This window comes from Bradyrhizobium sp. C-145 (genome assembly GCF_023375135.1).
In the GTDB taxonomy this organism is placed as follows: Bacteria; Pseudomonadota; Alphaproteobacteria; order Rhizobiales; family Xanthobacteraceae; genus Bradyrhizobium; species Bradyrhizobium zhanjiangense.
This window is the reverse complement of record NZ_CP088150.1, coordinates 1510816-1741501: the sequence shown is the minus strand read 5'-3', so window position 1 is coordinate 1741501 and position 230686 is coordinate 1510816. Positions and strand designations below refer to the sequence as shown.

The following is a 230686-nucleotide window of genomic DNA, read 5'->3' as shown; positions in this document are numbered from 1 at the left end:
CCAGCAGACCCGCACCTCCTTCGCCGAGGTGTTCGGTGCCGTCTGGCTCCCGGGCTTGGGCTCGGCACTCGGCAGCGTCGGCTTCGGCGCTGTCACCACATTCGCCGCGTTGTTGTTTGCGAACCGCGGATGGGCCAACGGATGGCTGGCCTATTCCGCTTACGCCATCGCCTTCATCCTGGCCCGGGTGTTCTTCAGTCATGTAGCCGACGTGCTCGGCGGGGCAAAGGTCGCGCTGGTCTGTGCGGGAATCGAAGCTGCCGGCCAGGCGCTGATCTGGCTTGCGGTCCGGCCCGAGATGGCGCTCGCCGGCGCCGCGCTCACCGGCTTCGGCTTCTCGCTGGTCTATCCGGGCTTCGGCGTCGAAGCCGTGCGCAGCGTGCCCATGCAGAGCCGCGGCCTCGCCATGGGCGCCTACACCGCGTTCCTGGATCTCGCGCAAGGGCTCGCGAGTCCGGCACTCGGATTGATCGCGACCGGCGCACGACTGAACAGCGTCTTTCTCGTCAGCGCCGTGACCGTGCTCTGCGCCGCGCTGGTGGCGCTGTGGCTGATGGCGCACCCGACAAGCTTGGAAGGAACCCCGTCATGAGGATGCTCGCGACCTTGCTTTCATTGTGTCTGTTCGCCGGCGCGGCCGCCGGACAGACGTCCATTGCAGGAGTAAATCCAATGCCAAAGCCGGAAGACGTCCGCGCCGTTGCTCCCGCCCTCGAAGGCTATGCGCAAAAATTCGTTCTCGGCGATCTCTGGAAACGACCGGGGCTGTCGCGGCGGGATCGCAGCATCGTCACGGTCGCCGCGCTGATCGCGCGCGATCAAACCGTCGAGCTGCCCTCCTATTTGGCACTCGCGCTCGATAATGGCGTGAAACCGTCGGAGATATCCGAGATCATCACGCATCTGGCCTTCTACACCGGCTGGGCGAACGCGATGGATGCGATCCCCGCGGCGAGGCAGGTGCTCAGGAGCCGCAACATCGGGGCCGATCAGCTGCCAGCGGCCTCGGGGCCGCAGCTGCCGCTCGATGAGGCCGCAGAGAAGCAGCGGGCGACGCGGGTTGCAGAGCAGTTCGGACAAATCACGCCAAGCCTGGTCCAATACACGACGGACGTGCTGTTCCGGGATCTCTGGCTCAGGCCGGCGCTGGCGCCGCGCGACCGCAGCCTGGTCACCGTGAGCGCTCTCATCGCAACCGGCCAGGTCGCGCAGATCACCTATCACCTGAACCGCGCGATGGACAATGGGTTGACGCAGGAGGAAGCCGGCGAAGTGCTCGGCCATCTCGCCTTCTACGCCGGCTGGCCCAACGCATTCTCCGCAGCGCCAGTGATCAAGGACGTCATCGAAAAGCGTCCGCGCTGACCGGAGAGATGCCGTGATCACACGACGGGACGTACTCATCGCCGGCAGCGCCGCCGCCACTCTCGGAATTCAGCGGGTGCAGGCGCGCGCGTCCGAAGCACAGAAGGAGGCTCAAATGGAAATCGACATCAAGAGAAACGGGTCTCGGCCCTCGCAGAAGGGCTCCCAAGACTGGTTCAGTGGGAGCGTCCGCATCGATCCGCTGTTTCAGGCGCAGGATCCGGCTCGCACTGGGGCCGGCCAAGTCACGTTCGAGCCCAGTGCCCGCACCGCCTGGCACACGCATCCACTCGGGCAGACGCTGATCATCACGGCCGGGCTCGGCTGGGTTCAGCGCGAGGGCGGCCCGATCGAGGAAGTCCGCCCCGGCGACGTCGTCTGGTTCCCGCCCGGACTGAAGCACTGGCATGGCGCTTCTCCGACGACGGCGATGACCCACATCGCAATCCAGGAGTACTCCGGCGGCAAGAACGTGGATTGGCTGGAGAAGGTGAGCGACGAGCAATATCGGAAGTGATGCGCAGGCGCTGTAGAGTGCATCCAGAAATCCGGAGAACAGCGCATGGCGATCGTATTCATCACGGGCAGCACGGACGGCCTCGGCCGGGCGGCAGCACAATCACTGCTTGATCAAGGCCACCGCGTGGTGCTGCATGCGCGATCATTCGATCGTGCCGCGGCGCTTGGCGAGCTCACGCCGCGTGGCGCCGGAATGGTGGTCGGCGATCTCAGAAGTGCCGCTGAGACGAGGAGCATCGCGGACCAGGTCAACGCGATCGGCCGCATGGATGCGATCATCCACAACGCCGGTGTCTACACACAGCGGAGCCGCGGCTCGACTCCGGAAGGCCATGCCAGCACGCTCGCGATCAACACTCTCGCGCCGTACATGCTGACGGCACTGATCGAGCGGCCCCGCCGCTTGATCTATCTCAGCAGCGGGCTGCACCGCGGCGGAGAGGGATCGCTGGATGACCTCGACTGGAACAGCCGTGCCTGGAATTCGGCAAAGGCCTACGCCGAGAGCAAGCTGCACGTGGTCGCCCTGGCGTTCGCGCTGGCCCGGCGCTGGCCCAACGTCCTCAGCAACGCCGTCGATCCCGGATGGGTGCGCACGAAGATGGGTGGCGCGAGCGCCCCGGTCGATCTCGACACCGGACAACGGACTCAGACCTGGCTGGCGGTGAGCGAGGATTCCGCGGCCCTGGTCAGCGGGCGCTACTGGCATCACCTGCGGCAGGAGGTGCCAGCCGATGAGGCGACGGACCCGGGATTTCAGGAGGACCTCATCGCAAAACTGGGCAAGCTGACGGGCGTTGAACTCCCACAGGTCTAGTCTTGGCCGTAGCCCAACAAACATTGCGCTCGCTACGCGATCGACAGGATCTCGATCTCCTGGTTGCCCGAACCGACGACGTCGCCCACCGCTTTCCCAATCAACGATCGCGCGACCGGCGAGACGAAGGAGATCGAGCCGGCCTTCGGATCGGCTTCGTCCTCGCCGACAATGCGATAGGTCTGCACGCGGCCATCGGCGCGGCTGAAGGTCACCGTGCTGCCGAAGGTGACTGTATCGGTCGAGGTCGGATCTGGAGCGACCTGCGCCGTGCGCAGCCGTTCCGTCAGATAGCGGGCATCGCGCAGGGGCACCGCCGATTGTCGGCGCTTCTCGTTGACATCCTCGATCGCTTGCGCGGCTTCATAGGCCTCGCGCGCCTCGGCAAGCTGAGCCTGCAATAACTGCAAGCCTTTTTCCGTCACAAGGTTTGGATGCGGGGAGATCGGGCGATCCGGCAACAGCGTCTCGGACGCGGTTTCGGCGCTCTCTTCCTTGGTAAAGGCGACGCTCAATTTCAAAATCCTGTCGAACTGTCACGGCTGTCGGCAGCGCGTTCCGCCGCCGGTGATTGACTCGGACTATATCTCAAGTTCTACGAAGCGGCGCAGCTTGAAGACGAGGTCCGGTAGAGCCTGGCGGAACCGGGTCGCGTTCCGGAACGTGGTCGAGAACGGCGCGAAGGTGATCATGGCGTTCCAGTGCCGGTAGCCGTAGACCGTGACCGAGACGCCGGTCGCCGGAAAATTCTCCAGCTTGCGCAATTCACCAAGCACGAGATCGGCAATCGCTTCCGCAGGCAGCAATTTCTTGCCGTCTCGTGTGGTGGCGATTTTCGGAGGTGGCGCGACCGGCTTGGTCTCGGCTGGTACGGCTTCGGGGGCCGGCTCAGACTCCGCCGGCTCCGCATCGGTGCTGGACGGCTCGACCGCCTCGAACCCGTTCGTCGGCGCTGTCGGAGGAGCCTCGGTGAGCGGCGGCGACGTCACGACGTCCGCGCGCTTGTTGCCTCCAAGGATGCTGGTGATCATGGCCACAAGGCCAGCATCCTTCCCGTCGTCACTCATTCCTTCCCCCGGACTTAAGCCTAATCTAGCACCGCGCGCCACAATGTATGTGGTTGGATCCCATGGCCAAGGCCATCCTGCAATGGGCAACGGCGACGCAGCCGCTGATCCGGTCGCGCCGCCATGCGATCCGCTACCGCTTATCGAACGGAATGTATTGCTGGTACTGTTTGGGCACCGAACTGCGGTAGCGCGCGGGAACGGTGCCGGTGTCGATCGAATGATCGATCTCCTGCTGCCGCGTCATCTTCTTCTTCGCCGGCTTCTTCGATGCGCTCTTCTTGGAATCGGTCGGCTGGCTGGAGGTGTCGGTGGTCGCAGCCGGTGCCGTCGTCGCGGCCGGCGCAGCGGTTGTCGCGGCCGGTGCAGCGGCTCCACCGGCGGCCGGCGCGCTCTGCGCCAGCGCGAGCGGCGTTTGCATCGTGAGCACCAGCGCTGCCGTCGCTGCCAGCAAATATGACTTCTGCATCAGAACCTCCAAAATGCCTGATCCGAATGAGGCAAGCCTAGTCCCACGGGATCGAGGCGTGCAAGGTCGTTGAGAATAGGTCGGGAACCTGTGCGCGAACTGTGGTGGAGATCACATTGTCCGGCGCCGGCTGCGTCACGATGTATCTCACCTCGAACGCATCCCGCGTCGCGGACACCAACACAGCATGACCGTGCGTCAGACAGGCCACGGGAACGCCAAGGCAAGGCCGTTCCACCACCCTCGAAGGAGATTTGAAATGCGTCGCACCATCCTCACGCTTGCATCGTTCGCAACCCTGATCGCAGCGTCATTGTCGGCGGCGCCGGCCCAGGCCGCAAACGACAGATACTGCCTGCAAGGCCGCCAGTGGGGCTATCCCGGCAATTGCCAGTTCGCGAGCTATCAGCAATGTGCCGCCACCGCCTCCGGCACGTCGGCCTATTGCGGCATCAACCCGCGCTACGCGTACTCGCAGCCGTACCATTACTGACGAGCTGGCGGCGTGCGTCACCGCGCACGTCGCGCTGCTCTATGCGCGAATTCCGAGGCCGGTCTCCTGAAGCCGCGTCGCGAACCAGCGCGACAGCGCCTCGTCGACGAGGCCGCTGACATAGACCTCCGACATCGTCACGTGCTGCCTGTCCAGCACCAGCAGCAAACCGATCCAATAGGGAAACCAGACATGCACGTCGGTCAGCGCCCTCAGCTTGTGCTGATCGTGCTCGAGCGGCGTGTGATTGCTGGCCTTGCGGATCTCGACAGTGAGCAGATTGTTCGGGATCTCGCGCTGGTGCACGGCGACATCAGGATAGATCGACTTGCCGAGATGGTCGTCGGTCGAGATGATGGTGCCGTGTGGCAGATGCAGCGTGCGCTCGCCGAGCCGATCGTAATTGCAGTCCACCGACCAGCCGGAGAACTGCTTCTCCAGGTGCACGGCGAAGCGGTGCGTGATCGCGCGCTCGCCGGCGTCCTTCTCGAACAGGAATGCTTCCTGCGCGTAGAAGTCCCGGAGCGCCGCGATCACCTTGTTCAGCTCGGTCTGCATCGTGCCTCCGGGCTCACGGCGCTCCGTCTGTTGATGCCTTACATCTGAACTTCGATCAGCCGCGGGCCGGGCTCGGCGACAGCTTCCGCCAGCGCCTTGTTGAACTCGTCGGCATTGGTGACGGCGCGGCCGGGCACGCCCATGCCCTTCGCCAGCGCGACGAAATCCAGCGTCGGGCGATCAAGCCGCAGCATGTCGTTGGCGCGCTGGCCGGGCTCGCCGGCGCCGACATTGTCGAACTCGCCGCGCAGGATCTGGTAGATGCGGTTGGCGAACACGATGGTGACGATGTTGAGGTTCTCGCGCGCCTGCGTCCACAGCGACTGGATCGTGTACATCGCGCTGCCGTCGCCGACCATGGTGATCACCTTGCGATCCGGACAGGCGATCGCCGCGCCGATCGACAGCGGCGTCGAGAAGCCGATCGAGCCGCCCATGTTCTGGAGCCAGTCGTGCGGGGCCGCCGCCGCAGTCGGCGGGAAGAAGCCGCGGCCGGTGGTGAGGGATTCGTCGACCATGATCGCATTCTCGGGGATCGCGCAGGCGATCGCCTGCGCGATCGAGGCGAAGGTGAGTGCGCCGGTCGGCTTGACCAGTTCCTGCAACGCCTGCGGCTTGACGTCCTTGGCGCTGGCCTTCACGGCGCCGGCAAGCGCTTCCAGCGCCGCGACCGAGTTCTCGCCCCAGGAGGTCATGCGATGGACCTCGCAGCCCTGGGGCTTGAGCATGCTCGGCTTGTTCGGATAGGCGAAGAACGCCACGGGATCGTCGGACTCGACCAGCACGATGTGACGGAATTTTGCCAGCATCGGCAGCGCGTTCTCGATGACGTAATGGATGCGGTCGATCGAGAAACGGCCGCGGCCGCGCGCCATCTTGGGACGGAAGGTCGGGCCCATCACCGTGCAGCCGGTCTTGCCGGCGATCCGTTCGGCCAGCGCCAGGCCCTGCGCGCTTAGCGCGCTGCCGGTCATCAGCAGCAGCGTACCCTCGCCGTCGCGATGCAGGATTTTTGCGGCCTGCTCGACCGCCTGCGGCGAATAGCTCGCCCGCTGCTGCTCAGCCGGAACCTCGGCGACGCCGTCGGCCTCATTCCAGGCGGTGTCGGCGGGCAGGATCAGGGTCGCGATCTGCGGCGGCGCGCTTTTGGCGGCGGCAATCGCCGCGGCGCCGTCGGCAGCGACCGATTTGGAATCCGGCGAGGTGCGGACCCAGGACGACATCGGCCGGGCCAGGCCCTCGATGTCGGAGGTCAGCGGCGCGTTGTAGCCGATGTGGTAGACCGCGTGCTGGCCGACGATGTTGACGATGCCGGAATTCGCCTTCTTGGCGTTGTGCAGATTGGCGAGGCCGTTGGCGAGACCGGGGCCGAGATGCAGCAGCGTCGAGGCCGGCGTGCCCTTCATGCGGAAATAGCCGTCGGCGGCGCCCGTCACCACGCCTTCGAACAGGCCGAGCACGCAACGCATGCCCGGCACGCGGTCGAGCGCTGCGACAAAATGCATCTCGGAAGTGCCGGGGTTGGTGAAGCAGACGTCCACCCCGCCCTTAACCATTGTCCGCACCAGGCTTTCCGCACCGTTCATTCCAAGGCTCCCACGACCGGCATTGTCCAGATATCGGTTCGATCAATCATTGTTCGCGCGTTCCGTCAAAGCAATAGCCGCCATCGCTGCCCTGCCCCGCGTGACGATGCGCCGGCTTGGCTAATTCTTTTCGGCAAATTGGCGTGGTTGCCGATTTGGTAACGCCAATCGTTAAGCATGGTGTTCCTCACGGGGCCGTGGCTTGCGGAATGCCCGCAAATATGGCCTGTGGCTGTCATTGAATCGATTTTTTGCTGGGGGAGACAATGATCCGGTTTTTTGCCGCGCCGATCGCCGCCATCGCACTGCTGTCGGCCATGGCGGGCGGCGTGCTCGCCGAAGAGTTCGACACGCGCGACATTATGGGTGGCGGCCCGAACTTCTTCCGTTCCGGCGCAAATCCCGTCCCCCGCACCACCGTCATCTATAACGGCAATTACGCGCCCGGCACGATCGTGGTGAACACCGGCGAGCGGCGGCTGTATCTGGTGCTCCAGAACGGCCAGGCGCTGCGCTACGGCATCGGCGTCGGCCGCGATGGCTTCCGCTGGGGCGGGGTGCACAAGATCACCGCCAAGAAGGAATGGCCGGCCTGGACGCCGCCGTCGCAGATGCTGGCCCGCCGGCCCGACCTGCCGCGTCACATGAAGGGCGGCCTCGACAATCCGCTCGGCGCCCGCGCGATGTATCTGGGCCCGACCCTCTATCGCATCCACGGCTCCAACGAGCCGGAGACGATCGGCCAGGCGGTGTCCTCGGGCTGCTTCCGCATGACCAATGAGGACGTCACCGACCTCTACAGCCGCGTCGCGGTCGGCACCACCGTAGTGGTGCTGAACAATTAGAGCCAGACCGGTGCTGCGCTCCCTCTCCCGCCCGCGGGAGAGGGTTGGGGAGAGGGTGTCTCCGCAGTGAGACACCCAATGAGGAGAGAGAGCCCTCACCCGGCGCGCGGGACGATGCTTCGCATCGCCCGGGCGCGCCGACCTCTCCCGCAAGCGGGAGAGGTCGAGCCCGCGGCCCGAGCTCGGCATTGCGAAGTTCGTACTCTTTGGCTGCAGACGAGCGGCGGGAACCCGCGACGCGCGTGAATTTGCGGGCTTGTGCGCGCGACGCGAATGCGGCAGCGTCGCACGACAATGAGCGCATTGAACCTGACCGCGCCCGCCTTCCGCATCGCCCTCTTGGCGCTCGCCACGCTCACATTGGTGCCTGACACCGCTACCACGGCCCGAGCGGGTGAACTGCCTGCCATCGTCTCGCGCCAGCGCTCCGAGAAGAAGAGCTTCACCGACGGCGAGATCGTCGAGGGCTTTCTCAAGACGGCGTTCGGCGCCGAGTACCACCTCGCCGGCCGCGTCGACCGCATCCGCAAGTTCGATGGGCCGGTGCGCGTCTACGCCGAGAGCGATCGCGCCGATCGCAAGACGCAGCTTGCGAAGGTCGTGAACGACATCGCCACGCGCGTGCAGCATCTCGACATCGCCATGACCATGACCAGCGAGGCGGCGAATGTGCGGGTCAAGCTCGTGCGCGACCGCGATCTCTACCGCACCCTCACCAGCTTTTACGGCGCCGAGAAGGCGCGCGAGATCCGCACCTCGCTCGATCCGCAATGCCTGTCCGGCTTCCGCAAGAACGACAATTTCGAGATCGAGCATTCCGACGTCATCCTCACCGTCGACAACGGCGATTTCGTCTTCCTCGACTGCGCCTATGAGGAGCTCTTGCAATCGCTCGGGCCGATCAACGACACCACCAGCGTGCCCTGGACCATGTTCAACGACAACGTCTCGATGGGCTATTTCGACGTCTACGACCAGTACATCCTCAATTTGCTCTACGATCCCCGCATCAAGGCGGGCATGACGGTGGCGGAGGTCAAGGCGGTGCTGCCCGCCGTGCTCAAAGATGTGCGCGCCTGGGTGAAGCGGGTGAATGATCTGAAAGAGTAGGTGATCCGTCATCCTGTGATGACGGTCATATGATTGCGCTCGTTGCTTCCGCCTTCGTCATTGCGAGCGCAGCGAAGCAATCCAGAATCGTTCCGCGGTGATAGTCTGGATTGCTTCGCTGCGCTCGCAATGACGGGGTAACAAGCGGGCCCTACTGCACGAGATCGGCAACGGTGGTTGCGGCCTTGAGGCCGGTGCCGGTGAGGACGGCGACCGTGGTTTCGTTTGCCTTGACCGCACCAGCGGCTGCGAGTTTGTCCAGCGCGGCGGCTGCGCTGGCGCTGGTCGGCTCGGCGAACAGGCCTTGCCGCGCGAGACGCCGCAGGGCGGCGACGATCTCATCCTCGCTGAGCGCGACGGTGCCGCCGCCGCTCTCGCGCAAGGCGCCGATGATTTCGCGCAGCCGCAACGGATTCTTGATGGCGGTGCCTTCGGCGATAGTTTTGTGCACCTCGCGCGCGACAGGCGTATCGACACCGGCCTGGAAGCTTGCATCGATCGGCGAGCAATTGAGCGGCTGCGCCGCGAACAGGCGCGGCAGTCTTGCGATCTGGCCGGCCCCCAGCAGCTCGCGGAAGCCGAAGGCGCAACCGAGCAGGCTGCTGCCGGCGCCGACCGGGACGATGACGTTGTCGGGCGCGCGGAAGCCGAGGTCTTCCCAGATCTCATAGGCGAGCGACTTGGTGCCTTCGAGGAAGAACGGCTGCCAATTGTGGCTGGCGTAAAACGTCTGATGCGACTGGCGAATGGCCTCGGCTTCCGACTCCTCGCGCGGACCCTCGACGAGTTGCACCGCGGCGCCATAGGCGCGGACCTGCGCGATCTTGGCCGGCGAGGTCGAGGCTGGCGCGAGGATCTTTACCCGCATGCCGCCGGCGGCACCGAGCCCGGCCATGGACGAGCCACCATTGCCGGAGGAGTCCTCCAGCACCGCATTGACGCCGATCTGGCGCAGGAAGGACAGCATCACGGAAGAGCCCCGGTCCTTGAAGCTGCCAGTCGGGTTGAACCATTCCAGCTTGAACAACGGCCGCAGCTCGCCCCACTCCTGCTGGACCAATGGCGTGCAGCCCTCGCCGAGCGTGATCGGCTTTGCGATCTCGACCGGCAGCGCCGCCCGGTAGCGCCAGAGCGATCGTGTGCGGCCATCGATGTCCTCGCGCGAGATACCGGCGCCCGGCGTCACCAGCAGCGGCGTGCGCTCGTCCGAGCACCAGCGCGGCTGATCCAACGGATAAAGCTGTCCGTTGCGGGGGTCGATATAGTTGGCGGGCATGGCAGTCTCCTGGACAAGGCGATTCGTACGATCGGGTTGATGTCACGTTTTGTCGAGAACCTGACGCCTGTCGCACGAAACGACGCAGCCCCCTTGAAAACATGAAAAATGGAAATATTTCAATCTCTTAAACTGGCCGCCGAGGCAGAGCGGCGAGGTCGGCCAACGCGCGCTCGGTGCTAAAGGGAGATCCTGCCGGCGCGGTGACCGACGGGAATTTGGCAACAAAGGGCCCTGCCCGCCCGGCACGATTAACTTGTCTGTCGTCGCCGGCCGCTACAATATGTTGGATTGAGCTCGCGTCGCCGGTGTCCTCGACTGGCAACGCGACCGAGCCAGGCCCGTCCGAACGGCGGGCCGTTGGCTTTTTGGGAGCCTGGACATGAGCCGCGCGAACCGTACCGACCACATCCGCCTGACCTCCCATCCGGAGCCAGGCCGGAAGGCCGCCTTTCCGATCCATTGGGGCGCCGCCGACGCGCGCGCACGAGGGCCGATCATCGGCACAGTGTCGCGCGCTGGGGATCGCAACGTGATCGGCAGCCATGGCGGATCCTACGCGATGTACCGGGCGCTCGCGGTGTCCGCCGGCGCGCTCGACCCGATCAGGCGTCCTGACCTCACCAACACGTTTCCGGCCGCGACCATCGGCCCGTTCCCGCAATGGAGTGATCCCACGAAAATCGTCGCGCTCGATCCCTGGGGGCATCTCGTCGCCGAGAATTTTCGCCAGGAGATCGCCGAAGGCGCCGACATCAGGCCGAGCATCGCGGTGACGCGAGCGCGGCTGGACCTGCCGGAAATCCGCGAGGCGCTGGCCGCAAAGCGGCTGCGCGCCGACGGCGAGGTCGTGCACGCCAATGGCAGCGTGTCGGTCGTCAAGATCGCGATCGATCCGGTCTGGCACCTGCCCGGCCTTGCGCAGCGCTTCGGCACCAGCGAGACCGAGCTGCGCCGCACGCTGTTCGAGCAGACCGCCGGCATGTTCCCCGAGCTGGTGACGCGACCGGACATGAAGGTGTTCCTGCCGCCGATCGGCGGCACCACCGTCTATATGTTCGGCGACGTCAGCAAGCTGCCGGACCATCGCACCAAGATCACCTGCCGCGTGCATGACGAGTGCAACGGCTCCGACGTGTTCGGCTCCGACATCTGCACCTGCCGGCCCTATCTGATCCACGGCATCGAGGAATCCGCGCGCGGCGCGCAGGAGGGCGGGCTCGGGCTGGTCGTCTACAACCGCAAGGAAGGCCGCGCGCTCGGCGAGGTCACAAAATTCCTGGTCTACAATGCGCGCAAGCGCCAGGAGGACGGCGACGCGGCCGCAGCCTATTTCGAGCGCACCGAATGCGTCGCCGGCGTCCAGGATGCGCGCTTCCAGCAATTGATGCCGGATACCATCCACTGGCTCGGCTTGACGCGCATCGACCGCTTCCTGTCGATGAGCGACATGAAATACGACGCGCTGACCTCGCAGGGCATCGACATCGTCGAGCGTGTGCCGATCCCGCCGGAGCTGATTCCCGCCGACGCCTATGTCGAGATCGCCGCGAAGAAGGCCGCCGGCTATTACTCGACCGACATCGCGCCGGAAAAGGACGTCAACGACGTGGTCGGGCGTTCGCTGGAAAAATACTGATCGCGCGATGGCGGACGCTTTGGAACGAGAGGCGCGCGCGCTGCTCACCGCAGCGGCGGTTCGCGCGCGGGCCGCGCAGATGCTCGAGCTCGGCCTGGCCGGCGGGCTGAGCCATTTCACGATCGATCTCGACCGCATGGACGGCGTTGCGGAGGCGGTGCTGGCGGTGACGCGAAAGGCCTATCCGACGCTCGACGTTCCCTTCCATGCGCGCTGGCGGCATTTTGTACTTGGCGGCGTCGACCGCTGGGCGGAGCTTGCGGACGCTGCATTGTGGCCGGACCGCGCGGCGCGGGCGCGCGCGGAGTTCGATCTTGCCATCATCAGCGTGCTGCTCGATGCCGGCGCGGGTGCGATGTGGCGATATCGCGACGCGGTGACAGGAGAAAGCATCGGCCGGTCCGAAGGGCTCGCGATCGCAAGCCTCGACATGTTCGCTGGCGGCCTCTTCTCGCGCGATGCCGGCACGCCGTTCAGGGCCGATGCGGAAGTGCTTGCGCAACTACCCCTCACCTCTCTCACATCCGCTTTTCAGGTAACCGACGCCAATCCGCTGCTCGGTCTCGACGGACGCACCGATTTGCTGCGGCGTCTCGGCAAGCTGATGGCGGAACGGGCTGAGGTTTTCGGCCTGCGCGATACGCCGCGGCCTGGCGGCCTGTTCGATCACATCGTGGCGCAAGCGAATGGCGGCGCCATTGCCGCACCTGCCATCTTGTCCGCCGTGCTGAACCAGCTCGGAGCGATTTGGCCGTCGCGGCTGGAACTCGCAGGCATTCCGCTCGGCGATTGCTGGCGTCACCCGGCCATCAAGGCGGACGACGCGACCGCCGGTCTCGTGCCGCTGCACAAGCTCTCGCAATGGCTGAGCTATTCGCTGATCGAGCCGCTCCAGCGTGCAGGCTTCGATGTGACAGACATCGACGGCCTGACGGGGCTGGCCGAATACCGCAATGGCGGCCTGTTCATCGATCATGAGGTGCTGCGCCTGCGCGATTCAGCGGACGCTGCGCGCGCGCATGCGGTGGATTCGCTGCTCGTCGTGGAATGGCGCGCGCTCACCGTGGCGTTGCTGGATCGGCTGGCGGAGCGCATCCGCGCCAAGCTCGGCCGCACACCAGAGACATTGCCGCTCGCCAGCATTTTGGAAGGCGGCACCTGGGCTGCGGGCCGCGCCATCGCCTTTGCGCGCCGGCCCGACGGTTCGCCGCCGCTCAAGGTGATCAGCGACGGCACGGTTTTTTGAGCATGGTGCAGTCGGGCGCGATGCATGCCACAAAGCAGGTGCGCTCCCTCCCCCGCTTGCGGAGGAGGGCTGGGGAGAGGGTGTCTCCGCAGTCGAGAATCCCCAAGAGGACAGAGCCCTCACCCGGCGCTTTGCGCCGACCTCTCCCGCACGCGGGAGAGGTTGACGAGCCTCGCGCACAGCCTTTGTGAACTCAGGAGCATCCCATCATGCAAGGCGTCACGATCGTCGATCACCCACTGGTGCAGCACAAGCTGACGCTGGTGCGGGACAAGTCCATCTCGACCAAGTCGTTTCGCGAGCTGATCAAGGAGATCGGCATGCTGCTCTGCTACGAGGTGACGCGCGATTTGCCGCTCACCGACGTCGTGGTCGACACGCCGCTGGCGCGGATGCACTCGGCCAAGATCGCCGGCAAGAAGCTGGTGTTCGTGCCGATGCTGCGCGCCGGCACCACCTTCGTCGACGGCATGATGGACCTGGTGCCGACCGCGCGCGTCGCCCATATCGGGCTCTACCGCGAGCCGCATAGCTTTGCCGCGGTCGAGTACTTCTTCAAATCGCCGTCCGATCTCGGCGAGCGCCTGGCGATCGTGGTGACGTCGGTGGTCGCCACCGCCAATACGGCCGTGGCCGCCATCGACCGGCTGAAGGAGCGCGGCGCCAAGGATATCCGCCTCGCCTGCCTGATCGCCGCGCCGGAAGGACTTGAGCGGCTGCGAGGTCTGCATCCGGACGTACCGATCTGGACCGCCGCGGTCGACGAAGGCCTCGACGAGAACGGCTTCATTCTGCCAGGCCTCGGCGACGCCGGCGACCGCGCTTACGGGACGCGATAAGCGGAGCTAGATCTTCCCGCCGCCGCAAATGCCCTTCAGCGACTGCCACTCCTTGTTCGTCAGCAGCGGCGGGCCGCTGGCGGGACGATCTTCCCTGGTCATGCGCGCGAGGCGGTCTTCGGTGAGCGGGTGGCTGGCGAGGATATTTGTCAGACCAGAGCCGCCTTCCTTGCCGGTGATGCGGAACATCAGCTCGGCCGCGGGTTTTGGCGAGCGGCCGAGCGCATGCATGATCTCGATGGCGAAAGTGTCGGCGCCGGTCTCGGCCTCTCGCGAATAGGACGCTTCGACCACACTGCGCGAGGCGAAGATCACCGCCGAAGAGCCCGTGACGTCGCCGAACAGCAGGCCGATCAGGAACGAGGTGCCGCCGTTGTAGATCAGGCCGCGCATGTTGTCGTGATGCTTGAGATGACCGAGCTCGTGCGCGAGGATGCCGGCGAGCTCGTCGGGGCTTTCAGCCTTGTCGAGCAGGCCCTTCAGCACGAACACCTTGCCGCCCGGCAGCGCGAACGCGTTCGGCACCGGGCTCGGCAGCACGCCCGCCGTCGTGGAATCGTCATCGAGGCTGGCGGCATCGCGCAGGCGGTTGACGAGCTTTGTGAATGCGACCTTGCCCGCGGGGTCCTCGCACACTCTGCGGCCGAAGATGGTCTTGACCTGGACCTCGGACGCATCGCCAATGCGTCGCTCGATCGGTTTCGGCACCAGCGGCGCGAGCCGGTCGGCGGCGAGCGGCACGCCGAACAGCACGACACAGACGATGGAGACGGCGGCGGCCACCGACCAGCCCACGATCTTTGCGACGCCGCGGCGCGAGGTCTGGTGCTCGTCGAGCCGCAAGCATCGCGCGGTGAGATCCGCTGCAAGCGCGGCATCACGGATCTCGAGCCGCGCGAGCGGCGGCGCTGACGTCGATGCCAAGCGCAAAACTCCGTCCGGGCCGTCGGCACGGCGGATATCGGCATAGGCCCAGCGAACCGGCGCTTCGCCGTCCTCGGCGATCTCGAGCACGTCACCGAGCGACAGCATCACCTGACGCCTGCGGCTCGAGACGCCGTCGAAGAAGATCGTCGGCTTGACGGACTGCGCCGGGGCCTCGGCAGACAACTCACTCACAGCTCAAAATCCTGCAACATCCAGTCCATCGGCAAAGCCTTCACCGAGCGCGCTGGCGAGCTTTCCGCTGCCGCGCACATCCGCCGCGGCCGCGATGTTGTGCACCTCGACGGTCTGCAGCACCTTGGCCCAGAGATCGCGCTGAAGATAGACCCGCATGACGATGTTGGCGGCAAGGGCGAGCGCGAAATAGCCGATCACCATCATCACAACCATCGGGATGCTCTTGGCAGCATTGCCAGCCCCGAACACCTCTTCGGCCGAAACGCCGGTCAGGGTGACGACGAGAAAGGCGCCGCCGCCCATGTAGGCCGCGAAGGCGGTCGTGAGCAGCATCCACCAGCCGATCACCTTCCAGTACAGGCCGTAGAAGGCGTCATGAGGCAGGCGCGAGGACAGGCTGACGCCGCCGATGCGGATGCCGTCGAGCCACCAGCGCCATTCGCGCGCCTTGAACTCGGCATAGAAGAACGGCGCGAGCGGGAAGATCAGCACCGCGATCGGGCTGAGCAGCCACAGCCACCAGCCGCGCTTGAAGAACGTCCAGCCGTCGCCTTCGAAATCGCCGGTGAGATCGCCGTAATGGGTGTGCTGCATCTTGTAGCGTTCGAGTGCAGCCTCGCGCCAGGGCAGCGCCAGGCCGAGCGTCAGGAACACCAGCACACCCCACAGCATGGCGCGGAGCGAATAGGCCCAGCCCGAGCCGTCCATCCAGAACCGCACGCCACGCCAGACCGTGCGCGTCAGGCGATAGCGCCGCGCGCGAAAAATCGCGAATTGGCCGAAGGCGTACAAGGCGATGAAGAGTGGCGTCGAGGCGAAGCCCTGCCAGCGCTCGAATTCGATGCCGACAAGAAAATACGCGAGATAGATCGGCATCAAGATCGCGAGCGCGAACAGGAAGCCGACCAAGAGCTCCTTAGCCCGTCCGGTGTATTCGGCGGCATCGCCGTCCACCGCGGTGTTCGTCCACAAATGACGGCGAATGTCGGTGACGAGCCAGAACCGGTAGAAGCCGAAGGTGACGAGTTCGAGCATGGCACCCTTGGTGACCAATTTGCGGAACTCGGAGCGGTTGCCGGTGAAATCGACTCGCGTGGGCGGCCGCGGCGGCGGGACGGGTTCGGAGCCGATGGGGGCCCATTGCATGTCGTTCACGGCGGCAACCTCGGGGTGCGGATCTGTTACGGCCAAACTATAGATCAGAGGTTAGTCGATCCCCAAGATGACCGGGTTCGATTTACCCCGATTCCAGTTGGTTTCTTGCACGATTCCGCCGTTAGAGGCGTGAGGGGGATCACGTCGCAAATCTGTCGTCCCGTAGCCTGGATGGAGCGCAGCGCAATCCGGGTCAGCGGTCGTGGCGGCCCGAACCCCGGATTACGCTTGCGCTCCATCCAGGCTACGCACCTCCCGCAAAGGTTGGATGTGGCAAACTCTCCCTTGCCCCGGCGCAGACAACCGGCTGTAATTGCAAATCAAATGCCGCAGCGCAGAATTCAACGACGCGCGGTTCACCACAGGGAGAGCGGTCATGCATGGGACCATCGAGAGCGCCGCCACGCTCGACGCACTTCGCGCACGCGCCACGTCGCTGCCGCTGGAGCAGTTCGATCCGGGCGATCCTGAATTGTTCAGGACCGATACGTTCTGGCCCTATTTCGACCGCCTGCGCCGGGAAGATCCGGTGCACTACTGCAAGAACTCGATGTTCGGGCCGTATTGGTCGGTGACGCGCTACAACGACATCATGGAGATCGAGACCAATCATTCGGTGTTCTCCTCGGCCTCCTCGCTCGGCGGCATCACCATCCGCGACATCGATCCGGACTTGCGTCGCGAGAGCTTCATCTCGATGGACCCGCCGCGGCATGCGGCGCAGCGCAAGACCGTGGCGCCGATGTTCACGCCGACTCATCTGGACAATCTCGCGCTGAACATCCGCAAGCGCTCGGCCGAGTGCCTGGACAACCTGCCGCGTGGCGAGGTGTTCGACTGGGTCGACCGCGTCTCGATCGAGCTCACCACGCAGATGCTGGCGGTGCTGTTCGACTTCCCCTGGGAGGACCGCCGCAAGCTGACGCGCTGGTCCGACATCGCCACCACCATTCCCGGTCCCGACGGCCTCGTTGCGAGCGAAGACGAACGGCAGGCCGAGCTGACGGAATGCGCGGCCTATTTCTCCCGCCTCTGGAAGGAGCGCATCGCGCAGCCGCCGAAGAGCGACCTGTTGTCGATGATGGCGCATGGCAGTGCTACGCGCGACATGGATGCGAAGAACTTCCTCGGCAATCTCATCCTTTTGATCGTCGGCGGCAACGACACCACCCGCAACACCATGTCGGGCTCGCTTCTCGCGTTGAGCCAGCATCCGGAGCAGTACCGCAAGCTGCGCCAAAACCCTGATCTGCTCGACAGCTTCGTGCCGGAGGTGATCCGCTGGCAGACGCCGCTCGCGCATATGCGGCGCACGGCGCTCTCCGATTTCGAGTTCCGCGGCAAGCAGATCAAGAAGGGTGACAAGGTCGTGATGTGGTACGTCTCTGGCAACCGCGACGAGGAGGCGATCGAAAAGCCCTACGATTTCATCATCGATCGCGCCCGCCCGCGCACGCACCTCTCCTTCGGCTTCGGCATCCACCGCTGCGTGGGCTTGCGGCTAGCCGAACTCCAGCTCAGGATTATTTGGGAAGAAATTCTCAAGCGCTTCGACCATATTGATGTGGTCGGCGAACCCAAGCGGGTCTATTCGAGTTTCGTGAAGGGTCTGGAAGAGCTCCCGGTGAAAATCGCGGCATAAATCTGCAGCAGATGAGCCCGAACGATATCCACGAGGAAGCTGCGCCCCCTCTCCCGCTTGCGGGAGAGGGTTGGGGAGAGGGTGTCTCCGCAACGGGACAATCCCCAAGAGGATAGAACCCTCACCCGGCGCTGCGCGCCGACCTCTCCCGCAAGCGGGAGAGGTTGAGCAGAAACAATGGAGCCACGACGATGAACATCCAAGCGCCGGTTAAAGTGTACAAGGTCGAACGCCTGCGCAGGGCGCGCGAGGAGGCCTATGCGACGCCGCTGGCACAATTCCACCCCGGCGCGCCCCGGCTGTTCCAGGACGACACGCTGTGGCCGTGGTTCGAACGGCTGCGCAAGGAAGAGCCGGTGCATTACTGCACCAACGCGCCGATCGAGCCGTACTGGTCGGTGGTGAAGTACAACGACATCATGCATGTCGACACCAATCACGGCATCTTCTCCTCGGACTCGACGCTCGGCGGCATCTCGATCCGCGACGTGCCGGAGGGCTACGACTGGCCGAGCTTCATCGCCATGGACCAGCCCCGGCATTCGGCGCAGCGCAAGACGGTGTCGCCGATGTTCACCCCTCAACACCTGGACGAGCTGGCAAAACTGATCCGGCAGCGCTCGCAGACGGTGCTGGACAATCTGCCGCGCAACGAGACCTTCAACTTCGTCGAGCGCGTCTCGATCGAGCTGACGACGCAGATGCTGGCGACCCTGTTCGACTTCCCCTGGGAGGAGCGGCGCAAGCTGACGCGCTGGTCCGACGTCTCCACCGCGCTGCCCAAGAGCGGCATCGTCGCCTCCGCCGAGGAGCGCCGCCGCGAGATGGACGAGTGCTATGCCTACATGTCGAAGCTGTGGAACGAGCGCGTCAATTCCGCGCCGCGCAATGACCTGTTGTCGCTGATGGCGCACAACGACGCCACGCGGTTCATGGATCCCGACAATCTCATGGGCAACATCATCCTGCTCATCGTCGGCGGCAACGACACCACGCGCAACACCATGACCGGCTCGGTGCTGGCGCTGAATGAGAACCCCGAGCAGTACGACAAGTTGCGGGCCAATCCGGCGCTGATCGATTCCATGGTGCCGGAGGTGATCCGCTGGCAGACTCCGCTGGCGCATATGCGGCGCACCGCGCTTGCCGACACCGAGATCGGCGGCAAGCCGATCCGCAAGGGTGACCGCGTCGTGATGTGGTACGTCTCCGGCAACCGCGACGAGGAGATGTTCGAGCGGCCGAACGACTTCATCATCGACCGCCCGCGGCCGCGCACCCACCTCTCCTTCGGCTTCGGCATCCACCGCTGCGTCGGCATGCGCCTTGCCGAGCTTCAGCTCCGCATCGTCTGGGAGGAGATGCTGAAGCGCTTCGACCGCATCGAGGTGGTCGGCGAGCCGAAGCGGATCTATTCGAGCTTCATCAAGGGGTATGAGTCGCTGCCGGTGCGGATTCCGGGGTGATGGCCCCATCCTCCGTCATTGCGAGGAGCTCTTGCGACGAAGCAATCCAGACTGTCACCGCAGAGGAATCCTGGATTGCTTCGCTGCGCTCGCAATGACGAGGCTTTGCACACTCGTAGCCGCAGCGCGTTGACGCCCGCCAGCTATAAAATTCCGGCATGACAGCTCGCTCAAGATGCGAAGGGCCGGCTGCGGGCTTGTGCCCTAAACCGCTGGCGCGGCAGCGTTCGGTGCGCTCCCTCGCCCCGAGGCGAAGATCAAGCGAGCCTGATGTCCCACACCCCTTCCTTGCGGCAGGCGGCGACTTCCTCGCGCAGAAGCGCGGTGATGGCGAGCGAGGCCGTCGAGGCCGGACGATCGATCGGAGAAGCGAAAATGAGCTCGCGCGTCATCGGCTTGGATACGGGCGCGGTCTCCAGCCGCCCGTCCGCGACCTCGCCGTGGACGGATGAGGGCGGCAGCAGCGCGAAACCAAGGCCCTCCTCGACCAGGCTCGTCAGCACGCGGAACGAATCCGCTTCTAACTGGACGTCGAGCTTGATCTTGCGCTGGGCGGCCGCGTGCTCGATCAGGGCGCGGAGGCCGTGGGAATGACTGGGCAGCACCAGGCGTTGTCGCAGCAGCCAGCCGATATCGACGCTCTTCCTGCGCGCGAGACCACAGCCGCGCGGGCCGACCGCGACGATGTTGTCGCGCCCCAAGCTCTGCACATTGAGATGCAGATCGGCCGAGCGTCCATAGAGGATGGCAAGATCCATCTCGCCGCGGTGCAGCCATTCGACGAGATGGCCGCTGTAGCTCTCGACGATGCGCAGCGAGATGCCGGGAAATTTCTCGACGCAGCGCCGCGCAAAACGCGCCGACAGCACGCAGCTCACGGTCGGAACCAGGCCGAGCACAACTTGGCCCGAGGGCGGTCCCTTGGCCGACTGGATGTCGTCGCGGATCTGGTCGATCTGCCGCACGATGCCGGAGGTGCGCGCCAGCAGCAGGCGGCCGGCGTCGGTCAGCACCATGCCGCGGCCGTTGCGCGTGAACAGCTCGGTGCGCAGCTCGTGTTCCAGGAGCTTGATCTGGCGGCTCAGCGCCGGCTGCGCCACACGCAACGTGTCGGAGGCCTTGGACAGGCTGCCGAGCTCCGCCACGCAACTGAAGGTCCTGAGCTGCCGGAAATCCATGCTTGCCAATCCTGGAAGGCTACTCCATACGCTATAACAAATGAGCATAGGGGGCTGGCGTTGTTTTCACAACGCCAGAGGATTGGCCGGCGTTATCTTAACTGCCGCTACTGATTGGAAACGCCATGAGTCAAGAACACCACACCGAAGATTACGCCGACATCCGCGAAGCCGTCGCAAAACTCTGCGCGCAGTTTCCCGGCGAATATTGGCGCAAGCTCGATCGCGAGATGGCTTACCCCAAGGCCTTCGTGGATGCGCTGACCGAGGCCGGCTATCTCTCGGTGCTGATCCCCGAGGAATATGGCGGCGCTGGCTTGAAGCTCTCCGCCGCGGCTGCGATCCTCGAAGAGATCCAGCGCGCGGGATGCAATGGCGGCGGCTGCCACGCCCAAATGTACACGATGGGCACGGTGCTGCGGCACGGCAATGCCGAGCAGAAGGCGAAGTATCTGCCGAAAATCGCGAGCGGCGAATTGCGCCTGCAGGCCTTCGGCGTCACCGAGCCGACCAGCGGCACCGACACCACCTCGCTGAAAACCTTCGCGCGCAAAGAAGGCAACGACAGTTACATCGTCAACGGCCAGAAGATCTGGACCAGCCGCGCCGAGCATTCCGACCTGATGATCCTGCTGGCGCGCACCACGCCGAAGGAGCAGGTCAAGAGGCGCACGGACGGGCTTTCGGTGTTCATCGTCGACATGCGCGAGGCCAAGAACCATGGCCTCGAGATCCGCCCGATCCGCACCATGATGAACCACGCCACCACGGAAGTGTTCTTCACCGACATGAAGGTGCCGGCCGAGAATCTGATCGGCGAGGAAGGCAAGGGCTTTCGCTACATCCTCTCCGGCATGAATGCCGAGCGCATTTTGATTGCGGCCGAATGCGTCGGCGACGCCAAATGGTTCATCGCCAAGGCCACCAATTACGCCAAGGAGCGCGCAGTCTTCGGCCGGCCGATCGGCCAAAATCAAGGCATCCAGTTCCCGATCGCCAAGGCCTATGCCTCGATGCGTGCGGCCGAGCTGATGGTGAAGGAAGCCACGCGCAAATACGAGGCCGGCCTCGACTGCGGCGCCGAGGCCAACATGGCGAAAATGCTCGCGGCGGATGCGTCCTGGGAGGCGGCCAATGCCTGCATCCAGACCCATGGCGGCTTCGGCTTCGCCGAGGAATACGACGTCGAGCGCAAATTCCGCGAGACGCGGCTCTATCAGGTGGCGCCGATCTCGACCAATCTCGTGCTGTCCTATGTCGCCGAGCACGTGCTCGGCATGCCTCGCTCGTATTGAGGTCGCGCCATGGGAGCACTGGACGGGATCAGGGTGATTGCGGTCGAGCAGGCGGTGGCAGCGCCGTTCTGCTCCTCGCGGCTGGCGGATGCCGGCGCCGAGGTGATCAAGATCGAACGGCCGGAAGGCGATTTCGCCCGCGGCTATGACGCGGCGGCCAAGGGCCAGAGCAGCTATTTCGTCTGGCTCAACCGCGGCAAGCAATCGGCGGTAGTCGATCTCGCCACGAAAGAAGGCTGCGCTGAGCTGGAGAAGCTGATCGCCAGCGCCGACGTGCTGATCCAGAACCTCAAGCCGGGCTCGATGGACAAGCTTGGCTTTTCGCGCGAGCGACTGCTCAAGGACTATCCCAAGCTGATCTCGTGCACCATCACCGGCTACGGCGATGAGGGCCCCTACGCGCATCGCAAGGCCTATGACCTTCTGATCCAGGCCGAGAGCGGCCTCGCCTCCATCACCGGCAACCCCGACGGCGCCTCGCGCGTCGGCATGTCGATCGTTGACGTCGCAACCGGCGCCACCGCACATGCGGCGATCCTGGAAGCGCTGATCGCACGCGGGCGCACCGGCAAGGGCGCCGACATCCGCATCTCCATGTTCGACGTGATGGCCGATTGGTGCACCGTGCCGCTGCTCAACTCGGAAGCCGGCAATCCGCCCAAGCGCATGGGCCTGCGCCATCCCTCGATCGCGCCCTACGGCGTGTTCACCTCGAAGGACGGCAAGGATATCCTGATCTCGATCCAGAGCGAGCGCGAGTGGAAGACGCTTTGCGCGAAGGTGCTGGACCAGCCGGATCTGCCGAGCGATCCGCGCGTCGCCAACATGGTCGAGCGCGTGCGCAACCGCGACTTCACCGACAAGACGGTCGCAGATATCTTCGGCAAGATGACGCGCGACGAGCTTCTCAAGCGGCTGTCGGACGCCGACATCGCGTTCGCCGAGGTCAACACCATGGCCGATCTCACCAACCATCCCCATCTGCGCCGCATTGAGGTCGACACGCCGAACGGCCGCGTCAGCTATCCCGCGCCGGCGCCGATCATCGTCGGCGAGACGCGCTCGTATGGCCCGGTGCCCGCCATCGGCGACCGTCCCCAATCCAGGAAATAACAAGAGCGAGGCGTCATGACCGAGAAGCTCGACATCGATCACTTGCGGCAATGGATCGGCCGCAGCACAGAGGCCACCGACATCGTCACCACGCAGCTCGTGAAGGGCCTGCGCGCGACGCTGTTCCAGGAGGTCGGCGAGCCCAGGGCGGGCGATGCCGCACCGTTCACGGTGCATTGGTGCCTGGCACAGCCGGTGTTTCCGATGTCGATGCTCGGCCCCGACGGTCACCCGACCCGCGGCGGCTTCCTGCCGCCGGTACCGCTGCCGCGCCGGATGTGGGCCGGCGGCGAGATCGAGTTTTTGCAGCCGCTGCGCGTCGGCGACGAATCGACGCGGACGTCGCGTATTGCCGACGTTCAGGTGAAATCAGGCTCGACCGGCACGCTGTGCTTCGTCTCGGTCGAGCACAGCATCTCTTCGCCGCGCGGGCTCGCCATCCGCGAGCGGCAGGACATCGTCTATCGCGAGATGACGAGCAGCGCGCCGGCGCCCGCAAAGGCTCCGCCCCCGCCTCCGAAGGCACAGCACCGCGAGACCCATGTCTCCGATCCCGTGCTGCTGTTCCGCTACTCCGCGCTGACCTTCAACGGCCACCGCATCCATTACGACCGCGACTACGTCACCAAGGTCGAGGGTTATCCGGGCTTGATCTTCCACGGGCCGTTGCAGGCGGCTCTGATCATCGAAATGGCGGCGAAACTGCACGGCGGCAAGGCGCCGAAGAGGTTCACCTATCGTGGCGTGCAGCCGCTGTTCGAGGGCACGGAGTTCTCGATCAACGCGAATGACAGCGGCGAGAGCATGGAGCTGTGGACCGCGAACGCGGAAGGGCAGCCGACGATGAAGGGGACGGCGGTGTGGTAAGCCACCGCGGCCTCCTCGTCATTGCGAGCAGAGCGAAGCAATCCAGACTCTCTCCGCGGAGATAGTCTGGATTGCTTCGTCGCAAGGGCTCCTCGCAATGACGTTGGGGCTGATTGCGCGAGAACCAACAAGGGACGGAACCATGTCCAAGAACGGCAAGACCGGCAGCAAATCCGTCACAGTGAAGCAGGCGACGCTCGGCCTGCTGCGATCCTTCGGCATCGACAGGGTGTTCGGCAACCCCGGTTCGACCGAACTGCCGTTCCTGAGCGACTGGCCCGATGACATCGACTACGTCCTGGCGCTGCAGGAAGCCAGCGCGGTCGGCATGGCCGACGGCTATGCGCAGGCGACGCGCAATGCCGGCTTCGTCAATTTGCATTCGGCGGCCGGCGTCGGCAACGCGCTCGGCAATATCTATACCGCACATCGCAACCAGACACCGCTCGTGATCACCGCGGGCCAGCAGGCGCGTTCGATCCTGCCGCTGCAGGCGTTCCTCTACGCCGAGCGCGCCTCCGAATTTCCGCGGCCTTACGTCAAATACAGCGTCGAGCCGGCACGGCCCGAGGACGTGCCGGCCGCGATCGCGCGCGCCTATTACACCGCGATGCAGCCGCCCTGCGGGCCGACCTTCGTGTCGATTCCGATCGACGACTGGGCGCATGCGGCAGCTCCCATCGAGGCCCGCAAGGTCAGCCGCGAGATCGGACCCGAACCTGATGCGATGCAGGCGCTGGTTGCTGCGCTCGGTTCGGCCAAGCATCCCGCCCTCGTCGTCGGTCCCGGCGTCGACCGCGCCGGCGCGGTCGATCTGATGGTGCGCGTCGCCGAGAAGGCCAAGGCCAGCGTCTGGGTCAGCCCGTTCTCGGCGCGCTGCTCGTTTCCCGAGCGGCATCCGCAATTCGCGGGCTTCCTGCATGCGTCGCCCGCGCAGCTGTCCGATGCGCTACGCGAGCACGATCTGGTGATCGTGATCGGCGCACCGGTGTTTACCTTCCATGTCGAGGGCCATGCCGCGATCTTCGACGGCGGCGCGACGATCTTCCAGATCACGGATGATCCGGATGCGGCGGCGGTGACGCCGGTCGGCACCAGTATCATCGCCACCATCAAGCCGGCGCTGAGCCTGCTGCTCGACCTTTTGCCGGAGAGCAAGCGGTCGACGCCGAAAGGCCGCACGCTGCCGCCGCCGCCGCAAGCCGCCGATCCGCTGCCCGTCGACTTCCTGCTGCACTCGCTGTCGCAGGCGATGCCTGAGGGCGCGTCGCTGGTCGAGGAGGTGCCCTCGCACCGCCCGGCGATGCAGAAATTCATGCCGATGCGCGGCCAGGACAGTTTTTACACAATGGCGAGCGGCGGCCTCGGCTACTCCCTGCCCGCCGCGGTCGGCATGGCGCTCGGCAAGCCAAAGCAGCGCACGGTCTGCCTGATCGGCGACGGCTCGGCGATGTATTCGATGCAGGCGCTATGGACCGCCGTGCAGCGCAAGCTGCCGCTCACCGTCGTCGTCATCAACAATTCCGGCTACGGCGCCATGCGCTCGTTCAGCCAGGTGATGCAGGTGCGCAACGTGCCCGGGCTGGAGCTGCCGGGGATCGATTTCGTGCGGCTCGCCGAAGGCATGGGCTGCCATGCGGTGCGGGTGAGCAAGGCGGCGGAGCTGGGCGAGGCGCTGAAGCGCGGGATGGCACACGAGGGCACGAGCCTCGTCGAGGTGATCGTGGATGCGGCGGTGCCGGTGCTGTACGGGCAGAAGCATTAGGACGCAGGCCATATCTTCACCGTCGTCCTGGCTCGCATGCACCACTACGACGCCAAAAATCCCCCATCCGCCTCCCACGACATACGACGACGCGTCCGACGCCAGCCACACCACCGCCTCCCACTTCCTCCGGGCTCCCCATCCGCCGCAGCGGCAGGCCGGCGCTCACCGTTGCGACATCGCCGACGCCGGCGCGAAGCATCATGTCGGTGACGACGCGGCCGGGGGCGATGGCGTTGATGCGGATGCCTCGCGGGGCATTCTCCATCGCGGCCGAACGCGTCAGCGAAATCGCGGCAGCCTTGGAGGCCGAGTAGAGCGAGAAGCCGGGATTGGGATTGCGCACGCCGCTGACGGAGGCGTTGACGACAATGCTGCCGCGGCCCTTCGCGAGCATTGCCGGCAATTGGTGGCGCAGGCACAGGAACAGCGCGCGGACATTGGTGTCGAACACGCTGTCGTAGATATCAGTGCCCTGCTCCTCCAGCGGCGCGCGGCGCTCCTGGAATCCGGCATTGTTGAAGGCCACGTCGAGCCGGCCGCAGCGCTTCATGGCCGTGCTAACGAGGCGCGCGACGTCGTCCTCTCGCGTGATGTCGGTCTTGACCGGAATGGCCAAGGCACCGAGCTCGCCGCATGCCGCGGCGGTTGCTTCGATCTCGGCCTCGCGCCGGCCCGCGACAAAAATCGCTTCCGCGCCTTCGGACGCCATCCGCAGCGCGGTGGCACGGCCGATGCCGCTGCCGCCGCCCGTCACCAGGCAGACCTTGCCCCTCATCCGCATCCCCGCCGGCAAAGTTCCGCTCATGGCTCACTCCAAAACGCTTGCGCGCGCCGTTGCACGCATATAGTTGTATGATACAACTATAATCAGGAGTCAAGATGGCCGAGCTTTCGCTGATCGACGACATCCGCGCCGCCTCGCGCCTGATGGTGCGCGAGCTCGGCTTCATGGACGCGACGGTGGCGGCATCGGACTATCCGCCGTCGGCGGTGCACACCATCCTCGAAATCGGCATCCGCGGGCCCATGACCTCGGGACAGCTCGGCGATTTCCTGCGGTTGGAGAAATCCAGCGTCAGCCGCCTGGTGCGCAAGCTGATCGACTGCGGCGAGCTCAGGGAGACGCCGGATGAGCTTGATGCACGCAGCAAGCTGCTGTCGCTGACAGCGAAGGGACGGCGCACGCTGGAGGCGCTGCACGCGTTTGGGCGCCAGCAGGTGAGCGGAGCGCTGGCGGCGTTGACGGAGGCCGAGCAGCGCACTGTGCGCGAGGGGATGATGCTCTATGCGCGGGCGCTCAGGCAAAGCCGGATGGAGGAGGAGGGGCGGAGTGCGGCGTAGCCGTGTAGCTCGCCCCATCGTCGTCCTGGCGAAAGCCAGGACCCATTACCCCAAGGAGTAGTTTGGCGAAGACTTGCCGTTCGGTACTCCTATCGCGGCTAGATCGGTAGACCTCGCGGTATGGGTCCTGGCCTTCGCCAGGACGACACCGAAATTGCGGCACTCCCTCCCTACTTCCCGAACTCCTCCCGCATCTTCGCCTGGATCTTGGCCATGCCGCCGATCCAGCGGTCGTAATTCTCGGTCTTTTTGCGCATGTAGCCGAGCACCTGGGGGTGCGGCAGGATCAGGAACGTCTCCTGTTCGAGGCCGGCGAGCACGTCTTTCGCCACCTGCTCCGGCGTCAGGTCGCCGTCGCCGGATTGCGGGCCTTTCGGGATCGAGCGCAGCATGTTGGTGTCGACGCCCTGCGGGCAGAGGATCGAAACCTTGATGTTGTGGGCCTTGTGCGAGATCGCGAGATTTTCGGCAAAGCCGACCGCGGCGTGCTTTGTCGTCGAATAAGCCGGGCTGCCGACCTGCGACAACAGGCCCGCGGCCGAGATGGTGTTAAGGAAATAGCCGCCGCCGCGCGCCTTCATGCGCGGGATCAGATGCCGCGCGGCATAGACGTGGGCCATGACGTGGATCGCCCAGCTGCGCTGCCACGGCTCGTCGGAGGCGCCGCCGGCATTTTCCGACATCGGATCGAAGCCGCCGCCGATGCCGGCATTGGAGCAGAACAATTCGATCGGGCCGAACTGCCGCTCGGTCTCCTCGATGACGTGCGCAATGTCCTTTTCCTGCGCGACGTCGCATTTGAAGGCGGCCCCATCCACCATGGCCGCGACCGCCCTCGCATTGGCGGCATCCATGTCCGCGACGACGACCTTGGCTGCACCCGCCTCGTGAAAAGCCTCGCACAGCGCCTTACCGATGCCATTGGCGCCGCCCGTGACGACCACGACCTTGCCGGTCACCTGCATGCGACGTCTCCTCTTGTCTTGGACCGCGTCTCTTATACCGCTTCGCGGCTTGCTCAGCTCAACACGAGGTCGAGCACCGCGGTATAATGACACGCCGCGCCGGCCAAGACAAAGCCGTGCCAGATCGCATTCTGGAAGCGCAGCCGCCGCCAGGCGTGGAAGATCACGCCAAAGCTGTAGAGCAGGCCGCCTGCAAGGATGAAGCCCAGCACCAGCGCGGGCAACGCCCTGACGACGGCGTCGTAGATCATGAGGCCACTCCAGCCCATCGCGAGATAGATGCCGACCGAGACCCGGTCGAACCGGCCGGGATAGAGCAGCTTCAGCACGATGCCGAGGATCGCCACGCACCAGACGCCGGCAAGCAGCACCAGCGCGAACACGCTGTCCTTCACCTCCAGGATGAACGGCGTGTAGGTCGCCGCGATCAACAGATAGATCGCGGAATGGTCGAACCGCCGCAGCAGCCATTTGGCCGGCGACACCGGCCAGAGATTATAGGTCGCCGACAGCACCAGCATCGAGATCAAGCCGGCGACGTAGATCGAGACGCCGACGATGTCGGTGGCGTCGGAATAGACCGCGGCCAGCACCACCAGCACGGTCGCTGCGATGATGCCGAAGAGGACGCCGATCGCATGCACGACGCCGTCGGCGATCAGCTCGGCGCGATCGTAGTTCCAGCCCATCGCGTCGGCTGCGGCGTGGACGGAGCTGGATGCAAGCTGTTTCAGTTGGAAGACGGTCATGGCAATCCGCAAAGCGTGGCAATGCCCTCTTGTATGGGTCCTTCGAGATCGGCGCATCGTTCAAACGGCTGATTTGCCGACAAAGGCGGTGGAAGTATGAAGCTTGATTTTCCTCAGGCAGTTGCCACTTTTGTGAACGGTCGCACATTCCTCCCGCCCGAGATCCCCTAACGTTCATATGATATTCAGTTTCCAGGATATGGTCGAGGAGGCGCGGCTGTCGGCGAGGGCGCTGATCGACTATGGCGAGCATTTCTTCAATCCGACGGTGCGGCTTGGCGTCACCGGCCTGTCGCGGGCCGGTAAGACGGTATTCATCACGGCGCTGATTCACGGCCTCACCCGCGGCGGCCGGTTTCCGGTGTTCGAGGCCTATGCCTCGGGCCGGATCGCGCGGGCGCATCTGGCGCCGCAGCCCGATGATGCCGTGCCGCGCTTTGCCTATGAGAACCATCTGCGCGCACTGATCGAGGAGCGGCGCTGGCCGAGCTCGACCGTCGATATCAGCGAGCTCCGTCTCGTCATCGACTACCAGCGCCCGAATGGCGCCGACCGCACGCTCACGCTCGACATCGTCGACTATCCCGGCGAATGGCTGCTGGATCTGCCGCTGCTGCAGAAGAGTTTTGAGCAATGGTCGGCGGAAAGCCTGGCGCTGTCGCGTGAGGCGCCGCGTGCGCATCTGGCAACGGACTGGCACGCGCATCTCGCAACGCTCAAGCCCGACGCACGCGAGGATGAGCAGGCAACACTGACGGCCGCGAAACTCTTCACCGATTATCTGCGCGCGTGCCGCGACGAGCGCTTCGCGATGAGCCTCTTGCCCCCCGGCCGCTTCCTGATGCCCGGCAGTCTCGCCGACACGCCGGCGCTGACCTTTGCGCCGCTCGACGTGCCTGCCGGCGGGCGGGCGCCGGAGGGATCGCTATGGGCGATGATGGTGCGCCGCTATGACGCCTACAAGGACATGGTGGTGCGGCCGTTCTTCCGCGATCATTTTGCGCGGCTCGACCGCCAGATCGTGCTGGCCGATGCGCTCACCGCGTTCAACTCCGGACCCGAAGCGCTGCACGATCTCGAAGCCGCGCTTGCCGGCATTCTGGATTGCTTTAACATCGGTCGCAGCACTTTGCTCTCCAGCCTGTTCCGGCCACGCATCGACCGCATCCTGTTCGCGGCGACCAAGGCGGACCATCTGCATCATTCCAGCCACGACCGGCTCGAGGCCGTGCTGCGCCGTGCGGTCACCGGCGCGGTTACGCGCGCGGAAAATACCGGCGCGGAGATCGACGTGGTGGCGCTCGCCGCCATACGCGCCACGCGCGAGGCGCAGGTGGCGCGTGGCCGCGACAAATTGCCGTCGATCCTGGGAACGCCCGCCGCGGGCGAAAGTGCCGGCGGCGAATTCTTCGACGGCAACACTGAGGTTGCGACCTTTCCAGGCGATTTGCCGCTGGATCCCGAACCGCTGTTCAACGGTACGGACGCGTTCCGCGGGCTCTCGACGCAGGCCGCCGAGAAGAGTGATTTCCGCTTCCTGCGCTTCCGCCCGCCGAAGCTCGAGCACGAGGGCACGGAAGAGCCGGCCCTGCCACACATCCGCCTCGACCGTGCCTTGCAGTTCCTGATCGGAGACAAGCTCTCATGAACGAGCGATCCCAGCAGCGGCGGCCCGCGACGTTCCGGCTGGACGATCCCAGTGTCGTCGTCACCGAAGCCGACGAGACGGGACGGATCAGTCGCGGCACCATCCAGATCACGCCGGAGCCCGATCCACTGGCGCTGCCGGTGCCGGTTCAAACCACGCTTCCGGCGCGGCGCGGCTTTCCCTGGGGCACGATGTTCTGGTCCGGGCTCGCCGGGTTGACGCTGCTCGGTACCGGGCTCGGTGTCGTCCGTCTGATCGAGGATCTGTTTGCGCGCAGCGAAAGCCTCGGCATGGTCGGCCTCGCTTTCGCTTTCGTCACCGCGCTTGCGCTTGCCGTCGTGATCGGGCGCGAGGCGTTCGGGCTGGCACGGCTCGCGACCATCGAGAAACTGCATCAGCGCGCCGCGACGGTGCTTGCCAGTGACGATCGCAAGGAGAGCCGCGTCATCGTGCAGGACCTCCTGAACATCGCGCACCAGAATCCGCAGCTCGCACGCGCCCGCGCGACGCTGGAGAGCCATGCCGGCGAGATCATCGACGGCGCCGACATGATCCGGCTCGCCGAGCGCGAGTTGATGTCGCCGCTGGATGCGGAGGCGCGGCGGCTGGTGTCGTCGGCCGCGCAAAAGGTCTCGATCGTCACGGCAGTCTCGCCGCGCGCGGCGATCGACGTGCTGTTCGTGTTCGTCGCCGCGCTGCGCCTGATCCGCCAGCTCGCCTACCTCTATGGCGGCCGCCCCGGCGCGCTCGGCATGATCCGCCTGCTCCGCCACGTCATCGCCCATCTTGCCATCACCGGCGGCATGGCCGCGAGCGACAGCCTGGTGCAGCAGATGCTCGGCCACGGCATCGCCGCGAAGCTGTCGCAGCGGCTCGGCGAAGGCGTGCTCAACGGTCTGCTGACGGCACGGCTCGGCCTTGCCGCGATCGAAGTCACGCGGCCGCTGCCGTTCGCGGCCCTGCCGCAGCCGAAGCTGTCGGACCTCGCGACGGATCTGTTGCGGAAGAAAGACGAGGAGGAGTAGGGCTCTGCTCGTCCTTACCCTCCCCTGGAGGGGGAGGGTCGGCTCACATTGAGCGGAGCTAAATGTGAGACGGGGTGGGGTGACGGTCTCTCCCCATCGAACCCTGCCCGAGTGGAGAGATCACCCCACCCCGCTCGCGCTGTGCGCGATCGACCCTGCCCCTCGAGGGGAGGGTAAGAGAAACCGCGCGAGCCTCGCGCTGAATTCTCCCGCCAGCACGCGCCACTGAAACAGCGGCGAATCCTTCGGCGGCGAAAGCTCCGGCGTCCAGCCGGTGAGCTTTTCCAGCACATAGGTGTCCATCACGCGCCCACGCCAGCGGCGCTCGACCTGGCCAAGCGGCTCGCGTTTCGCCGGGATGCTCTCCCATAGCGATGATCGATTGTCCGGCTCCCGCCCGACATAGATGCCGGCGTGGCCCTGGATCCGATCCATGCCGGCATCGCGGAAATCCTGGAAGCGGCCGCGCTCGTTGATCTCGACGACGGGCACGCGGCCCCTGAACAGCCAGCGCATCATGGCGTAGGTGCGATAGTCCGTGGTGGCGATCCAGGTCGCGCCGGTCTCGTCCAGCGCGGCCTGCGCGCGCGCGGCGACCTGCTCGTAGCCGGCTTCCGCGCCGATCGGGTCGATCTTGCCCAGCAGATTCCAGGGCGCGGCGACGTAGTAGAGGAACACGATGACGACGAAGGCGATGCCCGTGGTGATGGATGTCCTGGCCCAGAACGCCGACGATCTGAGCATGCGCGCCGACCAGCCCTCCTTCGTCATCGTTGCGAGGTTCACAGCCGCCGCGGCGAAGCCGACCGGCCACATGAACATCGGCCAGGTGTCGCCGACCCGAAGCGTCATCGACTTGACCAAGAAATAGAGAAACGGCACCAGCACCGCGGTCGACAACAGGATCGCGACCGGCTCGCGCGTGCGATAGCCGCGCCATGCCGTCAGCACCAGGCCCGTCAGCACCACCGGCAGCATCACGAAGCCGACTAGGCCGAATTGCAGGCCGATGTAATCGCCGATGGTGCGCAGCGAGATGCCGTAACTGGCGGTGGCGCGCACGCCCTGGAAGCGGAACGAGGCCCAGTCATGCTGCGCATTCCAGATCAGCACCGGCGAGAACACGAGGATCGCGACCAGCACCGCGAGATAGGGATAGGGGCTGCGCAGCCAACGCCAGCGCCAATCCGGCACGAGCAGAAAGGCGGCAACGGACGGCGCGAACATGATCGCGGTGAATTTCGACAGCATCGACAGACCCGCGAACAGGCCGGCCGCGAGCCACCAGCGTCCATCGCCGCTTTGCGCGAGCCGCACGAAGGACCACATCATCGCCACCGCAAACGGGACCATGGCGACATCGGGCGCGACCTTGGCCATCAGCAGGCCGTAATAGAGCGCGGCCTCCGGCATCAGCACCGCGATCATGACCGCGCGCGCATCATGGGTGAGGCGGCGAACCATGTCGGCGAGCAGCAGCTGCGTCACCAGCATCGCGACGATGCCGCCGAAGCGGACGCCGAGCGCGGTGTCGCCGAAGATCGCAGTGCCGAAGCGAATGATCCAGGCGATGCCAGGCGGATGATCGAGGAAGCTGAGCGCTGCCTCCTTCGACCAGGTCCAATAATAGGCCTCGTCGGTGCGCAACTCGATCGCGGAGGCGTAGACGATGCGCAGCACGGTCATCGCGGCGATGATCGCTGCGGCCATCACGAAGGGCCGGCGCGCGGCGCCGCGGAGGGGCACGGTGATGTCAGGAGCTGTCGTCACGGCCGCGCTTTTCGCCAACCTGGGAGGGGGAGTCAATGCGGGCCGCCACCGTCGTCCCGGGCAAGCGAAGCGCAGACCCGGGACCCATAACCACAGGGTGGAGTTTGGCGAAGACTCGGAGTTACCAGCCCGTCGCACAACATCTTCCTGTGATTATGGGTCCCGGATCGGCGCGCGCTTGGGGCGCGTTTGTCCGGGACGACGGCGGAGCGGAAGGACGCGGAATGGTGGGCACGGCGCCAAGGCGCCTTTGCCCACCCTACGATTCCGTAACCTTGCCGCGGATGTGACCTCACAACCTGTCCAGCCCTGGAATTAAACGCTACGCTGGCTGTTCTCCTTCATGAACTGATACAACCGAATCATGGCCACCGCTCCCATACAGATGTCCGTCGTCCGTGCCACCAGCGTGCGGCAGGTGCGGCTTATCTGTGGAATCATCCTGTTCTCCTATGTGGTGAGCCATTTCCTCAACCATGCACTCGGCAACATCTCGGTCGATGCCATGGAGGCCGGGGTCTACTACCACACCCTATTCTGGCAGTTCCTCCCCGTCGCGATCGTGTTCTACACGGCCGCACTCACCCATATGGGGCTCGGCCTTTACGCGCTGTACCAGCGCCGGCAGTTCCGCTGGCGGACGATCGAGCCGCTCCAGCTGGTGCTGGGCTTGAGCATCCCCGCTTTGGTCATGGCGCATGTGATCGGGGTGCGGCTCGGCCAGACGCTGTACGGACACCAAAAGCTGTATCCGCAGGAACTCTATCTGTTCTTCGTCGCATCGCCCGGCCGGCTCTGGCAGATGACGATCCTGCTTCTGGTTGCCTGGGTGCACGGCTGCATCGGCATCTTCTTCTGGCTTCGCCTCAAGCTGTTCTTCACGCGCGCGGCACCCTATCTGCTCGCGGCGGCCGTGCTGATCCCGACGCTGTCGCTGCTCGGCATCTATCAGGGCGGCCGTAGCATCGCCGTCGAGAGCGACGATGGAGAATGGCGTACGCACAATCTCACCCGCCGCCAGGTCGGCACGGTCGCGGAAGGCAATACGCTCGACCACATCACCGGCGGCCTCACCGTCGGTTATTTCGGCCTGCTCGGACTGGCGCTGGCGGCGCGCGGCGTGCGCGCGTTGCGCGAACGGCGCGGCGGCATGATCGCGTTGTCCTACGGCAACGGCAAGACGGTGCGGGTCCCCAAAGGACTGTCGGTGCTGGAAGCGAGCCTGCGCCACAATGTACCTCATGCCAGCGTCTGCGGCGGCCGCGCCCGCTGCTCGACCTGCCGCATCCGCATCATCGGCGATCACGGCGCCCTGCCCGAGCCGTCGCAGCGCGAGGCCTTCGTGCTGACCCGCGTCGGCACCAGCGATCCCTCGATCAGGCTCGCCTGCCAGCTGCGGCCGACGTCGGACCTCTCCTTCTTTCAGCTTTTCACCCCGCACACACTCTCCGCGAATGCGCAGGCTTCGACGCCCGCCAGAATCGGCCAGGAGCGCTATCTCGTCAGCCTGTTCGTGGACATGCGCGGCTCGACGCAGCTTGCCGAGAAGCGGCTGCCGTTCGACACCGTCTTCATCGTCAACCGCTTCCTCGGCGCGGTGTCGCAGGCGGTGATCGAGAACGGAGGCCAGCCGAACCAGTTCGTCGGCGACGGCATGCTGGCGCTGTTCGGGCTGTCGGCCGATCCGCAAGAGGCCTGCCGGCAGGCCCTGAAAGCGGCCGCGGGGATCGCCACGCATATCGACGAGCTCAATGAGCTCCTGAGCCACGATCTGCGCCAGCCGATCCGTTTCGGCATCGGCATCCACGGCGGCGAGGTCATCATTGGCGACATCGGCTATCGCGATCACATCGTCTTCACCGCGCTCGGCGATGCTGTCAACGTCGCCGCCCGCCTCCAGGACATGACCAAGACGCTGGCTTGCGAAGCGATCATCTCGGAGGAAGTCGGCCGCACCGCCGGCCTTGTCGAGCATGCCCTGCCGCAGCAGGAGGTCGCGATCCGCGGCCGCGACGAGCCGATGGCAGTGCGCGTCATCGCGGATGCGAGGGAATTGACGGCGCTGGTCGACGGGAGCGTGCGCGTCGCGGCGTAGCGCGCAAGCCACACGGAAGGTGCGCTCCCTCCCCCGCCTGCGGGGGAGGGTTGGGGAGAGGGTGTCTCGACAACGGGACAATCCCCCAGAGGAGAGAGCCCTCACCCGGCGCTCCGCGCCGACCTCTCCCGCAAGCGGGAGAGGTCGAGCGCACCGTCGCTGCCGTTACAACTCTAGTCCCTCTCATCACCACGTAACACCGGCCTGCTGCAACGCAGCGGCATGGGCTTGCTGCGAAAGCACGAATTGACTTCGTCCAAATCGTTGCAACAGATGAGCGCAGGATCGCGGTGATGACCGTGATCCAACGAAAAGCTCCGGGAGGGGACCAGAATGTTTGATCGACGCGACCTGCTCAAGGGAGCGGGTCTTTCCGCACTTGCGGCCACACTGAGCTCAACCAAAGCGCTGGCGCTCGACACCGTCACCCTGCCCTTTGCCAACGGCGAACGGCCGCTGGTGAAGTATCCGCAGAAGCGGCCGATGATCAGCCTGACCAGCCGGCCGCCGCAGCTCGAGACGCCTTTTGCGATCTTCAACGACGGCCCGATCACGCCGAACAACGCGTTCTTCGTGCGCTATCATCTCTCCGACCTGCCCTACAATCTCGATCCCGACAAGTTCACGCTCGAGGTCAAGGGCAAGGTCGACAAGCCGCTGAAGCTGTCGCTCAAAGACATCAAGAAGATGAAGGCGACAGAGATCGTCGCCGTCAACCAGTGCTCGGGCAACAGCCGCGGCTTCTTCGAGCCACGTGTCGCTGGCGGCCAGCTCGCCAACGGCGCCATGGGCAATGCGCGCTGGCGCGGCGTGCCGCTCAAGGCGGTGCTGGAGATGGCGGGCGTGCAGGCCGGCGCCAAGCAGGTCACCTTCAACGGCATGGACGGCCCGGTCAACGACAAGACGCCCGATTTCATCAAGGCGCTCGATATCGATCACGCCACCGACGGCGAGGTGATGCTGGCCTATGGCATGAACGGCGAGGACCTGCCGTTCCTCAACGGCTTCCCGCTGCGCCTGATCGTGCCCGGCTATTACGGCACCTACTGGGTCAAGCACCTCAATGAGATCACGGTCATCGACAACGTCTATGACGGCTTCTGGATGAAGTCGGCCTATCGCATTCCCGATACGCCGAACAATGCGGTCGAGCCGGGCACGGCGCCGAAGGCGACCATCCCGATCAACCGCTTCACCATCCGCTCCTTCATCACCAGCGTCCCGGATGGCGCCAAGCTGAAGGCGGGAGCTGTGACCCTGCGCGGCATCGCCTTCGACGGCGGCAAGGGCATCAAGGAGGTCCAGGTCTCCACCGACGGCGGCAAGACCTGGACCAGCGCCAAGCTCGGCAAGGACCTCGGCAAATACTCGTTCCGCGAATGGAAGCTGCCGGTGAAGCTCGCCGCTGGCAGCCACGAGCTCAAGGTCCGCGCCACCGGCAATGGCGGCGAGACCCAGCCGGACACGCCGCGCTGGAACCCGGCGGGTTACTTACGCAACGTCGTCGAAACCGTCCGCGTCAGCGTGGCCTGAAGGAGAATGATCATGCAGCGCACCTTTCTCCTCGCCATCTCGCTCGCCCTCGTCGCCGTGATCGGTTCGGCACTCGCGGCGCCGGTCAATTACAAAACCCCAGAGGAGGTCGCCGCGTTCAAGCCCGGGCCCAATCTCGAGGTCGTGCAGAGCAATTGCGGCGCCTGCCACTCGTCCGACTACATCGCCACGCAGCCACCGATGAAGGACAAGAAGGCCTTCTGGCAGGCCGAGGTGACCAAGATGATCAAGGTCTATGGCGCACCGATCGACGATGCCGATGTCGGCAAGATCGTCGATTATCTGGCCGCGACTTATTGACGGATGGCGCGCCGCGTGCCGGCCATTTGACCGCGAAACGGGCAAAACCGGCAAAAACGCTGCGAAGTTGAGCGGAATTCGGCGAAATGCCGATGTGGTTTGAGCTACCAAGCCTGCCACATTCCGCGTATCTTGTTAGGACCGAACCGGCCGGTTGGCGGGGACTGGCGGTTCGAGATCTCGGAGGAAGACCCGCGGAGAAGTCGTGATGGCTAAAGGTACGGTCAAGTGGTTCAACCCGACGAAGGGTTATGGATTTATCCAGCCTGCGTCGGGTGGCAAGGATGTGTTCGTGCATATCTCGGCAGTGCAGAAGGCCGGTCTGTCCACCCTCAATGAGGGACAGACGGTGGAATACGAAGAGATCGCAAACCGGGGCAAGACCTCCGCAGAGAACCTCAAAGTATAAGCCCGCGCCAGCCATTGCTGCCTCCCGGATCTGTCCGGGAGCGGGGCCAAAAAATTTTCAGAAGACGGCCAGTGCATTCGACGACAGGCGTTGCGATTGCACAAGGATAGCTATTTTTTCCGTGAAGACTGCTCATTCAACGCCACAGCAATGACAATCGCGACAGCACTTCGCTAACCCACCGGCAACGGTGCGTCGCGCTTGATCTCCTCCATCACCGCATAGGTTCGCGTCTCGCGCACGCCCGGCATCGACAGCAGGGTCTCGCCGAGGAAGCGTCGATAGGCGGTCATGTCTGCCAGCCGTGCCTTGACAAGATAGTCGAAGCCGCCGGCAACCATGTGACACTCCAGCACCTCGGGCGCGAGCTTCACGGCACGCGCGAAACGCTCGAAATTGTCGGGCGTTGTCTTGTCGAGCAGCACCTCGACGAACACCAACAGACCGAGGCCAAGCCGGTGCGGATTGAGCCGGGCGCCGTAGCCCTCGACAAAGCCCTCGCGCTGCAAGCGCTTCAGCCGCTCGCCGATCGACGTCGGCGACAGCCCGATGCGCTCGGCGAGCTCGACATTGGCGATGCGCCCATCCTCCTGCAAAATCGAGAGGATTTTCCGGTCTGTTCGATCAAGTTCCATATTTTGCGCGGCTAAACGGGTAATGACCTTCATTTTCTAAGGCAATTCCGTTAAATTGTCTATCGAGCTACGGTCACGCGGGCCTTATCCTGGATTTCAGCCACAGGACACGCCATGCCGAACATTCCGTCACCCTTCTCCGCCCCTTACGCGCCCGATGATGGTGACATCGCCGCGCGCCTGTTGCCGGCGTCGCATCTGAGCCCGCCGCAGGAGGCGCGGATCGACCGCACCGCGACGCGGCTGATCGAGGCAATTCGCAAGCGCGACGACCGGCTCGGCGGGGTCGAGGACATGCTGCGGGAGTTTGCGCTCTCGACCAAGGAGGGGCTCGCGCTGATGGTGCTGGCCGAGGCGCTGCTGCGCGTGCCTGACGCACGCACCGCCGACCAGTTCATCGAGGACAAGCTCGGCGAGGGCGATTTCATCCATCACGAGACCAAATCCACCGCCTTCCTGGTCAATGCCTCGGCCTGGGCGCTCGGCATCTCGGCGCGGGTGATCCAACCCGGCGAGACGCCTGATGGCACCATCGGCCGGCTGGTGAAGCGGCTCGGTGCGCCGGCCGTGCGCACCGCCACGCGCCAGGCGATGCGGCTGATGGGCAATCATTTCGTGCTGGGTGAGACCATCGAGCAGGCGCTGGAGCGCGGCCGGCCGCGCTCCGGCCAGAAGCCGCGCTATTCCTTCGACATGCTCGGCGAAGCCGCGCGCACGGCAGCGGACGCCAAGCGCTATTTCGACGCCTATGCGAGCGCCATTGAGACGATCGGCAAGACTGCCGGCAACCATCCCCTCCCCGACCGGCCCGGCATCTCGGTCAAACTCTCAGCGCTGCATCCGCGCTTCGAGGCGATCAGCCGCGAGCGGGTGATGCGCGAACTTGTGCCACTGCTGCTGGACCTGGCGCAGCGCGCGAAGGCCCATGACCTCAACTTCACCGTCGATGCCGAGGAAGCCGACCGGCTGGAGCTGTCGCTCGACGTGATCGCGGCAACGCTCGCCGATCCCTCGCTTGCCGGCTGGGACGGATTTGGCCTGGCGATCCAGGCCTATCAGAAGCGCGCGAGCGCGGTGATCGACTATGTCGAAGCGCTGGCCCGCGCGCATGACCGCAAGCTGATGGTGCGGCTGGTCAAGGGCGCCTATTGGGACACCGAGATCAAGCGCGCGCAGGAGCGCGGGCTCGACGGCTATCCCGTGTTCACGCGCAAGGCGATGACGGACCTGAACTACGTCGCCTGCGCCTCGCAGCTTCTCGCCTTGCGGCCCCGCATCTTCCCGCAATTCGCCACCCACAACGCGCTGACAGTCGCGACCGTGCTCGAGCTTGCCGGGAAGAGCGGCGGCTTCGAATTCCAGCGCCTGCACGGCATGGGCGAAGCGCTGTACGAGCGGCTTGCCAAGGACCATGCTGACATCGCCTACCGCACCTACGCACCGGTCGGCAGCCACCGCGATCTGCTCGCTTACCTGGTGCGCCGGCTGCTGGAGAACGGCGCCAACTCCTCCTTCGTGGCCCAGGCGGCCGATTATCGCGTGCCGGTCCCGGCGCTGTTGCAGCGTCCGGCCGATGCCATCGAACGTCCGCAACAGGCGGCTCATTCCAAGATTCCGCTGCCCCGCGATCTCTTTGCGCCGGAGCGCCGCAATTCGCGCGGCGTCGAATTCGGTGAGCGTGCCGCACTCGACCGGCTGCTGGCCGACGTCAAGGCCGCAGCGGCCGATCTCAAGCCCATCACTGACGCGACGCCGGATCGGGCCAACGCAGCAGTGACTGCGGCGCGCGCCGGCTTTGCCGCCTGGAGCCGGACGCCGGCAGCTGCGCGCGCGGCGGCGCTGGAGCAGGCCGCGCATCTGCTGGAGAGCCGCAGCGCCCATTTCATCGCACTGCTGCAAGCCGAGGGCGGCAAGACGCTGGACGACGCGCTGTCCGAGCTGCGCGAGGCCGCCGACTTCTGCCGCTACTACGCCGCGCAGGGCCGCAAGCTGTTCGGCGTTGATGCCGCCATGCCGGGCCCGACCGGCGAGAGCAATGCGCTCGCCATGCGCGGTCGCGGCGTGTTCGTTGCGATCTCGCCGTGGAATTTTCCGCTCGCGATCTTCCTCGGCCAGGTCACCGCGGCGCTGATGGCCGGCAACAGCGTTGTGGCCAAACCCGCCGAGCAGACGCCGCGCATCGCGCGCGAGGCCGTGGCCCTGCTGCACGAAGCCGGCATCCCCAACAGCGCGCTGCATCTCGTCACCGGCGACGGCCGTATCGGCGCCGTGCTGACCGCGCATGCGGACATCGCCGGAATCGTCTTCACCGGCTCGACCGAGGTCGCGCGCGCCATCAACCGGACGCTCGCCGCCAAGGACGGGCCGATCGTGCCGCTGATCGCGGAGACCGGCGGCATCAACGCCATGATTGCGGATGCGACCGCGCTGCCCGAGCAGGTCGCCGACGACGTCGTGACCTCGGCGTTCCGTTCCGCCGGCCAGCGCTGCTCGGCGCTGCGGCTGCTGTTCGTGCAGGAGGACGTCGCCGACCGCATGATCGAAATGATCGCAGGCGCTGCGCGCGAGTTGAAGATCGGCGATCCCAGCGACGTTGCAACCCATGTCGGGCCGGTGATCGATCGCGAGGCCAAGCAGCGTCTCGATGCCCACATCGCGCGGATGAAGACGGAGGCGCGGCTGCACTTTGCAGGCCACGCACCGGAGGGCTGCTTCGTCGCGCCGCACATCTTCGAGCTCAAGGACACCGGCCAGCTCACCGAGGAGGTGTTTGGCCCGATCCTCCACGTCGTCCGTTATCGGCCCGAGACCCTCGAACGTGTCTTGCAAGCGATCGAGCGCACCGGCTACGGGCTCACGCTCGGCGTCCACTCCCGCATCGACGACACCATCGAGGCGATCATCGATCGCGTCCAGGTCGGCAACATCTACGTCAACCGCAACATGATCGGCGCCGTGGTCGGCGTGCAGCCGTTCGGCGGCAACGGCCTGTCCGGGACTGGCCCCAAGGCCGGCGGCCCGCACTACCTCGCGCGCTTTGCCACCGAGCAGACCGTGACCATCAACACCGCGGCAGCCGGTGGCAATGCTGCGTTGCTTGCGGGGGAGGAGTGAGGCCCTGCGCCAGGCGCCGTTGCATCCCGCGGAAACATCGGTCTAATGCTCCCATGATGGGCTCGCGCCAATTCCAGCGCGCGGGAAACGACAAGAGCGAGGGAGCAACGCCGCGATGGAAAAGGGCATTTTTGCGGGGCTGAAGGTTCTGGACTGCGCGAGCTTCATCGCAGCGCCCGCGGCCGCGACGGTGCTGTCGGATTTCGGCGCCGACGTCGTCAAGATCGAGCCGCCCGGCACCGGGGATCCCTACCGCAATCTGCCGAACCTTCCGGGCTATCCGACCGGCGAGCACAATTTCGCCTGGCTGCTGGAGGCCCGCAACAAGAAGAGCATCGCGCTCGACCTCTCCAAGCCGGAAGCGCAGGCCGTGCTCTACAAGCTGGTGGCGGAGGCCGACGTCTTCATCACCAACATGCCGCCGCCGGTGCGCGCCAAGCTCGGCATCACCTATGACCATCTCGCCCATCTCAATGACCGGCTGATCTACGCCTCCTTCACCGGCTATGGCGAGAAGGGCGAAGAGGCCAACAAGCCCGGCTTCGACAGCAACGCCTATTGGGCGCGCTCCGGCCTGATGGACCTCGTCCGCGCCGATACCGATACGACACCCGCCCGTTCGGTCGCCGGCATGGGCGACCATCCCTGCGCGATGGCGTTCTATGGCGCCATCGTCACCGCGCTCTATCAACGCGAGAAGACCGGCAAGGGCTCGCATGTCGCCTCCAACCTGATGGCGAACGGGGTATGGGCGGCGAGCGTGCTGGCGCAGGCGAAACTCTGCGGCTCCAAGTTCGGCGAGCGGCGCCCGCGCGAGCGCGCGTTGAACGCGGTCGCCAACCACTACCAGTGCAAGGACGGCCGCTGGCTGATCCTTTCCCTGCTCAACGAGGAGCGACAGTGGCCGACGCTGGCGCGCTGCCTCGGGCGCGAGGATCTGATCGACGATCCCCGCTTCGTCACCAAGGCCGACCGCCACGCCCGCTCCGTCGAGCTGATCAAGATTCTCGACGACACTTTCGCGACCAGGGATCTCGCCGAATGGCGCAATATCCTCGACGGCAATGGCCTCGTGTTCGGCGTCGTCGCCATTCTCGACGACATCCCGAACGACAAGCAGATGCTCGACAACGAGGTGCTGGTGCCGTTCGAGAACGACACCATGCTCACCATCAACAGCCCGATCTGGATCGATGGCGCCAGGAAGGTCCAGCCGCGCAAGCCGCCCGGCGTCGGCGAGCACAGTGACGAGATTTTGCGCGGCGCGGGATACGACGAGGCGGCGATCAGGCAGCTGCGGGCGAAGGGGGCGGTGGGGTAAGGCCGAGTCGCTCGCTCCGAACACCGTCATTGCGAGGAGCCCTTGCGACGAAGCAATCCAGACTGTATCCGCGGATGCATTGCTGGATTGCTTCGCTACGCTCGCAATGACGATGCCGTACTATCCCGATATAATTTCACGACCACACTCGTCACCGTGAGGTCCCATGCCCAGCTATCGCCTGCACTACTTCCCCGAATCCGGCAACAGCTACAAGCTGGCGCTGATGCTCACGCTTTGCGGCGAAACGTTCGAGCCGGTCTGGACCGATTTCGGCGGCGGCGTCACGCGCACGGCGGAATGGCGCAAGGCCGTCAACGAGATGGGCGAGATCCCCGTGCTCGAAATCGACGGCGTGAAGATGACGCAGACCGCGCCCCTCCTGCTCAAGCTTGCCGATCAGTACGGGCGTTTCGGCGCCGAGACGGACGAGGAAAAGTTCGAGCTGTTGCGCTGGCTGTTCTGGGACAACCACAAGCTCACCGGCTACATGGCGACCTATCGCTTCATGCGCGCCTTCACCGAGAAAAACGACCCGCAGGTGCTGAAGCATTTTCGCCGGCGGCTCGAGGATTTTCTCGGCATCCTCGACGGACACCTCCAGCACAATGAATTCGCGATCGGCGCAAGGCCGACGGTCGCCGACATCTCGATGATGGCCTATCTGCACTATCCGAGCGACGAGCACGGCTTCGATTTTGCCGCGAGCCATCCCGCCATCCACGCCTGGCTCGGCCGCATGGCCGCCCTGCCTGGCTGGAAGCCGGCCTATGAGCTGCTGCCGGGAAAACGGATGACGAATTACGCGAAGTGAGGACGCCGGCTACCGCAGCGCCAGCCAGCCGAGCGTGAACAGAATCCCACCGATGATAACCGCCATCGCGACCGCCCAGATACTGACGCGGATGCTGCCGGTGACCTGCTTGGCTTCCTCATTGCGCGCGATCTCGCGATTGCGCTCCTTGTTGGCCTCGCTCGTATCCGTCATGGGTCATCCAAATCGCTTGGCTGCTTTATCTTGCGCGTGATCCTTTGGAAAACCGCTAGACACTTTTTCGGATCACGCGCTAACGCGTCTTGATGAAGCACATGCCGATGCGGCGCGAGGCCGCGGCAGCCTGACAGGTGAGACCTCTAGCACAGCTCCATGACGTAAAACTCTTGTCCGCCGTTCCCGATCCCGCAGTTTGCAGGGAACAATGCGCGCCCCAGCCGTCCTGATATTCGGTGCCAGCGAGTTCGCGGCTGCCACGAGTCTGCGGCCGGCTGGCAAATCCGCGTGAGAAATCAGGGCGCTTGCCCGCGGCGAATGCGGTCAGGATTTCACGGCGGCGGGCCTGATCGCCGAAGAAATGCGGCGAGGCCGGCACGATGGCGGAATTGGACGGCTGGCCTGCAAGCCAATCCACGCCCGGGAAATGGAAGCCGCCGATGCCGCGAGTCTGGTGGCAGCCGGCGCAGGTGACGTCGTTGAGGCGGCGCTGAAAGCCCGCGACCGAGCGGACGTTCTGCAGATCGATGCCGCGCGCGGCAGCCTGCTTCAAAGCACCGACCACGTCGTCATCGCTGAAAACGGGATCGTCGCTGCCCTCCGCGCTTCCTTCTCCCTGCATCATGCCGAACTCCGGCTGCAAGGCGGAGGCATCGAGCCCGGCGGGTGTCGGCACCACCGCAGACATCGCCAGGAATTTTTCGGGGATCAGCACCGTGCCGCGATCGAACTCGCGCAGATTTTCGGGCGCGAGCAACCAATCCCTGAAGCCGCGCCGAAGCGCATCGTCGGCAAGGATCCGGTCGCGGTCGATCTGGTTCTCCAGCGTCGATTCCTCGAACTGCTTGGTGGCAGCGTCGTACTTGAACACCTTGAGCAGATAGTCGGAGCGGAAATCGTGCAGCGCCGATTTCGGCGCGACGGAGACCTGGATGTTGGTCTCGATACGATCGAGCATGGCGTCATTAGGGGAGAAGCGACTTCCGATCAGATCTTGCCAGTCGCCATTGTCGAGCCAGCGCCGCGCGATCTCGGCGCAGCTGATGGGATTGCCGTTCCCGTTCGTCTGGCGCGCATCGCGCGCCTTCATGACCAGATTGAGCGTCATCGGCAGGCGCGTCGCGGTCTTGCCGCCGTCCGGCCTGTTCTCGAAACGCGCGAGACGGTAGATCAGCCGGATCTCCCCACAGGACTCCTCCGAGACATAGGCGCGGTCCATGCGGTTGACGATGCCGGCGAGGACGAAACGCGTGTCGCGCGATCTCAGATTGGCGAGGTCGAACAACTGCGCGTCAAGACCCTCGCCAACGCCAATCGTCTCGGCCGGATATGTCGCCTTATACCTGGAGATGTAGCGGTCGAATTCCGCATCGATCGCCGGCGGAATCGCTTTGAGCTGCGGCAGCGACGAGAACAGCAGGTCGGTCGTGAGCGGAACGTCGGCGTTCCGCTCCGGCCATAGCAGGCGCGCGATCGTGAGCGCGTCACTCTGATCGAGCCGGCGCAACAGATCAGGATCGGTGATCGCCGTGCCGCGCGCCAGTTGCGCGTTCTCCCCAGCGGAAAGCGAAACGACGCCGCCCAACAATGCAGCGACAGCAACGAAAATTCGCAACGCGCGGCTCATGTCTCCAGTAACACCGCGCGGGGATGCCTATTCAAGCAAAAAGGCGCTTCACATGGTGGTGAAGCGCCTCTTCGAAGGTCGAATATCGGACGCTCAGCGCGCGATGATCAGGCCCTTGCTGGTGACGACCACCCAGCGGCCATCCTGGCGGCGGATCGCATCGACGCGGCCGATGCCGGGGATGGGATCGCCGGGATATACTTCGTAGAGGCCGTCGCGGCCCTCGATCAGCGCACCGCCATTGGCGGCGTTGCGCAGCCTCCAGCCTTCGATCGTCGGCAGGCGGCCGACCTCGGTCTTGGGCGCGGCGGGCGTCGGAGCCGGGGCGGTCGCGACCTGGGTCGGTGCGATCGAGCCGGTGGTCTCCTTGGCGGGCGCGGCGGCTGCGGCCGGCGCAGGGGCCGGCGGCGCGGCGCGGAGCTTGTCGACCGTCTCCGAGAGCTTGGCGATCTTGGCCATCGGCTCGGCCTGCGCCTTCTCGAGCTTGTCGAGACGGTCGTTGGCCCGGTTGAGCTGGCTGACGCCGGTTTTCGCGCTGTGCTCGACATTGGCCTTGAGCGCGACGAGATCGGCATCGATCCGCGCGACGGAAGCATCCAGCGCGCTGGTATCGGCGACATGAACCGGCGCCGGGGCCGGGGCAGCAAAGTGCATCATGCCGGCGGTCGCGAGCGCGCCGCTGATCGCGCCGACGCAAGCGGCAATCGCCACCACCGCGGCCATCGCCGACAGGCGACGCTTGCCGGCGGTCTCGCGCGGTTCCTCCGCCTTGATGTGGGGAGCAAAATCCTCGCGGTCCCAGGAGCGCTCCGAGGGCGCCATCACGATCAGCTTGCCGGGACTCGGCTCGACCTTGGGCTCGACCTTGGGTTCAGCCTTGGACTCGGCTTTGGGTTCAGCCTTGTGTTCAGCTTTGGCTTCGAACTTCGGCACCTCGATCCTTGGTGCCTCGATTTTTGGCGGCTCGATCTTGACCGGGTCGGGCTTGGGCGGTGCCTCGTGGTCGGGGGCGATCGAGGGGGCCTCGATCCCGGCAGCCTCGACGGCCTGCGGCGCTGTCGCTGCGGCTTCGACGGCGCCATGATCCAGGGCGGCCTGCTCGGGCATTGGTTCGCTCACGGCTCAAATACTCCAGTCTAGGTTGACCTTTTGGTAACTTTCATTGCTTGCGAAATCCTTACCTTAGGACCCGCTTACCGAAATTTTAGGAACTCGTCCGAGGCCGAATTTGGCCAGGAAAGTGGAACCGGCGTGGCGGCGTGCAACAAATTGTAATCGGGCAAGATGAACGGCGGCGCAACGGCCGGGCCGTCACCCTTCGAAGCTCGCTGCGCTCGCGCCTCCAGCGACAATGGCTTCGCCGTTGCGCGAGGGCGACGGTGAGAGAGTTGAGCAAGCTGCTTCAGCATCGTCATTGCGAGCGCAGCGAAGCAATCCAGAATCTCTCCGCGGGGACAGCCTGGATTGCTTCGCTGCGCTCGCAATGACGGAGTGCGGGTTATCGGCCCGCGCTTACATCAGCACCGGCGCATCCGGCAGCTCGTTCGAATGCGGGCCTTGCGGCGGAAAATGCCGCACCAGTTCGCACGACACGGCCTCGATGCCGGCGATCACGCCGCGTTCGAACTGGCCCGACCTGAACTCGGCCTCCATCGCCCGGCAGATCCTTTCCCAGCCTTCCGCGCCAACCTTCGCGTCGATGCCGCGGTCGGCCACGATCTCGACGTCGCGGTCGGCGAGCAGGAGATAGATGAGGACGCCGTTGTTGTGCTTAGTGTCCCAGATGCGCAGATGCGAGAACACATCGAGCGCTCGCGCCCGCGCCGGCTGGTTGCGGAACAACGGGCGGCCATCAAGCGCGCCTTCGACCACGAAGCGGACCTGGCCGGAATGGGTGGCTTCGCCCCGCTTGATCGCCTGCTCGATGCGGTCGAGCACGGCTTGCGGGAAAATCTGCTTTGCCCGCCAATGATGCTGCACGAGGTGTCTGGCAATGCGCTTCATGCTCATGACCTACCAGCTCCCCGAGGCGCCGCCGCCGCCAAAACTGCCCCCGCCGCCGCTGAAGCTGCCGCTGTCGCTGCCGCTCGATGAGCCGCCGCTCCAGCCGCCTCCCGATGAGCCGCTCGACCACGAACCGCCGCGCGAGGATCGCGTGCTTGGTCCCATCGCCGAAAATAGATCGGCGATGAATCCGATGATGAAGCCGAGAATGCCGAGACCAATCGCGAGCGCAAGAGAGCCGAGAATGAGCCAGGTCAGCGCTGCGATAATGCCTCCGGTCGTCAAGGATCCGAGCAGCCGCCCCAGCATGGCCCGGAAGAACCCGCCGACCCCGATCGAAGCAAACAGCGTCACGATGAAAAGCGGCGCGAGGTCGTCCAGATGGCCGAAGTTGACGGTCGGCGAGGGAACCGGCAGCGGCTCGCCGTCGACGACCCGGATCATGCGATCGACACCATCGCCGATGCCGCCGCTGAAATCGCCCGTCCTGAATTTCGGTGTGATGACTTCATCGATGATCCGCCGCGACGTGACGTCGGTGAGCGCGCCTTCGAGCCCGTAGCCGACCTCGATGCGCAAATGCCGGTCGTTCTTGGCGACGATGAGGATCGCGCCGTCATCGACCTTCCTGCGCCCGATCTTCCAGGCCTCGGCAACGCGGATCGAGAACTGCTCGATCGTCTCCGGCTGTGTCGTTGGCACGATCAGGACGGCGACCTGGCTGCCCTTGCGGTTCTCGAAGTCGCGCAGCTTTTGCGACAGCGCGGCTATGTCGCTGCTGGACAGCGTGCCGGTCTGGTCGACCACGCGGCCGGTGAGCTCCGGCACGGCGACGTCGGCTGAGGCTGCGAGCGCAAAGGCGAGACACAGCATGAGCAGGAGAACGCCGCGCTGTAAGAAGGCAGAGCGGGCGCGCCAAAACCTCGCTGTCATCGCCCGGCTTGACCGGGCGATCCAGTATTCCAGAGACGCCAGAGGACTACGGTGAAGCCGCGGCGTACTGGATTCCCCGCCTTCGCGGGGAATGACGGCGGTGGGTGGGGCTAAGGGCATTCGCGAAACGATGCGTGCTTACTTCGACGGCGCCGGCGCCGGGTTGAAGTCCACCTTCGGCGCAGTCGAGATTTCTTTCTCGTTCTCGACCGAGAAGTTCGGCTTCTCCTTGTAGCCGAACGCCATCGCGGTCAGGTTCGTCGGGAACGATCGGACGGTGACGTTGTACTCCTGTACCGCCTTGATGTAGCGGTTTCGCGCCACCGTGATGCGGTTCTCGGTGCCTTCGAGCTGCGACATCAGATCCTTGAACAGGGCATCCGATTTGAGCTGCGGATAGTTCTCAGTGACGACGAGGAGCCGCGACAGCGCGCTGGAGAGCTCGCTTTGGGCGGCCTGGAATTTCTGGAAGGCAGCGGGATCGTTCAATACCTCCGGCGTTGCCTGGATGCTGCCGACCTTGGCGCGGGCATTGGTGACGCCGAGCAGCACGTCCTTCTCCTGCTGGGCAAAACCCTTCACCGAGTTGACGAGATTGGGCACGAGATCGGCGCGGCGCTGATACTGGTTCACCACCTCGGACCAATTGGCCTTGATCTGCTGATCCTCGCTCTGGATCGCGTTGTAGCCGCAATTGGTCAGGCTCAGCGAGGCCAACGCCGCCAGCAAGGTGAGGATCTTGCGCATCAAATTTCTCCCGGTGGAATCTGGTGCAAACTACCAGATTAAGCGCCTGAGAAAAGCAGCCGACTGCCGCAAGCCTCTTGCCTATCGCTCGCCCACATAGTCAACTCGGGCAAAACAAGAACGGAAACGCCAGGGGAAAGCGATGAGCTCGTTCGAGACCATCCTCGTGGAGCGACCGGATCCGGCGATTGCCCGGATCGTGATGAACCGGCCCGAGGCGCGCAACGCGCAGAACCTGCAAATGACCTACGACCTCAACGCCGCCTTCGATGCGGCGGTGCAGGACGATGCAATCAAGGTCATCATCCTCGCCGGCAACGGTCCGCACTTTTCGTCCGGGCATGACCTGCGCCCCGGGGCTAAGAATGCCGCGGGAGTCGATTTTCCGCCGATTGGAAATTGGGGCGGTTTTGCCGAGCCCAGTGCCCATGGCCGCTTCGCGCGCGAGCAGGAAATTTATCTCCAGATCACGCGGCGCTGGCGCAACCTCGCCAAGCCTGTAATTGCCGAGGTGCATGGCAAATGCATCGCCGGCGGGCTGATGCTGGCCTGGGCCTGCGACCTCATCATCGCCAGCGACGATGCGCAGTTCTGCGACCCCGTCGTCACCATGGGCGTCTGCGGCGTCGAATGGTTCGTGCATCCCTGGGAGCTCGGCCCACGCAAGGCCAAGGAATTCCTGTTCACCGCCGACAGCTGGAGCGCCCAGGAGGCGCATCAGCTCGGCATGGTCAACCAGGTCGTGCCGCGCGCGGAGCTGTCGTCGCGCGTGCTGGCGCTAGCGCGGCGGATCGCAACAAAACCGTCCTTTGCGCTGAAGCTGACCAAGGAGGCGGTGAACCGCTCGGTGGACGTGATGGGCCAGCCCGCCGCGATCGATCAGGCCTTTGCGCTGCATCAGCTCTGCCACGCCCATAATCTCCAGGAGTTCGGCATGATCGTCGATCCCTCCGGCCTGCATCCCTCCGTGCGCAAGCCGCCAGTGGCGGAGTAGCCCCATGGACCTCAATCTCAGTGACGAGCAGCGCCTGCTGCGCGAGAGCGCGGAACGGTTCGTGGCCGAAAGCTACGATGCCGACCATCGCCGCAAGATGGCGAACGATCCGCTCGGCTTCAGCCCTTTGGTATGGAAACAGTTCGCCGAGCTCGGCTGGCTGGCGCTGCCGATCGCGGAGGAATTTGGTGGGCTCGGCGGCGGCGCGGTCGATGTCGGCATCCTGATGGAAGCTTTTGGCCGCGGGCTGGTGTCGGAGCCCTATGTCGCAACCGTGGTGCTGGGAGCCGCGCTGATCGCTAGATGCGGCACTACGGAGCAGAAGCAAGCGAGCCTGCCCAAGGTAGCGGACGGATCACTGAAGCTCGCATTGGCGCATTCCGAACGCGCGGCACGGTTCGATCTCGCCAAGGTCGCGATGGTCGCGGACAAAACGGCGCAGGGCTGGCGCCTTTCCGGCAGCAAGATCGCCGTCCTCGACGGCCATGCTGCGGACGAGATCATCGTCTCCGCGCATGTTCACGATCATCGGGGACCTTCGGGACGGATCGGCCTGTTCCTGGTGCCGGCGACGACGCCGAGCATTGCGATCAGCGACTATCAGCGCCTTGGCGGCGGACGCGCCTGCAACATCGAGCTGTGCGACGTGCATCTACCCGAAGACGCTCTGCTCGGCGACGGCAGCGATGCTCTGCCCGCCATCGAATGGGCGGTCGATCGCGCCATGGCCGCGCTCGGTGCGGAGGCTGTCGGCATCATGCAGACGCTGCTCGACACCACGCTGGAATACACCAAGATCCGAAAACAGTTCGGCCGATCGCTCTCGGCCAACCAGGTGATCCGCCACCGCCTCGCCGACATGGCGATGCAGGTCGACGAATCCCGCTCGATGGCGCTGCGCGCTGCGCTGAAAGCCGACGCCGATCCCGTTGAACGCGCGCGGGCCGCCTCGGGTGCGAAGGCGAAGATCGGCAAGTGTGCGCGCTTCGTCGGCGAGCAGTCGATCCAGCTTCACGGCGGCATGGGCGTCACCGAGGAGCTCGAGGTCGGCGCCTACTTCAAGCGGCTCGTGGCCTTCGACACGCTGTTCGGCGGCAGCGCGCACCACTATGCCCGCCACGCCGCGCTGGGCCGCACCAAAGCGCCGGCCTGACACTGGGAGAGCCTCATGGACCTGTCGTTCAATGCCGAGGAGCGCGCCTTCCACGACGAGGTGCGCGGCTTCATTGCGAAAAACCTCACCGAGGAGATGAAGCGCGCAACGGCGCTGACACCATCGGTGTTCTCCGATCCCGACATCGGCATGGCCTGGCAGCGTGCGCTGCACAAGCAGGGTTGGGGCGCGCCGGGCTGGCCAGTCGAATATGGCGGACCGGACTGGACACCGGCGCAGCGCTGGATTTTCGAGACCGAATGCGCGCGCGCCGGCGTGCCCAACGTCAACGTGATGGGCGTGAAGATGGTCGGGCCCGTCATCATCGGTTTCGGCAGCCCCGAGCAGAAGAATTTTTATCTGCCGCGGATTCTCTCCGGCGAGGACTATTGGTGTCAGGGCTATTCCGAGCCGGGCTCCGGCTCCGATCTATCGTCGTTGAAGACGCGCGCGGTGCGCGACGGCGACGACTACGTCATCAACGGCACCAAGATCTGGACCACACATGCCCACCACGCCAACCGCATGTTCGCGCTGGTGCGCACCAGCGACGGGCCGCGGCAGCAGGACGGTATCAGCTTCATCCTGATCGACATGAAGACGCCGGGCATCACCACGCGTCCGATCCTCACCATCGGCGGCGACCACGAGGTCAACCAGGTGTTCTTCGATGACGTGCGCGTGCCTGTCGCCAACCGCGTCGGCGAGGAAGGCAAGGGCTGGACCTATGGCAAATATCTGCTCGAGTTCGAGCGCGGCTCCGGCATCGCCTCAGCAAAGCTGCGCGAGGGCCTGAAGGCGATCGCGGACCTCGCCGAGTCCGACCTCACGGGCCGCGCGATCGACAGCCCCGATATCGCAGTCCGCATCTCGGAGGTCGAGATCGACATCGATGCGCTGGAGATGACCGAGCTGCGCGTGCTCTCGGCGCTGCAGACCGGGCAAAATCCCGGCGCGGTGTCGTCGATCCTGAAGCTGCGCAACAGCGAAATCCGGCAAGCCGTGACGCGGCTCGGGGCCGACGTGATCGGCCACGACGCGCTCGCCGTCGAGCCGATGCGCCCGCTCTACAAGCTCAACCACGAGCCGGCGATCCCGGAGGAGATGCTGACGGTGATGCCGGAATATCTCAACGGCCGCGCCTATACGATCTTCGGCGGCACCTCCGAGATCCAGCGCGACATCATCGCTAAGATGATGCTGGGGATTTGAGGCTCGAGCTAGCGCTGCATTCTCCGCTGTCGTCCCGGCGCAGGCCGGGACCCATACTCCGGGGAGAAGCTGTGGTGCGAAGCTGATAACCACCAGCATTCGCCAAATTTGACTCGGTGGTTATGGGTCCCGGCCTTCGCCGGGACGACGAGCTGAGTTTGGGGCAGCGACGGAGAACTCCTACCCCGCCCTTGCATCGCGGATCGCCTGCCAGATCTTCTGCGGCGTCAACGGCGTGTTCAGCTGGGTGATGCCGAGCTCGGCCAGCGCGTCCATCACGCCATTGGTGACGCAGGGCGGGCCGCCGATGGCGCCGGATTCGCCGCAGCCCTTGGCGCCGAGCGGATTGGTGCGGCAGGGCGCGGAATCATCCAGCGTCACCACGATCGGCGGCACGTCGTCGGCGCGCGGAATGCAGTAGTCCTGGTAGCTCGCGGTGAGGAGCTGGCCGTCGGCGTCATAGGCCACGCCCTCATACAGCGCCTGACCGATACCTTGCGCAACGCCGCCGTGAATCTGGCCCGTCACCAGCATCGGGTTGACGGCGATGCCGACGTCGTCGACGGTGGTGTAGCGCACGACGCGGGAGACGCCGGTCTCGGGATCGATCTCGACCTCGCAGATATGCGTGCCGTTCGGCCAGCTCGGACCATCCACCTCACCCTCGGAATCGACGCTGAGCTTGGCGCCGCTCTCCTTCTCGGCGAGATCGAACAGGCTGATGCGGCGATCGGTACCGACCACGGTGAGCATGCCGCCCTGATACTCGATGTCCTCGACCGAGGTCTCCAGCACGTTCGCCGCCTTCTCGCGCGCCTTCTGGATCAGATCGTTGGAGGAGACCGCAACGGCCGTGCCGCCGACGAACAGCGAGCGCGAGCCGACGCTGCCAAAGCCCATCGCCAGATCAGTGTCGCCCTGAACCACGTCGATCTTGTCCATGGAGACACCGAGCGTGTCGGAGATCATCTGGGTGTAGGTGGTCTGCAATCCCTGCCCCATCGCCATGGTGCCGGAATGCAGGACGACGCGGCCCTGCGAGGTCGCGTGCAGGCTGACCTTCTCGGTATGCGCCCGCCCGCCGGTCCATTCGATATAGGAGGTGAGACCGCGGCCGTAGAGCAGGCCCTTCTTCTTCGCGGCCTTCTTGCGCGCGGCAAAGCCATCCCAATCGGCGAGCTTCACGGCGCGATCGAGCATATGCGCGAAAGCGCCGGAATCATAAACCTGCCCTGCCGCGTTCGTGTAGGGCAGCTGCGCCGGCTTGATGTAGTTGGCTTTGCGGATCGCGCGCGGATCCATGCCGATCTTGCGCGCAGCCGCGTCGAACAGGCGCTCGACGATGAAAACGGCTTCGGGTCGGCCCGCGCCGCGATAGGCTCCGACCGGCGCGGTGTGGGTCATCACCGACTGCACCTCGAAATGCACCAGCGGCAGATCGTAGACGCCGGTCTGCACGAACGGCCCGAGCACCAGCGGGATGATGTTGGCCGCACCCGAGGAATAGGCGCCGGTACAGCCGATCGACTTGACGCGATAGGCCAGCACCTTGCCCTTCTCGTCCAGCGCGAAGGAGGCGGTGGAGGTGAGGTCGCGGCCGTGGGTGCCGCCGACGAACTCGTCGGTGCGATCGCCGCGCCAGCGGATCTTCCGGTTCAACTTGGTCGCGGCATAGGCGACGAGGCCATCTTCGGGATAGAGGTTGGTCTTCTGGCCAAAGCCGCCACCGATGTCGCCGACCAGCACGCGCACGCTGTCCTTGGGACGCTTCAGCACGGCTTCCGCCAGCACGTCGCGGGTCGAGGCCGGCGTTTGCGACTGCACATGCAGCAGCAGGCGGCCGGTCTTCTTGTCGATCTCGGCAATGGTCGAGCGCGGCTCCATCGCGGAAGGAACGAGGCGCTGGCTGACGAGATCGAGCTCGACGGTATGCGCGGCCTTGGCAAACGCCTCGTCCACCTTGGCCGCATCGCCGTAAGCCATCGCGCCGACGATGTTGTCGGGCGCCTCCGGCCACACCACGGGCGCGCCGGGCTTTACCGCCTCGACCGGATCGACCACCGCCGGCTGCACGTCATATTCGACCACGATCGCTTCGGCCGCGCTCTGCGCCTCAGTGCGCGAGGCGGCCACCACTGCAGCGACCGCTTCGCCGGCATAGCGCACGACTTCATAGGCGAGCAGCCGGCGCGGCGGCACCGTCATCGGCTTGCCGTCGGGACGCTTGAAGATGTTGAGCGTCGGAATGCCCCCGATGTCGTCCTTGACGAGGTCCGCGCCGGTATAGACCGCAGTGACGCCCGGCATCTCAGCCGCGGCGCTGGTGTCGATCGAGACGATCTTCGCGTGCGCATGCGGCGAGCGCAACACATGCAACCACAGCGCGCCGTCCTCCGGCTTGTCGTCGATGAATTGCCCCTTCCCGGTGAGCAGCCGCTGATCTTCCAAACGCTTGACGGGCTGGCCCGCTCCGAAACGCAAATTGCCGGGAAGAATGTTCATTCCGTTATGTCCTTGAAATCCGGAAAACGACCGCGGCGATTTTAGCCGATTTTGCAGTCGATACAACCGAGCCGCAGCACATCAGCATTGCGTGCCACGCCTCCTTTGGCCGCGCAGATTGCGAGGTCAGGAACGCTCGATGTCGATGATGCCCACATTCACGTCGCGGGTGTCCGAGCCGCGCTTGACAGTGAGGCGGACGGTCTTCCCGGCCCCCGCCTGCTCCAGCGCATCCGACAAGTCGGCGAGGCGCCGCACCGGCTTGCCTTCGACCGCGGTGATGATGTCTCCGACCGCTCCAGTCGATAAGTTGACACCGCGAATCCCTGCCCGTTCGGCAGGGCTGCCGGGGGCCGTCCGCACCACGATCACCCCTTCGACGCCAAGCCGCGTCGAAACATCCTCGCTGGCGGCGACGATGCCGATGCCGGGCGTTGGCACCCGGCCGTTGCGAATGAGCTCAGGGACAATCCGGTTCACGACATCGACCGGCACCGCGAACCCGATGCCGGCGTTCGAGCCGGACGGTGAGATGATCGCCGTCGTGACACCAATCAGGCGGCCTGCGGAATCCAGCAGCGGCCCGCCTGAATTGCCTGGATTGATCGCGGCATCAGTCTGGATCACATTGGCAATCTCCCGGCCGCCATGCGTCGGAAGCCTGCGCTTGAGGGCACTGATGATGCCGCTGGTCATCGATTGATCCAGCCCGAATGGATTGCCGATCGCGAAGGCGGATTGCCCGACCTTCAGGTCGCTCGAACTGCCGAGCGCCACCGGCGGAGGGAGTTCGCGCACGCTTCGGATTCGCAGGACCGCAAGATCGTAATTGGGGGCCGTGCCGATAAGGTCCACCTGGGCCACCTCTCCCGACGCAAAGCGCACGGCGATCTCGCCGCCATTGGCCACGACATGATTGTTCGTCACGAGGTGACCCTCGCGGTCCCAGACGAATCCGGTGCCGGAAGCGCCGCCCTGGCCTTCCTCACCCATGAGAGGATTGGCCGCCGATCTCGCCGCCACCTGAACAACCGAAGGAGACACGCGCTCGAAGATGTCGATCGTGGCCGTTTCGGCCTCGGACAGCGGCCCGCGCTGTTCGACGGCTCGCGCAGTGGGAGTGGTCCATGGCGCATGCTGGATTTTCGCAGCAGTAATTACGAGCAGCAGAGCGGCAAGAGCTGCCGCGGCAATTCCGTATCGACGATTCATGGCGATCACCGCGGTGTGTGCTGAAAGCAGTGTTCGGAATGCACATGCATGAGATGGCGGACCTCGCTCACGCAGCAACGTCGCAGGCGGCTGGAAGTTTCCTGACCAAGGCAGATAGGGAACGGCTTTGCTTTCGGCAGGGCGTCCGAGGACATATTGCCGCGTGACAATCGGCTATGCTAATTCCCGCAACGCCGCTTCCACGATCCCCCGCTGCTCGGCCGTCAGCGCGGTCTGCGGCGGGATGGGATCGCCGACGTCGTAGCCCTGGATCGAAAGCCCGGCCTTGATGCAGGCGGCGAGGTTGAAGCGGGCGAAGGCCTCGTTGATGCGCCACAGCCTGCGCTGCAGCGTCATCGCCTCGTCCCAGCGACCGGCCTTGCAGAGGTCGTAGAGCGCAACGCTCTGGCGCGGGATGATGCAGGCGGGCCCCGCCATCCAGCCGCGGCCGCCGATCAGCATCACCGCGGCCGGAATGTGGGCGGAGGCCGAGAACACGCGCAAGCCATCGCCGCAGCGGTTCATGATCGAGAGCAGCCGCCCGGTGTTGGTCGAGGCGTCCTTGATGTAGCCGATGCGCGGATGCGCGGCGAGGCGCGCGATGACATCGAGGGTGAGATCGGAGCGCTGAAATTGCGGATTGGTGTAGATGACGACGGGGATGTCCACGGCATCGGCGATGGCGCGGAAATAGGATTCGACCTGCGCATCGGCGAGCGGGAAGTAGGCCTCCAAAATCGCCAGGATGCCGTCTGCACCGAGCTTCTGGTACGCTTTCGCCTGCGCCACCGCATCCGCCGTCGAGGTGGAGGCGACACCCGCGACAACAGGCACGCGGCCGTTGGCCGCCTCGATCGTGGTCTGCACGATCGCCATGCGCTGAGCGGCGTTGAGATAGGCGAACTCGCCGGTCGAACCGAGCGGCGTCAACCCGTGCACGCCGGCGCCGATCAGATCGTCGCAGAGCTTTGCGAGCACGTTCGTCCGCACCGCGCCGTCGACATCAACGGGTGAGACCAGATAAGGGAAGACGCCGTGGAATTCGGACATGTCGGGGAAGCTCCGGAAGGCTGGCTGGCACCCGACGGGTATTACCAATGCCCGCCCCGGCGATCAAACCTTGAGCAAGCGCACGCGCGTGCCCCAGGGATCGATCGCCTCCAGGCCGTCGGCGAGCGTGGTGACCTTCACGCCGCCCTTGCGCAGGCGCTCTTCCTGCGCGGCAAGCAGCTCCTGCTTTTCCATGACCAGCGAAAACCAGGCGAGCCCCGTGGCCTGATCGTCGCGTTGGCCGGCGCCCTGGCTCTGCCAGACGTTCATCCCGAGGTGGTGGTGGTAGCGGCCCGACGACAGGAACGCAGCGCCATTGCGGCGGCGGGTCGGGTCGAGGCCGACGGTGCCGTGATAGAAGCTCTCGGCCCGCGCGAGATCGCCGACGCGCAGATGCATGTGACCGATACGCATTCCGTCCGGCGCACTGGCATAATCGGCCACGCGCGTGTTGGTCAGCGACAAGAGATCGGGGATGTTGAGCTCGTCGGTCGCCATCTTCACGCTGCCCTCGCTCCATTGCCATTGCGAGGGATCGCGGTCGGCATAGACCTCGATGCCGTTGCCTTCGGGGTCGTCGAGATAGACGGATTCGCTGACGAGGTGATCGGCAAAGCCCGTCAGCGGCACGCGATGCGCGGCGGCTGCTACCAGCCAGCGCGCCAAATCCTTCCGCGTCGGCATCAGGAAGGCGGTGTGGTAGAGGCCGGCGGCGTTGCGCGGCTCGATGGCTGCTTCGGGACGGGCTTCCAGGACCAGCAGTGTGATGCCGGCCGTGCCGAGCTTCGCGCCAGCCGCCGAGCGCTCCATCACGGTGAGCCCGATCACATCGCGGTAATAGTCAGCGACTTTGTCGAGGTTCTTGACCCGGAGCGTCACCATGCCGACCCGCATCGGCGTGCGGCTGGCATAGGTCGGCCCGCCGCCCTGTGCATTCCCCTCGGCGCGCGCCGCGGCTGCGGCCGCCATTGCGAGCGAGGTCGCGCCGGCAAGTTGAAGCAGGGTGCGGCGGGTGAGATCGAGGGTCATCAGTCAGGGCTCGCGGAAATGGTTGAGGCCGTACGGCGCAATGTCAGGCCGATTGCTACACGTTCCCGTGAGCGGCTCCCAATCACATGTTCGTCGGCCGGCGCTGCGGAGGCCCGGCCGTCCCATATGTCCTGGCCACCCGGCCAGTTTCGCAAATGCCTGTGACGTCCCAGATTGAAGACAGCTATAGGAGCCTGCCATGACCGACCCCACTCCTCTGTCTTCGCTATCGTCCGCGCTCGCGGACGTGGTGGCGCGCACCGCGCCGTCCGTCCTCTCCGTGCATTCGCATCGCTCCCGCGCGACCGGCTTTGTCTGGAAGCCTGGTCTGATCGTCACCGCCGACGAGGCGCTGGCCGACGAGGGCTCGGTCGAGATCGGCCTTCCCGACGGCAGCCGAGTGGCCGCCACGGTCGCCGGCCGCGACCATACGACAGACATCGCGCTACTGCGCACTGAGGCCGCCATTGCCCCGGTCAAGCTGACCACAGCGGTCCCTGCGCTAGGAACGCTGTCGATCGTCGTCGCAACCAACCGCGATACGCCGAGTGCGGCGCTCGGGATGGTATCGGCGTCGGGCAAGAGTTGGCGCAGCCTGCGCGGCGGCGACATCGATGCGCGGATCGAGCTCGACGTCCGCCTGCGCGGTAGCCAGCAGGGGGGCCTTGCCCTCGATGCATCGGGTGACGCCTTCGGCATGGCCGTGCTCGGACCGCGGCGGGTGCTGGTGATCCCGAGTGCGACGATCGAGCGCGTCGCGCCCCTGCTTGAGGCGCGCGGCCGCATCGCGCGCGGTTATCTCGGTCTCGGGCTCCAGCCGGTGCGGCTCGACGATGGGATCGGCGCGATGGTGATGAATGTCGACAAAGCCGGGCCCTCGGCCGCGGCTGGCATCCGCCAGGGCGACGTGATCGTGGCGGTGAACGACCAGAAACTGTCCGGCGTGCGCGCGCTGTCGCGGACGATGGGACCTTCGAGCGTCGGCACGGTGGTCGATATCGCGGCGCGCCGCGGTGGCGAACCGGTCAGCTTCAAGGTCACAATCGGCGAGAGGCCGGAGGCGTGAGCGAGGACAACGCGCCGGAGATCGTGCTCGCCCTGGAGATCGACGACCCAGCCCTCGCCGATCGCCTCGCCAAGCTGCTCGGCACCATCGCCGGACTTCGCCTCGCCGCGCTTGGCGAAGCCGCCGCGGCGACGGTTGTCGCCCGCGATCCGCGCATCATGCCCGGCGACATCGCGCTGACTCAGCGCGAGCTCGACGTGCTGGCGCTGATGGCCGAGGGATCCTCCAACAAGATGATCGCGCGCCAGCTCGGTATTTCCGTGCATACCGTGAAATTTCATGTCGGCTCGCTGCTCGACAAGCTGGATGCCACCGGCCGCACCGACGCGGTCGCGCATGCGGCTCGCCGCGGCGTGATCGAGCTCTGATGCCGTCCGATTCACGTCGCTGATGCCGCCTTGAAGCTGAGCCGGACGGTGAGGCCCGGCACATTGTCGTGCAGCGCGATCTCGGCGCTATGGAGGCGCGCGACCGCAGCGACGAGACTGAGGCCGAGGCCATTGCCCGGCGTATAGCGGCTCTGTTCGAGCCGGTAGAAGCGCTTGAACACGTGATCGCGCTCCTCGGTGGGAATGCCCGGACCGTCGTCCGCAACCGCGATCACCGCGCAGCCATCGGCGCTGCGGCAGGTGACGGTCACCTGCCCGCCCTTGCGGCCGTGCTTGATCGCGTTGTCGACGAGATTGGCGATGGCATCGAACAAGAGGTCGCGGTCGCCGGTCACCGGCACCTCGCGGTCGCTGGCGAGGCTTAGCTTTGTAGCAACCTGCTCGGCCGCGGCATCGTAGAGCTCGACGACCTCACCGGCGATCTCGGCGAGGTCGAGCGCGCGGAAGGCGCCGGTGCGGGCGCGGGTCTCGATCTCCGAGATCCGCGTAATGGAGGCGAACATGCCGAGCACGGCGTCGAGATCGGCGATGGTGTCGCCGATCAGCGCCGCGTCGGCCTCGCTGTTGCGCGGAGTGTGATAGGCCTTCTCCAGCCGGCCGCGCATGCGCGTCAGCGGCGTGCGCAGATCGTGGGCGACGTTGTCGCTGACCTGCTTGACCTCGCCCATCAGCGTCTCGATGCGGTCGAGCATCTGGTTGAGGTTTTCGGCGACGCGGTCCCATTCGTCGTTGCTGCCACGCAAGGGAATGCGCTGGTCGAGGCCGGCGAGCATGATGGCGCGGCTGGTGGCGTTGATCTGCTCGATCCGCCCGACCGTGCGCCGTGTCACCAGCACCGCCGCGAGCCCGGCGAGCACCAGAAGCAGCACGGCGACCGCGGCCATCGCGAGCTCGATCATGCCGGTGAAGCCGTCATGATCGCCGACGGTGCCGAGCCGGCTCTGCACATAGGCGAGCGTGCCGAAATAGACATACGCCATGATGGCCGCGACGATCAGCCCGAACGCCGCGATCGCGATCAGCGCCAGACGGAAGGTCGAGGAGCGGAGCGTCTTAGCCAGGAGCACGGAGGCAATATCCGATGCCGCGGATGGTGTGGATCAGCGGATAGTCCTGGGCATCGTCGACCTTGCGGCGGACCCGTCCGACATAGACGTCGATGATGTTGGTGGAGGGATCGAAATGCAGGTCCCAGACGTGCTGAAGCAGCATTGCGCGGGAGACGACGCGGCCTTCGTTACGGACGAGATATTCGAGCAGTTGAAACTCGCGCGGCAGCAGCGGGATCTTGCGGCCGCGGCGGCTGGCACTGCGCGCGATCAGATCGATGGCGAGATCGCCGACCCGAATCAGCGTTTCCTTGGCAATGGTCTCGCTGCGGCGGCCGAGAGCCTCCAGCCGTGCGAGCAGCTCGACGAACGAGAACGGCTTGACGAGATAATCGTCGCCGCCGGCGCGCAGGCCACGCACGCGGTCGTCCACCTCGCCGAGCGCTGAGATGATCAGGAACGGCGCGGCAATGCCGTCGTCGCGCAGCTGCCGCATCACGGTGATGCCGTCGATGTCGGGCAGCATGCGGTCGATCGTGATCACGGCATAATCGCGCGCGGCGCCATGGCTCAGGGCCTCGCGCCCGTTAGCTGCGAGATCGACCTCGTAACCGGAGGTCGTCAGTTCCTCGACGAGTTGGCCTGCGGTTTCCGGATCGTCCTCGACGACCAGGATGCGGCGGTGACCTCCGGTCATGCAAAACTCCGCGCGACGATCGCCACCAGACTATCCCGTCCCGGGGCTGAGCGGAACCGCCCGGTGGCGACCGCGACAATGGTGCGGTACGGCGATGCTAGTACCAATCGTACCCGCACACATTGACCCAGTGCCAGCCATAGGGCGTCCATCTCCTGCGCCAGCAGCCGTCGTCGTAATAGTTGGCATAGACGAACGGCGCGCCGATGAAGGCGAAGCGGTGGAAGCGATGATGCCGGAAGAAGAAGGCATGCCGGCCAATGAAGGGCCTGCCGTGGAATGCCGTGCCGGCAAACCGCGGGCCGAACGCGGCGCGGGTCGCGAATGGCGCACCGGCAAAGCGCGGCCCGATCGCCGCGTGAGCGGCCATCGGGGAACCGGCGAAGCGGGCGCCACCGAAATGAGCTCCGCCCATGCCGCCCACTCGCATGCCCCCGCCCATACCGCCGACATGCATGCCACCGCCCATGCCGCCGGCGTGCATGCCGCCACCACCGAAATGCCCGCCGCCAAAGCCGCCATGGCCGCCACCGCCAAAACCGCCGCGCGCGAGCGCGGGCGCCGCGGCCGCCAGCGTCGCAGCCACTGCCGCTGCGACTAGCCCTGTGAGAAGCCTGTTCTTCATCGGAAGATCCTCCTTGCAGTGCAGCGCTAGTCCCGCTGCACGAGGAGGATCAGGAGAAGCGAATGCGCTGTCCCCATCAACTTACAAATGCGCCAGATTCTGACGCGGGTGTCAGGGAGGCGGCGCTCTGTCACTCCCTCTCCCCGTTCTTACGGGGAGAGGGAGGGGTGAGGGGTGCTTCGGCAAATTCGATTTGAGTTATGAGCCGGATATCCGACGAGTCGGATGGATTCCCGTCTCGGCACCATAGTGCCCTGCCCCTCACCCGGATCGCTGACGCGATCCGACCTCTCCCCGCAAAGGGCGGGGAGAGGTTAAGGGGTCACACCCGCTTGCCGCCGCTCTTCTCGGCTGCACGCCGCAACGCCTCCGCAAGCGCGCCCCCGCCGGAGGATTCCTGCTTGCGCGGCGCCGACGAGGTCATGCGTGCGCTGTTGCGCGAATTGTTGTCGCGCTGCATGCCGGGCGCGTCCTTCTTGGCGCCGACCTCGTCATCCAGCCGCAGCGTCAGCGAGATGCGCTTGCGGGCGACCTCGAAGTCCAGCACCTTCACCTTGACGATGTCGCCGGGCTTCACCACCTCGCGCGGATCCTTGATGTAATTCTTCGACATCGCCGAGATGTGCACGAGGCCATCCTGGTGCACGCCGATGTCGACGAAGGCACCGAAGGCGGCGACGTTGGTCACGGTGCCCTCGAGGATCATGCCCTTCTTGAGATCCTTGATCTCCTCGACGCCTTCCTTGAACACCGCGGCCTTGAACGCCGGGCGCGGGTCGCGGCCGGGCTTTTCGAGCTCGCGCAGGATGTCGGTGACGGTCGGCAGACCGAAGGTCTCGTCGACGAAATCCTTCGGCTTGAGCGTGCGCACGATCTCGCTGCTGCCGATCAGCGCCTTGATGTCGCTCTTGGTTGCCGCGAGAATCCGGCGCACCACCGGATAGGCTTCCGGATGCACGCCGGAGGCGTCGAGCGGATCCTCGCCGCCGAGGATGCGCAGGAAGCCCGCGCACTGCTCGAATGCCTTCGGCCCGAGCCGCGGCACGTCCTTGAGCGCCTTGCGCGATTTGAACGGGCCGTTGGCGTCGCGGTGCGCCACGATGCTCTGCGCAAGGCCTGCGCCGACGCCCGACACGCGCGCCAGCAGCGGCGCGGAGGCGGTGTTGACGTCGACCCCGACCGCGTTCACGCAGTCTTCAACCACGGCATCGAGCGATTTGGCGAGCTTGGCCTGGCCGAGGTCGTGCTGATACTGGCCGACGCCGATCGCCTTGGGCTCGATCTTGACCAGCTCGGCAAGCGGATCCTGGAGCCGCCGCGCGATCGAGACCGCGCCGCGCAGGGTGACGTCGAGGCCCGGCAATTCCTCCGAGGCGAAAGCCGAGGCCGAATAGACCGAGGCGCCGGCTTCCGAGACCACGATCTTGGTCATCTTCAGTTCGGGAAGGCCCTTGACGAGATCGGCCGCGAGCTTGTCAGTCTCGCGCGAGGCGGTGCCGTTGCCGATCGCGATCAGCTCGACGCGATGCTTCAGCGCAAGCCTGCCAAGGGTCGCCAGCGACTCGTTCCACTGCCGCTGCGGCTCGTGCGGATAGATCGCGGTGGTATCGACCACCTTGCCGGTGGCATCGACGACAGCGACCTTGACGCCGGTGCGGTAGCCGGGATCGAGCCCCATGGTGACGCGGGTGCCGGCGGGCGCCGCCAGCAACAGGTCGCGCAGATTGGAGGCGAACACGCGCACGGCCTCCGTCTCGGCCGAGTTCCACAGCCGCATGCGCAGGTCGATGTTGAGATGGACCTGGATTTTTGTGCGCCAAGCCCAGCGCACGGTGTCGATCAGCCAGCGGTCGCCGAGGCGCTTGAGATCGGCAATGCCGAACCGCTTCATGATCTTCAGTTCGTAGGCACTGGGCACACCGGGCGGCGGCGCCTCGGCCTCGGCCTGAATTTGCAGGTCGAGGATCTCTTCCTTCTCGCCGCGGAACATCGCGAGGATACGGTGCGAGGGCAGCTTCGTCAGCGGCTCGGAGAAATCGAAATAGTCGGCGAACTTCTCGCCCTCGGTCTTCTTGCCGTCGCGCACCTTGGAGGCCATGCGCGCATTGGTCCACATCTCCTCGCGCAGCGCGCCGATCAGGTCGGCGTCCTCGTCGAAGCGCTCGACCAGGATGGCGCGGGCGCCGTCGAGAGCGGCAGCGGCATCGGCAACGCCCTTCTCGGCGTTGATGAAGGCTTCGGCTACGACCTTGGGATCATTGCCAGGCTCCGCCATCAGCTGATTGGCGAGCGGCTCGAGGCCGGCTTCCTTGGCGATCTCGGCCTTGGTGCGGCGCTTCGGCTTGAACGGCAGATAGATGTCTTCGAGGCGTGCCTTGCTGTCGGCGGCGAGAATGCTGGCTTCGAGAGCCGCGTCGAGCTTGCCCTGTTCGCGGACCGATTCGAGGATGGCCTTGCGGCGGTCTTCGAGCTCACGCAGGTAAACCAGGCGCTCCTCCAGGGTGCGCAATTGCGCGTCGTCGAGCGCACCGGTCGCTTCCTTGCGGTAGCGGGCGATGAAGGGAACCGTGGCGCCGCCGTCGAGCAGCGTCACCGCCGCCTCGACCTGCTCGGCGCGAACCCCAAGCTCCTGCGCAATTTTCTGGTTGATATTTGCCACGCGAGAATCCCTCTATGCAAGCACGCGACGCAGGGGCGAACCACCGGCCACGGGACGCCGCTTATGAACCAACCGAGGTTGATTCATCAAGGTGTGGCGGATGGCCGTCGACAGAGGATTTTTTGTTGAACCGATGCGATCTCGCCACAATCGTTGGGAGGACGACGTGTTCGTGCTGTGCTCTCGTGTCCCGGACGCGCTGCAGCGCGCAAGCGATGCGGCGATGCGTCCGGGGCACGAGAGCGGAGTGCGGCGCCCGCTCTCTCCGCGCCGTCATGGCGAACAGCTCGCGACAAAATTGCAGAGCAATTTTGCGCTGATGCGACGAAGCAATCCAGAATCCCACCGCGGGGAGACTCTGGATTGCTTCGCGGAGCCTGTCATCGGGCCGCGCTTCGCGCGGACCCGGTGGCTCGCAATGACGGAGCGAGGGACATGCTCCATTGAGCCCGCGGGCTACGGTGTCCGGCGGCGGGCCGGTTGCAGCGATCGCGCGACTGTCGGATTGATACAGCCGGCAGCTCTGCGTCCCCGACCTCTCCGCCCCACGCAACCCTGCCCCTCGCGCCAGCTCGGTTGATTCACGCGGTTCCTTGCGAAAGGAAGGTGACGCCGCATCAAGGGGATTTGACTACATGACTTTGCCGATGAGCTGGAGTGAATGGGCGCAGCACGACGGCGTGGCGCTGGCCGCCCGCGTCCGCAACGGCGAGCTGACCGCGAAGGAACTGGCGCGGCAGGCCGCGGCGGGCGTCGCCAAGGTCAATCCGGCGCTGTCGGGCGTGGTCGAGCTGTTCGATGACGTGATCGCCGATCCCGCCAAGGACGGCGCCAACCTCTCCGGCCCGTTCGCCGGCCTGCCCTTCCTGATGAAGGATCTGGGACCGACCATGAAGGGCCGGCTCCAGGAGATGGGCTCGCTCCTGATGCGCGGCAATCGCGCGGCCGCCGACACCTTCCTGACCGGCAAATTCCGCCAGGCTGGCCTCAACCTGATCGGACGCACCACGACGCCAGAATTCGGCGTGTGCAGCTCGGCCGATAATCCCGCCGTCTATGTCACGCGCAATCCCTGGAATACCGACTACACCACCTGCGGCTCGTCGGCCGGCAGCGCCGCGATGGTCGCGGCCGGCGTGGTGCCGATCGCGCATGCGACCGACGGCGGCGGTTCGATCCGCATTCCCGCCGGCGTCAACGGCAATATCGGGCTAAAGGTCTCGCGCGGCGTGTTCTCGCTCGCCCCGCACATGTCCGATCTCACCGGTCTTGTCTCGATCCAGGGCTGCCAGTCGCGCAGCGTGCGCGACACCGCGGCCTTCGTCGATCACGCAAGGGGGCCTGCGCCCGGCGAGTTTATGCCGTTCTGGACCACGGCGCAGCCCTATTGCGAGATGATCAAGCGCGATCCGACCAAGCTCCGGATCGCGCTGTCGCACACCTGGGGCGACTACACCGCGACGCCGCACATCGCAGCTGAACTGGAGAAGGCGGGCCGCTTCCTCGAAGGACTCGGCCATCACGTCGACTACGCCCTGCCCGGACTCGACTTCCGCGGCGCGTTCGCGGCGCAGACCACCTGCTACATCTCCAACTTTGCGGTAGTGATCTCCAACATGCTGGCCGCGCGCGGGCTAACGACGCCGCCGGAAGATCTGATCGAGCCCGTGAACATCCGCATCTGGGAAGCCGGGCGGCACACGAGCTTCGCCGAGCGCGCGAAGATGCAAGGCGTGTTCAACACGACCTCCCGCGGCTTCGGCGCCTTCTTCGAGCAGTGGGATGTGATCCTGACGCCGGTCACCGCGCTGCCGACGCCGAAGGTCGGCACCACGGAATATCTCACGATCTCCGACAATCCCGATGTGCTCGACTGGTTCGGCAATCTCTGGCGCAATTTCGCCTTCACGCCGCTCGCCAATCTCTGCGGCATGCCGGCGATCTCGCTGCCGATGGCGACCCACGAGCACGGCCTGCCGCTCGGCATCCAGGCGATTGCGAAGCAGGCCAATGACGGCCTCTTGCTGCAACTCGCCGCCCAGATCGAGCGCGCGCTCGACGGCAAGTGGAACGGCGGCAAGAAGCCGAAGGTGCATGTGGGCTAGGGATTGGCGATCGCATTGATGATGCGATCGCCTGGATTGCTGCTCGCCTAGCCAACGCCTCGCGCGATTGCCTTGTCGGCACGCCCACGCGAGACGCCATGCTCTGCAAGCAAGCGCGCCGCCGGGCTTCGTGTTTCCGCAAACAAGGCGACGAGCGCGTTGGCACCGGTCACCGCGGCATAGCCCACCTCTTGCGCGTAGAGCGCGGCGCGCTGATCGACGCGCTTGAACGCCGCCGTAGGCTCGGCGCTCTCGGTCTCGGTCACGGTGTGCTTGAGCTCGTTATCGAGATATTGCTCAAGGCCCTGTCTCAGTCCGCCAAGATCTGCATCACAGGCGCGCATCACAGCGGATGCTTCAGCATCTTCGATCAGAGCAAGCAGCAAATGCTCAAGCGTCGCGTATCGATGGCGTCGCCGATCGGCGTGATGGAGCGCCTGCCGTCTTGTGGCCGCGTAGTTCACTGAGATCGGGCGCTGCGACAGGTCAAGCAGCGCTTCGATCTGCTCGAGCCGCTTCACGGGATCGAGCGTCGCCAACAGCGTGTATTTGTCGCCGACGGGCAGCTTCATGCGCGTCGCGACGACATCGGCGATCTGTCCGGGATCACGGGTTTGATCGAAGAACAGCCAGATGTCTGGCACAAGAATTCCGTGAGCCGCCGTGTAATCTTGGAAGCGCTGATAGATGCTTCGGATCAGATCGCGGGCATCACGGGCCGCTGCTTCGGTGACGTCAACGACCTCAGCCCGATAGGCCGCCGCTTCAGCTGCAAAGCTGCGAAGCGCGACACGCCGAAGCCCTCGTGTCAGGACCCTAAACGTGCCATCGGCTAGCGGTTCGAGTTCGAGCAACTGGGCCAGGGTGGCAATCTCGTAGACATCGGAAAATCGGGGATTGTCGACGGCTGCCTCTCGCTGGATCGCCAGCACGACCTCCCGTCCGCTCTCAAACGCCTGGTTAAGGGCCTGGACGGTGCTCTCGCGACCCACGAACAGCGGGTACGTCGTATTCGGGAATGGAACGAGATCGCGCAGCGGAACGGCCGGATAGAACGCCGTTGTCATCTTGAGCTGTGCCGCCGGGACAGACGCGTCACGACGCTCGGCGTGAAGCATTGCCGACAACGTATTCCAGTCTGCAACGCCCAGCATCCTCGATACCAGTTCGAGGCTTTCGCTGTGACTGATGGTGACGGCCTTGGTGGTCAGGGATTCGCGCAGGGTCTGCGCCATAGCCTTGGCATCGCGAAAATCGCGCATCGGTTCGTCCTCTGCATGAGCGATCCAGATATATCAGGCGGTTGCATTGCTGACCCGGACGCTCGGGCAAAGGGGAGGCCAATGAAGGCTTGATACGTTCACCATTCCACAGAGGGTGCAACCGGCAGGTCGTATCAACCTGCACGGAAGGTGGCGCAAAGATAAATCGCTGTCAATTGCGATCTCAATTCTTCACCGCGGGGATCTCTTCCGTCGGTGGCTGCTGCTGCCCCTGCTTGTACATCGCCAGCGCCTTGTCGAGCGCTTCGCGCAGCGCCAGCGCTGCGGCCACGCTGCAACGCAGGTGCGCGGTCTGGACCACGTCGACCCTGACGGCGGCGCCGACCGGCATCAGCAGGTTTGCGGCGAGCTCGATCTGGATCGCGCCGTTGTGGTGGCCGAAGCAGGAGGCGCCGTCGAAATAGATGATCGGCGCCCGCTCCGAGCTGGAGGTCGAAATGGTGACGGGCCCCTGGGCGGTCGAGGGTGTTTCGGGGTCGGTCATGGGCGCTCCTTGCGGCTAGTCGAACGAACGAAGCACCCACCATCGTCGCTTCGGCCCGCCCTGTCGAGGCCAAACCGCCCGAGGCAGACCGGCGGCGCCTATTCGGGGTTTTGCGCGGCGCCCGGCACTGGTCTAGAACATCGTCATGTCCGCTATACCTACCACGCTCCCCTTCGAGGAACTCGCCGAGGCCATCAAGGGCCGCCGCTCCGACTACGGCCATATCAGCGGGCTCCAGCTTGACCGCTTCGCACCCGGCGAGGCCTGGTCCAGCCTGCCCTACCGTCCCGTCTTCGTCGGCGACACCGAGACCGGCGTTCTGCATGGCGGTGTCGTCACCGCGATGCTGGACGAGAGCTGCGGCATGGCGGTGCAGCTCGCGCTCGACGGCACGCGCGCGATCGCGACCCTGGACCTGCGCATCGACTATCAGAAGCCGGCGACGCCGGGCCTCGACATCAAGGCGCATTCGGTCTGCTATCGCACCACGCGCTCGATCGCCTTCGTTCGCTCTACCGCCTATCAGGAGTCCGAGGACGATCCGGTCGCGACCGCGACGGCCTGCTTCATGATCGGCGCCAACCGCACCAACATGCTCGCCGACCGCAGGATGGATGCGCGCAGCATCCCGACGCTGGAGGCGCCGGAGGATCCGGCTGGTCCGTTCGCAAATAGCCCGTTCGCGCGCTGCCTCGGCATTCGCGTCAACGACGACGGCACGCTGACGATGCCGTTCTCGCCGAAGATCATCGGCAATCCGATCCTGCCCGCGATCCATGGCGGCATGACCGGCGCCTTCCTGGAGACCACCGCGATCATCGGGGTGGCGCGCGAGCTCGGCACCGCCGCGCCGCCCAAACCGATCGGCCTCACCGTCAACTATCTGCGCTCCGGCCGTGCGCTCGACACCTTTGCCAACGTCTCGATCGTGAAGCAGGGCCGCCGCATCGTGGCCTTTGAGGCGCGGGCGTGGCAGGACGATGCGAACAAGCCGATCGCCACGGCCTTCGGTCATTTCATGTTGCGGCCGACGCCTGGAAGTGACGAGGAATAGGCGTATTTTACTTGACGGGCGGGGCGCAGGACACAACGATAGCGCGTTCCCGGCGAGAGGTATTGATTTGCGGCACCCGCTCGACATCATCGCCATGTTCGCCGCACTCTGGCTGCTGGCATCGATGGTGCTCGACGCGTTGACGCCGAAGGAACTGACGGCGGTGATGATCGCCATTGCGATCGGGCCCGCCATCGTCGTCACCGCTGTGTTCTACTACCTGCGCTGCCCGCGCACGGATTTTGCGGTGATGTTCGCGGCGCTCTGGCTGATCTCGGACATCGCGATCGCCTTCATCTCGCCGAAGGAGTTGCCGCATTTCCTGATCATGCTCGGCTTCGTGCCGGCGCTGCTGATCGGCATCGTGCTGCACTGGCAGCGCTTCCAGCGCCGCCACGAGCGGATGCCCGCGCCCTCGATGAAGCGGGGCTAGCGCGATTCCCACTCTTCCTTCGGGAGAGGTGAAGAGCCATCTCAGGCATATTCAGCGCGGCAACAGATTCGTCTTCGCGAGGTCGAGCACCTCGTCGCCGCGGCCGTTCATCACGGCGCGCAGCACCCACAGACTAAAGCCCTTGATCTGCTCGGGCGTGATGGTCGGCGGCATCGACAGCTCCTGCTTGGCGGTGACGACGTCGAGCAGCGCCGGCCCGTTATGGGCCAGCACCTCCTTCATCGCGCCCGAGAGTTCGCCGGGGTCCTCGACGCGCTTCGCAAAGACGCCCATCGCACGCGCCATCGCCGCGAAATCAGGGTTCTCCAGATCGACATTGGTATCGACGAAGCCCGCGGCCTTCATCTCCAGCGCAACGAAGCCGAGCACGCCGTTGTTGAACACGATCACCTTCACCGGCAGCTTCATCTGCGTCAGCGTGATCAGGTCGCCCATCAGCATGGTGAAGCCGCCGTCGCCCGACAGCGAGATCATCTGGCGGCCGGGCTGTGCAGCCTGCGCGCCGATCGCCTGCGGCATGGCGTTGGCCATCGAGCCGTGCACGAAGGAGCCGATCAGACGGCGGCGGCCGTTCATCTCGAGATAGCGCGCGGCCCACACCGTAGGCGTGCCGACGTCGGCGGTGAACACGGCGTCGTCGGTCGCATGGTCGCTGATGAGTTTTGCCAGATATTGCGGATGGATCGGCTTGGCTCCCGGCGTGCCCCTGGCGAGCTGGTCGAGCCCCTCGCGCGCCTTCTTGTAGTGCGCGATGGCATCGTCGAGATGCTTGCGCTGCGACTTGGTCTTGAGCAGCGGCAGCAGCTCTTCGATGGTGAGCTTGACGTCGCCGACGAGCCCGAGATCGATCTTGCAGCGCCGTCCCAGATTTTCCGGCCTAATGTCGATCTGTGCGATCTGGCAGTCGGTCGGGAAGAACTGCTTGTAGGGGAAATCTGTGCCGAGCATCACCAGCGCGTCGCAGGCGTGCATCGCCGCGTAACCAGAGGAGAAGCCGATGAAGCCGGTCATGCCGACGTCGTAGGGGTTGTCGTGTTCGACATGCTCCTTGCCGCCGAGGGCATGCACGATTGGGCTCTTCAGAGTCTCCGCAAGCTGCATCAGCGGCGCGTGCGCGCCGGCGCAGCCACGGCCGCAGAACAAGGTGATGCGTTCGGCACCATTCAGGCGATCCGCAAGCGCCTTCAGCTCATCGGCCTGCGGCACGACCTTCGGCGCTGCCAGCGCAAGCCCGCGCGTCGTCGACAGCGCGCGCTTCGGCGGGCTGCGGAAAGCGACATCGCCGGGCATGGCGACGACGGCGACACCGCGAAGGCCTACCGCCACACGGATCGCATTCTCCAGCACGTAAGGAAGCTGGCTCGGATCGGAGACCAACTCGCAATAATGGCTGCACTCGCGGAACAGGTTTTGCGGATGCGTTTCCTGGAAATAGCCGCCGCCGATCTCGGCTGAGGGGATCTGCGCCGCGATTGCCAGCACAGGAACGCGGCTGCGATGCGCGTCGAACAGGCCGTTGATCAGATGCAGATTGCCGGGGCCGCAGGAGCCGGCACACACCGCAAGGCTGCCCGTCATCTCGGCTTCGCCGGCGGCGGCGAAAGCCGCAACCTCTTCGTGCCGGACATGGATCCATTCGATCGTGCCGCGACGGCGCAGCGCCTCGGTAAATGCGTTCAGGCTGTCGCCGACGATGCCGTAGATGCGCTTGACGCCGGCCTGTTCGAGCGTTGCCACGAACAGATCGGCCACATTATTGATCGCCATGTCGGTCTCCTGCTTCAGCCAATCACATGCACATGATGTGCAGGCATCGATTGCGATGCCGTGAGGCACAATAAGCTATGACACGATTGCGGCGTATCTGTTCCGGCTCAATCTTTCACAATCGCCCGATCGTAGGCTGTGATCGTCGCGTTCGCGCGCGCGGCGACATCGGCGGCCGACATGCCGGGCTTGTACAGGCTGGAGCCGAGTCCGAACGCCGTCACGCCGCCCTTGATATACTCGGCAAAATTCTGATCGGAGACACCGCCGACGGCGGCGATCATCACGCCGGCCGGCAGCACGGCGCGGATCGCCGCAATGCCGGACGCGCCGAGCACGCTCGCCGGAAAGAACTTCAGGCTCGAGGCGCCGGAGCGCGCCGCCAGCAGTGCCTCGGTCGGCGAGAACACGCCCGGCATCGTCACCATGCCGTGCTGGTGCGCGCGCGCCAGCACCTCGGTGTCGACATTCGGCGAGACCATGAGCTTGCCGCCAACGTCGTTGAGACGATCGACATCCTGAGCCGTCAGCACCGTGCCGGCGCCGATCAGCACGCCGGCCGGCGCGAGCTTCACGGCGGTGCCGATCGAGCGGAACGGATCGGGCGAGTTCAGCGGGATCTCGATCGCGGTCATGCCGGCCTCGATCAGCACGCCGACGATCGCTTCGGCTTCCTCAGGCTTGACGCCGCGCAGGATCGCGACCAGCGGACGCTTCATCGGCGGAAAGGGAACGCTCATCTCAAGAGTCCTTTCTTCTATTTCGTCCAGATTGCCGCAGCCGCCATCGACAGGCCGCGGCGGACGGCTTCATCGGCATCGATCGGCTGCACGGCGACCGAAAGTGCGTCGAAAGCCAGCCGGTATAGCGTTGCAAGGCGACCCGATGCGAGCAACATGACGCCTGCTTTCGGCACGGTACCGGAGAGCCCTGCCGCCAGCTCGACGCCAATCAACGTGCCCGACAGCGCTTCGCGCGCTGCGGCCGGCGTGCCGCCGAACAAGAGCTGCCGCGACCGCGCGGTGAACAGAAGATTGGCGGCGAAGGCCGGCGTCTTGAACGCTGCAATTACTGCCGCCCTGAAGCTTGCGACATCCTCGGCGTCATCGGCGCCGGCGACCGCGAGCGACAGGATGGTCTCGCGCGACACCGCGCTGAAGAGCTCGCCGGTCATGAACGTCGAAAAGTGCTCGACAATGCCATCCTTCACGCGGACCCATTTCGAATGCGTGCCGGGCATGCAGACCAGGGCCTCGCCGGCGGCATCGAGGCCGAGCGCACCGAGCAATTGCGTCTCCTCGCCGCGCATGACGTCCGGCGCGTTTGCATCGCGCTGCGCGATGCCCGGCAGGATGCGGATATCGCGTGCCTCGCCCGGCACAAGCGCGGCCTGTTTCAAGATGGCAGCAAGTGGCGCCGGCGTGTCGACATAGCCGGCCTCGACCCAGCCCGTTTTGGCGCCGGCCATGCCGCAGACGAGAACCGGCAGATGATCCGGAGCTTCGACCGCCGCAAGATGCGAATGCAGTACGGCGGGAAAACCGGTCTTGGCCGCAGCCAGCATGCCCTCGCCGCTGCGGCGTTCCGCCAGCACCTGGCCGGCACGATCGATCAGCCAGAGCCGGAAGCTGCTGGTGCCCCAGTCCACTGCGACATAGGCGGGTTCGGTCATCTCAACGCGTATCCTCGTCTCACGGCCAAGACGCCGTCTCGCGACAATGAGACAGCGCCTTGCAAATTCGTCCCGGGATATCGGCTATTGCCGCCGTAAACCAGCCTTTTCTCGCAAGTCCACGGCGCCGCCCGCGCTGGCACACCGCTTGCTGAAGCGTCCCCACTCACGTCCGTGAACCGCGCGACAAGACGCGTCAACATCAGATGAGGAAACCATGGAGATCGGTTATTTCACGATGCCTTCGCATCCGCCGGAGTGCGGCCTGAAGGAAGGGAACGACTGGGACTTGCAGGTCATGCGCTGGCTCGACGAGCTCGGCTATCAGGAAGCCTGGGTCGGCGAGCACCACACCGCGCCCTGGGAACCCAACCCCACGCCGGACCTCCTGATCGCGCAGGCGCTGATGCAGACCAAGAAGCTTCGCATTGGACCCGGCGGCTTCCTCTTGCCCTATCACCACCCGGCCGAGCTCGCCAACCGCGTGGCGATGCTGGACCATCTCTCCGAGGGCCGGCTCAATTTCGGCGTCGCGGCAAGCGGCCTGCCGAGCGACTGGGCGATGTTCAACGTCGACGGCATGAGCGGGCAGAACCGCGACATGACTCGCGAAGCGCTGGAGATCATCCTGAAGCTGTGGACTGAACCTGCGCCCTTCACCCATAAGGGCAAGTTCTGGACGGTGACCAAGCCGGACACGATGTTCGACTTCCTCAAGCCCCACATCAAGCCGCTGCAGGCGCCGCATCCGCCGATCGGCGTCGCCGGGCTCTCCAAGAATTCGGACACCTTGAAGCTCGCCGGCGAGCGCGGCTTCATTCCGATGAGCCTCAACCTCAACCCGGCCTATGTCTCGAGCCATTGGGATTCGGTCGAGATCGGCGCCGCCAAGACCGGACGCAAACCGAACCGGCAGGACTGGCGGCTGGTGCGCGAGGTGTTCGTCGCCGACACCGATGAGGAGGCCTGGAAGCTCTCGACCGGCGACATGATGGGCCGGATGATGCACGAGTACTTCCTGCCGCTGCTCGGCCATTTCGGCTTCAAGGACTATCTCAAGCACGCGCCCGACGTGCCCGATAGCGACGTCACGGTCGAATATTGCGCCAAGCGGAACTGGATCGTCGGCTCGCCCGCGACTGTCGCCGAAAAAATCGAGAAGATCTACGACGAGGTCGGCGGCTTCGGCGTGCTGCTGGTGTTCGGCTTCGACTACAAGCACAAGGCGGAAGCCTGGCACCACTCGCTGTCACTGCTGAAGAACGAGGTGATGCCGCGCCTGGCGCATCTCGGCTCCGCGAAGAAGGCAGCTTGACCTGCAGCGGGTGCGGCGCGATCGTGCCGCACCCGCATCATTTCGGAGATTTCCGCGTGACGGTCGACGCCAAGGATTTCAAGCAGGCGATGCGCCAATGCGCCGGCGCGGTCGCGCTGGTGACTGTCGGCGCCGAGCACGGCAAGCGCACCGGACTGACCGTGACCTCGGCCTGCTCGCTCTCCGACAATCCGCCCTCGCTGATCGTCTGCGTCAACCACAACGCCAGCGCGCATGGGCGCATCCGCGAGGAAGGCGCTTTTGCGATCAACTTCCTGCACGAGGATCACGCCCTGCTGGCGCTGACCTTCAGCGGCCAGAAAGGCGTCAACGGCGACGACCGCTTCGCTTTCGGACAATGGACGCGCGGCGAGACCGGCGCGCCGGTGCTGACAGACGCGGTCGCGGCATTCGATTGCGTGCTGGCCCACGAGTTCGAAACCAAGACGCATTCGATCTTCGTCGGCGAGGTGCGCGGCGTGTCGCACGCAGCGACGGCTACGCCGCTGGTCTATTTGCGAAGCAGCTTTCATACACCCCACGAAATCCGCGAGACAGTTACAGTCGGCGACCTCGATTCGCGGCATCTGAGCTGGACGGATTTTTCGTAAGGGCGCTGCCCTCTTCCCTTTTCCACTTGTGGGAGAAGGTGGCGCGAAGCGCCGGATGAGGGGTATCTATCCGCGTATTGAAACGAGAATTGGACTCGCGGTGAGAGACCCCTCACCCGTCTCGCCGCTGCGCGGCGTGCCACCCTCTCCCACAAGGGGAGAGGGGAAGAAAGAGCGCCGCTTCGCAAACTGTTAGCTGCCTACTGCGCAGTCTCGATCTTCAGCTGCTTGATCTTGCGATACAGCGTGGCGCGGCTGAGCTTCAGCGCGCGTGCTGCCTCGGTGACGCGGCCGCCATGCTTGCGCAACGCGTCGACGATCGTGGCGCGCTCGGCCGCTTCGAGATTCGGCTCCGTCCTTCCGAACGGCGGCAAATCGAGATCGGCATCGGTGATGACACCGTCTTCCGCCGTGCAGCCGGCGAGCCGCAGCACGTGACGGAGCTGGCGCATGTTGCCGGGGAACGGATAGGCCACGAGATGTGACCAGGCGTCCTCCGCGAGGCGGCAGTTCGGCGCCTCCTCGCGCGCGATCTGGCGGATGACGTCGTCGCGGTCGGCGCGCTCGCGCAAGGCGGGCAATCGCACCTCCATGCCGCGCAGGCGGAAATAGAGATCGGCGCGGAAGCCTCCCTCCTCGGCCATGCGGCCGAGATCGCGATGCGTGGCGCTGATCAGGCGGATGTCGACGGCGACAGGCTTGAGCGCGCCGAGCGGCCAGACCTCGTGGTTTTCCAAAACGCGCAACAGCCGCGTCTGGAGGGCAATCGGCATATCGCCGATCTCGTCAAGGAACAGCGTGCCGCCATCGGCCTGCACGATCAGGCCCTTCGAGCCCTCGCGCCGCGCGCCGGTGAAGGCGCCGGCCTCGTAACCGAACAGCTCGGCGTCGATCAGGCTTTCCGGCATCGCCGCACAGTTCAGCGCGACATAGTTGTTGCGCGCGCGATTGCTCGCGGCGTGAATGGCGCGCGCGAACACGTCCTTGCCGACGCCGGTCTCACCATGCAGCAGCACCGGCAGATTGTGGTCGCCGATGCGCCTCAGCCGGTTCACGCTTCTGATCAGGCCGGGATCGCGGCCGGCGAGCCGGTGCAACGCGTCGAAGCGATCGACGGGCCTATCGCGGGGCGGGGCAAGCGGGCGCGTGGAAGACCTTGCGCGCAGCGGCGGCGCGACATGGCCCCGACCCAAGGCACGGCCGTCGGCACGGCGCAGCTCGACTACATCATCCGCGCCACGCGCGCCCTGACGGTCGACCTCGATGTAGCGCGACAGATCGATGCCGGATGCGATCAGACCGTCGGTCAGACCGAGCAGTGCGCGCGCCGTACGGCAGGCGCCGACGATGCGCCGATCGTCGTCATAGGCGATCAGCCCGCGACCGCCATCGCCCGGCACGCGCGCGACCCAGGCCTGGCGGAAATGATCGCGGAAGATCGCATCCTCGATGCGGCGCGTCGCCTCCATCGTGACGGCGAGTGCAAGCTGATGCGCGGTGCGGCTGAGATCGCTGCGGCACGAGGTGATGTTCACTGCACCCGCGATGCGGCCGGTGGAATCGAACAGCGGCGCCACCGCACAGGAGAAGATGCCCCATTGCTCGCGAAAATGTTCGTCGCGATGCACCAGGATCGGTTTCTCCTCCGCGAGCGCGGTGCCGAGCCCGTTGGTCCCCTCGAAGCTTTCCGAGAAATTCGAGCCGGTATAGACCCCCCAGTGCAGGAAGATGTCGGCATCGGCGGCGCCGGGCAGCCAGCTAAGCAGGGCTGTTGCGCTGGGGTCCGCCAGATTGACGCAATAGCCGGCCTCGCGCAGGACCCGCGCGAGGTCTTCGAGCTCCGGCGTCGCGAGCCGGATCAGCTGCTCCATCGGTTCGGCGGCATGCCGGATTTCGGCTTCGGTCAGCGTCTGGGGCGGTCCGCGGCGGGCGGGATCGAGCTTGTGATTGACCAGGCAGCGCCGCCAGGAATTGGCAATCCGCGAAGAGGCATCGACGTCGGCCACGTGATTGGCGACGGACAAGACACGGGCGACATGGTTCGAGGCCGAAAGGCTGGCCATCGCGGACGTCTCCACCCTGTATTATTGTGCAAAGTCTGGCACCGCAGGCGGGGAAGTCAATCGGGAACCGGGAACGCACGCGGCGCAGTCAAAATTGCTGCACTGCCCTCACCACGTATCGATGCACGGCCGCTTCTTGCCCGTTCGCGCCGGCGGCTTCGGCACCGCGCGCAAGCCCGCCATGATCCAGCGCCGCGTCTCGGCAGGGTCGATGACGTTGTCGATCTCGAACACCGAGGCGATCGAGACCGCCTTGCCGTTGGCATAGAGCTCGGCGACCTTGTTGCGGTAGTAGGTCTCGCGCTCCTCCGGATCGGCGATCGCCTCCATCTCCTTGCGGAAGCCGAGGCGAACATAGCCCTCCAGCCCCATGCCGCCGAACTCGCCGGTCGGCCAGGCCGCGGTGAAGAACGAGGCGTGGAAGCCGCCGCCGATCATCGACTGCGCCCCGAGCCCGTAGCCTTTGCGCAGCACGATGCCGAACAGCGGCACGGTGAGGCTCGCGCCCGTCACGAACATGCGTGAGACGTGACGCACGATCGCGGTCTTCTCCGCTTCCGGCCCGACCATGAAGCCAGGCGTGTCGCAGAGCGAGACGACGGGTAAGTCGAAGGCGTCGCAGAGCTGGAGAAAGCGCGCGGCCTTGTCGCCGGCGTCGGCATCGATCGCGCCACCGAGATGGCGCGGATTGTTGGCGATCAGGCCGAACGGCTTGCCCTCGATGCGGATCAGCGCGGTGATCATGCCGACACCGTAGTCGCGGCGCAGCTCCAGCACGGAGTCTTTGTCGGCGACGAGATCGATCACGCTGCGGATGTCGTAGACGCGAAGACGGTTCTCGGGAATCGCGCGGCGGAGCAGGCGCTGGTCGGCAGCCTTCCACTCCGACACCGCGCCCTGGAAATAAGACAGATATTTTTGCGCGACGCGCGTCGCCTCTTCCTCGTCCTCGACCAGGATGTCGATGACGCCGTTCGGCGACTGGAACGAGACCGGACCGACCTCGGCCGGATGATAGACGCCGAGCCCGCCGCCCTCGATCATCGCAGGGCCGCCCATGCCGATCGAGGCGTTCTTGGTGGCGATGATGACGTCGCAGCAGCCGAGCATCGCGGCATTGCCGGCGAAGCAATAGCCGGAAACGACGCCGACGACAGGCACGAGGCCAGACAGCCTTGCGAACTGCACGAAGGACGGGCCGTCGAGGCCGGTCATGCCGAGCCGGTCCGTATCGCCGGGCCGGCCCCCGCCGCCCTCGGCGTAAAACACCAAGGGCACACGCCAGTCTTCCGCCAGCGTCAGCATGCGGTCGATCTTCTTGTGGTTCATGTGGCCTTGCGTGCCCGCGAGCACGGTGTAGTCGTAGGCCACGACGATGCAGCGCCCGCCTTCGGCGCCGAACTTTTCGGCATTGACGGTCGCAACGCCCATGACGAGGCCGTCGGCCGGCGTGTTCTTGATGAGGTCGTCGAGCTTGCGCCGGCGGCGCTGCGCCGCGATCGCAAGACTGCCGTACTCCATGAACGAGCCTTCGTCGACGAGCTGCGCGACGTTCTCGCGCGCGGTCCGCTGGTTGGTGTTGCGGCGGCGCTCGACCGAAGCCGGCCGGTTCGCATCGAGCGTGTTGGCCTGGCGCGCGATCAGTTCGGCAAGATCGGGACGGATGTGATCGAGATCGATATCGGCTTCCGCCGCCGCGCTGTCAGCTGCGACGTCGAGCGGCTCGAGATATAGGATCGGCTCGCCATGCCCCAGCGTAACGCCGTCGCCGGCAACGAGCTTCATGACGCGGCCGCCCTGTTCGGCCATGACCAGATGCTCCATCTTCATGGACTCGATCACGGCAAGCTGCTGGCCGGGGCGGACGATCTCGCCCTCCTTCACCTGGATGGTGACGATGGTTCCCTGCAAGGGCGCCGCGATCATCACCGCACCTTCAGGCACGACTTGCGCGACATGCGCCTCGGTGCCGTGAGCGCTGCTTCGCTCGGTTGCAGCAAAATAGAGCGGCTTGGCGGCGCCATCAGCCGCTTCCACGAGCTTTTCGATGTTGCCATCGATGAAATCGGTCGCGATGCGGTTGGTCCTGAAATCGGGATGCGCCAGCACGGCCTGGAGGAAGGCGATGTTGGTGACGACGCCGTCGATCCGGAACTCGCGGAGGACGCGCGAAGCTTTTGCGACCACGTCGTGCCAGGCCGCGCTCGGCGTGTGCACAATGACCTTGGCTAGCAGCGAGTCGAACGCCGCGCTGGTCTTATAGCCGGCATAGCCAAAGCTATCGACGCGAACGCCGGGTCCTGACGGCGGCTCGAACACGGCGAGCACACCACCGGTCGGATGCGTCGCCCCCGTTTCGTCCAGCGTCTCCATGTTGACACGAAGCTGCATGGCATGGCCGCGCGGCTTCGGAACATCCCCCTGCGCAAAGCCGATCGAGGCGAGTGTCGCACCCGCGGCGACCGCGAGCTGGGCGCGAACAAGGTCGAGGCCGAGCACCGCTTCCGTGACGGTGTGCTCGACCTGGAGCCGCGGATTGGCCTCGATGAAGGCAAAGCTGTCGTCGGCGCTGCCATCAACCAGGAACTCGAACGTGCCGAGATTGTCGTAAGAGGCGGCCGCGGCGAGCTGCTTCGCCGCCTCGATGATGCGGCCGCGCAAGCCATCGCTCAGCGACGGGCTCGGCGCCACCTCGACCAGCTTCTGGTGCCGACGCTGGATGGTGCATTCGCGTTCCCAGAGATGGGAGATCGCGCCGTGGCGGTCGCCGATGATCTGCACCTCGATGTGGCGCGCCTGCCGGATCAGCCGCTCGGCATAGACGCCGTCGAAGCCGAATGCCGCCTTGGCCTCGGACTGGCAGCGCGCATAGGCTTCCGCGAGATCGGACGCGTTCTCCACCACGCGCATGCCGCGGCCGCCACCGCCGGCCATCGCCTTGATCACGATCGCCGCCTTACCGCCGAGCGAGGTGAAGAACGCGGCGATCTCCTCCAGCGAGGACGGCCCGCTGGTGCCGGCGATGATGGGGACGCCGCAGCGCTTTGCCAGTTGCCGCGCGGCGACCTTGTCGCCGAACAATTCCAGCGCCGCAGGTTTCGGCCCGACGAAAACGATACCGGCATCGCTGCAAGCCTTGGCGAATGCCGCGTTCTCGCTGAGGAAGCCGTAGCCGGGATGCACGGCATCGCAGCCGGCGGCTTTGGCCGCCTTCACCACGGCGTCGATGTCGAGATAGGCCCGCGCACCGCGGCCGGGAATTTCGACCGCCTCGTCGGCAACACGCACATGCAGCGCCAGCGCATCGTCGGCGGGATGGATCGCAACCGTCGCGATGCCGGCGTCGGCCGCCGCGCGCGCGATGCGGATGGCGATCTCGCCGCGATTGGCGATCAGGAGCTTCTTGAACGACATGCAACGCTCTCCATGCCCGCGAGGCCAGGCGCGGGTCGGCAGGTTCGATGATCCTGCTTCTTCACTTTAACCGCAGCCGTCAAGAGCGAGAAGACCGGTCGCGATGACCGCTCCCGCAGGCCGGAATTTCGATCCGCAACGCGCGCCGTGACGAGGCGAATAATCCACATCACGGCAGACAGATCGGCGACGATCAGGCCGCCCGCACGCCGGCAACGAAGGCGCCGACCTCGTCTTCGAGCGATTGCAGCTTCTGCGTCAGCCGGCCGCTCGATTGCAGCACGAGGCCGGCGGCCTGGCCGGTTTCGGCCGTGGCATCGGTGACGCCGGAGATGTTCTGCGAGACCTGATCCGTGCCGGAGGCCGCCTCCTGCACGTTGCGCGCGATCGCCTGGGTCGCGGCGCCCTGCTCCTCGACCGCGGCGGCGATCGACGAGGAGATCTCGTTGACCTCCATGATGGTGGCACGGATGCTCTCGATGTTGCCGACGACCTCGTTGGTCTCGGCCTGGATCGCGGTGATCTGCGCACCGATCTCGTCGGTCGCCTTCGCGGTCTGGCTCGCCAGCGATTTCACTTCGCTCGCGACCACCGCAAAGCCCTTGCCGGCTTCGCCGGCCCGCGCCGCCTCGATGGTGGCGTTGAGCGCGAGCAAATTGGTCTGCGAGGCGATCTGGTTGATGAGATCGATGACCTCGCCGATCTTGTGCGCTGCCGCGGCCAGCCCCTGCACGGTGTCGTTGGTGCGCTGACCGTCGGCGGCGGCCTTGTCCGCCACGCTGGCCGCCTGCGCCACGCGCTGGCTGATTTCGGTGATCGAGGACGACAGCTCGCCGGCGGCGGAGGCGACCGTCTGCACGTTGCTCGAGGCCTGCTGGCAGGCGGTGGCGACGAAGCTTGCGCGGTCGGTCGCCTTGTTCGCGGTCTCCGACATGCCCTGCGCGGCCTGCTGCATCGCGCGCGCCTCGTTGAAGACGTCGCGGACGACGGCCTGAACGCTTGCCTCGAACTTGCCGGCAAGATCCGCCATCGCCCTGCGCTTCTCGTCGTCGGCCTTCTGCTTCAGCTCCTGCTGCTCGGCATGCATCCGGCTGACCGCCGACGCATTGTCCTTGAACACCGCGAGCGCCTTGGCGAGCCCGCCAATCTCGTCGCGGCGATCGGTGTGGGGCACGTCGAACGCGCTATCGCCGGCGGCGAGGCGCTCGGTCAGCGCGGTGATCCTGGCCAGCGGCCGGGTGACGCTTCGCCCGATCAGGAAGGAGGCGCCGAGAACCAGGACCAGCACAGCGAGGCATATATAGCCGAACGTCATCGCATTCTGGCGGAAGACAGCGTCGACGTCGTCGAGATAGATGCCGGTGCCGATGATCCAGCCCCAGGGCGCAAAGCCCTTCACATAGGAGATTTTCCCGACCGGCTGGTCGAAACCGGGCTTCGGCCAGAGGTAGCCGTAGAAGCCCGCGCCCTGCTTGTTGACGACGTCAACGAAACCCATGAACAGCGCGTTGCCGGCGGGGTCCTTCATCCCGGAGAGGTCCTTGCCGTCGAGTTCGGGCTTGATCGGGTGCATGACCATTTTGGGGGCCATGTCGTTGATCCAGAAATACTCGACCTTGTCGTAGCGCAGGCTCTTGATTTCAGCCATTGCACCGGCCTGAGCCTGCGCGCGCGAGAGTTTTCCTTCGCTCTCGAGCTTCTGGTAGTGCGCCAGGATGCCGTAGCCGACGTCGACCATGTGCTGCGTCTTGGCCTGGCGGTCGGCGATCATCTGCGCGCGCAGGGTCGACAGCGCGATCGGCGCCAGCGCAACCATGCCGAGGAGGCTGATGCCGACAATCAGGACCAGCTTGAAACTGATGCGGGAGAAAACCATCGGTGCTCGCAAGAATTGGAAGGGCTGAGAAGGGCTGATATGCCTGTTTATCCCGTTCCCCTTAGCAAAGCTTTAAGCATTGGATTCCCAGCCCCGTAGAACTGCGTGAGGATGGGGCGCCATTCATCCGGCGGCCACCTGCGTCCTCGATCCCCGCCGTCATGGACGTCGCTGGAGAGGGTTGGAATGCGTCGGCGCTTCCCTGCATTGGAATAGTTCGAGACAAGGCCAGAGACAGGCTCTTTAGATCTAGAAGACCTCGATATCGCCCCTCCGAGCGTTGACTTGCAGAGGGCTCTGGCAGAACGATCGGCGCAGATCATCAACGCCAACCGTGGCGTGAGCGCAGCCGAAAGCCGGAGCCTCAATGCATCAATCGACATACACTGGATCCCTCGACCTTCCCGCGCTGAGCGCGGCGGAGCGGCTCTTCATCTGGGGATTTCGGGCCAAGGCACGTAGCGGCGCCGTCCCGACCGCGACCGATATCAAGCAGGTGTACGACCATTTTCGCGTGGGCGATGCCGTACCCTCGCTGGAATCCATCATCGAGATCTTCGCGTGCACGGCGCATACGGCGATCGAAGTGCACTGCCCCACCTGTCCGCGCATGTCCGACAGCGAGCACGGAATCCTGCGGGCGATTGCCGCGGCCCAGCAGGAACGCATCGACGTCGCACGCGAACAGTTCGAGTGCTGGCTGCCGCCGGTCGGGGCCGATTGGGCGCTGGCGCCGGTGTGCGGGCTTGCAACGATCTTCCGCATGGCGGGTCTCATTCTGCCCGACCGGCACGTCCGCTCATTCGAGCATGATCGGACGATGGCCATGAAAAGCTGGTTTGTGGGCAGTCCCACGCTGCACTGATGGGATCGTCGATGATGCAGGACGCGAGCGGCTCCGTGCCAGTCCCGAAGGCGGGCCAATCGCGGCTCTGTCCGCTCCAGGCCGTACTTTCGACGCCACCAAGCGTCGAGAGCTACGATCAGTTTTCGCGCGTCGCGCTGTCGTTGTTCCGCTTCATCGGGGCGGCCTATGCGACCGGCGCGTCCGATTGCTGGGAAGCGGCCTATCGCTTCGCCGACGAGACTCCTGACATTGCCGACAGCGCATTGCTGGTGGCGCGGGCCGCCGCGCTGGTCAGGATCCTGCGCAGCGGCCGGCCATGCGAGCTGTGCTTCATGCCGCCGTCCTGCCGGCGGCTGTCGAAGGACGAGACGGAGCTGATGCAGTTGCTGGCCGTCGCCCGCCGCAAGCAACCGGGCGAGCTCGAGTCCATCGTTTGCCAGTTCGTTGGCTCCGGCAAGGAGGATGCCGCGACACGCGCGGTCAACGCGCTTGCGCTGTGCTGACACTTTGACGGGTTCTAGTCGCATCCGCAGCAGCCTTGCGGTATCAACATCGCCGTGGAGGGGCGGAGCTCGACGCCTTCCATGAAACCTCCAGACGATCCCAGCACCATCACCGCTGGGATCGTCGTTTCTCGCATGTCCACCCAAAGCGCGATGAGATTAGGATGAATCGTCATCGCGCTTTAGGTTGTTGTTTGAGCATGATCTTTTCGGAAAACCGCTGCGCACTTTTCCGGATCATGCTTTAGCCGCCCTTCTTGCCCAGCACGAGGTCGATCGTGTGGGCGGCGATCTTGCGCAATTGCGGCTCGTCGCCGAACGCGCGTTCGAGCACGGCGAGTCCACGCGTCATCGTGACGATGTGTAGGGCTGCGGTGGCGGGGTTGCCACTGAACTCGCCACGTTCGGCGCCGGCCAACAACGTGTCCTGGACCAGAGCAGTGATGCGCGAGACAAGGCTCGCAAAAGCCTGACGCGCCTCTTCATCCAGCCCTTCGCCTTCGGCCGCGCCGAGCTCCATCAAGCCACGCGTGGTCGGACATCCCCGCGGCGGAGAGCCCGAGCGGAAATTGCTGATGGTCAGGTCGAAGAACGCGGTGAGGCTTTTGCGCAATGAGCCCGCGCCGAGCGCCTTTTGCAGGGCGACGAGATAATCGCCCGAATAGCGCTCATAGGCCTGGAGGAACAGCGCCTCCTTGCTGCCGAACGCATTGTAGAGGCTGCCGCGCTGGACGCCGGCGTCACGCGCGATGTCCGACAGCGACGTGCCGCGCACACCCTTGCGCCAGAACTGGTCGAACGCGATGCGCAGGACGTCGTCGTGGTTGAACTCGCGCGGTCTCAAATGGCGATCCTCCTGGACTGCCCGGTCCTGAATGAACCGGCAATATTTGACACGTCGTCAATAATGTGCTTTTTGACACTACGTCAAAAACAGATCGAGGTCGATTGCCAGCTTCGTCCCTGGACCGGCCCGCAAGCAGGTGGTCGCGCCGGAAAGCAAAAAGGAATCCCGATGCCTCTGCTCCACATCTCGATGCGCGCCGGCAAGCCGGAAGCCTACCGGCAGGCGATCCTCGACGGCCTTTACCGCGCCATGCGCGAGGCGCTGAACGTGCCCGAGGGCGACCAATTCATGACCATCAGTGAGCTCGAGCCCGCGAACTTCCGCTGCGGCAACGCCTACGGCGTCGAGCGCAGCGACGATGCCGTGCTGATCCAGATCACGGTGTTCGCCTCGCGCACCGCCGAGCAGAAGGCGGCACTGTATCGCCGGATCGCAGACGTGCTCGGCGGAAATCCCGGCATCCGCCCTGAGGACGTTTTCGTGAACGTGCTCGATGCGCCCAAGGAGAACTGGTCCGCCGGAAACGGAATCGCGCAGTTTGCGTGAGGCGGCTACAGCTTCAGCCCGCAACGCACGCCTCCATAATTTCATCGAGCTCCGCCTTGGAGAGCACGCCGAGCTCGGCGATGAAGACGATCCGCGTCCGCGCCGCGCCCGGCGCCGGCGCATCGGCCGGCGCCAGCGTGGCGCGGCCGGCGGCGAACTGAAACACCATCTGGCGGCCGGGCTGCTCGACGCTCTCGAATAGGCCCTTTGCGCGCGCGAGCTTTGGTGCGAGCTGGCCGATGGCCTGCTGCAAACGCGGCAGCGAGATGGGCTGGTCCGAGGTCCAGCTCAGCGTCTCGAAGCGCTCTTCCGCCGGCCGTCGCGGCGCCACCTCGCGCGGGGCGGGCGCGCGATCGACATTCGCGGGAAACAGCAACGCGGACGGAAGCTCGCCGTGGGTCGCATCGACCACCACGGCAGGGACGCGCTGGGCGCGGATCGCCTCGCGCATCCGTAGCCCCGCGCCCTCGTTCGCCAGATCCAGCTTGCTCAGCGCCACGATATCGGCGACCCGCAGCTGCGACCGCTGGAGCGCATCCTCCAGTGCCGCCGGCGGCGCCGTCGCATCCAGCACGCAGAGCACGGTTTCGAGCGGCGCTTCGCGCAGGATCACCGGGTCCATGAGATTGCGCACGATGTCGGCGGGATCGGCGACGCCGCTGGTTTCGATGACGATGTAGTCGGGCTTGGGATCACGCCGCAGCAGCGTCGAGAGCGTGCGCAAGAGATCGCCTTCGAGCGAGCAGCAGATGCAGCCATTGGCGAGGCTGACCACGCCGTCGCTGGCGCCCGCGATCAGCTCCGCATCGATATTGATCGCGCCGAAATCGTTGACCACGGCGGCGATGCGTCGCCCGTCCGCGTGCGCCAGCAGATGATTCACGACCGTGGTCTTGCCCGCCCCCAGAAAGCCCGTCACCAGGAGGATGGGGACCGGCATGATCAGCTCCCGACGACGGGCCGGCGCACGGGGCGGCCGGGCCGCGCCGCCACATCAAGCACGCCGTCACTGATCAGCACCTGGCCGCTGACGATTAGATGCCGCACGCCCTCGGAGGGACGGTTCATCGCCGTGAAGGTCGCGCGATCCGACAGCTTCTCATAGTCGAACACGACGATGTCGGCGTCCGCGTCCTTCGCGAGCCTGCCCTTGGCGCGCATCGCGGGCGTGCTCTGCGACAAGATCTCCGCGGGAATCAGCGCGCATTTGCGCACGCCTTCGAGCAGTGACACGGCCTTGCGCTCGCGCACCCATTCGCGGATGAACTTTGTGAAGCAGCCCGCCGAGCGCGGATGCGAGGTGGCGTCATTCGGCAACGGCCAGGCATCGCCGGTGTAGGTCGAGCCGTCGGGCAGCGTCCACGGCATCGCGTCGGACGCGATCGCACCGCCGGGATAGAGCACCGACATGTCGAGCAGGTCGCGGTGATGCGCGTTGTTCTCGGTGTCGAGGATGTGCCAGAGCACCAGCGAGGACGGCTCTTCGGCCTGCGCCTTGAGCAGCTCCTCGCGGTCGCGGAAGCGATGGCCGTCGGTCACCCGCTGCACCGAATCGTAGCCGGTGCCGTTGCGCTCGATGAATTCGGGATCGCTGAAGAAGGCGGCGGCCAGCACGGTCGAGCCCGTGCCGTAAGGATAAGCCTCGACCGTGATCGGCAGGCCCTGCGCCTGCGCCTTCTCGACCAGCACGCGGCAGCGCTCGATGTCGGTCTTGCTCGACGAATTGAAATGGCAGATGTGCATATGCGCGCCGGTGGCGCCGGCATAGCCGATCAGGCGGATATAGGCTTCCGCCGCGCTCTCAGGGTCGATGCGCGACATGAAGGCGACGTGGGTGAAGGTCGGCACGTCCTTTGCGGCGGCGAGCTGGCAGACCGCGGTGAGCTCCTGCACGCCGGCGCCCGGAGCGTAGGCGTTCAAAATGCCGATGCCGATGCCGCCTTCGTTGAGGCCACGCGAAAGGCGCTCGAGGATGCCGGCGACCTCCGCATCGGTCGCGACATTCTCGATCCAGCGGCGGTCGCGCATGGCATTGCCGAACGCTTCCAGCGAACTCTCCGCATTGGAGCCCGTCATCGCGCCGATGCGCGCAAACGCCCAGTTGGCGGCGGCGCCGTAGTTCAGCACCCGTCCCTTCCTGGCCTGGCGCTCATACCAGGATGCGACCGGCAGCACCCCGGCCTCGAGATCGAGCGTCGTCGTCACGCCGTCGAACGCCTGCATGCGGTCGGCCGGGAGCGACTGGCCATGCGCGTGCAGATCGATAAAGCCGGGCGCGACCACAAGGCCGGTGGCGTCGATCGCCCGCTCGGCGCCGCCGAGCGAGGAGCCGACTGCGGCGATCTTGCCGTCCACCACCGCCACATCGCCGATGGCGTCCATTCCGCTGGCGGGATCCACCACCCGGCCGCCAGAGATCACCAAGCCGCTCATATCAAAACTCCTCCGCGCTGATATCGCATCAAGGCAGATTCCGGGGGCAACGACCACCTCCACTGCGGCCGATGCATCATGCTCACACGGAAGATCATTTGGCAGGCAGACCGCAGACGCGCGTTCGCAGCCTCGCGGCATGTTTTGCCCGAGCTGTGCTCTTCTCTTCGCACCCTAAGAAAGGGCGCAGGGAAGGCCGGGCGCCGGCTGGCACCCATAAGACCCCTGCGCTGAACGAATGCACACGCAATGCACAGGGGAGACACAGGGCAGCCGAAACCCGGCCTTCCCTGCGCGATGGTTTGACGGCCTATGCCGCGCTCTCCCGGGAGCCGAGTTCCTTCTGGCCTCCCTCACCTCCGCGAAATGCACGGCAGCGCGCCGGTTGGCGCGATGACGCCTTCGCAAAGGCTTGACCGTAGCAACGACGGCCAGGACCACACGGTTTCGCCGTACGCAGGCCATCCGGCGCCGCCAAGAGGCTTCGCCGGACATGGGCGCCGTCCGTCTTCGCAGGAAGCGCCATGCTCACGAGGTTCATCTCGCCCTGCACGCAACAAGCCCGCCTTAACGCCGCCCGCGTCCACCGCAACCCAGCCCGCGTTCGTGACGACGTACGACCGCCCCTTTGGTGGGCTGGGATAGGCGACACATACGACAAATCCGAATTTCGGTAAAGTGGAATATTTTTGAGAGAAGGGATTGACAGTTTTTCTGCTGTTTGCCCAATCGTATTGCAAAATGCACTACAATCTCTATATTGATGGTCGTGGAGGTTCATCATGCCCCGACCCGTTGAGCGCAAGGAGCATCCGCTTTCGATGCGGCTGCCGGAAACTGACATTGCCATCATCGACCGGGCAGCGGCGCTGCGCGGACGTTCGCGCACGGACTTTGTGCGTGACGCGGCGGTGCGTGCGGCGGAGGACGTGCTGATGGAGACGGCGCCCATTCGCATGAGTGCGTCCGGCTTCAAGGCATTCATGGCAACATTGTCCGGACCGGCAACCTCGGTACCGGAAATGGTTGAGCTCTTCCAGCGCGCGGCGCCATGGGAGAGCAAGGCATTTTCGAGCGAAGCGGACTCCGGCTCGCGTGAAGACATCGCGCCAAAAAAAGAAAAAAACTCGGGCAAGAGGCGCTGAGGCTTGGCGATCTCCGCCCCCCAACCGCTGACGCCGGCTCATCATCTCGACCAGTTCTCCTGCGGCAAGCCATCCCTTGACCGATGGCTCAAAACGCGGGCGCTATCGAACCAGGAGAAAGGCTTTACCGCCGTCATGGTGGTCCACGAGATGAATCGGGTGGTCGGCTACTACGGCCTAGCGCCGACGGCAATCATCCCCTCGTCTCTGCCGCGGTCGATACGGACGGGGCAGCCGCCCGACCCCGTGCCCTGCCTGCTGCTGGGACAGCTTACGACCGATGAGAATTGGATCGGCAAGGGAATTGGCACCGGCCTGGTCAAGCATGCGCTCCAGCGATGCATCACGGCCGCAGGCCTGGTTGGAGGACGCGCGCTGATCGTCAACGCGGTCGATGCCGACGCTGCCGCGTTCTGGACACGGCGAGGATTCGTTGCCTCAAAGGACGATGCGCTCGTTCTCTTCAGATCCATCGCCGACATTGCGGCATCGCTTCGCTAGAAGAGGCCATCGCGCCGAGAACGGGGAAGTGCGGGTCAGTCAGCAGCGCAGAGGCAGAACTCGTTCGGACACCATGTCTACGCAACCGCGACGCTACTCCGCCGTCTTCTTGCCCCCATTGTCATTCAGGGAGCTAGGCGGGGCGGCGTTACGGTGGGCAAAGTTCCCAAAGGTTCCGTGTGATCGTCCGACGTCTTCTGCAACGCGACTCCGGTCGTTCTGTTTCGCGCCGCGCTCTCCTCGGCGGACTTGTATCGGCAGGGAGTGCCCTCGCGCTCGGCGGATGCGCCGGCTTGGGTGCGACCGGCGCGCGCTTCGACGCGTCGTCTCTTTCCGTTGACCCCACATTGCTCGTCACCACCACGCGCAAGCCCGTGAACGGCGGTCGCGCGAAACCTTGGTTCGGGCCGGAGCGCGCGACGAGCATGACGGTCGCGCGGGCGAAACTGGTGGCCCCGGACGAGAGCCGACTTTCTCTCGCCTCGGTTGGACTTGACGATTGGCGTCTTGATCGGATCGAGCCGGTGTCGGCCGACGCCGGCGATCTCGCTGCGCAGGCCGGCGCAGGGGACGTGTTGATCTATGTGCACGGCTTCAAGCAGACATTCGAGACGGCGGTGCTGGATGCCGCCCATCTCTCCGATGGGATCAAGTTTCGCGGCCGGACCATGGTGTTCTCCTGGCCTTCCAAGGCCGGACTGTTCGACTATGCCTATGACCGCGACAGCGCGATGTGGTCCCGCGACGCTTTCGAACGCGTGCTTTCCGCGCTCGTATCGAATCCAACCGGCGGCCGCGTGCACATCGTTGCGCACAGCATGGGAACCATGCTGACGCTCGAAAGCCTGCGTCAGCTCTATGCCCGTTATGGCGACACCGTCACGAGCAAGATCGGCGCGGTGGTGTTTGCCTCGCCTGATATCGACATGGACGTGTTCTCGTCGTCGATCCAGCGCATCGGTCCGCTGACCGGCAAGATCACCGTGATTGCCTCGACCAACGATCGCGCATTAGCGCTGTCGGGACAAATCGCAGGCGGAATGACCAGGGTCGGCGCCGCCGAGAAGGCTGCCATCGCGCAACTGGGCGTGCGCGTGGTCGATGCCTCCCAGGAAGGCTGGGGCATCATCAATCACGATCTGTTTCTGTCGAATGCGGAAGTGCAGCGGGTGATCCGCCGCTCCATCGACGGCACGACCGCGTAAGAGAGCGCCTGCCTGCGGCGAGCGAAGCGAAAGCTTGCTCCTGCGCACGCCCGTTGCGGCTCGGCGGGCGGCACAATCAATCGGGATCAGCGGAAGGTTGGCTTCGAGAAATGGCGCGCCACCCAGAACAAAATGCGAACCCCTACATAATTGAAATTGCTGTATAATCCAGACGTAACCGACGGACGGTCAAGGGCGCCGGCTCCTGATTGAAGACGACCTGAGACCGCTTGCTCAGCTTAAGGGGAGGAGTGAAGGGAGGTTCGCATCATGGTTGCCAAGGATTTGAAATTCGCGACCGAAGCGCGTGAACGGATGCTGCGGGGCATTGATACGCTTGCGAATGCCGTCAAGGTCACGCTCGGTCCCAAGGGGCGCAATGTGGTGATCGAAAGATCGTTCGGCGCGCCGCGTATCACCAAGGACGGTATCACCGTCGCCAAGGAGATCGAGCTTGAGGACAGGTTCGAGAACATGGGCGCCCAGATGGTGCGCGAGGTGGCGTCCAGGACCAGCGATGTCGCGGGCGACGGCACCACGACCGCAACCGTGCTCGCAGAAGCCATTGTCAAGGAAGGCGCCAAGTCGGTCGCCGCAGGCATGAATCCGATGGACCTCAAGCGCGGCATCGATCTTGCGGTGGACGCGATCGTGCATGACCTGAAGTCTCATGCCAGGAAGGTGACGGCTAACGAGGAGATCGCTCAGGTCGCCACCATCTCGGCGAATGGCGACGCCGAGATAGGCAAGTTCCTCGCCGACGCCATGAAGAAGGTCGGCAATGAGGGCGTCATTACGGTGGAAGAGGCAAAGAGCCTCAGCACCGAGCTCGAAATCGTCGAAGGCATGCAGTTCGACCGCGGCTACATCTCGCCCTATTTCGCCACCAATGCCGAAAAGATGCGCGTCGAGCTTGAGGACGTCTATCTGCTGATCCACGAGAAGAAGCTGTCTGTACTGCAGACCCTGCTTCCGCTCCTGGAGGCGGTGGCGCAATCGGGCAAGCCGCTTCTGATCGTCGCGGAGGATGTCGAAGGCGAAGCGCTCGCAACGCTCCTGGTCAACAAGCTGCGTGGCGGCTTGAAGGTCGCCGCGGTGAAGGCGCCGGGTTTTGGCGATCGCCGCAAGGCGATGCTGGAAGACATTGCGATCCTGACCGGCGGCACCGCGATCTCCGAAGATATCGGCATCAAGCTCGAGAATGTCACGCTCGACATGCTCGGACGCGCCAAGAAGGTCGTGGTCGATAAGGAGAGCACGACCATCGTCGACGGCGCCGGCGCGAAAAAGGACATTGAAGCGCGCACGACGCAGATCAAGGTGCAGATCGAGGAGACCACCTCTGACTACGACCGCGAGAAACTCCAGGAGCGTTTGGCGAAGCTTGCCGGCGGGGTCGCGGTGATCCGCGTCGGCGGCGCAACCGAGGTCGAGGTCAAGGAGCGCAAGGACCGCGTCGACGACGCGCATCATGCAACGCGCGCAGCGGTCGAGGAAGGCATCCTTCCCGGCGGCGGCGTCGCTCTGCTGCGAGCGCAGAAGGCGCTCAAGGGCATGAGGACGGCCAATGCGGATCAGAAGGCAGGCGTCGAGATCGTGCGTCGCGCGCTGCGGATGCCGGCATGCCAGATCGCGGAGAACGCGGGTGAAGAGGGCTCGCTGGTCGTCAACAAGGTGCTTGAGAACGACAACTACAATTGGGGGTTCAATGCTGCGACCGGCGAATATCAGGACATGGTGAAGGCCGGCGTGATCGACCCCGCCAAGGTCGTGCGTACCGCGTTGCAGGATGCCTCCTCCATCGCCGCGCTCCTGATCACGACGGAAGCGCTGGTCGCCGAAAAGCCGAAGAAGGCCGAGACGCATGCGCCGGGCATGCCGCCAATGGATTTCTGACGGCAACCAGCCGCTCCCTTCCGGGCGCGATCAAGCGTGCATCAGGCTTGCTCTTGCAATACTGCGGCACCGAGTTCGTCGAAACGAAACAACTGAAAGATCCGCTGGCCATTGAAATCGAGGACCCTCAAGTCGTCTGTTTCGTGCAAATCGCTCTCGACCGCGTGGAAATGTCCGCCATAGCGCTCCTTCGCGAGATCAAGCGGCACATCGAAGGCGACAAACTTGCCGATTCCCTTGGCTTTGAGCCTGCCCAGGAACTTCGGATCGTGCAGCGTTCCGTGGGACGTGAGGACCAGCAACGGACCACTGGCCGTCAGCAGCAGAAAGGACCTCATCGATCAACTCCTTGGTCGTTGGTTTCATCAGCACCTATGCCGCGAACAAGGCCGCGGCAACCGTCGTGCTGGTGCGTATCGATGGATACATAAGAGCGAGCTGGCTCGACTGCACGGTTGCGATTGTTCAGAGAAGGGGGCGGCATCGTCTTCGGCACGCTCAATCTGCGACCCGACCGCACCTGCGCTTCGGCGAACCGGACGGCAGCAGCCTATCGACAGTGTCGTCGAGAGCTGTACGCCGCGTGTCCTCATCCCAAGAGGGCGCCTTGTTTTCGAAGGCACGTCGGCGATGACCACCAGGCCTTTACCGGGCCTTTCGCGCTATCAGCCAGTCGAAGTTATTGCGGGGGGCATCAGGCTGGCTACGGTACCGCAACCTGGTCTTGCCAGCAGAACAAAGGCAATGGCGCGCCACTCAGAATAAAACTGCGAACTCCTATGTGATTGAAATACCGACGTAATCCTGCCGCGCGAATTCTCCTCGGGGAAGGGCCGTCGATGGCGCAGTTAATATCCGTGCCAGGATTCGCCGCGCGGTAATACGTTTCACTCCTGCCTTCTGCGCCGCGCCAACTGCGGCTTTGAGGACCGCTGCATTGCAATAAGCGTCACCTCACTGCGCGAGGAGAGAAGAAGCAAGCCTCGCCAAGTCGACTGAAAGGATTTAAACTTGCAATCAGTTCATAACGCCCCGGCGTGGCGTTTAGCCTGAATTGCGCTTCCGCCACGGTATGGGGGAGTGCGGGATGATTGAATTTCTTCAACATGCATTGTTGAGACGGCCTCGCGCTACGAGCGCCGCCAGCGCTCGTCGGCGCGAGAGAACCACGCGCCCCTGTAATTTGGAGGCTACGTGATAACTTCGGAGGCAGCGTATGTCACAAAGTACAGCGGAAGTGTCGGAAGCCGAGATAGCGGTCCACTGGCAGGAAGAAAACTATGTCAACCCGCCAGAGAGATTCGTGGCGCAGGCCAACCTGACAGACAAAACGGTCTTTGATCGGTTCAGTCTCGACAACGTCCCGGACTGCTTCAAGGAGTACGCCGATCTCCTTCACTGGTACCGCCCCTGGGACATCACGCTTGACACGAGCAATCCGCCGTTCTGGCGATGGTTTGTCGGGGGCACGATCAACGCCAGTTACAACTGCATCGATCGCCATCTCCCCAAACACAAGAACAAGACCGCGATCCACTTCGTTCCCGAGCCGGAGCACGAAGCCATCCAGCACGTGACCTATCAGGAGCTCTATGTGCGCGTGAACGAGGTCGCCGCATTGTTGCGAGATGGCTGCGGTCTCAAGAAGGGTGACCGAGTCACGCTGCACATGCCCATGGTGCCGGAGCTTCCGATTACGATGCTCGCATGCGCGAGGCTCGGGGTCATTCACTCTCAGGTCTTTAGTGGCTTCAGCGGGAAAGCCACGGCAGATCGCATCGTCGATTCCGAAAGCCGTGTGCTGATCACAATGGACGCCTATTGCCGTGGCGGCCAGCTCCTCGATCACAAGGAGAAAGCCGACGTCGCTGTCAGCGAGGCGGAAAAGGAAGGCGTCAAGGTCGAGAAGGTGCTCGTGTGGCAGAGATACCCGGGCCGATATTCAAGCGCGACGCCATTGGTCAAGGGCCGCGATTTCGTCATGAACGAGATGTTGTCGGCCTATCGGCGGCGTCGGGTCGACCCTGTGGAAATACCTGCGGAAGATCCTCTGTTCCTGATGTACACGAGCGGCACCACAGGGAGGCCGAAGGGATGTCAGCACTCCACCGGTGGATACCTATCCTACGTCGCAGGAACATCGAGATACATTCAAGACATTCATCCGGAGGATGTCTATTGGTGCATGGCCGACATTGGCTGGATCACGGGTCATTCCTACATCGTCTATGGGCCGCTGGCGCTTGCCGCATCGTCGGTGGTGTACGAGGGGCTTCCTACCTATCCCGACGCGGGGCGCCCTTGGCGCATCGCCGAAGAGCTCGACGTCAATATCTTCCACACCTCGCCGACAGCGATACGCGCGCTTCGGCGCGCCGGGCCAGACGAGCCGCTGAAGTACAATCACCACTTCAAACATATGACCACTGTGGGCGAGCCCATCGAACCTGCAGTATGGAAATGGTACTATGAGGTGGTCGGCAAGGGCGAGGCGGCTATTGTTGACACCTGGTGGCAAACGGAGAACGGCGGCTTCCTGTGCAGTACGGTACCGGCTCTCTACCCGATGAAGCCGGGAAGCGCGGGGCCGGGCGTGCCCGGCATTCACCCGATCATCTATGACGAGGGAGGCGCCGAGATTCCACCGCGCTCTGGCCGTGCCGGAAACATCTGCATCCAGAACCCCTGGCCGGGCTCATTTCAGACGATCTGGAAAGACCCCGATCGCTTCGTCCAACAATACTACGCGCGCTACTGCAAGGACCGATCGAGCCGCGACTGGCGCGATTGGCCGTACATGGCCGGCGATGGCGCTCTGCAGGCGGCCGATGGCTACTATCGCATCCTGGGTCGAATCGACGATGTCATCAACGTAGCCGGGCATAGGCTTGGGACCAAGGAGATCGAGTCCGCCAGCCTGCTTGTTGACGAGATCGCCGAGGCGGCCGTGGTTCCTGCCAGGGACGAAATCAAAGGCAAAGTCCCTGATCTCTACGTGTCACTGAAGCCTGGGCTTGCCCCCAGCGAAGACATCCGCAAGCGAGTGGAAGACTCCGTGGTTCGTGAGATAGGGGCAATCGCTCGTCCGCGCCGCGTCGTGATGGTGCCCGATATGCCAAAGACCCGTTCCGGAAAGATCATGCGCCGTGTGCTTGCGGCGATTTCGAACAACGAGGATGCCGGCGACATCTCGACGCTGGCTAATCCCGAGATCGTCGATGAAATTCGAAAGATGGAATCCTAGTCCGCGGTTTTCGCGGCTTGTCCCGCGAAACGCGTCTTACAAAACACGGAGGAGCCATGGGAACCAACGAAGTAGAGGACGAAATAGTGGAATGCATCCGGCCATTGCTGGCGAGGTTCTCCGAGGATGAAAAGGTCGTGCGTCGGCTGGTGGCGACGAACGGAACCTTCGACGCGCTTTGCCACCAATATCGCCGCGTCATTGATCTCCTTAAAGCTTACGAGGCGAAAGCTGATCAAGAGGCGGAAATTGAGTGGCTCAAGAGGCGCCGGGCTGGTCTGGAAGAAGAACTGCTGACGCGCATTGAGGGATATCAGCCGCAGTAGCGCCGATCCTGCGAGGCGTGGAGCGCGCAGCAGTTGCGGACCGAGAGCTGAGTGTCCGGCGGACGACCGGGCCGCTGGCGCGCTTCAGCGCAAGCCAATTGCGGCGCGACGGGACCTGATTGCGGTTGGCTTTGGCGCGCCATTCAGAATAAAACTGCGAACTCGTATGTCATTGACATAACACTATAATTTTCCAACGATCGCTGCCGACCGAGGGCTTTAAGAGTTCAAAGTCGGCAGTCTTCCCCGAAACCTGGCGTCGTGCGGCAAGGGACCCCAAGCTTCGTATTATGGCAATACCCTTGAGCTCCTACCTTTCGCGCAAACTCTCGTGTTGATATCGAACGAGCGGAGAAAGCAGATAGCTTATGACCGTGCGACTACCGGTCTTGATCTCGGTGGTCACGGCCATGCCAGGCGACAGGTCCACGGATTTATCTTCGACCTGCATCCGAGCGCGATCAAGCGAGATGCGCGCCGCATAAACCAGTTCCTGCCCGTGGAGCTCGCTGCTGCTTACCTCCGCGCCTTGCCCCTTGTCCCCATTTCGATTCTCCGGCCTATCACGCGTGATGGCATCATGAGAGACGGTCAAGACCTTGCCATGAAGCAGGCCATAGCGTGTGAAATTGAAGGTATCGACCTTGATCGCGGCGTTTTGGCCGACCTCGATGAACCCGATGTCGCGATTCGAGAGCATCGCCTCGATTTCGAGGTGGCTTTCGACCGGAACGATCATCATCAGTGCCTGGGCGGGCGTAACTACGCCACCAACCGTATGGATGGCCAGTTGCTGAACGACGCCATCCACCGGCGACGTCAGCTGCTGCAAGTTGGTTCGCTTCTCCGATTTAATCACATCTTGGGCAAGTCCAGCCGTCTTCTGCTCTGCCTTCGCGAGATCATCGAACAACCCCCGTTGATACTCCGCAACGGCCTTGCCTTTCGCTTGCATGAGGGTGGACACTGCTGCATCGGCCTCGCGAAGCTTGCTCTGCTGAACAAGTACGTCTTCCCGCTGTCCAACCAAGTCCTGGAGTTCGGTCAAATAGAGGAGTTTCGATCCCAGTTCCTTCTGGTAAAGCTGTTTGCGGACGTCGACCCGTTCGTTCAATATCGGGATTGTCGCCTCTAGCTTATGGATGGTGGACTCGATTGTAGCTCGCTCCGCCTGCTTCTGCGCAATCTGGCGATCAAGCTCTGCAAGTTTTGCGCTCTGCTCCGCCGTCTGAGTGACCAGAAAACGGCGCTGTAGCTCAACCAGTTCAGCGGGGGCGTCTTCCGGTGGCCTGAAGCTACCAAGCGGCTCATCTCCGCCCATTAGAGCCGCCCGCAAGCGGGCCGTCTCGAGCCGTGCGGCAAGCAGATCGTTCTGATAGTGCGCGAGCTCAGCCCCGCTCATGGTCGGGTCAAGTTCAATCAGCACGTCTCCGGCCTTGACGCTTTGACCGTCGTGCACATGAATGCCGCGCACGACACCTGTCTCAAAGGGCTGGATGACCTTCGTTCGCCCAGTCGGAATGATCTTGCCGGGTGCAGTCGCAACAATATCTATGGTACCGATGCACGCCCACGCGAGTGCAATTGCAAATGCTGCTGCAATCATAAGGACTATGGCACGCCCGATTGGCGACGGCGGCGTCTCCACAATTTCGAGCGCAGCCGGCAGGAAGGCGAGCTCATGCTTCTGCTCTCTCCGCTTATCCGGAAAGGCAACAACCCTAGCTGACTTCATGGAGCCCTCCCTGGAATCGGTAAAGGGCCGCGTATCGCCCGCCTGCCTTGAGCAGATCGTCGTGCGTGCCGTCGTCAACCAGGCGGCCGCGATCGATAGTCAGGATACGGTCGGCGTAGCGCACGGTCGAGAGCCGGTGCGCGATGATCAAGACCGTGCGTCCCTCGGCGATCTTCTCCATATTGCTCTGGATGATCCGCTCGCTCTCGTAATCGAGCGAGCTAGTTGCCTCATCGAGGATCAAAATGCGGGGGTCGCTAATCAACGCGCGGGCAATCGCGATCCGCTGGCGCTGGCCGCCCGACAGGCTGCTGCCGCGCTCGCCGATGATCGTGTCGTAGCCTTCCGGCAGTTCAAGAATGAACTCGTGTGCCCCGGCGAGCTTTGCCGCTGCGATCACGCGGTCCATGCTCATGCCGGGATCGGCCAGCGCGATGTTGTCGCGGATCGAGCGATTGAACAGGATGCTTTCCTGCAGCACGATGCCGGTTTGCCGACGGAGCCAGGTGGTGTCCACCATGGCCAGATCAACGCCGTCGATCAGCACGCGGCCGCTTTCCGGCACGTACAAGCGCTGCACCAGTTTGGCCAGCGTGCTTTTTCCCGATCCGGACGGGCCGACGATTCCCACAACCTGTCCGGCTGGAATAGCGATCGTCATGTCGTGCAGGACTTCTGGCCCGTCCGGCCGATAACGGAACGTCACGTGCTCGAAGGCGATGTCACCACGGATCGTTGGGAGCGCCGCGCGCCCGGCGCTGAAGGTCGGTTCGGCCGGCGTGTTGAGGATGTCGCCGAGGCGCGCAACGGAGAGGCGGGCCTGGTGGAAATCCTGCCAGATTTGGGCCAGCCGCAGCACTGGCGCGCTGACGCGCCCAGCGAGAATGTTGAAGGCGACCAGCTCGCCTACCGTCAGGGACCCGTCGATGACGAGCTTGGCACCGAAGAACAGGACGGTCGCTGTGACCAGCTTGCTCACCAACTGGACCGTCTGGCTTGCCACGTTGCCGAGGCTAAGGACGCGGAAGCTCGCCGCGACGTATCCCGCAAGCTGCTCTTCCCAGCGCAGCTGCATCTGTGGCTCGACGGCCATGGCCTTGAGCGTCTCAACCCCCGTCACGCTCTCGACCAGAAAGGCTTGGTTCTCGGCACCGCGCCTGAACTTCTCATCCAGCCGCTGGCGGAACAGAGGAGTCGCGGCGGCCGAGATCCCGATGTAGAACGGGAAGCCACCGAGCACGACGGCGGTCAACAGCGGCGAATAGAGGAACATCACTGCGAGAAACACGACTGTGAAGAACAAGTCGATGACCAGCGTCAGTGCCGAGCTGGTCAGGAAATTGCGGATGTTCTCGAGCTCCCGCACGCGGGCAACCGAATCACCGACCCGGCGCGCCTGAAAGTAGGCAACCGGAAGCGCGACGAGGTGTCGAAACAGCCGTGCCCCTAGCTCAACGTCGATCCGGTTGGTGGTGTGGGCGAAGAGATAGGTGCGCAGAATGCCGAGAATGGCCTCAAACACTGCGACCGCCACCAGGCCGATAACCAGGACGTGGAGCGTGCTGAGCGTCTGATGCACGAGCACCTTGTCGATCACCACTTGGAAGAACAGCGGCGAGATCAGGGCAAAGAGCTGGAGGAAGAACGAGGCCAGCAGCACCTCGCCAAGTAGCCGCCGATATTTGTGGATGGCGCCGAGGAACCAAGTGATATCGAATCGCTGTGACAGGTCGACCAGCCCGGCGCGCCGCGTCATGAGAATGATCCGGCCATCCCACGTCGCCTCGAACTCCTCCCGGCTCATCATCGTCGGCCGCGGCGAGGACGGTGACTGCACCAGGGCCTTACCTTCCCCGACCTTGCCCAGCAGCAGAAAGCCGCCATCGCGTAGTGCCGCGATCGCGGGAAGTGGGGTGCCGGCGAGCCGCGCCCAGTTCGTGGTGCGCGATCGGGCCTTGAGCCCGAGCTGCTTGGCGCAGCGGAGCATCTCGGGGACGCTGATCGCCTCCCCACCGAAACGATGGCGAATTTGCTCTGGGTCGGCGCCAATGCCGTGCAATCGCAACAGCATGACCAGAGCCCCGAGCCCCGAGTCGGGCGAATTCAATTTTCCGGTCATGTTAGATACGTCTCCCACTGGCGGAGATCGAAGAGGTTGCTAATTCCGACCGGACGATTCGGCAGTCGGCTTCAGAACGCCGGCCTGAATCATTCTGGCCGTCAGTTGCTGAATTTGGTTCATCAGCTCAACCGCAGCTCCCGGCGTCAGAACCAGGCGACAAGCCGGAAGTCGCTGCGCGACTACCGCGCCTGACTGTTGCGCTTGACCAAATCGCGTGACGGCGAAATTGATGCGCAGCGTCTGCCCGTCAAAGAATACGAAGCCAATACTGTCGGCGAACGTCTCTTGTAGGTCAGGCACGTCAACGCTCTGGATCGTCAGCGGCGGCTGCTCGGCGAGATTTCGGGTCGCATCATTCACGGTTAATCCTTTCCTCCAGAAAATCGAGATGGTGACCTACCTGCATAGGCGCTCCGAAGAATTGCCTATGCGGCGTGTGGTTGAGTGAGGAGCGTCGAGATGTCGGGAGGCGGATCTGTTATGAGTGTTCCCCCGTGTCCATCGTTCGACGTTGCGAAGCTGGACGCCAAGTATTGGCCAAACAGCGCGATGTTCGCCACATGGGTGCCATCGCTCACTGTGAGAATGCCCCCTGTGTTGTCCTCGTTCGCGGCGTATCCGACGGTTGTATTCGCTCCAAAGCTGACGTCGGAAAAGTCAAGGTAATTCCCCGCGGCGAGCCCAGTGACCGTGCCCGTGTAGTTTTGTGAGTCGTCCAACCGAAGGGTACCGGTCGAGCCGATCGCAAACGTCACGTTCTCGTTCGAAGCAGCCCCATATTCCAGTTGCGAGCTGCCAAAAATCTCCGCTACGCCGGTATCGTTGACCGCATTGTCGATCTTGATGCTTCCGCCATCGGCCTTCAGGGTGCCCGTATTGGTGAAGGCGGCGGTGAAGTCGAGCGTTCCGCCCAGCGTGTCAACGGTGCCGCTGTTGTTGAACGTCACCCCGATCGTGGTCGTGCCGCTGGAAAAGCTCGTCGCAAAGGTGCCGGCATTGGTGAAGACGTTGGTGCCAACGTTATTGATGATCGAGCCCGCGACCGCGTCGTTGAAGGTCGCGCCGGCCGCGTTGACGATGGACGATCCGCCAACCGTGGTGTCGAACGGGTAATAGCCCATATAGATCGTGCCACCCGTCCAGCTGAAGCTGCCGTCGTTCTGCAGCGTGCGGCCGCCATCGAGAGCCAGGTAGCCGCCATCCAACGTGCCGCCAGCCTTCAGCTCCGTCGTCCCGCTCCCGGTTTCGGCGACGAAGCCGCTGGAGAACGAGGCTGCCCCCGTCACCACGACCGTGCCCGTGCCGGTCAGCGTCCCGCCAGTTTGCGTGAACGTGGTCCCCAGCGTGATCGGATTCGATCCGGTGTCGAGCGTGCCACTGCTCAACGTCGTGTTGGTCGCGCTGTAGCTCCCGTTCAGGCCAATCGTGCCCCCCGAGACGATCACATTGGCCGTCGAAATGCTCGACGCGGCATCAAGAGTATAGCTGTTGCTGAACTGCAGCGTGCCGTCGCCGCTGAAGCTGCCGCCGTTCGACGTGCCGCCGGCGCTGAGATTAAGCGTGCCGCCTGCGCCGATCTGGACGGTGCCGCTGTTGTTGAACGTCACCCCGATCGTGGTCGTGCCGCTGGAAAAGCTCGTCGCAAAGGTGCCGGCATTGGTGAAGACGTTGGTGCCAACGTTATTGATGATCGAGCCCGCGACCGCGTCGTTGAAGGTCGCGCCGGCCGCGTTGACGATGGACGATCCGCCAACCGTGGTGTCGAACGGGTAATAGCCCATATAGATCGTGCCACCCGTCCAGCTGAAGCTGCCGTCGTTCTGCAGCGTGCGGCCGCCATCGAGAGCCAGGTAGCCGCCATCCAACGTGCCGCCAGCCTTCAGCTCCGTCGTCCCGCTCCCGGTTTCGGCGACGAAGCCGCTGGAGAACGAGGCTGCCCCCGTCACCACGACCGTGCCCGTGCCGGTCAGCGTCCCGCCAGTTTGCGTGAACGTGGTCCCCAGCGTGATCGGATTCGATCCGGTGTCGAGCGTGCCACTGCTCAACGTCGTGTTGGTCGCGCTGTAGCTCCCGTTCAGGCCAATCGTGCCCCCCGAGACGATCACATTGGCCGTCGAAATGCTCGACGCGGCATCAAGAGTATAGCTGTTGCTGAACTGCAGCGTGCCGTCGCCGCTGAAGCTGCCGCCGTTCGACGTGCCGCCGGCGCTGAGATTAAGCGTGCCGCCTGCGCCGATCTGGACGGTGCCGCTGTTGTTGAACGTCACCCCGATCGTGGTCGTGCCGCTGGAAAAGCTCGTCGCAAAGGTGCCGGCATTGGTGAAGACGTTGGTGCCAACGTTATTGATGATCGAGCCCGCGACCGCGTCGTTGAAGGTCGCGCCGGCCGCGTTGACGATGGACGATCCGCCAACCGTGGTGTCGAACGGGTAATAGCCCATATAGATCGTGCCACCCGTCCAGCTGAAGCTGCCGTCGTTCTGCAGCGTGCGGCCGCCATCGAGAGCCAGGTAGCCGCCATCCAACGTGCCGCCAGCCTTCAGCTCCGTCGTCCCGCTCCCGGTTTCGGCGACGAAGCCGCTGGAGAACGAGGCTGCCCCCGTCACCACGACCGTGCCCGTGCCGGTCAGCGTCCCGCCAGTTTGCGTGAACGTGGTCCCCAGCGTGATCGGATTCGATCCGGTGTCGAGCGTGCCACTGCTCAACGTCGTGTTGGTCGCGCTGTAGCTCCCGTTCAGGTCAATGGTGCCACCCGAGACAATCACATTGGCCGTCGAAATGCTCGACGCGGCACCAAGAGTATAGCTGCTGCTGAACTGCAGCGTGCCACCACCTGTGAAGCTGCCGCTATTCGATGAACCGCCGGCAGAGAGATTGAGCGTACCACCGGCGCCGATCTGGACGGCGCCGCTGTTGTTGAACGTCACCCCGATCGTGGTCGTGCCGCTGGCGAAGCTGGTCGCAAACGTGCCGGCATTGGTGAAGACGTTGGTGCCGACGATATTGACGATCGAGCCCGCGACCGCGTCCTTGAACGTCGCGCCGGCCGCGTTGACGATGCTCGAGCCGCCGACCGTCGTGTCGAATGGGTCGTAGCCCATGTAGATCGTGCCGCCCGTCCAGCTGAAGGTGCCGTCGTTCTGCACCGTGCGGCCACCATCGAGAGCCAGATAACCGCCGTCCAACGTGCCGCCGGACTGCAGATCCGTCGTCCCGCTGCCGGTTTCGGCGACGAAGCCGCTGGAGAACGAGGCTGCCCCCGTCACCACGACCGTGCCCGCGCCGGTCAGCGTCCCGCCAGTTTGCGTGAGACTCCCAAGGGCGGTCTGTCCATTCAGGGCGAGCGTTCCCGCACTAATAGCCAACGCGCCGGCCAAATTTGACGCACCGGCGATCGTCATTGTTCCGCCGGCAATCGCAAGCGTCGGTCCGACGGTTGTCGTCAACGTATTGACGGCCGTCGATCCGCTGTCGAACGTCACTGTGACGGGCAGATTGATCAGCACATCATCCTGCGAGCCAGGTACTGAGCCTGTGCTCCAGTTCGATCCAGTGTTCCAGTTGCCGCTGATTTGGTTGGTCCATTGGATCGTATATTGCTGGACGGCCTCCACGGTGATGGTGAAGGTCTCGCTGCTGGCATTACCGGCAGCATCCGTCACCTGCGCTGTAATCGTGTGCGCTCCGACACCGAACGTGTCGCCCGAGTGAACGACCGTGTTGCCTTCGGTGAAGACAACCGGATCTGTCCCGTCGACAGCGTCGGTTGCGGTTGCCGAGAATGTTGCCACAGCGCCAGAAGAAACTGTTGCTTGCAGCGTCTGATCGGCCACAGGCGTTAGGCTGGGAGCGCCGGTATCCAGCGTAAAGGTCAGAGACGCCGTGCCGGTATTGCCGGCCGCATCGGTCTCGCTCGCCACGATGGTGTGGCTGCCGTCGACAAGACCCGTCGGCGTGAAGCTCCAGTGCCCGCTGCCGTCGGCGGTCGCGGTGGCGGCGATCGGGGTGCCATCCACCGTGAAGTGCACCACCGCACTGGCATCGCCAGAGCCGGACAGCGCCGGGTCCGATGTGAACTTATCGGTTGCGGACGCGCCGGTGTCGTGGGTCAACACCTCGGTCACCACCGCTGCGGTGGTGTCCAGCGTAAAGGTCAGCGACGCCGTGCCGGTGTTGCCGGCCGCATCGGTCTCGCTCGCCACGATGGTGTGGCTGCCATCGGCAAGACCGGTCGGCGTGAAGCTCCAGTGCCCGCTGGCATCGACACTCGCGGTGGCGGCAATCGGAGTGCCGTCCACCGTGAAATGCACCACCGCATTGGCATCGCCGGAGCCGGACAGCGCCGGGTCCGACGTGATCTTGTCGCTCGATGAAGTGCCGGTGTCGGCGGCCAACGCCGCGGTCACCACCGGCGCGGTGGTGTCCAGCGTAAAGCTCAGCAAGGCGGTGCCGGTGTTGCCGGCCGCATCGGTCTCGCTCGCCACGATGGTGTGGCTGCCATCGGTCAGACCAGTCGGCGTGAAGCTCCAGTGCCCGCTGCCATCGGCGGTTGCGGAGGCGGCGATCGTGCTACCGTCAACCGTGAAGTGCACCACCGCATTGGGATCGCCCGAGCCGGACAGCGCCGGGTCCGAGGTGATCTTGTCGGTTGCAGACGTGCCGGTGTCGTGAGCCAGCGCCTCGGTTACCGCCGGCGCGGTGGTGTCGAGCGCAAAGGTCAGCGACGCCGTGCCGGTGTTGCCGGCCGCATCGGTCTCGCTCGCCACGATGGTGTGGCTGCCGTCGGCCAGGCCCGTGGGCGTGAAGCTCCACTGCCCGCTGCCATCGGCGGTCGCGATGGCCGCGATCGGGCTGCCGTCCACCGTGAAGTGCACGAGCGCATTCGGATCGCCCGAGCCGGCGAGCGCCGGATCCGAGCTGATCTTGTCGCTGGCGGACGTGCCGGTGTCGTCGGCCAGCGCCTCGGTCACCAGCGGTGCGGTGGTATCCAGCGTAAAGCTCAACGAAGCGGTGCCGGTGTTGCCGAAGCTATCGGTCTGGCTTGCCACGATGGTGTGCACACCATCCGCCAGCCCGCTCGGCGTGAACGACCAGGCCCCCTGCGCATCGGTTGTAAGAGTGGCCGCGATCAGGCTGCCGTCGATCGTAAATTGCACCACCGTGTTGGCAAGCCCGATGCCGCTTAGCGCCGGGTTCGAGGTGATGTGGTCGGTGGCCGAAGCGCCAGTATCGGAGACCAGGCTCTCGGTCACCGTCGGGGCTGAGGTGCTCAGCGTGTAGACCACCGCGCTGCTGGTTGCGGTGTTGCTGGCGAGATCGGTGACCCTCGCGGTCAGCGAGTTGCTGCCTTGGCTCAGCGTGACCGTGCTGCTCCAGCTGCCGTTGCTCTGCACGACCGCCGTGCCGATCGGCGTGGTGCCATCCAGGATCGTGACGGTGGCGCCGGCATCGGCCACGTCCACCGCCCCGGTGATGGTCTGGCTCGCCTGGTTGGTCGATCCGCCTGGGCTAGTGATCGCGACGCTGGGCGCCGTAGTGTCGAGCGTGAACGTCAGCGAGGCGGTGCCGATGTTGCCGGCCGCATCGGTCTCACTCGCCACGATGGTGTGGCTGCCATCGGCAAGACCGGTCGGCGTGAAGCTCCAGTGCCCGTTGGATTTGGCGGTCACGGTGGCGGCAATCGGGGTGCCGTCCACCGTGAAGTGCACCACCGCATTGGCATCGCCGGAGCCGGCGAGCGCCGGATCCGAGGTGATCTTGTCGCTCGATGAGGTGCCGGTGTCGTCGGCCAGCGCCGCGGTCACCACCGGTGCGGTGGTGTCCAGCGTAAAGCTCAGCGAGGCGGTGCCGGTGTTGCCGGCCGCATCGGTCTCGCTCGCCACGATGGTGTGGCTGCCGTCGGCCAGGCCCGTCGGCGTGAAGCTCCAGTGCCCGCTGCCGTCGGCGACCGCCGTGGCCGCAATCGGGCTGCCGTCCACCGTAAAATGCACAACCGCATTGGCATCGCCGGAGCCGGACAGAGACGAATCCGAGGTGATCTTGTCGCTCGAGGAGGCGCCGGTGTCGTCGGCCAGCGCCGCGGTCACCGTCGGTGCGGTGGTATCCAGCGTAAAGCTCAGCGACGCGGTGCCGATGTTGCCGGCCGCATCGGTCTCGCTCGCCACGATGCTGTGGCTGCCGTCGGCCAGGCCCGTCGGCGTGAAACTCCATTGCCCGCTGCCATCAGCGGTCGCGGTGGCCGCAATCGGGCTGCCGTCCACCGTAAAATGCACCACCGCATTGGCATCGCCGGAGCCGGCAAGCGCCGGATCCGAGGTTATCTTGTCCGTTACGGAGGCGCCGGTGTCGTAGGCCAACACCTCGGTCACTGCAGGTGCGGTGGTATCGAGCGTAAAGGTCAGCGACGCGGTGCCGGTGTTGCCGGCCGAATCGGTCTCGCTCGCCACGATGGTGTGGCTGCCGTCGACAAGACCCGTCGGCGTGAAGCTCCAGTACCCGCTGCCATCCGCGGTCGCGGTGGCCGCGGTCGGGCTGCCGTCCACGCTGTAGTGCACCACCGCATTGGCATCGCCCGAGCCGGACAGCGCCGGATCCGAGGTGATCTTGTCGGTGACGGACGCGCCAATGTCGTGGGCCAACACCTCGGTCACCACCGGTGCGGTGGTGTCCAGCGTAAAGCTCAGCGACGCTGTGCCGGTGTTGCCGGCCGCATCGGTCTCGCTCACCACGATGCTGTGGCTGCCGTCGGCAAGACCGGTCGGCGTGAAGCTCCAGTGCCCGCTGCCATCGGCGGTCGCGGTGGTCGCGATCGGGGTGCCGTCCACCGTGAAGTGCACCACCGCATTGGCATCGCCGGAGCCGGACAACGCCGGATCGGAGGTGATCTTGTCGGTTGCGGATACGCCGGTGTCGTGGACCAGCGCCTCGGTCACCACAGGCGCGGTGGTGTCCAGCGTAAACGTCAGCGACGCCGTGCCGGTGTTGCCGACCGCATCGGTCTCGCTCGCCACGATGGTGTGGCTGCCGTCGGCCAGACCGGTCGGCGTGAAGCTCCAGTGCCCGCTGGCATCGGCGGTCGCGGTGGCCGCAATCGGCGTGCCGTCCACCGTGAAGTGAACCACCGCGTTGACATCGCCGGAGCCAGACAGCGCGGGGTCCGAGGTGATCTTGTCAGTTGAAGATGCGCCGGTGTCATGGGCCAAATTGACCGTCACGACGGGTGCGGTGATGGTCCCATCCACTACGACTTCGGTGCCACCGAAACCGTCGAGCTGCATCGAAACGAACACGCCCTGCTGGAGGGGCGCGGCCAGGGTGTAGCTGGCGGTCTGGCCGCCGGCATATGTGACAGTGAGGTTGGTGCCGTTGACCACCGCGCCAGTCAGGGTGGCATGCGCGAAGTCGATGACATCACCGACCGTCAGGCCGGCAATCGTGCCGGTGAACAGGCCAGGGCCGTCGAGCTGCAGCGTGCCGGCCCCGGCGAAGTTCACCGTCTCCGACAGCGTGCCCGACTGAAGCTCCAGCGTGCCGCCTTGATTGATCACGAAGCTGCCGCTGCCGGACAAGGCGTAGGACGAGCCCGTACTGCCATTGAAGATCAGCCGGCCGCCAGAGCCTATCGAGATGGTGCCGTTGTTTTTATTGGTCGCGTAATAGGCGTAATCGCTAAGGGTCAGCGTCGCGCCATTGGCAACAGAGATCGTACCCTCGTTGTCGAAATGCCCGCTAACATAAATAGATCCAGTGCCGTTGGTGGTGATCGCCCCCGTGTTGCTGAAGCTGACGTCACCTTCGAGAGTCAGCTGATTGCCTGAGATCGTTCCGCTGTTGTTCAAGCTGTGAGGGCTATAGAGGTCCAACTGATTGCCCGAGATCGTCCCGCTATTGCTGACGTCGTAACCTCCAATCCTCAGGTATCCTGTAACATTGATCGTGGCCTGATTGACCACGCCGTCACCTGCAGCATAGCCGTTCTGGATCCCGCCATACGCACCATTGACGGTCAGATTCGGCCCCAGCGTCAGCACCGCAGGCGTCTGCGAGGCCGTGTCTGTGGTCAATGCTCCAAATTGATGAATGGGAGCCCACAGCCCTAGATTGATCGTGGCGTTGTCCAGCGTCTGCGAACCGCCACCAATCAGCAACGTCCCCTGCGTGAGATCGATCTCGTGCACCGCAGTGTTCACCAGCCCACCGTAGACCGCCAGCGTCGCGCCGTTGGTTACTGCCAGCGTGGCATTGGCATCATTCAGCGCCAACACGTTGACCGCCTGGTTGGCAGACACCGTCACCGTCTCGGTGCCGCTGCCGCCGATCATCGCATTGCCCTTGCCGTCCGGCACCACGCCGTCCGACCAGTTCGATCCCGTCCCCCACGTCCCAGTCGTCCCATCAATCCACGTGTGGGTGGGCGGCGGCGGAAGCGCCACATCGGTCACCACCACGTCGGTGCCGCCCGCACCATCAAATGTCGTCTGCACGAACACGCCCTGCTGGAGGGGCGCGGCCAGGGTGTAGCTGGCGGTCTGGCCGCCGGCATATGTGACAGTGAGGTTGGTGCCGTTGACCACCGCGCCAGTCAGGGTGGCATGCGCGAAGTCGATGACATCACCGACCGTCAGGCCGGCAATCGTGCCGGTGAACAGGCCAGGGCCGTCGAGCTGCAGCGTGCCGGCCCCGGCGAAGTTCACCGTCTCCGACAGCGTGCCCGACTGAAGCTCCAGCGTGCCGCCTTGATTGATCACGAAGCTGCCGCTGCCGGACAAGGCGTAGGACGAGCCCGTACTGCCATTGAAGATCAGCCGGCCGCCAGAGCCTATCGAGATGGTGCCGTTGTTTTTATTGGTCGCGTAATAGGCGTAATCGCTAAGGGTCAGCGTCGCGCCATTGGCAACAGAGATCGTACCCTCGTTGTCGAAATGCCCGCTAACATAAATAGATCCAGTGCCGTTGGTGGTGATCGCCCCCGTGTTGCTGAAGCTGACGTCACCTTCGAGAGTCAGCTGATTGCCTGAGATCGTTCCGCTGTTGTTCAAGCTGTGAGGGCTATAGAGGTCCAACTGATTGCCCGAGATCGTCCCGCTATTGCTGACGTCGTAACCTCCAATCCTCAGGTATCCTGTAACATTGATCGTGGCCTGATTGACCACGCCGTCACCTGCAGCATAGCCGTTCTGGATCCCGCCATACGCACCATTGACGGTCAGATTCGGCCCCAGCGTCAGCACCGCAGGCGTCTGCGAGGCCGTGTCTGTGGTCAATGCTCCAAATTGATGAATGGGAGCCCACAGCCCTAGATTGATCGTGGCGTTGTCCAGCGTCTGCGAACCGCCACCAATCAGCAACGTCCCCTGCGTGAGATCGATCTCGTGCACCGCAGTGTTCACCAGCCCACCGTAGACCGCCAGCGTCGCGCCGTTGGTTACTGCCAGCGTGGCATTGGCATCATTCAGCGCCAACACGTTGACCGCCTGGTTGGCAGACACCGTCACCGTCTCGGTGCCGCTGCCGCCGATCATCGCATTGCCCTTGCCGTCCGGCACCACGCCGTCCGACCAGTTCGATCCCGTCCCCCACGTCCCAGTCGTCCCATCAATCCACGTGTGGGTGGGCGGCGGCGGAAGCGCCACATCGGTCACCACCACGTCGGTGCCGCCCGCACCATCAAATGTCGTCTGCACGAACACGCCCTGCTGGAGGGGCGCGGCCAGGGTGTAGCTGGCGGTCTGGCCGCCGGCATATGTGACAGTGAGGTTGGTGCCGTTGACCACCGCGCCAGTCAGGGTGGCATGCGCGAAGTCGATGACATCACCGACCGTCAGGCCGGCAATCGTGCCGGTGAACAGGCCAGGGCCGTCGAGCTGCAGCGTGCCGGCCCCGGCGAAGTTCACCGTCTCCGACAGCGTGCCCGACTGAAGCTCCAGCGTGCCGCCTTGATTGATCACGAAGCTGCCGCTGCCGGACAAGGCGTAGGACGAGCCCGTACTGCCATTGAAGATCAGCCGGCCGCCAGAGCCTATCGAGATGGTGCCGTTGTTTTTATTGGTCGCGTAATAGGCGTAATCGCTAAGGGTCAGCGTCGCGCCATTGGCAACAGAGATCGTACCCTCGTTGTCGAAATGCCCGCTAACATAAATAGATCCAGTGCCGTTGGTGGTGATCGCCCCCGTGTTGCTGAAGCTGACGTCACCTTCGAGAGTCAGCTGATTGCCTGAGATCGTTCCGCTGTTGTTCAAGCTGTGAGGGCTATAGAGGTCCAACTGATTGCCCGAGATCGTCCCGCTATTGCTGACGTCGTAACCTCCAATCCTCAGGTATCCTGTAACATTGATCGTGGCCTGATTGACCACGCCGTCACCTGCAGCATAGCCGTTCTGGATCCCGCCATACGCACCATTGACGGTCAGATTCGGCCCCAGCGTCAGCACCGCAGGCGTCTGCGAGGCCGTGTCTGTGGTCAATGCTCCAAATTGATGAATGGGAGCCCACAGCCCTAGATTGATCGTGGCGTTGTCCAGCGTCTGCGAACCGCCACCAATCAGCAACGTCCCCTGCGTGAGATCGATCTCGTGCACCGCAGTGTTCACCAGCCCACCGTAGACCGCCAGCGTCGCGCCGTTGGTTACTGCCAGCGTGGCATTGGCATCATTCAGCGCCAACACGTTGACCGCCTGGTTGGCCGACACCGTCACCGTCTCGGTGCCGCTGCCGCCGATCATCGCATTGCCCTTGCCGTCCGGCACCACGCCGTCCGACCAGTTCGATCCCGTCCCCCACGTCCCAGTCGTCCCGTCAATCCACACATGGGTGGGCAAGGTGGAGGCCTGAACCGTGATGGTGAAGGTCTCGCTGCTTGTGTTGCCGGCCGCGTCGATTGCGCTTGCTGTAATGGTGTGGGTACCAACGCTGAACGTGTCGCCCGAGTGGACGACTGTGTTGCCTTCCGTGAAGACAACCGGATCTGTTCCGTCGACAGCGTCAGTCGCGGTCGCCGAGAAAGTCGCCACAGCGCCGGCGCTCGTCACTGCAAACACAGTTTCGTTTGGAATGGCGGCCAGAACCGGCGCCGTTCTATCCAGCGTAAACGTCAGCGACGCCGTGCCGGTGTTGCCGGCCGCATCGGTCTCGCTCGCCACAATGGTGTGACTGCCGTCGGCCAGACCCGTCGCCGTGAAGCTCCAGTGCCCGCTGGCATCGGCGGTCGCGGTGGCCGCAATCGGCGTACCGTCCACCGTGAAGTGCACCACCGCGTTGGCATCGCCCGAGCCGAAGAGCGCCGGATCCGAGGTGATCTTGTCACTCGAGGAGGCGCCGGTGTCGTCGGCGAGCGCCGCGGTCACCGCCGGCGCGGTGGTGTCCAGCGTAAACGTCAAGGACGCCGTGCCGATGTTACCGGCTGCATCCGTCTCGCTTGCCACGATGGTGTAACTGCCGTCGGTCAGGCCGGTTGGCGTGAAGCTCCACTGCCCGCTGCCATCGGCGGTCGCCGTGGCCGCATTCGGGGTGCCGTCCACCGTGAAGTGCACCACGGCGTTGGGATCGCCGGAGCCGGACAGCGCCGGGTCCGAGGTGATCTTGTCGGTGGCGGAGGCGCCGGTGTCGTCGGCCAGCGAGACGGTCACCGCGGGTGCGGTGGTGTCCAGCGTAAAGCTCAGCGAGGCCGTGCCGGGGTTGCCGGCGGCATCGGTCTCGCTCGCCACGATGGTGTGGCTGCCGTCGGCCAGGCCCGTCGGCGTGAAGCTCCAGTGCCCGCTGCCATCGGCGGTCGCGGTGGCCGCGATCGGGGTGCCGTCCACCGTGAAGTGCACCACGGCGTTGGGATCGCCGGAGCCGGACAGCGCCGAGTCCGAGGTCATCTTGTCGGTTGCGGAGGCGCCGGTGTCGTCGGCCAGCGAGGCGGTCGCCGCGGGTGCGGTGGTGTCCAGAGTAAAGCTCAGCGACGCCGTGCCGGTGTTGCCGGCTGCATCGGTCTCGCTCGCCACGATGCTGTGGCTGCCGTCGGCCAGACCGGTCGGCGTGAAGCTCCAGTTCCCGTTGCCATCGGCGGTCGCGGTGGCGGCGGTCGGGCTGCCGTCCACCGTGAAGTGCACCACCGCGTTGGCATCGCCGGAGCCGGACAGCGCCGGATCCGAGGTGATCTTGTCGCTCGAGGAGGAGCCTGTGTCATTGTAAAGAGCGATGCTAACTGCTGGCGGCGCCCTGTTGATAGTGTACGCGGGTCCTGTCATGACTACCGAGGTGCTGTCGAGCAAGACTGTCGCCTCGTTGGTGAAATAGTGCCCGATGACGACGTCCGGCAGTCCATCACCGTTGAGATCACCAACTGTAATGCGGTTGGCCGTTCCATTAGCATCAATGGCCTGACCAGGCGCAAACGTGCCATCGCCATTGTTGATCAGCACACCGATCTTGTCGGAATCCGAGCCAACAACGATGTCCATAAAACCGTCGCCGTTCACGTCAGCGAGGATGGGATTGATCGGACCTGCCGCGCCAGTAGAATACGAGTGCGCAGTCCCCAGACCACCCGTGCCGTCGCCGAGCAAGACGGTCACCGACCCGTCCAAATAGTTGGACACGATGACGTCCGGTATGCCGTCACCGTTTACGTCACCGGAAGTCATTTCTACGGAAGTTGAACCGGCGGGTAGCGTGTAGGACGTGCCAGGGCCGAATTGCCCATTGCCCAGATTGAGGAACTCAGTAACGGCGCTATTGCTGGCCTGTAGTAGATCGAGCCGGCCGTCGCCGTTGACGTCCGCCGAAGCAATCGTGCCCACCGTGGTGGTGACGGATTGTGCCGGGTTGAAGCTTCCGTTGCCGTTTCCGAGAAGCTCGACGACACCAGAAGCCGTAGATACCAACAAATCGGTGCTGCCGTTGCCGTCAAAATCCCCAAATACGGCTTCGATCGCATTCGACAACACGCTGTAAGCAGTACGCGGCGCAAAGGCTCCTGTGCCGTTGCCGAGCAAAACCGACACCGTGCCGTCGCTGTAGTTCGTCGTGACGATGTCGAGATTGCCGTCGCCATTGAGATCGCTCAAATAGGCGTGGCTCGACCCATACCCGCCGGTTGCGGAACTGTAGGTCGTGGGTGCCTGGAGCGTACCGTCCCCGTTGCCGAGATAGACGCCGACAGTGGCACCATAGTAGTTGGGCAGCACAAGGTCGGCCTTGCCGTCGCCATTGACGTCGCCGATCGCACCTATGGTCGGCGTCGAGCCGGTTTGATAAGACACACCAGCCAAGAACGACGCGGGTCCTCCGACCAACTCGTTACCGGCCAAATCCTGAATGGCGTTCTCTGCCTTCAGACCGAGAGCAATAGTCCCATCACCGGTGCCAGTACCGATCGATACCGTATATTGCGTCCCGTTGCTGCCGACGACAGGCGTCACGCTCGTGATCGAAGCGCCCGTCACGCCAGTGGTGATGAGCAAAAATTGGTTTGCATCTACGCCGCTCACAGGCTCCGAGAACGTAACGATATAGCCCACACTGTTCGCGCTAGTGAGATCGGCATCGGCCGCCACAATGCTGGTCAACCTTGGCGGCGCTCTGTCTAGCGCAAAGGTCAGCGACGCGGTGCCGGTGTTGCCGGCGGCATCGGTCTCGCTCGCCACGATGGTGTGGCTGCCGTCGGCAAGACCCGTCGGCGTGAAGGTCCAGCGCCCGCTGGGATCGGCGGTCGCGGTGGCCGCGGTCGGGCTGCCGTCCACGCTGAAGTGCACCACCGCATTGGCATCGCCGGAGCCCGAGAGCGCGGGATCCGAGCTGATCTTGTCGCTCGACGAGGCGCCGCTGTCGTCGGCCAGCGCCTCGGTCACTGCAGGCGCGGTGGTGTCAAGTGTAAAGGTCAGCGATGCCGACCCGGTGTTGCCGGCGGCATCGGTGTCGGTCGCGATCAGCGTGTGCTGGCCCTGGCCGGACAGCGTCACGTACGTTGACCAGGCGCCGTTGGCACCGACGGTGGCCGTGCCGATCTGGGTCGCGCCGTCAAAGATCTTCACCGTCGAGCCGGCGTCGGCGACATCGACGGTACCGACAATCGTCTGACTGGCCTGGTTGGTCAACCCGCCGCTCGAGGTGATCGTCACCGTAGGCGCAACCGTGTCCAGCGTGAACACGACCGCATTGCTGGTGCCGGTGTTGCCGGCGGCATCGGTGTCGGTCGCAGTCAGCGCGTGCTGGCCCTGGCCGGACAGCGTCACGTTCGTTGACCAGGCGCCGTTGGCACCGACGGTGGCCATGCCGATCTGGGTCGCGCCATCGAAGATCTTCACCGTCGAGCCGGCGTCGGCGACATCGACGGTACCGGCAATCGTCTGACTGGCCTGGTTGGTCAACCCGCCGCTCGAGGTGATCGCCACCGTGGGCGCAACCGTGTCCAGCGTGAACACGACCGCATTGCTGGTGCCGGTATTGCCAGCGGCATCGGTGTCGGTCGCAGTCAGCGCGTGCTGGCCCTGGCCGGACAGCGTCACGTTCGTTGACCAGGCGCCGTTGGCACCGACGGTGGCCATGCCGATTTGGGTCGCGCCGTCGAAGATCTTCACCGTCGAGCCGGCGTCGGCGACATCGACGGTACCGGCAATCGTCTGACTGGCCTGGTTGGTCAACCCGCCGCTCGAGGTGATCGCCACCGTGGGCGCAACCGTGTCCAGCGTGAACACGACCGCATTGCTGGTGCCGGTGTTGCCAGCGGCATCGGTGTCGGTCGCGGTCAGCGTGTGCTGGCCCTGGCCGGAGAGCGTGACGCTGGTCGACCAGGCGCCATTGGCGCCTACGGTGGCCGTGCCGATCTGGGTCGTGCCGTCGAAGATTTTCACCGTCGAGCCGGCGTCGGCGACATCGACGGTGCCGGCAATCGTCTGACTGGCCTGGTTGGTCAGGCCGCCGCTTGAGGTGATCGCGACCGTGGGGGCAGTTTTGTCCACAACAAAACTGTGCGACGATGTGTCCGTATTTCCCGCAACGTCCGTCACTGAAACAGATACTGAGTAGGTCCCCTCGGCCACCCCCCCAACGGTCGTCTGCGGCAAGTTTGCTGACCATGTGCCGTTGGCAGCGACCTGCGTCGATAAGGTCGCGACGGTGTGGTTGGCGCTGTCCAGCACCTTGATCGTGACTTTCTGACCAGCCTCAACGCCAAACGTAGTACCTGAAATGGCTACCGCGGCATGCGACTGCGCTGCGTTAATGCCCCAGTCGCCATCCACCGGAGAAATGCTGATGGATGCTGTCGTGTCGACGACGAGGGAACTAGTCGTCGAACTGACCGAGTTTGTGGGTGATACAGTCGTATCGAATAGCAACGCCTGGATTGTATAGGTGCCGTCGGCGAGCCTTTGCGCCGTCGCGGAATCGCTGACCGACCAGCTCAGGCTGCCGTTCTTGCTTGCGCGGAGATTGTAGACCCAGAGCGTGTCGACGACCACGCCACTTTGGTTTTTGACGAGGACCTCGACCGCGTAGGTATCGCTAGTGTTTGAAACCGTTGCGGCACCTGCAATGGCGAGCGGCGTGCTGTATTCTGCCGAATTAAGAATATTGTCGCCGTAAATCTTATTAATAAAAATCGACGAGGATGACTTTGCTGCCATGACTATGCCTCTAAGTATGCTCGCGCGTTAAAACATCTCCAAAGCCGCGACGTTGAATGGCTTCATTAACCGGGGCAGCAATCTGTGAAATATTTGGTCATTGCTCCGCCCCCCGCCAACCCGCTTTCCAGCGGACTGGCGCAGTTCAGTGCTTCGAGGCCGACGCTATCTGCAGTTCCCCCTGCCCATGCGCGGCAATACATCAAAATATTTGTAATCCTTGCACACGGATCGCTGGATATCAATCGTCTCCGCGGATTGTTGCTCTCCCTTCTTGACAAAGTAGCATGCCTTGGCGTTGCGCCTTCTCGTTAACTCCTCTCACGATCCTCGCAAGAACGATGGGAGCCTTCGAGATCAGCTCTGACAACGTTCGCGCAGTGCGCCACCGCACAATCGGCTTCGATCCGGCTAAAGCACACTCGCTCTTTCGCGGTCGCAATAATTGCGTCGGCGATTATATCCCGCGTTGACGTCACATATTCCATGTGTCTGCCCGCGCAGTAGCGGCGCATCTCAGGTCTCCCGCGGCGGTAGCGGAATAATCATCGATACGCGTTTGCGGTATTCGATGTAAGCCTGGCCGTGAAAGGTGATGAGGTCGCGCTCTTCCAGCAGGAGGCCAATGAAAATGTAGCCGGTCGTCGCAATTGCAAAGAGCAGGTGTCCTCCCGTCATGACCGGCGTGGCCCAGAAGGCCAATAGGAAGCCGAAATAAATGGGATGACGAACCACTCTGTAGAACAATGGTGTCCGGAAGCTTGGCGGCTCCGCCATTCTTCCTCGCCAATGGGCATACACCTGATGAAGACCAAACAGGTCAAAATGATTGATCATGAATGTGCTGAGCAGAACGATTCCCCATCCAAGCCAGAAGAGGGCGTTGAGAATGCCTGCGCCAATCGGGTTACTCACTGACCAGATGACGTCCGTCAGCGGCCGCCATTGCCAGTACAAGAGGATGAGTGCAAGGCTCGAAAGAAGCACGTATGTGCTGCGTTCCACCGATTTCGGGACAAGACCGGTCCACCAGCGCTTGAAGCCTTGTCGTGCCATGACACTGTGCTGGACTGCGAACAGCCCAAGCAGCACGACATCTACGAGTAGCGCTTCAATCGTGAGGGCCGAGGGGCCGCCGCCGTCAATCGACTTGGGAACAATGATGTTTCCGACAAACCCGATCGCATAGAGAAACGAAAACAGGAACAGAACGTAGCAAAACACTCCGTAAATAAGTGCGGTCATGGCTCGCTCCTAAAAAAATGCTTTCGCACCCCCGCTAGATCAGTTCCGATAACATGCGCGCTGCATCCGCCGCGCCGCTGCTTTCGACCGGCCTGAAGCATGCGCGATCGGTCAGCGCGCCGATCATTGCATCGGCAATCGTGTCCGGCGTAGACGTCGCGTATTCCATGCGCCTGCCTGCGCGATAACGATCGAGACGATGCGCAACATGAAAATTCTGCTCGAAATGGTTTTGAAGCGGAAAGTAGATGAACGGCGTTCCGGCCGCCGTCAGCTCCATGCACGTGGTGAGCCCACCCTGCACGATGGCCAGGTCGCAAGCCGCGAGATGGCGGTCGAGATCAGGCACGAATGCGCGCACTTCGACACCGGCTGGCGCCTTGATAGACATCGGCTCGATACGGGGACCGGCCACCACGATCATGCGAAGCTCCGGTATTCGAGACCGTGCCAGCGGATAGCTGTGCAGGATGCGTCTGATCAGGTGTGCGCCGACGCCGGATCCTCCGACCGTGACAATGCAGATTCGCTCGCCCCTCCGGTAGCCGAGACTTTCACGCAGATCGCTACGTGACCCAAAGGCCTGTGGGTGCTCGCCGATGATGTAGCCGGAGAAATCAAAATGCTTCGGTACCCAGTCCTGCATGTCCGGCAGGTCGTCGCCGAAGGAACGGGGAATGATGTCTTCGGGGCTTCCGACGAAGATCGCGCGATCACGAACGCCCGGATTGCGCTCCACATGCTCAATCATCTCGGCGTTGTAGTCGCGGGTCAGAAACGCCTCGCGATCACCGCCACTGGGCATCGGAAGAAAGCCGACAAAGTCCGTCAACCAGGCGAGCTTTGCTTTCTTCAGTTCCGGATGCTCATGCCAGAAATGATCGATGTCCCAGGCTTCGTCGGCGATAACCAATTCGTAGTCGCCGTCTTCGACCGCATCCTGGAACACCATGAAATTGGCGGCCAGCACTTCATCCATTCGGCGGATTGCCCGGAACGCGTTCAGATCGTGCTCGCCCGACTCGAGCTCGATATGGCGGGACTCGCTTGCAAGACGAGAGCTTAAGGGGTGAATGCGCTCGCCGCCTGCCGCAAGGAGCCGGGTGACCGGGTCTTGCGCCAGCCAGTCGATCTGCAAGTCCGGGTGAAGTTTGCGCAGTTCGCGGGCAATCGCGATGTCGCGCCGCCCGTGCCCCAGACCTATGGGAGAGGACAGATAGAGCGCGCGCTTTGTCGTGGGCGGCGAGCTGGACTTTTGCCTGGCCGGGCCACCACCGAGTTTCCGATCGAGAAATTCCGTGATTGCAGTATTGCATTTGGCCGGGTAGCGACCGAGCGGGTTGTGGCCGCCACCCGGAATCGTGACGAGTTCAGCGCCGGCAACCTCTGCGACGAGCTTCGCGCGAGAGAGTGGCTGGATCTGGTCGTCCTCACCGTGGATCATCAACGTCGGACATTGAATCCGCCGGTACATCGCTTCGCCGATGTCAACACTTGGCGGAATCATGCGCGCCTCGACCGTCTTGACGAGAATCGCACCCGTGGTGTCACCCGCCCACTCCAGCCCGTCCTCGATCTGCTTCGTCGAATGCGGTTCGGAGAAGATGTTGCTGATGAAATGCCTGGCAAAGTCCGAATAGTCCGAGAGCCAATGCTCCCTGTTGTATTTGTTCCAGCCCTCGAAGCTATCCTGCATCGTCATGAAATGCTGCGGTGTCATATACGGGTAGCCAGGTCCAATGATCGCCGCAGTCCCTGCCAGGATCGCAGCCTTGACCCGTTCGGGATGATAAGCCGCCAATGCGCACGCAAGTATCGTGGAAGCCGAGAGGCCTACGACGACCGCCTCCCCGGCATCGGTGGCGTCCATGACGGCAAGGGCGTCGGCGACCTGATTGTCGAGCGAGTACGCAGCCACATCCTCCGGCCGGTCCGACTTGCCGTTGCCACGGCCGTCATAGACGATGCAGCGGAAGCGCTCGCTCAAGTACGGAAGCTGCGCCTTGTAGACGCGCGAATGGAGGAGCGACCAGGTCGGCAGAAACATCATCGTTTGCGGGCCGCTGCCATAGACCTCATAGGCGAGCTTCACGCCCTCACGTTCGACGAAGCCTTCCCTGTCAGGCAGTTTGGCGCGCATGGTGCCCCTTCATTTGGCCAATGAGCCGCGTTCCGCTAAACGAATAAGATCTCCGAAGCGCCGAAGCGCCCGACGCACCGGAACGCCCTGTTTCTCAAGACCAAGAAGGTAGAGGCTCTCGGCGCCCATGAACGCGTGGCCAACCAGGGTGGCGATATCCTCGGCTGTGAACGGGCCTAGGCCACCAAAACTCCGCTCTGCGCGCCGCGCCAGCTCGGCGAGGAGATCGATCCACCCCATGATGCCGGCCCGGATGACCTTGGCCACCGGAGCGTCAGCCCAGCTTGCAGCGATGAGTTCCTGGAGAACGCGCACATAGCCGGAGGCTATATCCTCGTCGAAATAATCGCAGGCCCGATCCCAACGCTCGGACAGCTTGAGCGAGGCATCATTGAACATGGCCTGCTGGCGATCGAGCAACTGGGCATTCAGATGCTCGAACAGGGCCAGTATCATCCCCTGCTTCGAGCCGAAGTGATAGTGGATCTGGCTGAGCGGCATGCCGGCAGCTTCTGCGACATCGCGCGTCGAGAGGCCGGCATATCCGCGTTGACGAAGCATCCTTTTCGCAGCCTCCATCAGCACTATTCTGGGATCGGCCCTTTTCGAAACCGCCTTTGCCGCCCGAACGCTCATGCGCATGAGTTATAATTCGGTCGACCGACCGAAGTCAATGTTATTCTGCTCGGCTTCTTGACCTGCGAGCGGCCGCGTGCACGCGAAGGCGATGCCGGTCGTCTTGCCCACGCCGGAGGAGCACGACGTGTGAATGCGGGGCGCCCTGGGACGAGGCCAAGGCGCTGCAGCGGCCGCTGCCGGATGGGTCTCTCAAGATCGTAGCGACCGGGGACGAGGAAGACCACGAGGCTGCGTTACTCCGGATAGGCCGTTGAATTGCGTCGGCCTCGCGGTCAAGTGAGCCGGGATCGACCCGGGGCACCCGACGAATGGACGTAGGCATATGGTTAAGAGGGCTGGGCCGTGAGGCGAACTTTCGCGAGAATGCGATCGAGTTCGATATTCTAAGTCTGTTCGAACTCGGCCGACTTGCGGAGGCGCGACGCGCGCTAGAGAAGGCCATGAGTTTGCTGACCACAGCCGCTCCAATTGACACCGCGAGGTCTTCTGGCGAAGCGCCGGTGATGATCTGGACTTGGCTCTCGTTCGTCCTTCTGTACCAAGCGACCAGGCGCGTTCGATGAACGAAATGGCCGTAAAAGAAGCCAAGCGATCGCGATCCGCGCACACGCAGGCATTCTCGATGGGGTTCGGCGTTGCGATTTCGAGCGAGACATTCGCGCCCGATCTCCTCGACCGCGCACAAGCGCTTCGATCGCTGGCGGAGGAGCAGGATCTTGACCTACATCGGGGCATAGGGTCGATGTTCGTTGGCCTCGCCCGCATGCGAGCAGGCGATGCCGATGCGGTCGGTGGCTTCCAAACTGCTCTGGGCAGATACTTGGAGACCGGTGTGGGCTTTGCCGCACTGGCTCGTCTTCCTCACTGCCGAACTGCCGGACCGGCATTCGGAAAGAGAGATGGCAATCGAAAGAGCATTCGCTGCCTTGGAATCCACCCAGGAGCGATGGTACGAAGCCGAGGTTCTGCGGCAGCAGGGCGAGCTTCGGAGAGCTCGAGGCGATACCGAAGGTGCCGAACGAAGCTACTTGGAGGCGATCCGCACCGCAGATGAGCAAGGCAGCATGCTGCACAAGCTGAAAGCTTCCCTCAGCCTGGCGAAGCTCTGGCGGGAACTGGCGCGCACTCAAGAAGCCCGGCAAATGCTGTCGCCTGTCGTCCGGTGGTTCGCGGGCCAACCGGATGCACCGGTGCTGCAGGACGCCAGAGAGGTCTTGACGTCGATCTAAGAGGCGCTCGGCTTCTTCCTCCACTGGGCACAACAGGGCGGCGGAACACGTGGAAAAGCGGCTGTCAGCACAATTCCGAATCCCTCTCCTGTGTTAGCAGGCCGGAACGAATTGACGGACGCAAGGATTCGCCCGACAGGGGCGTTCTCTATGCTAAAGACGATGAAGACGAGGCGACCGGCGATCCGGACGCTGCGCGGCTGGGTGATCTCCATCCTGCAGGAAGCCAGCGCCATCCGCGAGTGCGAGGCGCACGGCTGGATGCAGGACCGAGCCGACCCGGACGCCCGCGAGCATGCCTTGGTCATCGCCCGCCGCGATCCGCCGTCGGGCGTTTCTCCGGACGAGGCCGCCGCCGAGGTTCGCGATGTCATGAACTCGATCGGCGACACCTGTCCGGAATGCCCGCCGGAGCCTATGGCGACGTAGGATGACAGGCGGCGGCTGCTCCGTTCGACGCGGGCAATCACCCGAACTCCCGGCTGCACCGAGAGCTAACCGCTGGCCGCGAACAGGTCCCATTTCCCCGGCAGCCCCTTCAGCTCGTACGAACCGCGTTCGCTGAAACGCAGTCCCGCGCCCGCGACGAGGTCGGTCACCACGCGCGAAACCAGGACCTCGTCAGGCCCGGATTGCGACATGACGCGGGCCGCCGCGTGGACCGCGATGCCGCCGATGTCGCTGCCCCGCATCTCGATCTCGCCGGTATGCAGGCCGGCCCGCACAGGCAGGCCGATCTGGCGCGCAGCGCTGCTGAACGAGATGGCGCAGCGGATCGCGCGGCCCGGTCCGTCGAAGGTGGCAAGAACGCCGTCGCCGGTAGTCTTCACCAGATTGCCGCGATGCCGCTCGATGAACTGACGCGCGAGCGCGTCGTGCTGATCCAGGCGGCTCCGCCATCGCTGGTCGCCGATCGCGGCAGCCTGCCGCGTCGAGTCGACGATGTCCGTGAACATGACCGTGGCGAGTATCCGCTCCAGATCGGCGTCTCCCGCATCGCGATGGCCCGTCACGAACTCCTCGATGTCGCCGACCAACGTCTCGGTGTCGCCGGTCCAGAATGCGTGATCCCCCGACGGATATTCGATGTACTTCGCGCCGGGGATTTCCGCCGCCATCTTCCGCCCCAGCGCGACAGGCACTTGCGCATCGGTCGCCCGGTGCAACACCAGGGTCGGGGCGCGGACACACGGAAGAATGCCATTCACGTCAATCCGGCGATTCGAAATGATGTAGGACTTGATGGCGCCCGGACTGCTCGCCAACTTTTCGAACTTCGCAATGCGCGCGACCGCCTCCGCATTTGACGCCTCGCTCGCGAAGACGTTCGCCAGAAAGCTTCCACTGCCCCAACGTTTCACCAGGTTCGCCAGCCGCTCTTCGGCGGCGGCTGGTGTCAGGTTCGGCGGAAACAGATCCGCGATGCGAGCAAGGCCGCCGAAGAGGACTAGGTGGGATACGCGGTCAGGGTAGGTTGTTGCGAACAGAGCGCTCATGGAAGCGCCTTCGGAAAATCCGACCAGCGCGGCACGCCGGGATCCGATGGCGTCCATGACCGCGCGGACGTCGTCGATGCGCTCCTCGAGCGAAGGCACATCCGCCAGCCTGTCGGACAGGCCTTGCCCTCTCTTGTCGAAGGTAACGACCCTCGAGAACTTGGCCATCCGGCGGAGGAATTGCGTGTAGCCCGGCAGCTCATGCAGATAATCGATATGCGAGATGATGCCGGGGACCAGGATGATATCGATCGGGCCGCTGCCCATCACTTGGTAGGCGATGTTGAAATCGCCGCTCTGCGCATATTGCGTCTCAGGCAATGCTACTTCGACCATGGCCAGCCCCGCTACCTACCTGGGTTGGATGGAGTATTGGTCAAATGAGGAACGAGATCAACCTGGGGGAGACACGGGGGAGACAGACACCTGGGGTGAAACGGCCGAAACGACCCGACGAGATGAATTCGATTGCCGAGGCTAAGCCGACTTCCGCTGCGACTTGGCCGCCGGTTTCTTCGCTGCCGCCTCCTTCGCCGGCTTCTTGCCAGCGATCGGCATCAGCATCTCCTTCTGGCCGGCCGCAACCTTGCGCGGCTTCTTGGCGGGCTTCTGGTTGATGAGGTCGATCAGTGCGGTTTCGTAGTGGTCTTCGAACTTCTCCGGATCGAACTGGCCCGCCTTCTGGTTCACGATGTGCTTGGCGAGATCGAGCATGTCCTTGGTGACTTTGACGTCCTGGATCTCGTCGAAATACTCCTGCTCGCTGCGGACTTCGTAGGGGTAGCGCAGCAGCGTGCCGACGAGACCCTTGCCCATCGGCTCCAGCCCGATGATGTGTTCGCGGTTGGTCAGCACCACGCGGCCGATCGCCACCTTGTCCATCTCGCGGATGGTCTCGCGGATCACCGCGAAGGCGTCGTGGCCGACCTTGCCGTCCGGCCGGATGTAGTAGGGGCGGATCAGGTAGCGCGGGTCGATCTCGGCCTTGTCGACGAAATCGTCGATCTCGATGGTGCGCGTGGATTCTAGCGCGACGTTCTCAAGCTCCTCCTTCGACACTTCGATGAAGGTCTCCTTGTCGAGCGCGTACCCTTCACGATGTCCTCGTTGGACACTTCCTCGCCCGACGCCTCGCTCCAGAAGGGCAATTTGCTTTGGATTGAGCGGCGCGGACAGGCCGCCGAGTTCGCCCGTTCCCGCGACCCGCAAGACGGCCGGCCATGGGCGTGACATAGAAGCCCAGATCGACCGGGGCTGACCGGCCTCTTGATCGGACAGGTATCCATCGCGAATTCGATGTGGTAGCCGCGCTCCGGCCGGCGGCGAGGACAACAGTGTGCGCTTCGATCGTGCGATCGCGGCACATCAAACGGATTCATCCGCCGTCCTGCGGTTCCAGCCGATCGACGAAGGCATCCACCTTCTGGATCTAGCCAAATACCTTGATGCGACAGTCGAGGCCGCCAGAAAAGAAATGGCAGTCCTAACGACCTAGGTGGCGCACCGCCTCTCTTTTTTTGGTGCCTTCAGGCGAGTTGCTTGAAAGTCGCTGCGCCTTCGCCCAGGCGCAGGCTAAACCTCCGAGCAGAATAATCCCTGCAGAACGTTGCACGCGACACGGGCGCATATCACCTGTAGCCGCGCGCAGCTACGCCGCGCTACGCTGTAGCCGCACGACAGACGCCGGGGCACGACAACGCTTGCTCGTCGAGCTCCGAAGCAGCGACAGTACTACATTTGGTACGACATGATCGATTGAGGTGCGGCTTAAATGCTGATGCTACTTGGCTTTTTGAGATATCCCGGTCCTATCCATCATGGAACAGACTTTAGCCCCTAATTTGCTCAGGAGCGGCATGAAGCCTACCTACCTAAAATTCATTGACCGCACCAGTTTCGCACCAGAAACGACATGAACGAACCGGGACGAACGTGTCCAAATTCAAAGGAAAAGTAGCAAAACCAACGAAGCCGATCGATGGTCTACCGCTCATAACGGTCTGGTTGCAGCTTCGAGTCCTGCCGGGCCCACCAGCGGATCAATCACTTGACCCGATCGCAATGCTCGATCAGCAATTCCGTGAGGACTCGGATCTTCCGCGCGGGATGCTGGCCCGGCGGTCGGATGACATAGGCACCCGCAAAGCATGGCCGGGATGACGGGTCATGACTGAAACAAGCGCCCCCGATGCCAACAATTCATCAGTGAGGAAGTCGGGGAGGTAGGCAATCCCGAGCCCTGCTGCTGCGGCGGCCACCAGAGCTGTGCCGTTGTCGGCCTTGAAGCGACCCTGTGGACGAACCGTGATGATCTTGTCGCCATCCATGAGCTGCCAAGCTTCGGTGCCCTGCATCAGAGCTTGATGGGCGATGAGTTCCTCGGGTGTCTCAGGCGACCCGTGCTCTTTGACGTAGCCAGGACTCGCAACGAACTTGCCGTAGATCGGTCCGACGCGCTTGGCGATCAAATTTGAGTCTTGAAGATGGCCAATTCGAATCGCGCAGTCATAACCTTCTGCGATGAGATCAACGAATTGGTCGCTGTAGCAGGTGTGGATTTGGAGCTGGGGGTGTCGTCGCGCCATTTCCGCCATCATGGGGGCGAAGTAGTTCGAGCCGAAGGACAGCGGCACAGCAACTCGCAAGCGCCCACGAAGCTCGCCGGCAGGCAGGATCGTCTCTTTGGCCACGTCGATTTCGGTGCAGACCCTCGCAGCATAGTCTCTGAACGTCGCCCCAGCTTCCGTTAGAGCGGCGCCGCGGGTGGTTCGTGCAAGAAGCTGGACACCAAGTTCCGATTCAAGCCGCAAGAGCCGTCGACTGACGATTGACTTGGCAACGCCGAGCCGAAGCGCAGCAGGCGAAACTCCGCCAGCATCGGCAACTTCTACGAATGTCCGTAGCTCTTCGATGTCCACTTTGGCGTACCTCATTTCGCGACACAGCTTGCCACGAAACGGTACTACCGCATCCAACGCGGGAACGGCAATAAGCCCTGCAGGTGACGCCGCGTCTGGCGAGCGTCTCCTCAAAAACCGATGCCGCATTCAATGGCAACAAAGGATGTCATGATGAAACTTCGTAACGGCCTTGCTTCGCTTCTGCGTCCCGAAGACTCAGTGCTCGTTCTGATCGACCACCAGCCCTACCAGCTTGCGAACGTGAACAGCCACGAACCGCAGATGGTGATCAACAACACGGCAGCTCTCGCGAAAGCAGTAAAGGCTTTCGGTGTCCCCACGATCCTAACGAGCGTGATTGCCGAGCGTGGTGGCCTCCTCTTCCCCCAGATCACCGAAGTGTTCCCCGGACAGGAGGTAATCGACCGGACGTTCATCAACACCTGGCAGGACAAGAAGGTAGTGGACGCGGTCAAGGCCACGGGCCGCAAGCAGCTGATCATCGCCGGTCTGTGGACCGAGATATGCGTCGCGATGCCGACGATCCAGGCCCTCGGCGAAGGCTGGGACGTCACTGTGGTTACAGATGCGTCCGGTGCCGTCTCGGTCGAGGCCCACGAGGTCGCCATCCAGCGCATGATTACCGCCGGCGCCAACATGATGACTTGGTTGGCAGTGGCGGCCGAATGGCAACGCGACTGGGCCAGGGCCGACCAAGCCGTCAAGCTGACGGAGGTGATCCTGCAGCATGCCGGCGGGAGCGGCATCGCGTTCCTGTGGGAGCAGCAGTTGCTCAACACACCGGTACCGAAGAGCGCGGGCTGAGCTGAACGGGGTGATGAGGATCCTCGAACCGTTGCTGGGCAACGAACCCTGCCAAACGGAGCCCCGCGGAATCTGGTCCGCATGAACACCTTGATGAGGCACTCGCAAACATCGATCGCTGGAGATCCTGTCTGCACCACGCAAAAAGATGCCGTGCCCGAAGGACACGGCAAGTTTCAGGGAGGTTGAACCGGCAGCCTTCCGGTACATGGGTGAGACCCCGGCCAATCGTCGGCCGGGGCGCGATCTGAGAATCAGCCGCCGCCCGTCGCAGCGGTCACCATTTCAATGCGGCCGTGCGCACGGGATGATCCCAGAGCGCTGTGGTCTCGGTATCGAGGAGGCTCACTGTGAGCGAGCACCCGGCCATGTCCAGCGAGGTGACGAAGCTGCCGACCAAGGAGCGGGCGATGCGCAAGCCGCTCTTTTCCAGCACCCGGCGCGCTGCGTTGTACATCAGATAGAGCTCGATCGTCGGCGTCCCGCCGAAGCCGTTAACGAACAGGAGGGCCTCGGCCCCGTAGTGCGCGTCGAGATCCTGCACGATGGCAGTGGTCAACTCGTCCGCGATCGCGTCGGCACGCTCCAGCTTGACGCGCCGACGTCCCGGTTCGCCGTGAATACCGACCCCCATCTCCATCTCGTCCTCGCCAAGCGAAAAGGTCGGCGTGCCCGCGGCCGGGACCGTGCAACTCGTCAGCGCCACGCCCATCGAGCGGGTCCGCGCATTGACGCGCTCGCCGAGCGCGACGCAGCCTTCGAGGTTGAGGCCCTTCTCGGCGGCGGCGCCGACGATCTTCTCGACGATCAGCGTCCCGGCGACGCCGCGGCGCCCGATGCTGTGGGTGGAGTTCTCGACCGCGACGTCATCATCCGTCACGATGGTGGCGATGCGGCCCTCGGCGATCTCCGCCGCCATCTCGAAATTCATGCGGTCGCCCGCATAGTTCTTCACGATGAAGAGTATGCCGGCATCGCCTGCGACGGCCTGCGCGGCCTCGACGATCTGGTCCGGCGTCGGCGAGGTGAACACCTGGCCCGGACAGGCCGCATCCAGCATGCCGTAGCCGACGAAGCCGGCATGCAGCGGCTCGTGCCCGCTGCCGCCGCCCGACACCAGCGCGACCTTCCGCGCGTTCAGCTCGCGGCGCCGCACGAATTTCCGCTCCGCGCCGAGCGCGACGAGATCGGCATGCGCGGCCGCGAACCCATCGAGGCTTTCTGCGAGCACGCTATCGACCGAATTGATGAATTTTTTCATTGTCTCCTCCCCTCTCCGTCTCTTTGCGTCCCGCGGCTATTTTTCCCGCATGATCGCGACGAGGCGCCGTGCGAACTCCTGGAGCAGCGCGTCCAGCTCGGCATTCCGCTTCGCGCTGCCGAGATCGGGCAGATGCAGCGTCAAGGTCCGCTCATGCGAACCTTCGGTCAGCCGGCCGATCCGGCGCGGATGCGCGCGCGCATAGGCGCGCAGGAAGGCGGCCTTGGCCTGCGGCGGAAAGTGGCAGACGTCGAAGATCGTGTTGAGATGCTGCACGGGGATCGGCACCGGGTAGGCCGGATTGCTGATCTGGCTGACGAAGCTGCGGTTCTTGCCCATGGCGTGCGCGAGGCGAAGCCGCATGCCCGACGGGCGGCTCTCCAGCACCTCCTTGAAGATGCGCTTGTAGACCGCAACCGCGCCGGCTTCGGCTGGTTCGTCGGTTGCCGTATCAGCCAAGGTTGCCTCCGCTGCTCAGGCGGTTGATGGTCTGCTTGATCTGCGCCAGCGCCGACGTGGTCACGGACAACTCGCGCAGGCCGCAGTTCAACAGCGCGGGCAGGCAGCGCGGGTCGCTCGCTATGTCGCCGCACAGGCTGACGCTGATGCCGGCGCGCCGGCCGTGCTCCGCGGTCCGCGCGATCAGTTCGAGCACCGCCGGGTGCAGGGGATCCATCAAGGGGGCAAGAGCTCCATTGGAACGATCGCAGGCCAGGACATATTGCGCGAGATCGTTCGAGCCGATTGAGAAGAAGGCGGCCTTGAAGCTGTTGACCGCCAGAGCCGCCGCCGGGACCTCAACCATGATTCCCAGCTCGGGAAGCATCGCGGCAATGCCCTCGGCCTGCAAGCGCTGCACGGTGTCAGCGAACAGCTTCCGTCCCGCCTCGAGCTCGTCGGCCGACGTGACCATCGGAAACATGACCTTGAGGTTGCCACGCACGGCCGCACGCGCCAGCGCGTGGAGCTGGACGGTGAAAATCGCGGGCCTCGCCAGGCACAGACGCAAGCCGCGAACGCCGAGGAAGGGATTGGCTTCGCCGTCGATCGTAAATCCCGGCACCGGCTTGTCGCCGCCGGCATCGAAGGTCCGAATGGTGACCGGGCGCTGTCCGGCCCAACGCAACACCGCATCATAGGCTGCGAACTGGGCCTCCTCGTCGGGCAGGCCGCCCCGCCCGGTGAGCAGAAACTCGGTGCGCATCAGCCCGATGCCGTCGGCATATTGCGCGTCGGCATGCGCGAGATCGTCGACATGCTGGATATTGATGAGCAGCTTGATCCGCTCGCCACGCCACAACGCAGTCGGCCGTCGCAGGATCGCGCGGGCCGACGCCCTGCTCTTGCGATGGATATCGCGCCGCTTCTCGAACAGGCGGAGCTGCTCGGCATTCGGATCGAGTTCGAGCGTGGCGCCTTCGCCGTCGAGCAGCGCGGTGGCTCCGAGTTCAGGGACGGCGCCGAGTTGCACCACCATGGGAATGCCGCGTGCGCGCGCCAGCATCGCGACATGGCTGGTCGGACTGCCGCGCAGCAGCGCCAGACCGCCGCCGCCGGACCAGTCGATCTCCAGGAATCGCGACGGGGGCAGGTCGTCGGCACAGACCACGGCTCCGCTCGGGATCGCCAGAGCCTGAGCGCCACCGCCCCGCAGGATCGTCATCACACGATCGCGCAGATCGGCCAGATCGGAGGAGCGCGCCTTCAGATATTCGTCCTCGGCGGAATTGTAGTCCGCGATCTGCGTATCGAGCGTCGAACGCCACGCGACGTCGGCAGCGTCCCCCTCGCTGATCGCGGCAAGTATCTCTTCGATGAAATCCTCATCTTCGAGCAACGCGACCTGGAATTCGAGAATCTGCGCTGCCTCACCGCCAGCAATCGCGGCAAGCTCGGCAATCTGCCCGCTCGCCGTGTCGATCGCCTTGCGAAGCGCGAGCGCTTCCTCGACCAGCGAACCCGCAATCCGATCGCCGCTCGTCTCCGCATCAACACGGACGAACGGACCATGGGCAAAGCCGATCGAGGCGGTCCTGCCGCGGTAGGTCAGTGCTGCAGCGCCGCCCTGCATCTTACGACACCTCGTCGGGGAAATCGGTTTCGATCAGCTCGATCAGCGCCGCGACAGCAGCCTCTGCGTCACTGCCTGAGGCCTTGATCTCGATCGTGCTGCCGTGCGCCGCGCGCATCGCCATGATCTTGGCGACGCTCTTGGCATTGATCCACTCGGCGGCGCCTTCGACCCGGACGGAGATCTGGGCCTGAAACTTCTTGGCGAGCTTGGTCAGCTTGACCGCGGGGCGCGCATGCATGCCCACCGCGTGCACCAGCTGCACATTACCGCTGAAGATTTGTCCGTCCGCTTTGTCCAACATCGTCATATTCCATCATCGCTACGCCGACGTCTCAGTCGGCAGAGAGTTCCTCGGCCACGGCTTGCACCTGGGCCAACGTGCTGCCGCCTGCCGACTCGGTCGCGGCCATCACGGCGCCCTCGACGATGGGCGCGTTGCATACGACAACGTGATCCCGCCGCGCAGGCTCCAGCATTTCCACCGCCATCTCACTGTTCGTCTCGGCTCCGCCGAGATCGACCAGGATCGCAACGCCCTTGGCGGACCAGGCATCGTTGATGGCATCGATGATCGAGGGAACGCTGGTGCCGAGCCCGCCGTCGGGATTGCCGCCGCAGAAGGCGACCTTGACCTCGCTGCCGACCATCTGCCGCACCATGTCGGCAGTCCCCTTGGCGATGTCCCTCGAATGCGAGACGATGACAATTCCCACGGTTTCGCTCATTGCTTTCCCTCCAGGCTCGCGCAGATCGCCTGCACGAGAACGCAGCTCGAACGGGCGCCGGGATCGACATGCCCGACGCTGCGCGCGCCGAGGAACGAGGCCCGCCCCTTCGTAGCCTGCATCGGCGCGGTCCGCTCGACCGCTTCGGCTGCTGTGGTTCTGACTCGTTCGATCAGATCCGGCTGGCCGGCGGCAGCCTTGAGCGTCTCCAGCACCGGAACGAGTACGTCGAGCATGGTCTTCTCGCCAGTCTGCGAACGGCCGCGCGCACTGACTGCGTTGACGCCACTGCCGAAGACATCGGCGAGATCCTCGGGGAGATGCCTGTCGTGCGAGAGCGCTTCGCCGGCAGCCAGAAAGAAGCTGCCGTAGAGCGGCCCGGAGGCGCCGCCGACCGTCATCACCAGCGTCTTGCCGATCGTCTTGAACGCTTCGTCCAGCGGCTGCGCCGAGATCGCATCCAGTTTGCCCAGCACGGCCTCAAAGCCGCGCTTCATGTTGAATCCGTGGTCGCCGTCGCCGATCGCCTGATCGAGGCTCGTCAGCTCCGGCGCGCTGGCGATGACCTGCTCGGCGGCCACCTTGACCAGCGACTTGAATGTCTCGGCTTGCATCGACATCGCGAAAAATCCTCTCAATGGGCCGGCGCTGGAACGCGTTGCCCTGCGCGATCGAAGCAGAGCGGATGCATCAGCTGCAATTCGACCTCCTGACCGGCCTGCAGCGGCTGATGCGGATCCGCAAGCGTCACCAGTGTCTCACCCTTATAGTCCAGATGAACATGATTCTGCTCGCCGAGGTGCTCGACCCGGTGCACCCGGCCGACCATCGCCCCGCCATCGCGCGCACCGATCCGCAGGTGCTCGGTGCGGATTCCGACCGTCTCCGTTCCGGGCGGCACTGTGACATCGGGCAGCAGCCGGGCCGGCAGGAAATTGATCTGGGGCGTGCCGAGGCGCGAGGCGACATAGCGCGAGGACGGGTTTTCGTAAATCTCCCGTGGCGTCCCGCACTGAAGCAGCCGGCCATCCTTGATCACGCCGATCCGGGACGCCATGGTCATGGCCTCGACCTGGTCGTGGGTCACGTAGAGAATGGTGGCGCCGAGCACGAGCTGGATCCGCTTGAGCTCGAGACGAAGCTCGGAGCGGAGCTTGGCGTCCAGCGACGACAGCGGCTCGTCCATCAGATAGATCAAGGGATCGCGCACCAGCGCGCGGCCGATCGCGACCCGCTGCATCTCGCCGCCGGACAGGCGGGTCGCACGGTTGTTCAGCTTGCTCGCGATATGCAGCAGCTCCGCCGTCTGCTGGACGCGCTTGCGGATGACGGGCTCGGGCACGCGCCGCGCGGGCGAGCGCAGCGGGAAAGCCAGATTGTCGTAGACCGTCAGGTGCGGATACAACGAATATTGCTGGAAGACGAACGCGATGTCGCGCGAACCGGGCGGGTCACCGGTCACATCGCGCCCGTCGATCATGACTGAGCCGGCGTCCGGCGTCTCCAGCCCGGTGATCAGCCGCAATGTCGTGGTCTTGCCGGCGCCGCTCGGCCCGAGCAGGACCAGGAACTCGCCGTCATCAACCGTCAGCGAGAGCTCACGCACTGCCTCCACCGCGCCGAACCGCTTGGAGATGTTGCGTAGGGCGACGTCAGCCATGGCGCACGCTCCCCTCATTGGCGGTCGGTATCGCAAGGCCTGAGCCGACGTCGAACAGCACGAGCCTCTCCGAACGGAATTCGAGCCCCACCGTCTCGCCGATCCGCACCATGGCGCTGGACGGCAGCCGCGCGGCGACGCGGCCGTGCGCCGTATCGACGGTGACGATCTGCGTGGTGCCGAGATATTCCGCGCCGAACACCTCGCCGCGGACGGTGGCCCCGTCGGTGAAGCGGATATGCTCCGGACGGACCCCGAGCGCCAGCGGCGCGGGCGCGCAATCCCGGCGGATCTCCGGCACCGCGAGGCTCGCGTCATGGAAGACAATGGCCCGATCGCCGGTCCTCAGGCCGCCCTCGAAGCGAAGGAAGTTCATGGACGGCGAGCCGATGAAGTCGGCGACAAACATGCTCGCCGGCCGGTCATAGATTTGCTGGGGCGAGCCGATCTGCTCGACGCGTCCCTTGTTCATGACGGCGATCTGATCGGCCATCGACATCGCCTCGAGCTGGTCATGCGTCACGTAGATCGTGGTGGCGCCGATGCGGTCATGCAGGTCGCGAAGCTCGCTGCACATCAGATGGCGAAACTCCGCATCGAGCGCACCAAGCGGCTCGTCCATCAGAAAGGCCTTCGGCCGCCTCACCATGGCGCGCCCAAGCGCGACGCGCTGGCGGTCGCCGCCTGAAAGCTTCGACGTCTTGCTCGACAGCAGATGCTCGATCCGCAGCAGCCGCGCGGTCTCCTGCACCCGTTCGGATATCTCGCGCTTCGCCATGCCTTGGCACTTCAGGGGAAACGCGATGTTCTCCGCGACGTTCATATGCGGATAGAGCGCGAACAGCTGGAACACGAAAGCGATATCGCGGGCAGCGGCGCGGTGGAACGTCACGTCCTCGCCATCGAGCAAGATCTTGCCCTCGGTGGGCAGCTCGAGGCCCGCAATCATGCGCAGCGTAGTGGTCTTGCCGCAGCCGGAGGGGCCGAGCATCGCAAAGAAAGCGCCGTCATCGATCGTGAAGGTCGAGCCGTGCACGGCGGTGAACTGATCGAACGACTTGCGCAGGTTCTCGACGCGGATCTGTGCCATGTTGACCGCCCTACTCCGGGAAGTGGCTGACGATGACGTAGCCGACCGTGCCGGCGAGGATCGTCACGAAGGAATAGCTGTAGAGGTCCATCGACAGCGGCTGCACCAGCATGATGATGCCGCCCCCGATCAGGGTCATCGTGACCGCCTCCCAGGGTCCGCGACGGAACCAGCGGGACACTCCACTTTTTGCAACCGCAGAATCGCTCATTTGCGCACAGCTCCGAAGGTGATGCCGCGCAGCAGATGCTTGCGGAGCAGCACGGTGAACAGGACGATCGGCACGACGAACAGCGTGGTCGCGGCGGCAACCGCCGGCCAGTCCTGTCCGCCCTCGCCGATGATGAAGGGGATGAAGGGCGGCATGGTCTGCGCCTCGCCGCTCGTCAGGAGAACCGCGAAGGCATATTCATTCCACGAGAAGATCAGGCAGAAGATTGCCGTGGCCGCAATTCCCGTGACCGCCTGCGGCAACACCACCTTGCGCAGCGCCTGCAGCCGCGTGTAGCCGTCGACCAGCGCGGCCTCCTCGTATTCGCGCGGAATCTCGTCGATGAACCCCTTGAGCAGCCACACCGCGAGCGAGACGTTCACGGCGGTGTACAGCAGGATCATGCCGAGTCTGGTATCGGTGAGATTGAGCTGCCGGTACATCAGATAGATCGGGATCGCGACCGCAACCGGCGGCATCATGCGCGTCGAGAGGATGAAGAACAGCAGATCGTCGGCTAGGGGAATGCGGAAGCGCGAGAAGGCGTAGGCCGCAAGCGTGCCGAGGAAGACGGCAAGGAACGTCGAGCCGAAGCCGATGATCAGCGAGTTGACGAAGCGCGGTACGACCTTCGACGGTCCGGCAATCACCATGTCGCGCTGGCGCACCAGCTTGTCGTACCAGGTCTGCGGCGGCGGCAGCTTGGCGATGAAGTCCGGCGTCTGGCGCGTGCGCACCGTGAACAGGTTGACATAGCCCTCCAGCGTCGGCTCGAAGATCACCTTGGGCGGATAGGCGATGGCATCGCTCTGCGACTTGAACGCGGTGGCGACGATCCAGAGCAGCGGCAGGATCGTGATCACGGCGTAGAGGATGACGAGGCCGCTGGCCACGGCCTTCGAGCGGGGCGAGGCCTCGACGATGGAATGCGCGGTGGATGTGGCGACGGTCATCGTTGTTTCACCTTGTTGAGCGCTTTGACGTAGATGTTGGCGGCACCGAACACGGTGACGAACAGGATGATGGCGAGCGCGCTGGAATAGCCGGTGCGCCATTTCTCGAACGCCGCGCGCTTCAACGTGATCGACACCAGCTCGGTCGTCGACCCCGGTCCGCCTGACGTCAGGAGGTTGACCATGTCGAACATCTTGAAGTTCTCGATCGCGCGGAAAAGCACCGCCAGCATCAGGAACGGCACCGTCATTGGCAGCGTGATCGACCAGAACTGCCGCCAGGCCGAGGCGCGATCGACTTCGGCGGCCTCGTAGATGTAGTCGGGAATGGAGCGCAGCCCGGCGAGGCAGATCAGCATGACGTAGGGCGCCCACATCCAGGTGTCGACCAGCACGATGGTCCATGGTGCGAGCGACACCTGACCGGTCATGCTGAACGCGCTCGGCGGCACGCCCGTGAACAGGCTGATCAGAGAGTTGAACGGTCCGATCTGCGGCTGCAGCAGCAGGGTCCAGAAATTGCCGACCACCGCCGGCGACAGCATCATCGGCAACAGGATGATCGTGGTCCAGAAGCTGTGACCGCGGAACTGGCGATTGATCAGGAGCGCCAGGCCAAATCCGATGATCACCTGAAACGTGACCGACCAGATCACGAACTGCGCGGTGGTCTGCAGCCGGAACCAGACGTCCTCGTCGCCGAGGATATCGGTGAAATTGTCCAGGCCGACAAACCGCAGCGGCAGGTAGGACATGCTGAGATTGAGGCTGGTAAAGGACAGTCGGATCATCCACACCAGCGGAAATATGTTGATCGCCAGCAATAGCGCGATCGTCGGCGCGACGAACAGCCAGGCAATGGCCCGGTCCGATAGGCCGCGCACGCGTCGCGTGGTCTGCGACCTCGCGGGCTCGCTCCTACCGGCGACCGTGGCATCATCAGGTTGAGAGATCGTGGTCATCTTGTCCATCGGCTGGCTGGGACGGTTTCCCCGAGACGCGCCCGGGGAAACCAGTTCAGTTGAGCGCTGATCCTGATTTACTGCGAGGCGACCTGCTTGCCCTGCTCCTTGAAGACCTTGGTCCAGTCCTTGACCAGGAGATCGAGCGCCTGCTGCGCCGTGCCCTTGTCGGCCACGACGTAATCATGCACGCGCTTCTGCATGTCGAGTAGCAGCTGTGCGTAGGACGGCTCGGCCCAGAAGTCCTTGACGATGCCCATCGACTCCAGGAATTGCGGGGCGAACGCCGCGCTCTTCGGGAAGTCGGGCGCGTCGACCACCGCCTTCAAGGCCGAGTAGCCGCCAAGCTGCCACCAGCGCTGTTGCACGGCAGGCTGCGCGAACCACTTGATGTAGGCGAGCGCGTCATCCCTGTGCTCGGAGGTCGTGACGACAGAGATGCCCTGCCCGCCGAGCTGGGTGAAGTGCCCGTTCGGACCGGCCGGATTGACAAAGAAGCCGATCTTCTCGCCGCCGACATTTGGGTCCTTGTAGAGGCCGGGGAAGAAGGCGAACCAGTTCATCTGCATCGCGACTTGGCCGGACTTGAAGGCGTCCAGCCCCTCCTGCATGTAGGCGTTGGTCATGCCGGGCGCGGTGCAGCACTTGTAGAGTTCCTTGTAGAACTCGAGCCCCTTGGCCGCGTCGGCCGAGTTGACGACGCCCTGCATCTGGTACGGCTTCTTCGGATTGTCGTAGCTGAAGCCGTAATTGTAGAGGACATTGGTCACGCCCATGGTGATGCCTTCGGAGCCGCGCTCGGTGAAGATGTAGGCGCCGTAGACCTTTTTGCCGTCGATTTCGCGGCCCTGGAAGAACTCCGCGATCTGCTTCAACTCGTCATAGGTCTTCGGCGGCGCCAGGTCGCGGTCGTACTTGGCCTTGAACGCCGACTGGATGTCGGGCCGCGAAAACCAATCCTTGCGATAGGTCCAGCCCACCGCATCGGCCATCGCCGGCAGCGCCCAATAGTTCGTCGAGTTCTTCGGCCACTGCGAATAGCCGACGACCGTCGCCGGGACGAAGTCGTCCATCGAGATCTTCTCCTTGGCGAAGAAGTCGTTGAGCTTGACGTACCATTTGTTCTCGGCGGCGCCGCCGATCCACTGGCTGTCACCGATGATCAGATCGCAGAGCTTGCCGTGGGAATTGAGCTCGTTGAGGAAGCGATCCGCATAGCTCGTCCAAGGGACGAACTCGTATTTCATCTCGATGCCGGATTGCTTGGTGAAGTCCTTGCCGAGCTCGACCAGCGCGTTGGCCGGATCCCATGCCGCCCAGCACAATGTGAGCTGCTTACCCTGGGCTGCGGCTTCGCCGCTACCGAGACCCCCAAGCGCTGCAGCCGCAAGAACCACAGATGCCGCCGTACCGCGTAGCCATCTCATTCTTCGCATGTCCGTCTCCTCTCTATCGTTGAAGCACCTCACTCGCCGGCGTTCAGCCCTGCCGGGACGACGCCAAGACCCTGAAACCGAGTTGATGAGCGATGATGGAGAGCGAGACGGAGCGCTTCCGGAAACGGGTCCGGATGGCTTGGGCTCCTCCCACACATCGGCTCGATGCGCGATGTTTATCTTTTCTATAACACTAAACATACTGCTAAATTTTTGTCACCGTCAATCGGGTTTCTCCCGACCCTAGCGAAATATTTGCGACGCTCGCACGCGCAAGCGGGATCTTCGCAGTGCAGCACGCTACATAGCGATTGTTAGGGAGGACGATTGCCGAACTGGTCCCACGCAAGCAATTCGGCCCATCTGGATAACAGAAGGACCAGACGGTCAGCCGCGGCCGGCATGTTTAGCAACCGATTTTACTGAACGTTCAACAAATGATTGGGAGCGGGAGAAGCCTGCTCGTCGGCCCTTCTGCCGTTGCCGGGGACCGCACCAGTTTCGCACCAGGAACGATCTCGTCACAACGCAACGAACGCGTTCGAACACGAAAACGCAGCACAATCACCGAAGCTGATCGATATCCCGCCGCTCATAACGGTCTGGTTGCAGGTTCGAGTCCTGCCGGGCCCACCAGCGCACTATTTGCGCTTTGAGTTATCAACCTTTTTTCTCCGATTTGTCTCACCGTTCGATGCGGACCCGGAAAGTGAGACACTTTTCCGCTTCCGGTGCGCTCCAGCCCTTCCAAAGCCTCGAAGTACGCCTTCATAAACTCTGCCGTGACGTGGCCAGTTTCGTCCTCGAAGGCCTGATGAATCCGAATTTTCTTATGCCCGGGCTTGCGAACGTAGTAGCGCGGATTGCCGCGCCGGTCGGGATCGAACACGCAATATTTTAGCCGCGTCTTGATCATGCTGTGACACCGTCGAACGGATTCTTAATCGGAAGCTCACCATCGCGGAGCCGAGGCCATGCGTCGAACACTTCCTGGGTATCGTAAAGAACGACGCCATCAATCTTCCTGCCCTTTGGCATGCGACCGTCCGCCTCCCATTCCCTGAACTTCGTCGGGGACACGCCCACAGATGCCGCCGCCTCGTCGCAACGTAGGCGAACCGAGGAATTGAGATATCGCGGCGTGAGATCATGAGAGCCCCTTAGTTCGCCGAAGCCAGTGAGCGCACCTCGGACTCCATTCTCGACCGGACGGAGCGAACCACCTCGGACGATTGCGAACTCAGATTGCGCTTCGCTTCTCGCTCGAGCCACGCCTTCACATCAGAGGGGGGCGAACCAACAAGATCTTGACGATTTCTGACTCGTTCATTGCCTGAGACTCCACGATGGCCTGAAAGTAATATCGCCCTCAAATCAACCTGAGCGAACCTCCATAGGTTTGCGCCTCACAAGCAGAGCTCTCAACCCTTTTGGTACGAGTTACTAACAGTGCCCCGGTATTTCTTAGCGGCCAGATTCGGTACAATCCGAACCATTGACGATGGACGGCAAATAAGAACTAACGAAGCGTCTCGACTCGCTGCCCGCATCGCGAAGCCCCGCCGGCATTTGCGTCGGCAGGCTCGGCGCGATCGGATTAACTTAGCAGCATTTCAAGCGCTCGCGCCGTGGTCTGCCGCAGTTGGTAGTGCCAGCCGTCGCTGCCAATGGCGTCCGTGTCAGGCCATTCCTCGCCCTGGTCCTCGACCTCGTTGACGTAGCGAAGAAGGGCTGCGACGCCGGCAATGGAAGTCGGCATCGTGTTGGCAAGCGCCCATTCCAATTCGTAGCAAGAGTCGCAAAGCTTCTCGACTCGATCCTCGGCGGCGCGCAGGCCGATTTCTTCCTGTTTCGCCGAGATCTCAATCCTGTCGCGATCGAGCTCGGCGTGAAGGCGAGCCTTGATCTTGGGCGAATTTCGGTTGCCGGCGACAAGGCAATCATCGATCTCTTCGTGCGAATATAAATAGTTCGGCCTACCGGGCGCGCACATACCCCATTGGACGCGCCCCACTCGTCGGAATTCGTCCGGGAGGATTTCGTAAAGTTCATCCCGAGGCTTGAGCGCATCTCCGTAGGCTTGTTCCTCGACGCGGTGGCGGGCGATGAGGGCGAAGATAGGATCAGCACTGGGCGACACCGCGGCCATGGGTGCCGCTGCGCACTCCGTGGCTGCAACGGTAGCCAGTGTCAGGGCAGCACCAGTGGCGGCTGCGCCAGCGGCCTGGGATAGAAAGCTGCGCCGCGTCAAAACGGCTGGTGTGCTAGTCTCAGTCTTAGCCTGCTGTGTCATGGGTCGCTCCATGTTGTGGTGGGTCAGAGCCGGGGCGGTGTTGCAAGCGCCGTCTCGGCTCGCTATAAATGTAATGACGTTTACGAGTAAAGGTCAATACATTTATGGGCCGGCCTCCAGGGAAGATCCAAGATCGCCCCTTCCAAATGCGCGCCTCCGAAGACTTCCTTGAGGCCGTCGATAAATGGCGCCAAAAACAGGAAGACAAACCGTCGCGAGCAGAGGCAATTCGGCGCTTGGTCGCGACCGCGCTAAAGGCGAAGGGTGTGAAGTGATAACGGCCTAAAACACATCGGGGCTTGGAATGATCCTCGATATCCTTACGGTTCTGTTTTTAGTTTCAGGGTTTCTTCTTGTTTTGAGAATGTACGTAAAACGGCGTCGAGACGTACTTCGCGGTCCTTACGTGACTAAAGAACGGGACGCGGATTCTGAGTGAAGGGCGCTAAAGGACCTAATCAGCGGCGTCAGCGCGCGGATGAAGGTCGCTCTTCATCTCTCGCATTTTGGTAATTTCCCAAACTGTCCGTATGACCAACTCTTCGTCAAAATCTGAAAGCTGAAGGACGAGCTCTTTCAATCTTTCGATCTTCCTGTCAAAGATCGCGCAATTCTCGCACATGCTCTGCAATACCGGCTAATTATTAATGCGTTGAGGCTAGTGGTCGAACCTAAGCCTGTAAAGGAATAGCGCCCGCCAACGCGTCCGGTGGACCACCCGTAAATTTCCCATTGAAAAACCGGCCAAGCCTGGACTGCCGGCGGGCCCTTGAGCACTGGTCACCGCGTTCATGATCGCCCACGCAATTGCGTGAAGATTGGCACGATCTAGGAGATTCCCTAGCGGTACCGCTCGGCTTGAGCCGTGCTATTTCGGACGTTTTTTATGTCGCCGCTGGGTATGCAGACCTAAGAGAATCATGCATTCATTTGGACTAATTTTTCAATGACCCATTTCAAGCAAAGCGAAGGCCCCACATGGACAGGCCTGCGGTGGTTAAAACCCTGACCGTGACACTCTACGGTGTAGGGTATCACGGGACATACTTCGTCCAGAACTCGATCGTGTATGTTCAATCGAGGTTCGGAAGCAAGGCAACTCAGATGGGAACGTCGCCGCCGGAAATGGTCGCCAAGCTCCTACTTTCAGAGCTTGTGCGAGAAAGGGCACCGGCCAGCGACGGCTAGTGCTTGGAAGGGTGGGCACGCGATGATGGCGGATGAGCTTTCGCTCTCGGTCTTTACAATTGAGGTCGACCGCAAACCAGTCGTCGCCTTCGTTGCTCGCAAATATTCCGAAGCTGAGACGATCTGTGCTGACCGGAGAATCCGTGACAAGCTCAGTTCGGCTCGCTCGGGAGGCAAGCCTCTTTGCGACGAACTCGCAACCCTGCGCGTGCGACTATCCAATTCCGACGAAAAGAAGCGTTACCGAGAGCAGACCGCAGCGCGATCTGCTGATGCTGGCCTACCGGTATATTTGGTTGATTTAGATGGATAGCTAAACTGATGTCCGACCAAAAATCAGGCGCAACTACGACGCTAAAGCAGAAAGGGATTGTCAAACAGCTATTGTGGCGCGCGGCTAGGCGCACACGTCCCAGTCAGGCATTTTCCGTAGTTCCTCACGCCCGTCAAACAGATGCGAACCGCGAGTTTGCGCCAGATCGCGTTTCGGACGCCATTGTCTGGTTTCTTCTCGCACTCCCGATATTCATGATTGCCCATGCAATCTGCGTGAAGATTGGCGCTATTTCCTGAGTGAATCCGATGTAAGGAGCCCACATGGCCAACGTCGCAGACCTGTTCGAGGAGCGCTTCGATTCTGTCGAATCGGGAGATGAGGGTGTCAGCTTGATCTGCGCGGAATGTGGGGCGGCGTTCCGGATCCCATCACCCATGGATGCACTCGATCAAGGCGATCCGGATATGGAAAATGCCGACCAGATCATTGATCTCATCAAGCGCGTCCTCGAGCACCTAGAGAGCATGTTGTTTTTTGCCGGAATCGGGATTCCCTGCGGGGAGGATTTCTGATTCAAGCTCCATGCTGGAAAGCGGAGGCCAGCATGGATGACGCGACCGTTTTCGGAAGACATTCGCGAACGCGCTCTTGCGCGAGCTGACGCGGGCGAGACCGTTCGTTCGATCGCAGAAGCGCTTCAGATCGGCCCTTCCTGTGTGACGAAGTGGAAGAATCTGCGGCGGGAGACCGGAGGCGTTTCGCCCGGCAAGATCGGCGGTCACAAGAAGCCGGTTCTGTCCGGCACCAATGCCGACTGGCTGCGCAAACGCATTCACTCCGGCCCATTCACTTTGCGGAAGCTCCCTCCCGCCCGTCTTGACCAGGAGACCATTTCCAGCACACATAAATCCGTCAGTCGTGTTCGCCTCCGCAAGTGATCACCATCGTCTGGAATCCATGAGCACCATCGCCTGGAAACGCTGATCACCATCCCTGGAATGCGCACGGGATCAAGACAGACGTGCGGGCGGTGTGGACGTTCGTTCACGCCGAAGGGCTGAGCTTCAAAAAAACGGTCCTGCCGGCCGAACAAGATCGTCCCGATATCGCCCGTAAACGGGCGCGCTGGAAGACCCATCAGGGCAGGATCGACGCTTCGCGCCTGGTCTTTATCGACGAGACCTGGATGAAAACCAACATGGCGCCGCTGCGAGGCTGGGGGCCGAGCGGGCAACGTCTCCAGGCGTCTGCGCCTTTCGGCCATTGGAAGACCATGACCTTCATCGCGGCGCTGCGCCACGATCGGATCAGCCCAATCAATGGCGTATGGCGCGACAATCAGGATGAGAGCGGCGCGTCAATCAAGATGAGACAAGGCGGCCGAGTCAGGAGATAATTGACGCTGGCCGCCGGCTTGGCAAGCGTTGATTGACGCTGCGCGACAATCAAGCGGCGCTGCCAGCGTCAATCACCGCTTTGTCGAGCTCGTTTGGAGTGGCGTGAACGGGCGGCCGGGCTGGACCGCGCCTTCGATCGAGAGCAACTTTTCGGCGATAGCTCTCGACATTCATCTCGAGGATCGTGGCGTGGTGCACCAGGCGATCGACGGCCGCCAGCGTCATTGCCTGATCGGGGAAGATACGCCCCCACTCGCCGAACGGCTGATTGGCCGTGATCAGCAGCGAGCGTCGCTCATAGCGGGCGGCGATCAGCTCGAACAATACGCTGGTCTCCGCCTGATCCTTGCTCACATATGTGATGTCATCGAGGATCAGGAGGTCGTATCGATCGAGTTTGGCGATCGCGGACTCCAGCGCTAGCTCGCGCCGAGCCACCTGCAGCCGCTGCACCAGATCAGTAGTGCGTGCGAAGAGAACGCGCCAACCGTTCTCGACGAGAGCTAGGCCGATCGCTGCACCGAGATGGGTCTTGCCTCCGCCGGGTGGACCGAACAGCAGCAGATTGGCGCCCGTCTTCAACCAGACGTCGCCGGCGGCGAGCGCCATCGCCTGTGCCTTTGATAGCATCGGCACGCTCTCGAAGTCGAACGTGGCGAGCGTCTTGCCGGCAGGCAAACGCGCTTCCGCCATGTGTCGCTCGATGCGACGGCGGGTGCGATCCGCAGCCTCGTGCTCGGCAAGGGCCGCGAGGAAGCGGGCGGCAGGCCATCCTTCCTTGTCCGACTGTGCGGCGAGCTTTGGCCAGATCGCCTTGACGCCGGGCAGACGCAGCTCATTGAGTAGCAGCTCGACGCGGGCGGCATCGATTGAGGTCGCTATGCTGGTCATGCTGCTTCTCCCAGGTTCGAGGGGACCGACACGATACTGACGGAGGCCAGCTCATCGTAGACGTCGAGCGACGCCAGCTTGACGGCGACACTCGGGATCGAGGCTGCCTCGGGTCGGAAGCGGTCGCGCAGCGCGGCAAGATCGGGTAACCGTCCCGCATCGAGCTCCATCGCGATCACCTCGGCGAGCTCAGCTTCGCAGGCTCGCTCGTGGGCCAGCGCCAGAAGCTCGACCGTCACCTTACAGGCGCGCCGGTCATCACCATGTTCCCGCATGGTCTCGAACAGACGTTTGTAAGCCGTGCGCGGGAAGAGCTGGTTGCGATAGACGAGGCTGACGAGCGCCATCGGCTTGCGGCGCAGGGCATGGATGACGTGCCGGTAATCGACAACATGCCCGCCATGGCTCTCCGACATAGGCCGTCCACGCCGCAGCGTCACGACCGGCGTGACGCCGAGGAAGCATTCGAGCCGGTCGTCGAAGATGCGCACACGCAGGCGATGGCCAATCAATCTTGAAGGGACGGTGTAGAACACGCGCCGCAGAATGAAGCCGCCTGACGACGTCACCGGGATCACCTTCTCCTCGAAGTCGGTCGTGCGGCCTTTCGGCAGTGGCGCCAGTTGCTTCTCGAGCGCGATCCGCTTGGCGAGGGTGGCGTTGCGCCGGCCGACAATCTCGTCGACAAAAGCCCGGTAGGCATCGAGACTGGCGAAGTCGCGCGTGCCCCGTAGCAACAGCGCATCCTCCAGGGCTCGTTTGAGATGGCCGTGCGCACTCTCGATCGAGCCGTTCTCATGTGCGATGCCCGCATTGTTGCGCGAGGGTGCCATGCCGTAGTGGCCCATCAATGCGGCATAGCGCTGTGTCAGATCCTCCCGCGCGTCGGCCGCCAGATTGCGGAATGCTGCCGACAGGCTGTCGCTACGATGCTCCCGCGGCACGCCGCCGAGCGCCCACAGGGCGTTCTGCAAGCCCTCTGCCAGGGCGACGAAGCTTTCGCCGCCGAGCACGACATGGGCATGCTCGAAGCCGGAGAACGCCAGCCGGAAGTGATAGAGCCGGTGATCGAGCGCCTCACCCGCGATGACAATGCCGAGCGCGCTTGTATCGGTGAAGTCGGACAGACCCAAACGGCCGGGCTCGTGCTCTTGGCGGAAGATCACGTCCTGTTCAGGGCCGTTGAGCGCCCGCCAGGCATTGATGCGCCGCTCCAGCGTGCGTCGGATGTTGGGGTTAAGATCGGGATGCCGGCGGCGCAGCTCGTCCAGCACGCCGATCACGCGGATGCCGGGCGCAAGCCTTCAGAATCGGGACGATCTCGGCGTCCCAATAGGGCACGAGCGGATCTGACCGTCGCCGGCCCCTCGGCACCTTCTTCTGCGAGGGCAGGCGCAAATCGTCCTCGATCCGATACGCGCTCGCTTTCGAGAACCCCGCCTTGGCCGCAGCGGCCTCGGGGGACAATGTCAGTCGATAGTTCATGTACAGCCTCATCTGGTGGTCGGTGATGTGGAGGCCAGGCAAGGCGTCGATTCCCTCTTGTCGAGACGAATCAACAGCTTGCACCAGCCGCACCCGGCCGCCAGACGGGTCCGAAAAGCGCTGCGCCGATGGGGACGGTCCTTCGGTCGGGCTACGCCCTCCCTCCGGTCCGCCCCCATCGGCGCAGTCTCATCCTGATTGTCGCTAAGGTCTCACCTTGATCGCCGCCGCCCAATGGCGAGCTCTTCACACTTTATATCGAACAGGTACTGGCGCCGACCCTCGCAAAAGGTGAACTCGTCATCCTCGATAATCTCGGCAGTCACAAGGGCAAGGCGGCGCGCAACGCCATCCGCGCCACAGGAGCACATCTGCTCTTCCTGCCGCCCTACAGCCCCGACCTCAACCCGATCGAGCAGGTCTTCGCCAAGCTCAAACACCTGATGCGAGCCGCCCAGACACGTGATGTCGAAGCGACTTGGCGCAAGCTCGGCGAACTCCTCGACCTCTTCTCCAAGGAGGAGTGCGCCAACTATCTCAAAAATTCAGGGTATGTTTCCGTATAAAAACATCACGCTCTAGACCAGTGCCAACCAACGGCCAAAAAGTCGTAAGCGCCAAGCTGAGGCCGCTCAGGCTTTGAAGTGCCAGGGCGTGAGAGCTTCGATTTGAGAGATCGGCCAGCCCTGCGCGATCCGCTCGAGAGTTTGCGTGAGCCAGGAGTGCGGATCGACATCGTTCATCTTCGCGGTCTGCAGAAGCGTGGCGATGGTCGCCCAGGTCCGGCCGCCGCCATGGCTGCCCGCAAAGAGCGCATTTTTTCTTGTGATGGTTTGCGGCCGGATTGCCCGCTCGACGGTGTTGGAGATCTCCGAAGCGTTAGGTCGGCGCGCGCCTGCTTTCCCTAGCGCTTCCAGACAAACTCTTTCATCCGTGGATCCGCGCTAAAAGCGTCCTGATCGAAGGCGATCGATACGCGGGGTGCTTCGCAGACGGCGCGAACACCATTGGAATCTAGATAAAGTTTCCAGCTCTGCCGATCAACCGGTTCATGCCTTGCAAACACGCTCGGATTCAGGATTGCAAAGTTCGACCCTTTGTTGGGATCGCGGACCGAAGTGTATTTGATGACATGAATGGCAGCTTCACGCGCGCGGTCAGCAACTGCCTGCGCGAGCGTATAATCGACGAGATCGTAAAGCGGTGCATGGCCTGCAAACGGACTCGCGGTCAGATCCAGCATCCGCTCTGTGGCAACTTCAACTGCAAAGCCCGTGTATTCTCCCGGATTCTGCGGCCAAGATGTTCCAGGGGACTCCGCGAAGAAGAGCAAACGATAGAAAGCCATTTCAGCAATGGCAGTACTCGGATGTTCTGCGGCGTAAAACACACCATCTGACGCGTTCGGGCGCCGAAATCTGCTCCCATAAGGGTTCGTTGCGCTATAGCGAAATGGCGTCATTAAAAGGAAATGGAGCCCTTCGTAGCCCGACGGCACTGGAGGTTTTGTCGCCTCGATCAGACGTTCAAGAATCTCTTGCTCGGCCAGAGTATCCGTTACCTTCATTGTCGAGGCTTGATGTTGAGCCTCGACAATTCGCCATGATCTACTCGTCAGGATTACGGCCTTAGATGATAGCTCTTCTGGTGTCCAAGTATCGGATGACATCAACGAGGCCCTGCACCTTTTGGATCAGATCGACCGGCCGAGCCTTAAGCGCAAGGTTATCGTTTCTCAGCCATTCACCGGCCGTTTTATCATCGCCACTTACAATTGCATTCAGCGATCGATAAAGCCGAAGAAAAAGGACGGCCAGCTCGAACGGCTTGCCGCGCTCGAGCACGTACTCGCCGCTTCTCATACGGGAGACGACAGATTCGGAAAGGCCCAATACATTGGCCAAAACCCGCTGGGGAAGGCCAAGCCGAGCGGCCGCCATCATAGTCGCCTTGGTAAGAACCGCCCCCTCTTTTGAGGGCTCTCGCACAGCCTCCATCGCGGGTGACATATACACCACCTCCCTTTTCTACAGAGAGAATAAGCCTACGAACTTTCATTAGCAAGAGAATTGCTAACCGTCAGTTAAGTTCCACCCTGTCTGAGTGCCCTCAATGAGCCAAGGCTGCGCGGATCTATGACGCCTCGCTAGGAACCGCGGAGCAAGCCGCTGGCTCGCGACCGAGCCGGTCCCGGCCCGCCCCAAAAGCCCCCCTGCCGGGGCCGCTTCCTTGGCCGGGGCCGTCTCCCTTGAATGAATCCGATTCCCCTGCCGCTCTGAGGACTGCTCCTAGGAGGGCCGTCCGCCTGCACTTGGCGGCCTCTTGTCTGAGGTGCGCTGGCTCAGCGCGTTGGAGCTTGCCGAAGCGTTCTTAGCCGAGGGCCGCAGAGGTCGACATGCTCGGAACCGAGCGCGTAGCCCGAGATATCTCCAAAAGACACACGCCAGACCGTGTTCGGATAGCTTCCGGCGCACACCAAATGTGTCGTATCGGATGCATAGTTGACGCAGCGCTTTAGACACTGCCTCGCTAGCGCAGCTTGGCGATCGAGGCAGTTCAGGCCGGTTCTTTTGTCTTCGGCCCTCCCGAGGTCGTCTTCAAAAAAACAATCCCGCGACTGCGCGTTTCCGGTCAACAGGTTCACGCATTGAGCGGTCGCGTCGTCGATCTGCGCCTTGGTCGGCTTCACCAATGGGCACTCCGGGGGAATCTGAGCAGGGGCCAGGTAGGTACGCGCTGGCCGGCGGGCGAGCACGGCGGCTCGGTGCTTGCGCACCGCGGACGACGGCCCTCGAGAATTTTCGGCGCAGGCGATGGGAATGCATCTGGTCCACAGCGGACCTGTGCTCACGCACTGATTGGCGTCTGGCGCGCAGCCAGTGGGGCAACAGGTTTGCGCAGACGCGGGCGATATCACCGCATATGCAAAAACCAGGATTGGCACCTTGAGATGGCGCATGTTCCCCCCACCAGCAGCTAAGCGGCGCTCGACTTGTCCTTCAGATCCCCTGGGTCTCGAGTGCAACTGTTTAAATTAAATTAGCTTAAATAAATTTGAATCTGTTAATTAGTTCAATCACGAAAAGTTACGTTCTCGGCCCGCGATGCCGAGCCGCTAGATCCGGTTGGCGCTGAAGTATAGTGCGGCAACAACTCGGGGTTAGTCGCAAGCATGCTGTCTAGAATTTCGGTTGCCGTGGCGTGGGCTTCTCTTGCCTTCATCACCTACGCAAGTCTGTCTCCATTGCAGGACAGGCCTGAACTGAGCAGTTCGGCCAACATCGAACACATCGCGGCCTTTGCATTCCTAGGTTTCGCATTTTGTGCCGCGTACCGGGACCGGATGACGCTGGTATGCAGCGTCGTGCTTGGTAGCGCAGTGGTGCTGGAATTGTTGCAAAAGCTGACGCCAGATCGCCATGCTAGATTGCTGGATGCGTCCGAAAAGGTCGTTGGCGGGTTGCTCGGGATTTTGCTCGCCAGCATCGCTTTACGCCTGATCGAGCGCTGGACGGCTGCGTCTGATGTCTAACGGTTCTTGCGGGTTTGCCGGGTCCCATATGGAGCGAGGTGACAAAAGGACACATTTTTGCTTCGAGGACGCTGAAGACGGAAAAGGCTTTCGCGTCGATCTGCGAAAACCTCGTTATTTAATACATGGAGGCCTAGGGAGGCGATCACGACGGGAGGGTGAGGCGGCACGCTTCGGAACGGCTCGTAAGCCGGGGAGTGTTTGTTTTTGCGGTTCGCGGATTGCATCAGATCATCGAGTCTGGCTGCGGCTCGATCTATTTTGCGAAGGGCTTCGGACTGCTGGAGGCAGAAGCGCGTCATACTGAGGTCACGCCGCGCGGCCTGCACCTCGTGCAACGCACGATCGATTGCCTCGGTAACATTGTGACCAACCATATCGGCTGCCCCTCGCTCACACTCAGGCGCGTTGTGGCTGATCTTAAACGGCCGGTGGACGAGCTCTGCTTCTTCGCGCAGAGCAGATGAAGCCACTATCAATTCCGAAAGCGTCGATACCTTTGCGACGGCGATTCAACCTCCGACAAGTCGTCTTTACCCAGGATCGCAGGAACGAGTTCGTCGTTCACAACCTTTTCCATTACAAATCGCACAAGCTTGGAGCGAGAGATTCCACGTTCCTTTGCCGCTTTCTGTAGATACTCGACTTCCAAAGGAATGACGATGTTCTTGATGGCCACAATATGTCCCCGTGATGCTCCTCGTTTCTTGACCAGCAAAGTTGGTGAGAATTGGAAGGCACTGTGACAATAAACTAACGTATACACACCGAAGTTTTGCAGGATGCTCCATTGAAAACGCTATGAATTTACGTCAACACCAGCAAAGAATACCTTGGATCATTCGTGGCGCCCTTCGAGCGGCGCTAACGCATTCGCATGATCACTCTAACCCGCCCGTGATCATGTTGGAGAACATCAAGTGGCAAAGAAGACGAAGCGCAAGCGCAAAGAGTACACCAAAGACGACGTCAGGCTGCTCAAGGCACATTCTAAAAGCCCGTACCCCAGTGGCAAAGCTTGCGAAGCTGATAAAACGGTCCGAGGGCTCGTTGAGGCAGAAGGCGCGCAGCCTTGGAATCGGTTTAGGACACCAGCGCTAAGCTGGGAACCCTCCGACCACTAGTGTCCTAATTCCCCTCTGCGAGTGTCCAACAAAGCGGCCCCGCCGCCGCAGGGCCGTCGTCCCCCTTAGAGGACGCAAGTAGGGAGGAAATGCAAGTTGCTCGTTCTAGCCCGAAGATCTAGCAAAGCCGACCAGCACCACTGTCCTAGTTTCAAATTGCGGATTCCGCAGCACAGGGCCGAGAGGTCCGCTGCTCAGGGAGCCCCGAGGCGGACGACGCCATCATGCGCGACTCCGCCTGCTGTTGCACCAAGATAGGTGAAACAAAAGGCCCCACTCGGGGGGCGCTCATTCTGCCGCTCGCAAACCCTTCTCTGTAAGCTGATAACGCTCCCCCTGTTTCACCAGCCAGCCGCCTTGGACCATTCTCCCCGCCAAAGCCATCGAACATGCCGGCTGGTTGCCACCAGGGTGATACAGGCCGTCTCTGCGCTCGACCATAAAGCCGTAGACGCGCAGAAGACGAAGCGGTCTCAGCATGCTGGGAAGGACTACGGTCGTACTCGTCATTGCTCTCCAAGTGACGGTGCCGTCGAAGGTTCCAGAACGCCACTCGGCAACTCGAATTAGGACCACGGGACGCGAACCGGGAAACAAAGTGGCAATATCCCTGCGCCCTTTGGCGCTGTGGCCGCGCTGTTCATTTGCGCGGCAGTGTCCGCCATCTGGGTCTTTAGCGGTTAAGATCTTCCGCTTGCTCGTCGGTGCTGGGTTTTAGGCTGTAGACGTTGACGGTGCCTTCCCTCAGCCTAACACAAATTAAGGAAACTCGGATTTCCGCGGTTCCAGCGTGCGAAATGATTCGCGCCGCGCGCCAATTTAAATTAAATGTTTTTCACCGGGGCTGGCGGATATTTCACTTAAATCGTTTTTGCCCGGCTTATTTTGACCATGCGCGGGCCGCAGCGAAAACATCGCTGCGGCCTCGTGTGTGCTCTCAGAAACGATCTTCGCTCAAGTGCCGGTAGTGCCGCACGCCTCGGTCGCGCGTTGGAAAAATTGCCTGGCTGCAGTACTCGCGTAATTTTAAAGCCAATGGCGAATAGCTGCAGCTTGAACGAATGGCGCCATCGATCAGCCGCCAACAGGCCCGAATCACGATTGCAAATTCAGCGGGTCGGGGTTTCGATCGATTTCCAGCGCTGGTGCGAACGAAGCTCCGTCTCCCGCTCCATCGCTATTCAGCCCCCAGCCCCAGCGGTGGAGCGGGGCCTTCTCTTCGACCATGACACGTTTGGCTTAACCGCGCACCATCCCTGCCGCGGCGGACAGCGCGTGCCGCTGCACTTCCGGGACCAACAAGATTGCCAATTTTCGAAATCGTATTCACCACTGTGCTGCCGGATGGGGTTTGGCCTGCAGTCCGGAATCGGTCAGCAGTTGAGCGGCAGAAAGCTGAGCAATCTGCACACATCTTTGCATGAGCCCGCTACACACCATTGATCGCGTTCCACGATGAGAAGCCGGCACTGTTTGAGCAAACGACTCCAGCATTGAGCGTCGAGGAATCGCCGCCGGCAGCAATACGCCGTTGCTTAACCCCAAGCCGAGAAGCCAGAGGGCGGCTCGTTGGTAAACGCTCATGGTGTCATTGACTGCGCTTGTGCAAAACGCGGCGAATGCGGCGCTTGATGGGAACAAAGCCGAGATGTTGATCCCGCCGGTATTCGTCGCTGGGTTCGCGGTGCCGCTACCGTTCCAGTTTCCAGTCGCTTTCCTGAACCAACCGGTACTGTTGGTGAAATCGATGGCCATTCCAATAAGTGTACCGGACGAAATCGAACCTAGGCTCGATCCGGTGCTCGAGCCATTGAACCAAATGTTGCCGCTGGGAAAGACAAGGAAGCTGTTGGCGCCGGAAATACCCATCGACGAGAACACGGCACCGGCTGTCGCAATGCCGATTCCGGAATCTGAGCCTGTCCACGAAGCGCCGACCAGATATTCGATATACAACTTTCCAGCGTTGCGCGAAGTGGTTGAGCGAACGCCCTCACGAGACGACACCGTCGCCGACGCAGTCAGGTTGCCATTCGATAGGCTTATGCCCGAGCTTTGATCACTCGGATTCCAACTGCTGCCGCCCGCACCGCCTCTGTCCAATGCCGGTGAACGAATGAACCTAGTGACGAGAGGAACCTAAGAACATTTTGATGATTCTCCGGATTTGTAGGGAAATCGTTCACTGAGGCCAACCGGCCGTGTAGCCGGTTGGCACTACGCCACGAAAGGATGAGCCGCCGATGTTCGCGGTAATGACATTGTTCGCAACGCCGCCGCCGAAGAGACCGCTACCGAAAGTGACGAAGGGGACCTTCGTGCCGGCAGGGATCGGAATGCCGCCGTGCAATCCATCCGGCTGAGTTGGATCGTGGCCGACCATATTTTCCCAAAGACCAGAGTTGAGACGGAACCACACCCTTGAATTGGTAATATCGGCCGCGACGCCAATCACGTCACCGCTGACCAGTCCACGGCCGACGTTATAGCCGGTGTTGCCTCCGAGATCGGTCCAAAGGTTGCGGGAAACCGCGCAGCACATGTCGCCGTGCGCAGAACTCGTACCCATGCCGCTGAAGGCCGACGACGTCGTGCCGATACCTACGCCCACGCCAGAACCTCCAGCGAAGTGCGTCAACGCAAATTCGAAATAATACTTGCCTATCGTCTTGCCTGCAGACGAGACGACCATTGCGCCCTGATCCGTGCTCGTCGTTCCAGTATTGGTCGCAACCAGATTGCTACCTGATAGCGTCACATTGGCCGCAGTCGAAGGATCAAAATTCGTGAATGGTCCCCCAGGAGGAGTAACCGGCGGCGGCGTGGTCAGTGATGTCACCACGCACTGAAGAAGCGATTCTGCGATGATCTCAATGAGATAGTTTGTGCCGATCTGCGCGCTCATGGTGTCACCTCAGATACGAAGCCATTTTCGAGCGCTTCCGTGGCGGACCACTTGCGGTTCTCTTTCATCCAGCGCCGCGCGATATCGCCGGAAACGGTGAGGCGTGACGTCAGGAATGCTTCGGTAGCGTCGTCGCTGTCATTGAGCGACTCGTTGATCGCTGCTGGCACGTCTGAGACGAACTCCAAAAGAAGCGCTGGTTCTGCTCCCTCCGGCCGGCGCCGGATTAGGGAATTCCGGGAGCGCCTTCGGTTGCTTCCGCGGGTCTGCGTTGATCACGTAGATGGTCGTTTCGCACGCCATAGATTCCTCAATTGCGCAGGATGGCGTTGGATTGAGCGCCTTGGGGAGCCGTTCATCCGCGACATCGGCCGAGCGAGACCGAGCGGGATCATCCCGCCCGGTCTCACTGATCGGCGCTGGTGCATCCGCAGTCGCCAAGTTCATTGTGTCCGGCCCCTCATTGCGCCCAAGATTTCATTCCGGATTTCGAGCGCGGCCGGCCTGGTGAGATTCACCAACAGCTCCGGTGGCCCATATGGCGCATGTCCATCCAGATCGAGCCACAAAGGCGACGCATGCCATGGAGGAAGGGCAAGCGCGCGACGAAGCGCATACTCATCGCCAGCATCAAACGCGGCGAAAACCTCCGGTGTCAGCGTCATCGCGCGACGCTTCGAAACGCGACGCTTGATCGGCATCACTCAAGCCCTCCAGGAGAGCCAAATCTGTCAAGCGCCCAGCATGGCTCTGCCGCATCATGCCGGCGCAGATACTCGGCACCGAGGCGACGCCAAGCCTCCTTGGCCATCGGATGCCCCTCGCGTCGGCTGACGGGCAATCCGATGTCATCCAAGTCGTCGAAGAAGTCGAAGCCGCTACCAAACAGCACGGACCACGCCTGCAATTCGTCGGCGACCGATATTGCGCGTTGTTTCGCTATGCGTCGTTTCACTGGCATCAAAGGCCTCGCCTATTCGAGCGCAGGGCCGGCGGCGCAGTCCGGGCGCTGGACGAAGGCTCCGTATCGAGATCGAGCTCTCGGACGAGCCTCGCGAACGAAATTCGGCTATCGCGCTCGATAGCCACGGCGGGATGAGGACGGATACCGCCCTCGCGGCCCTCAACCACGAGGCCGTCACGCAACAGGATCTCCCGAGCCTGCTGAAGGCGATCCCAGCACTCCGCAGCAGCCTGTAAAATGCGCAAATGGTGGGGCTCGAGCGCATATTCTCGCACCACAAAGCGCCACCAAGCGCGCGTTTGCTCGGTAAGATGCGCGGGCGGTTTGGGCGTTTTCGGCTTCATTTCAGGGTTTCAGCTTCTCACGTTGGCGAGTTTTTCATCGGGGGCGGCGCGATTGCGCGTAAATGGGCCTGGCCGGTTCGGGGACCCCTTGCTCCAAACTTTTGACACCCCCCAGGCTCGGCAGGCTCACCCCCGGGCGGAAGGTTCGATGAAGGTAAGCGCGCTTAAGCAAAGCGATCTGAGCCTCATCAGGAAGGTCACGTATTTGGCTCGGCGACACACCTGAGTGCGCCACCAATTCCAAGAGCCGAGCAAATGGTCCTATCTGCATCATGACATTCACCCCCACTGAATTGATTCGGGTAATTCGGACCGATCCAGGAAGCCCACCTCGACCATGTTGCGAAGGATGACGGCCAGCTTCGAGTGCGGGTCACCCGGATATCCGAGGCTCAGCGGCTGAGCCGGTCCTAGGTGTGCCGATCCTCGACAAGATGATCCACGCCGAGATCATCAAGCGATCGGGCGCCGCCGGATCGGGCGAATACGAGGTGGTGAAAAAGCTGGCGGCGCAAAAGCCGGCGACAAAACTCAATGGCGAATCGCAAGGAGAAATGACGAATGCCCAATAGAATCGGCCACAACTCGGGGACGCTATGGCTGACCCGATCCTATAATTTCATCGACAAGGACCCGGAGATCGATCGCTTCCGGACGCTCTATCAAAGGGACCGGATCAAGGAGGCCGATCTCGCGGTGCTTGCTGGCCTATCAGGATCGACGGTCAACAACATGTTCGGCGGCAAGACGCGGCGGCCGCAGCACGCCACGTTCGCCAAGATGGCCGGCGCGCTTGGCTACAAATACGATTTGGTTCGCGATGACCGACCAGACTACGCGAGCGAAATCCCGAAGGCGCGCGAGGAACGAAAGGCCTATCGAGCCATGCTCGCGAAAAAGAAGGAGCGCGCCGCCAAACGCAACGGCCATGCAAACGGCCACGGCAAATCCGACGGAAGGAGCAAGTAAAACCAATGGGACGGGTTAAAAACAACAAAACGAAAGTGCGCAGCGCCGGCAGTGCCGATCGCTCGCTCGGCATCATGATCCGCACGCGCCGCAAGGAGGTCGGTCTGAGCCAGAGCGAGCTAGGCGAACGGCTCGGGGTCAGCTTCCAGCAAATCCAGAAATACGAGAAGGGCGTCAACCGCGTCAGTGTGGCGCGGCTCAGTAGATCGCCGCCGCACTCGATTGCGACATTTCGCTCTTTACTGGCGCCGCGAAAGGAGACGCGAAACTCACGCCGCACATGGAATTCGCTGCCTCCAAAGATGGCCACGACATCATCACAGCAATGATGCGGGTCGGCAATCCGGAATTGCGGCGCAGCGTCATTGCGCTTGCCCGCACTCTCGCGGAAGCATTCCCCGACTAACGAAATGATCGGCAGCCCCGGCCAGAGCGAAAGCACCGGCTGGCGGTGTTATCGGGTGGTGGAAGATCGGAGGGAAACGCAAATGAGCGATATCGGCTGCAATCGCACCAGATACCTGCCTCAGCACCGGCCAAGAGGCATCTGCTTCGCGGATGCGATTTTGGAGGTGCAGGCATATGGACAAGGCGAAGCTCAGTCAGACGATCTGGTCGCTTCCCATACCTGACCGGATAAAGCGGCTCCCGACATCGGAGACCGGCTTTCCGGTCCCTTGGTTCATCGCATGGCTCGATGGCAAGCCGGACTTCCGCGTCATCGGGCCCGATCGGCTCGTGATGGCGGTCAAGCGCTCGCTCTGTTGGGTTTGCGGTCAGCCGCTGGGCCAATACAAGGCCTTCCCGATCGGCCCCATGTGCGCGGTCAACCGGGCGATCGCCGAGCCGCCATCGCATCTCGAATGCGCCGAATACGCGGTGCGCGCCTGCCCCTTCCTTACCAACCCGCGCATGCGGCGCAACGAAAAGAACATGCCGGCGGGCCGCCAAGAGCCGGTCGGGATGATGATTAAGCGCAATCCTGGCGTCATCTGCATTTGGGTGACAAAGGAATTCCGCGTGATGCGCGATGGCAACGGCGCCCTCTTCCGTGTCGGCGATCCCACGTCGGTGACGTGGTGGGCCGAAGGCCGCCGCGCTACCCGCGCCGAGGTCGATCACTCGATCGAGGGCTTACCGCTGTTGCGCTCCGAGGCGGAAAAGGACGGTCCCGAGGCGCTCGCCATGCTGGACCGATATATCGCGCGCGCTCAACGGCTGTTGCTGCCATGATCGAAACCGACGACGCCATTGCCCGCGCCGCTCGGATCATCGATCAGCATGCGTTCCGGCAAGAGAACCCCAGCGTCGCGCTCGCAAGGCGGCAGCAAATCGCGATCCGCAAAGCCCGCGACGTGCTTTCCTTCGCGGCGGCCGAACGCGACGATCTAGTCGCCGCTCTCGCGCGGGCCCACGAGCAAATCGACGCCTTGTTCGCAATGTACGCGCTCAAGGACCACACCTTTCGCCTATCGGAGACAGAGCTATGGCCCGAAATCGTCCGCCGAAACGAAATCCTGCGTCGTTACGGGATCGAGCCGAAATGATCGGCGGGGAAATGCGAAAGGGGCTTCGGCAATTCGGACGCGCTCGTTGAGCAATGCGGCCGATCCTCGCGGGCCAAAACCCGCGACGATTCTGCGGCTTGGCCGGCCTAGCGCAACATATTGAGGTCTTGTACCGAGCTAGTTGGACTTTTTCTAGGGCCGGGGCGATCATCCCATGTTGCATACCCGCACCATGCGCAACGGAACATCGTTACCGTTCCAGCGCGGCGCGCATCGACCATCTCAGTTATCAGCACCTCGCTGCTTCCCAAGCACCGCTCACAATTGGGCAAAGAGGCTGCTGTCTTGTCAAAGTCGGGCATGAACACGCAGAGCTAGAGGTGAGCGGAACGGTAACATAGCTTTCCCGCGCGGGCATGCCCTCATTCGTCAAGCGATCAAGCGGCGATCTGGTCTCGCCTACTTCCCGACGAGGGCAGATCGTGCCCAAAATCGATGTGCGGTCAGCAGTTGGACCTAGATTCGCAAGCGCCGCTTCGCTCGGCACCCGCCGTCCAGAGCGCGTCACGCCCGAACGGTGCGCAAGAAATTTGCGACTTCTTCGCTGAGTCGAGCCGAATCGCGCGACAACTGCCCAGCAGATGACAGGAGCTGAGCCGATGCGCTGCCCGTTTCGGCTGCGCCACGCTGCACATCGGCGACGCCGGCACTGACCTCGCCGGTGCCCTGGGCCGCCTGCTGGATGTTACGAGCGATCTCGTGCGTGGCCGCGCCCTGCTGCTCCACCGCAGCGGCGACTGCCGAGGCGATTTCGGACATTCTAGAAATGGTCCCACTGATATCCGTGATAGCCGCGACCGATTTTCCCGTCGCGTCCTGCATGCTCCCGACCTGCTGACTGATCTCTTCAGTCGCCTTGGCGGTCTGTTCGGCTAACGCCTTGACCTCGCTCGCCACCACGGCGAACCCGCGACCGGCATCACCCGCGCGTGCCGCCTCGATCGTCGCGTTGAGTGCCAGGAGATTGGTCTGGCCTGCGATGCTGTTGATGAGATCGACGACGTCGCCAATTCGTACGGCCGCCTGCGCGAGACGTCCGATCTGTTCATTCGTGATCGAGGCCTGTCGAACGGCCTCGTCTGCGATATGCGAGGATTCCTGCACTTGGCGGCCGACTTCTCCCACCGAGGCCGCCAATTCTTCGGAAGCCGACGCGACCGACTGGACATTGGTCGTCGCTTCCTCGGAAGCCGCGGCGACGCCGGTCGCCACCTCCTGCGTCCGCTCGGCCGTCGCCCTCAGCGTGCTGGCCGATGCTTCAAGCTGGCTTGAAGCCGAGGAGACCGTCTGAACGATTTCGCCCACCGCAGTCTCAAACGCGTCGGCAAGTCGATGCATCTCGCGCCGCTGGAGCTTGGCCTGTTGCCGCTCCTGCTCGGCTCTGGCTTCCTCTGCCTCCTTCTTGGCGATCAGTGCCTCCTTGAACACCTGCAACGCATCGGCCATTTGCCCGATCTCGGTGCGCTCCCCCCGATGCGTCACGGCTACCGAAAGGTCCCCTCCGCTGAGGGCTTGCATTGGCGAGACGATCGCGGCGATGCCTTGCGAGACGTTTCTTACCAAAAGGAAGGCAACGAGAGCGCCAACGACTCCGGCGATCGTCGCCATCGCCAATAGCATGCTGAAGGCACGGCTATAGGCGCCCGCGGCCTGCACTCCCGCCTCGCCAGCGCCTTTGTTGTTGAAGTCGATGGCACTAGCCAAGACCTTGTCGGCGTTCAGGCCGATGGGATTGACCGTCTTGCTGTTGAGCTCATTGGCCTCTTGCGGAAAACGGCCGGCCGCTGCGCGCGACATACGCAGCACCTCCTGCGCGCCCTTCATGTACTCGTTCCAGAGACCTCGCCATTCGTCGTAGAGCACACGCTCCTGCGGACTGGAGATGAGCTTCTCGTATTCCGCAATACTCTGCGCAATCCTCTCGGCGACCTGCTGGATCCGCTTATCAAAGTCTGCCTTGTCCTCGGCACGCTCCGTCAAGAGGTGCTGTCGTACCGCGTTGCGGTAAGTAATGGTGGTGGCGCGCAGCTCGCCGAGCACGCGGACGCTCGGAAGCCAATTGGTCTGAATGTCAATGACCGCGGCGTTGATCACCTGCATCTTCCAGATCGCAAACGCGCTGGTGGCGAGTAGTGCCAGCAAGAGGCCGACAACGACGGCGGTGATTTTGGTGCGGATAGGCGTCTTCGCAAACATGCATTGCTCCCCAAAAGGACTCAATTAGTGATCCCCTCCCGTCGCAATACATCTGACAGGTGGCGTCCCTCTCCCCTGGACCGGACCAATTGCCAACAGCCCGACGCTAGTAGAAGTTGTAACGGTCCCGCTTTAAGCAATTCTTACACTGGAGCTATTTGAGCGACCGCGAACAACTTGTACTATTCCCCCCAAAGGTCGGGGACCAAGTAGTCGTCCCTTCCGGAGTTCGGGGTCTTTTTCAAGATCAAACAGCGGGCATAACTCGGCTGCGCGCGCGGCGAAGTTGCTGTCGATGGTATAGTCGAGCGGTGTTTGATTCGAGACCGCGACTGATGCCGCACCATTCGCAACGCAAGCTGCCGCTCAATGCCGCCCGCCCCGCCTATCGCACGCTGCAGGGTTGGGCGCTCGGCACGCTGATCGAGCAAGGGATGGTGAGGGCGTGCCAGCACCATGGCCATAGCGTCGATCGTGCCGATCCCGAGGCCTGGAACCGCGCGCGCGGGGAAGCTTGGCGGAACCCCTTCCCTGGCGCCACTCCGGAGGCCTGCCTGGCCGCGCTGGAGGAAGCGATGTGCGGCATCGGCGATACCTGCCCTGAATGCGGCTAAACGCCGGGTTTGACTCCACTTTCCCCGGCCTCCGCCTATATTGACCCTAATCGGTACAGGTGGAGTGTTGCGTTCATGGCCCCGCGCGCGAATTGGAAGGGGTTTTTGAGGCTGTCGCTGGTGACGTGTCCGATCGCGCTATTTCCCGCGACCTCGGAATCCGAAAAGATTAGCTTCAACCAGATTAACAAGAAGACCGGGCACCGAATTCGATACCTCAAAGTCGACGCCGAGACCGGCGACGAAGTCTCCAACGAGGATATCGTCAAAGGCTATCAGGTCGATAAGGACCGCTACCTTGAGGTCACCAAGGACGAGATTGAGAACATCGCCCTGGAATCCACCCGCACCATCGAGATCGACGAGTTCGTCCCGCGGAGTGAGATCGACGACCTGTATCTCGTGCGCCCCTATTACATCGTCCCCGACGGCAAGGTCGGCCATGACGCCTTTGCCGTGATCCGCGAGACCATCCGCTCGCTCGACAAGGTCGCGCTTGCCCGTGTGGTGTTAACCAACCGCGAGCACGTCATTGCGCTCGAAGCCCGCGACAAAGGTCTTGTCGGCATGCTGCTGCGCTACCCCTATGAGGTGCGCGATGCGGCGGAATATTTTGATGACATCCAGGACGTCAAGGTCACCAAGGACATGCTCGACCTCGCCAAGCACATCGTCGAGCAGAAGAGCGGTCATTTCGAGCCTGAGAAATTCGAGGACCATTACGAGGCGGCGCTCGCCGAGCTACTCGCCAAGAAGCAGAAGGGACTGCCGATCGCGGCGGTGAAGAGGCCGGCCCCGGGCAACGTCGTCAATCTGATGGAGGCGCTGCGCGCGAGCCTGGCTTCGGATAAAGGCACACCGAAGACGGCCAAGGCGCCGCCAGCGAAAAAGCCGGCCGCAAAGAAGCGCAAGGCGGGCTGAGGTGCCCAACGGGTAAGCCCTGCCTCTTCAACGCCTGAGACGGGCCTCTGAGAGACTAGCGGAAAACTTAAGCAAGCACCTCCACATTCGTCACCGAGCTGTAGAAAATTGGAGTCCTTTTGGCCCTTTTGCGACATCGGGTGATGTCTGCATTTCCCCGCTGTTGAAGCTTGCGGAGTCCTAGACCTCGCATCGGCTGCGCGCTGCCCAGATCGCGCGCTCCTTTCAAAGCATTCCAATCAAAATACAGAGCCCGATCTCGGCCAGGAAAGTGACGCTCATGATCGCGACCGTAAGGAACACGTTGCTCGCCGAGAGAGGGTTCATGAATGTCTCGCACGTTGTCCCGGCCGAACTCCATGAGCCGGTCATGTAACTTGTGTCTGAAGACCGCCGGGACCGAGACAAGGTCAACAAAGCCGTTCGCCGTCGGGGTACTTTCGGGAGCCGCCGCTACGACGGCGCGATCCGGATGCCCGGGTCGTCGACCCAGGCTTCCCGCGCAAACCACGCGTGATCGGTACGGCAGATCGGACAACGGGTGCGCGAGAAAAACACCGCGCGGCGCCCAAAGCTCTCGCGATCAGTCTGGATACCGGTGGGAATCGCGTGTCCGGTTTGCGGACATTTGACCATAACCATTCCCATGTTGCCCTCCCTTGCGATTTGTCCTTGTTGTAGTTTGCAGAAAAGCGCCGGCCGATTGGAATGCGCTTCTTGTTGGTGCGGGGTTGGGGGGCATCGCGCACCTTGTTGATCGAGCATGGGGCAGTGGGGGGCGTGCTCGCTCAGCTCGGCTTGCTCCAACCGGCCGGATCCCTCCTCAAACGAATTCTGGATGTGAAATTGAGCGCGCTTTTTTAGCCGCCGCCTTGGTGGAGAACCCTGGTGAAGTGCTTCCTGATCGGCTCACCCGTTTCCGTCGCGAGCTTCTGGGCAAGCGTCCACAATTCCTTGTTCTGGTCGGAGGCGGTGTCGAACGCCTTGCGCGCTTGCGCCGCCGATAAGGTATAGACATCGGTCGCTGACTTGCTGCCGAACAGATGGACGAAGAAATCGAGCGCAGAAGCGGCATTGGCGTTTGAGATTTCGAACACCTTGAGCCCGTAGTCGGTCGCGCATCTCGCATTGCTCGAATAGGTCTCACGCAGCGCCTGCGTCATCTCTTCCGATGCGGCCTTGATCTTCTCGCAGCTTTCCCGTGCGCGGGCAAGGCCTTGCTCGGCAAGCTCGCGCCCCACGCCAGGCAACATGACCTTCGAGAAATCCAACCATGTCATCCCGAAAACGTTCGCTCCGTTCGCTTTCATTTCGCTTTCACTCACGCAACATTCCCTTTCTCAAGCGAAAGCATTCCTCGCAACGCTCGCTTGCTCACGAGAGCTCACGCTCTGTGTTCGATCAGATTTTGGATGAGCCTTGATCTAGCCCCGACCCGATACGACTTTGTTAAAGAGAAGCGGGAATGTCGGTTCGGTTTGCGACTCTCGCTCAAACTTTTTTTGAGATTGTCAATACAAACGAAGGTATGTCGGGGAGTGACTGTGCATAACAGTGATATCGCAAGGGGTGGGAAGTTCCTTCCTCAGCGTAAGAACGCCGAATCGAAAAAGGCGTTCGCCCCGATCTGCGAAAATCTGGCTAATTCGTACAGGGAAGCTGGGGTGTCAAAAGCCCGCCAGCGTGAGCCGGCGAGCCTGTCACAAATCTGTGGCATGGCCATTGCGCAGTGAAAATCAACTGGGATTTCAGTGCCCAGTTTGAGACAAGGCGGCTGCCGGGGGGACAGGGAATTTCGAGCCCGGCAGCGCTTTCTTCACGGTGCCCGCCAGCGTGAACCGGCGGACCCCATGGCACGAACCGTGGGCCCGGAATACGGAGCGACCCTAGGCGTATTCATCGCCGCTTTTTGCTCTGCCTCAAGCACTCGGCCTCGAAGACCTTCCAGCTCGGCAAGTTGGGAAATAAGCATTTCGAGACGCTGGCGAAGTACAACAGCAGCATCGTCCGCTCGACCGCAGGCACTCATTGCAGCCCCCTCGTTGTTGTTTCGAATTGGCCCTCCGTTGGGCGGTCGGAGCATTGCACTCGCCGCGTTGGCGCGCACTAACATGTGGCAAGATTGATCGCGGTGGCGATACGGCGCGCAGTGCGGGGTCAAAGACGGCCCCGGCCGAGGTTCTGGGGGCGTTGAGGCCGGGGCCGTTGGAGGTTCTTGGCGATAATGGCATCGCCAAGAACCACAAGCTACGAAAATTAGACCATCAGTTCTGTTCGCTTTCGCGACGGTGGCTATGCCATTCCCACGCGGCGCGATAGCAAAGAGTAAGACCGCCCGAGGTAGCCTCGAAAAAGAGACCGCCCGAAGGCGGTCTGACATTTCCTAGAGTCTTGAGGCTACGCCCTCTCGGACGCCAGTTCTTCGGTTTCAGGCTCCTCCTTGGAGGAATCGATGATCGCGGTCTGCGTCATTCTGCGCTTGACCTGTTCGCATGTCTTGCGGACGTCTTCCGTGAACAGCGCGCATTCTTCGATGCGTCGGAAGATCTTCCGGCCTTCTTCACGGTAACCTGCCGCCGTTTCGCGCATGAAAGCGATGGCATCATGCACCTGGGCTGTCAGGGCCTCGCATTTTCGCGCCGCGTCGATCAACTCGGTGCCCATCGCCTCGATCTCTTTTGCAGCGGACTCGTAATCGCGAAGGACCGCCTCTGCACTGAGAGCGCCGACGCGCGTGACCCCTTCCGTGTGCTCGACGTAGTCCGGCAATGCAATTGAAGCTAATGAACTCCCCGGGCGAACGGCTGCAATGTCCGCCTCGAGTTGAACCAAACTCACATCTTCTCTTCTTCGCAATTGTTCAACACCTGCCATGGATAGACTTCTCCAATACACACCCCGAGCGCCCAAGAGCAGTTAGTGTATTACGGGGATAAAGTGTATTCTAACTCCATATGCACTTGACAGCCTCAGCTTTGCCATAGTGCTGCAATCGCAGGCGCAACGCGCCATCCACCAATGTAGCGCGAGCTATGACCGTTTGAGCGCCGCCTTGAGGGATCAATTCTAGTCTAGCTCGCCGATCGACGTCCGGGCCCCACCCGTGCTCGTCTCGCCTCCGCTATCCCGGCCAGCCGCCTTCGACGAGATCATGGCGACCGCGGTCAAGCGCCAACACGAACCCCAGCGCATTGTCGGCGACCTGCTCAACGCCGAGATCAACGAGAAGCAGGCCCGGTCGATCAACTACCAGCTCACTATCGCCAAGCTACCGCTGGCCAAGGACCTCGAGGACTTCCAGTTCGACTGGCACGCCAATCAACCAGACGCTCGTCAATGACCTCGCCGGCGGCGGCTTCGTCGCCCAACAACGCAACGTCGTGCTGGTCGGCGGCGCCGGCACAGGCAAAACCCACCTGGCCATTGCCATCGCCAGAAGCTGCATCCGATCCGGCGCCCGCGGCCGCTTCTTCAACGTGGTCGACCTCGTCAATCGCCTCAAGACCGAGACCCGTAACGGACGGCAAGGACGGCTCGCCGAGCATCTGACCCGGATGAACTTTATCAGTGCTGGACGAACTCGGATATCTGCCCTTTGCACAGTCCGGCGGCCAGCTTCTGTTCCACCTCCTCAGCCGGCTCTATGAGCGCGCCTCCGTCATCGTGACCACCAATCTCGCCTTCGGCGAATGGCCGAGCGTGTTCGGCGAGCCGATGACTTCATGATGCGTCCTTCTTCGAACGCTTGGTGCGTCGTACCCGATTGCGAAGCTGACCGATTTGTTCGTCTGAGAGCTCGATCTGCCATGGCTGGCCTTTGGTTAACCGATAGACGACCTGCCAGCATTCCGCGCGCAAGATAATCGAAGATTGTTTGCGGGGTTACTCCAAGCTCAGCCGCTGCGCCCTGAATCGAGAAGCTGCCGTCGGGCCAGCGCATCGGATTCTTGTCCACGCCGTTGATTTTGACGGTGGGAATGCCCCAGCGGGTGCGCAACAGCCAGACGTTCTCGCCTTTGAAGGCGCAGCCTCGGGCCGCGACAAAGCTTTCCTGATTGAGTATTGCCGCGATCTCGCCATCCATTTTGTATTCAGCATTCAACTCGACGATCCGTCGCCGCAACCGATCAATGTCGATATAGTTGCGGTAGGTATGAACGCGCCGTTGTACGTGATGCTCGCTGGTTGCGCCGGTCTGCCAGACGATCCTGAGCCACACCTGACCTCGGGTCCGCTTCTGATCAAGAACGACTTCGCGGATGACAAATCGCAGAATGCGCTTGCGATCGGCTGCCGACGTGGTGGCCGCATTCCAAATCCGCGGCAGGTTCTCGCCGAGCGCTTGTAGCCCTGCGCGTTCCGCCGGGCCAATCAGAAGCGGCTCTTGCGCGCGCCAACGCGCATGCTGCTGCTCGACCGTCTCGACGACACGCAGCTTCTCTTCCCAAGCCCGCTCAAGTGAGCGCGCCACAAGACGGTTCTCGGGCTCGACGGCGTCATACTGACGCCGGGCGCGCTCGGCCTCGTAGCGGGCGCGCTCCACGCGAAGCACCCACTGACGCTCGAGCTGACGACTCTCTTGCTCCAGTTGGCCCGCCGCCGCGAGTGCGATCTCAATCTGATCCGGCACCAGGGCATCGAGGAGCATCCGTTCGACCAGCGCATCAACCGCCAAGGCCCGGACTTCCTGACATAGTGCACTGCCTTGCTGGTCCCGATCCGAGCGGCAGCAATAGACCGGATAGTCGGCATTCGGGCCCGTGTAGCGCATGCTCATGCGCCGTCCGCAACGGCCGCAGATCGCAATTCCTTGTAACAGGGCTGCCCCCTTGCGCGGTACGCCAGAGTGTCCTGCCTCATAGCGGAAGATGTTATCTGCCAGTCGCCCCTGGTTGGCCATGAACTCCTCCCAGCTGGATATAGCCTGGGTGAGCGGCGTGGAGGCAAACCGCCCAATCCCCGATCGCCACCTTGACCGTTCCCGTCAGCGATCCCGGCCGGCATCGGCTCGGATCCTTTTGCCGACGGCCATAAACATACGCCCCAGCATAGGCCGGATTTTGAAGGATACTAAGGACGCGTGCACTATCTGGCGCACGCCAGACGATCTCGTGTGGAGATGGTCCAAGCAGCGGTCGAACCGGCAAGGATAATCCGTTCCTCTCCAAGTACCGCATCACACGGCGAGCGCTTTGCAGTTCCCGGAATTTGGCAAACACGAGATGAAGACGGGCCTGCACCTCCTCATCGGGATTGAGAACAATTGTGCCGGCTCGATCATAGGCGAGCCCAGCCGGCAGGGGCAGCCGCAGTTCGCCCCGTGCCGCCTTCTGGCGTTCTCCTTGGTGAAGGCGCATCCGAAGCTGATGCAGCTCCGCCTCGCTCATGATGCCGGACAAGCCCAACAGCAGGCGGTCGTGGTAGGCGCGCGGATCGTAAAGCCGCTCGCCATCCGCAATGAGCACGCCGAACACCGAGCACAGCTCGAGAAGCTGATGCCAGTCCCGGTTATTGCGGGCCAAGCGAGAAGCGTCGAGGCTCACCACAAGGCCGGCGTTGCCAAGGCCGATCTCGGCAATGAGCTTCTGGAAACCATGACGATCCACAGCGCCAGCACCGGATTTGCCCAGATCCTCGTCAATGACCTGGACGCGCTCCGGCGGCCAGCCCAGACCGATGGCGCGATCGACGAGGCGGTACTGCAGCTCGGTGCTCTCCTGGTGCTGGCGCACCTGGTTCACGGATGACTGCCGCACGTAGACATAGGCCAACTTGGCTCGGTGCGCAGTCGTGAGCCGCTCGTCAGCGACGGTCGAGCTGATCAGCACGACCCAGTCCCCTTCCGGGCGTGCCGGCAACCGCTTGCATTCGCCGCAGCAGCGTGGCGAGGATTTGAGCGATCTGGGTCTGCGTCGCGGTCGATAGATTCGGCCACAGGCGCGGAATGTCGGCCGTCGGGCGGCCGGGTGGATTTGCCAACGTCGGCAGCGGTCGATACGCAACGCGACCTGGAAGCGGTCGGTGGGTCATCGCGAATCACCTTCTCGTCGAGAAGACCCAGACTCGCGCTCAAATGTTGCATCAATGGGATCAGCGTACGTGCACTGATGCGCGGCAGATCGGCGGCGTTCGGGTGGGGCGTGATCGGCGTCTCGGCAAGATCCGTCGACGCGATCCGAACCGCCCGCGGCCGGCCGTCCGGCAGCGCAACAACGACGTAGGCAGGACCGCGCCCCGACCGCTCCTTGAGCACCTCAAGCCGGTGCCCAAACAGAAAATGATGCGGGTCGGTGATCGTGACGTGAGACACGACCCACTCAAGAATAGGGGTACTCTGACGTGTTCGGCGACGCCAAGATGACCACCGCGTTGCTCGACCGGTTGACCCATCACTGTGACATCGTCGAGACCGGCAACGACAGTTGGCGATTCAAAAGCCGAGACGACGATCACGCCACCCGCGCTCGTCTCGCCTCCGCTATCCCGGCCAGCTCCGACGAGACGAGCGCTACCGCCAAACTCCGCCGCGCGAAGGGGTCAAAATTGGGCTCTGACTCACTTTTGATGCAGTTTGGGGGATGTCTGGCGCTTTGATTGGGGAGAATCAGCGAAGCACTCCACCGCTCCAGTCTGGTGCCGCGTGGGTTTGTTGTAGAGAGTGCGTACTACGAGGGTGATAAGGCCATTGTTGTGGTCCGGGCGTCCGGAAGCGTTGGTCTATGTCCATCGTGCGGAGCAGTATCCCGGCGTGTCCATAGCCGCTATCGAAGACGCGTGACCGATTTGCCGCTCTCGGGGCGGATCGTCCAGCTCCTGGTAATCGCCCGCCGCTTCCGCTGCGACGCCGTTCTGTGCGGGCGCCAAATCTTCACAGAGCGCTTCGCTGAAGGGGTACTGGCACCATCGGCGCGACGCACGGCGAGGCTGGACTCTATCATTCATCACCTCGGCTTGGCGCTTGGCGGTCGACCGGCAGCAGACTTCGCAAGGCGGCTGATGCTGCCGGTGAGTAAGGATACTCTGCTGCGCGTGGTCCGACGCCGTCACCGCCCCCCGGCTGACCCGCTCAAGGTTATCGGCATTGATGATTGGGCCTGGCGGCGCAATCACCGATACGCCAGCATCATCTGCAACCTGGAAAGGCGCCGGATCGTCACCCTGCTGCCAGATCGTGAGCCCGCGACAGCCCAAGCCTGGCTCGCCGCTCATCTCACGATCGCTATCGTCGCTCGCGATCGCGGCGGGGATATGGCGAAGCTGCGGCAAGGGCCCTCCCGCACGCGGTACAGGTCGCAGATCGTTGGCATTTGATGGAGAACGCCAGTCGGGCCTTCCTCGACGCCGTCCGCAAATCGATGCGCCAGATCCGCAGCGCAATCGGGGCGACAACCATCGATCCCAAACTGCTCAGCGCGGCCGAGCGCCTGCAGTATGAAGGATATCTTCGCCGCGAAGAGACCAATGCGACAATCTTGGCCCTGTCGAAAAGCGGAACGCCGATTAAGCAGATCGTGCGCCAGACTGGTCATAGCAGGAAGCTGGTTCGTCAGGTGATCCGTGGCGAACGCCACGATGTCTTCCGGACCCGGCAGAGTTCGCTCGATCAGCACCTGCCATGGCTCGACGACCAATGGGCCGCCGGCTGCCGAAACGGCGCTGAACTTTGGCGGCGCCTAAAGGCGCGCGGCTTCCGAGGCTCTCTTCGTGTCGTCGCAGAATGGGCAACACGCAGGCGGCGGGCCGAAAAGGCCGACGCACAAAACCTTCACCGGATCCCGTCGGCCGGAACGATCGCTCGTCTCATGACGATTGGACGTGATACGCTCTCGAAGGCAGAGACGGTCACTGTCGCGGCGATCGAAGCTGGCGTACCAACCCTGGTCGAGGCACGCGAGATCATCGCCGAATTCCATTTGATGATCCGGCGCAGAGCTGCCGCCGAGCTGTCACCGTGGATCGAGCGCGCTCGCGCCAGTCTCGTTGCCTCATTCGCCCGCGGCGTTACGAATGACGAAGCGGCGGTTCGGTCGGCGATCACCTTACCTTGGTCCAACGGACAGACGGAGGGGCAGATCACCCGCCTCAAACTCGTCAGGCGGCAAATGTACGGCCGCGGCAAAATCGATCTGCTCCAAGCCAGGCTAATCGGCGCAGAATAGAGTGGAGCTGCACCAAGATTGCGTCAGAGCCAATGTTAGAAGCCGATGGGGGTCAAAGTGCGGCGCTTATTTACAGCTTCGGGTGGTGAGCGTCGCGCAACACTGCTCGCACTCGGCAAGTCCGACCTAAGCAAATCGTACGCCGATCCGGCGCGCTTTGCGCCAAACAATTTGGCAAGGAACATGCGACCGATCGCCCGACACGCCCAACGTGAAGCTCTCGGGGATACCGGCCTGACTTTCGACCTCGATCGCCGCACCCGTGGGCGACAAATTACGGACGACGCAGTCGATTGCGCCGCCACCGAACTCGATTGAGCCTGCCTTCAACACTCGCTGAGGAGGTACGACGCACATCTGTCATGGTGCCAGTTCCGCGTCGCTTGAAAGGTGCGAAGATTGCGCATCTCCGATTAACGCCGCCTTACCCGGCCGTGCGGTAAGACTGCGGGGGTTGCGGGAGGGCCGGCCGTGTGCGCACGGAATCTTAAGGGCGACAGGGCACCATCGAGGGGCATTCTAGAGGTGAGTTGGATGTCATGAGGCGACTCTATCGTTGGCTGGCGAGATCGCCCGGCTCGCCGCTTGCGCTGCTTGGCATCCTGCTTTCCGTCGCGACGATCGTTCTGTTTCTTACCGATCTCAGGAGTCGGTATTGGGACCGCATCGCGGCAGCAAAGACCGACGCCCGCAGCTTTGCGAAAGTTCTCGCCGAACACACCGCTCTGACCTTCGAGGACATCGATCGGGTTCTGCTGGAGGCGGAGGCGATCCGAAGAAATAGCCTCTCGGGAAGGTATGCTGATACGGGCGCAGCGAACCTTGCATTGCGGCAGCTTCAGAAGAGCTCCTCCGTCATCGTCGCCATTGGCTGGACCAATGCGGCGGGTGATCTTCTCGCCAACTCCTACGGCCACACGCCTCCGCGCAAGAATATCGCCGACATGCCGCATTTCGTCGCCCAGCGCGACGATCCGGCCACCGGCCTCTTCATCGCGCCCCCCTACCGTTCGGCGGTCCGCGACAAGTGGTTCAGCGCCGCATCACGCCGGTTGAGCAATCCGGACGGCAGCTTTGCCGGCGTGGTTGCGGCTCCGCTGGATCAGTCGTACTTCACGAAGATCTATCGCTCCATCGACCTTGGCAAAGATGGCTCGGTCGCCCTGCTCCATCGCGAGGGCCGCATCCTTGCGCGGGAGCCGGAACAGCGGGAGGCGATCGGAAAATCCGTCGCGGACGGGCCCTTGTTCACCCAGTATCTGCCAGTGTCGGAGACCGGCTCCTACGAGTTGACGAGCCCCGTTGACGGCGCGGAACGCATCGCTGGCTACCACGTGGTTTCCGGGCTGCCGCTCGTAGTCCTCGTAACGTACGCTCGCGCCGAGATTCTGGCGCCGTGGTACCGGCATCTCTATACCTACGGTCTGGTGGTCATCGCGGTCGTCACTGTTATCCTGTTTGGCACGTTTGTCCTGGTGCGACAGAGCGACTCGATCGCCGCAAAGACGAAAGCCTTGGCCAAGACGAACTCTCGCTTTGACGCCGCGCTGAGCAACATGCCGCACGGCCTCAGCATGTTCGATGCCGACGGACGGTTGCTGGTTTCGAACAGCCGCTATCGCGCGATGTACGATCTGACCGAACAGCAGGTTAGGCCTGGAGCGCCTCTGAGCGATATTGTCAGCCATTACAACACGAGCGGAACGGATTTCAGCCTCAACGAATTCCTGGAAGGCGCAAGGGAGCGGACGGCGCACATCCTCACCCTGGCCGACGGGCGCGTCATCAAGATACTGCGGACCCCAATGAATGACGGCGGCTGGGTCGCCACCCATGAAGACATCACGGAGAAGCGGCGCGCCGAGGAACGGCTGGTCCAAAATGCTGAAGAACTGAAGCGCGCCAATGACCGGTTCGATGCTGCGATCAGCAATATGACCCAAGGACTGTGCCTGTTCGACGCCGGCAAGAACCTCGTCGTATCGAACCGGCGCTATCAGCAGATGTACAATCTTCCAGACGAGTTGGTGAGGCCAGGGACGCCGCTGCAGCGGATCCTGCAACACTATGCTGACCGTGGCGAGACCAGCACCCTGACGGTTGACCAGCACGTCCAGTTGATGCCGACGCAACGGCGCCAGGAGTACGAACTCAAGGACCGCCGGCAATTCCTGATCCAGCGCAAGCCGCTGCCCGATGGCGGTTGGGTTGCAACGCACGAAGACATCACCGAACAGAAGCGCGGTGAGCAGCTACTTGCCGAGAAGGCCGCCGAACTCGAGGCGATGAACATGCGCTTCGATGCCGCCCTCAACAACATGTCGCAGGGGCTCTGCATGTTCGATGCGGAGCAGCGGATTGTGGTGTCGAATGCGCGATATGGCGAGATCTATCATCTCAGCCCGGATAAGGTGAAACCGGGGACCTCGCTGGCGCAGATTCTCGAGTATCGGCGTCAAAAGGGCACGATTTTCGCCGACGTTGCGCCTGACGTTTACCGCAGTGTCAACGTCAAACAGGCCAAGGAAGTTCGCGAGCTCGTCGATGGCCGCGTGGTCTCGATCTCCCGACATGTGATGCCAGACGGCGGATGGCTTACCACACACGAGGACATCACCGATCGGGCCCAAAACGAGAAAAGGATCTCGTTCCTGGCGCAGCATGATTTGCTCACCGGTCTGGCTAACCGGGCGCTGTTTGCCGAAAAGCTTGACGATGCCGCAAAACGATCTCAGCGACACGGCATGAGCTTCACGGTGTTGATGCTCGACCTCGACAAGTTCAAGCACGTCAACGATACGCTGGGACATCCCGCCGGCGATCAGTTATTGGTTCAAGTCGCGCAGCGGCTGAAATCGTCCCTGCGTGAGGCTGACGTGCTGGCCCGTCTTGGCGGGGATGAGTTCGCGATCATTCAGGAAGGCGAAAAGAGCCAACGCGAGGGCGCCATTGCACTTGCTCTGAGAATCATTGGACTGGTCGAACAGCCGTTCGATCTCAGCGACAACAATACGGTTCGGGTCGGAACGAGCATAGGAATTGCGTTCGCGCCCGAACATGGTACGGATGCCGAAGGTCTGCTGCAAAAGGCGGATGTCGCTCTGTATGCCGCAAAGACGGGCGGGCGCAACGATTTTCGTATCTTCCAGTCGGAGCTGACGGAAGCCGCCGACCTGCAGAAGTCGATGGAAACTGAATTGCGGCAAGCGGTGGCCGGCAACGAGTTCGAGCTTCACTATCAACCGATGATCGATGCCAGAACGCGCGCAATTTGCGGCGCAGAGGCGTTTGTGCGCTGGCACCATCCGACGAAAGGTATGCTGCAGCCGGATCAGTTCCTCCCGCTCGCCGAGTCGATCGGACTGATGCTGCCCCTCGGCGAGTGGATCTTGCAGCAGGCCTGCCTGGATGCCGCCGCTTGGCCCTCGCCCATGAAGGTCGCCGTGAACATCTCCCTCGCCCAGTTCGCCAGGGGCAATCTGTTCGACGTTGTTCTGTGCGCCCTCGTGGATTCCGGCCTGCCGCCGAGCCGGCTCGAGCTCGAGATCGCAGACGCTGCGTTGCTGGAAGCCGGCCAGTCCTCACACCTGCTCACCCTGCGTCAATTGAAGAATCTGGGCGTTTCAATTGTGCTCGACAGCTGCCTGGTTGGCTATGCCGCAGCCACCGCCCTGGCTGGTTTTCCGCTCGACAAGATCAAGATCGACAAGCCGGTCGCCCAGGGCCTCGCGCACCGTCGAGATTGCGCGGCCGTCATCGCATCGATCCGTGCCCTGGCGCAGGGGCTTGAGGTTGCGACCGCGGCCAAGGGGATCGAGACCCGAGAGCAATTCGACGCCTTGGTTGCCGCTGGCGTCGATTTTGCTCAAGGCTATCTGTTCGGCAGGCCCGTTCCACTTTCAGAACTCGATTTTGATGCGATGATTCCGCTGACCAAGGCTCGTCTCAGCATCGTACATTCCTACCCGGACCGCCGGGCATGAACACGCCCGATAATCTGATAGGTCAGCTCGAAAGCATGCTGGCGACCAAGGATATCTCGAAGCGTGCCGAAGTCCTGCGGCGCGTCACCGACCTGTTCGTGTACGGTTCTGGCAAGTTCACCGACAAGCAGATCGATTTTTTCGATGATGTCATGGGCAAGCTCATTGAACATATCGAACTGGCCGCTCGGGCAGCATTTGGAAGCCGGCTCGCCAAGCTTCCTGATGCTCCGGGCAGGATCATGCGGTCGCTGGCGTTCGACGATGCCATTGAGGTCGCAGCACCGGTCCTGGCGCATTCCTTGCGGCTTGATGAGGCCGCGCTGGCGGAGAACGCGCGAACAAAAAGTCAAGACCATATGCTCGCGATCGCGGGCCGGAGCGTTCTGACCGAACCGGTGACAGACGTTCTGGTTCAGCGAGGGAACAATGAGGTTGCGGTTAAAACAGCCAAGAATCGGGGCGCGAAATTCTCTCATTCCGGCATGTCGCAGCTCGTCAAGCGAGCCCACGACAATGGCAACCTTGCACTGTGCGTCTGGTCACGCCCGGATATTCCCCGTGCAGAGCTTCTAAAGCTTTTCGTCAATGCTTCGGAGGTCGTAAGAGGCAAATTGGAGGCGGCGGATCCGCGGAGAACTACACTGATCCGGGCCGCAGTGGCGGAGGCGTCGGAGGAAGTCCAGACGACGGCACGCGTCGGCTCGAACGAGCATGCCGATGCTGCGGCCCATGTACGGTCGATTCACGCCATGGGCAAACTTGACGAGGCACGATTACTCTCTTTTGCCCGCAGCCGCTGCTTCGACAAAACGGCTGTCGCCCTTTCCCTGATGTGCGATTTGCCGATCGGGCCAGTGGAGCGCGCGTTGGTGCAGAGCGAGCCGGACCAACTTCTCATTCTCGCCAAAGCTATCGACCTTTCATGGGAAACAGCGAAGGCTCTCCTAGCCCTGCACCTTCGCCTCGAGCACGTTCCGAAAGAGCGGCTGGACCGGTGGTTTGCGAGCTTTTTCCGGCTGCAACCGAAAAGCGCTCGCGCTGCACTCCAGTTTTTTCGGCTGCAAGAGAAGGCGAAAATGGATTCGGTGCATTAGAGGCGTGTCCTAGCTCCGTCATACGCTGTTCCTGCAACTGACTGGATCCCGTCAGTGTTCGGGATCGTCACGCTACTTGCGGCAACACGCCGGACGCTCACGCCGCCTGCAGAGAACCCAGAAAACGCTCGACCTCGGACTTCAACTGTTCGGATTGGCACGACAGCCCATTCGCCGCCTCGAGCAGCCGTGTTGTTGCGCGGTTGTTTTCCTCAGACGCGCGATTGACGCTGACGATGCTCGTATTGACATCTTTGGTTCGGTCGTTGGCCTGTTGCAGGTTGCCGGCAATTTCCCGCGTCGCTGCACCTTGCTGATCGACCGCGACTGCGATCTCGCCGGAGATCTTGTCGATCTCGGCGATAGTGCCACCGATCGCGCCGATCGCGTTCACGGCGTCACCCGTTGCGGTTTGGATGTTCTGAATCTGTGAGGCAATTTCCTCGGTCGCCCTGGCGGTCTGATTGGCCAATGCTTTAACCTCGCTGGCGACGACCGCAAATCCCCGGCCATGTTCGCCGGCGCGTGCGGCCTCAATGGTCGCGTTCAAGGCCAAGAGATTGGTCTGCCCGGCAATGTTCTGGATCAGGGTGACCACTTCGCCGATCTTCTGTGCACCCGTTGAAAGGCCTTCCACGACGGCATTGGTGCGCCGTGCTTCCGCAGCCGCCTTGCCGGTGATTCGGGCGGCGTGCGCCACCCGTTCAGCGATGTTGTTGATCGAAGCTGTAAGCTGTTCGGTGGCTGAGGCAACGGTTTCCACGTTCATGGACGCCTGCGTCGATGCGGCGGCGGCGGCTGCGGCCTGTCGCGCGGTTTCCGCGTTGCCGTCATTCATCGACGCGGACAGTTCCTGCATCTGGTTCGCCGCCACGGCAACGGCCTCGACGACATCGCTGATCTTGCGCTCAAATCCAACGGAGAGTTCCCGTCGTTTTGCGTCCCGCTCCAGCTTGGCCCGTTCGATTTCCATGCGATCGGCATTGGCCCGCGCTTCAGCGGCGCTCGCGATTTCGGCCTCCGCAGTTTTCTGCGCCGCCGTTTCGAACAATTGCGACAGCGTATGGGCGAGCCAGATCAATATGCCGGCTTCGATAAGCAGGATTGTGGCGTGGAGAACGACGCGGCCGAGGTCCGCGCCGCCGGGATACACGGCCGCCGGCAAAATGTAGTTTAGCGTCAGATGATGCAGCGCGACCGCCACTGTGCCGGCAACTATCGGTCGGAAATCGCAATAGGCCACCAGGATTGCGAGCGCTGCAAAGAAGTACATGTGCATGTCGACTTGCCAATGATGACCCGCGAACTGAAAGACAAGCATTGACACGCCGGCCATCAAGGCCACGGCAAAGACCAAGCGGGTTGAAGTGCCATTCCCGCCGATACGCCACGACAGCGTCGCCGTCAGGGCCATCGCGACCATGAAGGAGCAAGGCATAAGCCAATTGGTACCGAGCCTCATACCAATGATCGCAGCAAGCGGCACATGCACCCAGAGTACGGCGAGCAAGATCGTGCTGGTGGACTGGCGCAAGCGTCCCAATTCATTGCCTTCGAAAGTCATTCTCTGTCCTCAACTCATTTGTCAAATCGTCTGCTTCAAATCATCTGCTCTGAGGCAGGCAGCGACCGCCTGCGGGTCAAGCATCAGCCAGGCGCCGGCTTGGCGCAGCCGTGTCAATCCATCATGATCGTCGGGCCGCACCACCAAGAGAACGGGTATGGCGGTGGTCCGGACAATGGCGGCATTGGCGGATGCCGCGGCCAGGAAAACTTGCTGGGCGCCCCACCATGGCGGGAAAGCCACTGCCACCAGCTCGGTACCCGGGCGCACCTGCAGCGACAAGGCCGCGATGACGATCCAACTCGCGATCAGCAGCGCCGCCGCATTCAGCCAGGTCGGCAACTGCGTTCTGCGAGTGATTTGACCGGATCCCATTTTAGAAGACTAACGCGACGAGCCTAATTGAGGGTAAACTTGCAGGTTGAAGGATCGTGTCGATGCTCGCATGGCATAGACCGAAAACATCGACGTGCGGTGGGAAGTGATCAGCGGTGGCGCTAGATTTTGGTGCCTACGTTGCAGCAGACCTACTCCGGCGAGGGTGCTTCCGGCCGCCTTACCAATTTCGCTTCACGAGTGTTTCAAGAAAGCCGAGGTCGGGCAATCAACAAAGCATGGCTCAACCCCGGTGCCCATCGTGGCATTCCGTTCAGCCCGCAGACCAATGCCCCCGGGACCGACCGTTCTGACCTTTATCTGCCACAGACTCTAACTGGCAAACACATTGCGCCAGCGATCTTTCTTAAGGCCTTTTCTCAATGCCAGGATTGTAGACGCAACTTGAGTAGCAGGCACCGGACGACTGATCAGGTAGCCTTGTGCCTCGTCGCAGCCTTCCGCCTGCATTTGGTTCAACTGCTCGATCGTCTCCACTCCCTCCGCTGTCGTGGTCATGCCGAGGCTTTTCCCAAGGCCAACGATGGACCTGACAATCAGCTTCGATCCAGTCATCGCCGCCGCATCGCGGACGAACGATTGGTCAATCTTGAGTTTGTCAAACGGAAAGCCGCGGAGATAGCTGAGTGAGGAATAACCGGTCCCAAAATCGTCCAAGGCGATTCGGAGGCCGTGGGCCTTCAGCTTATGGAGCGTTGCAATTGTCTCCGCGCTGTTCATGAGGAGAACGGATTCCGTGATTTCGAGTTCAAGCCGGTGCGGAAATAGCTTCGAATCCGCGAGTGCGTTGGCGATGATCTCGATGAGGCGTGGGTTTCGGAACTGGGCGGCCGAGACGTTGACCGCAAGCTTGAGCTCATCCGGCCACATGGCGGCCTGTTCACAGGCACGATTGAGCACCCACCGCCCGATCGGATTAATCAGGCCAGTTTCTTCTGCGATCGGAATGAACTGGTCGGGAGGTACCAGCCCCCTTTGGGGATGAGCCCAGCGTAGCAGGGCCTCGAAGCCGCTGAGCCGGTCGCGGCGCAGGTCATACAGCGGCTGATAGAACAGGACGAACTCCTCCTTGTCCATTGCCTCGCGCAGGTCGAGCTCCAGCGCCCGGCGCTGCTGCAAGCTCGCATCCATGGCGGGTTCGAAAAATCGCCAGGTTGCCCTGCCGTCGGCCTTGGCCCGGTACAGCGCGACGTCGGCATTCTTCAGAAGCTTCTCGCCCGTCGCACCGTCGGTGGGCGCCACCGAAATACCAATGCTGCACCCGACGACGACAGGATGTCCATTCAAGTCATAGGGTTCTCCGACCTGCTCGACGATGCGACGGGCGAGACGCTCGGTATCTCCCGCGTTCTGGATACTCGCCTGGATGATCGCGAACTCATCCCCGCCCAAGCGCGCAACGGTGTCGGCCTCCCGAACGCATGCGCTCAAGCGGTCGGCCACTGCGCAAAGCAGCGCGTCACCGACGGGGTGCCCCAAAGTGTCATTGACCTGCTTGAAATTATCGAGATCCAGACAGAGCACGGCAAAGGTCGAAAAAGAAATTAGTAGCGCGTCAACGATTTGGCAAAGGAGTTTCCTTCTCTAAGAACGCGAGCAAGGACGTCGTTGGGCTACGCTTGTCAGAGAGTCGTGCGCCTGTCCTAGGACCCTTCAAGTCGGCACCTGAAGAGTGAGGACAAGCAATTGTGGCATTAGATACGCGTTTGCGTGCAGCAGCATATAGAGTTTGGATGAAGACTAGCTAAGTGCTGCCCCTGCTTTGGGCGTGAAGGTTTTTGCCTACGTGCAGGGCCACTTAGCCCCGCGAATAGAGATCCGCTTTGATGAGGCCGGACCGATGATCGCGCCTCGAACAAACGCTGCTGAGACATCGGGAAAATTCTTACCATGCAGTCACCATCCACAGGTGCACAGGTGTGCCAAAAATTTGAGTGGTCTTCTGTGTGGCACTTTCTCTGGCCTTCGTGTGGTCATAGTGGCCCTACTGCGGACCTCGGTGGTCATGCGTGGCCCACCCGCCAGGTGGGTGGACCCGAGATCGGACGGGCTGCCTCATCGAGTAAGCGGAGACAGAGCAGCTTGGTACGACGGCTGGCGATCGTCTGCGGTCCAACTTAACGAGCCGTTGTCCCGACCCGGCTCTTTAAGCTGGACCCTCAACGCGACTCGCTTCTCCCCCTTGAGATGGCCGATTTCAGAAAAGCGTAGGTGGCGCCCTTCCGGTCCGCATTTGGTAGTCGCCGTTTGCGAGTTCGGAGCGCGCGATCATTCAACTTTGCACGATCCGGTTGGTGGTTAATTGGCCCTATCCTGGCTTACGTGTGGCCCCGCGTGTCCCCCGGGTGGCGCCGTTAACTTCCGCCACCTACGTAGCTGCATCATGGACATCGACCTGAAACGTCTGCGCGGCGACATGAAGCGGTTAAAAGCTGCTCGCGTCGCCTCGCCGATAGGCAAAATCAAGACAGGCGCGACCGAGATCATCCGGAGCAATTTCGACGAGCTTGAGCGCTTGCACCGTGAGGACGGTGCGACCTGGACCGAAATTGCCAGTGGTCTGGCGGCACAGGGTGTCACCCAAGGGAAAGGCCAACCGCTTACGGGCCGTCGGCTGACCGCGTTGATGCATAACATCAGAACTCGCGCAGAGAAGCTGAAGGGCAAGGCTATCGTGCGAGATCGGACGCAAATTCTGCCCGAACGCTCCCAAAAGGACGGCCGGACCGCCAGGAAGACGGTCTCGCTCAGCCCAGAGATGAATAGACCGCTCGGCGGCAGCGTGCCGGACCAGACCATCAGCGAAGACGAGATCCGACGCACCGAGCTTGCTAAGCACGCCCACCTTCTCGGCAAGCGCTGATCGGATAACGCAGGCATTTTCAATTCGTCTGCAACCCGGACCGGCCTTCTTCGCTAGACCTCCTGCTTCACCCACGTGGCAGACCGCCCAGATTGCGGTCGCCATTCAGTGCCTCAGGAGTAGTCCCCTTGCCACGCCTTTTGCTCGTTGCCCAAGAGACCGGCGGTGTCGGTAAGTCCACCCTCACCCGCGGGGTCGGGGAAGCTGTACCCGACGCGCCGATCATCGAGCTGGAGTCGACGCCGCGAATCCTAGAGTACGACCACGGAAAGACCAAGGGTGCGAAGCGGGTTTCGCATTTCCCGGTGCGTGCCGACCGGGCATCCATCGACCGTACCGGCGGCCAGGCCGCCCGTGCCGAGTTCGATGGGCCGATCAACGCCATGGTCGGCGCCGAGCTGCCGACCATCATCGATGTCGGCGCCAATACCGCTTCCTCGCTGCTTGCTTCGTTCGACGATGAGTTCGTCACGGGTATCGCCGACAGCGGGATCGAGCTGGCGCTGGTCGTGGTGGTCACCGCCGATGCCGCCGCGTTGACCGACGGCGCCAAGCTTTTGGCGGCGTCGAAGCGTTGGGCCAAGGCTCGCTTCGTGGTCGAGAACAAGCTGCGGGGCGATGTCGATCCCGCGATGCTGAAGCGGGTCGCCGACGGCGCGCAGGTCACGGTGCTGCCGAAGTTCGGGTTCGAACCGCGCACGCTCGGCTTCCTCCAGGCCACCGGGCTCTATGCCATCCCGCAGTTGAAGGCGTCCGACTTCCAGAAGGAGTACGGCTTCAACGAGGCACGGCGCATGGTGAGCGACCTCAAGGCGTTCCGCCTCGCGGTGATGGAAGCGGTTCGGCCCGCAGCGACGTGGCTCGCGTCATGAGCAATCGCTTGGAAACTTTGCGCAAGCGGTTCATCGACGCGAAGGCTGACGCCGACGCGTCGAAACGCGATGTGCGTCAGGCGAGCGCAGCCAAGCTCGCTGAACTTCGGGCATTGCAGGATCCTGCCGCGCAGCTGGCGGGCTTGAAGCATCCGGCGCTGCTTCCCTCCGATCGTCAGGTTCTGGAGCACGCGCTCGCGGACGTGTTGCCGCGCCGGCGCATCCGGTTTCCCCGAGCGATCGCGGCCAGCTTGCGGTCCGCGCTTCGGCACGCGCGCTATCACTGGCGGGGCTTGGTGGCGGTCACCGTGATGTCGATCCCCTTCGCGGCGATCGGCGCCTTCACCGTCCACAATACCGGTCATGCCCAGGTTCATTTCGACCGAGACCTCGACCTCATCTGGGCATTACCGGACGGGCATACCGAACTTCGTCGGCTGACGACCGGTACAGCAGTTGTCGTGATGGGCCGGACTGCGGCTGGAGACGTTCGGCTGCGGCTCTGGTCGCCCGCAGAGGGCCACCTCGAAGCCGTCATGTTGGCAGAAGCCTACGCCCGGCTTGCAATTCCCAAGGAGTAAATCAAATGTTCTGGAAGATCTTCGTGCCGCTCACCATCCTGGCCTTCCTGTTCGGCTTTCCCGTTGCGGAATTCATGGTGCATGGCTTTGACGCCTCGCTGTGGCCGAACACGATCCAGCCTCCATCCCTCTGGTTTACGGCGATGTGGGACAGTTGGGGATGGGATTCGCTGCTCGCCTACCGCGACATGGCATTCGGCCAGACCAAGGCCCTGGGCCCCTATGGCCGAACTGCTCTCGCCGGGATCCTGGCGGGCCCGCTGCTGGTCTTCGTCGCGTGCTTTGTGCCGAACTACGGACCGAGGCGCGACCCCGGCCGCACGTATGGCGACGCCCGGTGGGCGACCCGAAAGGAACGGGGCCGGATGCGGATTGGCCTTGAGCTTGGCCTTGATCCCGACACCCGCCGCCCGATCCGCGTCTCGACCGAAAGCCACCTCATCACCATCGCGCCGCCGCGTACGGGCAAGACATCGGGGCTGTTGATCCCCAATCTCGCCGTTCCCGACAGCAAGGGTTGGTGTGGGCCGGCCATTGTCATCGATCCGAAAGGCGAAGCTTATCGCGCCGTCGCCGCGCGGCGCCGGGCGCTCGGCCGCACGGTACGCTGCCTCGATCCCATCAACCTTGTCGGTGGCACGGACACCTGGAACCCGCTTGCGACGATGAACCCCGAGGACATCCTGCATCTCCAGCGCGTGGCCCGCGCCTTGCTGCCGGAGAAGCCCAATGGTGAGGCGGTGTACTTTCAGAACCGTGCCGTCGATGTCATCGTCGGCGCCTTCCTGGTGGCACACTCTGCCAATTGCGCAACGCCGGCGGATGCCGCGTGGCTACTATCGAACCTCGATACGTTCGCAGAGAGGCTCGCGCGATTGAAGGGAAACGCAGCGGCAGCCGCCAGAGCTGTGCTTGCCATGGACCCGAAAGGCCGAGACTCCATTGTGTCGACCGCAGCCCAAGCCTTCAGTTGGTGCTTGGATAAGCGGCTGCAGCGCCTTACGTACAAGAGCACCTTCTCGATGTCGGAGGTGACGACGGGCGACATGGACCTGTTCATCACGCTGCCGGCCGAGGATATGGAAACGCTGACGCCGCTGACGCGATGGTTGCTCTGCGAACTCTTCACCGCAGTGCGGCGCCGCCGCGCTCGCGAACCCATCGTGTGCTTTATTGACGAGGCGGCGACGCTTGGCCGCTTCAAGGAACTCTTGGTCGCTGCCGGCGAGCTGCCTGGACAAAATCTGCGGCTTTGGACGTTCTGGCAAAGCCGCAGCCAGATCATCGACATCTACGGCGCGGAGGGCGCACGTACGCTGCTCAACACGGCGGAGTTCACTACCTGCTCCGATCTGCCGCTCACCGATCCGGATGAACGCGACTTCCTCTCGCGGTCGATCGGCGACTTCACCTTGACGGACATGGTCGAGACCAGGGACGAAAACACCGGCAAGACGTCTCGGGCGTTTCAGCCCAAGGCGGTGCGCCTGATGACGGAAGATGCGATCGGCCAAGTCCCGCCAACTGACCTGATCGTGTTTCCCAACAGCAAGCGGTACTCGAAACGGCCGATGATCCTGCGCAAGACCGCCCACAACGATTCCCGATTGAGGAGGCATATCGTTGCCGAGCAGCGCTAAGGAATATCGTCGAGAAGGATTTGACTCAACTAAGGGGTGATCGCGGCAGCATCGCCAGATCGAAGCTTCGTGGCGATGATGCTCTTGTTCTTGAAACGAAAGCGCCTGCTAAGGGTCGGGCTGTTCTTCTTCGCGAGCCGGGCCGATAGGCCCGGCGAGCCGCACGCGCGGTCGTGGTCAACCGCCGATCCGTCGCCGGATCGGCGGCAAATTCCCAGCTCTTTCTGAGATGAAGCATAAGCCGTGCAACCAGGTGAGCGGCTGCACGGCTCCTTGCGATGCTTAGGCGGCGGCCTGCTCCAACAATCGCTTCGCCTTGCCCTCAAGCTCGAGCCGTGCATCCTGATGAGCTTTGCCGCGGGCAAGCGCGGTGATCCCCTGCACGAAATCAAGCACGCTCTCAGGTGGACGGCCTTCCTCGTTCAGCACGGTTTCAATGATCTTGGCAGCTTCCGTCTTGGAGAACCCGCGCTTGCGCAGGAAGCTGTCCCGGTCCTCTTCGTTCCGGGCAACGACCTGCTGGCGGGCGGCTTTTATTCCCGCGATGAACGGTGTTGCCGAGGAGTTGGCAAAGCTTGTCAGGGCGGGAGCCGCTTCGTGCGCAAAGCGTTCCGCCGCGAACTTGGAATGGCGGATGGTGATTTGCTCGAAATTCTCCACGCCCCACAGATTGCGATTCATGCAGACGGCTCGGAGATAAAACGAGGCGATGCCGAGCGTTTTTGATCCGACCTCGCTGTTCCAGCAATAAAATCCCCGGAAATACAAGTCCGGCGATCCGTCCGCCAAGCGCCCTGCTTCAATTGGGTTGGCATCGTCGACCAGAAACAGAAATACATCGCGGTCGCTTGCGTAAAGCGTGGTTGTTTCCTTTGTCACATCCACAAAGGGATTGTGGGTCATGGTCGTCCAATCCAGCACGCCCGGGACCTTCCATCTTGTGTCGCCGGTCCCATCGCCGGCGATCTTCATCACGGCGGCCGTCAGTTCGTGATCCCAAATACGCCCGTAGTCGGGTCCGGTCACTGCGCGAAGCTCGACCCGCCCGTCGTCGGCTTCCAGCGTTTTCAAGAGCTCTCCACGATGTGACAGCAAACCGTGTTGCAAATTGATCCCGGCGAGAGGTGCAGGAAGCTGCCGCATGTAAGATGTCGGCGCGCCGACAAGGCTGCATAGCTGACCAAAACTCCAATGTGTCGGCGCGACCGGCTCACTGCGGCCCGGCACTATTAAGGCCAGTCGTTCGGCGTTGTCGCGGCTTGCCTCCACGCGCACGGCCCGGCTTTCAATGGTCCGAGTTCGGGCAAAGTCAGCGCGGCGGCGAACTGTGTCATGAAGATCGGTCAGGCTGAGATAACGCTCGTCGTCGGGGCGGGAAAACCACTCCGAAGAAACTCGGCCGATGCGTTCACCGCGCGAAACATCCACGCGAAAGCCGCTGGAAACCGTTTGCTCGTTCCGGGTCAAGGTCACCACTGTCATGGGTGTTTCTCCTATGGGCTTGGGTTAAAGCGCAGCGCTGCGCTGCAACCCTGCCCGTCGGCGAGACCGGGGTAGCAAGCGCAAGGGCGGCAGGAAGCGGAGGGGGATCACCCGCCCGACGGGGCGCGCACTTGGCGCGCGTCTGCACGCGCCCTGACGACAAAGTCGTTAAGGATCTTCGTGGGCGCGGAAGACCGGGGATACCGCTCCAGCCGGCACCGGTTTCGGTGCTTTACCCTTGCGCGCGCGAGGGCGGAGCCCTTAGGGATCGTCCTGAAAGTGACAAGTATGGCCGAAGGTCATACCGAAGCCCCTCCACCTCTTCTTCTGCGCGTCGGGCTATGGGCACGACGAAGGCCCCGCCTCCGAGGAGGCGGGGCAGTTCGATCCCGCTGGATCAATCGCCGTTGCGGCGGGACCAGATCAGCATGTAGCTGTCGTCGCCTTCGCCCTTGACCAGTGAGCAGTAGATCGGAGCAGGGAAGCTCGGATCGTCCAGCTTGACCGAGAGATATTCGCGGTCGCTCTCCCGCGCGGTCTTCTTCCAGGCGGCACCGAACTCGGTCGCACCCGCCCGGATGCGATAGTCTGGAGCCTTGTCGTTGTCCTTTTCTGATGCGACGAAGCTCGCCTTGACGTTAAGCGTGAGCGTCTTGACCGAGCCCGTAAAGCCGTTGTTCAAGGCGGTGAAGGTGCCGATGGTAGCCATGGTGTTCTCTCTGTTCTGTTGTCGGGCCGCGACCATCGCAGCCTCGATGGCGGTCCTTGACCCGGGAGCGATCGGCCCGCAGCCGTCAGGCCCGCAGCAGCGCGTAGGACGGCGTTAGACGTTTTTTTGACTCGCGAGGAATGCCGCCACTTCGCGGCAGGGGAAAAAAGCCGGCGGAGCCGTTGCGGGAAGGCGATCGAGGCTCTTGCCGCCCCACGGGCCTGATCCGCCCATTCGAGGTTGCAGAGGACGCGGCTCGTGAACGAAGTGACGGAGACAACCATGGCGGCCGATACCGACGGAGCACGAGGACCACTTTCGGACCAAGCGGGTACACGCAGACGGCCGCGTGTTTTCTGCAAGCTAGACGCATCTCGGTAAAAGTCAGCACCCTCATCGCAGTCCCGCGTGCTACATCGAAGGCACGGCTAAGACGGAATGCTGGGAGGCGATCACGGAGTTTGGGTTCGTCACATGATCAAAGCGTGCGGCCTCTGCCCAATCACCTTTTTGGTCGAACTGGTGCGCTAGGATAATCGCTCGACCGCGGCAGATCATCCCCGTACGCGAGGAGGGGCTGGTGTAGGCCAGTCGCCGCATTGCGTCATCGGATCGGCCGCGCACCAATCAGGCGCGCGGCTGATTTTTTCGATGCGCCAGGGACCGTTCTGCGGCCCGGACACAAGAATTCTTTCGCTGGGAGAAATTGATGGCGCATCGTGTCGCGCTGAAGATCGTCAGCGCGGCTAAAGCGAGGAAAATAAGATAATGCGCAGGGGGGCTTTGCATAGGGCGGAACACGTGCAAAAGCACCTGCTTGGATGATTTGGCATCCCAACGGTGGAAAAGCCAATTGAATCAGGCGCATCGGTGGCGATATCCGTAAAACTTCTTCACCCTCTCCGCCCCCGATGCCACTATCGGATAGGAGAATCGCTTCCAGCCGCGGTTACTGGTCGCGGCGGCGGCGGAATACCAATTCGTACAACGCCGACCGGCCCTCGAAACTGTTTCGAGGCGCCGCTTAAGCCTCCCGCAGGACTGACCTCGTGATCTCCGGAAATCTCTTCACTCGCGACTACCTGCTGGACGGGGTCGATCGCACCGCTCAATGGATGGGCCTCACCGATAAATCGGTGGAAGCGTTTCGCAAGCGGTTGAAGTCCATCGCCGGCAAGTTCCTCAAGATCGCCAAGCCGAACGAGGCGGAGACCGAGAAGGACTTCATTTATCCGGTCATCGAGACGCTCGGCTGGTCTGACTACCAAGTTCAGCAAATCCTTTCGCAAAAGGGACGCAAGCAGGTCCCGGACGCGCTGCTCTTTGCCGACGACGCGGCCAAATCGCTTGCGGTTACCGAAGCTCAACAATGGAAGCGTTTCCAGCATGGGCTCGCCGTTCTCGAAGCCAAACGTTGGAATCGTGCCCTCGATCGCGCCGACAAGCGCGATCCAAGCGAAGAGGGTGTGCCTTCGACGCAGATGCTGCAGTATTTGAGCCGCGTCGATGTTCAGACGAACAACAAGGTCCGCCTTGGAATCCTGACGAATGGCAGCGTCTGGCGCCTCTATTTTCAGGGCGCGCTCTCCGTCTCCGAAGACTATCTGGAGATCGATCTTGCCCAAGCTCTGGAGCTACCGGGTCACCAGCTCAACCTTCTGGACCATGCCGACGAGCGTCTGACATCCGATCGGGTGTTACGCTTGTTCATTCTCTTTTTTGGCAAGGCGGCTTTCTTGCCGGTCGAGGGCCCGCGCACCTTCCACGATCTTTCGCGCGAAGCCGGCAAAACATGGGAAGAGCAGGTCACGAAGGACCTCTCGCGCCTGGTCTTCGGCGAGCTGTTCCCGAAGCTTGTCACTGCCCTCGCCAAGCACGACCCTGCCCGGCCCGCCGACGTGACCGATGCGTATCTCGACGACATCCGCCAAGCCGCGCTTATCTTGCTCTACCGGCTGTTGTTCGTTGTGTATGCCGAGGATCGCGATCTTCTGCCTGATCAACGCGAGCCGTATAAGTCCTATTCACTCACCACAATGCGCCTCGACATCGCTGAACGGATGGACCGCAAGCAGGTCTTCTCCTCGTCAGCCGCGACCTACTGGCCGAAGTTGCGCGCGGTATTCAAAGCCATCGCAGAGGGCGACGATGATCTTGGCATCCCCCCTTACAATGGCGGCTTGTTCGCGGTTGACAGCGCACGGTTGCTCACCCGCATTGAACTGCCTGACAGCATCGTCTCCGCGCTGATCTTTGGCCTCTCGCACCGCGAAGAAGAAGGACGCGCACGTTATATCAACTACCGCGACCTTTCGGTCCAACAGCTCGGCACCATCTACGAGCGCACGCTGGAATACGGCCTGACATATGAGGACGGCACGGTCACCGTCAGCGCTGACGATGCCGCAAGGCATGAGTCGGGAAGTTATTACACGCCCGACAGCCTGGTCTCGCTGATCATCGAAAAGGCGGTCGGTCCCTTCATCGAGGAGAGGCTCACAGCGTTCCGCGAGCGCTCTGCTACGCTGGCAAAGGACAAACGCCGCCCCGAGATCCGTCTCGCGGAACTGCAGGGGCTTGATCCCGCCAGCCACATTCTGGAGCTTCGCATCTGTGACCCAGCTATGGGCTCAGGACATTTTCTGGTGAGCCTCGTCGATTGGCTGGCCGATCATGCGCTCGCGGCTATTGCGGAAGCTGAGGCTGTTGTCGATTGGTCAGATGCACCCTACCGCTCACCTGTCCTCAACAACATCGAGGCAACACGCCAAGACATCATCAAACAGGCTACTCAGCACGGATGGCCCTTCACGATCGAGCATCTCGACGACCGCCATATTGTCCGCCGCACAATCCTTAAGCGCTGCATTTACGGCGTCGATCTCAACCCCATGGCCGTGGAGCTCGCCAAAGTCGCACTGTGGCTGCACACCTTCACGGTCGGCGCCCCGCTCTCGTTCCTCGACCATCACCTGCGCTGCGGCAATTCGCTGTTTGGGTCATGGATTTCCGATGCGATGGATAGACTGACAAAATGGGGCGGGCAGCTTCTAATCAACGAGCCGATGCAAAAGGCGATGGCGCAGGCCACTGCCATGCAGAAGCTCGAACGAGTCTCAGATGCGGATATTGCAGAGGTGGTCGAATCCAAGACCCTCTTTGACGGCATCGAGCAGGAGACAAGGCCGCTCAACACCTTCCTGAAGATTCTTTATGCCCTCGACTGGATCGATCTGAAGCGTGACGACGAAGCGGCCATTCGCGCTTGGTTGGATGGCCAGTTCGGCGAGCCTTTCGACATCGCGCGAGGCAAGCTGCTGCTCGGCCTTAGCGACGAGGGCTCGGGTCACCCCGAAGCCCGCGATATTTTCACGCGCATACCCGAAGATCTGCGGCCGGCTGCTTCCAAGTTCGCAGCGATTCTTAATCGAGCCCGAGCGTTCGACAAATCCACGCGTTTCCAAAATTGGCAGGTTTCGTTTCCAGGAGTGTGGAAACAATGGGAGAGCCGAGAGTTGCGCGGAGGGTTTCACGCTGTCATTGGCAATCCGCCCTATGTTCGGCATGAACTCCTTGGCGCGACCAAGCCAGCACTCAAGCGAGCCTTTTCGGCTTATGACGGCTATGCTGATCTCTACATTTACTTCTATGAGCAGGGACTCAAGCTTTTGGCGCCCGGAGGGCGTCTGTCTTACGTGGTTACGAATAAATGGCTCCGAGCCGGCTACGCCGAACAATTGCGAGAGTTGTTCGCCACCAAGGCATGGGTCGAGTTCGTCGCCGACTTCGGCCACGCGAAGAAGTTCTTCCCGGATGCCGATGTATTTCCATCGGTCATCGTAGTGCGCAAGCCCTCGCCCGCCGTCGCTGCGCCAGCGCAGACGACCGTCTGCGCCATCCCGCGCGATGACGTGCCGGAGAAGCACCTGGACGAGGCCGTTGCACACGCGAGTTATCCGCTGCCCCGCGGGCATTTCACAAAGGACAATTGGATCATCGAGCCGCCCCCGGTCGTCGCACTCTTCAACAAAATCAGAGCGACCGGCACCTCGCTGGCCGAGAAGGTCGGGACAGCTCCGATGTACGGCGTCAAGACTGGCTTCAACCAGGCCTTCTTGATCGACACGCCTACGCGGGACCGGCTAGTGGCCGAACACGCATCGGCCGATGAAATCATAAAGCCGTACCTGCGCGGTCAGGATGTCGCGCGCTGGCAATCCGCCGATAATGGACTGTGGATGATCTTCGCGCGCCGCGGCATCGACATCGATGCCTATCCGAGCGTCAAACGGCATCTTGAAGCCTATAGGAGGCGGCTTGAGCCGCGACCGGACGATTGGAAGCCGAGCCGTCCTGGCGAAAAGTGGTCCGGAAGAAAGAAAGGCACGTACGCCTGGTATGAGCTGCAAGACGCGGTTGATTATTGGCAGGAGTTCAGCAAGCCAAAAATCATCTACAAAGTCATCCAGTTCTATGCGTCCTACGCGTTCGATGCGGAGGGACGCCTCGGCAACGACAAGACGTTCATCATTCCGACTGACGATCTTTCATTGCTGGCGGTTCTTAACTCTCCACTCATGTGGTGGTTCAATTGGCGCCATCTCACCCATCTCAAGGACGAAGCGCTGTCTCCGATGGGCTACAAAATGGAGCGTTTGCCCATTGCCGAACTTGCTCCCCGTTCTAAGCAACAGGCAACAAGACTGGTCGAGCAATTGATCCAAGAAACGAGGACCATTAGCGCGGCCACCGGTTCTATCTCGGACTGGCTCAAGCATAGCTTTGCCATCGCAAAGCCGAGCCGAGCCCTACTCAACTTCGATGCGTTGACGCCTGACGCTTTTGTCACGGCAGTTCAAGCCGCAATCCCGCGCCGGCGCAAGTTGACTGCCGGCGACATCGCCGAGTTGAAGAGGGAGCACGGCGCGACCATCGAACCCGCTAGGGCCGCACGGCGGACAATGTTCACGCTCGAACAGCAGCTTTCCGATTTGGTCAACACGGCTTACGGCCTAACGGCCGAAGAAGTCGCCTTGATGTGGGAGACGGCTCCGCCGCGCATGCCTTTCACGCCGCTTGGGCTTGCTACGGAAGACGCAAGTCCTGATGCCGAGGAAGACGACGAATAGACCCATTTTCGCGCCGAAGGGCGCGCCCGAGCTCGCCAAGCTCAAGAAGACCGGTCTGGCGCTTCGGGCCGAAGGGTTGATCGCGAACTCGGGTTGGCAGCCGGAGGTGCTGGGCCTGGCCGTATACTACGCCGCTAAGCGGCTAAGCCCGCCTGCGGCCAACCGCAGCGGGGCTTTTGCGCATTCCGCGGGAATCTCGACTTTTCCCTGAATTTCGGTTCCAGGCTACCACATATTGGGGATATCTGTGATTTCCTGACTATTGCGTTCCCTCTATGTTCGATAGCGAGTAGGCTCGCCAAGATTTTTGGTTCGGCGCTTCCGGAAAATTCCGGGAGCTTTCGCTCATCTCATAGGGACGAGCCAGTGGCGCCGCCACTGACAGGTGATCGCCGCCGTTCGGCATTGGGAGGACATGGTCTTGCAGTCGTTTCGCTTCATTCACACCGGCGACATCCACCTCGACAGCCCCTTGAAGGGTCTTTCTGGGCAGCAAGGCGCGGCGGCCGAACGAATCCGCACCGCAACGCGCGTGGCGCTGGACAATCTCGTCAGCCAGGCGATCGAGGAGCAAGTGGACTTCATGGTCATCGCCGGCGACCTCTATGACGGCGATTGGCGCGACTATCAGACCGGCCTTTTCTTCGTGAAGCAGATGGGGCGGCTCGCCCAGGCTGGCATTCCGGCCTTCCTGCTCTACGGCAACCACGACGCGGAAAGCCAGATCACCCGCAGGCTGACCTTGCCGGCCAATGTGAGCGTGTTCTCCGCGCGCAAGCCCGAGACCTTCCGCCTGCAGCATCTTGGCGTAGCCCTTCACGGCCAAAGCTTCCGGCAGCGCGACGTGACGGACAATTTGGTCACGGCTTATCCCGCGCCGATCGCGGGCTGCTTCAATATCGGCGTCTTGCACACCGGCTTAGGCGGGATGCCGGGCCACGCAAATTATGCGCCGTGCGCCATCGAGGATCTGATCAACAAGGGCTACGACTATTGGGCGCTTGCGCATGTGCATCAAGCCGCGGTTCTCAACGAGCGGCCCCATGTCGTCTTCTGCGGCAATCTGCAAGGCCGCCACATCCGGGAAAGCGGGCCGAAAGGTGCATCGCTCGTCGCGGTCGAGGACGGCCAGGTCGAGACGATCTCGCCGCTTCATGTGGATTGCGTGCGCTGGATCCATTTGCCGGTGCCGGTGGGCTCTTGCAACGCATCGGCCGACGCCATCGATCGCGTGCGCGCGGCCATCGAGGGCGCAGTGGCGCGCGACGCGCACGGCCGCCTTTTGGCCTGCAGGATTGAGTTGACCGGGCAGACCAAGCTGCATGGCGAGTTGCTCGCATCGGCGGATCGCCTCCTTGCAGAGGCGCGTGCCGCCGCTTTGAGCTTGGGGGAAGAGACGGCCTGGATCGAGCGCCTCATTATCGCGACCGCAAGCCCTGACGCCTCAGCCTCCCGCAAGGACGCGCTCGGCGACTTGCAGCGGATGATCCAGGGCGCCGGAGGCGATGCCGACCTTCAGGTACGGCTCGCCGCAGAGCTTGGCGATCTTGTCCGCAAGCTGCCCCACGATATCCGGGCGGAGTCGAGTGACGCCGCGTTGAAGGCCGCCATCGATACCGACATCGCGGGCGTCATCACGCATGCCGGCGCGTATCTCAACGCACGCCTCGCAGCAGAGAAGGTGTAATCCGATGCGTATCCGAAAGCTCGATCTTCTCAAGTACGGCCATTTCACGAACGCCGTTATCGATCTTCCGGCTGGCAAGCCGGACTTCCAGATGCTGCTCGGCGAGAATGAGGCCGGCAAGTCCACGACCATGGGCGGTGTCGAAGATTTGCTCTTCGGCATCCCGGCCAATTCACCGCGCAACTTTCTGCACGAGTACAACGCCATGCGGGTGGGCGCGCTCCTGGAGAAGGGCGCCGAGACGCTCAAGGTGCGCCGCCGCAAGGGCAACAAGGATACATTGCTGGGCGATGACGACATGCCGCTCCCGTCGGGCGAGGGGGCGCTCGCCCCGTTTCTCGCGGGCGCGGATCGCCGCTTCTACACGCGGATGTTCAGCCTCGACCATCCACGCCTGCAACAGGGCGGCAAGGACATCTTGCAGGCCCAAGACGATGTCGGCCAAATGCTGTTCTCGGCAAGCGCCGGCATCACAGGCCTTCGCGAGACGCTTAAAACCATGGAAGCTGAAGCCGACGCGCTTTGGGCTTCGCGCCGGGCGTCGCACCGCAAGTATTTCCAGGCAGAAGAACGCCTGAAGGCCGCCGAAGCGGGCCTGCGCGAGAATGTCGTGACCACGAGCAAGTGGCAGTTGCTCAAGAGCGCCTTCGAGACCTCGAACGACGCTCACACCGCCATCGAGCAGGAAATCGAGATCAAATCGGCAGAGCTGCACAGGCTCAACCGCATTCGCCGCGTTTGCCGCGACGTGCGAAAGCGCGCGGAGACGCACAACGCCATTGAGGCGCTTGGGACCGTGATCGCGTTCGATGCCGATGCCGCCAATATCCTGGAGAGGGCGGCGGCCGATGAAGCCGCGGCCACCGCTCGCATCGCTGCGTTGAGTGAGCAGATCGCGGCCCTTGAGTCTGAACGGGCCGCGCTCAACTTCGATGATGGCTTGCTCGCACGTGCCGAAGACATCGCGCAGCTTCGTGATCGCCGCATCCAGGCCCGGGCTGGCAAAGCAGATCTTCCCAAGCGCCGCGCCGAACTGGCCGCGGCCGAAGCCGCGCTCCTTCGACACGCCGCCGAACTCGAATGGAGCGGTGATGTCGAGCAGGTGATCGCGCGGATTCCCGCTAAGGCCAAAGTGGCCGCGCTTCGCGGCTTGCTCAACCGGCGCGGCGCGCAATCCGGTGCGGTTGAGAATGCAAAAGGGGCCGTCACCGAAGCGCAAGAGAAGCTCACGGAGATCGAGGCCGATGTCGAGGCGCTCGGCGTGCTGACCGATGTTTCCAAGCTCGCAATGGCCATCAAGGCTGTCCGAGACCTTGGCGATCTGACTGGCCAGATCGCCAATTCCGAGCGCGCCGAGCAGGAGGCGCAGGTAGCGATCGAACGCGCCCTGAAAGCCTTGCGCCCGGCTGTCGTGGACTGCGCCGTACTTGAGTCCATGCCCGTTCCACCGCTCGCTACCGTTGAGGCCCACCGCGAGGCTTGCCGTGACCTCGAACAGCGGCAGCAGACCTGCCGCGAACGCATCCGCCATGCGCAGCAAGAAGGTGCCCGGCATCGCAAAGCCCACGAGCGCCTCATTGCCGACGAACAGCTTGTCGCGGCCGATGAACTTGGGCGCTTGCGCGGCCGGCGCGACGCAGGCTGGTCCATTATCCGGCGGCGCCATCTTGAGGGCGCTGCCGTCCCGGAAGATGAGGTGGCAGACTTTTCCCCGTCGGGTGCGCTGGCGGAAGACTTCGAGACCGCGATTCAGGTTGTGGATGCGGCGGCCGATCGCCGCTTCGAGCACGCTGGCGCGGCCGCGCAGCTCGCGGTGATTGGACGGCAGATCAGCGAACAGGACGATTTGCTGGAGTCCTTGGGCCTGGAAGAGAAAGCGCTAGAGGAAGAGTGCACGACGCTCGACGCCGTCTGGATCAAACTATGGGCTGGAGTCTTCGCCGCGCCCGGGACCCCCGACGTGATGATCGAGTGGCTGCGCGCGCGCTCCGAGATCCTGGAACGCATCGCCGCACGCGACGCGGCCGAGCGGGATACGAGCGCCTGCCAGCAGCGTGAGGCGCAGGCTAAGCACCTCGTCCTGGCCGAACTGAATACGCTAGGCGTCTCCACAGATGCGCTGGCCGGCCAATCGCTTCTTCGGGTCGTGGAAGCGGCCGCGGGAGTGGAACGCACGCATGAGACCGCCGCCAAAGCGCGGCACGATCTTGATGCTGCGCATCATAAGGCGGCAGGCGCTTTGACGCGCAAGCGCAAGGACCTCGAAAAAGCAGAGAGTGAATGGACAGCGTGGACAGCCGACTGGACCGCGGCTCTCAAGACGCTGCAATTCCCGCTGACGGCGGCACCCGAGACCGCGGAAGCGCAAATCAATGCCATCGACGATATGCGCGAAGCGTCCGTTCGCATCAATGATTTGAGGCATGAGCGGATCGAAAAGATCGAAAGAGATACGGCGGCATTCGAGGCCGACGTGGCCGCATTGGTGCAGGCCATCGCGCCGCACCTGCACGGCACGGATGCCGAGGAAGCCGTCTTGAATCTTGATCGGCTGGCAGCCGATGCCGCGCGCGTCCGCGATCTCAAAGCCGCCAAAGAGACAGACATCGGCGGCGTGCAGAAGAAGATCGAGGAATGCCGCGCATCAAGCGCCGAAGCCCGCGACATCATCGCGCGCTTGCAGCGGATGGCTTCGGTCTCAGTCATTGACGACCTGCGCACCGCCATCCGGCGTTCGGATGAAATGCGGGCGCTTGCTGGTGAATTGGATCGCCTCACCAAGTCGTTGATGCAGGACGGGGATGGCCTTTCGGTCGCGGATTTGGCCGTCGAGTGCGCTGGCATCGATCTCGACGCCACCGCCGCGAAGGAGCAGACGATCAACGACGAAGTGAAGGAATTGCGCAACAACCTGATGGAGGCGCGCGAAACGCGCAACGCCGCGCGCCAGAGCTTCGAGGCCATCGGCGGTGACGACAAGGCAGCGAGGGACGCAGCGGATCGCCAAGCGGCGCTTGCCGAGATGACCGAGATCGCCGAGCAATATGTCCGCTTGCGCTCGGCCATCGTGATGCTGCAATGGGCGATCGACCGCTACCGGCGCGAAAAGCAGGCGCCTTTGCTCAAGCGCGCGGGCGAGCTGTTCGCCATGCTCACCTGCGGCTCGTTCAAAACCCTTCAGCTCGAATTCGACGACCACGACAATGTGCAGCTCGCCGGCATCCGCAACGACGGCCGCCGGGTGGCCGTCGCCGGAATGAGTTCGGGCACCGCGGACCAGCTCTATCTCGCGCTGCGCATCGCCGCGGTCGAAGACTATCTCGACCACGCCGAGCCCATGCCGTTCATCGCGGACGATCTGTTCATCAACTTCGACGACAAGCGCGCGGCGGCCGGCTTCCGCGTGCTGGGGGAGCTGGCGAAGAAGACGCAAGTTCTATTCTTCACGCACCACGAACATCTGCTAGAGGTTGCACGAAAAGCCTTGGGTGTCCCGATTGCCGGCGTTACCCTGCCAGCGGCCGAGAGCACGCCGCCGCAGCAGTCGGAGGCCGCCTGAAGCCAAGTTATTTCCCGTAATTTCTGTTATCGCTCTGATGATTTTTCTTTTATTTCAATGACTTAACAGGCCAAAATCCACATTTGAAGAAATATTCGGACCCTGCTTCCGGAATTTTGGATGTGCGGTCGCTTCCTAGGTAGGGCCGCCCTTTCCCGGATCGCGAGGTTGAAACATGAAGCCAGGTGCCAAGACGTCCGAGGAACCGCCCTCGCCATCCGACCTGGAAGGCTGGAGGCGGGTTGCCGCCGCCAACGGCCTTCGACGCCTGCGGCCGGAAGACATCGTGGCCGCGATACAGCACATCGGCCCGAACGGCGACCAACGGCTCCTTGCCGACCTGGTCACCCACGTGTCGGACGAGCTGTTGCGCCGCATTAAGCGACTGGTCGGCAAGAACCACCGCAATGAGGGCGAGGACATTATCTGGCGCGCACACCACCAGTTGATCGTGGCCGTGCTCAAGCCGACCTCGAAGGACGGGCAGGCGCTCTGCAAGACCTTTAGGACATGCGTCGAATTCCGCGTCGCCGACGCGATCCGCGCGGAGCGCAAATACGCCTACCGCAACAAGCCCTTCAAGATGCAGCCCGGCGTCGCCGATGATGGCGAGGCCATCGTCGAAACCATCGAGCCGCCCGAGGAAGGCAGCGAGCAGGTGGCCGAGCTTCAACAATTGCTGAATAGGATTCCTGACCCGAGAAAGCGGGAGGCGTTCCGCCTGCACATGCACGGATGCCCCCTCGGACCCGGCATCGGCACGACGTCGATCGCGGAGCAGCTCGGAATCAGCGCCAAAACCGCAGGAGAGTGGATCGCCGAGACCAAAGCTCTCCTGAAGATTGAGATAGGAGCCGCCCATGATTGAACAAAACCGAAATCCCGAACGGGACGACGTGTTGTTCGCATTCCACCAGACTTGCGACAACCCGACCGCCGAGCAGGTGTCCGAATGGACGCGCCGGTATCCGCAATACGCCGACGATATCCGTGAGCATGCCGCCCTGCGCGCGCAGTGGGCTTCGGAGTCCGACGAGCAAGGCACCGAGCCCGACGAGAGCATGCTCGCTCGCGGGCGCAGCCATGCCCTGAATCTGCTCCATAGTGCGCGTCAGGAGGCCACCGCCCAGAACGTCTCTGAAAAGACGTGGCCCCAGGCCGTGTCCGCGGCCGGCTTCGATATTCCGCGGCTTGCGCGCTGTATCAACATCGATCGCATGGTTCTGGCTGAACTGAATGCCGGCCGCATGCGCTTGCCGTTGGGCCGGCGCTTGGCGGATGCGCTTAGCGATGTGCTGGGCATGAGTGTGGCTTGGCTTGAGCGGGCGGTATCCGATCTCCTAGCGGGGCCCCGGCGATTGGGCCACGCCAAGGCGGATGAAGCGCCCACCATCAATACACGATCCTATGCTGAGGTCATTCAGGCCAGCTCCATGTCGGAGGATGAAAAACACTATTGGCTTGGAGAGGACTAAGGCATGGACGCTTGGCGGGATATCCGGCTCAAGGCGCGCGAATGTCACCGCCAGGCCCTCTTGAAGTCCAAGGGCGTCCGTAAGGCACCTGCGCTGCTCGCGGCTGCGCTGGAAGACGAAGACCTTCAGCTCACACATTACGCGCCGGGCTCGGTCGTGAGCAAAGGTGTTTATGGATTTCTCGACCGCCCTTCGAAGATAATCAACGTCGCGAGCGGCCAGAGCCCGGAAAACGAAGCCGTGGTGACCGCGCATGAACTCGGTCACTACAAACTCCACCGCGATCCCCGCAACGAAGTGACCGCAATCGCGCCTGGCCTTGGCGGCGATCCGATCGATTCAGGCGCGGGCCGCGTGGAGGGCTATTCGCCGCGCGAGCGCAAGGAAGTCCAAGCCGATATTTTCGCTGGCGAGTTTCTCTGCCCGGCCGACTGGCTGCGCGAAGAACTCCTCGCGCATGGCCGCAAGCCTGCGGACATTGCCAAAGATATCGGCGCGCCGCCGGGCCTCGTCTTGAATCAAGCGATCCGCGCCCTGCTCCTGCCGGCCTTGGAAGCCCCCGCCCCGGCTGGCCCCAGCCTGAGCTACGCGCTCGATCCGGGCCAGCTTGAGGCCGCGACCTGGAGCGGCGGGCCGCTGCTCGTCGATGCGGGGCCGGGCACAGGAAAAACAAGAACGCTTGTCCACCGCATCCAGCACCTGCTCGACAACGGCGCCTCGCCCGCCTCGATTCTCGCCCTCACCTTCTCCATTAAGGCCGCCGAGGAAATGCGCGAGCGGCTGTCCGTCCGCAATGCCGACGCCGCGATTGAAATGTGGGTCGGCACGTTCCACGCGTTCGGGCTGGAGCTGATCACCAAGTATCATCAGCGCATCGGCCGCACGATCAACGTGCGCATTTTGGATGAAGCGGGCTCGCTCGCACTGCTTGAGGCCAACCTTATCCGCCTGCCGCTGCGGTATTTTCAAAACCTCTACGAGCCCGCTTATGAGCTCGTGCCTGTGCTGCGCGCGATCTCGCGCTGCAAGGACGAACTCATCACGCCGGAGGCGTACCGCGCTGCCGCCGAGGCCGCCCGCAGCGCGGCGATGAGCGAGGACGAGCGCGAAGCCGCCGGCAAGGCGCTGGAGGTCGCCGACATCTACGAGATTTATCAGGATGAACTGGCCAAAGCCGATGCGGTCGATTTCGGGGATCTGGTTCTGCTCGCGGCGCAAGCGCTCGAGCAGAACCCCGACTTGCGCGCCGAATACCAGGCGCGGTTCGAGCACATCCTCGTTGACGAATACCAAGATGTAAATCTGGCGAGTGCGCGGCTCTTGCGGGCGCTCGCGGCGCCCCAAGCGGATGTTTGGGTCGTTGCCGATGAGCGGCAGTCCATTTACCGCTTCCGCGGCGCGGCGCCCAGCAACGTGCAGCGTTTTGTAACCGAGTTTTCCGGAGCACGGCGCTCGCTCGGCATCAACTACCGCTCCGGCTCGCCGGTGGTGCAGGCGTTCCAAACCTTCGCCGCCAGCATGCAGGCCTCCCCCGGCGGGCGCTGGACGGCTCAGCGAGGAAGCGTGGGCGCAATCCGCCAGATTGTGGCGCCTTCGGTCGCGGCCGAGGCGGCTGCGATCCGCGACCACATCGAGCAAGCGCGCGCCAACGGCATCCCCTATAGCGAACAGGTCATCTTGGCGCGCAGTCATCTCACGCTCGCGCGCATCACCGGCGCGCTCGAACAACTTGGCGTGCCTCTTCTTTATCTTGGCGATCTGTTCGAGCGTGAGGAAATTCGCGATCTGCTCGCCCTGATCTCGATCGACGCCGAACCCGGCGGTATCGGCCTTGTCCGAGTCGCGCAGTTGCCGGAATACGGCGCGTCCAAAACCGACGCGCTCGCCGTCATCAAATGGGCCGAGGCCAATAATGTGCGCATCCTCGACGCGCTGCGCCGGCTCCCGGAAATTGCGGGCGTGACGCTGCAGGGCAGCGCCGGACTAGCACGTCTTGCAAGCCAGCTCGACGGCTTCGGAGGGGGCACTTCGCCCTGGACGCTTCTGACGAAATGGCTTTTCGAGCGCAGCGACTATCTCAAATCGCGGCTGGCAGCCAACGACGCCAAGGCTCAGCAGCAGCTCGTCGCCATCTATCAGCTCCTCAAGGTCTGCAGTGAAATGGCCGCTGACGGAGATTCCACCCGCAAACATATGCTGGCGCGGGTGCGCCGTATCGAGGCCCTGAATGACGATCGCATGTACCGGGCCGTGGCTTCAGAGGCATCCGACCTCAACGGCGTGCGGGTCCTGACCGTTCACGGCAGCAAAGGGCTTGAGTTCAAAGCGGTTCACCTGCCAGCGCTAGCGACGCGGTACATGCCGGCGAACCGGCAGGGCGTGCGCTGCCCGCCGCCGCCCAGCCTGCCGCATCTCGCCATCCGTCCCGCCGATCATGAAGCGGAAGAAGAATGCTTGTTCTTCGTGGCGCTCTCGCGCGCGCGGGACTTCCTGTACTTGAGCCGCGCCGAACGCTATAGCGCGAGCCAGTCCGCCAGCCCGTCCAAGTTCTTGTCACCCATCAACGGGCTTGCGCCGGCCGCACGGCGCAATGACTCTCCGCTTCCGGGACGGCTCGCGCGGACCCTCGCACCGCCCGGTGTGCGCACGCTTTATCAAGAGCGCGAGCTTTCTCTTTATATACAGTGCCCGCAACGTTATCAGTTTGAGGCCTTGGACGAGCTGCGCGCTATTCGCGACGACTCTCCCTATGTCCGATTCCATCGCTGCGTGTTCCGCACCATCGGCTGGCTTGAGACGCAGCGCGCCGCCGGCACCCCGTCGGATCTCCCCGCCGCGCTCGCGCAGCTCGGTCAAGAATGGGCGGGGCGCGGGCCGAAAGGTCACGGTTTCGAGGCGTATTACCGTGCCTCCGCCGAAACCATGATCACGTCGATGGTGGACGTAATCGCGGCGGAGACGGGAAGCTATGATCAGGGCGAATGGATCGTTGATGTCGGCGGCAAGCAAATCGCGGTGACACCCGATCGCGTCGTCATCGCTCCCGACGGCGGGGTGCATGTGCAGCGCATCCGGACCGGGCGAAAGACAAAGTCGGATCCCGCCAACCGCATTTATGCGCTGCTTCGCCGTGGCGCTGCGGCGCGCTATCCGGGGCGGCGTGTCGTGATCGAGGCCTATTACCTCGCGGCCCGGGAAGCGGTGCCCATTCCGCCCGGCAAGGACGACAAGTTGCTGGAGGAATATACCGGCACCATCGCCGACATCGAGCGCGGCGCATTCGCGCCCGTGCCGGAGGATGCGCGGCGCTGCCCGAATTGCCAGTGCTATTTCATCTGCGATTTCGTCCAGGGCGTCTCCTAGATCCACTTCCCGAAAATTCCGCCTGCCGTCGCTTTCTCCTTAGGGGCCCAATCAGGGGCCGCACACCAAGGGAATTTGCGATGAGCAAGACGATCATCTTCATCCAGGCCGAGGGCAAGCCCGGCGTCACTGACGCCGAGTTTACGATCCCGGCGACGGTGCACGACCTGCACGAGGTCTTCAAAACGCACGGTATCGATTTTGATAAGGAGTCCGAAGCCTTCGTCGACGAGGCGGACAATCCCGTGTCGCACGATGCCAAGGCCACGGTGGAGGGCCTCAAGCACGGCTCGCGCGTCCACCTGACCCGCTGCAAGAAGATCAAGGTCGCGGTCCACTACATGCACCGCACCATCGACCGCGCCTTCGCCCCCGGAACCCGCGTGCGCAGCGTCAAGCAGTGGGCCGTGCGCGAGCTCAAGCTCAACCCGACGGATGCCGGCGAGCATGTGCTGCAGCTCTGCAACAGCACGATCCAGCCGCCGACCGACGCCGCACTCGCGGAGCTGGTCAACGGCCGGAGCTGCGATGTCTGCTTCGATCTGGTTCCTGAAAAGCGCATCGAGGGCTGAGCCGATGACGGTGGTCGTGCCTCCCGACCAGTTGCTCCTCGCAGCGGATCTCGCCGCCCCGGAATTCCGGCGCTGCGAGATCGAGGGCAAGTGGCGTCACATCGAAACCGTCTGGCCGCATGCAACTATCGCGGTTGCCGCGGCGAAGCGCCCGCACGCGCCCGACGAATTCGGATTCCGCTTCGAGTGCAGCGGCTACCGCCACACGCCGGCAACGGCGCAGCCGTGGGACCCCGCCACGCGGCGGGCCCTGCCCGCGCCGCACTGGCCGGCGGGCCGCTCCCTCATTCCGTCCGTGTTCAGGCCGGATTGGAAAGGCGGCCAATGTCTTTATTTGCCATGCGACCGCATGTCGATCGAGGGGCACGGCGACTGGATTCACAATCACCCGAACCGGCTGTGGCAGCCGCAGCGGGGCATCCTCTGCTACCTGGAGCAGCTTTATGATCTCCTCAATCAAGACGATTATTCGGGCATTCGCGGCGCCTGAGCACCGCTTGAACTGCCCGACAGCGCTGTGGGCGCGCACCATGGCCGAGCTGCACCGGCGCACACAACAGCGGCACGAATCCGGCGCGTTCCTGCTCGGGCATGACCATGATGGCCGCCGCGCCGCCGTCGACGTCGTCTACTATGACGATCTCGACCCGGCCGCCTACGCGAGCGGCGTGTGCATTCTCCACGCCGGCGCTTTCGCCAAGCTCTGGGCGATCTGCCGCGCGCGCAAGCTCTCCGTCGTCGCGGACATCCATACGCATCCGGGCAAAGCCTTCCAGAGCGAAGCCGATCGCACCAACCCGATGGTCGCGCAGCCCGGCCACATCGCCGTCATCGTGCCCGACTTCGCCGCGCCCGCGGTCAGTTACGAGAATCTTTGCATCTACGAGTACCAGGGCGAGCACCGCTGGGCCGACCGCAGCCACCGCCATTGCCGCAAATTCGTCTACACCGGATTTTGGAGTTGATCCCATGACCGCTCTCATCGATCACACGCGCCTGCACCGCACGGCCAAATACTTCATGGATAGCGGCCGCGCGGCGACGCACGACGACGCGATGGGCATCCTGCGCGGCTTCGGTGCTTCGATCCGCGTCGGCCCAGAAGCCGCCGCCTCGATCCCGCATCAGATCGTGCTTCTGACTTTGGTCAATCTCGCGCGCCGGACCTTGCTTGGCGGCGTTGAAGTGCTCGGGGTGCCCGATGCGCCCCTGCTGGTTCCGCTCGCGCGCGCGCGCAGCCTTGCCGACGCCGTCGTCGAACTCGGCGGCACGCTCGCCACGACCGGCAATCCGCTTTGGCCCGTCGCGCAAATCGGCACGGTGCCGACGACGAGCGCCACGAGTTGGCAGCTCACCTGGCAGGGATGGCGGGGCGGGGTCGTACCGCGGCATGACGCGCGCCGCCTGTCCGAGAATGCGGCGAATCCGCTCGCCGCCGCCATGGCCGCCGCCGCCGCTGCCGCCGAACTGTTCGCCTGGCACGCGAAGGATCATCCCATGGCGGGACGGCGCACCGCAGGCCTCTCGCTCTGGAATCCTGGCGCCGATTGGCTCGCGCCGGACGAAAGCGAGCCCGCGCTTTCCTATTTGCCCGCTTCACTGTGGCTGATCGGCCTCGGCAACCTCGGACAGGCCTTCGCATGGTTGTTGGCCTGCCTGCCCTATGCCGATCGCAACAAGGTCGAACTCACGCTTCAAGACTACGATCTGATTGCGGACTCGAACGACAGCACCTCCTTGCTGTCATCCCTGGCTTTGGTTGGAGCGAAGAAAACCCGCACCGTCGCGAGCTGGCTGGAGGCGGCAGGGTTCACCACCACGCTTGAAGAGCGCCGCTTCGGACCGTGGACATTGCGTGGTCCGCACGATCCGGCTGTCGCGTTCTGCGGCGTCGATAATGCGCCGACGCGCGCCGATCTCGGCAGCGCGAAATTCGAACTCTTGGTAGAAGCCGGGCTAGGCGCCGGTCCCGGCGGCTTTCGGAATTTCTCGCTGCACACCTTTCCGTCGTCACGGCGGCCCGACCAAATTTGGCGCCGCGAAGATGCTGGAAGCGCCTTTGATGTCTCCGCGATGCCCGCGTACAGCGCGCTGCGAAAGTCCGGACTCGATACTTGCGGTCTGGCCCAGCTTGCGTCGCGCACGGTCGGCGTGCCGTTCGTCGGCTTGATCGCCGCCGCCCTCGCCGTCTCGGAACCCTTGCGCCGACTCCATGGCGGCGGCGGGGTCGAGATTGCCTCGGGGTCGGCCCTCAATCTCTGTGATGTGGAATGTGTCCGCCTCCCGTTTTCGCCCTACGCATTCGGTCACTTGCCGGCGTTGTAGTCGACCCTGGTCCCTTCAAAGAGATCGCGAGCTCTCGTTATCCCCTTGCTCTCGAAATGCTACCGGTCGGGATATGGCAATCGTGATGAAGGCCGCACGCCGAAAGGCGCGGCCGAAAATCCGACAACTGCCGACGAGAGGGCCGGGACCGCAACACGGTCCCGACCTTGCCGATCACTCGGCCGCGTTAGCGTACGCGTGCGCAGGACCATCCGTGGCAGCACCCGGCGCTGGTTGCATCGCGCCCCGCTGCGCCGCTTGCGGCGTCCGCATCAGTGCAGGCAGCCAACCCGTTGTAGCCAGCAACTGCTCGGCGGCCTCCGCCGTGCCCGGCTTCTTCATGTCGGCCATGCGGTCCGCTGCCTCAGAGCTCACGGCTTCTCGCACCGCGTCAAGGATACGCGCCTTGGTGACACGTCCGAGATAGGTTCGCACGGTCGGTCGCCAATAGCCGCTCATGTCGAGAGCGGCGACAGAACCGGCAACGCAGCGCCCCCGGCGGAGCGCGTCGGCGGCTCTGTCCCAAGGCGGAGATCGGAAATGATGGCAAATCGCGATGGTTGCATCACGGGGGAACCACAGCGCCAACGCCACTTGGAGTCGACCTCGAAGATATTTCGGAAAGGCAAGCATCGCTTCGCCGGTCGCCTCCAGCGACCAAGAAGACAGGGCGCCCCTTGGGCCGCCCTGTGGATGTCTAAGCCATCAAGGTGGGGACTACGCGACAGGCGGAAGCGACGGCATGATCCACTTCAAGCTCAGGCGCCAGAGCCTCAGCGGTCTCGGCAGCCCAGGCGTGTAGATGACGATGATGGCCGACCGGGTCTCGATCACTTGTTCGCAAAACGGGAACAAGCTTTCCGCAATCCCAATCCCGTCAGCGTCCCTGTCCACCTCAGGCAACCAGCGGTTCTTCGCCGTAAGGTAACCGCCGTCGGCCTCAGCGATGTCGCGGGCCTCGAGAATACAACGTGCGTCATCCACAGTCAGGACACGCCAGCCATGGTGCGCGATGGAAAGGATGATGTCCCTGCTCGTTGGAGGACGCAGCGCGCCATCGCCCTCGACCAAGGTCGCACCAAACTCTTCGAACTCGAGGATGTCAGCCCTACGTCGCCTGATCAGCTCAACGAATCCAGTCCTGGTCACCCGGACCAGGGGCACGTGATCGGTGGGCAGCGTCCTGTATTCGAGCAAGTTGACACGAGGGTAGCTCGCGAAATCCGTGTTGACGAGATAGCAATGCGGATAGCGCCGAAGCATCGCGCGCGCTACGGAGGTTGAGGAGCAGGAGCACCAGGCCCTCCGCACATTGCGGACGGCCTGGGCCCACGGCGTTTCCTTGATGGAGGCGGCGGCCTCGGCAAGGCGCGTCTGCGCGATGGTCCGGATCGCATCCCGGATTTGGTTCATGGTCATCGGCTGGTCTCCTTCTGCTTTCACGACAACGGCGTGTTGTCGTGCGAGCAGGGTGGCCGATGAGCCGGGGCGAAGTTGCAGACGAATTGAATTTCGGTGCGGCAGCCATCATCAATGGAGGCTGTTCACCATAACAGCGGGCGGAAGTGCCGCACGGAAAGCAACTCGCCCTTGGTCATTTGAGGGAACCTCTCGTAATCCACGGACAGGTTGATGCCTTGCTGGCCTTTTCCGACCCTGAATCGCGGATCGATTTTCGCATCCGGATCGTCCGGATGGGCTGCGTGCGGCGCCATAACGATATTGTAATACAGCGGAGCTGCTGCGATCGGCGTTCGCGTTGCAATGGCCCGCTGTGCTACGCCTCGGAGGCTCTCTTCTCCGACGAGAAGGTCGGCGAGATATCCGATTTCGCGGTAGATCTTTTCAAGGTGGTCAATATCAGCTTCGGCTACCGCAAACCTCGGCCTAGATGAAAGGCAATTGGCCAAGGTCACGGCGATCTCAGGCGGCAGCTCTTCATAGTCCCCTCGCGCGAAGCATCCGAACCAGGCGGCAAGATCGAAGAGGTCGGTCAAAGAGTCGAATTGGCTGTACAGGGTTGTCGCATTGATGCCTCCGTAAAGCGACAGGAGAAAGCAACCCCAAAGATTGAGATCAAACGCTTCGCCGTTAGCCAAGCGCGTCCTTGTACCAGGGCTCACCGGCTCGCCTTTTGCCACCTGATAACGCGCGGTTTCCCGCCCGATCCGATGCACCGTTAGCGCTCGCAATTGTGCGCGCCGCAAGATGCTGATAATTGGAAGTTCGCGATGGGCCACAGCTTCGTAGCTGAACGTTCCATAGATTTGTTCATAGCAAAGAATTTCGACGTAAGCTTGCGCTCGAATTTCGGTGGGAACCTGCTTGAACCAGCTCCTAACTGCGGATCGTCCAGCGGTGCGAATATGTTCGATTGTGACGTCGCGCTCGTGATCTCGCACTTCTGGAGCTCGATAATCATCACTGACCTCCCTGAACGTGGCCTCTACTTCCGCCAATTCCAGGTTCTCCAACTGGTCCCGAAATTCAAAGTCGAACCGCGTCCATGGATCGGCCTCGCGTTCCGAACGAAACTTTGCCATCTGAAGCACTCGGCTTGCTCGTACGCAATGAGCGTATAGTGCCGTCGTCAACGCACGACCGACGACTCCCTGACCAGAACTGCCCCTTGTGCCTTCATCGCTATGAGCCGGAACAATTGCGATCCAATCGCCCCGCGCGAAACCCTCCCTTTGTGCTCCGGTGAGCTTCACGCCGCGAGTACGCAGCTGAAATTCCGTTACCGCCTGAAAGTCCTTCGCGCGCCACTGAGCGAGGGGAGCGTCGTCAACAGGAAGCGGCGGGACTCCAAACCGAGCATTGTAGTAGACGATGGGGATCTGCTTGAGACTGAAGCGATCCCGAATGACGTGAATTGCAGCGTCTGGACGCTGTTCGTGCATTGTCGTTAGGTGATCTTCATCCAGATAAATACGAGCGCTGTCGCGATGCCCAAAAACGTCCGGCCTTCCAAATAGCATAACGCTTCCTCTGCAAATTAGAGTCGGGGCTGATTACGCGAGTGGCTCTTGAAAGACGGCGAAACGCGTTGCGGATCTTTGAGTAAAATTCGAACTTATTTGCCGCATCCTGCAGCGGTCCCGGCCTTCTTTCGGCCCTTCGCGCTCTTCCTCAATTGCTCTGCAACGTAACGCGGCCGACGCGACTACGGACGGCTTCCTTTGATGGAGGCTTACGTGGTTGCAACGATCGCGGCTGGGACAACGGCTCGGTATTACAGCAAGCAATCAGAGTATTATCTCGGCGGCGGCGAACCAGCGGGCCACTGGATCTCGTCGACCAACGATTTCGGCGTCAGGCACGGCGCCGAGGTCGACAATTCTCTGTTCGAACGACTTCACGCTTCCCTTGACGTGGACGGACAGCCCCTGCTGTCCAATAGCGGCGACACGGCGAAGCGCGTCGGTGGTATCGACCTCACGCTGTCGGCGCCGAAGTCGGTTTCTGTCGCATTTGCCCTTGCCGACGCCGAGACGCGCCGCGCGATTGAGACGGCTCAGCACGAAGCCTGTGAAGCAACGATCGCCTTTCTGGAAAGGAACGCGGCGTATTGCCGAAGAGGCAAGGACGGCCATCGTCTCGAACGCGCCACGCTCACCGTTGCGTCGTTTCAGCACGGGGAGGCGCGCCCGGTTGAGCACGATGACGGCAAGGTCTACGCTGACCCCAATCTGCATACACATGCAGTCTTATTAAACTTTTCGATGCGGCAGGATGGCACCGTTGGCGCTCTCGACGCGCGTCACCTGTTTGCGCACAAAATGGCGGCTGGCGCAGTCTATCATCTCGCACTTTCTTCAAATTTGCAGAAAATTGGTTTCGAGGTCGGGGGCGTTGGCAAGAACGGTATCTTCGAAATCGTCTTGCCGAATAGCAGCCAAGAACAGAGGGAACAAGCGCAGAAATTCCGCGAACTTCAGCGTCACTGGTCCGGTCGCCGGAAGGAAGTGGAGCAGGCGATTGGTGCGGAAGGGTTATCGACTGCGGAGGCGCCGGCCCTAGCGGCGGCGATCGCTCTTGGCACGCGGTCAACAAAGCAGGAGGCGCGCACCAGCGATCGTTTCGAGCTGTGGGCCGACGAAGCAAGGCCGTTTCTGGACGTCGAACGGCTTATGACGAACCTGCGCACGGAGCGGACATGGGACCACGCCGAACAAGAAAAGCTGATCGCCGCGCGCGTGGCAGCCGTGCCCACAGAGCTGACCGAGTACGAAAGCGTATTTGATCGTCGCCACCTGTTTGCGGCCGTCGCGACTGCTTTGGTGGGGACAGGCGCTGACGCGATGCGCGTCGAACAGGAGGTGGAGCGCTTGATCCACGCAGGCCGCATCGTCGAGCTTGGACGGGACGCTCTCCAACAGCCGGTGTATTCGACGCCGGAGCAGATCGCGATCGAGGACGAATTGGTCATGGTGGCCGAGCGCCTCGCTCGGGAGCAGCGCCCGGCACCTGATTCGGAGTATGTCCTGCAGCTTTGCCGCGCACGCGGACTTTCCGCAGAACAAACCCACGCCGCGCAGATGGCAACAACCTCGGCTGCCATCGTGGTGATCGAGGGCGCTGCCGGCTCTGGGAAGTCGACCACCTTGGCCGCGATCGTGGCGGCATATTCCGGCCGCGGGTCCGGGGGACTTTCACCGATTGGTGCTGCGCGGCGGGTCATCGGTACGAGTCAATCCTGGAAGGTAGCCAAGGAGTTGCAAAAGCTTGGGATCGAAGCCATGGCCACCGACGCCTGGCTTGCCCGAACCAAGGAGCCGTTTCTCGATGCAAACACGGTGCTGGTTGTGGACGAGGCCGGCCTTTTGTCGTCGCGCCAAATGTTGGCGATCACCAAGCGGGCTGCACAAGCTGGCGCGAAGGTGGTGGCTGTAGGCGATCGAGAGCAACTCCAGGCCCTGGGGGCGGGCCCGGGACTGTCTATTCTCGCCAGCGTCACAGGTACGACTCGCGTCGACACCATCGTGCGGCAGCGCAAAGCCTGGATGCGCACCGCCGTGACAGATTTCGCCAAGGGGCGCGCGAAGCAAGGTTTGACGGCATTCGACGATCGCGGCCTCTTGAGCTTTGGGAGCGGCGAGAAGGCCACGGTCACGCGCGTGGTAGATGGCTGGGAGCGCGCCCAACGCGCGGGGCCGAACGCCGCCGTCTTGTTGATCGCCAAGACCAATGCGCAGGTACGTGCCCTCAATGACGAGGTGCGCATCCGCCTAAGGCGCGACGGGCGGATCGTCGGCGAGGATATCGAGGTGGCTGCCGTGACGCCGTCGGGTCACGGCCAAGCGCTTCCCTTAGCAACCGGCGATCAAATTCGATTCCTGGTCCGGCATGATCGTCTGGCCGTCATCAACGGCACCACCGCGACCATCACCCGCATCGAGGACCGCGAGACACAGGATCCCATCCTCCATGTCGACATCGCGGGACGCCGGGCCAGTTTCCGCGTATCGGAGCTTGCTGATGAGCACGGCCGAACACGGCTCGGCCACGCCTATAGTACGACGATCTATGGCTCCCAGGGCCTGACAACTGATCGGGCCTTCGTCTGGGCCGGACCGTCAATGACAAGAAACGAGGCATATGTCGCATTCTCGCGTGCTCGTGATCATCTCGAGATCTTTGCCAACGTCCGCGAGATCGACGCCCAAATCCGGCTCGATTTGCCACTGTCGGAGCGGCTGCAGGCCCCGATCACGCCGGAGCGCCGGATCGAGTGGTTCTCCGGACGGTTGTCACGACGGCAGATCAAGACCTGCACGCTCGACCCCATGCTCGACCAAGCCGTGCGCATCAATGAGCGATTGCCGGAGCGAGGCCTGGCGACCGAGTACGAGCGTAGCTAGATTGATGCGCGGAGCCATCCCCTCGTAGAAGTGCCAAGTACGCGTTTCGTAGTCGCGAAGAGCGAACATCAACAGGCGGCTGGTCCGATGTCCTCAAAGAGAGACCAGACATGGGTACGTGGGGCAGCCTACATTTCCGATGTTGCGCCGAATTCTTGCGCGCGCGCCGAGAGCCTTACGTTATCTGCCGTTCGGTTTCCGGCTATGTCTGCCACATGTTTGCCATCGTTCGCCAGCCCCACCCCAAGGGAAAGCCTGCCTTCCACCTTGACGACGAGGCCCGCATCGAAATCCGGGTTCTCGCGCTTGCCGCCGGGCTCCGGATATCCGCGCGGGTTGCAGACGACTCGCGTGTCGCCGACGCGGTAGTCGCGGTTGCTGTGCACATGGCCATGCAGCCACAGCTCAGGCGCGGTGTCGCCGATCATCAGTCGCTCGAGATCGCTGGCGTAGCACCAGTTTAGGTCCGTGATCGTCGGCCAGTGGAGCAGCGACCGCGGCGACGGAGCCATGTGCGTGATGACGACCGCGTCTTGGCCCGCAGGGCGCTCGGCGAGAGCCTTCTCGATGTACGCGACTGAGGCCTTGTGGGCGTCGATCGTTTGGCGGGGGAGGAGCCGGTCCTTCGACCGGCCGGCGCCGGTCTTTATGGTACGGTAATCGTTCATCTGCTTCGTGGCCTCGCGTACCGCGTCGCCGAACATCACGTATGGCGGCCTGGTCATAAAATCCGTCCACAGCGTAGCGCCGACGAAGAGTACGCCGCCGATCTCGACGGCGGCATCATCGAGAAGGATAAGCCCGAGATCCTCCGCGACCTCTGGCATTCGCGCGCGCTGCTCTTCCCACGTGGTCTTAAGCTCGGCGTGGTGCTTGTCGTGAAAGGAATAGAAGTCGTGATTTCCGGGGATGTAGATGAGTGGCCGGTCGCGATCGGGATACAGCTCGCGGACACGCCGCAATGCCAGCGTGCCGGGCGCGGCGGCGTCGCCGGCGACTACGGTCACGTCTGCGTCGATGGGCGGCATACTGTCGAGCCCATTGCGCTCGATGTCGACGTGCAGGTCGGAAACTAGATTAATGCGGATCACGCCGTCACTCCATTGTTCTTGATATCGCCGGCCTCCGGATCCACGCGTGGCGGCAGTGTCGCCATGTAAGCCTTGATGGTAGCGAGACGCACCGGTGCGATGCCCATGACATCGACGCCAATGTCCGCGGACTGCTGGTTGCCTGGCATCTTGCCGTGGTGATGCCCATACAACATTAACGTGGTGGGCTTGCGGGACCCAGGCCAGCTCGCCCATCGGTAGTGACAGATAACGCATTTGGTGCTCTCGATCGTCTCGTACGCGACGTCGCTGCACCGATTGTGACGAGACGCTGAAGGCCGATTCGCAACAACATTTCTCCCTGCGAATCGAGCAGAATCGACGTTGCGCAAGTCCCTTTCAAGCTACATCTCGCCGAGCCGGCGCCCATCCAGGCCCTGTCAGATCACCCTCATAGAAATATGGCAGCCAGCGTACCAAGCGCACCGAGCATCAGCCCGATCAGCGAACCGGCTGTCGGCACATCTCTAAAGAGCAGAAGCGTGAGTATCGGTTCCAATACCAGAATAGCTCCCACCGATATCGCGACAATGATCCAGATATTCTTCAGATGCATGTAGCCCAGCGCGCATCCCAAAACGAGGAGGATGCCACCGAAGGATATCAGGAGAAACATCGGCAACAGCATTGCCAGATCACCGCCGGCCTTTCCAAATTGCCTTGAGGCAATCAACTCGGCGAATATCGAAAGCGCTTCTCCAAGGAAAATCGCTGCCACCGCTACAATCTTCAATATCAATTTCATCGGCCTCTACGGTTCCGGCTGTCCAAGACAACCCGGAGACGCGGCATCGGAGTTACCGTGACGGTTGCCTTCGGCGTCAGGCGCCTGCAAGTCGTGCGCGCTATACTATCGCTCCTCACGGGCACTTCATCATCATCTGCCCGGTTGACGACTAGACACCGACATGCAGCAATTGTTTCGCGTCGATCACACCATCTTCGCTGCTTGCAGAAACGAAGATGGTTCAGGACGAGCCCAACCCCACCGGGTGCCGGCTGCCAGACCGCAGCGATAAGGGCCTAGGCTGCAATCCGCACGGGGAGAGCGGAATAGCCGTGCACGAAGTTAGACGCAATCCGCTCGGGTTCGCCGACAATCTCGAACCACAATTCCGCAGACAAAATCTCTTCCCAGAGGACTCTCAACTGCAGTTCCGCAAGATGTCGACCAAGACAGCGATGGATGCCGAATCCAAACGAGAGATGCTGCCTCACATTCTTGCGATCGATCACGAAATTGTTGGCGTTCTCAATGATCTCTTCGTCCCTGTTACCGGAGATGTACCACATGACGACCTTGTCGCCCTTCCTGATCTGTTTTCCGCCTACGATGCTGTCGATCGCGGCGGTACGGCGCATATGTGCGATTGGCGTCTGGTACCGAATAATCTCGGACACGGCGCTTGAGATCAGCTTGGGATTGTCAATTAACTTTCGCAGTTCGGAGGGGTACTGATTCATGAACAGAAGGCCGCCGGTAATTGAGTTGCGCGTAGTGTCGTTTCCCCCAACGATCAGCAGAATCAGATTTCCGAGAAACTCGCTCGGCTCCATCTGCCGTGTGGCGGGCGAATGCGCCATCAGGGAAATCAGGTCGAGGCGCGGCTCGGCATTGATGCGTTCGTTCCAAAGCCGCGTGAAATAGTCCAGGCACTCGGACAAGATGGTGCTTCGCTTGTCCCAGCTGTCGATTGCATGGTCTGCTTTCGGAGCTGTAATCGCGACGTCTGACCAATAGGTCAGCAGTCGCCGATCCTCAAATGGAAAGTCGAACAGCGTGGCGAGCATTTGCGTCGTCAACTCTATGGAGACCATGTCCACCCAGTTGAAGGCCTCATTGCGTGGCAAGCCCGCGAGAATTGCCCTGACGCGAGACCGGATCAAGCTTTCGAGTTTCGTCAAGCTTTCCGGCCCGACGATCGGGCTGACGGTATTGCGCTGCTCGGCGTGCTTGGGAGGCCCCATCTTGATGAAACTCGGGGTCCAGTGCTCGCCAGGCACGTCGACAATAGTGACACCTTCTTCTGACGAGAACGCTTTGTGGTTTGTGTCTACGGCTACGATATCCCGGTATTTCGTTACGGACCAATATGGACCATGAGCGCTGTCTTGACAGTAGTGAACGGGATCTTCCTTTCGCAACCGCTCAAAGCAAGCCCACATGCTGTCGTCTTGAAAGCGCTTGCCCTCGCTTACATCCAGCTTGCTCAGCGGGATAACACACGACCCCTCAGCCCTATAATCTTCCGATCGCCTTGTCATGATCATCTCTGCAGATTCTGCTCTCGAGAGTTTACGGTGTGGCGCGATTCATCGCTTCGAGCTGCCGCAGCGCTTGGCTGCGACGGGCCGCTCGATCAGGCTACCTCATAGTGCAGCTAGCCTCGCCCTACCATGTCGGGCAGTAAGGATCGCATTGACTTTCCAAGTCGATCTACTCAATGGATCAGTGAGAGCTCTCAGCACTGGTTAGAGATGGCTATGCGCTGGAGGCAACATCAAGCCGAGTACACCTTCATAAGGTAACCCCTCGCCTTGGGATACGGCCGGAACGGATAGAAAGGTCATGGATGAATAATCGTCTGGCTAGGACTGTTCAGGCAGATCGATCCAGATATCCGAAGGACCCTTCATGAGAGTATCCTGATCTGGAACGTAGATATTATCGAAGATTCTGAGACCATGAGCCGTTGCTGCTCCAAAAATTATGAAAGGGAGCTTGACTTGCTCCAGGTCTTCGAAGTTGTCAGCGCCGACGATTCGAACAAAATCGAGTTTAAACTGTCGGAACTTGATCTGAGATATGGCCGACGCGACCAGATCCTTCACCCTAGATACCCCTTGGGCGATCTCTTTCCTCGAATGGTTGAGTGCCGTGAAAAGGCAAGACAGCTCATCAAGCTCGGAAAGGCTAAATCGCCTCAAACGCGACGAAATGGGCACTCCGTTCTTGTATCTCACGGTCGGCACAAACCTTATCTCGCAATCCAGAAGGAGGTCCGCGACGGCGCGCTTCACCAAGAGCGCCTGACCGATATCTTTCAGGCCGAAGTAGCTGCGAGTTGGCCTTGCATAGCAGATCCACCGGAGTGCCCCGGTAACGGCTTCCTTCAAATACGCCTCAGGCCCCCCTAAACGCAAATGACAGTCGCCTTGCGATACAAAGGTTCGATAGCCAGGCGGGAACATTTCGGTGTCGTTGGAGGAAATCACGGCAGTTGCTCCCGAACGCAATGCAAGTCCAATATCCTCGTCCAAATTGAAATCGTAGCTCCCACCTGGTCTAAGCTGGATCTTGTTCGGGTAGACTGTGACGATCGCGACGTCATTCTCCGATGCCGCCCTTCTGATCAGTTCTGCATGCCCAAGATGCAGGGCGCCTAGAGTGTGCACCGTCCCGATAGTCTGACCTGTTCTCGCCACCTCCCGGATGAACGCTTTGCCTGCGGAAAGACATGCCAGATGCATTTTCTTACTCCAGTTTCTTTGAATGCCAAAAGAGTGTCTGACCGGTCGGATCGCCGAAGGTCCGCTCTGCGTCTCGCTTTGGCCGCGCACGTCAACGAGCGCCAAAAGAGCTTTAACGCCCGCTCACAGCTCGGACCACCGCACCAACACGTTCTAAGCTCACGGACACTGTAGTCCCTTCCATTTTGCGGTTTCCAAAGCAGTCAGGTTGACCCTTCTCGACCACGTCTGATCACCGATGAGAATTCAGCCAGATAGCTTGATGGCTCGCATGGCTGATCACCCTTCAAAGCGGCCTGCAGTCCCGGACATCGGTCGGCAAAAAACGGTGGCTCGAATGTGGTTATCTTAGCGTCCGAAAAGTCGACCTTTACGAAGCTGGCCTGGAACGGCGATATCCCACTCAGGTTCGCGTCGCGCAAGGACGATTGATTCATGCGAACATAGGCGACGCGCGCTGCCTCCAGGTTGCTGTGGGTCATTCCCGCGGCGAGATATGACTGAACGAGATTGCATCCTTCGAGATTTGCGTGATCCAATGCCATGGACTGCGGGGGATCACCGGTAATCATCGACCTGTAGAGGTAAGCCTGGGACAAGTCTGCATGTTCAAGATCGCAGTCGCGCACAACGGCACAGCGGCCACGAAAGCCTGTGAATTTGGCGGCTCGCATTGTGCTCTCTGTTATCGAAATACTTTCGCCTGATACCCGAGACAGGTCCGCTCCATCGAGCTGACAGGAGTGAATAGATGCACCGTTCAACACAGCACCGACGAGGTTCGCGTCGGACAAGCTTACGGACAGAAGCCGCGCCTCGGTCAAATCTGCCTGCTCAAGCTGCGCTCTTGAAAGATTTGACAGGTGAAGATCAGCGAATGGAGCGCTCAGGCCTCTCGCCGTAACGCGGCCGCTCACCTTTGAGAGCCTCAGATACGGAAGATGAGCGCCTTCCAGGACAAGACCGTCGACCGAGGTGGGACGCACGATCGATAGACAGTCCCCCTTTGACTGGAAGAACGAGCAATCCGCCAGATGCGTCTTAGTGATCGTGACTTGGCTCAGCTTGGCAAAGCGGAAGGAAGCGGAAGGAAGGAAGCATTCATTGATGGTCGAGCCCTGTAATTCCGCGCCATCAAATACAGCATCACTCGCGTCGCACTGGTAAACGAGGAGCCCGCTTAGCATCGCGTCGTCAAAGCGTGTCCTTTTCATGCTGCAACCGTGAAACAGACTGCCGGTTGCATCAATTACACTGCGCAGACTTGCATCATCGAAATTGCAGATTTGCGCTGCAATCGCGTGCATATACGCAAAATCAAGCTTGGCCCCGCGGAAACTTGCCCTCTCTAGCCCCGGACAGATAAGGTTCGCCCCAGAAAGATCTGCCCGATCCAACTTTGCTCCGTAGAGCTGCGCACGATTGAGGGTACAGCGTCGCAACGGGAAATCTGACAGGTCGTGACCGTTAAAGTTCTCGGAGGATAGCTGCAAACCAATCCCAGTCCTTCTGATCGCCTCCTCGGTTCGCCTCCCGACAGCGGCCACCGCGCGCAGCCGATCGGCAGCTCGGCTCCAGTACCGAACAAACTCGCCATCTGATGAAAGTTTATTTTTCGACTCTGACCAGTGCTCTGCTCTTTCATTCGCAGTGCACTCGCTATCAGCGCCGATCGTTTGCGACATGTCGACTATTCCGTATTACCGGGATTACGAGGAACTTGTTATTGACCTCTTTCTGCTCGGCCTTGGAGGTACGCTATGCGACTTGTGGCGAACTCGTCGGCGAAATGGCGACACGATACGTCGATGAGGCACCTATTGTGTCGGCGGCCTCCGTAGCCGGCACGCTTGAGGAAGTCAGCCGAATTCTAGTCATGCGCCCCACTGCCGCTCGGTACGATTGTTCACGAAGCCCGGCAACGCTGAGAACCCTTTGACAGTGCCGATATGTCCAGAAGCTGCGAGTTGCCTCGTCGGCTCTCACGGGCAAATCCACATCGCTCTCCATCAAACCGAATTCGAAAAATTCAACGTCTTGCTTCTTTTCAGAATGGACCCACGGCTTGCGGGCGGAAAAGTGATCGTTCATCTAGTTGCTGCACTCAGCCCTTACTCGGCGTTACCTCATTTTCGATAGCAATGACCGTGCCAGCCGCGTCAGTCGCAATTAAGGGCTGAATAGGTGTCGTGAATTCGAAATTGACGCCGAATGTTTTGAACCTGACAAACACGGTCTCGTTGTCAGGGACCGCACCATAATCGCAAGGCTATCGTGAAAGCGGACATTCCGAGCTCGCTTGCAGGAGAGCAAGAGCCGGAAGTCCTTGCGGGCATGCAATCGATGCCTTGCAATTCGACACGCGGATCGCCGACCTCATGGTCAGCAAGTGTTCAAACTCGGCTAGCCCTGCTCCGCGCGCTGGCAGGTCCACCTAGTGGGAAACCGTGATCACAGACTGCCCTGGCCGAGCAATGAGCGAGCGCGCAATGGCGACCAAATCGGCGCGCAAAGGCGAATGCCCCGCGATCGGAATTAGACAATTTTAGAAGACAGTCGAATTCGAAGACATTCATGCGATGCCTTCTTCGAGGATCGTAGCTGATTGACCTATCTCTTGGTTGCGCACAAGACGCGGCATGGCGGCGATAAGGCTCTTGGTATATTCAGACTGTGGATTGCGAAATATCTCTTCAGTGGCGCCACTATCGACGATTCTCCCCCGGCGCATAACTATGATGCGATCGCTGATGTGACGAACAACACTGAGGTCATGCGAGATGAAGAGATAACTTACGCCGACGTGGTCCTTCAGATAGCCGAGCAGGTCCAAGACCTGGGCCTGGATCGAGACGTCGAGCGCCGAAACCGGCTCGTCGCAGACGATTACGGCAGGATTTGGTGCGATCGCGCGGGCGATTGCAACGCGCTGGCGCTGACCGCCCGAGAGCTCGAGCGGTCGTCGGTCCAGCAAAGCCTGGGATAGCCCGACCAGATCGAGCAGCTCGATAACGCGCTCCTGCCGCTTGCGCCGTGTCTCAACGTCGCTCGGAAAGCTGTCGGATATGATGCGTCCGACCGTCCAACGTGGATCAAACGAGCCAAGAGGATCCTGGTAAATGATCGATAGCGACCGCCGCCGAGCCCGCCGTTCGCGCTCGGCGAGCGTGGTCCAAGGCCGGCCTGCAAACTGAACGGTTCCCTCGTCAGGCTCCTCGAGCGCCAGGACCATGCGCGCCATCGTTGACTTTCCTGATCCGGACTCACCCACGATGCCCAAAGTCTCGCCGGACCGCAGTTCGAAGGAGACGCCATCCACAGCCGCCCGTAAAGTGCCATCCGGACCCTTGAAGCGCTTCACCAGACTTGTCGCTTCGAGCAGGATGGGACGAGAATTCGGCAGCGATTGCACGGGTGGCTGCGTTTGCCGGCCAGGCGAACGCACAATAGTCGATGGTGAGAGGCGTGAGCCGCGCGGCCGGCCTGATGGCACGGCGTCCAGCAGCTGACGAGTATAGGGATGTCGCGGATCTTTGAATATCTGGGCTGCGGTCCCACGTTCGACGACCTCGCCTCCTCGCATGACGAGGATCTCATCCGCCACGCGGGAGACCACTGCCAGATCGTGACTGATCAGGATCAGAGCCTTGCCCCTCGTTTTGGTCACCTCGAGCAGTGTCAGCACATGAGCTTGCGCCGTCACGTCGAGAGCGGTAGTCGGCTCGTCGGCGATAAGGATGCGTGGATCGAGCGCAAGTGCTGCAGCGATGAGAGCCCGTTGACGCTGGCCGCCGGATAATTGATGCGGCAGCTGCTGGGCTTTGGTCTCGGGCTCAGGGACACCGACGAGCTTAAGGAGAGCAATGACGCGCTGCGCGAGCTCCTCGCGAGATGATACCGCACCATGGAGAAGCAAGCCTTCACTAATCTCTTTGCCGATCCGGCGAAGCGGGTCAAGCGAGACGAGTGCATCTTGTGATACAAAGCCAATCTCGTTGCCGCGGATGCGCCGCCAGGCACGATCGTTCAGGCCGATCAGGTCCGTCCCATCGAAGCTCAGCTGGCGTGCATGGACATCGGCGTGGCGACCAGCGAGGCCTACGAGAGCCCGCGCAGTCACGCTCTTGCCTGAGCCGGATTCACCGACGATCGCAAGGCACCGTCCCGCTCGGAGGGAGAAGGACATACTGCGCACAACCGCTTTCTCGGCGATGTCGCGCCCGAAGGAAACACGCAGCGAATCGACCGTGAGGAGGTCTGCCTCCTGCGAGACAGGCTTGGGACGAACCTGCAACATTCACCTTTTTCCTTCCAGACGGTCCTGTAGATGGCGCCCGATGATGGTGACGCTGAGGGCAAACGCCGTCACCGCCAGACCGGGTATGATCTCTACCCACCAGGCGTAGATCACATAATTGCGCCCGGCATTGAGCAGCGCGCCCCATTCAGGGGCCGGGGGAGCGACGCCAAGACCTAGAAAGGCAAGACCGGAGGCCCAGATAATCGCCTGACCCACGCCGATCGTCATCATTGCTGTCAGCGGGTTCATGGCGTTGGGAAGAATATGCCTCCAGACGATACGGGGAAATGGATGGCCCAGCACCTTGGCGGCCTCCACATAGCCTGTCCCTTTGATGGAAAGCATCTGGCCTCTGATCATGCGCGCATAGCCTGGCGCTGTGCCGATTCCGACAGCTATGACTTCAGTCAATACCGACGGCCCAAAAACGGTCACGAACACAAGGGCGAGCAAGAGCGTGGGAATTGCGAAGAGCACGTCGACAATCCGGCTGAGGATGCTGTCGAATACGCCACCAGAAAGTGCGGCGGCAACGCCGAAAACGATCGCAATGGACATGCTCAGCGCCGTCGCGCCAAGTCCGATGGCCAGGGATTGGCCTGCCCCCTCGACTACTCGAGAGTAAAGATCTCGACCCAATTGATCAGTTCCCAACCAATGGGCGATCGACGGAGACTGCAATGACGATCTCAAATCAATAGCGAGCGGATCGTGCGTCTGCAGCACCTTTGGCGCGATAGCCGCGAGGGCAAAGAGGCCAATGATGATGAGACAGACGGCAACTCGGAAGGGAACATGGCGGACGATTGCCAGGAGTTCTCTGAGCGGCCGAGACACCGTGACTTCGGCGAACATGCTCATGTCAACTTGATCCTCGGATCGACCACCCGGTAAGTCAGATCGACAATCATACTGGCAACAACGAATAGGCCCGCAGAGATCAAAACAGCTCCCGAGACAATCGGAACGTCTCGCGATGACGTTGCAGCGACAAGGACTCCACCTAGGCCTTGACGGGCGAAAACCACCTCGATCAAAATCGCGCCCGAAAGAAGTTTGCCGAGCGCCCAACCTGTTAAAGTAATGCCGGGCAATGCGGCGTGGCGGAGGACATGGCAAAGCCTGACGCCGAAATCACTCATACCTCGGGCCCGCGCGGACGTAACGAACGGCTGCTCGAGCACGCGCGTGAACTCATTCTGAACGACTTGTCCGAAAAAGCCCGACAGTTCAAGAGCCAACGCAAGTGTCGGCAGAACGAGCCCGATCGGCGAATTTCCACCGATCACCGGAAAAATGCGCAGCTTTACCGCAAAGACAACCAGCAGAATTGTGGCTAGCCAGTAAGGCGGCACGGTTGCCAAAAAGACTTGCGTGTCATTGAGCAGCTTCGACCATATGTTGTCTCTGCCGGCGATGAACAAGGTTGTCAGGATTGCGATAATCCATGCGATCAGCAGCGCGGCGATCGCCAGAATGATCGTGGGGCCAATCTGTTCCGCGATGATCCCTGCGACAGGCCGATGCTGCTGGTACGATTCGCCCAGGTCTCCATGCAAGATTCGCCATATGTATTTGCCGTATTGAACCGCGAGCGGTTGATCAAAGCCGTATTTCGCATTGATCGCTGCAAGCTCTGCCGACGACGCCGGCCCGACGTTGCCACTCGTCACATTGATGATGATCTGGGCGCGATCGCCAGGCAGCACACACTGAATTACGAACGCAAAAGTTGCGGCAGCCCACACCACGACTACGCCGGACAGTATCCGGCGCGCGAACCAAACAATGGGATGATGGACTACCATCTTCACGGCGTCATTTCTTGTCGTCGAAATGAGCGTCATAGAAGACAGGTTCGCCAACTGACCCGCGGTCCAGCCAAACGTCTTTCAAGTTCGGCTTGGTCGCCAAAGTTACGTCCAGCACCGTCAGGCCAATCACAGGAGCGTCGTCCACGATCTTCCGCTCCGCTTGCTGATAGAGGGCGGTTCGTTCAGCCCGATTGGATTCCTGCTCCGCCTTTTGGATCACCTCCCAAAGCGTCGGATCCTGGAACCGCGATGGATTGAAGCGATTGGGCTCGCCATTCTGGTCCGGCTTCCACGAAATTCGGAATATCTCAGCGCCGGGTGCAACCCAATAGAGAAGCACGACTTCATAATCATCGGGGCCGAGGTTTTTTCCGGCGAAGAAATCAGCCGGATTGGTGGGTTGAAGACGTACGTCAAAACCGGCCGCCCGTGCCTGCTGCTGGATAGCTTGCAAGGCTTGCTCGCCATCTGGCTTCAGAAAAGCGTTCGAATAGGAAATGCGCACGATGAGCGGATTGCCGTTCTTGACACGAACGCCGTTAGGATTACGCTCAGTCCAACCCGCCTGATCAAGCAGCTGATTGGTTTTCCGAATATCGTACGCATAGGAGTGCCCGAGCTCACGCAGGTATTCCGGCGAGCTCTGACTTAGCGCACCGTTGCCTTCAAATGGCAAAGAGCCAAGGAAGGATGTGTCGACCGCGGCCTTTCGGTCAGTAGAATAGGCAAAGGCCTTGCGGACGAGCACGTCGTCAAATGGGGGCCGGGCCGTATACAACGCCAGACGCAGAGGGGTGCCGCCGGTAAGGTGCCGCAATACTGGAAAGCGGGAATTGGCGTCCTTCCATGCGATAGCCGGGATATCGTATATGGCATCGGTCTCCCCCGTGATCAGCGAGCCGTATCGGACAGTCTGATCTGGCAGAAACTTCCAGCTGATCCCGTCAACGTAAGCCGGTCCTTGATGTTTCGCGGTGGCGGGCGCCGAATTGTAATCGGGGTTGCGGCGGAAGGTGACTTCCTGCCCATGGTGCCACTTGTCGACAATGAATGGACCTGAGCCGACAGGGTTCTCGCAATTCACCGCAAGTCCACGTTTGAGCGCGGATGGCGAGAGAATGCCTTGTGAGGATTGGGCGAACACGTTCAGCAAGGGTTGGAATGGCACCTTCAAGGTTACCTCCAACCTCAGAGGAGCGATTGCCCTTGCCGATTCGAAGCTATCGCTAAGATAAGGAGCGGCAGTCGGATTACGAAGATCGGGGTCGTTGCTGAGCCATCCGTTGATATTGTCAGCGATGGCCTGCGCATCGAGAGGAGTCCCATCCGTGAACTTCACATTCGGCTTTATCTCGAATGTGTATACCTTTTTGTCGTCGGAGATTGTCCATGACTCGGCCAGCCATGGCACAATCTTGCCATTCTCGCTGCGGGCAACCAGATTATCGCTGTACTGGCGTTGCAGATACCATTGCTGCACCCATCCTCCGAACAGGCACGCCGGCTCTTGAAAATGCCCGTAACGAATAACGCCTCCTCGCTTGTCGTTGCCGGCCGACGCCTCTTGGGCATGGCCGCTGTGCGCGAACTGTGACAGGCTTTGGAGGACGAACAGGCTAACCGCCACTTTTCTTCCGCGATGGGTCGACTGGCGGGTGAAACGCCTCGATGATTGCGCATCCGATACAGACATATCCAAGCTCCAGGGCAATGAATGCGGACGGGAGAATGCAGCGTCAGACCGCTGACGTACTCGCCGTGCTTGCCGGTTCGATGTGGAGGGAAACCCCCAAATGCTCGCGCAATGTCTCTCCCCGATATTCTGTGCGAAACAGACCGCGCTTCTGGAGGAGGGGCACGACATGGTCGACAAAGGCCGCGGTGCCGTCGGCCAGCACGTCCGGAATGATGTTGAAACCATCAACCGCGCCAACGCGGAACCAGGCCTCAATCGAATCAGCGATCTGCTCGGGCGCGCCCACGAGCAAGCGGTGGCCAAAAGCTTGAACGCTGCTGATGATCTCGCGAACCGTCCGGCCTTGACGCGCCAGAGTTTCGATCGTGCGATGGTGACCGACAGAAAACGGAACGTTATCTGCATCGGGCAAAATCTCTTCCGGGATGGGCCTATCGAGGCTGAGCTTCTCGATCGCCACGCCCATGCTTCGTGCAAGAGCGGCGACGGCGCGCTCTAGATCGAGCAACTCGTCGAGTTGCTCTTTGCGACGAGCCGCCTCTTCTTCGGTTCCGCCGATACAGGTGACGAGACCTGGGAGGATGAGCGGAGCCGCAGGGCGGCCGAATTGACGAGAGACAGCACGTAGGCGCTCGGCTTCCTGCAGCGCCGTTGTCAAGTCCCCGGCTGCCGCAAACACGACATCTGCACTGCGGGCACCAAGCCGTAATCCGGGATCCGAACCGCCCGCTTGAACGATGACTGGATGACCTTGAGGCGAAGCGGGATGTGTAAGCGGGCCTCGGATGCCAAAACTATTCGTATTAGGGTCGAGCAGCCGGAACTGACTCTGATCTGCGTAAACTCCCGCAGCCTGGTCGGCGATGATCATCTCGCCACTCCAGCTCAGCCAGAGAGCACGGACGGTTTCAACAAAGTCCTCAGCGCGTCGGTAGCGATCCGCTCGTGCGACCTCTTGACCGCCAAAGTTCGCCACCGTCGCGGGGCTCGACGTCGTGACCGCGTTCCACGCGACGCGGCCACCGCTGATGACATCGAGCGATTGGAAACGCCGGGCGAGATTGTATGGCTCATTGTAGGTTGTCGATGCGGTGGCGATCAGCCCAATCCGCTCCGTTTCGCGGGCGATCACAGTGAGAACCAGCGTAGGTTCGAGCCCATTGAGCGGCGGCTGGTGCGTAATGTCGGAATTTATCGCGGGGGTATCGGCGAGGAATACGGCATCCAGCAGACCGTGCTCCGCAAGCTTCGCAGCCCGGACGTAGTGCTCGATATCAAAAAACGCGCTTGGATTTGTGCCCGGCCAGCGCCACGCGGCAGAGTGACCGCCAGCACCATGGAGATTTAAGCCGATATGGAGCATAGGGTTGACCGAAGACATCACACCCCCGAATGCAGCGGCCTCTTAGCCGCTCGGTACGTCTTAATAATCGGACCTTTGCCAGCGGTCTCGGCGACCACCCTGCTCTTTCTCAAAGGTCCGCCCTGAATGCCCGCGAACAGCCATATTGAGGAGGCTAACAACAAGCCACTCATTGGTGTGAGAGGGATATCACCAAAGACGCCGTGGCTACCTCTTGGCACCTTCTCGCAGCGGACGAGGCGCAGAAGGCCTTCGACCGCGACGCATGCCCAATGGCGCCCAGGTGCGTCCAACTCAATTCCGACGCTGAGCTGTTTCAAAACGGGTGCCTTCATATTGGCTCTCCACAGCTCATCAGATGCCCCGCCACTTTCTCTGGAATGCGCTTTGGGCGCATCGTCGCGATCACAAACGCATGGACTCCGCTCCGACGCGAGCGCGCGTCACGAAAGGATGTGTAGAGGTTGAAAGCAGCCAAACGCAATAGTTGAGTATTCCATTCTACTCTCCTCACTTGGCATCCTCTTCTCTGGCGATGTCTCTATCCTCTTCGTTCGAGAGGGTGGTCGCCGATAGGCTCACGGATGACACCGATGCCTACGATCGCACCCGCTTCAATTTGCAGGACGGGCTCGAAACCGAGCGACATAAATTGATGCGTTCGAGAACACATCAGACATTCGGCGCGACAGTGTTGATCAGCAGCTTAGCTGCCGACTTTGGCAAATAAGCGCAGCCGGCAAGCTTACGCTCGGAAACTATCAAATAATGCGATGAAACACTCGAAATTCGCGATGCTCGCTGTAAGACAAAGCCTGGCTAAAAAGGGCTCGGCCAGCATTTGCCGGGCGACTATGTAGGTCGCAGAACGGAGGAGTTGCCCGGATCTCTGCGTGCACGTCAAGGAGCGCCAACTTCGAGGAGGTGGTGACGAGACTTCATCGTCAGGAACGGAAGCGGTAGTGACCGGGGGACCGCGGCGCCAGTGATACACCGATGAAAATCCGAAAGCGTGACTTGCCTCCAATACGGTCAGTGGATTGGTCTGCGCCTGCAAACGAGCACCGCTGGGCACGACGCATGTAGCCGTGGGCACCCCAATGTCCGCGATCGTGCCCCCCAGCCGCAAGGCAATCCGCGGCGCACCGAATGCTGCGCTCCCTCTCTAGCAATTACCTGCTCCGGCATGTGAAAGGACCAGACAGAATGACGGCATACGCGAGGGTTACAAGACTTACGCGCAGCCGATCCTGGCGGCCGGATATTGGAGATAACCACGACCGCAGGATGCATTGTCCGATGCTCTTATCCCCCAGGACAAATTCGCCGATCGAAGGATGCAGCGCGCTCGAAGAAGGCACTAGCCCCGCCCTAGTTCGTTCCTCGGGTCATGTCAGGTTTTGGAAAGCTAACGTTCGTAGCGACGGAACTAGAGAGCGATGTCAACGGACGGGACCATGGACCGACTCACCGAACTCAACCCAGCCGATAAAATTTCGCTGCATCCGATGCCACCGTGCAACAGCCGCAACAGCAGCAAGCGGAGTTTGAGCAGCATCTGGGAGAGGCGCGACAGGTCGGCCCGATATACCCCCATAGGGACCTTTATGATGTCACGGAGGAAGACGATCGCCTCATCCAAGCAGCGTCCGGTGCTGCCCTCGCGCGCGGGCAGCGGCCGAGTGCAACCAGCGTCAGTATTTATGATCGTCGACTTCGCAAATTGGCTGAGGCACTGAAGCAGTCTGGCCAGTCCATTGCTGGGCTCGATTGAGCATCGCCGGCCCTCAACGGTGCAACGAGCGAACTGATGCAAGTTCGTGCAGCCTGGCCATCCCCGACGAAAAAACGGCCAGAAACGATCTGGCCGTCGTCACTATCGAGACTATCGTGTGATGGCGTGCGATGCCGTCCACACCGCTAAAGGATCAAAGGCCAACGCGCATTCACGCCCGGCGCAATGCCTTTCGTCTACCAGATGAACCTTGCCCCATCAGGCAGTTCGCAGATGAATTCGCCCTGGTTCACGAGTTCGGTGGTGCCGACGACAAGCTTGGAGGCTCGCACGGTAAGCTTTCCTTCGCGGCTGAGGCTGTGGCGAATGTATTCGGTCACGGCATGTCCAGAGCTATCCACCGTTTGGTGCGCATTTGCAAAGCTGATGCCGTTCTGGGCGGATACCCTGAAGGCATTGATGACCAACCCGGCCTGCGTCGCAGGCCCGGGCTTGCCGCCCTCGGCGGTAGTACAGCGGTTCATATCCAGTATGAGTTTCACGCTCTTGCCCGTCTGCAGGGCATTGAGCACCTCGGCGTATTTCGGTGAGGTCTCATCGGCTCTGGCCACCGAGCTCACGGTTGTCGCAGAAAGCACGGACAATAGGATCAACAGGGCTCTGCCAGTTAAGTTCATATGCTCTTCTCCCTCCATAGGAACTACAGGTCGCGTAAGCGCAACGTCACAAGAGCGGTTGTCGCAAGCCGCTTGGCGGATCACAGACATCAAGCGTCGTCGCACTTCGAACAAGACAATCGGTCGCAATCAGACGCAAGTGGTTGTGACAGCTATTCCGACGTCACAACATCGTAGGTCAGGTTTGCTGAATTCGCCTCCTCGCGAGCATCATCGTGCGAAATGATTCATCGAGCAGAGCCATTAGAAACACAACAGAAACGGCACCGGTATCCGCCGCCTGAACGACAGGGCCGGACTAGGCTTGCACGAACCTCGCGCCGCGGTAACAGGTCCGTGCAGTCAAGGCAGCTGACCCTCATCTAAAACAAACAGCAGCATTTTCGCGCCCGTCAGCTTCTCGAAAGCTGTCTTTGCAAAGAAATGGTCACCGGCAACTACTTTGGGGAAAACGGATGAACATCGATCCACGGAATGCCGCAGAGGCTTCTGTTTACGGTCAAGATGCACTGCCGCAGCCGCACCAGGTAGATCGGCAAGCAGACGAACTGAGCGTACACGCCAGTTCACCGGTGCGGCTGCCGGCCGATCAAGCAGACTTTGAAGACCAGCTACATGGTCTGCATTTGGTTCACCAAACATCGGATCCCTCTGTCGGATCATCGAGTGCGCCGAATGAGCGGTGCCGCAAACCAATCACTATCCAGCCGCATCATTTGTCAGCGCGCGCGCCCAGCTTGCCGCAACGCTCACGGGCGCAACGCTTGAAGCGCTCAAAAACGAGATAGCCCTGGCCGAACAGCAATCAGCACGATGGGCGTCAGCAACCGCAGCGGGGGGCGACAGTGTCGACCGAGACCGCATTTTCGACAATGTAGCGGCATCGGCATATCTCAAGCTGCATCGTTCCCAGAACCAGGACAGCGATTGCAAACCGAGCGCGGAAGCCAGCACGTGTGCAATATCACATGTCCGTAACACGGCGCGGGATCATTCTTCCATTGGAGATCCTCTGGAGCGATATGCCATGGACCTGGCGCGCCAGGCTGGATGGCATATGCGCGGTAAGACAACAGCTTCTCCATTCGTGTCGTTGGTCGAAGACCCCTCAAAACTCACCGTTTCGCGTGACCACTGGGCGAGAGCGATCGCCAACAATGCGAACACGCTGCACACCTACGCCGTACCGAGGTCCGCGGTCTGGACGCCCGACGACGTACTGAGCAGTATTGGCCTTGGAATGAATGTGGAGGATCAGGACAACATCGATGCGGATGTGGATTTGATGTGCTCGCTGGGCAGAACGCCGACCCGTGAGACCGAGCGCTTGTTCCTGGGCGGCAATTTGGACAGCTACCGAACCGCCAGCGAAGCAAATCCCTACAAGCGGCAGACTGGAGACTAATGATTAAACAACTGGCGACCGCGCCATTCTCGCACGTTCCTTGATGTTCACCAAGACCACCACCCTAAGGAACGGTCGTCCCAGCGGCGCCGCTTCCCGAACGACGATAATGGCTTCGCGAATAATGTCCAGATCAACCCATCCATTGACCTGCTGCAAGGCACGAAGGCGCGCCCACATCCCAAGAGGTACCCGACGCTCTGGAGGAGACACTCGCACCATTATTTGCTCTTCCACGGCTCTCATTGGAGTGCTGCGGCCTCGCCCGCATCGATCCAATTGCCGCCGACACATTTGGCAGGAAGTTCGGATGACGTGAGCCACCAAGGCGGATCATCGATCCCTTCGGCAGCTCGACCTGCCATCGACCGCGCGATCAATCAAAAGAGCTCGGGTGCGATCGCATCAACGGATCAGGTCAATGGAGTATCGCTCAGCGGCAAGGCATGCGCGTCGCACAATGGCCTATTCGCTACCTGGATGCGTTCCATCAAAACAATCGATTTTGCCGAATCGCCTAAAAGCCCCATAGTCGATCGCGATCTATGGAGGCAGCATTCAAGAATGTCGTGTGGCAATCGATTCTTTTTTCAGTCCCTTGCCGGTCAAATCGGCTTGCGCGCTCGGGCGTCTGCATCACAGACGTTAGCTCCCGCGCGTCACATAGAAGCATCACGCCGCTCGCCACCGTCTTCTTGCTAAATTGGCACGTATGAGGTCGATCGGACGACCGTGACCGTCACGCCTTAAGGCCTAGCAAAGACGAGTGCCTTCACACACTGTCATCGGCTTTGGCTCAAGCTACGCCTTAATTGGACCGACGAAATGCTCATGACATTGGCGAGAGGGACGAGCGTTACGCACAGGTCGATCGTCTGGTCCGGACTGTGTCGTCATCGCCTCAGAATGCTTGCGAGTTCGAGAGCACTGCTACAACCAGCAGTCAAGGGCACTTGAATCTCACCTAGCGTCAGATTGTAGGATTTCCGACAGTCCCGCGACACAGAACCCGCTCGCGTGAACTCTTCCTGACAGGGAGCAAGAATTGCGAACGTCTCAAAAGCACAATGCTCCGCCGCTCCGCCTCGTCACGCTGCTGGACTGCTCCTCTCCAGGGCCAGCGTCCGACATCGCCTATGTGCAGATCGGAGGATGCAGCACCGATCCCCTCGCAAGTGAATCAAGATGCGGCGCGCGAGCAGAACGCTGGCGGTCGGTATCTCGCCCTTGCCGGGCACACGCCAACTCCAAACTCGAGAACCGATCATTCTGGCGCCGTGCACCCCGTGAGACGAAATGGTGCTGGTGTAGCCAGCTGGATCTATGCGCGATGGCAACACCGTGCAGCTCGATGCGGCGGTCAGCTTTCGCTGGGCTGCGGCGTACCAGGGAGCGACGGAACTTCAGGACGGTTGATGCCTTGCGCGCGAACAATTGGCTAGGGGGAGGGTGTTCTTCAAGCCGAGAGGGGCATTGATCGTTTCTGTCGTGCATCTCGGCCTGTGAAGCCATTGGCCAGATGCGTCGCGTGAAGTGTCTTCGAAAGCGGAAAGACTTGCATTGTCGTGACTGCACGACACGACGGGCTCAACAGGCCAGCAAGACCGACCGCGGACCAAGACGAATTGGGGAAGTTTCCAAATGTCGGTTTCGCTCATCTGTTCAGCCACAAATCCGATCGTCTCCCGCGCTTTGGTCTCGATTGCGCGGTTTGGCGCTGTTCGCACAGCAGGCGTCGGCTCAGTGCATGCAAGAACGGCTGTGATCGGCCCACAGACGCGTCAGCGGGCTGCCGCGGCCTTCAGCCTTTCAAATGAAAGCAGATCTCTTGCTGGCATGAGGGGCATGTTGAGCGGCGCCGACGGCGTAAGCAGTCCGCGGCGGTCCGAGGTCGATCCGATGACGATGGACTCGCAGATATTGATCGCCTGTCAAAATGTTCCGCCCTCTCCTTTCGGGCTGTTCAAATTCACACCAAGGCAACCGCCTCTCAGTTCCATCGAGCCCCATGGTCAATCGTGACGCGCTCAGGTCTTGGCGTGGGTGGACGAGAGGCGACGAAATGCGAATTCTCCTGGTTGATCATCATGCGGACTTTGCCCGCGACGTGAAGGAAGCGCTCTTAAGTTGCGGCTTCGCCGTCGACGTGACACGCACGCTGGACGAGGCGGCGGCCGCGCTCGATTGCGCGAACTACCACATGGTCCTGCTCGAATCGGCTTTGCCCGATGGAGACGGATTGGACTGGCTGAAGCAGTTGCGGCGCGAGGGACGGTCAATGCCGGCCATGATGATGAGCAGTCTCAATGATCTCAGTCGGCGGATTGCGATTTTCAATGCTGGCGCGGATGATTTTCTGCCCAAGCCGGTGTCTATCGACGAACTCATTGCTCGCATGCGAGCTATTTTGCGACGGTCAACGCAGATGACGGCACCGGTGGTGACATTCGGAAATCTGCATTTCGATCCGATCGCGAGACAAGTCTCGGTCGGTGGTCGAATCCTGAGAATTGCGCGCCGCGAAGTGTGCATTCTTGAACATCTGCTCAACCGCGCGGGCCGTACCGTGCCGCGCGCATCGCTCGAAGATAGCTTGTATGCATTTGACGACGAGGTCTCGACCAATGCGCTGGAAGTCGGGATTTATCGCTTACGCACGCATTTGAGCCAGGCGGGTGCAACCCTCAGGATCAAGACCGCGCGCGGTGTCGGTTACACCCTCGAACTCATTGGCGCAGCATCGGCTGCCTAGCCGATCGAACCTGAAAGCAACATTCCCTTGAACGTCGTTAACAATGACGCCGGCGCTGATGAGCCGTCGATGGTCGCCAGCGGCTCGTACTATGCCGCTTTTCCCCGCCTCTGCTATGTCCTGTGCGCAGTCGCTCTGCTATTTCCGCTTGCTGTCACAGCTCAGACAAAGCGGGATGGCAAAGGAGAATCGCCACGTGCGGCGCCTGGCAGCACCACCGGCACGCTCAATCTTACCTCCTCACAGGGCAAGACAGTTCATCTGACCGGGCCGGCTGCGAGCATTTTTATTGCCGACCCGGCGATTGCGGATTATCAGGCGCCGTCGAACACCACGATTTTCGTGTTTGGCAAAAAGTCCGGACGGACGAGCCTGTTCGCCCTGAACGACAACGGAGAGGCTCTCGCCGAGCTGCGTGTTGTCGTTACCCAACCGATCGAGGATCTGCGGGCCGCGCTGAAGGCCGAGGTCGGCGACTATCCGATTCAGGTCAGCTATACCCCGCGCGGCGCGATCCTTAGCGGTATGGCGCCCAATGCCGATGTCGTCGAGACCGCCAGGAAGCTCACTGAGCAGTTTCTTGGGGCGGGCGCGCTGGTTGTCAACAAGATCCAGGTCGCGGGCTCGTTGCAGGTGAATCTCAGCGTACGGGTGGCAGAAGTCTCCCGCAGCGCTGTCAAGGATCTCAATATCAACTTCACCGCCTCGAGCCCAAACGGCGCTTTCCTTATCACCGGCAAAGGGGGCGGGTCCGGCGCGGCGGGCGGCGGCGGCACGATCGGGATCGGGTTTAGCGCCGGCAATACCAACCTGAGCGCTGTTCTCGACGCTCTCGCGAGTGAGCACCTCGCATCAATCCTGGCTGAGCCGAATCTGACGGCGATGTCCGGCGAAGCCGCAAGCTTCCTCGCCGGCGGCGAATTTCCCATTCCGGTGATGCAGGATAACCGGCAGGTTTCGGTCCAATTTCGCCAGTTCGGCGTGAGCCTCGAGTTCGTTCCGACGGTTCTCAACAATAATCAGATCAATGTCCGTGTGAAGCCCGAAGTCAGCGAACTGTCGAGCGAAGGCGAAGTCAAAATCAATGGCATGGCGGTCCCTGCCCTCTCGACTCGGCGGGCGAGCACCGTGGTCGAGCTGGCCAGCGGTCAGAGCTTTGCAATCGGCGGCCTCATCAGGCGCAACTTCAACACTGATATCAGCGAGTTTCCCTGGCTCGGCGATGTGCCGATCCTGGGTGCGCTTTTTCGCTCCTCATCGTTTCAAAAACGTGAAACCGAGCTGGTCATTATTGTCACGCCCTACATCGTGCGGCCCGGATCGAACCCGAACAAGATGAGTGCGCCAAGCGATCGCATCTCACCGCCCTCAGACGCGGGGCGAATTTTGACGAACACGGTGGCCCGGCCGCCGCGAGACCGCGATGCGCCTCGCGCCAGCGCACCAGGATTGACCGGCAGCGCCGGCTTTATTATCGAATGAGGATCGCCAAATGACTTTGCGACAATTGTGCCATTTGATTGGTATTGCGGCAACATTAGGCGGATGCGCAAATACTGCTTCGGTCCATTACGGACCGGCTGAACAAGCGATCCAGGTGGAGCAGAAGAGCAGTGTCTTGTTATTACAAAGCCTTCGCCGCCCCGAAACGCATCGGCTGCGGAGTTTCATAGCGACTGCCAGTCACGGCCGGCGGGATGCACTCCATCTCGATGTCACCGGCTCGCCGCGCCTCATCGCACAGGTGGCCCACGAGGTCCGGGCCATGGGTGTTGCCCCCTATAACATCCGCCTGTCTGCTTCCCCTCGCGATCTGCCCACCCGTTCCGGGGTAAGGATCGAGGCAATCACCTTCGAAGCCCATCCTCCGCCCTGTCCGTCGCTTTCCGTCGTCGGTCCTACTGTGAACGACAATTCGTTCGACCCGACGCTTGGCTGCTCGACCAGAAACAATCTGGCAACCATGGTCAATGACCCGCTCGATTTGCTGGACAATCGATCAATCATGACGAGCAATGGCGATCGTGCCGCCAACCCTGTTGCCAGTTACGGAACCTTGGCGCCCCGCAATAAGGGCAATGGCGACGACGGTGCCGGTAAGGGGGCAACGCCGGAAGCTGCGGGCGCGACGGCGAAGGACGCGCAGCCTGCTCGATAGCGGTGGCTTTCGATCACGTCGCCACGAGGCTGATCTAGACCAGCCCGGCGGCGTAGAGTGCTTTTGCGACCGACTCGAAATACTGCGAAGGAACCGGGTTGCCGAGCTTTGCTTTGCCGAACAGCTGACGCGCCAGGACATCGTCATCCACAATCGTGAGGCGCAGCGCGCGCGCCTCACCAAGCAGCTGTGAAGCAGCTTCGCCCTCGCCACGGCAGACTAAGACCGGCACCCCGGTCTCGCCGCGAACATAGCGCAGCCCAATCAACACTGTCGGGCCCTTCAAGATCAACGTGGCGCGATGGACGCCAAGAGGAGCCTCGTTCGCGGACTCCTGTCGCAGACGCCGGTGCTCGCGTTTCACTTGCGGATTGCCTTGCTGCTCCTTGTTCTCGCGCTTGGCCTCGGTTTCCGTCATGCGCATATCCTGCATGAACAACCAGCGCTGGATTAGAAGGTCAGCCAATCCGCCGACCAGAAACGCTCCAGCGGCAATCCCGGTCAACAGTTTGATCTCGGTGAAGACGAAGCCAAAACAGCCCATGCCGCAGACCGGCAGGTAGACCAGCGCTTTCCAGCTTGCGATGACGGTGAGAAAGAAGGTTGCACCAAGCAAAGCCACTTTAACCAACGTCTTGCTAAGCTCGATGGCCGAACGTTTCGAGACGATGCGCTTTAAGCCTTTGATGGGATCCAGGTTCTCGAGCTTTGGCTTGAGCGGCTCCGAAGCAAACATGAAACCGCCATTGGCCAGGATATTGGCCAGAAGGGCTGCCATCACGGCGGCGGCGAGCAAGGGCGCAACAGTTGCAATCGAAAGTTCTAGCAAGCCGCTGAGCGCTTGTGGCACCGCGCTCGTGAACGGCTGTTCCTGCAATTTGTCGACCAGTCGCACCGTTTCCTGCCACTTGTCTTCAATCGCACCTGCTCGCCACCAAAGGCAGCCGAAACCCGCACAGGCGCTGACGCCGCTCACTAGATCGGAGCTGCGCGCGCTTTGTCCCTTCTTGCGCGCATCGCGCAGCTTCTTGGGCGTCGGAGGAAGCTTTTTCTCCTCGCTCGTGCCGCTCATTTCAAGAGCTTCTTCAGATAATCGAGCATGTTGTTTGAGCTCAAGATTTCAGCTCCGGCATATTCAAGCAGATAGACGGTGTAGCTGACCATGATGACGCCGAAAGCGACATTCTTGATCATCGGGGAGAGATCATTCATCTTGAGCTGAGATGCGAAACGGCCGAGCATCATGACCGAGATATCGACCAGCAGCAGCAGGGCCAGCACCGGTCCGGCGACCAGCAGCGTCGTCAGCATGATGTGATCGAGAAGGGCCAGACATTCCATTGCCCCTTGCGCCGTCACGGCAGGCAGGAACTGATAAACGGGCCAGACCAGATAGCTGCCATAAAGGCCCTTCACCATCGTTTGCAGGCCGCCGACCAGAACGAAGATCGTAACCGCCGTAATGCCGAGAAAAAGCCCGGTCCCGGACGCTTGGCTGTGCGTGGCGGGATCCTCCTCCGCAACTTGGCTTGAAATTCCTCTTTGGGTATCGATGATGTCGCCGACTGCCTGGATGCTCCATAGTGGAATACTGAGCAGGATGCCGAGCATAAGGCCGACGAACACCTCCTTCAGGCCAAGCATGGTAACGCTGACCAGGCGCGTGTTCGGGTCCAGGGCCTGCAAGCCGAGCTTCACCTGCGCGAGGCATGGCAGACCGATCGCAATCGTCAGGCTTCCCCGAATCAGGCCGCTGATACGCGGCCGGGTAAAGACGGGAAGCACCAGCATGATGCCCAGGGCGCGGGCCGCGCTCAGACCGGTTGCGGCGACGAGCTCGACCGCGCTCTGGACGACAGCTTGCGCATCTGTGGGTGACAGGCCAGCCATCCAAGCTCTGCTAATATCTTGCTGTGAGTGCAGGAAATTCGCTGAAGATGCGCTCGGCTTGTTCGATCAGTGGAGCGCTGAGCACAGGACAAAACCCGGCGAGCACGGCGACGACGACCAGAA

At 62.6% G+C, this 230686-nt stretch carries 181 protein-coding genes and 16 pseudogenes (2 of these 197 running past the window's edge); 90 read left to right on the top strand and 107 right to left on the bottom strand.

What is annotated here, in order from left to right; translation table 11 throughout:
• From LRP30_RS08160 to LRP30_RS08145, 4 genes are all read left to right on the top strand, one after another.
• Positions 1-592, top strand: partial view of an arabinose transporter gene (locus tag LRP30_RS08160; RefSeq protein ID WP_249759972.1) — the 3' end only. 617 nt of this gene lie to the left of the window's left edge; the window shows 592 of its 1209 coding nt (coding positions 618-1209); the start codon falls outside the window, past its left edge; the stop codon is at positions 590-592.
• Positions 589-1365, top strand: coding sequence for a carboxymuconolactone decarboxylase family protein (locus LRP30_RS08155; RefSeq protein ID WP_249759971.1), 777 nt, complete (start codon positions 589-591; stop codon positions 1363-1365). Before LRP30_RS08160 ends, LRP30_RS08155 begins: the two co-directional genes overlap by 4 nt.
• A 121-nt stretch (positions 1366-1486) precedes the next feature.
• The gene (locus tag LRP30_RS08150; protein ID WP_249761726.1) at positions 1487-1882 is read left to right on the top strand and encodes a cupin domain-containing protein; all 396 of its coding nucleotides are present in this window, start codon (positions 1487-1489) and stop codon (positions 1880-1882) included.
• A 45-nt stretch (positions 1883-1927) separates the two neighbouring features.
• On the top strand, positions 1928-2701 hold the full coding sequence (locus LRP30_RS08145) for an SDR family NAD(P)-dependent oxidoreductase (RefSeq protein WP_249759970.1): 774 nt from the start codon (positions 1928-1930) through the stop codon (positions 2699-2701).
• 32 nt (positions 2702-2733) lie between these two features.
• Here the strand turns inward: LRP30_RS08145 and greA are convergent, their stop codons facing one another.
• The 3 genes from greA to LRP30_RS08130 all read right to left on the bottom strand — a co-directional run bounded on the left by greA (position 2734) and on the right by LRP30_RS08130 (position 4237).
• On the bottom strand, positions 2734-3216 hold the full coding sequence (gene greA / locus LRP30_RS08140; protein WP_249759969.1) for a transcription elongation factor GreA: 483 nt from the start codon (positions 3214-3216) through the stop codon (positions 2734-2736).
• Positions 3217-3282: 66 nt separating this feature from the next.
• Positions 3283-3768 carry a hypothetical protein gene (locus tag LRP30_RS08135; RefSeq protein ID WP_249759968.1) on the bottom strand — a complete coding sequence of 162 codons (486 nt, stop codon included), beginning with the start codon at positions 3766-3768 and terminating at the stop codon, positions 3283-3285.
• Positions 3769-3901: 133 nt separating this feature from the next.
• Positions 3902-4237, bottom strand: a complete 336-nt coding sequence (locus LRP30_RS08130) for a hypothetical protein (RefSeq protein ID WP_249759967.1) — start codon at positions 4235-4237, stop codon at positions 3902-3904.
• A 259-nt stretch (positions 4238-4496) separates the two neighbouring features.
• On the opposite strand from LRP30_RS08130, the gene LRP30_RS08125 reads away from it, so the two are divergent.
• Positions 4497-4730, top strand: coding sequence for a DUF3551 domain-containing protein (locus tag LRP30_RS08125; protein WP_128931657.1), 234 nt, complete (start codon positions 4497-4499; stop codon positions 4728-4730).
• Between the two features lie 39 nt (positions 4731-4769).
• Here the strand turns inward: LRP30_RS08125 and LRP30_RS08120 are convergent, their stop codons facing one another.
• Both LRP30_RS08120 and LRP30_RS08115 read right to left on the bottom strand, forming a co-directional pair.
• Positions 4770-5288, bottom strand: a complete 519-nt coding sequence (locus LRP30_RS08120; RefSeq protein ID WP_249759966.1) for a hypothetical protein — start codon at positions 5286-5288, stop codon at positions 4770-4772.
• Positions 5289-5326: 38 nt separating this feature from the next.
• Entirely contained in the window at positions 5327-6874 is a 1548-nt protein-coding gene (locus LRP30_RS08115) for an acetolactate synthase large subunit (protein ID WP_128944767.1), read from the bottom strand.
• 266 nt (positions 6875-7140) lie between these two features.
• On the opposite strand from LRP30_RS08115, the gene LRP30_RS08110 reads away from it, so the two are divergent.
• Positions 7141-7719 (top strand): L,D-transpeptidase, encoded by a 579-nt coding sequence (locus LRP30_RS08110; RefSeq protein WP_249759965.1) that lies wholly within the window; start codon positions 7141-7143, stop codon positions 7717-7719.
• A gap of 294 nt (positions 7720-8013) precedes the next feature.
• Entirely contained in the window at positions 8014-8829 is an 816-nt protein-coding gene (locus tag LRP30_RS08105) for a DUF2927 domain-containing protein (protein WP_249759964.1), read from the top strand.
• Positions 8830-8980: 151 nt separating this feature from the next.
• Here the strand turns inward: LRP30_RS08105 and LRP30_RS08100 are convergent, their stop codons facing one another.
• The gene (locus tag LRP30_RS08100) at positions 8981-10105 is read right to left on the bottom strand and encodes a pyridoxal-phosphate dependent enzyme (RefSeq protein WP_249759963.1); all 1125 of its coding nucleotides are present in this window, start codon (positions 10103-10105) and stop codon (positions 8981-8983) included.
• 382 nt (positions 10106-10487) lie between these two features.
• Between LRP30_RS08100 and LRP30_RS08095 the strand changes: the two genes are divergently transcribed.
• The 3 genes from LRP30_RS08095 (at position 10488) to upp (ending at position 13829) form a co-directional block, all read left to right on the top strand.
• Entirely contained in the window at positions 10488-11744 is a 1257-nt protein-coding gene (locus tag LRP30_RS08095; RefSeq protein ID WP_128944765.1) for a GTP cyclohydrolase II, read from the top strand.
• Positions 11745-11751: 7 nt separating this feature from the next.
• Positions 11752-12990, top strand: coding sequence for a URC4/urg3 family protein (locus tag LRP30_RS08090; protein WP_249759962.1), 1239 nt, complete (start codon positions 11752-11754; stop codon positions 12988-12990).
• 209 nt (positions 12991-13199) lie between these two features.
• Positions 13200-13829 carry a uracil phosphoribosyltransferase gene (gene upp / locus LRP30_RS08085; RefSeq protein WP_091881044.1) on the top strand — a complete coding sequence of 210 codons (630 nt, stop codon included), beginning with the start codon at positions 13200-13202 and terminating at the stop codon, positions 13827-13829.
• A 6-nt stretch (positions 13830-13835) separates the two neighbouring features.
• On the opposite strand, the gene LRP30_RS08080 is transcribed toward upp, so the two are convergent.
• Together LRP30_RS08080 and LRP30_RS08075 are read right to left on the bottom strand one after the other, a co-directional pair.
• Positions 13836-14948 carry a M48 family metallopeptidase gene (locus LRP30_RS08080; RefSeq protein WP_249759961.1) on the bottom strand — a complete coding sequence of 371 codons (1113 nt, stop codon included), beginning with the start codon at positions 14946-14948 and terminating at the stop codon, positions 13836-13838.
• 3 nt (positions 14949-14951) lie between these two features.
• Positions 14952-16097, bottom strand: coding sequence for a DUF898 family protein (locus tag LRP30_RS08075; RefSeq protein WP_249761725.1), 1146 nt, complete (start codon positions 16095-16097; stop codon positions 14952-14954).
• A gap of 385 nt (positions 16098-16482) precedes the next feature.
• Between LRP30_RS08075 and LRP30_RS08070 the strand changes: the two genes are divergently transcribed.
• Together LRP30_RS08070 and LRP30_RS08065 are read left to right on the top strand one after the other, a co-directional pair.
• Positions 16483-17748 (top strand): cytochrome P450, encoded by a 1266-nt coding sequence (locus LRP30_RS08070; RefSeq protein WP_249759960.1) that lies wholly within the window; start codon positions 16483-16485, stop codon positions 17746-17748.
• Positions 17749-17939: 191 nt separating this feature from the next.
• Complete coding sequence (locus LRP30_RS08065) at positions 17940-19214, top strand: cytochrome P450 (protein ID WP_249759959.1); 1275 nt, start codon at positions 17940-17942, stop codon at positions 19212-19214.
• Between the two features lie 257 nt (positions 19215-19471).
• Here LRP30_RS08065 and LRP30_RS08060 read toward each other — a convergent pair whose 3' ends face one another.
• On the bottom strand, positions 19472-20392 hold the full coding sequence (locus LRP30_RS08060) for a LysR substrate-binding domain-containing protein (protein WP_128931645.1): 921 nt from the start codon (positions 20390-20392) through the stop codon (positions 19472-19474).
• 125 nt (positions 20393-20517) lie between these two features.
• Between LRP30_RS08060 and LRP30_RS08055 the strand changes: the two genes are divergently transcribed.
• From LRP30_RS08055 to mdlC, 4 genes are all read left to right on the top strand, one after another.
• On the top strand, positions 20518-21687 hold the full coding sequence (locus tag LRP30_RS08055) for an acyl-CoA dehydrogenase family protein (protein ID WP_128944760.1): 1170 nt from the start codon (positions 20518-20520) through the stop codon (positions 21685-21687).
• Between the two features lie 9 nt (positions 21688-21696).
• A complete protein-coding gene (locus LRP30_RS08050; protein ID WP_249759958.1) occupies positions 21697-22800 on the top strand; it encodes a CaiB/BaiF CoA-transferase family protein in 1104 nt (367 codons plus the stop codon).
• Between the two features lie 15 nt (positions 22801-22815).
• Positions 22816-23667, top strand: a complete 852-nt coding sequence (locus LRP30_RS08045) for a MaoC family dehydratase N-terminal domain-containing protein (protein WP_249759957.1) — start codon at positions 22816-22818, stop codon at positions 23665-23667.
• Positions 23668-23809: 142 nt separating this feature from the next.
• Positions 23810-25432: a benzoylformate decarboxylase gene (mdlC, locus tag LRP30_RS08040; protein ID WP_249759956.1), complete on the top strand. Its 1623-nt coding sequence runs from the start codon at positions 23810-23812 to the stop codon at positions 25430-25432.
• A 44-nt stretch (positions 25433-25476) separates the two neighbouring features.
• On the opposite strand, the pseudogene LRP30_RS08035 reads toward mdlC, so the two are convergent.
• A pseudogene (locus LRP30_RS08035) lies at positions 25477-26240 on the bottom strand (SDR family oxidoreductase).
• A 74-nt stretch (positions 26241-26314) separates the two neighbouring features.
• Here LRP30_RS08035 and LRP30_RS08030 point away from each other — a divergent pair.
• The gene (locus LRP30_RS08030; RefSeq protein WP_249759954.1) at positions 26315-26776 is read left to right on the top strand and encodes a MarR family transcriptional regulator; all 462 of its coding nucleotides are present in this window, start codon (positions 26315-26317) and stop codon (positions 26774-26776) included.
• 170 nt (positions 26777-26946) lie between these two features.
• Here the strand turns inward: LRP30_RS08030 and LRP30_RS08025 are convergent, their stop codons facing one another.
• Positions 26947-27741, bottom strand: a complete 795-nt coding sequence (locus LRP30_RS08025) for an SDR family oxidoreductase (RefSeq protein ID WP_128931638.1) — start codon at positions 27739-27741, stop codon at positions 26947-26949.
• A gap of 53 nt (positions 27742-27794) precedes the next feature.
• A complete protein-coding gene (locus LRP30_RS08020; protein WP_249759953.1) occupies positions 27795-28490 on the bottom strand; it encodes a hemolysin III family protein in 696 nt (231 codons plus the stop codon).
• Between the two features lie 178 nt (positions 28491-28668).
• Between LRP30_RS08020 and LRP30_RS08015 the strand changes: the two genes are divergently transcribed.
• Both LRP30_RS08015 and LRP30_RS08010 read left to right on the top strand, forming a co-directional pair.
• Complete coding sequence (locus tag LRP30_RS08015; RefSeq protein ID WP_249759952.1) at positions 28669-30138, top strand: YcjX family protein; 1470 nt, start codon at positions 28669-28671, stop codon at positions 30136-30138.
• Entirely contained in the window at positions 30135-31163 is a 1029-nt protein-coding gene (locus LRP30_RS08010) for a TIGR01620 family protein (RefSeq protein WP_249759951.1), read from the top strand. The genes LRP30_RS08015 and LRP30_RS08010 overlap by 4 nt, the downstream gene beginning before the upstream one ends.
• Before the next feature lie 120 nt (positions 31164-31283).
• Here the strand turns inward: LRP30_RS08010 and LRP30_RS08005 are convergent, their stop codons facing one another.
• Complete coding sequence (locus LRP30_RS08005) at positions 31284-32873, bottom strand: glycosyltransferase family 39 protein (RefSeq protein WP_249761724.1); 1590 nt, start codon at positions 32871-32873, stop codon at positions 31284-31286.
• 424 nt (positions 32874-33297) lie between these two features.
• Between LRP30_RS08005 and LRP30_RS08000 the strand changes: the two genes are divergently transcribed.
• The 4 genes from LRP30_RS08000 (at position 33298) to LRP30_RS07985 (ending at position 37291) form a co-directional block, all read left to right on the top strand.
• The gene (locus LRP30_RS08000) at positions 33298-35028 is read left to right on the top strand and encodes an adenylate/guanylate cyclase domain-containing protein (protein ID WP_249759950.1); all 1731 of its coding nucleotides are present in this window, start codon (positions 33298-33300) and stop codon (positions 35026-35028) included.
• Between the two features lie 333 nt (positions 35029-35361).
• Positions 35362-36561, top strand: a complete 1200-nt coding sequence (locus LRP30_RS07995; RefSeq protein WP_249759949.1) for a molybdopterin-dependent oxidoreductase — start codon at positions 35362-35364, stop codon at positions 36559-36561.
• 12 nt (positions 36562-36573) lie between these two features.
• Positions 36574-36882 carry a cytochrome c gene (locus LRP30_RS07990; protein ID WP_164939686.1) on the top strand — a complete coding sequence of 103 codons (309 nt, stop codon included), beginning with the start codon at positions 36574-36576 and terminating at the stop codon, positions 36880-36882.
• Positions 36883-37090: 208 nt separating this feature from the next.
• A complete protein-coding gene (locus LRP30_RS07985; RefSeq protein ID WP_008563500.1) occupies positions 37091-37291 on the top strand; it encodes a cold-shock protein in 201 nt (66 codons plus the stop codon).
• Positions 37292-37464: 173 nt separating this feature from the next.
• Here LRP30_RS07985 and LRP30_RS07980 read toward each other — a convergent pair whose 3' ends face one another.
• On the bottom strand, positions 37465-37926 hold the full coding sequence (locus LRP30_RS07980; protein WP_025032087.1) for an Lrp/AsnC ligand binding domain-containing protein: 462 nt from the start codon (positions 37924-37926) through the stop codon (positions 37465-37467).
• Between the two features lie 114 nt (positions 37927-38040).
• Here LRP30_RS07980 and putA point away from each other — a divergent pair, with 114 nt between their 5' ends.
• From putA to LRP30_RS07965, 3 genes are all read left to right on the top strand, one after another.
• Complete coding sequence (gene putA, locus LRP30_RS07975; RefSeq protein WP_249759948.1) at positions 38041-41040, top strand: bifunctional proline dehydrogenase/L-glutamate gamma-semialdehyde dehydrogenase PutA; 3000 nt, start codon at positions 38041-38043, stop codon at positions 41038-41040.
• Between the two features lie 115 nt (positions 41041-41155).
• Entirely contained in the window at positions 41156-42361 is a 1206-nt protein-coding gene (locus LRP30_RS07970) for a CoA transferase (protein ID WP_249759947.1), read from the top strand.
• Positions 42362-42527: 166 nt separating this feature from the next.
• Positions 42528-43175: a glutathione S-transferase family protein gene (locus LRP30_RS07965; protein ID WP_249759946.1), complete on the top strand. Its 648-nt coding sequence runs from the start codon at positions 42528-42530 to the stop codon at positions 43173-43175.
• Positions 43176-43184: 9 nt separating this feature from the next.
• Here the strand turns inward: LRP30_RS07965 and LRP30_RS07960 are convergent, their stop codons facing one another.
• The 6 genes from LRP30_RS07960 to LRP30_RS07935 all read right to left on the bottom strand — a co-directional run bounded on the left by LRP30_RS07960 (position 43185) and on the right by LRP30_RS07935 (position 48663).
• Positions 43185-43349: a hypothetical protein gene (locus LRP30_RS07960; protein WP_176945357.1), complete on the bottom strand. Its 165-nt coding sequence runs from the start codon at positions 43347-43349 to the stop codon at positions 43185-43187.
• Positions 43350-43428: 79 nt separating this feature from the next.
• Positions 43429-44979 carry a hypothetical protein gene (locus LRP30_RS07955; RefSeq protein ID WP_249759945.1) on the bottom strand — a complete coding sequence of 517 codons (1551 nt, stop codon included), beginning with the start codon at positions 44977-44979 and terminating at the stop codon, positions 43429-43431.
• A gap of 93 nt (positions 44980-45072) precedes the next feature.
• Complete coding sequence (locus LRP30_RS07950) at positions 45073-46086, bottom strand: hypothetical protein (protein ID WP_249761723.1); 1014 nt, start codon at positions 46084-46086, stop codon at positions 45073-45075.
• Positions 46087-46491: 405 nt separating this feature from the next.
• Positions 46492-46989 (bottom strand): TPM domain-containing protein, encoded by a 498-nt coding sequence (locus LRP30_RS07945; protein ID WP_249759944.1) that lies wholly within the window; start codon positions 46987-46989, stop codon positions 46492-46494.
• A gap of 3 nt (positions 46990-46992) precedes the next feature.
• Positions 46993-47856, bottom strand: a complete 864-nt coding sequence (locus LRP30_RS07940) for a YgcG family protein (protein ID WP_249761722.1) — start codon at positions 47854-47856, stop codon at positions 46993-46995.
• Between the two features lie 198 nt (positions 47857-48054).
• Positions 48055-48663 carry a LemA family protein gene (locus tag LRP30_RS07935; protein WP_249759943.1) on the bottom strand — a complete coding sequence of 203 codons (609 nt, stop codon included), beginning with the start codon at positions 48661-48663 and terminating at the stop codon, positions 48055-48057.
• Between the two features lie 142 nt (positions 48664-48805).
• On the opposite strand from LRP30_RS07935, the gene LRP30_RS07930 reads away from it, so the two are divergent.
• Genes LRP30_RS07930 through LRP30_RS07920 form a run of 3 tightly spaced genes read left to right on the top strand, consistent with a single transcriptional unit; the run spans position 48806 to position 52022 of the window.
• On the top strand, positions 48806-49657 hold the full coding sequence (locus LRP30_RS07930; RefSeq protein WP_249759942.1) for an enoyl-CoA hydratase: 852 nt from the start codon (positions 48806-48808) through the stop codon (positions 49655-49657).
• A gap of 4 nt (positions 49658-49661) precedes the next feature.
• Complete coding sequence (locus LRP30_RS07925; RefSeq protein ID WP_249759941.1) at positions 49662-50810, top strand: acyl-CoA dehydrogenase; 1149 nt, start codon at positions 49662-49664, stop codon at positions 50808-50810.
• Positions 50811-50825: 15 nt separating this feature from the next.
• On the top strand, positions 50826-52022 hold the full coding sequence (locus tag LRP30_RS07920; protein ID WP_249759940.1) for an acyl-CoA dehydrogenase family protein: 1197 nt from the start codon (positions 50826-50828) through the stop codon (positions 52020-52022).
• A 180-nt stretch (positions 52023-52202) separates the two neighbouring features.
• Here LRP30_RS07920 and LRP30_RS07915 read toward each other — a convergent pair whose 3' ends face one another.
• From LRP30_RS07915 to LRP30_RS07900, 4 genes are all read right to left on the bottom strand, one after another.
• Complete coding sequence (locus LRP30_RS07915) at positions 52203-54524, bottom strand: xanthine dehydrogenase family protein molybdopterin-binding subunit (protein ID WP_249759939.1); 2322 nt, start codon at positions 54522-54524, stop codon at positions 52203-52205.
• A 126-nt stretch (positions 54525-54650) separates the two neighbouring features.
• A complete protein-coding gene (locus LRP30_RS07910) occupies positions 54651-55736 on the bottom strand; it encodes a trypsin-like peptidase domain-containing protein (protein ID WP_249759938.1) in 1086 nt (361 codons plus the stop codon).
• A 174-nt stretch (positions 55737-55910) separates the two neighbouring features.
• Positions 55911-56786, bottom strand: a complete 876-nt coding sequence (locus LRP30_RS07905) for a dihydrodipicolinate synthase family protein (protein ID WP_249759937.1) — start codon at positions 56784-56786, stop codon at positions 55911-55913.
• Positions 56787-56849: 63 nt separating this feature from the next.
• A complete protein-coding gene (locus LRP30_RS07900) occupies positions 56850-57815 on the bottom strand; it encodes a VOC family protein (RefSeq protein WP_249759936.1) in 966 nt (321 codons plus the stop codon).
• Between the two features lie 199 nt (positions 57816-58014).
• Here LRP30_RS07900 and LRP30_RS07895 point away from each other — a divergent pair, with 199 nt between their 5' ends.
• Positions 58015-58881 carry a S1C family serine protease gene (locus tag LRP30_RS07895; RefSeq protein ID WP_249759935.1) on the top strand — a complete coding sequence of 289 codons (867 nt, stop codon included), beginning with the start codon at positions 58015-58017 and terminating at the stop codon, positions 58879-58881.
• Complete coding sequence (locus LRP30_RS07890) at positions 58878-59249, top strand: helix-turn-helix transcriptional regulator (protein ID WP_249759934.1); 372 nt, start codon at positions 58878-58880, stop codon at positions 59247-59249. Before LRP30_RS07895 ends, LRP30_RS07890 begins: the two co-directional genes overlap by 4 nt.
• 11 nt (positions 59250-59260) lie before the next feature.
• Here LRP30_RS07890 and LRP30_RS07885 read toward each other — a convergent pair whose 3' ends face one another.
• From LRP30_RS07885 to LRP30_RS07870, 4 genes are all read right to left on the bottom strand, one after another.
• A complete protein-coding gene (locus tag LRP30_RS07885; protein ID WP_249759933.1) occupies positions 59261-60337 on the bottom strand; it encodes a HAMP domain-containing sensor histidine kinase in 1077 nt (358 codons plus the stop codon).
• Positions 60324-61016 carry a response regulator transcription factor gene (locus tag LRP30_RS07880; protein ID WP_091881121.1) on the bottom strand — a complete coding sequence of 231 codons (693 nt, stop codon included), beginning with the start codon at positions 61014-61016 and terminating at the stop codon, positions 60324-60326. The genes LRP30_RS07885 and LRP30_RS07880 overlap by 14 nt, the downstream gene beginning before the upstream one ends.
• Before the next feature lie 97 nt (positions 61017-61113).
• Positions 61114-61641 carry a hypothetical protein gene (locus tag LRP30_RS07875; RefSeq protein ID WP_249759932.1) on the bottom strand — a complete coding sequence of 176 codons (528 nt, stop codon included), beginning with the start codon at positions 61639-61641 and terminating at the stop codon, positions 61114-61116.
• Positions 61642-61963: 322 nt separating this feature from the next.
• Positions 61964-64300 carry a Tex family protein gene (locus LRP30_RS07870; RefSeq protein WP_249759931.1) on the bottom strand — a complete coding sequence of 779 codons (2337 nt, stop codon included), beginning with the start codon at positions 64298-64300 and terminating at the stop codon, positions 61964-61966.
• Positions 64301-64935: 635 nt separating this feature from the next.
• Between LRP30_RS07870 and LRP30_RS07865 the strand changes: the two genes are divergently transcribed.
• A complete protein-coding gene (locus LRP30_RS07865) occupies positions 64936-66405 on the top strand; it encodes an amidase (RefSeq protein ID WP_249759930.1) in 1470 nt (489 codons plus the stop codon).
• Between the two features lie 47 nt (positions 66406-66452).
• Here LRP30_RS07865 and LRP30_RS07860 read toward each other — a convergent pair whose 3' ends face one another.
• Both LRP30_RS07860 and LRP30_RS07855 read right to left on the bottom strand, forming a co-directional pair.
• Entirely contained in the window at positions 66453-67640 is a 1188-nt protein-coding gene (locus tag LRP30_RS07860) for an LON peptidase substrate-binding domain-containing protein (protein WP_249759929.1), read from the bottom strand.
• 211 nt (positions 67641-67851) lie between these two features.
• Complete coding sequence (locus LRP30_RS07855) at positions 67852-68172, bottom strand: hypothetical protein (protein WP_164934991.1); 321 nt, start codon at positions 68170-68172, stop codon at positions 67852-67854.
• A gap of 145 nt (positions 68173-68317) precedes the next feature.
• Between LRP30_RS07855 and LRP30_RS07850 the strand changes: the two genes are divergently transcribed.
• Positions 68318-69226: a PaaI family thioesterase gene (locus tag LRP30_RS07850; protein WP_249759928.1), complete on the top strand. Its 909-nt coding sequence runs from the start codon at positions 68318-68320 to the stop codon at positions 69224-69226.
• Positions 69227-69293: 67 nt separating this feature from the next.
• Positions 69294-69659: a hypothetical protein gene (locus LRP30_RS07845; protein WP_164934992.1), complete on the top strand. Its 366-nt coding sequence runs from the start codon at positions 69294-69296 to the stop codon at positions 69657-69659.
• A gap of 51 nt (positions 69660-69710) precedes the next feature.
• Here the strand turns inward: LRP30_RS07845 and poxB are convergent, their stop codons facing one another.
• The 3 genes from poxB to LRP30_RS07830 all read right to left on the bottom strand — a co-directional run bounded on the left by poxB (position 69711) and on the right by LRP30_RS07830 (position 73119).
• On the bottom strand, positions 69711-71447 hold the full coding sequence (gene poxB / locus LRP30_RS07840; RefSeq protein WP_249759927.1) for a ubiquinone-dependent pyruvate dehydrogenase: 1737 nt from the start codon (positions 71445-71447) through the stop codon (positions 69711-69713).
• 107 nt (positions 71448-71554) lie between these two features.
• Entirely contained in the window at positions 71555-72187 is a 633-nt protein-coding gene (locus tag LRP30_RS07835) for a 2-dehydro-3-deoxy-6-phosphogalactonate aldolase (RefSeq protein WP_128931608.1), read from the bottom strand.
• Between the two features lie 17 nt (positions 72188-72204).
• Positions 72205-73119 (bottom strand): 2-dehydro-3-deoxygalactonokinase, encoded by a 915-nt coding sequence (locus tag LRP30_RS07830; RefSeq protein ID WP_249759926.1) that lies wholly within the window; start codon positions 73117-73119, stop codon positions 72205-72207.
• A 217-nt stretch (positions 73120-73336) separates the two neighbouring features.
• Between LRP30_RS07830 and LRP30_RS07825 the strand changes: the two genes are divergently transcribed.
• Positions 73337-74434 carry an LLM class flavin-dependent oxidoreductase gene (locus LRP30_RS07825; protein WP_128941523.1) on the top strand — a complete coding sequence of 366 codons (1098 nt, stop codon included), beginning with the start codon at positions 73337-73339 and terminating at the stop codon, positions 74432-74434.
• A gap of 56 nt (positions 74435-74490) precedes the next feature.
• Positions 74491-75045, top strand: coding sequence for a flavin reductase family protein (locus LRP30_RS07820; RefSeq protein WP_128941603.1), 555 nt, complete (start codon positions 74491-74493; stop codon positions 75043-75045).
• 200 nt (positions 75046-75245) lie between these two features.
• Here the strand turns inward: LRP30_RS07820 and LRP30_RS07815 are convergent, their stop codons facing one another.
• The 3 genes from LRP30_RS07815 to LRP30_RS07805 all read right to left on the bottom strand — a co-directional run bounded on the left by LRP30_RS07815 (position 75246) and on the right by LRP30_RS07805 (position 82398).
• Positions 75246-77108, bottom strand: coding sequence for a sigma-54-dependent Fis family transcriptional regulator (locus LRP30_RS07815; RefSeq protein ID WP_249759925.1), 1863 nt, complete (start codon positions 77106-77108; stop codon positions 75246-75248).
• Between the two features lie 108 nt (positions 77109-77216).
• Positions 77217-80522, bottom strand: coding sequence for a carboxyl transferase domain-containing protein (locus LRP30_RS07810; RefSeq protein WP_249759924.1), 3306 nt, complete (start codon positions 80520-80522; stop codon positions 77217-77219).
• A 193-nt stretch (positions 80523-80715) separates the two neighbouring features.
• A complete protein-coding gene (locus LRP30_RS07805; RefSeq protein ID WP_249759923.1) occupies positions 80716-82398 on the bottom strand; it encodes a cache domain-containing protein in 1683 nt (560 codons plus the stop codon).
• Between the two features lie 367 nt (positions 82399-82765).
• Here LRP30_RS07805 and LRP30_RS07800 point away from each other — a divergent pair, with 367 nt between their 5' ends.
• Complete coding sequence (locus LRP30_RS07800; protein WP_249759922.1) at positions 82766-83263, top strand: hypothetical protein; 498 nt, start codon at positions 82766-82768, stop codon at positions 83261-83263.
• Between the two features lie 11 nt (positions 83264-83274).
• Positions 83275-83748 carry a hypothetical protein gene (locus LRP30_RS07795; protein ID WP_249759921.1) on the top strand — a complete coding sequence of 158 codons (474 nt, stop codon included), beginning with the start codon at positions 83275-83277 and terminating at the stop codon, positions 83746-83748.
• A 244-nt stretch (positions 83749-83992) separates the two neighbouring features.
• Here LRP30_RS07795 and LRP30_RS07790 read toward each other — a convergent pair whose 3' ends face one another.
• Positions 83993-84592 (bottom strand): TetR/AcrR family transcriptional regulator, encoded by a 600-nt coding sequence (locus LRP30_RS07790; RefSeq protein WP_128946808.1) that lies wholly within the window; start codon positions 84590-84592, stop codon positions 83993-83995.
• Between the two features lie 171 nt (positions 84593-84763).
• On the opposite strand from LRP30_RS07790, the gene LRP30_RS07785 reads away from it, so the two are divergent.
• Positions 84764-85141, top strand: coding sequence for a tautomerase family protein (locus tag LRP30_RS07785; RefSeq protein WP_249759920.1), 378 nt, complete (start codon positions 84764-84766; stop codon positions 85139-85141).
• A gap of 13 nt (positions 85142-85154) precedes the next feature.
• Here LRP30_RS07785 and LRP30_RS07780 read toward each other — a convergent pair whose 3' ends face one another.
• Together LRP30_RS07780 and LRP30_RS07775 are read right to left on the bottom strand one after the other, a co-directional pair.
• A complete protein-coding gene (locus LRP30_RS07780; RefSeq protein ID WP_249759919.1) occupies positions 85155-86081 on the bottom strand; it encodes a GTP-binding protein in 927 nt (308 codons plus the stop codon).
• A 2-nt stretch (positions 86082-86083) separates the two neighbouring features.
• Positions 86084-87574: an amidohydrolase family protein gene (locus LRP30_RS07775; RefSeq protein WP_245473542.1), complete on the bottom strand. Its 1491-nt coding sequence runs from the start codon at positions 87572-87574 to the stop codon at positions 86084-86086.
• 782 nt (positions 87575-88356) lie between these two features.
• On the opposite strand from LRP30_RS07775, the gene LRP30_RS07770 reads away from it, so the two are divergent.
• From LRP30_RS07770 to groL, 4 genes are all read left to right on the top strand, one after another.
• The gene (locus LRP30_RS07770; RefSeq protein ID WP_249759918.1) at positions 88357-88719 is read left to right on the top strand and encodes a DUF1778 domain-containing protein; all 363 of its coding nucleotides are present in this window, start codon (positions 88357-88359) and stop codon (positions 88717-88719) included.
• Positions 88720-88722: 3 nt separating this feature from the next.
• Positions 88723-89220 (top strand): GNAT family N-acetyltransferase, encoded by a 498-nt coding sequence (locus LRP30_RS07765; RefSeq protein WP_249759917.1) that lies wholly within the window; start codon positions 88723-88725, stop codon positions 89218-89220.
• A 179-nt stretch (positions 89221-89399) separates the two neighbouring features.
• Complete coding sequence (locus tag LRP30_RS07760; RefSeq protein WP_249759916.1) at positions 89400-90425, top strand: alpha/beta fold hydrolase; 1026 nt, start codon at positions 89400-89402, stop codon at positions 90423-90425.
• 270 nt (positions 90426-90695) lie between these two features.
• Positions 90696-92321, top strand: a complete 1626-nt coding sequence (gene groL, locus LRP30_RS07755; RefSeq protein ID WP_128931586.1) for a chaperonin GroEL — start codon at positions 90696-90698, stop codon at positions 92319-92321.
• A 41-nt stretch (positions 92322-92362) separates the two neighbouring features.
• Here groL and LRP30_RS07750 read toward each other — a convergent pair whose 3' ends face one another.
• Positions 92363-92659 (bottom strand): hypothetical protein, encoded by a 297-nt coding sequence (locus LRP30_RS07750; RefSeq protein ID WP_027575249.1) that lies wholly within the window; start codon positions 92657-92659, stop codon positions 92363-92365.
• 878 nt (positions 92660-93537) lie between these two features.
• Between LRP30_RS07750 and acs the strand changes: the two genes are divergently transcribed.
• Together acs and LRP30_RS07740 are read left to right on the top strand one after the other, a co-directional pair.
• Entirely contained in the window at positions 93538-95565 is a 2028-nt protein-coding gene (gene acs, locus LRP30_RS07745; RefSeq protein ID WP_128931585.1) for an acetate--CoA ligase, read from the top strand.
• A gap of 56 nt (positions 95566-95621) precedes the next feature.
• Positions 95622-95891, top strand: coding sequence for a hypothetical protein (locus LRP30_RS07740; protein WP_128931584.1), 270 nt, complete (start codon positions 95622-95624; stop codon positions 95889-95891).
• A gap of 310 nt (positions 95892-96201) precedes the next feature.
• Here the strand turns inward: LRP30_RS07740 and LRP30_RS07735 are convergent, their stop codons facing one another.
• The 7 genes from LRP30_RS07735 to LRP30_RS07705 all read right to left on the bottom strand — a co-directional run bounded on the left by LRP30_RS07735 (position 96202) and on the right by LRP30_RS07705 (position 119320).
• Positions 96202-97626, bottom strand: a complete 1425-nt coding sequence (locus LRP30_RS07735) for an HlyD family type I secretion periplasmic adaptor subunit (protein ID WP_249759915.1) — start codon at positions 97624-97626, stop codon at positions 96202-96204.
• The gene (locus tag LRP30_RS07730) at positions 97613-99745 is read right to left on the bottom strand and encodes a type I secretion system permease/ATPase (protein WP_249759914.1); all 2133 of its coding nucleotides are present in this window, start codon (positions 99743-99745) and stop codon (positions 97613-97615) included. The genes LRP30_RS07735 and LRP30_RS07730 overlap by 14 nt, the downstream gene beginning before the upstream one ends.
• A 39-nt stretch (positions 99746-99784) precedes the next feature.
• Positions 99785-100108 (bottom strand): hypothetical protein, encoded by a 324-nt coding sequence (locus LRP30_RS07725; RefSeq protein ID WP_249759913.1) that lies wholly within the window; start codon positions 100106-100108, stop codon positions 99785-99787.
• A gap of 65 nt (positions 100109-100173) precedes the next feature.
• Entirely contained in the window at positions 100174-115356 is a 15183-nt protein-coding gene (locus tag LRP30_RS07720) for an Ig-like domain-containing protein (RefSeq protein ID WP_249759912.1), read from the bottom strand.
• A gap of 516 nt (positions 115357-115872) precedes the next feature.
• On the bottom strand, positions 115873-116601 hold the full coding sequence (mddA, locus tag LRP30_RS07715; RefSeq protein WP_249759911.1) for a methanethiol S-methyltransferase: 729 nt from the start codon (positions 116599-116601) through the stop codon (positions 115873-115875).
• A gap of 34 nt (positions 116602-116635) precedes the next feature.
• Positions 116636-118741, bottom strand: a complete 2106-nt coding sequence (locus LRP30_RS07710) for an alpha/beta fold hydrolase (RefSeq protein WP_249759910.1) — start codon at positions 118739-118741, stop codon at positions 116636-116638.
• 9 nt (positions 118742-118750) lie between these two features.
• Positions 118751-119320: a TetR family transcriptional regulator gene (locus LRP30_RS07705; protein ID WP_249759909.1), complete on the bottom strand. Its 570-nt coding sequence runs from the start codon at positions 119318-119320 to the stop codon at positions 118751-118753.
• Between the two features lie 127 nt (positions 119321-119447).
• On the opposite strand from LRP30_RS07705, the pseudogene LRP30_RS07700 reads away from it, so the two are divergent.
• The 3 genes and pseudogenes from LRP30_RS07700 to LRP30_RS07690 all read left to right on the top strand — a co-directional run.
• Positions 119448-119634: pseudogene (locus tag LRP30_RS07700) on the top strand (SOS response-associated peptidase); the annotation flags it as partial.
• A gap of 522 nt (positions 119635-120156) precedes the next feature.
• Entirely contained in the window at positions 120157-120609 is a 453-nt protein-coding gene (locus tag LRP30_RS07695; RefSeq protein WP_249759908.1) for a hypothetical protein, read from the top strand.
• A gap of 150 nt (positions 120610-120759) precedes the next feature.
• A complete protein-coding gene (locus LRP30_RS07690) occupies positions 120760-121038 on the top strand; it encodes a hypothetical protein (RefSeq protein WP_249759907.1) in 279 nt (92 codons plus the stop codon).
• A 65-nt stretch (positions 121039-121103) separates the two neighbouring features.
• Here the strand turns inward: LRP30_RS07690 and LRP30_RS07685 are convergent, their stop codons facing one another.
• Together LRP30_RS07685 and LRP30_RS07680 are read right to left on the bottom strand one after the other, a co-directional pair.
• Complete coding sequence (locus tag LRP30_RS07685; RefSeq protein ID WP_249759906.1) at positions 121104-122441, bottom strand: adenylate/guanylate cyclase domain-containing protein; 1338 nt, start codon at positions 122439-122441, stop codon at positions 121104-121106.
• A gap of 141 nt (positions 122442-122582) precedes the next feature.
• Positions 122583-123232 (bottom strand): annotated as a pseudogene (locus tag LRP30_RS07680) (Ku protein); the annotation flags it as partial.
• Between the two features lie 209 nt (positions 123233-123441).
• Between LRP30_RS07680 and LRP30_RS07675 the strand changes: the two are divergent.
• Entirely contained in the window at positions 123442-123600 is a 159-nt protein-coding gene (locus LRP30_RS07675) for a hypothetical protein (protein ID WP_249759905.1), read from the top strand.
• Positions 123601-124148: 548 nt separating this feature from the next.
• Here the strand turns inward: LRP30_RS07675 and LRP30_RS07670 are convergent.
• Positions 124149-125023: pseudogene (locus LRP30_RS07670) on the bottom strand (LysR family transcriptional regulator).
• A 153-nt stretch (positions 125024-125176) separates the two neighbouring features.
• On the opposite strand from LRP30_RS07670, the gene LRP30_RS07665 reads away from it, so the two are divergent.
• Positions 125177-125830 (top strand): hydrolase, encoded by a 654-nt coding sequence (locus LRP30_RS07665; RefSeq protein ID WP_249761721.1) that lies wholly within the window; start codon positions 125177-125179, stop codon positions 125828-125830.
• A 277-nt stretch (positions 125831-126107) separates the two neighbouring features.
• Here LRP30_RS07665 and dhaK read toward each other — a convergent pair whose 3' ends face one another.
• The 14 genes from dhaK to LRP30_RS07595 all read right to left on the bottom strand — a co-directional run bounded on the left by dhaK (position 126108) and on the right by LRP30_RS07595 (position 138351).
• Complete coding sequence (dhaK, locus tag LRP30_RS07660; RefSeq protein WP_249759904.1) at positions 126108-127091, bottom strand: dihydroxyacetone kinase subunit DhaK; 984 nt, start codon at positions 127089-127091, stop codon at positions 126108-126110.
• 36 nt (positions 127092-127127) lie between these two features.
• A complete protein-coding gene (locus tag LRP30_RS07655) occupies positions 127128-127550 on the bottom strand; it encodes a hypothetical protein (protein WP_106327545.1) in 423 nt (140 codons plus the stop codon).
• A complete protein-coding gene (gene ptsP, locus LRP30_RS07650) occupies positions 127543-129162 on the bottom strand; it encodes a phosphoenolpyruvate--protein phosphotransferase (protein ID WP_249759903.1) in 1620 nt (539 codons plus the stop codon). The genes LRP30_RS07655 and ptsP overlap by 8 nt, the downstream gene beginning before the upstream one ends.
• A gap of 1 nt (position 129163) precedes the next feature.
• Positions 129164-129466 carry an HPr family phosphocarrier protein gene (locus tag LRP30_RS07645; RefSeq protein ID WP_249759902.1) on the bottom strand — a complete coding sequence of 101 codons (303 nt, stop codon included), beginning with the start codon at positions 129464-129466 and terminating at the stop codon, positions 129164-129166.
• A gap of 31 nt (positions 129467-129497) precedes the next feature.
• Positions 129498-129890 carry a dihydroxyacetone kinase phosphoryl donor subunit DhaM gene (dhaM, locus tag LRP30_RS07640; protein ID WP_249759901.1) on the bottom strand — a complete coding sequence of 131 codons (393 nt, stop codon included), beginning with the start codon at positions 129888-129890 and terminating at the stop codon, positions 129498-129500.
• The gene (gene dhaL, locus LRP30_RS07635; RefSeq protein ID WP_249759900.1) at positions 129887-130510 is read right to left on the bottom strand and encodes a dihydroxyacetone kinase subunit DhaL; all 624 of its coding nucleotides are present in this window, start codon (positions 130508-130510) and stop codon (positions 129887-129889) included. Before dhaL ends, dhaM begins: the two co-directional genes overlap by 4 nt.
• Positions 130511-130524: 14 nt before the next feature.
• Positions 130525-131550 (bottom strand): ABC transporter ATP-binding protein, encoded by a 1026-nt coding sequence (locus tag LRP30_RS07630; RefSeq protein ID WP_249759899.1) that lies wholly within the window; start codon positions 131548-131550, stop codon positions 130525-130527.
• Positions 131543-132640, bottom strand: coding sequence for an ABC transporter ATP-binding protein (locus LRP30_RS07625; protein WP_249759898.1), 1098 nt, complete (start codon positions 132638-132640; stop codon positions 131543-131545). The genes LRP30_RS07630 and LRP30_RS07625 overlap by 8 nt, the downstream gene beginning before the upstream one ends.
• A gap of 10 nt (positions 132641-132650) precedes the next feature.
• The gene (locus tag LRP30_RS07620; protein ID WP_249759897.1) at positions 132651-132851 is read right to left on the bottom strand and encodes a hypothetical protein; all 201 of its coding nucleotides are present in this window, start codon (positions 132849-132851) and stop codon (positions 132651-132653) included.
• Positions 132848-133804, bottom strand: coding sequence for a carbohydrate ABC transporter permease (locus LRP30_RS07615; protein WP_249759896.1), 957 nt, complete (start codon positions 133802-133804; stop codon positions 132848-132850). The genes LRP30_RS07620 and LRP30_RS07615 overlap by 4 nt, the downstream gene beginning before the upstream one ends.
• Positions 133801-134775, bottom strand: coding sequence for a sugar ABC transporter permease (locus LRP30_RS07610; protein ID WP_249759895.1), 975 nt, complete (start codon positions 134773-134775; stop codon positions 133801-133803). Before LRP30_RS07610 ends, LRP30_RS07615 begins: the two co-directional genes overlap by 4 nt.
• Positions 134776-134843: 68 nt before the next feature.
• Positions 134844-136202: an extracellular solute-binding protein gene (locus LRP30_RS07605; protein WP_249759894.1), complete on the bottom strand. Its 1359-nt coding sequence runs from the start codon at positions 136200-136202 to the stop codon at positions 134844-134846.
• 592 nt (positions 136203-136794) lie between these two features.
• Positions 136795-137118: a hypothetical protein gene (locus tag LRP30_RS07600; RefSeq protein WP_249759893.1), complete on the bottom strand. Its 324-nt coding sequence runs from the start codon at positions 137116-137118 to the stop codon at positions 136795-136797.
• A gap of 681 nt (positions 137119-137799) precedes the next feature.
• Positions 137800-138351, bottom strand: a complete 552-nt coding sequence (locus tag LRP30_RS07595; protein WP_249759892.1) for a hypothetical protein — start codon at positions 138349-138351, stop codon at positions 137800-137802.
• A gap of 1354 nt (positions 138352-139705) precedes the next feature.
• Between LRP30_RS07595 and LRP30_RS07590 the strand changes: the two genes are divergently transcribed.
• The 4 genes and pseudogenes from LRP30_RS07590 to LRP30_RS07575 form a co-directional block, all read left to right on the top strand.
• Positions 139706-139996, top strand: a complete 291-nt coding sequence (locus tag LRP30_RS07590; protein WP_249759891.1) for a hypothetical protein — start codon at positions 139706-139708, stop codon at positions 139994-139996.
• A gap of 284 nt (positions 139997-140280) precedes the next feature.
• On the top strand, positions 140281-140532 hold the full coding sequence (locus tag LRP30_RS07585) for a hypothetical protein (protein WP_249759890.1): 252 nt from the start codon (positions 140281-140283) through the stop codon (positions 140530-140532).
• Positions 140533-140568: 36 nt separating this feature from the next.
• The gene (locus LRP30_RS07580) at positions 140569-140898 is read left to right on the top strand and encodes a helix-turn-helix domain-containing protein (RefSeq protein WP_249759889.1); all 330 of its coding nucleotides are present in this window, start codon (positions 140569-140571) and stop codon (positions 140896-140898) included.
• Positions 140899-140966: 68 nt separating this feature from the next.
• Positions 140967-141272 (top strand): annotated as a pseudogene (locus LRP30_RS07575) (IS630 family transposase); the annotation flags it as partial.
• 133 nt (positions 141273-141405) lie between these two features.
• On the opposite strand, the gene istB reads toward LRP30_RS07575, so the two are convergent.
• Together istB and istA are read right to left on the bottom strand one after the other, a co-directional pair.
• On the bottom strand, positions 141406-142248 hold the full coding sequence (gene istB / locus LRP30_RS07570; protein WP_249759888.1) for an IS21-like element helper ATPase IstB: 843 nt from the start codon (positions 142246-142248) through the stop codon (positions 141406-141408).
• A pseudogene (gene istA, locus LRP30_RS07565) lies at positions 142245-143745 on the bottom strand (IS21 family transposase). The gene istB and the pseudogene istA overlap by 4 nt, the downstream one beginning before the upstream one ends.
• A 215-nt stretch (positions 143746-143960) precedes the next feature.
• Between istA and LRP30_RS07560 the strand changes: the two are divergent.
• Positions 143961-144299 (top strand): annotated as a pseudogene (locus LRP30_RS07560) (transposase); the annotation flags it as partial.
• Positions 144300-144365: 66 nt separating this feature from the next.
• Here the strand turns inward: LRP30_RS07560 and LRP30_RS07555 are convergent.
• The 3 genes and pseudogenes from LRP30_RS07555 to LRP30_RS07545 all read right to left on the bottom strand — a co-directional run.
• Positions 144366-144599: pseudogene (locus tag LRP30_RS07555) on the bottom strand (transposase domain-containing protein); the annotation flags it as partial.
• A 38-nt stretch (positions 144600-144637) separates the two neighbouring features.
• The gene (locus tag LRP30_RS07550; protein WP_346016206.1) at positions 144638-145300 is read right to left on the bottom strand and encodes an RES family NAD+ phosphorylase; all 663 of its coding nucleotides are present in this window, start codon (positions 145298-145300) and stop codon (positions 144638-144640) included.
• A gap of 61 nt (positions 145301-145361) precedes the next feature.
• Complete coding sequence (locus tag LRP30_RS07545; RefSeq protein WP_249759887.1) at positions 145362-145742, bottom strand: MbcA/ParS/Xre antitoxin family protein; 381 nt, start codon at positions 145740-145742, stop codon at positions 145362-145364.
• 1163 nt (positions 145743-146905) lie between these two features.
• Here LRP30_RS07545 and LRP30_RS07540 point away from each other — a divergent pair.
• The 3 genes and pseudogenes from LRP30_RS07540 to LRP30_RS07530 all read left to right on the top strand — a co-directional run bounded on the left by LRP30_RS07540 (position 146906) and on the right by LRP30_RS07530 (position 148366).
• Positions 146906-147265 (top strand): VanZ family protein, encoded by a 360-nt coding sequence (locus tag LRP30_RS07540; RefSeq protein ID WP_249759886.1) that lies wholly within the window; start codon positions 146906-146908, stop codon positions 147263-147265.
• A 221-nt stretch (positions 147266-147486) separates the two neighbouring features.
• Entirely contained in the window at positions 147487-147732 is a 246-nt protein-coding gene (locus LRP30_RS07535) for a hypothetical protein (protein WP_249759885.1), read from the top strand.
• Between the two features lie 453 nt (positions 147733-148185).
• Positions 148186-148366 (top strand): annotated as a pseudogene (locus LRP30_RS07530) (hypothetical protein).
• 1349 nt (positions 148367-149715) lie between these two features.
• On the opposite strand, the gene LRP30_RS07525 reads toward LRP30_RS07530, so the two are convergent.
• The 6 genes from LRP30_RS07525 to LRP30_RS07500 all read right to left on the bottom strand — a co-directional run bounded on the left by LRP30_RS07525 (position 149716) and on the right by LRP30_RS07500 (position 152602).
• On the bottom strand, positions 149716-150345 hold the full coding sequence (locus LRP30_RS07525) for a hypothetical protein (RefSeq protein ID WP_249759884.1): 630 nt from the start codon (positions 150343-150345) through the stop codon (positions 149716-149718).
• 226 nt (positions 150346-150571) lie between these two features.
• Positions 150572-151294 (bottom strand): hypothetical protein, encoded by a 723-nt coding sequence (locus LRP30_RS07520; RefSeq protein ID WP_249759883.1) that lies wholly within the window; start codon positions 151292-151294, stop codon positions 150572-150574.
• A complete protein-coding gene (locus LRP30_RS07515) occupies positions 151291-151464 on the bottom strand; it encodes a hypothetical protein (RefSeq protein WP_249759882.1) in 174 nt (57 codons plus the stop codon). The genes LRP30_RS07520 and LRP30_RS07515 overlap by 4 nt, the downstream gene beginning before the upstream one ends.
• Before the next feature lie 273 nt (positions 151465-151737).
• Positions 151738-151995: a hypothetical protein gene (locus LRP30_RS07510; RefSeq protein ID WP_249759881.1), complete on the bottom strand. Its 258-nt coding sequence runs from the start codon at positions 151993-151995 to the stop codon at positions 151738-151740.
• Positions 151995-152258: a hypothetical protein gene (locus LRP30_RS07505; protein WP_249759880.1), complete on the bottom strand. Its 264-nt coding sequence runs from the start codon at positions 152256-152258 to the stop codon at positions 151995-151997. The genes LRP30_RS07510 and LRP30_RS07505 overlap by 1 nt, the downstream gene beginning before the upstream one ends.
• Positions 152255-152602, bottom strand: a complete 348-nt coding sequence (locus tag LRP30_RS07500) for a P27 family phage terminase small subunit (protein WP_249759879.1) — start codon at positions 152600-152602, stop codon at positions 152255-152257. The genes LRP30_RS07505 and LRP30_RS07500 overlap by 4 nt, the downstream gene beginning before the upstream one ends.
• 416 nt (positions 152603-153018) lie before the next feature.
• Here LRP30_RS07500 and LRP30_RS07495 point away from each other — a divergent pair, with 416 nt between their 5' ends.
• The 5 genes and pseudogenes from LRP30_RS07495 (at position 153019) to LRP30_RS07475 (ending at position 155118) form a co-directional block, all read left to right on the top strand.
• The gene (locus tag LRP30_RS07495) at positions 153019-153174 is read left to right on the top strand and encodes a hypothetical protein (RefSeq protein WP_249759878.1); all 156 of its coding nucleotides are present in this window, start codon (positions 153019-153021) and stop codon (positions 153172-153174) included.
• Entirely contained in the window at positions 153164-153571 is a 408-nt protein-coding gene (locus tag LRP30_RS07490) for a helix-turn-helix domain-containing protein (RefSeq protein WP_249759877.1), read from the top strand. Before LRP30_RS07495 ends, LRP30_RS07490 begins: the two co-directional genes overlap by 11 nt.
• 5 nt (positions 153572-153576) lie before the next feature.
• A pseudogene (locus tag LRP30_RS07485) lies at positions 153577-153812 on the top strand (helix-turn-helix transcriptional regulator); the annotation flags it as partial.
• A gap of 500 nt (positions 153813-154312) precedes the next feature.
• Positions 154313-154804, top strand: coding sequence for a hypothetical protein (locus tag LRP30_RS07480; RefSeq protein WP_249759876.1), 492 nt, complete (start codon positions 154313-154315; stop codon positions 154802-154804).
• The gene (locus tag LRP30_RS07475) at positions 154801-155118 is read left to right on the top strand and encodes a hypothetical protein (protein WP_249759875.1); all 318 of its coding nucleotides are present in this window, start codon (positions 154801-154803) and stop codon (positions 155116-155118) included. Before LRP30_RS07480 ends, LRP30_RS07475 begins: the two co-directional genes overlap by 4 nt.
• Before the next feature lie 525 nt (positions 155119-155643).
• On the opposite strand, the gene LRP30_RS07470 is transcribed toward LRP30_RS07475, so the two are convergent.
• Positions 155644-157335: a methyl-accepting chemotaxis protein gene (locus tag LRP30_RS07470; protein ID WP_249759874.1), complete on the bottom strand. Its 1692-nt coding sequence runs from the start codon at positions 157333-157335 to the stop codon at positions 155644-155646.
• Positions 157336-157670: 335 nt separating this feature from the next.
• Here LRP30_RS07470 and LRP30_RS07465 point away from each other — a divergent pair, with 335 nt between their 5' ends.
• Positions 157671-157949, top strand: a complete 279-nt coding sequence (locus LRP30_RS07465) for a hypothetical protein (protein WP_249759873.1) — start codon at positions 157671-157673, stop codon at positions 157947-157949.
• 75 nt (positions 157950-158024) lie between these two features.
• A complete protein-coding gene (locus tag LRP30_RS07460) occupies positions 158025-158870 on the top strand; it encodes a Ku protein (RefSeq protein ID WP_249759872.1) in 846 nt (281 codons plus the stop codon).
• A gap of 410 nt (positions 158871-159280) precedes the next feature.
• Here LRP30_RS07460 and LRP30_RS07455 read toward each other — a convergent pair.
• The 3 genes and pseudogenes from LRP30_RS07455 to LRP30_RS07445 all read right to left on the bottom strand — a co-directional run bounded on the left by LRP30_RS07455 (position 159281) and on the right by LRP30_RS07445 (position 161744).
• A pseudogene (locus LRP30_RS07455) lies at positions 159281-159518 on the bottom strand (hypothetical protein).
• A gap of 212 nt (positions 159519-159730) precedes the next feature.
• Positions 159731-160141, bottom strand: coding sequence for a phasin family protein (locus LRP30_RS07450; RefSeq protein WP_249759871.1), 411 nt, complete (start codon positions 160139-160141; stop codon positions 159731-159733).
• Positions 160142-161267: 1126 nt separating this feature from the next.
• Positions 161268-161744, bottom strand: coding sequence for a hypothetical protein (locus LRP30_RS07445; protein WP_249759870.1), 477 nt, complete (start codon positions 161742-161744; stop codon positions 161268-161270).
• A 277-nt stretch (positions 161745-162021) separates the two neighbouring features.
• Between LRP30_RS07445 and LRP30_RS07440 the strand changes: the two are divergent.
• Positions 162022-162575 (top strand): annotated as a pseudogene (locus tag LRP30_RS07440) (ATP-binding protein); the annotation flags it as partial.
• Here the strand turns inward: LRP30_RS07440 and LRP30_RS07435 are convergent.
• The 3 genes from LRP30_RS07435 to LRP30_RS07425 all read right to left on the bottom strand — a co-directional run bounded on the left by LRP30_RS07435 (position 162529) and on the right by LRP30_RS07425 (position 165180).
• Entirely contained in the window at positions 162529-163641 is a 1113-nt protein-coding gene (locus tag LRP30_RS07435) for a hypothetical protein (protein ID WP_249761718.1), read from the bottom strand. The pseudogene LRP30_RS07440 and the gene LRP30_RS07435 overlap by 47 nt on opposite strands.
• Before the next feature lie 100 nt (positions 163642-163741).
• Positions 163742-164698 (bottom strand): recombinase family protein, encoded by a 957-nt coding sequence (locus LRP30_RS07430; protein ID WP_249759869.1) that lies wholly within the window; start codon positions 164696-164698, stop codon positions 163742-163744.
• A complete protein-coding gene (locus LRP30_RS07425; protein ID WP_249759868.1) occupies positions 164692-165180 on the bottom strand; it encodes a hypothetical protein in 489 nt (162 codons plus the stop codon). Before LRP30_RS07425 ends, LRP30_RS07430 begins: the two co-directional genes overlap by 7 nt.
• Positions 165181-165209: 29 nt before the next feature.
• On the opposite strand from LRP30_RS07425, the pseudogene LRP30_RS07420 reads away from it, so the two are divergent.
• Together LRP30_RS07420 and LRP30_RS07415 are read left to right on the top strand one after the other, a co-directional pair.
• A pseudogene (locus LRP30_RS07420) lies at positions 165210-165464 on the top strand (ATP-binding protein); the annotation flags it as partial.
• Positions 165465-165473: 9 nt separating this feature from the next.
• Positions 165474-167029 (top strand): annotated as a pseudogene (locus tag LRP30_RS07415) (ISL3 family transposase).
• A gap of 126 nt (positions 167030-167155) precedes the next feature.
• Here LRP30_RS07415 and LRP30_RS07410 read toward each other — a convergent pair.
• Positions 167156-167386 carry a PilZ domain-containing protein gene (locus LRP30_RS07410; RefSeq protein WP_249759867.1) on the bottom strand — a complete coding sequence of 77 codons (231 nt, stop codon included), beginning with the start codon at positions 167384-167386 and terminating at the stop codon, positions 167156-167158.
• A 182-nt stretch (positions 167387-167568) separates the two neighbouring features.
• On the opposite strand from LRP30_RS07410, the gene LRP30_RS07405 reads away from it, so the two are divergent.
• Positions 167569-171012: a PAS-domain containing protein gene (locus LRP30_RS07405; protein ID WP_249759866.1), complete on the top strand. Its 3444-nt coding sequence runs from the start codon at positions 167569-167571 to the stop codon at positions 171010-171012.
• A complete protein-coding gene (locus LRP30_RS07400; RefSeq protein ID WP_249759865.1) occupies positions 171009-172109 on the top strand; it encodes a DUF2336 domain-containing protein in 1101 nt (366 codons plus the stop codon). Before LRP30_RS07405 ends, LRP30_RS07400 begins: the two co-directional genes overlap by 4 nt.
• A gap of 97 nt (positions 172110-172206) precedes the next feature.
• Here LRP30_RS07400 and LRP30_RS07395 read toward each other — a convergent pair whose 3' ends face one another.
• The 3 genes and pseudogenes from LRP30_RS07395 to LRP30_RS07385 all read right to left on the bottom strand — a co-directional run.
• The gene (locus tag LRP30_RS07395; protein WP_249759864.1) at positions 172207-173673 is read right to left on the bottom strand and encodes a methyl-accepting chemotaxis protein; all 1467 of its coding nucleotides are present in this window, start codon (positions 173671-173673) and stop codon (positions 172207-172209) included.
• A gap of 21 nt (positions 173674-173694) precedes the next feature.
• Positions 173695-174048, bottom strand: coding sequence for a hypothetical protein (locus LRP30_RS07390; protein ID WP_249759863.1), 354 nt, complete (start codon positions 174046-174048; stop codon positions 173695-173697).
• A 333-nt stretch (positions 174049-174381) separates the two neighbouring features.
• Positions 174382-175605: pseudogene (locus LRP30_RS07385) on the bottom strand (EAL domain-containing protein); the annotation flags it as partial.
• 847 nt (positions 175606-176452) lie between these two features.
• On the opposite strand from LRP30_RS07385, the gene LRP30_RS07380 reads away from it, so the two are divergent.
• The 4 genes from LRP30_RS07380 (at position 176453) to LRP30_RS07365 (ending at position 180025) form a co-directional block, all read left to right on the top strand.
• Positions 176453-176932, top strand: a complete 480-nt coding sequence (locus LRP30_RS07380) for a hypothetical protein (protein ID WP_249759862.1) — start codon at positions 176453-176455, stop codon at positions 176930-176932.
• A 128-nt stretch (positions 176933-177060) separates the two neighbouring features.
• On the top strand, positions 177061-177804 hold the full coding sequence (locus LRP30_RS07375; RefSeq protein WP_249759861.1) for a chromosome partitioning protein: 744 nt from the start codon (positions 177061-177063) through the stop codon (positions 177802-177804).
• A complete protein-coding gene (locus LRP30_RS07370) occupies positions 177801-178385 on the top strand; it encodes a hypothetical protein (protein ID WP_249759860.1) in 585 nt (194 codons plus the stop codon). Before LRP30_RS07375 ends, LRP30_RS07370 begins: the two co-directional genes overlap by 4 nt.
• A gap of 5 nt (positions 178386-178390) precedes the next feature.
• Positions 178391-180025, top strand: a complete 1635-nt coding sequence (locus LRP30_RS07365) for a type IV secretory system conjugative DNA transfer family protein (RefSeq protein WP_249759859.1) — start codon at positions 178391-178393, stop codon at positions 180023-180025.
• A gap of 282 nt (positions 180026-180307) precedes the next feature.
• Here the strand turns inward: LRP30_RS07365 and LRP30_RS07360 are convergent, their stop codons facing one another.
• Complete coding sequence (locus LRP30_RS07360) at positions 180308-181507, bottom strand: DUF932 domain-containing protein (protein ID WP_249759858.1); 1200 nt, start codon at positions 181505-181507, stop codon at positions 180308-180310.
• Positions 181508-181904: 397 nt separating this feature from the next.
• The gene (locus LRP30_RS07355; protein ID WP_249759857.1) at positions 181905-182216 is read right to left on the bottom strand and encodes a DUF736 domain-containing protein; all 312 of its coding nucleotides are present in this window, start codon (positions 182214-182216) and stop codon (positions 181905-181907) included.
• A gap of 1049 nt (positions 182217-183265) precedes the next feature.
• Here LRP30_RS07355 and LRP30_RS07350 point away from each other — a divergent pair.
• The 11 genes from LRP30_RS07350 (at position 183266) to LRP30_RS07300 (ending at position 200326) form a co-directional block, all read left to right on the top strand.
• Entirely contained in the window at positions 183266-187345 is a 4080-nt protein-coding gene (locus LRP30_RS07350; protein WP_249759856.1) for an Eco57I restriction-modification methylase domain-containing protein, read from the top strand.
• A complete protein-coding gene (locus LRP30_RS07345; RefSeq protein WP_249759855.1) occupies positions 187323-187556 on the top strand; it encodes a hypothetical protein in 234 nt (77 codons plus the stop codon). Before LRP30_RS07350 ends, LRP30_RS07345 begins: the two co-directional genes overlap by 23 nt.
• A 210-nt stretch (positions 187557-187766) precedes the next feature.
• Positions 187767-189032 carry a DNA repair exonuclease gene (locus tag LRP30_RS07340; protein WP_249759854.1) on the top strand — a complete coding sequence of 422 codons (1266 nt, stop codon included), beginning with the start codon at positions 187767-187769 and terminating at the stop codon, positions 189030-189032.
• 4 nt (positions 189033-189036) lie between these two features.
• Positions 189037-192591 (top strand): YhaN family protein, encoded by a 3555-nt coding sequence (locus tag LRP30_RS07335; protein WP_249759853.1) that lies wholly within the window; start codon positions 189037-189039, stop codon positions 192589-192591.
• Positions 192592-192766: 175 nt separating this feature from the next.
• The gene (locus LRP30_RS07330; protein WP_249759852.1) at positions 192767-193459 is read left to right on the top strand and encodes a sigma-70 family RNA polymerase sigma factor; all 693 of its coding nucleotides are present in this window, start codon (positions 192767-192769) and stop codon (positions 193457-193459) included.
• Positions 193452-194066, top strand: coding sequence for a hypothetical protein (locus tag LRP30_RS07325; protein ID WP_249759851.1), 615 nt, complete (start codon positions 193452-193454; stop codon positions 194064-194066). Before LRP30_RS07330 ends, LRP30_RS07325 begins: the two co-directional genes overlap by 8 nt.
• 3 nt (positions 194067-194069) lie before the next feature.
• On the top strand, positions 194070-197429 hold the full coding sequence (locus tag LRP30_RS07320) for an ATP-dependent helicase (RefSeq protein ID WP_249759850.1): 3360 nt from the start codon (positions 194070-194072) through the stop codon (positions 197427-197429).
• 80 nt (positions 197430-197509) lie between these two features.
• Positions 197510-198001, top strand: coding sequence for a hypothetical protein (locus LRP30_RS07315; RefSeq protein ID WP_249759849.1), 492 nt, complete (start codon positions 197510-197512; stop codon positions 197999-198001).
• Positions 198002-198005: 4 nt separating this feature from the next.
• A complete protein-coding gene (locus LRP30_RS07310; protein ID WP_249759848.1) occupies positions 198006-198491 on the top strand; it encodes a hypothetical protein in 486 nt (161 codons plus the stop codon).
• Positions 198492-198531: 40 nt separating this feature from the next.
• A complete protein-coding gene (locus LRP30_RS07305; protein WP_249759847.1) occupies positions 198532-198966 on the top strand; it encodes a Mov34/MPN/PAD-1 family protein in 435 nt (144 codons plus the stop codon).
• Between the two features lie 4 nt (positions 198967-198970).
• Entirely contained in the window at positions 198971-200326 is a 1356-nt protein-coding gene (locus tag LRP30_RS07300; protein WP_249759846.1) for a hypothetical protein, read from the top strand.
• A gap of 174 nt (positions 200327-200500) precedes the next feature.
• Here LRP30_RS07300 and LRP30_RS07295 read toward each other — a convergent pair.
• From LRP30_RS07295 to LRP30_RS07285, 3 genes and pseudogenes are all read right to left on the bottom strand, one after another.
• Positions 200501-200812 (bottom strand): annotated as a pseudogene (locus LRP30_RS07295) (chromosome partitioning protein ParB); the annotation flags it as partial.
• Positions 200813-201043: 231 nt separating this feature from the next.
• Positions 201044-201745: a hypothetical protein gene (locus LRP30_RS07290; RefSeq protein WP_249759845.1), complete on the bottom strand. Its 702-nt coding sequence runs from the start codon at positions 201743-201745 to the stop codon at positions 201044-201046.
• A 125-nt stretch (positions 201746-201870) separates the two neighbouring features.
• The gene (locus tag LRP30_RS07285) at positions 201871-202869 is read right to left on the bottom strand and encodes a hypothetical protein (protein ID WP_249759844.1); all 999 of its coding nucleotides are present in this window, start codon (positions 202867-202869) and stop codon (positions 201871-201873) included.
• A 654-nt stretch (positions 202870-203523) separates the two neighbouring features.
• Between LRP30_RS07285 and mobF the strand changes: the two genes are divergently transcribed.
• Positions 203524-206190 (top strand): MobF family relaxase, encoded by a 2667-nt coding sequence (gene mobF, locus LRP30_RS07280; protein WP_249759843.1) that lies wholly within the window; start codon positions 203524-203526, stop codon positions 206188-206190.
• A gap of 128 nt (positions 206191-206318) precedes the next feature.
• Here the strand turns inward: mobF and LRP30_RS07275 are convergent, their stop codons facing one another.
• The 13 genes from LRP30_RS07275 to LRP30_RS07215 all read right to left on the bottom strand — a co-directional run bounded on the left by LRP30_RS07275 (position 206319) and on the right by LRP30_RS07215 (position 223000).
• Positions 206319-207281 carry a metallophosphoesterase gene (locus LRP30_RS07275; RefSeq protein ID WP_249759842.1) on the bottom strand — a complete coding sequence of 321 codons (963 nt, stop codon included), beginning with the start codon at positions 207279-207281 and terminating at the stop codon, positions 206319-206321.
• Positions 207278-207430 carry a hypothetical protein gene (locus LRP30_RS07270; protein ID WP_249759841.1) on the bottom strand — a complete coding sequence of 51 codons (153 nt, stop codon included), beginning with the start codon at positions 207428-207430 and terminating at the stop codon, positions 207278-207280. Before LRP30_RS07270 ends, LRP30_RS07275 begins: the two co-directional genes overlap by 4 nt.
• A gap of 263 nt (positions 207431-207693) precedes the next feature.
• Entirely contained in the window at positions 207694-208047 is a 354-nt protein-coding gene (locus LRP30_RS07265; RefSeq protein WP_249759840.1) for a hypothetical protein, read from the bottom strand.
• A gap of 278 nt (positions 208048-208325) precedes the next feature.
• Entirely contained in the window at positions 208326-209573 is a 1248-nt protein-coding gene (locus LRP30_RS07260; RefSeq protein WP_249759839.1) for a cytochrome P450, read from the bottom strand.
• A gap of 318 nt (positions 209574-209891) precedes the next feature.
• A complete protein-coding gene (locus tag LRP30_RS07255) occupies positions 209892-210773 on the bottom strand; it encodes a pantoate--beta-alanine ligase (RefSeq protein ID WP_249759838.1) in 882 nt (293 codons plus the stop codon).
• A 203-nt stretch (positions 210774-210976) separates the two neighbouring features.
• The gene (locus tag LRP30_RS07250; RefSeq protein ID WP_249759837.1) at positions 210977-212458 is read right to left on the bottom strand and encodes a pentapeptide repeat-containing protein; all 1482 of its coding nucleotides are present in this window, start codon (positions 212456-212458) and stop codon (positions 210977-210979) included.
• An 887-nt stretch (positions 212459-213345) separates the two neighbouring features.
• Complete coding sequence (locus LRP30_RS07245) at positions 213346-215070, bottom strand: ABC transporter ATP-binding protein (RefSeq protein ID WP_249759836.1); 1725 nt, start codon at positions 215068-215070, stop codon at positions 213346-213348.
• Entirely contained in the window at positions 215071-215934 is an 864-nt protein-coding gene (locus LRP30_RS07240; protein ID WP_249759835.1) for an ABC transporter permease, read from the bottom strand. It lies immediately after the preceding gene.
• Complete coding sequence (locus tag LRP30_RS07235) at positions 215931-216881, bottom strand: ABC transporter permease (RefSeq protein ID WP_249761717.1); 951 nt, start codon at positions 216879-216881, stop codon at positions 215931-215933. Before LRP30_RS07235 ends, LRP30_RS07240 begins: the two co-directional genes overlap by 4 nt.
• Positions 216882-216891: 10 nt before the next feature.
• Complete coding sequence (locus LRP30_RS07230; protein ID WP_249759834.1) at positions 216892-218580, bottom strand: ABC transporter substrate-binding protein; 1689 nt, start codon at positions 218578-218580, stop codon at positions 216892-216894.
• Positions 218581-218623: 43 nt separating this feature from the next.
• A complete protein-coding gene (locus LRP30_RS07225; RefSeq protein ID WP_249759833.1) occupies positions 218624-219964 on the bottom strand; it encodes an NtaA/DmoA family FMN-dependent monooxygenase in 1341 nt (446 codons plus the stop codon).
• 1953 nt (positions 219965-221917) lie between these two features.
• On the bottom strand, positions 221918-222358 hold the full coding sequence (locus LRP30_RS07220; protein ID WP_249759832.1) for a VirK family protein: 441 nt from the start codon (positions 222356-222358) through the stop codon (positions 221918-221920).
• Between the two features lie 342 nt (positions 222359-222700).
• Complete coding sequence (locus LRP30_RS07215; RefSeq protein ID WP_249759831.1) at positions 222701-223000, bottom strand: hypothetical protein; 300 nt, start codon at positions 222998-223000, stop codon at positions 222701-222703.
• A 40-nt stretch (positions 223001-223040) separates the two neighbouring features.
• Here LRP30_RS07215 and LRP30_RS07210 point away from each other — a divergent pair, with 40 nt between their 5' ends.
• The 4 genes from LRP30_RS07210 to LRP30_RS07195 all read left to right on the top strand — a co-directional run bounded on the left by LRP30_RS07210 (position 223041) and on the right by LRP30_RS07195 (position 228673).
• Positions 223041-223763 carry a hypothetical protein gene (locus LRP30_RS07210; RefSeq protein ID WP_249759830.1) on the top strand — a complete coding sequence of 241 codons (723 nt, stop codon included), beginning with the start codon at positions 223041-223043 and terminating at the stop codon, positions 223761-223763.
• Between the two features lie 2062 nt (positions 223764-225825).
• Positions 225826-226515 (top strand): response regulator transcription factor, encoded by a 690-nt coding sequence (locus LRP30_RS07205; RefSeq protein WP_249759829.1) that lies wholly within the window; start codon positions 225826-225828, stop codon positions 226513-226515.
• 27 nt (positions 226516-226542) lie between these two features.
• On the top strand, positions 226543-227997 hold the full coding sequence (locus LRP30_RS07200) for a type II and III secretion system protein family protein (protein WP_249759828.1): 1455 nt from the start codon (positions 226543-226545) through the stop codon (positions 227995-227997).
• 10 nt (positions 227998-228007) lie between these two features.
• Positions 228008-228673, top strand: a complete 666-nt coding sequence (locus LRP30_RS07195; RefSeq protein WP_249759827.1) for a CpaD family pilus assembly lipoprotein — start codon at positions 228008-228010, stop codon at positions 228671-228673.
• Positions 228674-228707: 34 nt separating this feature from the next.
• Here the strand turns inward: LRP30_RS07195 and LRP30_RS07190 are convergent, their stop codons facing one another.
• The 3 genes in view from LRP30_RS07190 to LRP30_RS07180 are tightly spaced (at most 10 nt apart) and all read right to left on the bottom strand, a layout consistent with a single transcriptional unit that may run on beyond the window.
• Positions 228708-229745: an EscU/YscU/HrcU family type III secretion system export apparatus switch protein gene (locus LRP30_RS07190; protein ID WP_249759826.1), complete on the bottom strand. Its 1038-nt coding sequence runs from the start codon at positions 229743-229745 to the stop codon at positions 228708-228710.
• Positions 229742-230563, bottom strand: coding sequence for a type III secretion system export apparatus subunit SctT (sctT, locus tag LRP30_RS07185; RefSeq protein ID WP_249759825.1), 822 nt, complete (start codon positions 230561-230563; stop codon positions 229742-229744). The genes LRP30_RS07190 and sctT overlap by 4 nt, the downstream gene beginning before the upstream one ends.
• A gap of 10 nt (positions 230564-230573) precedes the next feature.
• Positions 230574-230686, bottom strand: partial view of a flagellar biosynthetic protein FliQ gene (locus LRP30_RS07180; protein WP_249759824.1) — the 3' portion only. Its footprint extends 163 nt past the window's final position; only the last 113 of its 276 coding nucleotides appear in the window; its start codon lies beyond the right edge, outside the window — the gene reads right to left on this strand; its stop codon occupies positions 230574-230576.

What these genes read in the sequence shown, in the direction of transcription:
- LRP30_RS07825 (WP_128941523.1), top strand. Translation starts at nt 73,337, where the DNA reads ATGGAGATCGGTTATTTCACGATGCCTTCGCATCCGCCGGAGTGCGGC.
- LRP30_RS08065 (WP_249759959.1), top strand. Translation starts at nt 17,940, where the DNA reads ATGAACATCCAAGCGCCGGTTAAAGTGTACAAGGTCGAACGCCTGCGC.
- LRP30_RS07905 (WP_249759937.1), bottom strand. Translation starts at nt 56,786, where the DNA reads ATGTCCGAATTCCACGGCGTCTTCCCTTATCTGGTCTCACCCGTTGAT.
- LRP30_RS07945 (WP_249759944.1), bottom strand. Translation starts at nt 46,989, where the DNA reads ATGAGCATGAAGCGCATTGCCAGACACCTCGTGCAGCATCATTGGCGG.
- LRP30_RS07255 (WP_249759838.1), bottom strand. Translation starts at nt 210,773, where the DNA reads ATGCATCTGGCATGTCTTTCCGCAGGCAAAGCGTTCATCCGGGAGGTG.
- LRP30_RS07370 (WP_249759860.1), top strand. Translation starts at nt 177,801, where the DNA reads ATGAGCAATCGCTTGGAAACTTTGCGCAAGCGGTTCATCGACGCGAAG.
- LRP30_RS07470 (WP_249759874.1), bottom strand. Translation starts at nt 157,335, where the DNA reads ATGTTTGCGAAGACGCCTATCCGCACCAAAATCACCGCCGTCGTTGTC.
- LRP30_RS07240 (WP_249759835.1), bottom strand. Translation starts at nt 215,934, where the DNA reads ATGAGCATGTTCGCCGAAGTCACGGTGTCTCGGCCGCTCAGAGAACTC.
- LRP30_RS08030 (WP_249759954.1), top strand. Translation starts at nt 26,315, where the DNA reads ATGGCCGAGCTTTCGCTGATCGACGACATCCGCGCCGCCTCGCGCCTG.
- LRP30_RS07815 (WP_249759925.1), bottom strand. Translation starts at nt 77,108, where the DNA reads ATGGCCAGCCTTTCGGCCTCGAACCATGTCGCCCGTGTCTTGTCCGTC.
- LRP30_RS07925 (WP_249759941.1), top strand. Translation starts at nt 49,662, where the DNA reads ATGGACCTCAATCTCAGTGACGAGCAGCGCCTGCTGCGCGAGAGCGCG.
- LRP30_RS07770 (WP_249759918.1), top strand. Translation starts at nt 88,357, where the DNA reads ATGCCCCGACCCGTTGAGCGCAAGGAGCATCCGCTTTCGATGCGGCTG.
- LRP30_RS07860 (WP_249759929.1), bottom strand. Translation starts at nt 67,640, where the DNA reads ATGGCGCAGACCCTGCGCGAATCCCTGACCACCAAGGCCGTCACCATC.
- LRP30_RS07785 (WP_249759920.1), top strand. Translation starts at nt 84,764, where the DNA reads ATGCCTCTGCTCCACATCTCGATGCGCGCCGGCAAGCCGGAAGCCTAC.
- LRP30_RS07305 (WP_249759847.1), top strand. Translation starts at nt 198,532, where the DNA reads ATGGCCGAGCTGCACCGGCGCACACAACAGCGGCACGAATCCGGCGCG.
- LRP30_RS07290 (WP_249759845.1), bottom strand. Translation starts at nt 201,745, where the DNA reads ATGACCATGAACCAAATCCGGGATGCGATCCGGACCATCGCGCAGACG.
- LRP30_RS08005 (WP_249761724.1), bottom strand. Translation starts at nt 32,873, where the DNA reads ATGGCCGCAGCGATCATCGCCGCGATGACCGTGCTGCGCATCGTCTAC.
- LRP30_RS07330 (WP_249759852.1), top strand. Translation starts at nt 192,767, where the DNA reads ATGAAGCCAGGTGCCAAGACGTCCGAGGAACCGCCCTCGCCATCCGAC.
- LRP30_RS07990 (WP_164939686.1), top strand. Translation starts at nt 36,574, where the DNA reads ATGCAGCGCACCTTTCTCCTCGCCATCTCGCTCGCCCTCGTCGCCGTG.
- LRP30_RS07595 (WP_249759892.1), bottom strand. Translation starts at nt 138,351, where the DNA reads ATGGCCGCGGTGTCGCCCAGTGCTGATCCTATCTTCGCCCTCATCGCC.
- LRP30_RS07645 (WP_249759902.1), bottom strand. Translation starts at nt 129,466, where the DNA reads ATGTTGGACAAAGCGGACGGACAAATCTTCAGCGGTAATGTGCAGCTG.
- LRP30_RS07995 (WP_249759949.1), top strand. Translation starts at nt 35,362, where the DNA reads ATGTTTGATCGACGCGACCTGCTCAAGGGAGCGGGTCTTTCCGCACTT.
- LRP30_RS08155 (WP_249759971.1), top strand. Translation starts at nt 589, where the DNA reads ATGAGGATGCTCGCGACCTTGCTTTCATTGTGTCTGTTCGCCGGCGCG.
- LRP30_RS08060 (WP_128931645.1), bottom strand. Translation starts at nt 20,392, where the DNA reads ATGGATTTCCGGCAGCTCAGGACCTTCAGTTGCGTGGCGGAGCTCGGC.
- LRP30_RS07875 (WP_249759932.1), bottom strand. Translation starts at nt 61,641, where the DNA reads ATGAAGAACAGGCTTCTCACAGGGCTAGTCGCAGCGGCAGTGGCTGCG.
- LRP30_RS07980 (WP_025032087.1), bottom strand. Translation starts at nt 37,926, where the DNA reads ATGGAACTTGATCGAACAGACCGGAAAATCCTCTCGATTTTGCAGGAG.
- LRP30_RS08095 (WP_128944765.1), top strand. Translation starts at nt 10,488, where the DNA reads ATGAGCCGCGCGAACCGTACCGACCACATCCGCCTGACCTCCCATCCG.
- LRP30_RS08020 (WP_249759953.1), bottom strand. Translation starts at nt 28,490, where the DNA reads ATGACCGTCTTCCAACTGAAACAGCTTGCATCCAGCTCCGTCCACGCC.
- dhaK (WP_249759904.1), bottom strand. Translation starts at nt 127,091, where the DNA reads ATGAAAAAATTCATCAATTCGGTCGATAGCGTGCTCGCAGAAAGCCTC.
- LRP30_RS07810 (WP_249759924.1), bottom strand. Translation starts at nt 80,522, where the DNA reads ATGTCGTTCAAGAAGCTCCTGATCGCCAATCGCGGCGAGATCGCCATC.
- LRP30_RS07300 (WP_249759846.1), top strand. Translation starts at nt 198,971, where the DNA reads ATGACCGCTCTCATCGATCACACGCGCCTGCACCGCACGGCCAAATAC.
- LRP30_RS08015 (WP_249759952.1), top strand. Translation starts at nt 28,669, where the DNA reads ATGATATTCAGTTTCCAGGATATGGTCGAGGAGGCGCGGCTGTCGGCG.
- LRP30_RS07735 (WP_249759915.1), bottom strand. Translation starts at nt 97,626, where the DNA reads ATGAAGTCAGCTAGGGTTGTTGCCTTTCCGGATAAGCGGAGAGAGCAG.
- LRP30_RS08055 (WP_128944760.1), top strand. Translation starts at nt 20,518, where the DNA reads ATGAGTCAAGAACACCACACCGAAGATTACGCCGACATCCGCGAAGCC.
- LRP30_RS07910 (WP_249759938.1), bottom strand. Translation starts at nt 55,736, where the DNA reads ATGAATCGTCGATACGGAATTGCCGCGGCAGCTCTTGCCGCTCTGCTG.
- LRP30_RS07390 (WP_249759863.1), bottom strand. Translation starts at nt 174,048, where the DNA reads ATGGGATCCGGTCAAATCACTCGCAGAACGCAGTTGCCGACCTGGCTG.
- LRP30_RS08000 (WP_249759950.1), top strand. Translation starts at nt 33,298, where the DNA reads ATGGCCACCGCTCCCATACAGATGTCCGTCGTCCGTGCCACCAGCGTG.
- LRP30_RS07500 (WP_249759879.1), bottom strand. Translation starts at nt 152,602, where the DNA reads ATGAAGCCGAAAACGCCCAAACCGCCCGCGCATCTTACCGAGCAAACG.
- LRP30_RS07380 (WP_249759862.1), top strand. Translation starts at nt 176,453, where the DNA reads ATGGACATCGACCTGAAACGTCTGCGCGGCGACATGAAGCGGTTAAAA.
- LRP30_RS08120 (WP_249759966.1), bottom strand. Translation starts at nt 5,288, where the DNA reads ATGCAGACCGAGCTGAACAAGGTGATCGCGGCGCTCCGGGACTTCTAC.
- poxB (WP_249759927.1), bottom strand. Translation starts at nt 71,447, where the DNA reads ATGGCGATCAATAATGTGGCCGATCTGTTCGTGGCAACGCTCGAACAG.
- LRP30_RS07235 (WP_249761717.1), bottom strand. Translation starts at nt 216,881, where the DNA reads ATGGTAGTCCATCATCCCATTGTTTGGTTCGCGCGCCGGATACTGTCC.
- LRP30_RS07630 (WP_249759899.1), bottom strand. Translation starts at nt 131,550, where the DNA reads ATGGCTGACGTCGCCCTACGCAACATCTCCAAGCGGTTCGGCGCGGTG.
- LRP30_RS07970 (WP_249759947.1), top strand. Translation starts at nt 41,156, where the DNA reads ATGGAAAAGGGCATTTTTGCGGGGCTGAAGGTTCTGGACTGCGCGAGC.
- LRP30_RS07270 (WP_249759841.1), bottom strand. Translation starts at nt 207,430, where the DNA reads ATGCCAGGCAACCAGCAGTCCGCGGACATTGGCGTCGATGTCATGGGC.
- LRP30_RS07225 (WP_249759833.1), bottom strand. Translation starts at nt 219,964, where the DNA reads ATGTCTTCGGTCAACCCTATGCTCCATATCGGCTTAAATCTCCATGGT.
- LRP30_RS07205 (WP_249759829.1), top strand. Translation starts at nt 225,826, where the DNA reads ATGCGAATTCTCCTGGTTGATCATCATGCGGACTTTGCCCGCGACGTG.
- LRP30_RS07615 (WP_249759896.1), bottom strand. Translation starts at nt 133,804, where the DNA reads ATGACCGTCGCCACATCCACCGCGCATTCCATCGTCGAGGCCTCGCCC.
- LRP30_RS07325 (WP_249759851.1), top strand. Translation starts at nt 193,452, where the DNA reads ATGATTGAACAAAACCGAAATCCCGAACGGGACGACGTGTTGTTCGCA.
- LRP30_RS07850 (WP_249759928.1), top strand. Translation starts at nt 68,318, where the DNA reads ATGTCCGCTATACCTACCACGCTCCCCTTCGAGGAACTCGCCGAGGCC.
- LRP30_RS08075 (WP_249761725.1), bottom strand. Translation starts at nt 16,097, where the DNA reads ATGCAATGGGCCCCCATCGGCTCCGAACCCGTCCCGCCGCCGCGGCCG.
- LRP30_RS07720 (WP_249759912.1), bottom strand. Translation starts at nt 115,356, where the DNA reads ATGGCAGCAAAGTCATCCTCGTCGATTTTTATTAATAAGATTTACGGC.
- dhaM (WP_249759901.1), bottom strand. Translation starts at nt 129,890, where the DNA reads ATGAGCGAAACCGTGGGAATTGTCATCGTCTCGCATTCGAGGGACATC.
- LRP30_RS07805 (WP_249759923.1), bottom strand. Translation starts at nt 82,398, where the DNA reads ATGGTTTTCTCCCGCATCAGTTTCAAGCTGGTCCTGATTGTCGGCATC.
- LRP30_RS07250 (WP_249759837.1), bottom strand. Translation starts at nt 212,458, where the DNA reads ATGTCGCAAACGATCGGCGCTGATAGCGAGTGCACTGCGAATGAAAGA.
- LRP30_RS07345 (WP_249759855.1), top strand. Translation starts at nt 187,323, where the DNA reads ATGCCGAGGAAGACGACGAATAGACCCATTTTCGCGCCGAAGGGCGCG.
- LRP30_RS08025 (WP_128931638.1), bottom strand. Translation starts at nt 27,741, where the DNA reads ATGCAGGTGACCGGCAAGGTCGTGGTCGTCACGGGCGGCGCCAATGGC.
- LRP30_RS07190 (WP_249759826.1), bottom strand. Translation starts at nt 229,745, where the DNA reads ATGAGCGGCACGAGCGAGGAGAAAAAGCTTCCTCCGACGCCCAAGAAG.
- LRP30_RS07620 (WP_249759897.1), bottom strand. Translation starts at nt 132,851, where the DNA reads ATGAGCGATTCTGCGGTTGCAAAAAGTGGAGTGTCCCGCTGGTTCCGT.
- LRP30_RS07550 (WP_346016206.1), bottom strand. Translation starts at nt 145,300, where the DNA reads ATGAAGGTAACGGATACTCTGGCCGAGCAAGAGATTCTTGAACGTCTG.
- LRP30_RS07695 (WP_249759908.1), top strand. Translation starts at nt 120,157, where the DNA reads ATGCCGATGCGGTCGGTGGCTTCCAAACTGCTCTGGGCAGATACTTGG.
- LRP30_RS07580 (WP_249759889.1), top strand. Translation starts at nt 140,569, where the DNA reads ATGACGCGACCGTTTTCGGAAGACATTCGCGAACGCGCTCTTGCGCGA.
- mddA (WP_249759911.1), bottom strand. Translation starts at nt 116,601, where the DNA reads ATGACCGCACTTATTTACGGAGTGTTTTGCTACGTTCTGTTCCTGTTT.
- LRP30_RS07480 (WP_249759876.1), top strand. Translation starts at nt 154,313, where the DNA reads ATGGCGGTCAAGCGCTCGCTCTGTTGGGTTTGCGGTCAGCCGCTGGGC.
- LRP30_RS07610 (WP_249759895.1), bottom strand. Translation starts at nt 134,775, where the DNA reads ATGGACAAGATGACCACGATCTCTCAACCTGATGATGCCACGGTCGCC.
- LRP30_RS07545 (WP_249759887.1), bottom strand. Translation starts at nt 145,742, where the DNA reads ATGTCACCCGCGATGGAGGCTGTGCGAGAGCCCTCAAAAGAGGGGGCG.
- LRP30_RS07310 (WP_249759848.1), top strand. Translation starts at nt 198,006, where the DNA reads ATGACGGTGGTCGTGCCTCCCGACCAGTTGCTCCTCGCAGCGGATCTC.
- LRP30_RS08090 (WP_249759962.1), top strand. Translation starts at nt 11,752, where the DNA reads ATGGCGGACGCTTTGGAACGAGAGGCGCGCGCGCTGCTCACCGCAGCG.
- LRP30_RS07960 (WP_176945357.1), bottom strand. Translation starts at nt 43,349, where the DNA reads ATGACGGATACGAGCGAGGCCAACAAGGAGCGCAATCGCGAGATCGCG.
- LRP30_RS07590 (WP_249759891.1), top strand. Translation starts at nt 139,706, where the DNA reads ATGATGGCGGATGAGCTTTCGCTCTCGGTCTTTACAATTGAGGTCGAC.
- istB (WP_249759888.1), bottom strand. Translation starts at nt 142,248, where the DNA reads ATGACCAGCATAGCGACCTCAATCGATGCCGCCCGCGTCGAGCTGCTA.
- LRP30_RS07955 (WP_249759945.1), bottom strand. Translation starts at nt 44,979, where the DNA reads ATGAGCCGCGCGTTGCGAATTTTCGTTGCTGTCGCTGCATTGTTGGGC.
- LRP30_RS07665 (WP_249761721.1), top strand. Translation starts at nt 125,177, where the DNA reads ATGAAACTTCGTAACGGCCTTGCTTCGCTTCTGCGTCCCGAAGACTCA.
- LRP30_RS07460 (WP_249759872.1), top strand. Translation starts at nt 158,025, where the DNA reads ATGGCCCCGCGCGCGAATTGGAAGGGGTTTTTGAGGCTGTCGCTGGTG.
- LRP30_RS08010 (WP_249759951.1), top strand. Translation starts at nt 30,135, where the DNA reads ATGAACGAGCGATCCCAGCAGCGGCGGCCCGCGACGTTCCGGCTGGAC.
- LRP30_RS07740 (WP_128931584.1), top strand. Translation starts at nt 95,622, where the DNA reads ATGGGAACCAACGAAGTAGAGGACGAAATAGTGGAATGCATCCGGCCA.
- LRP30_RS07435 (WP_249761718.1), bottom strand. Translation starts at nt 163,641, where the DNA reads ATGCGCTACACGGGCCCGAATGCCGACTATCCGGTCTATTGCTGCCGC.
- LRP30_RS07915 (WP_249759939.1), bottom strand. Translation starts at nt 54,524, where the DNA reads ATGAACATTCTTCCCGGCAATTTGCGTTTCGGAGCGGGCCAGCCCGTC.
- LRP30_RS08045 (WP_249759957.1), top strand. Translation starts at nt 22,816, where the DNA reads ATGACCGAGAAGCTCGACATCGATCACTTGCGGCAATGGATCGGCCGC.
- LRP30_RS08050 (WP_249759958.1), top strand. Translation starts at nt 21,697, where the DNA reads ATGGGAGCACTGGACGGGATCAGGGTGATTGCGGTCGAGCAGGCGGTG.
- LRP30_RS07365 (WP_249759859.1), top strand. Translation starts at nt 178,391, where the DNA reads ATGTTCTGGAAGATCTTCGTGCCGCTCACCATCCTGGCCTTCCTGTTC.
- LRP30_RS07705 (WP_249759909.1), bottom strand. Translation starts at nt 119,320, where the DNA reads ATGGAGGCTGCGAAAAGGATGCTTCGTCAACGCGGATATGCCGGCCTC.
- LRP30_RS07950 (WP_249761723.1), bottom strand. Translation starts at nt 46,086, where the DNA reads ATGCCCGAGCAGGCCGCCCTGGATCATGGCGCCGTCGAAGCCGCAGCG.
- LRP30_RS07605 (WP_249759894.1), bottom strand. Translation starts at nt 136,202, where the DNA reads ATGCGAAGAATGAGATGGCTACGCGGTACGGCGGCATCTGTGGTTCTT.
- LRP30_RS07600 (WP_249759893.1), bottom strand. Translation starts at nt 137,118, where the DNA reads ATGATCAAGACGCGGCTAAAATATTGCGTGTTCGATCCCGACCGGCGC.
- LRP30_RS07625 (WP_249759898.1), bottom strand. Translation starts at nt 132,640, where the DNA reads ATGGCACAGATCCGCGTCGAGAACCTGCGCAAGTCGTTCGATCAGTTC.
- LRP30_RS07710 (WP_249759910.1), bottom strand. Translation starts at nt 118,741, where the DNA reads ATGCGCGCCAAACTGCCTGACAGGGAAGGCTTCGTCGAACGTGAGGGC.
- LRP30_RS08110 (WP_249759965.1), top strand. Translation starts at nt 7,141, where the DNA reads ATGATCCGGTTTTTTGCCGCGCCGATCGCCGCCATCGCACTGCTGTCG.
- LRP30_RS07985 (WP_008563500.1), top strand. Translation starts at nt 37,091, where the DNA reads ATGGCTAAAGGTACGGTCAAGTGGTTCAACCCGACGAAGGGTTATGGA.
- LRP30_RS07245 (WP_249759836.1), bottom strand. Translation starts at nt 215,070, where the DNA reads ATGTTGCAGGTTCGTCCCAAGCCTGTCTCGCAGGAGGCAGACCTCCTC.
- LRP30_RS07935 (WP_249759943.1), bottom strand. Translation starts at nt 48,663, where the DNA reads ATGCGCAAGATCCTCACCTTGCTGGCGGCGTTGGCCTCGCTGAGCCTG.
- LRP30_RS07940 (WP_249761722.1), bottom strand. Translation starts at nt 47,856, where the DNA reads ATGCTGTGTCTCGCCTTTGCGCTCGCAGCCTCAGCCGACGTCGCCGTG.
- LRP30_RS07475 (WP_249759875.1), top strand. Translation starts at nt 154,801, where the DNA reads ATGATCGAAACCGACGACGCCATTGCCCGCGCCGCTCGGATCATCGAT.
- LRP30_RS07880 (WP_091881121.1), bottom strand. Translation starts at nt 61,016, where the DNA reads ATGACCGGAGGTCACCGCCGCATCCTGGTCGTCGAGGACGATCCGGAA.
- sctT (WP_249759825.1), bottom strand. Translation starts at nt 230,563, where the DNA reads ATGGCTGGCCTGTCACCCACAGATGCGCAAGCTGTCGTCCAGAGCGCG.
- LRP30_RS07230 (WP_249759834.1), bottom strand. Translation starts at nt 218,580, where the DNA reads ATGTCTGTATCGGATGCGCAATCATCGAGGCGTTTCACCCGCCAGTCG.
- LRP30_RS07830 (WP_249759926.1), bottom strand. Translation starts at nt 73,119, where the DNA reads ATGACCGAACCCGCCTATGTCGCAGTGGACTGGGGCACCAGCAGCTTC.
- LRP30_RS07320 (WP_249759850.1), top strand. Translation starts at nt 194,070, where the DNA reads ATGGACGCTTGGCGGGATATCCGGCTCAAGGCGCGCGAATGTCACCGC.
- LRP30_RS08135 (WP_249759968.1), bottom strand. Translation starts at nt 3,768, where the DNA reads ATGAGTGACGACGGGAAGGATGCTGGCCTTGTGGCCATGATCACCAGC.
- LRP30_RS07400 (WP_249759865.1), top strand. Translation starts at nt 171,009, where the DNA reads ATGAACACGCCCGATAATCTGATAGGTCAGCTCGAAAGCATGCTGGCG.
- LRP30_RS08125 (WP_128931657.1), top strand. Translation starts at nt 4,497, where the DNA reads ATGCGTCGCACCATCCTCACGCTTGCATCGTTCGCAACCCTGATCGCA.
- LRP30_RS07780 (WP_249759919.1), bottom strand. Translation starts at nt 86,081, where the DNA reads ATGCCGGTCCCCATCCTCCTGGTGACGGGCTTTCTGGGGGCGGGCAAG.
- LRP30_RS07445 (WP_249759870.1), bottom strand. Translation starts at nt 161,744, where the DNA reads ATGGCAGGTGTTGAACAATTGCGAAGAAGAGAAGATGTGAGTTTGGTT.
- LRP30_RS07900 (WP_249759936.1), bottom strand. Translation starts at nt 57,815, where the DNA reads ATGACCCTCGATCTCACCCGCCGCACCCTGCTTCAACTTGCCGGCGCG.
- groL (WP_128931586.1), top strand. Translation starts at nt 90,696, where the DNA reads ATGGTTGCCAAGGATTTGAAATTCGCGACCGAAGCGCGTGAACGGATG.
- LRP30_RS08100 (WP_249759963.1), bottom strand. Translation starts at nt 10,105, where the DNA reads ATGCCCGCCAACTATATCGACCCCCGCAACGGACAGCTTTATCCGTTG.
- LRP30_RS07865 (WP_249759930.1), top strand. Translation starts at nt 64,936, where the DNA reads ATGACTTTGCCGATGAGCTGGAGTGAATGGGCGCAGCACGACGGCGTG.
- LRP30_RS07335 (WP_249759853.1), top strand. Translation starts at nt 189,037, where the DNA reads ATGCGTATCCGAAAGCTCGATCTTCTCAAGTACGGCCATTTCACGAAC.
- mdlC (WP_249759956.1), top strand. Translation starts at nt 23,810, where the DNA reads ATGTCCAAGAACGGCAAGACCGGCAGCAAATCCGTCACAGTGAAGCAG.
- LRP30_RS07800 (WP_249759922.1), top strand. Translation starts at nt 82,766, where the DNA reads ATGCATCAATCGACATACACTGGATCCCTCGACCTTCCCGCGCTGAGC.
- LRP30_RS07965 (WP_249759946.1), top strand. Translation starts at nt 42,528, where the DNA reads ATGCCCAGCTATCGCCTGCACTACTTCCCCGAATCCGGCAACAGCTAC.
- LRP30_RS07685 (WP_249759906.1), bottom strand. Translation starts at nt 122,441, where the DNA reads ATGGTCGAAGTAGCATTGCCTGAGACGCAATATGCGCAGAGCGGCGAT.
- LRP30_RS07285 (WP_249759844.1), bottom strand. Translation starts at nt 202,869, where the DNA reads ATGGCAAAGTTTCGTTCGGAACGCGAGGCCGATCCATGGACGCGGTTC.
- dhaL (WP_249759900.1), bottom strand. Translation starts at nt 130,510, where the DNA reads ATGTCGATGCAAGCCGAGACATTCAAGTCGCTGGTCAAGGTGGCCGCC.
- LRP30_RS07265 (WP_249759840.1), bottom strand. Translation starts at nt 208,047, where the DNA reads ATGAAATTGATATTGAAGATTGTAGCGGTGGCAGCGATTTTCCTTGGA.
- LRP30_RS07195 (WP_249759827.1), top strand. Translation starts at nt 228,008, where the DNA reads ATGACTTTGCGACAATTGTGCCATTTGATTGGTATTGCGGCAACATTA.
- LRP30_RS07585 (WP_249759890.1), top strand. Translation starts at nt 140,281, where the DNA reads ATGGCCAACGTCGCAGACCTGTTCGAGGAGCGCTTCGATTCTGTCGAA.
- LRP30_RS07360 (WP_249759858.1), bottom strand. Translation starts at nt 181,507, where the DNA reads ATGACAGTGGTGACCTTGACCCGGAACGAGCAAACGGTTTCCAGCGGC.
- LRP30_RS07395 (WP_249759864.1), bottom strand. Translation starts at nt 173,673, where the DNA reads ATGACTTTCGAAGGCAATGAATTGGGACGCTTGCGCCAGTCCACCAGC.
- LRP30_RS07465 (WP_249759873.1), top strand. Translation starts at nt 157,671, where the DNA reads ATGCCGCACCATTCGCAACGCAAGCTGCCGCTCAATGCCGCCCGCCCC.
- ptsP (WP_249759903.1), bottom strand. Translation starts at nt 129,162, where the DNA reads ATGCAGGGCGGCGCTGCAGCACTGACCTACCGCGGCAGGACCGCCTCG.
- LRP30_RS07795 (WP_249759921.1), top strand. Translation starts at nt 83,275, where the DNA reads ATGATGCAGGACGCGAGCGGCTCCGTGCCAGTCCCGAAGGCGGGCCAA.
- upp (WP_091881044.1), top strand. Translation starts at nt 13,200, where the DNA reads ATGCAAGGCGTCACGATCGTCGATCACCCACTGGTGCAGCACAAGCTG.
- LRP30_RS07855 (WP_164934991.1), bottom strand. Translation starts at nt 68,172, where the DNA reads ATGACCGACCCCGAAACACCCTCGACCGCCCAGGGGCCCGTCACCATT.
- LRP30_RS08130 (WP_249759967.1), bottom strand. Translation starts at nt 4,237, where the DNA reads ATGCAGAAGTCATATTTGCTGGCAGCGACGGCAGCGCTGGTGCTCACG.
- putA (WP_249759948.1), top strand. Translation starts at nt 38,041, where the DNA reads ATGCCGAACATTCCGTCACCCTTCTCCGCCCCTTACGCGCCCGATGAT.
- LRP30_RS07215 (WP_249759831.1), bottom strand. Translation starts at nt 223,000, where the DNA reads ATGTTTGGTGAACCAAATGCAGACCATGTAGCTGGTCTTCAAAGTCTG.
- LRP30_RS07775 (WP_245473542.1), bottom strand. Translation starts at nt 87,574, where the DNA reads ATGAGCGGCTTGGTGATCTCTGGCGGCCGGGTGGTGGATCCCGCCAGC.
- LRP30_RS08105 (WP_249759964.1), top strand. Translation starts at nt 8,014, where the DNA reads ATGAGCGCATTGAACCTGACCGCGCCCGCCTTCCGCATCGCCCTCTTG.
- acs (WP_128931585.1), top strand. Translation starts at nt 93,538, where the DNA reads ATGTCACAAAGTACAGCGGAAGTGTCGGAAGCCGAGATAGCGGTCCAC.
- LRP30_RS08070 (WP_249759960.1), top strand. Translation starts at nt 16,483, where the DNA reads ATGCATGGGACCATCGAGAGCGCCGCCACGCTCGACGCACTTCGCGCA.
- LRP30_RS07540 (WP_249759886.1), top strand. Translation starts at nt 146,906, where the DNA reads ATGCTGTCTAGAATTTCGGTTGCCGTGGCGTGGGCTTCTCTTGCCTTC.
- LRP30_RS07690 (WP_249759907.1), top strand. Translation starts at nt 120,760, where the DNA reads ATGCTAAAGACGATGAAGACGAGGCGACCGGCGATCCGGACGCTGCGC.
- LRP30_RS07315 (WP_249759849.1), top strand. Translation starts at nt 197,510, where the DNA reads ATGAGCAAGACGATCATCTTCATCCAGGCCGAGGGCAAGCCCGGCGTC.
- LRP30_RS07835 (WP_128931608.1), bottom strand. Translation starts at nt 72,187, where the DNA reads ATGAGCGTTCCCTTTCCGCCGATGAAGCGTCCGCTGGTCGCGATCCTG.
- LRP30_RS07510 (WP_249759881.1), bottom strand. Translation starts at nt 151,995, where the DNA reads ATGCCGATCAAGCGTCGCGTTTCGAAGCGTCGCGCGATGACGCTGACA.
- LRP30_RS07520 (WP_249759883.1), bottom strand. Translation starts at nt 151,294, where the DNA reads ATGAGCGCGCAGATCGGCACAAACTATCTCATTGAGATCATCGCAGAA.
- LRP30_RS07405 (WP_249759866.1), top strand. Translation starts at nt 167,569, where the DNA reads ATGAGGCGACTCTATCGTTGGCTGGCGAGATCGCCCGGCTCGCCGCTT.
- LRP30_RS07220 (WP_249759832.1), bottom strand. Translation starts at nt 222,358, where the DNA reads ATGAACTTAACTGGCAGAGCCCTGTTGATCCTATTGTCCGTGCTTTCT.
- LRP30_RS07355 (WP_249759857.1), bottom strand. Translation starts at nt 182,216, where the DNA reads ATGGCTACCATCGGCACCTTCACCGCCTTGAACAACGGCTTTACGGGC.
- LRP30_RS07750 (WP_027575249.1), bottom strand. Translation starts at nt 92,659, where the DNA reads ATGAGGTCCTTTCTGCTGCTGACGGCCAGTGGTCCGTTGCTGGTCCTC.
- LRP30_RS07410 (WP_249759867.1), bottom strand. Translation starts at nt 167,386, where the DNA reads ATGTGCGTCGTACCTCCTCAGCGAGTGTTGAAGGCAGGCTCAATCGAG.
- LRP30_RS07895 (WP_249759935.1), top strand. Translation starts at nt 58,015, where the DNA reads ATGACCGACCCCACTCCTCTGTCTTCGCTATCGTCCGCGCTCGCGGAC.
- LRP30_RS07490 (WP_249759877.1), top strand. Translation starts at nt 153,164, where the DNA reads ATGCCCAATAGAATCGGCCACAACTCGGGGACGCTATGGCTGACCCGA.
- LRP30_RS07930 (WP_249759942.1), top strand. Translation starts at nt 48,806, where the DNA reads ATGAGCTCGTTCGAGACCATCCTCGTGGAGCGACCGGATCCGGCGATT.
- LRP30_RS08145 (WP_249759970.1), top strand. Translation starts at nt 1,928, where the DNA reads ATGGCGATCGTATTCATCACGGGCAGCACGGACGGCCTCGGCCGGGCG.
- LRP30_RS07920 (WP_249759940.1), top strand. Translation starts at nt 50,826, where the DNA reads ATGGACCTGTCGTTCAATGCCGAGGAGCGCGCCTTCCACGACGAGGTG.
- LRP30_RS07730 (WP_249759914.1), bottom strand. Translation starts at nt 99,745, where the DNA reads ATGACCGGAAAATTGAATTCGCCCGACTCGGGGCTCGGGGCTCTGGTC.
- LRP30_RS07260 (WP_249759839.1), bottom strand. Translation starts at nt 209,573, where the DNA reads ATGATCATGACAAGGCGATCGGAAGATTATAGGGCTGAGGGGTCGTGT.
- LRP30_RS08115 (WP_128944767.1), bottom strand. Translation starts at nt 6,874, where the DNA reads ATGAACGGTGCGGAAAGCCTGGTGCGGACAATGGTTAAGGGCGGGGTG.